The sequence below is a fragment of the Undibacterium sp. 5I2 genome, assembly GCF_035019605.1.
In the GTDB taxonomy this organism is placed as follows: Bacteria; Pseudomonadota; Gammaproteobacteria; order Burkholderiales; family Burkholderiaceae_D; genus Undibacterium.
Genome location: NZ_JASJVS010000002.1, coordinates 1 through 171655, shown reverse-complemented (window position 1 = coordinate 171655; position 171655 = coordinate 1). Strand labels below are relative to the sequence as shown.

Sequence of the window (171655 nt, the reverse complement as noted above, 5' to 3'; positions counted from 1 at the left end):
AGGTTTAAAAAACGTCCATCAGGCTTTTGCGACAGCCTCTGAAGGCCGGGGTTTCAAACCCTAGTCAGATTTTTGATAAAAAAAAGAAGCCCGCAGGCTTCTTTTTCTCTTACGCTGTCGCGCCCTTCTTAAGCCAGGCATTCAACTGATGCGGCCGAATGCTGTCGTACTCTTCGAACGGTTGATGAATCCACGGATTGGTCGCCAGATAATCAAGATGATAATCGGGTGCCACCGAAGAACAGGCTTTATACCAGATCACGGCCGACTTGACTTCACTGACGGCGGGGAAATTTTCGCGCAAATGATGCAATACGCGCTCAAGCGTCACGCCGGAGTCGACCAAATCGTCCACCACCAGCACACGACCCGATAACACCCCCTTGGTCATGGAAATGTATTTGCCGATATCAAGCGCGCCTTGCACCGTACCGGCTTCTTGACGATATGAACTGGTCGACAGAATCGCCAGCGGCACATCAAAAATACGCGAGAAAATATCGCCGGGGCGCAGGCCGCCGCGTGCCAGACACAAGACTTGGTCGAATTGCCAGCCAGATTCATGTACCTTGAGCGCAAGCTCCTCAATGGCACGGTGATAGGCATCCCAAGAAACCCATAAATCTTTGTCGGTGGAAGCAGGTGTATTCATCTTTTTATTGCTCTTTCATTTGAATGGGTGGCGCAATACGATGGTTTCCTCGCGATCGGGACCGGTCGAGACCATGTCGATCGGTACGCCAACCAACTCTTCGATGCGCTGGATATAATTGCGCGCATTGAGGGGCAAAGCATCGAGAGACTTGGCACCGACCGTGGTTTCCGACCAACCTGGCATTTCTTCGTAAACGGCTTCGCACAGCGAGGCTTCTTCGGCGCCAACTGGGAAGATATCGACGTGCTTGCCATTGACCAGATAACCAGTGCACAGCTTGAGCGTTTCTATCCCATCCAAGACATCCAGCTTGGTCAGGCACATACCCGAGACACCGTTGATTTGCACCGAGCGCTTGAGCAAAGCCGCATCAAACCAACCGCAGCGGCGCGCGCGACCGGTGACAGTACCGAATTCGTGGCCGACGCTGGCCAAATGCTTGCCCACCCCTGCATCAGTCGGCAATTCCGACGGGAATGGACCCGAGCCAACACGCGTGGTGTAAGCCTTGGTGATGCCCAAAATGTAATGCAGCATGTTCGGACCAACACCGGACCCGGCCGAGGCATTACCAGCAACACAATTACTGGAAGTGACGAATGGATAGGTGCCGTGGTCGACGTCGAGCAAGCTACCTTGCGCGCCTTCGAACAACAGGCTGGCACCGCCTTTGTAAGCGGCATACAGGGCGCTAGAGACATCGGCCACCATAGGGCGGATGCGCGGCACCAGAGCGAGCGCGTCATCAAGCGTGGTTTGGAAATCGACCGCCGGTGCCTTGAGATAATTGGTCAGCACAAAATTGTGGTAATCAAGATTCTCTTTGAGCTTTTCGGCAAAACGTTCAGGATTGAGCAAATCGGCTACGCGAATGGCGCGGCGTGCGACTTTATCTTCATACGCTGGACCGATACCTTTCCCGGTGGTACCGATCTTGGCGGCACCGCGTGCTGCTTCGCGGGCAGCATCGAGAGCCGTGTGATACGGCAGAATGACCGGACAGGCTTCAGAAATTTTCAAGCGCGACACCACTTCGACGCCATTGGCTTGCAATTTATCAATTTCGCGCAGCAGATCGGGGACCGACAAGACCACGCCGTTACCGATATAACAAGCGGTACCGGCACGCATGATGCCCGAAGGGATCAGTTGCAAGGCAGTTTTCTGACCGCCGATGACGAGCGTATGACCGGCATTATGGCCGCCCTGAAAGCGCACCACGCCTTGGGCGTGATCGGTCAGCCAATCGACGATTTTGCCCTTGCCCTCATCGCCCCATTGCGTACCGATTACGACTACGTTTTTTGCTATTGTATTATTTGACATCACTCAGCCACCATTTGAAGAACCCATTGATCACCATCGAAAGCGACTGTTCTGTTGCAGTCGAATTCGTCTTGTTCGTTTTCGTGTCCGGGGAAGTTTTGAATCACCACTTCACCGGCACGACGTAATTCTGAAATTTTTTCCAGCAAGGCCGCATCGCGACTCCAAGGCGCGCGGATAGCATCGCGCCGCTCCGCCATCGGCATCAGCCGCGCCAATTCGCGCAGATCGAGCGAAAAGCCAGTAGCCGGACGCGCGCGCCCGAATGCTTCACCAACGTGATCATAGCGGCCACCACGCGCCACGGCATTCGGCAAGCCTGGCACAAACACACTGAACATCACGCCACTGTGATAATGATAGCCGCGCAAATCAGCCAAATCGATAGTTAATTGCGCTGGCCCGAGCAAGCCGGCCAAATAGCCGAGCTCATCGAGCGCTGCCGTCACCCCCGGCACCGTCGGCAAGCACAGGCGTGCACGCTCGAGGATGCTGACGTCACCATACAAACCCGGCAGTGCCAACAGCGCCGCTCGGACTGGCGCAGAAAAACTGCGGCTGATCAGCTCGATACCCGGCGTGTCCTTGGACTGCAGCAGAGAAAACAACTGATTTTCGCTAGTCTTAGCCAGTGGATCGAGTTCGAGAATAGCCCGCAGTACAGCGACATGACACAGATCGATGCGGACTTCAGAAATGCCGGCCAAGGCCAAACAAGCCAGCACCAACTCTTGAATTTCAGCATCGGCTTCCAAGCCGGCATGACCATAAATTTCAGCACCGATCTGTATCGGTTCGCGTGTCGCATGCAAGCCAGAAGATTTGGTATGCAATACATTACCGGCATAGCACAAACGTGTGACCGAATTACGGTTGAGCAGATGGGCGTCGATACGCGCGACTTGCGTCGTCATATCAGCGCGCAAGCCCATGGTGCGGCCGGAGACTTGGTCGACCAATTTAAAGGTGCGTAAATCCATGTCTTGGCCTGTACCGGTCAGCAGCGACTCGATATATTCCAACATCGGCGGCATCACCAACTCGTAACCATAGAGGCGGAAATGATCAAGAAAAACGCGGCGCAAATCTTCAATTTTGCGCGCTTCCGAAGGCAAAACGTCTGCAATATTTTCGGGTAAAAGCCAATTTGGCATGAAAGACAATCAAAAAAAATAAAAAATAAAACAAGCAAATTTGACAGCACTCATCCGGCAAACAGCGACCGACGCCAAAACTGGCGCAGATCGCTGTATTGCCGGATGCGATTTTTCAGATGACGATAAGGCGTCTGATTAACCCAGACCTTCCTTTATTTCGTTTTTACCGGTGCAGCACCACTGGCTGTGCCGGAATTCTTAAAATATTTAAAAAAGTCAGAACTCGGATCCACCACCACGATATCGCTCTTACTCTTGAAGCTGGCACGATATGCTTCAAGACTGCGATAAAAACGGTAGAACTCCAGGTTTTGACCAAATGCCTGAGCGTAAATCTGTGAAGCATTGGCGTCGCCGGCACCGCGCATCGCTTCCGATTCACGATAGGCCTCCGCCAAAATGACGATACGTTGGCGATCAGCATCGGCACGAATTTTCTCTGAATCCGCCGCACCTGTCGAGCGCAATTCATTGGCCACGCGCAAACGTTCAGCCTTCATGCGATCATAGACTGAATTGTTGATCTGTTCAACATAGTCGACGCGTTTTAGACGCACATCAATGATCGTTACCCCTATCTGCTTGGCTTCGTCGGCAACCTTGTTTTTGATCGCTTCCATCACCTTGCCGCGCTCACCCGAGATCACTTCACGCACGGTGCGCTTGGTAATTTCATCATTGAGAGCAGCCTTAATGATTTGCGCCAACCGGTCTTGCGCGCGCCGCTCATCACCACCGAAGCTGACATAATACAGTTTTGGCTCAGTGATTCTCCATTTAACATAGGAATCAACCAGAATATTTTTCTTTTCTGCGGTAATAAAACGATCGGCATCATCCGCGTCGATGGTCAAGATACGCTTGTCGAGAAACAGCACATTCTGAAACGGTGGCGGTAATTTAAAATGCAAACCGGGCTCACTGATGACGGCTTTGACTTCGCCGAAAGCAAACACGATGGCATGCGATTTTTGATCCACCACGAAGACGGTGGAATACGCGACCAGCAAGACTGCCAGCACGGTCGCAAAGAAGGAGATCAGCTTATTCATCAGCGCACCTCTCTATCACGGGAGTCACGGCTATCGCGGCTACGGCCATCTTTGGAATAGCGCATTTCGACAGTCGGGATGGGTTCACTTGGCGTCACCGGGGCGACGGCCGCAGCCGGTGCCTTGGCAGTACTGCCTTCAGCTTGCTGTATCATTTTATCGAGCGGCAGATACACCATATTGTTGGAAGATTTGGTATCCATCATGAGTTTGCTGGTACTGGAAAAAATTTGCTGCATGGTTTCGAGATACAAACGATCACGCGTCACCACCGGTGCTTTTTGGTATTCACTGAGCACTTGCTTGAAGCGCGAGGCATTCCCCTCGGCATTGGCAACCACGCGCGATTTATACCCTTCCGCTTCCTGCAGCATGCGTGAGGCTTCGCCACGCGCCTTTGGAATCACATCGTTGGCGTAGGCTTGGCCTTCATTTTTTTGGCGCTCTTTATCCTGACCGGCCTTCACCGCATCATCAAAAGCTGCCTGCACTTGTTCCGGCGGTTGCACACCCTGCATGGTGACGTTAGCGATTTGCACGCCCGATTTGTAGTGTGCCAGAATTTGCTGCATCAAGGCACCGACGTCGAGTGCGACTTTCTCACGCCCTTCGTAGAGCACAAAATCCATCTTACTTTTACCGACTACTTCGCGCACTGCTGTTTCGGCGACCTGACGAATCATCTCGTCTTGATCACGGTTGTTGAACAGCCAATCAGCGGCATTGCCGAGCTTGTATTGCACGGCGAATTGAATGTCGATGATATTTTCATCATCAGTCAACATCAGCGATTCGCGCGCTTGCTTGTTTTTCACATTCGAGCGATAACCGACTTCAACCGTGCGCACTTGCGAAACATTGACAATTTCGTGACTCTGTACTGGGTAAGGCCAACGCCAATTCATGCCCGAGCCGGCGACATGACTGTATTTACCAAAAGTGGTGATGACGGCGGTCTGCCCCTCTTGCACGATGAAGATCCCGCTGATCAACCAGACGACAAAAAACACCAGCGCAATCGCGCCGATGCCGATACGGGTGTTGGCTGGGTCAGGAGAAAAACCACCCCCTTCGCCACCTCCATTGCCGCTGCCCCCGCCTTTTTGGCCGAGAAAACGCGCCAAGCGCGCATTCAAGTCTTTCCAGACTTGCTCGAGATCAGGAGGTGTATCAGGCTTTTTCTTGCCATCCTGATTGTTATTCTGGGAGCCACGGCCCCACTGGGGGTCGTTGAGAGACAAGCTCAGACCGAGTCGTTTAAGAAGAGAACCTAGCATTCTTTTTGATATCCAATGAACAGCAGCTTACGCTACTGGAGGTTGAACCGTGCATCATCATAGTCAGGTGCGACCTGTTCGGGCGCCATTTCTGCAGCCTTGGCAATGGCAAAACCAGCGATAGCTTGACGCAACAAATCGAGCCCAGCCCCAGTTCTGGCGCTCAAAAAAACTCGATCAATTTTATCATACTCATCCAACAGGACTGCCGGCTCTAACATCGCCAAATCAATTTTATTGCACACCATTAATTGCGGAATATGATCGGCACCAATCTCTTTCAAGACATGGTTAACTTGCTCGATCTGATCCGCTCTCACAGGGCTATTTGCGTCCACTATATGTAAAAGCAAGTCTGCGTGGATGGTTTCCTCTAAAGTCGCTTTAAAAGCCGCCACCAATTGATGCGGCAAATCGCGAATAAACCCCACCGTATCAGAAATTACCACATTCCCAGCCTCGCCAAGGTAGAGCCGGCGCGAGGTGGTATCGAGGGTAGCAAATAACTGATCGGCCGCATACACGCCAGCCTTGGTAAGGGCATTGAATAAGGTGGATTTACCGGCATTGGTGTAGCCGACTAAAGAAACTGAAAAAGTTTTACTCCGGTCGCGCGACCGTCGTTGGGTTTCCCGTTGACGCTGCAACTTGGATAATTTCAACTTCAGCATTTTGACCCGCTCACCGATCAAGCGGCGATCGGTTTCGAGTTGCGTTTCACCCGGACCGCGCAAGCCGATACCACCCTTCTGTCGTTCCAGATGGGTCCAGCCGCGAATCAGACGCGTCGCCAGATGCTGCAATTGCGCCAACTCGACCTGAACCTTACCTTCATGGCTTTTCGCGCGCTGGGCAAAAATATCGAGAATCAGACTGGTACGATCAACCACCCGCACTTGCAAGTGACGTTCGAGATTACGCTGCTGAGCCGGCGACAAGGCGTGATTGACGATGACCAGATCGAGCGCTTCGTCAGCAACCAAGGCGGCAATTTCAGTCGCCTTGCCGGAGCCAACAAACAACGCCGCATCGGGACTGGCGCGTTTGCAGGTGACGGTGGCGAGCGGTTCGGCACCGGCAGATTGCGCCAACAAGGAAATTTCTTCCATGCTGGCAGCAAAATCACCTTTACCGAAGTCTACGCCGACCAAGGCGGCGCGCATGCTCAAAGACATGGATCCTGAAGAGAAAGAGCCAAGAAATTACTCTGCTTCAGGTTCAGCATTAATACTCACGGCGCGCGCCGGAACGACGGTCGAAATGGCATGCTTATAAACCATTTGTGTGACTGTATTTCTGAGCAAAACGACATATTGATCGAAAGATTCGATATGGCCTTGCAGTTTGATACCATTTACCAGGTAAATTGAAACCGGGATGTGTTCCTTGCGCAATGCGTTCAGAAACGGGTCTTGTAAAAGTTGCCCTTTATTACTCATAACAGCTCCATTGTGTTGTTGTGATCAAAGTTGGGGATACATTGAATAATTTCAAGCTTCCCAGAGTGATTACCAGACTCACTGTAATCTATTTTTACACAAATATAGCATTGAGCGCGCATTCTCATTATTTTTTGTTAATATTTAGAGACTAGCGTTCGCTGCTTATTTGGATTTATCAAACGGATTTTTACCCGAACGCATTTCAATTCTGAGCGGCGTACCGGTCAGAGAGAAAGTTTCGCGGAAATGTTTTTCCAAATACCGCTTGTACACATCGCCCACTGCCTCGAGCGCATTACCATGAATGACAATGATAGGTGGATTTTGTCCGCCTTGATGGGCATAGCGTAATTTAGGACGTATCGATCCCTTGCGCTTAGGCTGTTGATGCTCAACCGCTTCGATCAGCGCACGCGTCAGTTTCGGCGTCGACAAATTCGCCATCGCTGCCTCGTAGGCGGAATCGATGGACTTCATCAATGGTGCCAAACCGGTCGATTTGAGTGCAGAAATAAAATGGAATTTAGCGAAAGTCAGGAAGTTAAGCTTGCGTTCGATATCAAATTTAATTTCATCGCGGCGTTCGCTTTGCAAACCGTCCCACTTGTTCACACCAACCACCAGCGCACGCCCGGACTCGAGAATAAAGCCGGCGATATGCGCATCTTGCTCAGAAATATCTTGCTGCGCATCTAACAGCAACAGCACCACATTCGCCTCTGAGACCGATTGCAGGGTCTTGACGACCGAGAATTTCTCTATCGCCTCAAATACTTTACCGCGCCGGCGAATACCAGCGGTATCGATGAGCGAATAGTGCTTACCATCGCGCTCAAATGGAATTTCTATCGAATCGCGCGTGGTACCAGGCATATCGAAGGCAATCACACGCTCTTCGCCGAGCAAGGTATTGACCAAGGTCGATTTGCCGACGTTCGGACGACCGACGATAGCGATACGGATGCCACGGACGGCACTTTCCGGCTCTTCCACTTCGGGCGGACGCTGCGCAAAGGCGATGTCGAGCGCTTCTTCGACCAGATCGGTAACACCATCGCCATGGGCGGAGGAAATCACGTAAGGATCGCCGAGACCAAGCTCGTAAAAGTCGGCGGTCACATTCGAATACCGCATGCCTTCAGCTTTATTGACGACTAACATCACCGAACGGCCTGATTTACGCAGGAAATCGGTGATGGTTTTATCATGCGGCGTCAAGCCTTGGCGACCGTCGACGATGAAGATAACGACATCGGCTTCGGCTACGGCTTGCTTGGTTTGTTTTGCCATTTCATGCAAAATGCCGTCCTTGGCGACGGGTTCAAAACCACCCGTATCAATGACTAAGAACGGGCGTTCTCCAACGCGGCCTTCACCGTAATGGCGATCACGAGTCAGACCGGGAAGATCTGCCACAAGTGCGTCGCGTGAACGGGTAAGCCGATTGAACAGCGTGGATTTGCCGACATTTGGTCGGCCTATAAGTGCGATAACCGGCTTCATTTGTATTACTCGGTCGCGAAGGCAACCACAGATCCTGATTTTGTTTGAACAATCAGATTCGAACCTTGCACCTGCGGCGCGGTCAAAATCTGACTACCATCGGTCGCCAAGCGAGCGATGAAAGAACCATCTTCTCTGGAGAGAAAATGAACGTAACCTGCATAGTCGCCCACTGCTACCGAGCGACCAAAGGATATCGGTGCCGACAAGCGGCGATTGAGCAGCTTGTCATTGCGCCAAACACTGGCACCACCATCGCGCGCATAGGCGGCGACTACACCGCCGGCATCGGCGGCAAACACAAAGCGTTCATCGGCACCAACGCCGACTTCGCTCGAGGTATTCTTGACCCAGCGCGGCGTACCGGTGGCGATATCAAAACAACCGACTCGGCCCTGGTACGCAGTCGCGCAGACATCTCGGCCGACCAGCACAGGCACACCGGAGACATCGGCGACACGCTCGAGTTCGGTATTCCCTTTCGGCTCACCGACCACAGCTTCCCAGCGCAAAGCACCATTTTTCAGGGCAACGGCAATCATATGACCACCCGGCAAAGCCACCAGCACTTGATCGCCAACGATCAGCAAACCTGGCACTGCGCGCAGCACCAAAGGCGGCAGCGGCCGTTCGAGCGACCATTTTTTGTTACCAGTGACAGCATCATAGGCACTGATGCGATTATCATTACTACGCACCAACACGAAGCCGGCACCCACTACGGGGGTGGAGAGGATTTCTGATGATTCTTGGACTTTCCAAAGCGCCTTACCGGTATTATCAAAGGCCAATAAAAAACCTTTTTCGGCCGCTACCGCCAACATCGATTCATCGGCACCTACACCGGCGGTCAACTTGACGCCGGCATTGATGCGCCAATCGGTACGTCCGGAGGCGTCAAGCTTGACCACGGTACCATCATTGGCTGCAGCATAAATCTTACTGCCATCAACCGCAGGCGCAAATGTATAGCTGCCGGCCGCCCCGACCGCAATCGTCCACAGCGCCCGAGCATTGAGCGTGGACTTGAACTCAGTCAGCACAGCGGCCTGTTTTTTCGGATCGACTTTAGAAGCAAAGGGATTCCAAGAAGAACAACCAGCCATCACACAACAGACTGAGAGTGCGATCAGTTTGACGGAAAAACGCATAGAAGTCACTCCTGTTATTTATTTCACTGCCACGGCAGCAGCGCCGATGGCATCGAGTTTAACTTGTACCAGCGAACGTGCCGGGCTTTTCTCAGTCATTTTATCGTGAGCAGCTTGATACGCCTTGCGCGCTTCATCAATCTTGCCCAAGCCAACATACAAATCACCTTGACGATCGGCGACGTCGGCTTGCAATTGCAGCGGAAATTCGCCGCTCAACTGCTTCAAACCTTCATCGTAAGCTTTTTCATCGAGCGCGATGGCGGCCAAACGCAATTTCGCCAGCGCCTTGTAATCATCGGCTTTACTGCTGCTGACCACCCATTGCAATTGTTGCTTGGCTACTTTCAGGTCACCGGCTTCGAATGCACTCTTGGCCGCAGTCAGCGCAGCCATCGATGCATACGAAGTGGCGCTGAATTTTTCTTTCAAATCGTTGGCAGCACGCTGAACCTTCGTGTCATCCTTGCCGCTCACTGCTTGCTGCAGTGATTCGTAGAGCTGCGAAGCTTGCCCGGACTGGTCGCCTTGATACTTACTCCACTGCATCCAAGCAGCATAGCCGCCTAAAGCGAGAATCAACACCCAAGTGATGAGGTTGCCGTACTGTTTCCAAGCTGCCTTTATCGTTGCCAGCTGTTCTTGCTCTTCGTGATCGTATGCCATGATGTCAGAATGTATTAATGGTGAATATGAATATGAGTCGGGTCGTCGCAACATGCGGCATCCGTACCGCCGCCAGCGATTTGATCAACCAGATAGTCGACCACCGTTTCAAAAGGAACGCCAACTTGATTATTCTCTTGCTCGCCGGAACGCATAGTTTTGATCGTCGCCGCTTGCTTGGCGAGTTCATCGTCGCCGATGATGACCGCATAAGCCGCGCCACTGGCATCGGCTTTTTTCATTTGCGCCTTGAAGTTACCAGTCCCGGTCGCGGTTGCGCAATGTAACACAACATCGAGTCCGGCATCACGTAAACGTTCACCGATGATAGTTGCCTGCATCTGTGCAGCTGCTCCCTGATGCACCAAATAGACATCGCACAAAGCCGGATCACTGGTCTCACCCAAGCTTTTCATGAGCTCGATGATACGTTCTATGCCCATGCCGAAGCCACAGGCCGGAGTTGCTTTGCCACCGAAAGTGGTGAACAAGGTGTCATACCGACCACCGGCACAGATGGTTCCTTGCGAACCGAGTTCATCAGTCACCCATTCGAATACGGTGCGATTATAATAATCGAGCCCGCGTACCAGACGTGGATTGATGACGAAGGGAATGCTGTTGGTGCGTAAAATATCCTGCACGCCTTCGAAATGCGCCAAGGAGTCGGCACCAAGGTAATCGAGCAGCTTAGGCGCGCCATTGACGAGCTCTTGCATGGCCGGATTTTTCGTATCAAGAATACGCAAAGGATTGGTTTGCAAACGACGCAGCGCCTCGGCATCGAGCAATTCGCTGTGCTGCTCGAAATACGCGATCAGCGCCGTGCGATGCACACTGCGTTCCGCCGCGTCACCGATGGAATTAAGTTCCAGGCGTACATTTTGCAAGCCCAAGTCATCCCACAGACGCTGACACAACATGATCAGTTCCGCATCGATATCAGGCCCGGAAAAGCCCAGTGCTTCGGCACCGACTTGATGGAACTGGCGATAGCGACCGCGTTGCGGACGTTCGTGACGAAACATCGGGCCGGTGTACCACAGGCGTTTCGGACCGTCATATACTAAATTATGCTCAATGGCTGCGCGCACCACGCCGGCCGTACCTTCCGGTCGCAGCGTCAGACGATCGCCATTCATCGCATCTTCAAACGAATACATTTCTTTTTCGACGATGTCCGTGACTTCGCCGATACCGCGGGCATACAATGCCGTAGCTTCGAGAATAGGCGTGCGTACCTGTTGAAAGCCATAGCTTTTCAAGACAGACTGCACGGTATTTTCAAATAATTCCCACAGCGGCGCATCACCGGGAAGAAGATCATTCATCCCTTTGACGCCCGCTATTTTTTCAATTTTTTTGTTTTCCGACATGCTTACCTTGATTGAATTATTTACTCACTCGCGACCGCGGTCGCGCTGGCGTATTTTTTTGCGACATAGTCGAGCACAATGGCTTGAAACTCGGTGGCGATATGATCGCCGCGCAAAGTCAGCGCTTTCACACCGTCGATGAATACCGGCGCTGCCGGCGATTCACCGGTACCGGGCAAGCTGATGCCGATATTGGCATGTTTGGATTCGCCCGGGCCATTGACGATGCAACCCATGACGGCGACATTCATTTCTTCGACACCGGGATAACGCTTCTTCCACAGTGGCATTTGCTCGCGCAAGAAAGTTTGTATATCGTCGGCCAATTCTTGAAACACCGTCGAGGTGGTGCGACCACAACCAGGACAAGCAATCACCATAGGAGTGAACTTACGCAAGCCCATGGTTTGCAAAATTTCTTGTGCCACGATCACTTCGCGGCAGCGATCGCCACCGGGCTCGGGGGTGAGCGAAACACGAATGGTATCGGCGATCCCTTCTTGCATCAAAATCGCCAAGGCCGCTGTTGAGGCGACGATGCCCTTACTCCCCATGCCGGCTTCAGTCAAACCGAGATGCAAGGGATAGTCACAACGCGCCGCTAACTCACGGTACACCGCGATGAGATCCTGCACGCCCGACACCTTGCAAGACAAAATAATTTTATCGGCACCGAGACCCAACTCTTCGGCACGCTGCGCATTCTCGATGGCTGAGGTGATCAACGCTTGATACATCACCGCTTGTACCCGCCATGGCGTCGAACGCTGCGCATTTTCATCCATAATACGCGCCAACAAAGCCTGGTCGAGACTACCCCAATTGACACCGATCCGTACCGGCTTATCGTAGCGACAAGCGATCTCTATCATTTGTGCGAATTGAGTATCGCGCTTGGCACCTTGCCCGACATTACCAGGATTGATACGGTACTTCGACAAAGCTTGTGCGCAGTCTGGAAAATCGCTCAGCAGCGTATGGCCGTTGTAATGGAAGTCACCGATCAGCGGCACATCGACGCCCATTTTATCGAGCTGCGCGCGAATTTCCGGCACCGCCGCGGCCGCCTCGGCGTTATTGACCGTGATGCGCACGAGTTCCGAGCCGGCGCGTGCGAGTTCCTTGATCTGGATCGCACTGCCGATGACATCGGCGGTATCGGTATTGGTCATCGATTGCACCACGACCGGGGCCGAGCCACCGATAATGACGTGGCGCTCACCATAGCTGACTGTGGCAGCGCGACGCACTCGGCGCGGTGCCGGGCCAGATCCTATTTCAGTTAAAAAATCTTGCATACTCATTTTACACTTTTCACACTTATTTCAGACTCAGATTGACCGTATTGACGCCAACAGGAGGTGTCATTTCCAACACACTCCCGCGCAACCACGCATCAACGCCACTGGCATTCCCCAAGCGTAACTGCACGGGTTCGCGCAAATCAAAAAATTCTTCGGTACCGGCTTTAGCCAAATGCGAGGTCAAAATCTGACCCGATTCTTTTTTTACCTGAACCCAAGAATCTTGCCGAAATTTTAAGCGCAACTGATTTTTTTGCTGCGCCGTGGCGACAACACCAGCCAGCGCTGCATTCGAGCTTGGCGCAGCCTGCACTGCCGAGACCGGCGCAGCCGGCAACACCGGAGCAGGTGCGGCGACTGTCGCGCTGACCGCGGCTGGGGCCGATGCCGGGGTCGGCGCTGCAACCGTCGAGGACGGGTTAGTCTGCGCCGCTGGCAACGAGGAAGCCAAGGGCACATTGAGCCCCATACCCGGTGTGCTTGGTGCCGTCTCGCTGGCAGCCACACTATTTTCATGCGGCGCACTGCCTTCCTCTACAGCAACCGACGCCGCGGTTTCGCTCGGCGTCAGCCAGCGCTGAAAGTACCCCGATTGCTCAAGCTTTTGAGCCAGTAAAAATACCAGCACGGCCGCCGCCAACATCGCTGCACCATACAAATAGCGCCGATTCGTGGCATCTGAGCGACCCAGAAAAGGCGAACGCGATTCCATAAAGGGGGTAGCCAAAGTCGGCCGCAAATCAGTTACAAAAGCACCGCTACTGCTTTCAGCTGGCAGCAGGGCAATTACTGGTGCGGCATCGATTTTCAGCAGCTTAGCGTAAGAACGCATGAAGCCACGCACGATCACCATATTCGGCAAAAGCGGAAAATCATTCGTTTCAATCGCGATAATTTGCCGCGGCGAGAGCTTCAATTGATCTGCCACTTGCTCGACTGTCCAAGCGCCAGCGACACGCGCCGCCAGCAGCATAGCACCAGCCGAAGCGGCCACTGCCGCTGGGTTGACCGCAGTACCATCACTGTCTGGCAACTGCGACTCAGATGGAGTATTTACGCCTACCTCACTCATCAAAAGATCCTCTTTGCAATAAACCGAATTCACGGGAATTAGGGAAGCGACGACGCAACTGCGTAATCAAGCTATTGATGATCGCCTCATCACCGAGTTTTTTCTCAATTCTGATCGCCAACCACAAGACATCAACCGTCATGACATCGAGCTTAAGCACGCGGTTGATATAAAAACGCGCCTGCGAAAAATCACCGCGATCAAAAAAAACCCTGGCCAAGTTGGCATTGAGGCCGGGGTTCGAGGGGTCGATCCTGAACCCCTGCATGAAATACGCTTCAGCAGCACGCGCATCTTTGATGCGCAGACTGCATAAACCGGCATTATTGTAAGCCTTGGCCGGAGTAGGATAAGCACTGTCGTGCAAAGCTCGCTCCAGCAAAACCAAGCCTTGTTTTTCCCTGTCATTCTGACACAAAAACCAGCCATAATTATTGGCGATTTCAAGATCATTGGGGGCCAACTTCATTGCATACAAGAAATTTTCTTCAGCCAGCTTCTTTTCACCCATTTCCATGAAGATCAGGGCGCGGATCGCATAGGCGTCGAGCAAATCGGGCGAGATCAGCAAAGCTTGGCGAATTTCTTCCAAGGCAACTTTATTCTGACCTTGCTGATAATAACCGACTGCCAATTGAATCCGAATCGCCGCACGCCTTTGTACGTCTTGCTTTTCGATTGAGGCATTCGGGGTTTCATGCGGCGCATCGAGACCACGATTCACACAACCAGCCAGCACCAACATCAAGGAAATGAGCAAAGCTCTTTCAAAACGCCAGTCCGAGCCGAAAATTTTCACTGAGTAATCTCCACAATTTTGCCGAAATTTTCACCGAATTTCTTTTGATATTCGGCCATTTTCTGCATTCTTTCCTGTACCCGCGTACGATCCTTGACTTCGCCGGCCAACTGACCACAGGCCGCATCAATATCGTCGCCGCGCGTTTTACGCGTGGTGGTGATGATACCGGCGTCCATCAAGACTTTGGCAAAGGCTTTGATGCGCGGATTGTCAGAACGCTTCAAACCTGATTCCGGAAACGGATTAAAGGGGATCAGATTGAATTTGCACGGCACCGTTTTCACCAAGGCAATCAATTCACGCGCATGCTCATCGCTGTCATTGACGCCATCGAGCATGCAATATTCAAAGGTAATAAAGTCGCGCGGCGCAAATTCGAGATAGCGCTTGCAGGCGGCCATCAAATCTTGCAGCGGATGCTTTTTATTCAAGGGTATCAAACTATCGCGCAAGGCATCATTGGAAGCATGCAAGGACACCGCCAAGGCGACCGGACATTCTTGCGACAACTTATCCATCATCGGCACCACTCCGCTGGTCGAGAGGGTGACGCGACGGCGCGACAAGCCATAAGCGTTATCATCGAGCATCAGGCGCAGCGCGGTCACCGTCGGGGCAAAATTGAGCAAGGGTTCACCCATGCCCATCATGACCACATTCGTGATCTGCCGCTCACCCTTAGGACCAGGCACAATGCCTTTAGTACGACGCAATTCGAATTCTGCCATCCACAATTGACCAATAATTTCAGCAACAGTCAGATTGCGATTAAACCCTTGTTTGCCGGTAGAACAAAAACGGCAATTCACGGCGCAGCCGGCCTGCGTAGAGATGCACAGGGTGCCACGATTTTCTTCAGGAATGAAGACCGTTTCGACCGCATTCCCCTGACCGACATCGACCAGCCATTTGCGGGTGCCATCAAGGGAAGTGTGATCACTGACAATGGCGGGCGCGACAATTTCAGCCCGACCGGAGAGTTTTTCGCGCAAAGACTTGGCGAGATCAGTCATCTCGTCAAAGCGACTCGCGCCGAATTGATGTATCCAGCGTTGCAATTGCTTGGCACGAAACGGCTTCTCACCCAATTCGCCACAATAAGCAACGAGTTGCGCAGGATCTAGATCCAATAAATTTATGAGTGCCGTCATGTGTTTCTTTCTTACACCCCCCTTCGCAAGCCTGCGTCAGGGGGATGATTATTTACTTCAACTACCATTCATTGTCGGCAAATGAACACCGACCGTCTGACCAATTAACGCGAGTATACGTTCAGTGCTGGGAAGAAATAAGCAATTTCAACAGCCGCTGTTTCTACTGCATCCGAACCATGGACGGCATTAGCATCGATCGATTCAGCGAAATCAGCGCGGATTGTGCCGGCTTCTGCCTTCTTAGGATCGGTCGCACCCATCAGATCACGATTTTTCAAAATCGCGCCTTCGCCTTCGAGCGCTTGCACGAAAACTGGACCGGAGATCATGAAGTCGACCAAATCTTTGAAGAATGGACGCGCTGCGTGAACAGCGTAAAAACCTTCGGCTTCAGCGCGCGACAATTGTGTCAGGCGAGCAGCAACAACTTTCAAACCAGCTGTTTCAAAGCGGCTGATGATTTGACCAATGACGTTTTTTGCAACTGCGTCAGGTTTGATAATAGACAATGTACGTTCGATAGCCATCAGAAAACTCCAATAAAAAGAAAGGGTTAAGACAAAAACTCAAGAATTCATCTAACCCTAGATTTTAGCATGAAACACCGCCAATAACATGTCCCGGAAGTAAGGGAAACGCTGATTAACTGCTCGCAGCTGATCAGCACCATCGAAATGCCGTTATCAGTCGGGCAGCAAATCAAACACCGCCATCGACTCGACATGCGAGGTATGCGGAAACATATTGATGACGCCGGCATGACTGAGGCGGTAGCCGGCAGCATGGACCAAAATGCCGGCATCGCGCGCCAAGGTTCCCGGACTACAGGAAACGTAGACCAAACGGCGCGGCCGGAAGGCTGGTGCGAGGGTCTTCAAATCGGCCAAGGCTTGGCACAATGCCATAGCGCCATCACGCGGCGGATCGATCAGGAAGCGATCAAATTTTCCCAGCGCAAGCAAATCGGCCGCCGTGATATCGAACAGATTGCGCGTACTGAAACGTGTTTTTTCTTGCAAACCATTGTGTCGCGCATTGTCGAGCGCGCGCTCGGTGAGCGCATCACTGCCTTCGATGCCAACGACTTCGCGCGCCAGCGTGGCGATCGGCAAAGTGAAATTCCCGAGGCCGCAAAATAAATCGGCGACGCGATCGGTTTTTTGCACATCGAGCAAACGCAGTGCCTTGACCACCAAGACGCGGTTGATCTGGTGATTCACTTGAGTAAAATCAGTCGGCTTGAACGGCATCTTGATGCCAAATTCAGGCAACAAATAATGCAAGTCACTCTGCGCCGGATAATAGGGCAAGGCCGCTTGATTGCCATCGGGCTGCAACCACCATTGCACATTATGCTTATCAGCAAATGCTTTGAGCTTCGTTTCATCATCGGCCGTCAGTGCTGCCAAGATACGTAACACCAAGGCAGTAAGCCCCTCGCCGATGGCCAACTCAATCTGCGGCAATTGCGCGACGATGGATAGCGAGGCAACTAAGGCGCGCAAGGGCATGAGCATGGCAGAGACATGGGCCGGCAAGATGGCGCAGCTTTCCATATTCGCCACATAGCGCGATTTTTTTTCATGAAAGCCGACCAGCACCGTCCCTTTCTTGATCACATGCCGCACCGACAGGCGGGCCCGATAACGATAACCCCAAGTCGGACCATAGATAGGGCGCATCATATTGCGCGCTTTGACTTTACTGATATGCCACAAATTATCTTCCAGAATGCGTTGCTTCATCGCCACCTGCGCATCGGGCTCCACATGCTGCATGGAACAGCCGCCGCAGACACCGAAAAATTCACACTTAGGCACGATGCGCTGCGAAGATTGCCGATGGATGGTGCCGAGCGTCGCGACTTCCCAACTATTCTTTTTCTTGTAGGAATTAAACCCGACCAATTCACCAGGCAGAGCACCCTCAACAAACACCACCTTACCTTGACTGCCATCTTCATTTTGAATATGACCAACGCCGCGCGCGTCCATATCGAAAGAGCGTATTTCTATTTTATTCATGGGAATATCGGCGCCAACTTCGGTCGCGCCTTCTCAAAGACGATTCAAAGACGCGATTATAAAAGAGAAAGCGGCAGAAAGCGGCGATCGGCCACGACAATTCGGTAGCGCGAGCGGATTAAGACAGATTAAATCAAGGCGTCGCGTCCGACACCACGCGAAACAAAGCTACGCTTAAGTTTAATCAAGGCTTCTTGCTGGATTTGACGCACCCGTTCGCGCGTAATACCCATCTCATCGGCCAAGGCTTCGAGCGTAGCCGGATCGTCATTATCGAGACCGAAACGACGGATAATCACGATTCTTTGTTTATCCGGCAAGCGCGCCAACCAATCGCGCATGAGGGCGGTCATTTCCAGATGTTCGGCGCGCACATCAGGGCCATCGTCTGCGTCACCGGGCAATAAATCCATCAAACTCGATTGCGGGTCATTATCGAGCGGCGTATCGAGTGAGCTGGCATGTTCAGATAAAGCCAGGATATCTTGCACCTCGTCAACTGGGCGATCGACCAACAAGGCAATATCTTCCATTCTGGCATCACGGCCATCGCGCCGTTGCGATTCAAGATGGTATTTAGCGCGTAGAATTTGATTCAATTCACGCACCATGTGCACCGGCAAGCGTATCGTGCGCGCTTGATTCATGATGGCACGCTCGATGCTCTGGCGTATCCACCAAGTGGCATAAGTGGAAAAACGAAAGCCGCGTTCGGGCTCGAATTTATCAATCGCATGCATGAGTCCGAGATTACCCTCTTCGATCATATCGAGCAGGGCCAGACCGCGATTGATATAGTGCTTGGCAATCGACACCACCAGTCGCAGATTATGTTCTATCATTTTCTGCCGGGCCGCAAAATCACCCTGCTTGGCTAGCGTGGCGTAGTGCAACTCTTGCTTTAAATCAAATAGCGGACGCGTCCCTATCTGATTCAAATAATATTGTGTGGTGTCGGTAGAAAGTTCCGCCGCCAACACCGTCTTCAATTCATCAATAGGGGCAACAACGAGACTGGCCGGCTCATCGCCCGTCTCTCGCTCGGCTTCCTGGCCGAGCTCTAACACTGCCTCCGGATCACGCTCAAGCGGCTCATCAAACCCATCGGCCGACAGGGCCTGGTCGACCGGTGGTGCCGCGCGTGCTGTCAGCTTACCAGCGCTGTTTTTTTGCATAGTTTTGTGCTCTGAGGAAACTGCATTTGGAAAGCGCGTTTGCGTCTGAACACAAGCGAGCTATGGCTCACAAAAAACGACCGAACACACCAACTGACATCACCAACTATTCCACCCAGTCCACGCACTATATTAACTTTTAGATAATTAGCGTGTTGGTAAGTATTTTACCGGATCTACCGGCTTACCTTGTAAACGTATTTCAAAATGTAGCTTTATAACATCACTATCAGAATTCCCCATCTCAGCAATTTTTTGCCCCTTGCTGATCGCCTGCCCTTCTTTCACTAAAATCGTCTTGTTATGTGCGTAAGCAGACAACAAACTGCTGCTATGTTTCACAATCACCAGATTGCCATAACCGCGGATACCGCTGCCGGCGTACATCACTTTGCCAGCGGCTGCGGCATTCACGTCTTGCCCCATCTTGCCGCTGATATCGAGACCTTTATTTTTAGCGTCATCAAAGCCAGCCAATAATTTCCCCTCGACCGGCCAGATCCACTCGATTGCATCGACATCGGCAGGCTTATCACTGGCCTTTGCCGGAATAATTGGATCGAGCTTTGCCAGTGGCGCAGCAGCCGACGATTCCGATTTTTGCAACTCAGCCAAATTGGCATCGGAATACGGGCGCTTGTTGCCTAATGGTGAAGATTTATTCTGTGTTGCCGCACCCAAAGGTTTCACTTCGAGTACTGAATTATTGATACCCGTGGTTTGTACGGCACTGCTGCCCGCCTCGGCTGGAGTGACACGTAAGACTTGATCGACCTTGATGTCGTTCGGATTACTCAGATTATTCCAGACGACCAGATCGTTATAACTTTGACCGTGCTCCAAGGCAATCCGATACAAGGTATCGCCGCGCTTGACAACGTAAGAACCGCGCGTGTTTTCCGGCGTCTTGAGTAGCAACTTAGGTGGCGGCGCAACATCCGACGCGTTCCCGGGTGCGGGTGCACCGCGCTCCACTACCGGGGCCCGATGGGTCGGCGTGGTACAGGCACCGAGCACCAAGAGCATGGCTGTTGGCCACAAAGGAAAAGCGACATACTTCAGTTTTTTCATTCTCATTACAAATTTATCCGTGAATTCTTGGGTTTCGGCAAAATCAGGCCGCGCACTCAAACGACGCCTGCGCGCAAAGGCACAAAATGGCAATGCTCCACCACCGAACTCTGCCAATCATTAAGCGTCAGCCGCTCAATCAGTTGCAAGACCTGATCGCGACCACCGACCGGCGCAATCAGCCGCCCCCCCACTTTCAGTTGCATCAGCAAGGCCGGCGGCACCTCCATGCCGGCCGCCGCCAGTATGATACCGTCAAATGGGGCTACCTGAGGCAATCCCAGCATGCCATCGCCGTAATGCAGACGGAGATTGGCGATTCTGAGCGGCCGCAGATTATGTTTGGCCAATTCGTGCAAGGCTTTGATACGCTCGATCGAATACACATCGACCGCCACCAGCGCGAGCACGGCAGCCTGATAACCGCATCCTGTGCCGATTTCCAAGACCCGCTCGAGTGATTTGCCGTTACGCATAATTTCTATCATGCGCGCGACGATATACGGCTGTGAAATAGTTTGGTGATGCCCGATCGGCAGCGAGGCATCGATATAGGCTTGACTGCTCAAGGCCGGTTCTAAAAACATATGCCGCGGTATCGCCTGCAAGGCGGCCAACACCGTCGTATCTTTAACGCCCTGCTGCGCCACACGCTGCACCATGGCACGTCGCACGGCATCCGAAACCATTGCCGGGGCACTCGCGCCAGACACGGCAGCCGTTTGCGAAGCGAGCTTATTGACGGCACTCTGATGCACGTTCTGCATCGCCGTTTGCGTCGAAGCGCTGCGCGTGCCTGAATGCGCACTGGAATCCTTGTTTTGACCACCCAAGGCGGATAAGGTCAGAGGAAACCGTTTCTCCTTCGTGATCATGCCAAATTCATGACAAGCATGTCCAGTTGGCGGGTATTCGTCAAATCGATCTGCAAGGGCGTCAGCGACACATAGCCGGCGGCGGTAGCATGAAAATCGGTGCCAGGACCGCCATCGCGTACCGCACCCGGTGGCCCTATCCAGTAAATTTCACGCCCATGTGGGTCGCGCATCGCAATCACTGGTTCTGAGGCATGCCGTTTCCCGAGGCGGGTGACACGCAAGCCAGCGATCTGGGACAGCGGTAAATTCGGAATATTTACGTTAAGCAAATACGGCTGCGGCAAGGCCGGAAAGCCATTGCGCACTAATTGGCTGGCATATTCGGCGGCAGCATCGAGATGTGCCCAAGCCTTATCAACCTGAGAAATAGCGATGGCCGGAATGCCAAATAAAAAGCCTTCGGTGGCAGCCGCCACGGTACCCGAATACAGGGTATCGTCACCCATATTTTGCCCCTGATTAATACCAGAGACGATTAAGTCGGGTGGCTCGCTGAGCAACGCCGTCAACGCCACATGCACGCAATCGGTGGGCGTACCGTTAACAAAGTAAAAACCGTTATCGGCACGCTGCACCGACAGCGGTCGGTCGAGCGTGAGCGCATTCGAGGTGCCGGAGCGATTACTGTCTGGCGCGACCACTGTTACCTCGGCGAAACGCGCCAACGCCGCCGCCAAAGCAACGATGCCGGGCGCCAAGTAACCATCATCATTACTAATTAGGATTTTCATCGTGCCATTCTACCCGATGCGGAAAAACAAATTTCCACCGTCAGCATTTTTTTGCGGCATAATCGAAAAATAAACAAAAATTAAACGGTCGTACTATTTTTTTAAACCACGGAGATAAACTATGAAAGCTGTCGTTTGCAAAACTTGGGGTCCGCCCGATACCTTGGTAGTCGAAGAATTAAGCGATCTGCTGCCGGCAGCCGGACAAGTCGCGATCAAGGTCGAGGCAGCCGGCGTCAATTTTCCCGATGTCTTGATCATTGAAAACAAGTATCAGTTCAAGCCGGAACTGCCCTTCACCCCCGGCAGTGAACTGGCCGGCGTGGTGTATGCCGTCGGTGCTGGCGTCAGCTATCCTAAGGTCGGCGACCGCGTGATCGCCTTCATCGGCCACGGCGCCTTTGCTCAGCAAGTGCTGGCACCAGCCAATGCCGTCATGCCTATGCCGGCGGCGCTCGATTTCCCTACCGCCGCGGCCATCACCCTGACCTACGGCACTTCACATCATGGCGTGATCGACCGCGCCCAACTCAAGGCGGGAGAAACAATTTTGGTCTTGGGTGCAGCTGGCGGGGTCGGCTTGGCCGCGATTGAAATTGCTAAAGCCATCGGCGCACGCGTGATTGCTGCGGCTTCCAGCGATGAAAAACTGGCCGTGTGCCGCGAACATGGTGCCGATGTGACGATTAATTACAGTCGCGAAGATTTACGTGAAGCGATCAAAGCGGCCACCGACGGCAAAGGCCCCGATGTGATTTACGATCCGGTCGGCGGCATCTACGCCGAACCGGCCTTCCGTTCGATTGCCTGGCGCGGCCGCTATTTGGTGGTAGGGTTTGCCAATGGCGAAATTCCTAAGTTGCCGCTCAATTTATGCCTGCTCAAAGGCGCTTCGCTGGTCGGCGTGTTCTGGGGTGAATTTGCACGTCGCGAGCCCAAAGCCAACCTGGCAGCCATGCAGCAGATGCTGGGCTGGCTGGCGGAAGGAAAAATCCGGCCGCATATTTCCGGTCGCTATGCTTTGCACGAAACCGCGCAAGCACTCAATGACATCGCTGCCCGCAAGGTCACCGGCAAAGTCATCATCGAACCGCAACGCTAAAAAAAACGCTCGGCAACATGGTCACCGAGCGGCTTTACCAGCCACTCAAGCTGGCACGGCGTCGCCGAGCCAGTAGCGGTCGATATCTTTGAGACCCCATTTCACCGCATCTTCGCGATTGGCGATTTTATCTTGCAAGCCGGGACCAGCCAAATCCAGCAGTTCGGGAACGATGTAGCCCATCGATTTGATGGAGAAAAACACCCTCACCTTCGGTGCCAACAAGGATTTGCCGATCTGTTGTTCGACCACGACACCTAAGCGTCCCGATTCCAGCCGCACCAAGGTGCCAACCGGGTAAATACCTATGCTTTTGACAAAAGCTTGGAAGACTTTTTCATCGAAATGGCCTTTACTCCATTCGGCCATTTTGCGCAGCGATTCAGCCGGACACCAGCCTTGTTTGTACGGGCGGTTGGAAGTGATGGCATCGTAGACATCACAGACGGCACCCATGCGCGCGAGCAGACTGATTTGCTCGCCGCGCAATCCTTCCGGGTAGCCACTGCCATCCATTTTTTCGTGATGATGCAAACAGACATCGAGCGCCGCCTCGCTCACACCCTGCGCTTCGAGCAGCATTTTATGGCCAGCCGCCGGATGTTCTTTGACCGAGGTGAATTCGGCATCGGTCAACTTACCCGGTTTATTGAGGATATCGTCCGACACCATCATCTTGCCTATATCATGCAGCAAGCCGGCTAAGCCAGCTTCGCGCACAGCGACTTCGCTCAATCCTAATTGCTTGGATAAGGCGACCATGAGCGCGCACACCGCGATCGAGTGCATGTAGGTGTAATCGTCTTTGGTTTTCAAGCGCGCCAAGCCGATCAATGCACCGGGATTGCGCATCACAGAATCGGCAATCTCTTCCACCATTTCTTGCGCATTACCGACATCGACCGCTTTACCCATACGCGCTTCGCTGAACATCGAGCACACCGCATCTTTCGTTTTCGAAACGATCATCGAGGCACGCCCGAGCTCTTCATCCATCGATACTGGCGCAACGGTACGTGGCGCGGCCACCTTAGGTGCTTCCGCCGGCGGTTCCGGCATCACGACAGCGGCCGGGGTCGGTGCCTGATAGACATCGAGGCCTTTACTGGTATCTATCCATGCCTGGCGTATCTTTGATTTTTGAATTTCCATCAATTCGTTCGCTTCCGTCAGCACGAACGATTTTTTCCAAAATGGCGTATCGATCCAAGAACCGCACAGCTCTTGAACATACATGCCAGTTCTCAATTGCGAAATTTCGATTTTTTTTAACATAAGCTCATCATACGGCCTCAGGTCCGGCTAAATTACACAATTCTCATTGTGCGATTATTCTACAAAGCGTCAGACTAAGCCATCAAAAGCTGGTTATTTGTAACATAATTTTTCTTTGCGGCAATTTTCAACAATTGCATGGGGCGGAAAAAATTCTGCATTTCTTGATTTTTTATGAAACTCAAATTATACGGATGCTCAGAGCGCACTTGCGGAAAAGCTGCGACTTCTTTAATCAGAGTCAATTGTTCGGCAATTTTGCCCCACAAAACCAACACCGGCAAAGCCAAGCCGGCATGCGCGTGATGCGCGATAAGTGCGTCGAATACGCAACGCAATAAAGGCTGCCAGGCCTTGCCATCTTTCGCAGGCGCGACATGGTCACGAAACACCAAGCTGGCATTGAGCAATAAAAATCCCTGCGCATGCAAGTTTTGCTGCAATTGCGGCAAAGTTTGTATCAAACCGCCAATTTCATCACCGAGCGCGGCCATCGCCGATGCTGTGGTGCAATCTGGCGCGAGCAAGCCATCGGCCACCAGCAACATTTTCATGAAATTACGTAAGGAGGTGGCACGATTGACCGGCTTGGCCAAACCACTGCCATCGGCAGCCCACAAATGGCTGACTGCGCCATCCATAAAGCACACGCCAGTGGCGCTGGCGGCGCGTGGATAAGGTCCTTCGCCGACGAGAATATGCCGTACCGCTGCCAGCGGCTGCGTAAAGGCCGCGAATAAACGCCCTTCGCTCGGCAGAAAATCGTGCGCGACCAAAGCCGGCAAATAGTCGGGGTCAGCGGCATGCATGGCCTGCAAACCGGCCTGTAAAGCCGCTTGCCAACTCGGGTCGGCCGCCGCCAAGGCTTGCGCGACCAGCGCTGGCAAAAAAGCGCGGGCCGCACTCATCGAGTTTCCGAACTCACCGGCGGTAAACCGGCACTGGGAAAGCCGGCACCGAGCGCCGGAACATTCTGTGGCTGTGGCGCTGGCATTTGATTGCGATGCGCCGGATAGCTACTGACTGCACCGCCGCGCACCTCGGCAGCCGGCAGCGGCGCGATGAAGGGCTCGGCACCGTGACTGGGGTTGGCAGCCGCTTGCGGCAATTCAACCCGCTGCAGCGCAGCACCGTCGGCGATCATGATGTATTGGGCACGCACTTCCTGCAAACTGATGCCGGGCGCAAATTCCCGCTTGATTGCCAAGGTTTGCGCCGGCTTGCCATTAGCACTGACAATCGCCAAGCTTTCAGCTGGATTACCCGCAATAATCACGCCTTGCAACTGGTAATTACTCGCAGCGGCCAGCGCCTGTGGACCGGCACCGAACAAGCCGGCCCAGTCGCCAGTGCCGGGCTCCAGACTATTTTGTACCGTCGGTGCGGCGACACCACGGACTGCCGGGGTCAGCACGCGCAAGACCCAGAAACTGAGCGTGGCGCACAATAAAACAAAGGCTAGAAAACTACACAACAGGGGCAAACGCTTCATCAGATTTCATTCCTTATCAGCGAACCAGCTGATTAATTTCGATAATAGGCATCAATACGGCCAGCACGATTAGCAATACCACGCCGCCCATGGCCAGAATCAAGACCGGCTCAAGCAAACCGGCTATCGTCAAAGCGCGGCGTTCGAGATCTTGCTCTTGAGCATTTGAGGCGCGTTCCAACATGGCTGGCAATTCGCCGGTCACTTCACCGGCACGTATCATGTGTATCAACATCGGCGGAAAATGTTTATGCGCCGACAAGGCGCGCGCCAGCCCGACCCCTTCGCGCACGCTGGCGGTAGCTTCTTCGACCTGAGCGCGCATGGCAACATTGGACAAAGTTTCACGACTGGTCTGCAGTGCCTGCAAGATCGGCACGCCCGAACCGGTAGTAATGGCCAAGGTGCTGGCAAATCTGGCGGTATTGAGACTGCGCTCAAATTTACCGTATACCGGTGCCGTCAACAACCAAGTGTGCCATGCCAACTTCAGTTCGGGATTACGCAAGGCCACGCGCCAGAGCGTGAATGCGGCAATCAACAGCAAGCCCACCAGCCAACCCCAGACACGCACGAAATCTGAAATCGCCAGCATCATCACGGTCAGGAATGGTAATTTTTGCTTGGTATTGGCAAACACAGAAACAATTTGCGGCACCACATAGGTGAGCAAAAAAATCACAATGGCAAACGCGACCACGGTCACAATGGCTGGATAGGTGAAGGCCAATTTCACTTTCTGGACCAGCGCATTGCGTCGTTCTATGTAATCGGCCAAGCGCGACAAGACCCGTGCCAAGTGACCGATCTGCTCACCGGACGCCACCAGCGCGCAGTAGATATCGGCAAAATCATGCGGATGTTGTTTGAGCGCATCGGACAAGGCCGCCCCGGCCATCACTTCCGAACGTATCGAGGCGATGATGTCGCGAATGAAAGTACGCTCCGATTGATCGAGCAGGGCCGACAGCGACTGCTCGAGCGGCAAGCCGGCTTCGAGCAAACTGGCGAGTTGACGCGTGAATAAAGCCAGTTCGACCGTCGACAAGCGTTCGGCAAAGAAGGCACGCTTCTTTTCTTCGCCGGCGGCCGAGTGCTGGTGAATCGCTTCCACCGTCACCGGCAGCAAGCCCTGCGCGCGCAACTCACTGCGCGCCGCGCGGGCACTGTCGGCGTTGAGCACGCCTTTACTCGTGCTTCCCGCCTTGTCTATTGCTTCATATCGAAATGCCGGCACGGTGCTTATTCCTTAGTTACACGCAATAATTCTTCTTGCGTCGTGATGCCACTGCGCAGCCAGCGATCACCATCTTCGCGCATGGTTTTCATGCCGTCAGCCTGGGCGGCCAATCGAATTTCTGCTTCCGAAGCACGATGATGGATTTGCGCGCGAATATCGTCGGTGGTTTGCAGTAATTCGTAAACGCCGAGCCGGCCTTGATAACCGGTATGGCCGCAGTGATCGCAACCGACTGCATGCCAGCGCCCGCCTTCTTCGCGGCGACAATGGCTACATAATTTCCGCACCAAGCGCTGCGCTACCACACCCAACAAGGAGGAAGACAGCAGGAACGGCTCTATCCCCATATCAAGCAAGCGCGTGACCGCCGCCGCCGCATCATTGGTGTGCAAAGTGGCCAACACCAGATGGCCGGTCAGCGAAGCTTGTACGGCAATTTGCGCGGTTTCGAGATCGCGAATTTCGCCGATCATGATGACATCGGGATCTTGCCGCAAAATAGCGCGCAAAGCCTTGGCAAACGTCATGTCGATACGCGCATTGACCTGAGTTTGACCGACGCCGGCCAATTCGTATTCAATCGGATCTTCCACCGTCAGAATATTGGTGGTACCGGCATTGACGCGCGAAAGCGCGGCATACAGCGTGGTGGTCTTACCCGAACCGGTAGGACCGGTGACGAGCACGATGCCGTGCGGCTGAGCGATCAACTTATCGAAATCTTGCAAGACTTCCGGGCTCATCCCCAAATTACTCAAATCCAAACGACCGGCTTCTTTGTCGAGCAAACGTAAGACCGCCCGTTCGCCATGTCCGGTCGGTAACGTCGAAACCCGCACATCGACCGGTTTGCCGCCGATGCGCAAGGTAATGCGTCCATCTTGCGGCAAGCGTTTTTCGGCGATATCGAGCTGCGCCATGATTTTAATCCGCGAAATCAGCGAGGCATGGATGGCCTTGCGCGGCCTGACTACATCACGCAAGGAGCCATCGACGCGAAAGCGCACCACCGAAATTTGCTCGAACGGTTCGATATGAATATCCGAGGCACCATCGCGCAAAGCTTGCGTGAGCAAGGCATTGATCATACGGATTACCGGCGCATCGTCGGCCGATTCCAGCAAATCTTCAATCGCCGGCATGTCGAGCATCAGCTTGGCCAAGTCGAGATCAGATTCGACTTCACCAACCACATCGGCCGCATCGCCACCCGAGCCGGCATACGCCTTGGCAATCAAATCATTGAGCAATTCCGGCGCCAACAGCGTCAGTTTGACCTTACCGAATTTACGACCGACTTCAGCAATCGCCGCGGCCGAAGTTTTTTCCGATACCGACAACTCTACCGGCGCGTGCACAGCCGTGCTGTCGCGACTGGCCAAGATTAAAAAATCCCGCGCAAACCCATAGGGCAATAAGCGATGTTCGAGCATGGCTTATTTACTTCCTGCTGGCGAAGACGGCGTCTGTGGCAAAGTCATCGACGGGCTCATCAGTTCACCTTTCTTCATTTCCGGCAGCAAACCGGCATTCCCGCCGCTGGCTGGCATCATCTGCGCACGCATGTAATCGTAACGATTAACTGAGACATCGGTGCTTTGATCGGCACTGCGGACAATGGTCGGGCGCAAGAACACCATCAAATTGGTTTTATTGCGCTTCGCCGTTTGGTATTTAAACAAATTACCGAGAAATGGAATATCGCCGAGCACCGGAACTTTTTCTACCGCGTCGTTGACGGTATCTTGGATCAAACCACCGAGCGCAAGGATGCTGCCATCTTCGACCAACACATTGGTCGTGATCGAGCGCTGCGTCGTGCTAGGGCCATTGGGACTGGTGGTACTGCTATCGAGGACTGCCGAACTCTCTTGGTAAATCGCCAGTTTGACGGTGCCGCCTTCGGAAATTTGTGGGCGTATCGTCAGTTTAAGACCAACATCTTTACGTTCTATGGTTTGAAATGGATTACTGGTACTCGAGGTCGATGTGGTGTATTGGCCAGTCACGAAAGGTACATTTTGACCAACCACGATCTTGGCTTCCTCATTATCGAGCGTCAACAAATTCGGCATCGACAAGATATTGGTACCACCAGCGCTATCGACCAGATGCGCGAGCGCGCCCAAACCGAGCTTGCCACCGACTTGTTTGAACACGCCTATGGACAGACCATTTGAAGGCAGCACAGTGCTGGCTGTGCTACTGGCCAAACTGGCACCGAGGGTGCCGAGGTTATTACCGGCAGTGGAAAACAAAGTGCCGCCACCAACCCGGTAATTACTACTGGAATCGCCCGATACGCCAGCCCATTGCACCCCGAATTCGTTGCTCTTATCGGCCGTCACTTCGACGATCAGCGCTTCAATATACACTTGGGCGCGGCGCGCATCGAGCTGATCGATCACCATGCGTAAGTTTTTATATACCGCTTCGCTGGCGGTGATGATCAGAGTATTGGTCGCGGCATCGGCTTGAATGAAGCCGGCAGCACTGCCGCCGCTGCTGCTGCCGGCAGCGCTGCTGCTCTGCGAACTACTGCTCGAATTATTGAGCCCGCCGCTGGCACCGCCATTGTTATTTGTATTGGAAAAACCGCTGCTTTGATTGCTGCCGCCGCTGCTATTATTACTATTGTTGCCGATATTGCTATTCGACAAACCGCTGCTGGTATTGGCATTACTGATTTCGCCGGTGACAATCGAGCGTAAGGTCACCGCTAACTTGACCGCTTCGGCATTTTTCAGATACACGACATGGACGTTACCGGGCAAAGCGGTCGGCTGATCCATCTTGCCGACCAAGGATTTGATCAAATTGGCGCGTGCTTGCGAAGGCGCGCGCAACAGTAAGGAGTTGGTACGCGGATCGGCCATCAACACCGCCCGTGCAGTGTCGCCGGGCGTGACGGAGGAGTCGGTCAGCTTGCTGACCAGTGCGGCGATATCGCTGGCCATCGCGTATTTCACCGGTATCACTTCCAGATCGACCACCGCCGGCACATCGAGTGCGGCGATGATTTTATTGAGACGCTTGAGGTTATCAGCATAGTCGGTAATGACGATGGAGTTATTCCCGGGGTTGGCATTGATGGTGTTATTCGGTGAAATCAGGGGACGCAACACCGTCACCACATTCGCTGCCGATTCATAATTGAGACGGATAATTTGGGTGGCGACCTGGTCACCTTTGACCGACTCGGTTTTTTCGCTCTGCACCGCTTGAGTCGGGCCAGCTTGTAACTTGGCATCGGCTTCCGGCACGACTTTATAGTAACCGTCCGCGTACACCACGGCATAGCCTTGCAAACGCAAAGTCGAGGTCAAGAGTTTGAAGGCCTGCTCTTTACTCAAGGGCGTTTCCGACACCAAATTCACCTGTCCTTTGACGCGCGGATCGATGATGAAGGTGGTACCGGTGTAATGACCGATGGCTTTGACCACCGATTCGATATCGGCACCGACAAAATTAAGATCGGCGGAATTTTTTCCCGGCGCCTGGGCCAGCGCTGCGCCCGCGATGAAACACCCGGCAGTCAAGACGACTGCTGCGGCCATCGTCGATAACGGATACCTTGGTTTGCGTGAGTAGTTGCTGAGCATAGCTGCCTTGATATTTAATGGAGTTGTAGTCATTTGAAATCTAACGCGATCACATCCTGATTGCCGTCTTTACGGCGCTGTCCAAGCAAATTCAATAAATTTGCCAACTTATCTTCCTGGCCGGCAGCAGCCCAGGCTTTGCCGGAAAAATGAAACCGTCCGCCGCTGACGGCACCTGCACCGGCCAACATCATTGGCCCGCTCAGGGTGAGCAGAGTCATTTCCGCATTCATACCTTGCAGATTCACCTCCACGCGATAGCTGCCGAGTGGCCGCACCTGCGACAGACGTGAAGCCATTTCTGCCAATTCCAGTTGCAACTGGCCCTGCGCCGACAGCAAGGCACCACTGCGCGTGAAACTCAGATTATTCCATGACAAATGCAGCTTGCCAGTCGGGCCGATGGTATTCAAGGGCGCACCCAAACCTTCGAGGCGCTCCGGCGGTAAGCTCAGCACTGCCGGCGAGATCTGCCACTGCGAAAAATTACCATTGATATGCAGTGGTGCCGATAAAGAGTCGGCATTCTCCAACTGCACATCGACTTGGCCAAGCAACAGCAAAGGCGAAATTTTCCAGCTAAAGCGACCGGCAAACAGCGGCGTCACCGGCGCTGTCGGACCGGCCGCCACCCCGATAAACGCCGAGCCGCGCCAAAACGAACCCTGCACATCACCGAGACTGAAGCGCCCGCCACTCTGCTGCTCCAGTGCGGCACCAAGCCAACTGGCCGGCAAAAACAAGATCACCGTCAGCAGCGCGGTGAGCAGTGCGGCGGCGATCCATCCTACAGTTTGCGATAGCGAACGGCTCATCTCAAGTCCCGCTGCGTTGCTGCTTGAGAGTTAAATTCACGTTCACCTGACCGCTCTCGGGGAGCGCATTCAGACGCGCCTCCTCTACCGTCAGTTTGGCGGTTTTTTGCATTTCCACTAGCCATGCCATCAGTTGCGCATATTCCACCGTCGTAATTTGCAGACGCACCATGTCATCGGAAACGCTGAGATTCTGCGTTTGGATACCGCGCGCTGCCAGACTTTTTTCCAGCACTTCGCGGCTGACCGGATCGAGTATCTGCGACAAGCCAGCGGCCAGCTTAGTATGCTGCGCACTCAAAGCCGACATTTCGGCAACGTGCTGACGCAATTGTGGAATCTGCAACTGCAGCTTGGCCCGTCCCGCTAAGGCTGGATCAAGCAGCACCAAATACAGTAAGGCCAGCGCAATCACGCCAGCGGCCAGCATCAGCAAGCTGCGTTCGCGGCCATTACGCTGCTGCCAAAACTGGCGCCACTGTTGGAAGAAATGTTTGCGCATCACCATGCCCCTGTCTTGGAAATATGCAGAATGCCGTCCGAACCGACCTCCAGCTTCATAGATTGTTCAATTAAAGCGGCGCGCAATTGATCGATAGGAATCAGCCCGGCGGCCTTGACTTTCACGTGCAAGCCGCGGTCTTTGTAATCGACACTGCTGATGCTGGCAGCTTTGCCGAGCATGATACGATTCCAGACGCGCGTGAATTGCGCCGTCATGACGACGAAATCATTGGCCGCAAATTGACCTGACAAACGTTTGGCCAGGTTAACTTTTTGCTGCATCTGTTCGAGCGGATCGAGGATGGTGGTTTCCTTGGGAAAGCTGGTTTTATACGTTTGCACCAGCACATCGCTGAGGCTTTTCGCCTCGCGTTTCAGGGTATACCACTCAAAATTGAGCGCCGCCACATTGACCATGGCGAGCACCAGCAGCAGCCGCAAAGGCCAACGCCACCCCACCCAGTCGATCGCCGGTTTATGGCTGGCTGAGATGCCGACCATCAGATCGAGCGGTGCCGCGCCAATGCCGCCGATGCGCATGGCCCAGCCATCGCTTTGCAGACTGATGCGTTGGCTCAGGTTTTGCTGTTCTAAGGCAGCCTTCCAGGCATCCAACTCAGTGGCTGGCAAGGCGACACTGAGCTGCGCCTGCGGTGCCAGAATGTTCAGCATTGCCAAGGCAGTCTCTGGACTGGCATCGGCCAAACATAAGCCCAAACCGCTGGCCGCAGCCTGACGCAGGCTCAGCATGACTGTACTGTCGCGCACTTCGATCAAGGCACTCGCGCGATTCTCACCGGCGGCCAAGAGCATGCTCAGTTGTGCCGGCAAGGCGAGAATTTTTTTAACCGGCCAGTCTTTGACCAAATTGGACAATTGTTCCAACCAGCGCCGATCGGCCACCGCGACGGTGGCTTCGCCCCCGCTCACGGCGCTCGCCACCAGCACCACATCGGCCGGATCACAGGTAATCTGTTCTTCCACCAAATTTGGCAAGGCTGCGGTAAACTTGGCTGCAGCCATCGGCGGCACCCGCACCCGTAACAAACTCACATCGGCCGCGGCAATCAATAAGCTCAGTTGGCGCGCGCTGGCAGCCAGCAGCCGCAATTGCGGCAGAGTTTTGTGGCCTTGCTCGAGCAAGCGCCCCTCGGCCGAATACAAGGCATACGGCAAGGCTTGGGCTTGCCAATGCGAATCGACTGCAGTGCGCGCAGGTAAAGAGAGATAGAGTGTACTGACCATTTTATAATTTCATTCCAAACTGCGGCATCGGTTGGTATCCCTTGTCAGCAGCGCGAGCACTCAATTGCACTGAATGTTCGCGCGGCGATATTTTTCGCATAGTCATTTAATTTTCCCGCACGGCCAACACCGTCGTCGTGCCATCCCCGGCCCGTTCCACCAAGGCGCTGACATCGAGCGTCGAGCGCTGCATCTTGACTTTGCCATTGACCACGAAATAGCTGGTCCAGACATCGACTTCCTTACTCGTGATTTGCTTACTCTTTTCCGAGAAACGATTTTGAAAATCGGCAAAATCCTTGAAATACGCCGTTTCTCGACTGGCAAGCAGCAAGGCTGCATCGCCCATACTGAGGCCGATTATTCTGGCCGACAACAGTTCTGCCGGTGCCGTGTTCAAATTCACCGTAGTCAAGCTGCTGCGACGTGGCAATACGGTCACATAGGGGCGCAATTTCTCCAGCATTTCCGTATTAAAGCCGGGCACGACCAGTAAATCTTCTATCCGTGCAAACGGCACAAATTGTACTGCAGTACTCGCGCTGTCAGCACTACTGGCAGACGCGGTAGTGGTGGCAGTTTGCGCCGTGCCACTGGCCGCCACCGTAGTATTCACCGCCGCGGCTTTAGACTGCGTCGCCGCCACCGCCTGTGCCGCCGCCGCTGCGCCATCGGCTGGCAATTGCAAATTTTGCAGCAAACGCCCGAACACGGCAACTTCGGCTATATTCACCACCCCGGCGCTGGCCAGGTTATTGAGGTTATAGGCAGCCTGCGCATCGACGATTTGCCCCGACAAGGTGGCGTCACTATTGTCGGCATCGCGCCCTTCTTCGACATATTGATCGAGCCGAGTTTCTTCCAGCTTGACCGACCAAGGCTCCCCGAGATGATCGACCTTGCCCGAATGGCGGGCATCTTCGCGCAAAATCAAGCGCGACCAATCGATGGCACCGCGCATAATCCATTTTTTTTGCAATTGCATGCGCTGATTTTCAATCGAACGCACCTGCACTTGCTGTTGCCAAAACAGGCTAGTAACGATCGTGATGGCCAAGGTGGTCAACAACAAAGCAGTGACGATGGCGACACCGCTTTGCTTGCTGCGCGGCCGGCAGTTAAGTGCATACCGACTCATCAATTTGCTCCAAGTAAAAAAACTTTTCGCATCGGTGCATTGGCACCCTGTACCTGCAGACTGACTTCCAAACCGGCCAACTTCGCCACTTTGGTGGTAACACCAGCTTGTACCAGCACATCGTTGGCCACCTTCGATGCCGCCGTGGTCAGCGCCGCGCCATTGATTTGCCAGGCATTGTCACCCTGCCTCCACGTGCGCAATGCAAATGACTGTACATTGCTTTGCAATTCGATGCCAGTTTGTCCACTTGTATCATCAGCAAAACTTTGCCATTCATCTAAAATAACCGCAATTTCCCGGCTAGGTGGCAATTCGCGTCGGGTCAATTTTCCATCAGCCACTCGGTAATTGACTACTTGAAATTGGCCGGGCTCATTTTCGTTGTTCACCGAGCGTATCAAACTGAGCTTGTCGCCGCTGGCGGTCAGTACACTGTGACCGAGCAGCATGGTTTCATCGGCCAGATGTGCGCAATCACTTTCCATCTGCGCGAAACTGAGCTGAATTGCCCGTGTTTGCTCCATTTCGGCGTTCAAACTCAGGCGCGCGCGCACGATGCTATCGAGTCCGCGCCAGCCAAGTACCGCAATAATCGCCAAAATCGTGATGGCGACCAGTAACTCGATCAGGGTGAAACCACGCTCAAAAGCCGGCCGCTGCTGTTTACAAAGCATTCGGCACCACCTGCGTGAGTTTGATGATGCGCCGCTCCGGTCGCGCCGTCTCGGATACCGACACTTCGATCCGGCGGAATGATGGGTTAGGTGTGGCAATCACTTTTTCAGCGCACTGCAGCTGCAAGTCGGCCTGAGGACATTCAAAACTGCGCTCGCCGACATCTGGCCACTCATTGGCCAAGCGAATTTGCGACAGTCGATTTTCCGCCGACCACGTCGCCATCAGCGATACCCGCAGGTCGCCGCTGTTCTGCGTCAAACTGCCGACCGCACGCAGGCTCGCGCCCAAAGCGGTGCCGACAATGACCAGTGCGACCAAGACTTCGAGCAAGGTAAAACCACGGGAATGAGAAAGCTGCATACGCATGTTATTCGACCGAAAAATGACCGATACCATCGGCGATGATACGCACACTAGCTTCCGGCACCTTCAAGCTCAGCACAAACGGCTTATCGACCGGTTCACGGCCGAACACTACCCGAATTTGCGGCCCCTGAGTCAGCATCGGCTCCATCGTCAAGCTCACCGGCGCGAAGGAAAACTCACGTTCACGCAGCATATCGTCTTTTAATGGCGACCAGACGCGGTCTTGGCGCAACAAAAAACGGTAGCCTTGTTGGTCCGCCTCAAACGCCACCGGCAAATTGCGCAGTATCGCTTCATCACGCGCCAATTGCAGCAGCAAGGCGATGCGTTTGGCATCGTTTTCCAAACGCTGTTGCTGCCCCGGAATGGCATTGAAACTGACCGCACCGAGCATGAGCCCGGCGATCACCATCACGACCAATAATTCGAGCAGAGTAAAGCCGCGTTGTACGCCTGTTTGCTTCATGCGGCTAACTTACAATTCCCACGAGCCGATGTCGGCATCATTGCCAACGCCACCGGGCTGACCATCGGCCCCGAGCGAGAAGATATCGACATCGCCCTTAATCCCTGGCGACAAATACTGATAGGCGTTACCCCATGGATCTTTCGGCAATTTATCAATATACCCACCGCTTTTCCAGCCATTCGCAGCCGGCCCCGAAGTCGGTTTCGCGATCAAGGCAGATAAGCCTTGCTCGGTGCTCGGGTAGCGTTGATTATCGAGGCGATACAATTTCAAGGCTTGCATGAGGGTGGAAATATCCTGTTTGGCCGCGACGATGCGGGCATCGTCGGTACGGCCCATTAACTTCGGCACCACCAAGGCAGCCAAGATACCCATGATCACCACCACCACCATAATTTCAATGAGCGTGAAGCCGCGCGCGCGCTGCGGTTTGGAATAGACGGGCATGGTTTTGAGATTCAACATAAATTTCTATCGGTAAGTAAAGTCGCATGAGGGCTGCTGGCGAAACGCAGTATAAAACGGGAACATGACATCCTGACCCTCGCGCGAATAAATAATTCAAAAAATTCGCGTCAGAGTCATTCGAATCGCATTCTTTAGAATTACTCTTCTAAAGTCCGGTTTTATTACACTTTGCAACAACATTCAACTCAAGCGCAAGGGCAAGCTGCGCAAACGCTGGCCATTGAGATTAAAGATGGCATTGGCCACGGCCGGAGCAATCGGCGGCACACCAGGCTCACCTATCCCTTCCGGTGCTTCTGCACTGGCAATGATGATAACCTCAATATTCGGTACTTCGTTCATTCTTAATACCGGATAGTCGTTAAAATTACTCTGCTCGACCCGACCATCACGCAAGGTGATTTCGCCATACAAAGCCGCGCTCAAGCCGAAAATAATGGCCGACTCCATCTGCTGATTGATGATATTCGGGTTGACCGCGATACCGCAATCGACCGCGCACACCACCTTATGCACGCGAATGGCACCGTCTTGAATCGATACTTCAGCGACTTGCGCGACGATAGTGCCGAATGACTGATGTAAGGCCAAGCCGTGGGCGCGCCCCGGTGCAGCCACGCCAGCCTTCGCCACGGCCGCATCGAGCACGGCGCGGTGACGCGGATGATGACTGAGTAAGCGACGACGAAATTCCAGCGGCGTGCGGCCGGCCTGATGGGCCAACTCATCGATGAAACTTTCTTTAAAAAACGCATTATGCGAATGACCGACCGAACGCCAGTAACCGATGGGCACGGCGCTAGGCACGATCACATGAGCAATTTTTTGGTTTTCAATTTGATACGGCATATCGAATTCACCCTCTGCCGTCGTCTTGTCAGGACCGGCACCGGGCAAGCCGAAGGTGCGCGCTAACACTTGCTGCGTCACCGAACCGGAAGCCGATTTATTATCGTAGGCAAGAATATTACCCTGCGCATCGACGGCCGCGCGAAAGCGCGCCAGCGCGGCCGGGCGATACATATCGTGCGTCGTATCGTCTTCCCGACTCCACACTAGCTTGACTGGCAAGCCGGCTGTTTCGCGCGCCAAGGCTACCGCTTGCAACACCATGTCGATTTCCAAGCGACGACCGAAACCACCACCAAGAAAGCTCATATGCAAATGCACCTGCTCGGCGGCGATGCCAGCGGCCTTGGCAGCGACATCGACGGCAATACTCGGCACTTGCGTCGACACCCACAGATCGAGTCGTCCGTCTTTCAGGCAGGCCGTGCAATTCATCGGCTCCATGGTGGCGTGCGCCAAAAACGGTGCGCGATATTGTGCCTGCAGTACGCGCGCCGGATCGGTGCCAGCCAAGACGGCAGCGGCATCGCCACGCTCATAATACGCAAACCCACTTTGCTTATCGAGTGCCTCAGAGAGTTCGGCAAATACGGCGGCGCTCGACAACTGCGCGTGCGCGCCGCCATCCCACTCCAACACCAAAGAGGCCAAGGCTTTTTTGGCGGTCCAATAAGTTTTTGCAATCACGGCTACCCCAGCCACCGAGCGCGCATCCAGCGTGCGCGAAAAATCGACGACATGCGTGACACCCGGCAATGCCAGCGCCGCTGCCGCATCGACTCGGCGCAGCGTGCCACCGATGGTCGGACTTAATTTCAGGGCCGCGAACAAGCAGTGCTCAGGCTGAGCATCGATACCGTAACGGGCACTACCATCAACTTTGGCCGCACTGTCGGTGCGTGGCTGCGCTTGGCCGATCAAGCGAAACTGCGCCGGCTGTTTAAGCACAATACGCCCAGGTTGGCTGGCTACCGCAGCTGCGGCCAACTGGCCGTAACTGAGGCTGCGCGCCGCACCGTCACTGACAATACCGGCCGCAGTGTGACACTGCTCGGGTGCGATGCCCCAAATTTTAGCGGCAGCGGCGACCAGCATGGCGCGTGCGGTGGCGCCGGCTTCACGCAGCGGCAACCACGCATCTTTCACGCTCGACGAACCACCCGTGACTTGCAGACCGAGTTCGCGCGCCGTTTTTAAAGTCAGCCAGCGCGCCACATGTTTGATGCTCCCCTCATCATCGGGGTGAAATGGCAAACCGTCGGCCAGCATCGCCATATTGCCGTAAATTTTATCGATGGGCGCAGCCATCGTGCGCACCTGCGCCATCGGCACATCGAGCTCTTCCGCCACCAACATCTGCAGGGCGGTATGTATGCCCTGCCCCATTTCACTCTTGTGCATGGCGACGGTCACACTTCCATCGGCGGCAATTTTAATCCAGCCATTGAGCGCCACTTCACCCTGCTCCAAAGGCAGCGGATGGCTGCCATTGAGCCGTGCGCGTGGCGGCAACACACCCCAAGCGACCACCAGCGCGCCGGCTGCGGCCAAGCCTCCGAGGATAAAACGGCGGCGCCCTGGTTTGGTCTTTGTTGTCATTGTCTGGTCTCCGTTATTAATATTGGCGCGTCCCCAGGCTGCGGACGTTCGCAACAGCGCCACAACTGCTTGCGGCGACTGGAATTTTAAGTATTTCTACGGGGAAAACCCTGCGCCAAAATGCGTTCCCACACCGCATCTTTCTGGGCTTGGTTCATAAACACCCAATCCGCCACCTCAGCGACCGTCCGACCGCAACCACGGCACACGTCATCAAACGTCGTCGAACATACGGCCACACACGGCGTATCCGGCCTAGTCTTACTCTGATTCATCGTCAAGCACGTCCCCAATCAAGAAAAAACGCCCATGCAAAACCGGCGGGCAAACACTATCATAGCGCCAATTTCAACATATCTGTTTAGTGCTTACCTACAATACCCCTGCCCGGCACGCATGATTACTTCCATCTACATTGACAGGCAACGCCATTGGGCAGCAAAATGACGGCCACGCCTGATCACAATGCATGCCGCGAGAAGCCGCGCGACAGCCCTTACCACAACACATCGGCGATCTTACCGCCAGCGAGCACCAGTCTCTCTGACAACCGGTGATATTTTAGAAAATTGCTTTCATGGCCCACGATTTCTTTCAAACTCTGATCTTGCTCATCTTGGTAACCGACCCATTCGGAAATGTCCCGATTTTTGTCAGCGCCCTGTCACATGTCGCGCCGGCACGCCGCTGGCGCGTGATCGTACGCGAATGCGCGATCGCCTTCATCTTGCTGTTGCTATTCATGTTTTTCGGGAAAAACTTCCTCACCGCGCTGCAGCTTTCGGAAGTATCAATACGCATAGGCGGTGGCGTCATCCTGTTTCTGATCGCCTTGCGCATGGTGTTTCCCCAAGAAGGGGGAATCTTCGGTGAGACCGAAGAAGATCACGAACCATTCATCGTGCCACTCGCCATTCCAGCCCTGGCCGGCCCTTCGGCGCTGGCCACGGTATTATTATTTTCTTCTGATAACAAGCAAGAAATTATCGTTCATCTTGGTGCCTTGACGGCGGTGGCGGTGGTATGGCTGGTGGTCTTGCTCAGTGCAGAACGCATGCAACAAGTATTGGGCGCACGCGTGATGACGGCATTCGAACGTTTGATGGGCTTGATTCTGGCGGCGATGTCGATAGAAATGCTGCTGGCCGGGATACGCGAGTATATCAAAACCCTCCACTGACAGTGGCAGACGCGGCCAGCGGCGCGACCAACGCCGCTTCGGCCGCAAATAATTTGCCATTAAAAGTCAGGTAACCGAGCACAAACAACACCAGGGCGATGAAAAATTGCTTGAAGAATTGACGGTTCATTATTCGCTTTCGCTACACAAGCTGTTGTTTTTCAAATTGTTCGATGTCGGCAGCACTGTAACCGAGTTCAGTCAATACCTGATGCGTATGTTCACCCAAGCGCGGCCCCAACCAGCGAGTTTGCCCGGGCGTGAGCGACATCTTGGGCGACACCGCCGGCAACTTGACACCACTGCCATCGGCAAACTGATGCTGTTCAAACATATCACGCGCCAGAAATTGCGGATCACTCATCATGTCGCGCACCGAATAAATTTTTCCTACCGGTACTTCTGCGTGGCGCATGATTTGCAAGGCTTGATCGATATCGAGATGCCCACACCAAGCCTGAATGGCGGCATCGATTTCGGCCGTGCGCGGAACTCGGCCATCATTGCGCTGTAAAGCCGTATCATGCGCGAGATCGGCACGCCCTATGGCCAACATGAGGCGGTGAAAAATCGCATCGCCATTACCGGCAATAACCAGATTTTCACCATCGCGCGTGGTATAGGTATTCGATGGTACGATACCTGGCAGAGCACCACCGGTACGCTCGCGCACCACGCCGGCGACATCAAACTCCGGCACCAGTGATTCCATCAAATTAAACACTGATTCATACAGCGCCACATCGACCATCTGCCCAGCACCACCGCGTGCGGCAGCACCGGATTGGCCGTTCCAGCGACCACCGCTGACATCACGATGGCGGAGGGCCAGCATGGCCCCGATCACGCCGTGCAAGGCCGCCACCGAGTCACCGATCGAGATGCCAACCCGCACCGGCGGGCGATCGGGATGGCCCGACACATAGCGCAAACCACCCATGGCTTCCGCGATCGCGCCAAAGCCGGGTAAATCGCGCATCGGCCCAGTTTGTCCGTAACCGGACAAACGCACCATGATGATGGAAGGATTCAGCGCCTGCAGCGAAGCGTAATCGAGCTGCCATTTTTCCACCACCCCGGGACGATAATTTTCAATGATGATATCGGCTTCCAAGGCCAAACGACGGGCGATTTCCTGACCTTGGACAGTCTTCAGGTTAAGCGTGAGACTCTTTTTATTCCGCGCCTGCACACTCCACCAGAGCGAAGTACCATCTTTGAGCACGCGCCATTGACGCAAGGGGTCACCCCCTTCGGGCGACTCGATTTTGATCACTTCGGCACCAAATTCCGCCAACATCCGCGCGCAAAACGGCCCGGCGATCAGGGTGCCAAGTTCCAGTACTTTGATGCCCGCCAGCGGGCCGGCCGAAGTTTTTTTCATCACAAATTATCAGGTATGACGCCGATCCAGCATGGCGCGAGCGATGGTCCCTGCATCAACATATTCGAGTTCGCCACCGACCGGCACACCGCGCGCCAACCGACTCACGCGCAAACCGCGCGCCTTGAGCGTTTCGCTGATGTAATGCGCGGTCGCCTCGCCTTCATTGGTAAAATTAGTGGCCAACACCACCTCGGTAACGACCTCATCGAGTGCTCGCACCAATAACTTCTCGAGATGCAACTCTTTCGGGCCGATCCCATCGAGCGGCGACAACCGTCCCATCAAGACAAAATACAGACCACGATAGGTGAGCGTCTGCTCGATCATCATTTGATCCGACGGCGTTTCGACCACGCACAACAAGCTACGGTCGCGACTGCTATCGGCACAGGTCTCGCACAGCGCCGTTTCGGTGAAGGTATTACACGAACTGCAGTGGGCGATACGGTCGACGGCATTGAGCAGTGCATGACCAAGACCGCTGGCGGCGGCGCGGTCATGCTGCAGCAAATGGTAAGCCATGCGCTGCGCCGATTTGGGCCCGATGCCGGGCAAGCGCCGCAATGCTTCTGCTAGCTGCTCAAGGCTGCCGACTTGCTTCACGATCAGAATGGCATTTTAAAACCAGGCGGCAAAGGCATGCCAGCTGTCAGACCGGACATTTTTTCCTGCGACGTCGCTTCCGCCTTACGCACTGCATCATTGAATGCCGCCGCCACCAAATCTTCTATCATATCTTTATCGTCACCGAACAAAGATGGATCGATGCTAACGCGCTTGACATCATTCTTACATGTCATCAGGACCTTCACCAAACCGGCACCAGCTTGTCCTTCAACTTCCACCAAGGCCAACTGATCTTGGGCTTTTTTCATATTATCTTGCATCGCTTGCGCTTGCTTCATCAAGCCTGCGAGTTGGTTTTTCATCATAATGGTTTCTCCAAAAAACGTTATCTATACAATAGGAATCAAATATTGCGGTACGCTACGATGACGGCGGTCAAACCGGCCGTACGCTGCCAGTCACGATGGCGGCACCGAATTCGCGTATTAAAGTTTGCACAAAGCTGTCATTTTGCATCGCTGTTTCAGCAAACTGCTGGCGCACTTCGCGCGCAGCCACGGCTTGTGTATTGGCAGTCAATTCAACGGCACCGATTTTCGCTTCAACACGAACAATTTGACCGAAGCGTTCCGACAAAGCCGCCGACAATTTATCACCACTCCCGGAGGACAACAAGGTACTGAGCGGGACCCGCAAGGCAAACACGAAAGCATTGCCATCTTGCGAGCAGTGAATCAGCTCACTTTGCTGCGCCAACTGCTGCGCCACGCCACGTACCGGCAAACTGGCAGCCAATACCGGCCAATCGCCATCCCATCCCAGCGCTGGCACCGGACCTTGCCACAAAATGCGATCGGCACCGGCGACTGCCAGCGCCGGTAGTGCCGGCGCGACCGCTGCGGCTGCCACTGGCACACTGACTGCAATCACTGAAGGCGCCGCGTCCGGCACGGCCGGCGCGACCACTGGTGCGACCTCAAACACCGCCTCATCCCAGGGTGGCGGCATATCATCCATACCGACGGCCTGCATGTCGGGCACAAAACCGGCCGTTGCTGCCGGTGCCTGTGCTGGAGCCGCTGCCGCGCTGATCGGCGCATCGGTCGCCGCATTGCTTGGAGCAGTGCGAGGCAGCACTGCCGCAGCCTTAGTGCGACTCGCCGGCGCCGCCGGCATCAGCGCTGCCGGCGCTGCTGCAGCCGCACTGCGGCCAGGCGCGTGTTTATTACTACCGGCGCGGGCCGCTGCCAACGCAGCCAGTGCCGGACTCATCGGCTTACTGCCAACCTCGCTGGCCGGCATGACGCTGGCCGTCACCGCTGGCACTGCCAGTGCCGCCGCCGGCGGCGCGGCCGGTGCGGTGGCGCGCGACCGTACCGGCGGCGCCGCCGATGGCAGTGCAGCGGCAGCGGCCGATGGCGCTACACGGGCAGCACTCTGTTCTGCCGCGGCATCGAGCGGACGAAATGCCAGCATGCGTAGCAAGCACATGGAAAAACCGGCATATTCATCCGGTGCCAGCGCCAACTCATTCCGTCCATGCACGGCAATCTGGTAATACAACTGCACCTGATCGGCCGCTAATAAGCCAGCCAAACGCAAAACTTGCTCACGCTCGGGTAAATCATCGGCAATCGCCGTCGGCACCATCTGTGCCACGGCGACCTGATGCAGCAAAGTGCCGAGATCTTGCAGCGCCGATTTATACGACAAGCTGCGCGCTGCCATCTCATCGGCGATATCGAGCATAGTCTTACCATCGCCACTGACCAAGGCATCAAGCACACGGATCAGGTAGGATTGATCGAGCGCACCCAACATACCCTGCACGGCTTCGAGCGTTACTTTACCGGCCGCATAGGCAATCGCCTGATCGGTCAAGGACAAGGCATCGCGCATCGAGCCCTGCGCACCCTGCGCTAACAAACGCAAGGCCGGCACTTCGAAGGCAATCTGTTCCTGACCGAGAATATTATCGAGATGACTGATAATCTGCGCCGGCGGCATTTGTTTGAGATTGAACTGCAAACAACGCGACAGCACCGTAACCGGAATTTTTTGCGGATCGGTGGTAGCAAGGATGAATTTCACATGCGCCGGCGGCTCTTCCAGCGTTTTCAGCATGGCATTGAACGCATGATTGGTCAGCATATGTACTTCATCGATCATATACACTTTGAAACGGGCATTCGACGGCGCATAAATCGCCTGTTCCAGCAAGGCAGCCATCTCATCAACGCCGCGATTGGACGCGGCATCCATTTCTATGTAATCAACAAAGCGACCGGCATCGATGGCCGTGCAAGCATCGCACACACCGCAAGGATTGGCGGTGATGCCCTGCTCACAATTAAAAGATTTGGCAAGTATGCGCGAGAGTGTGGTTTTCCCTACCCCGCGTGTTCCAGTGAATAAATAGGCGTGATGCAGCCGCTGCTGCTCAAGCGCATGAGTTAAGGCACGTACCACGTGCTCTTGCCCTACCAGCGTTTGAAAGCTTTTAGGGCGATATTTTCGGGCGAGAACTTGATAAGACATCGTGAGATTTTACCCTATTCGGAAAGCGAAAAAACACTGGGCGTGATGGAAATAGTAAATATCTCTGCGCCAGCGGCGCGCAACACCGTCCCCCGGAGCGAAACGCTGACATCATACAAGGATTGGACGGCATGCGCGAAGAATCAAGCGGGCAGCGAACTTAATCTGGCGACACAGCCTGCTGTGCCTGCTGCGCCTGCTCCAGCCGCAGCAACAGCGCATCCCGGCTGCGCAACTCTTCGCGCAAGCTACCGAGCTCGCGGCGCAGCGCACGGATATCTTGATGTAACTCGCGCTCAAAATCCGCCTCTTCCTCACCGACAAACAAGGCGGCGATATTGGCCGTGACAATAGAAAACATCGCATAGCCAAACAAGACGATGAATACCGCAAAAATTTTCGACGCCGGCGTCGAAGGGACGATATCGCCATACCCAACCGTTGCCACCGTCGTGAAAGCCAACCAAACCCCATTGGCATAACTGGTGACATTCGGCTCAAGCCAGTAAAACCCCGCTCCGGCGGAACTGAGCATGAGTATCGCCAAGCCCATCATCTGCACCAGATAACTAGGCTTCATATGCTGCAATACCAAGGTAGCAATGCGCAATAGTATCGCGCCACACAAGGCCAGTCGCAACAACCACTCGACGGTACCCCAGACAGTTACAGTCGGCCAAGCGCTGACCAGACAACCGATGATAATCAACACATCAAGCGCCATCTTGCCGCTTTGCCGGCGCTGCCGCTTATTCCTATGCCATTGCCAGAACGTATCGACGCCCATCATCAGCGCCACCACCACATAGGCGAGGCGACCGGTTACTTGCAATAGGGCATCAGCACCATCGAGCAGCAAATAAAACGCCGGGATCGAGATCAGCAAGCCGAGCAAGAGTAAAGGCCGTGAAAGATAACTGAGAAATTGTTGTGTCAGTGGATAAATACCACTTACCGGGCTACGCTTTTGCCGCTTCACAGTCTGCTCTCAGTTTTTAAAAAAACTATTTTCATCATTTCCCGAGACACTGATCTTGAGCCAGATCAAGATCAGTGTGCGTGACGCGAGCACACTTTACTTATATGCGCCGCAACCGACAAAATAGTGATCATGCTTTTCCACATAAGCCGATTTCAACTCGAGTGCCTTGGTAACCGGATTCGGCCAGCGATAATCAACCCAGCCACTCCCTTTACTGCTGACGACGGCAACCATGTCTTTGATGATGAATTTATCTCCGACTTTCAAATCGATCAGATTTTTACCCTGCATCTTGGAGTTATTTCCATGACTTAAGTTCACGCCATTGAGATCGTAGACAAACAAATACAAGTCGCGATCATGGAATTCTTTGTTACTGACATCAGAAAATTTTGCAAATGCCTGCTCAGCACCATTTTCTTTAATGGCGGCCAAGCCTTTTTTGACCATGGCCTGCGCTTGCTCCGTCGTACCACGAAGCTCATCGGCGTGCGCCACACTCAAGCCGACGAGCGTGAGCAGCGCTAAGGCCATGAAGTTTCTACGTAATGTAAACATTGTCGGTCTCCTCGTTTTTATTAGTTACTGTTTAGTAACCAGTGAAGTATGCCAGAGAGCGACCGAAAAAAAATCAGCAACGATGCAATTTGATGTTATGTAGCACATATAGGTACAGCGAATCGCGCCATGCAAGCATAGGCGGAAAGAAAATCAAGCAGAGGAAAGGAGAAAGAGATCGAATGAAAAGTTGGCGAGCCTGATCTGCGGCACTTGCGGGAGATGACTGTGGCTGCTTCGTTCCCGACCTGACCAGATTGGCCAATCCGCAATGCGCAGGGGCCCGCCAGCCGCCATTATAGCGCCTTTCCAACCTGCCCCGCAAGGGACGCGCAGATTAAATCGAAGCGGCTTAGCGACTGCCACTGAGCGCCACCGTTCGCCACCGAGCAACTAAGCCGTTCGAGACGGGGCCGCCTCCCAACAGTCATTGCGGCCATCGAGCTCGGTGATGGCCAGTACACTCAAGGCGACAGGATCGAGATCATCGAGGCAGGCTACATTCACGGCGATGAAAGCACCCCAACGCGGCGACTGCCCACGCAAATAAGGATGGATGCCACAGACGGCGCAAAAATAATGCTGCTCAACATGCCGGTGAAAGGTATACACGCTTTGCTGCGCACTGCCCGACAACAATTGAAACCGCTCCATTGGGACAATCACCGCCCACCAACGCAGTTTTGTACAAATACTGCAATTACACTGCACACTACCTTGGCTCAAATCGATCTGCGCCCGAAACCGCAGCGCACCGCAATGGCAACTACCATGATAAGTCTGCAGCATCGCCCCTCCTCCGATTATCCGACAGAATGCTAAATACCTAGCTCCTGCCAAAGTGTATCGACACGCAACTTGACCTCGGCACTCATGGCAATCGTCGTACCCCATTCGCGCGTCGTTTCGCCCGGCCACTTATTGGTCGCATCGATCCCCATCTTACTGCCCAAGCCGCTGATCGGCGAAGCAAAATCGAGATAATCAATCGGCGTATTATCGACCAAGGTGGTATCACGCAGCGGATCGACGCGGGTAGTGATGGCCCAGATCACTTCCTTCCAATCGCGAATATTGACATCCTCATCAACCACCACGATGAACTTGGTATACATGAACTGACGCAGAAAACTCCAGACTCCGAACATCACGCGCTTAGCATGCCCGGCATAGGATTTTTTCATCTGCACAATCGCCATGCGATAGCTGCAGGCTTCCGGCGGCAAATAGAAATCAGTGATCTCGCTGAACTGTTTTTGCAACAAGGGAATGAAGACTTCATTCAAGGCCACCCCCAGCACGGCCGGCTCATCGGGTGGCTTACCAGTATAGGTCGAATGATAAATCGGCTCGCGCCGCATCGTGATGCGATCGATGGTAAACACCGGAAACCAGTCTTGCTCATTATAGTAGCCGGTATGGTCGCCATACGGCCCTTCGAGCGCATGCTCGTAACCGCTGGCATGCGTTTCATCGGGATAGATATGCCCTTCCAACACGATCTCAGCCGAAGCCGGCACGCGCAACTCACTACCAATGGCCTTGACCAATTCGGTGCGACTGCCACGCAAAAGACCGGCGAACTGGTATTCCGACAAACTGTCCGGCACCGGCGTGACGGCACCGAGGATGGTGGCCGGATCGGCACCGAGCGCGACGGCGATAGGATATGGTTGCCCCTTATTGACGATGCAATGCTCGCGAAAATCGAGCGCACCACCGCGATGCGACAACCAGCGCATGATCACCTTATTACGACCCAACACCTGCTGCCGATAAATACCGAGATTCTGGCGTTTTTTATTCGGACCCTTGGTAATCACCAAACCCCAGGTAATGAGCGGCGCAATATCGCCTGGCCAGCAATGCTGTATCGGCAAACGCGCCAGATCGACATCATTTCCCTCCCACACAACGTCATGACATTTCGCCCCGCGCACTTCTTTCGGGGCCATATCCCAGACCGCCTTGATCAAACTGCCCATACCGAGCATATCTTTGAAACCTTTGGGTGGTTCCGGCTCTTTGAGCGCCGACAGCAAATGACCAATCTGACGCAATTCACTGACGTCATCCGCGCCCATACCAAGCGCGACCCGACGCGGCGTGCCGAATAAATTCGCCAATACGGGTATCGAATGCGCAGTCGGACGATTGAACAGCAAGGCAGGTCCGCCAGCACGCAAAGTCCGATCACAGATTTCCGTCATCTCCAAATGCGGAGAAATTTGGATATCTATTTGTTTTAATTCATCTTTTTGTTGTAATTGAGAAATAAAATCTCTTAAATCTGCATATTTCATCTTTTTTCGCTTTTTTGTCAGTCTGAAGCAGTTTTTCAGCTAAATTCGCTAAGTACTTGATTTTATTGATTTTTGCTACAATATAGCAGAAGTCATTAGATGTAAAAGTTATAGAAAACAATTTTGATAGTATTGACTCGATATAAAACCCCCCCTACAATTCGCCCAACTTGATGTAATCGTCAGGGTGAGCCGGCTTCTATATCAATTTGCCAAGGCCACCGGCATTCACATCATTCACGGGGATCGGGCCCCACACACAACATTGTAAGGATGGTTTTCAAAAGGCGTCAGCCTTACCCGAAAACAGCGGTTTATCACTGGACGCTCCAGAACCGAGTCCGACGGACTCATCGATAAACCGCTCCGGCGCTTTCCACTCGCGACTTGCGAGGGAGGGCGATGTTTCTGATTCGCGGCAAAGACATATTGCACCATACCAGTTATTGAGGTCGGTGCCACCGCGAAGATTCAGGAGGTAACATGATTCAACGTTTTATTTTAGCACTACAAGTACATAGCAGTACCGACAAGCGCATTGCGCTGTCAACCGTAGCACGCGATGCCACCAGTGGCTTCCTTAGCACCATGCGTCACCTGCTTACCATCGCCGGTGTCTGCGCCATCACGATGTTGGCGCTGATGTACCTCAAGCCGGAACTGGCTGACAAATTCAAAAATTTGTCTCCTTACGCCGAGCCCGAACAGCTCGCCGATACAGAAGTCGTCCCGCCTAGCCTGGCGCAACTGATGGCTGCGCCCGGCACGGTAGCGACTGCCGGCATGAGCGAGGAAGAAGCGAAATTACTCGGCAATCAACGACAACAACAATGGGTCACCAATTGGCTGTCGAAACGTTACCGTGTCGCCAGCGATGCCACCAATATGCTGGTGTCGGCCGCTTACCTGACTGCCAAAGAGATCAAACTCGACCCGCTGTTGATTTTATCCGTCATGGCAATCGAATCGGGCCTCAACCCGTTTGCGGAGAGTCCGGTCGGCGCCCAAGGCTTGATGCAAGTCATGTCGAAAATTCATCAAGAAAAATTTGAGGAGATGGGTGGCGTGAAAGCAGCCTTGAATCCGGTTGCCAATATCAAAGTCGGTGCCTTAATTCTCAAAGACTACGTGGCACGCACCGGCTCAGTCGAAGCGGGCTTGAAATTGTATGTCGGTGCTGGCGCCTTTGATAACGATTCCGGCTATGGCGCGCGCGTTCTGACCGAATACAAACGCCTCAAAGATGTATCGGCTGGCAAAAATGTACCAACCGTGTTTACCAACCCGCCAGCACGTGCGGCAGAAGTGACGCCGATAATCAAACAAGAAATCCACGAAGCCACACTCAAAACGGAAGCACAAGTCGCGGCACTCTGATAGAGAAGCCAAAGCAAGCACAGCAAAGCGCCACTGTTATCGCCAACAGTGGCGCTTTGCTATTTCAGCGCTGTAAAAACGCTTTCAGTCGCGCCACCGCCTCGTGTAAATTTTCCATACTGTTGGCATATGAAAAACGCACATAGCGGGCTGCTGTCGCCGGTCCGAAATCAAGACCCGGCACAATCACCACCCCAGCTTGATTGAGCACCTGCTTGGCAAACACATCGGCATCGTCGCAAAACGGCGAACAATCGGCATACACATAGAAAGCCCCGTCCGGCATCACCGGAATACCGAAGCCAAGTTCACGCAAGGCTGGCACGATGTAATCACGACGACGCTTGAATTCTGCTTTGCGTTCTTCATACACAGCCAGTGTGGCCGGTTCAAAACAGGCCAAGGCTGCATGCTGGGCCACCGAGCTTGGACAAATGAAAAGGTTTTGCGCCAGCTTTTCAAACTCACCGACCAAGTTCGCTGGCACCACCAGCCAGCCTAGCCGCCAACCGGTCATGTTGAAGTACTTACTGAAGCTGTTAATGACAATCACATCATCGGCCAGCGCCAAGGCAGTAAATGGCGCACGGTCGTAAGATAAACCCTGGTAAATTTCATCGACTATCGTAAAGCCGCCGCGCTCCCGCACCGTGGTGATGATCTTACTCAGTTCCTGCGCATCAATCGAGTTACCGGTAGGATTCGACGGCGAAGCCAGCACCACGCCGCCGGTGGCATCACTCCAGTGCTGTCGCACCATCTCATCGCTGAGCTGAAAGTGCTGCTGCGGCCCACAGGGAACCAGCTTGGCACGCCCATCGAAAGCCGCGACAAAATGCCGATTGCACGGGTAGCAAGGATCGGGCATCAGCACTTCTGCCCTCACCTCGACCAGCGCCGCGGCCGCCAGCAACAACGCCGCTGAGGCACCGGCTGTGACGATGATGCGCTCGGCCGCTACCGCCACGCCGTACTGCGCCTGGTAATGGGCGGCGATCGCCGCGCGCAAGGCCGGAATCCCGAGTGCCGAGGTATACTGCAAGCGACCATCAGTCATCGCCTTCACCCCGGCCGCTACCACCGCCGGCGGCGCCGTAAAATCAGGCTCGCCTATCCCCATATGAATCAGGTGGCGACCTTCAGCTTCCAGGGCTGCGGCCATTTTCATCAATTCCATGACGTGAAACGGTGCGATGTCGCTCAAACGTGCGGCGAGTGGTGTGGTCATATCAGTACTTAAATAGAGGAAAGTGGAAATTCACTGCCTGCGCTTGAGGCGGAATGAAAAAAACCGCCTGTTCCCGATCACAGGAAAGGCGGCGTGAGCGACCCGAAGCCGACCGTACTGCCCTTATTTCGCCGCAACCTCAGTCGGGCGCAACTTGGCAGCGAGCTTATCAAGCACACCGTTGACATACTTATGGCCATCGATACCGCCGAATGACTTAGTCAACTCGACCGCTTCATTGATGACCACGCGATATGGAATTTCAATATGGTTTTTCAGCTCATAGGTACCGATGAGCAAAGCGGCATGCTCAATCGGCGACAATTCTTTGACGCTGCGATCGATCAGACCGGCAAACTCTTCGCGCAAAGAAACCGAATCATTGATCGCGCCGTGTAGCAAGACATCAAAATGTTCGCGATCGGCCTTGTCAAAACCATGCGCTTGACGAATATGCGCATCGATGACACCGGAATCTTCATTATTAAGCAGCCATTGGTATAAACCCTGCAGCGCGAATTCGCGGGCACGATGGCGCGGCGAACGGCTTTTACTGGGATTGGCGTGTTGTTGGGTTTTACTATTCATTTTTTTCTCTTGCTTTCACTTTAAGAAGCGCTGCTTGCAGCAGACGCGCGAATGGCGCGCCGGCCGGCCATCTGTGGCGCACTTCCTGTACTGCCGACCCGTGATCAGGCGTCGTAACCGACGTCTTCCGTGGCTTCGGCCAAATCTTCCAATGCCAGCGTCAAGTTTGCCATTTCCACGGCAACCCGGGCTGCATCAGCACCTTTTTCTTGCATGCGCACTGCTGCCTGCTCATCATTTTCGGTCGTCAGAATCGCATTGGCAATCGGCAGTCCGGTATCGAGACCGACTCGAGTAATGCCGGCGCCGGATTCATTCGAGACCAACTCAAAATGATAGGTTTCGCCACGAATAACGGCACCAAGCGCGATGAGCGCATCAAATTGATTAGTCAAGGCCAGCTTTTGCAAGGCCAATGGCACTTCCAGCGCACCTGGCACCGTTACGTGCAAAATATCTTCATTCAATACGCCGAGTCGGCTCAGCTCGGCCAAACAAGCCGTCAGCAAGCCATGCCCGACGCTTTCGTTGAAACGTGCTTGCACGATGCCGATACGTACGCCTGCACCGTCAAGATTGGATTCGTAATGTCCGACTGTCATGATCATCTTTCCCGCGCCGCAGCGCGCAATAATGGGGTTGAAAATACCGTGTGCTGCACTCAGTGAGCGTGCGGTTTGTCGAGGTAGCCGAGCACTTCCAAATTAAAACCGGTCATCGACGGCATTTTGCGCGGATTGGCCAGCAAAGTCATCTTACCGACGCCGACATCTTTAAGAATCTGCGCACCGATACCGTAAGTGCGCAAATCCATACGCGCGGCACGGCCGGCCGGCCGCGATTCAGGCGTATTCAAGGCACTGAACTGATCAAACATTTGCTGCGCCGTTTCTTCGCAATTGATCAGCACAATCACACCAGTCGGTGCCGCCTGAATCGCCTGCATGGCCGCGGCCAGATTCCAGGAGTGCGTGGTCGCGCGGCTTTCGAGTAAATCGAGAATCGAGACCGGTTGATGCACGCGCACCAACGCAGGCTCGTGCGCCACTGGGGTGCCGTGTACCAGCGCCAAATGGGCCGAACCGCTAGGCTTATCGCGATACACAATGGCTTTGAAACTGCCGTGCACGGTATGCATATCGCGTTCAGCGATACGCTCAACGATGCTCTCGGTTTGGCTGCGATAATGAATCAGATCGGCAATGCTACCGATTTTCAGCTCATGCAAACGGGCGAATTCGATCAAATCCGGCAAACGCGCCATCGTGCCATCGTCTTTCATGATTTCGCAAATCACGGCAGCCGGGGTCAAACCGGCCAACTCGGCCAAATCACAACCGGCTTCGGTATGACCGGCGCGCATCAACACCCCGCCCTTTTGGGCCTTGAGTGGAAAAATATGACCGGGCTGCACGATATCATTGGCACCCATTTTTTTATTCACCGCCACTTGCACGGTACGCGCGCGGTCGGCGGCTGAAATCCCGGTCGTCACGCCTTCGGCCGCTTCAATCGAGACGGTGAAATTGGTGCCATACGAGGTACCGTTACGGCTCGTCATCATGGCCAGATTGAGTTCGTCGCAGCGTTCTTCGGTCAAGGTAAGGCACACCAAGCCGCGACCGAATTTAGCCATGAAATTGATTGCTTCGGCGGTGACGAATTCGGCCGCCATGATGAGGTCGCCCTCATTTTCACGGTCTTCTTCATCGACTAAGATCACCATTCGACCGGCGCGCAATTCGGCGACGATTTCAAGGGTAGTAGACATGCTCATAGGGGTATCCTGAGGTGGGCCAGCTGCGGCGCTCGATGAATCTGCGTACACGGCGCGCGATGCCACCAGCTGCATATGAATGAATCCGCTATTTTAAAGGATTTCCACAGACTGTTCCTGCGCTTTCTCAGTAATTGCTGCGCTTTTTAATAATTTGACCGCCACGCTCGGCAAATTGCCCTCATTTACACCGTCAGCACAGCAGTTAACAGTGTTTTATGGTGTATTTAATAATTCAATTAACGCCGATTCTCGGCGCGGCCGCGCCCTTCTCATTTATACTGCGCCCATTCACTTCAATCAAGAGCGCGGGCGGCGCCAGACATCATGCATATTTTATTAGTGGAAGACGATACAGTTCTGGCCGAAGGCGTCTCACACATGCTGCGTGAACAAGGCATGCTGGTCGACGTCGTGCATACCGGCCGCGACGCCGTGTTCCATGCCACGCATCAGAAATACTCAGTGCTGGTACTCGACCTCGGCTTACCCGACATCGACGGCTTTGAAGTACTGCGCCAAGTGCGCCGCCACGGTGCCATACCGGTATTATTACTGACCGCGCGCGATGCCATCCTCGATCGCGTGCAAGGCTTTGAACTCGGTGCCGACGATTATCTGGTCAAACCATTTTCCACCCTGGAATTGGTGGCGCGCCTCAAGGCGCTGGTACGCCGCAGCGCCCCGGTAGCAGCCGAAATTCGCCTCGGCCAACTCACGCTGGACCCGGCCAGCAAGCGCGTCTGCGTCAACGCTCAGCCCATCGATTTATCGGTGCGCGAATGGACCCTGCTCGAATACTTGCTCAAACAAGAGTCGCGCGTGGTCTCGAAACAGCAAATCATCGACGCCATTCTGCAGCACGGCGAAGACCTCAGCGTCAATGCCATTGAAGTCTATGTCTCACGCCTGCGTATCAAGTTGCACCAAGCCGGCGTCATCATCCGTACCATTCGCGGTTTCGGCTATATGCTGGAAGAACAACAATGAGTAACGCCACACAAGGCCAAACCAGTATTCGCCGCAGCTTGTTGAAATGGTTGATCGCGCCGCTGTTACTGGTCAATATGATCGGTGGTGGCTTGGTGTACTGGTTGGCGTGGACCCCGGCCCAGATCGCCTTTGATCAAAGCCTGGCCGATACCTGCTGGGTGCTCGGCACACGCCTCACGCAAGAGCCAGACCAGCAAATCCGAGTTGATCTGCCCTCGCCGGTCGAACAAGTACTGCGCTTCGACCACTACAATACGATTTACTTCGCCATTCGTGACAGTCACCAGGCCACCCTCGCCGGCGACCGTGACTTCCCGCTGCTGCCACCACCGCCGACACTGCGAGAGCCGCATTTCTTCAATGGCAAGATGCGTGGCGAAGAAATTCGCATCGTCAATATCAGCTTTACCATCGGCGACCAGACGATACTGATACAGGCTGCCGAAACCCTGAAAAAACGCAATGCGATTCAAGCGCGCATCATCACGGCACTCATGCTCATCGAGGGTTTGTTGACGATTTTTTTGCTCGGCGTGGCGTGGATGGCGGTAACCAAAGGCTTACTGCCGCTGAAAAATATTCAGACCGATCTCAATGCGCGCAATTTCGATGAATTGTCTGCCTTGCCGGTACAAGAAACCGCGCTCGAACTCAGTCCGGTCGTCAGCGCGATTAACCGTTTATTGAGAAAAATCGAAATCGGCAGCCATGCCCAGCAAGAATTTCTAGCCAACATCGCGCACCAATTGCGCACACCCTTAGCCGGGCTGAAAGCCCAAATCGAATGGTTGCAAGAGAAATATGCCGATGAAACGCATACCGCTCGCTCGGTCGCGCTGATGATGATGTCGACCGAACGCATGATTCGTCAAACCAATCAATTACTCGCCTTAGCCAGAGCCGAGCCGAGCAAGTTTGAAAAAAACCGCCTCGAAGCGCTTTCGCTCGAACTCATCGTCACCGATTGCATGCCCAATTTTTTAGCGGCAGCCGATCGTAAACACATCGACCTCGGCTTCAATCTGCAAGCCGCCACGATCTTTGCCGATGCCTTCTTGCTGCGCGATTTGATTGAAAACCTGATCGACAATGCCCTCAGTTACACCCAAGCCGGCGGCATCGTCACAGTCAGCACCGAAACGCGCGCCGATGCCGTGATTTTCTCGGTCGAAGACAATGGGCCCGGCATACCCGAAGCCGAACGCGCACTGGTTTTTCAACGCCATTACCGCATCAACGAAAGCAGTCAGAACAAAGTCAGTGGCAATGGCATAGGCTTAGCCATCGTCGCCGACATCGTCAAAGATCATAATGCCCACATCAGCATTGCTGATGCGGCCGGCGGCGGCACCCTGTTTGCGGTGCTGTTTCCGCGCCAAAAAGATTAGAGCAATATTGGCGCATTGGTCCACGCATACGTACTGAGGTGTTGATGGGTGAACGGGCAAGCTATGGCGATCAAATACAAAAGGCTTGTCAGTCGATAACATTACCCCAACTGCCAGGGAAGCGCACGTCGGCGACGGAAAATATTGCAAGCCGAATTGCGATCACGATCATGTATCGGCTGCCGTACCAGTGCTGGCCTCACTCTTAATCTTGGTGGCCCGGGGCGGAATCGAACCACCGACACAAGGATTTTCAATCCTATCTGTTACCGTTGCTTTATCCAACTATCACCAGCAAAACAAGCACTTGACAGTTGCTTGACGTAATCTCGAACTGCTCATTTCATTTGCGGACATTAACGCCTTTCTTAGAGGCGACGCTTTTCTTAGCAGTTACACCCTGAAGTGGGCCTTTCGTTGTTACACGCTTAAGTGGAGCTTTCGCTGTCACACCCATGTCGCGAATTAATACATCAGCAGGGATATTCATGCCAGCGTTTAAGTTTCGAATCATGCGTAAAGTTAACGTTCTGCTACGGGCCATAACTTCATATACACGACTTGTATTGCCAATCATAGGAGCCAAATCTTTTGGGGTTTTTCCTTGTTGGTCCATTCTAAATTTAATGGCCTCAATAGGATCTGGCGGAGCAATTGGATAATGCTCCTGCTCATAACGCTCAACGAGCATCATGAGAATTTCGAAACGATCCCCGTCAGGTGTGCCTGGAATTGGTTGGTCATCAAAAAAAGCCGAAACTTCGCTTAATGCGGTTTTGTACTCTCCACTGGTTCTCAGTATTTTAAGTTCCATATCACACCTTCATTTCTATAGTTGCGGCATTCACCTTATCGTATTCCGCGTGGGTGCCAATAAACTTAATGTAGACGGCACCAAATTGGTACGCGACGGAAGTAATTAATCGATAGGAATTTCCTTTAATATTAAATACAACACGATCATTGCCTACAAAACTAGCGTTGGCGTATTGATTTTTAATATCTTGCGGCGTTTTCCAAGAGGCATGTTCCACTTCTGCATGCCATGCCTTCAGTGGCTGCTCTGCATCTGGGCAATTCGTCCAAAAAGCGACAAGCTGATTTTTAGAAAATATTCTCATAGGCTTAAGTGTAGTCCCATTTTGGGACTTACGCAAATTGTTGCCATATATAGCAGTCGTTGCTAATTGATGAATTTACCAGTTTCACCAATCAGGGAAAACATAAGAACATAAGAAGCCTCCGGCGGTGTGCGCCACTACAGTCTTGTCAGATACCGAGCGTTTCAGGCTATAACTTAGAAAATGCTTTGGATAAACTGGGAGACGTGAATTTGTCCGACCAGTGCCTCGCTGACGCGATAAATATCTCGGCGGTTTGCGGCGTGTTCGAAGCGCGATATGGCTGCACCGGAAGCCAATGCAGCACCTTGATCGAATGGTAAACGTGCTGTACCAAGTTTGAACATAGGGTCGTGACGCAGCGTATTGGCGTCGTTACCGTCTTCATCAAAAATCTGACCAGGGTTTGAAACCCCGGCCTTCAGAGGCTGTCGCAAAAGGGTATTGAGTCGGTATCATTACCCCAACTGGTGGCCACGTCATTCCTGCGCGCTTTTGGCAGGAACCCAGCGGCGTTCGTGCTTAACTGAAAATGCCAGAAATTGTGGCATTTTCAGTGTAAAAAACGACGCTGGGTTCCCGCCAAAAGCATGCGGGAATGACGAGATATGCGGTGTTTCAGATAAAAAAAAACGTCCTCCAGGCTTTTGCGACAGCCGCTGAAGGACCGAGCTTTCCGCTCAGATCTGGTAAATTAAACGTGAGAATGAAGCAGATTGTGCTCACTGCTACCGAGCACAGGAAAAATACTGCTACTTGTCAGCAAACTGTCAGCTTGACGTCATGCTCCCGACAGCTTGGCTTGCGACAATGATCGCACTTACTGTGAGATCACCATGCCCCCTTCTTTCCCTATCCGACCGGCCTTACGCCGTTCTTTGTTATGCGCCGCATTCGGCAGCTTACTCCTCGGCTGCACCTGCCAAGCACAGACCAGTCAGAGCGACAGCGCCTGCATGAGCATTCCCGAACTGAGCTTACAACAAGCCTTGCAACTGGCGCTGTCATGTAACCATGATCTGAAAAGCGCCCGCATCGCCATCGACAGCGCCGCGGCCGCCAGCACCATTGCCGCAGCCGCGCCCAACCCCAGCATGACGATACAAACGGCCGGCATCAATCCGCACCTGGGCATCGGTGCCGCTGGCTTACGCAGTAAAACAGTCGACAGCACTTGGCGCATCGATCAGTTGATCGAACGCGGTGGCAAGCGCGAACTGCGCAGCGCCAATGCCGAATTACTGCTGCAAGCCAGTCGCCACGATGCCAGCGACACCCGCAGGCAGTTACGTCAAGCCGCCAGCGCTGCGTATTTCGATTTAATTGCAGCACAATACAAACTCGCCATCAGCCGCACCACCAGCACGCTGTTCAAGTCCACCGTCGCCGCTGCCAATGCACGTCAACAAGCCGGCGACCTGGCCGGTGCCGACGCCGCCCGCATCCGTATCGATGCGCTGCGTGCCGCCAGCGATGCACGCCAAGCAGCGGCCGACTTGTTGCGCACGCAAAGCGCCTTGCTGATCATGTTAGGCGTCGACGGCGACCCGCAGCTGCTGCGCGCCATCGATGATTGGCCCGGCATGCCGAGCTTGCCGCTACCGGCCAGTAATGAGTCCATGCTGGCACAACGGGCTGATGTCAAAGCCGCGCAAGCACGCGTCGAAGCCGCCATAGCAGGACGCAATCTGGCACTGGCAGCCAAGACGCGTGATATTTCGGTCGGTGTACAGTTTGAACATTACCCCACCAGCCTCGGCAACCAACAAGGCTCGGGCAACAGTTACGGGGTTTCAGTACAAATTCCTTTATTTACCCGTTACGAATTTCAAGGCGAAATACGAGCCGCCGAAGCGGCGCTCGATGCCGCGCGCGACAATCTCGACAAAACCCGCGCCGCCGCGCGCGCCGATTGGCTGTTAGCAATTGAGACGCAAGCCGCCGCCAGCGAGCAGGTCATGCGCTTTCGAAGCGAATTACTGCCGGCCGCCCGGCTGTCGGCCGAAGCGGCTGAATACGCTTTCAAACACGGTGCCTTGGCGGTAATGGATGTACTCGATGCGCGCCGCATCTACCGCGCCACCGAAATGGATGCCATCAACGCACAAAGCGATTTAGCCAAAGCACAAGCGATGCTCAACACGACAATTTTGGAACTGGATAAATAATGACCCTCGCAAACAAGCCAACGCTGCTGTGCGCCACCCTCGCCCTGCTGTGCCTGTGCGCCTGCAGCAATAAAAATGCGGCACCGGAAACGCCGAAAGCCGCCGCTGCCGCCCATCCGGGCAGCATCAACTATCCAGTCAATGCGCCGCAACTGAGCATGATCAAAGTCAACCCACTCAAACTGCAAGCCCTGCCGGCTGCCGACACCATGAATGGCCGCCTCAGCTACGATGAAAATCTTACGGCACGCGTGAGCTCACCGGTATTGGGACGATTGCTCAGCGCACCGGTGGAAATCGGCGATACCATCAAGAAAGACGCCACCTTGGCTCTGCTCGACTCACCCGACTTGGCCGCAGCCGATGCCGACTGGGCCAAAGCCAAAGCCGATGAAACCCGCAAACAACTGACACTCACACGTTCACAACAATTGTTTGAACACGAAGTCATCGCCCGCAAAGACCTCGAGGGTGCCCAAGCCGATTACCAACAAGCGGCCGCCGAAACGCGTCGCGCCGCGCTGCGCATGCGTAACCTCAAAGCAGTCGGGAATGAAAACGGCAGCTTCGCGCTCAAAGCGCCGATCGCCGGCATGATCGCCGACAAGCAAGTTAATCCCGGCATGGAAGTACGCCCCGATGCAGCAGCGCCGCTGTTTGTAATCAGCGATCTCAGCCATCTGTGGGTAGTGATTGACGTTCCCGAAGCTTACCTCGGACAAGTTCAAATCGGCCAGAAGCTGGCATTGGAGTTCGATGCCTATCCGAACCAACTGTTTAGCGCCGAAGTGGCGCGAGTCGGACTGGCACTTGATCCCAGCACACGTCGCATCCAAGTCCGCGGTGTGGTTTCCAACCGCGACATGAAGCTGCGCCCGGAAATGTTCGCCAAAGTTTCCTTCCTCGCCGCCGGCGACAAGCAAGGCTACCGCATTCCCAACACCGCCCTCATCGTCGAAGGGCTGTACAGCTATTTGTTCGTGGAAAAACGTGCCGGCGAATTCGAGAAACAAAAAGTACATATACAAAGCAAGGGGCGCGACGCCAGCTTTGCCGATGCCGAACAAAATCCCGCCTTGAGCGAAAACCTGAACATTGTCAGCGAAGGTGCCTTGTTACTCAATGCCGAGGTAGCCACCCATGCTCAATAAATTTGTCGACTTCGTGCTGACTCAGCGCGTCTTCGTGCTGCTGCTCACGCTCGCCTTGGTGGTACTCGGCTACCGTTCGCTCAGCAATTTGCCGATCGAAGCCTTTCCCGATGTGCAGGATGTACAAGTCCAGATCGTCACCCAATTCACCGGCCAAGCCGCCGAAGAAGTCGAGCGCGCGGTGACCTTACCGATAGAACGAGAAATGAGCGGCGTGCCGGGGCAAACCCAGTTGCGTTCGGTCTCGATCACCGGCTTATCGGTGGTGACGCTGAGCTTTGAAGATGGCACCGACGATTATTTTGCCCGCCAACAGGTACTCGAACGCTTACAAAACGTCACTCTGCCAAGCGGCATACAAGCCAGTATCGCGCCACTCTCAACCGCAGTCGGCGAAATTTATCGCTACGTGATCGATGCCCCGGCCGGAATGTCGGAAAACGATATCCGCACCTTGCAAGATTGGGTGATTCGGCCGGAATTGCGCATGGTCTCCGGCGTCGCCGACGTGGTCAGCTTCGGCGGCACAGTCAAAGAATACCAGGTGCAGGTCAATCCCGATGCACTCAAGCGCTATGGCGTAACCCTGGACCAGGTCAGCCTGGCCCTGACCAACAACAGCAGCAATGTCGGCGGCGGCGCAATACGCCGCGGCGATGAAGCCTTGATCGTGCGCGGCGTTGGCCTGTTCGAGCACAAGGAAGACTTAGGGCGCGTCATCATCGCCGCCAAAAACGGTAAGACGGTCTTGGTATCGGATGTGGCGGCGATAGAAATCGGCAGCCGCCCACGCTCCGGCATCGTCTCCCTCAACCAAGGTGACAGCTATGTGCTAGGCATCATACAGATGACCAAAGGTGGCAATGCCGCCAAAATCATCGCCGAACTGAAGAAAAAAATCGCTCTGGTGAATGCCAAATTGCCGCCCGGCGTGAAACTGCATGAAATTTACGACCGCACCGAACTGCTCAACCACACCGTCAAGACGGTAGTCGAAAATCTGTTGGTCGGTGCCCTGTTGGTGATAAGCATCCTGATCATTTTTCTGCGCAACTGGCGCGCCGCGCTGATCGTGGTGACCGTCATTCCACTTTCGCTGCTGTGCGCTTTCATCATGCTCGATTTGCGCCACATCCCGGCTAACCTGATCTCACTCGGCGCGGTCGACTTCGGCATCATCATCGACAGTGCCGTAGTGTTGGTGGAAGCCTTAATGGTCAGACTGGCCCTCAAACAGCACGAACAACATGGTAATCTATTCTTGTGGCGCAAGCACATACTGAAGGAAACCGTGGTCGAAATGGGCCACCCTATTCTGTTTGCTAAAGCCATTATCATCGTCGCCTTCATTCCTATTTTCACATTTCAACGCGTGGAAGGAAAAATCTTCTCGCCAGTTGCGCTGACTTTGAGCTTCGCCATGCTCGGTGCATTGATACTGACGATGACGCTGATTCCTACCTTGCTGACGCTATCGATGAAACACCACAGCCTGGCCGAACGCCATAGCCTCTGGATGAGCAATCTGCAAAACTGGTACCGTAGCAGCTTGCAAGGCGCAGAAAAACGTAAAACTGCCGTGCTCGGCACATCGGGCCTGCTATTGGCGCTCACGCTGGGTTTGGCACCGCAACTCGGCAGTGAATTTTTACCAAAGCTCGATGAAGGCAATATCTGGCTCACTGTCAGTCTGCCGCCCTCGACCGCACTGGAAAAAACCAAAGAAATCGAACGCCAGGTACGTGCCATTTTGCTCAGCTATCCGGAAGTCCGCCAAGTTGTGGCACAAGTCGGCCGCCCCGATGACGGCACCGATCCTAAGGGACCGAACAATATGGAAATTTTGGCCGATCTGAAGCCACGCAGCGAATGGAAATTCGCCAGCAAAGAAGATTTAATCGAAAACATGAGTGCTAAAATTGCCGTCTTACCCGGTGTGCCGACCAATTTTTCGCAAGTCATTCAAGATAATGTCGAAGAATCGCTGTCAGGGGTGAAAGGGGAAATTGCCATCAAATTGTTCGGCCCTGACCTCGATGTATTGACACAAAAAAGTGAACAAATCGCGGCCATACTCAAACAAATACGTGGCGCGGCCGACGTCGAAGCGGTAAAAATCGGCGGCCAGAGCGAGCTCAACATCGTCATCGACCGAGAAAAAATCGCTCGCCTCGGCATTAACGTCAGCGATGTCAACAACACCATACAAACCGCGCTGGCCGATACACCGGTCAACAGTTTCTATGAGGGTGACAAACGTTTCGACATCACCATTCGCCTCAAAGCTTCCGAACGTGAATCGATCGACCACATCGGCCGCTTGCAAATCAATCTGCCTAACGGTGCCGGCACCATCGCCCTGGCCGACCTGGCACACATCAGCCAACGGCAAGGCCCCGGTCGTATCAGTCGCGAAGCCGGCGTGCGCAATGCCTCAGTCAAAGCCAATCTGCTCGGCCGCGACCAAGGCAGTTTCGTCGCCGAAGCCCAGCAAAAAGTGCGCGAACAAGTCCATCTGCCGCCCGGTTATACCGTCATCTGGGGTGGCCAGTTTGAAAACCAGGAACGTGCCGTGAAACGCCTGGAAGTGATCGTGCCGATCACCATTTTCCTCATCTTCTCGCTGCTGTTCTGGGCCTTCCGCTCGGTGCGCATGGCCTTGCTGATACTGGTCATGCTACCGCTGACGATGATCGGCGGTATCGCCGGACTGGCGCTGGCCGGCTTGCATTTTTCCGTCTCGGCAGCGGTCGGTTTCATTGCCGTGGCCGGCATTTCGGTACAAAACGGTGTGATCATGCTCGAGCAAATTCTCGATTTTGAAAAGCACCAGCCGGCCGACTATCCGAGCGCTATCGAAGGTGCGGTCGCCCGTTTGCGACCGATACTGATGACAGCCTTGATGGCCGGCCTCGGTCTGTTACCAGCGGCACTGTCGCATGGCATCGGTTCTGAAACCCAGCGGCCGTTTGCCGTCGTGATCGTCGGCGGCATCGTCTCGGCCACCGTATTCACCTTGCTATTGCTGCCGCTGATTTATACCTTGTTCAAAGATACCCCGAAAGAAGAGTAAACCTGGTCACGGCACATATTAATCGAGTGCAAGCTTGCAACACCAGTAGTCAGTCGAGTTAATTTCCGGTTTGACTTGGCTTGACTGAATACGCTGATTATGCGCATAATCAGCGCATCATCAGCACATCATCAGCACAATGGAGAGATATAATGTCAGCACGGTTCAGCGTAGTTCTATCGGATGATCTCAACCGAGACATAGATAAAGCCGTAGAGGCAAACGAAACTAACAAGAGTGAGTTGTTACGCAAGGCGCTGCAACTCTATCTTGCGGCGCTCGATGGCAAAGGGCGCGGCCTGAAATTAGGTTTGGTTGATCCTAAAACCGAAAAAATGCAAACGGAGTTTATTGGCCTATGAGTAACAGCATTGACCTGAACAGCCCACCACCAAATCACAACTACAGCATTAAAGTTGACCCAAAAGAAACGAACGGCGAACGCACAGTTCGCCTGTTCAAGGATGTCGCTTTATTTTTGGTAGCAATCTGTTTCGTTATCTTGCTTGCTTTCCTCTGCTACAGCACACTGACATCGAGTACCACCACAGCGGAAGAAAAAAAATGGGCAATGTCGATACTATCCGGTGCCGCCGGTGGCATTATCGGCTAGCTGCTACGCAAATAGAAATTTGCTATTGAACGTACGATAGAAAATCAAGCACACCCTTCAACATACCTCAGTTGCCTCAGCCGCTTACCTGTACCGGCAGCGACGGTACAGGCAGCTCACATGCGGCTGACAAACCCAGTTGTATAATGCTAAGCTGCAGGTCCCGACCAACTGACTGAGACAATACGCATGCTGGAATTACGCCCGAACTGCGAACACTGCGACATCGATTTAGCGCCCGCCTCCGAGGCTGCGCGCATCTGCAGTTATGAATGTACCTTTTGTGCCGCTTGCGCCGAACACGTCTATGCCGATATTTGCCCGAATTGCCAAGGCCGCTTGGTGCCGCGTCCGATACGACCGGCAGCAAAACTGCTGAAAGATCCGGCCTCGACGCGGCGCGTACACCGTCCCTGAATTAAGCCAGCGCCCGCCCGCCCATCACCACGATCGCTCCCCATGTCCAGTTCCAGTTTCAGTTTAAGCCCGCGTCATCTTCTGACCGCCCTCACCGTCATCATCCTGTGGGGTATGAACTTTGTCGTCATTAAAATCGGCCTCAAAGGCATTCCACCATTTCTGATGGGAAGCCTGCGCTTCGCCTTGGTCGCCTTTCCGGCCATCCTGTTCATCCCGCGTCCGCGCGTTCCACTACGCTTACTGATCGGCTATGCCTTGGCAATCAGCCTGGGCCAATTCGCCTTCCTGTTTTCCGCCATGGCCGTCGGCATGCCGGCTGGATTGGCTTCGCTGGTACTGCAGGCGCAGGCATTTTTTACGGTTGGCTTTTCTGCCCTGGTATTCGGCGACAAGCTTCGCGCCAGCAATTTGTGCGGCATGCTGGTAGCAGCACTGGGCCTGCTGTTACTGGCCAGCGCCAGTCTGAGCAATGCTACCGCGCCGGTCAGTTTACCGGGCTTTCTGCTGACGCTGTGCGCGGCGTTGTCTTGGGCCGCCGGGAATGTCATCAATAAAAAAATCGGCCCGACCGCCGTGCTCAGCCTGGTATCGTGGAGCGCGCTGGTGCCGATCTTGCCATTCTTTGCGCTGTCCTGGTGTTTCGAAGGCTGGCCTCTGATACACAGCAGCCTCGTCAATCTGAGTCTGCCATCGGCGCTGACCATCGTTTATCTGGCCTTCGCCGCCACCTTAATCGGTTACACCTTATGGGGCAAATTACTCGGTGCCCTGCCGACTCACTTGGTGGCACCACTGACGCTGATGGTACCGGTAATCGGCCTCACGGCCGCCTGGCTATTGCTCGGCGAAGCGCTGTCGGCACGCCAGATCGGCGGCGCCTTGGTGATCATGCTGGGTTTGCTGATCAATGTATTCGGGCAGCGTCTGTTACAAAGTGTGAAGACGGTCTGGCGCTAACTGCTGCCGAACACATCTCCCTGACTCGGCATTAGACAGCGAATCGATGAGTTCACTGGCTGTGGCCGATTACACTTCATCATCTTGGGCAAAATAAGGCACCAGCACAAGCCATCGCAGCGTCATAAATGAACGTTTTTTGAAAGATAAAGCAGCGCTGAGAGATCTTTAATATCAGTGTATTTTTCAGACTGCGCACTGATCAATCGTTCATCTTGCTGCCATGCGCTTACTCTTTATAAAAAGATATTTCATGCCACGCATCTCTGGATACTCGCCGCCATCTCAAATTGCCCATTCACAAATTTCGCCAGCTTCCGCAAGGGCACATCTCAGCATCGTCAGTCAATTGACTACAACGTTCAATATCAATGATACCTTAGCTGGAGCAATAGCATTCCCAGCTTCCTCTTCCACATACCTGCCCCAAATTGATAAAAGCACGCAAACCTCGCACTCCGATGAACTGCGTGCCGCGACATTAGCCAATATTGCAGACCTTTTCAAAGGTGCAGATAACCAGATGGACGTTGGAAAACGCCAAAACCAAGAGTTGGCATGGGAATTTGAACAAAAGTCTACGGTCACATGCAACCAAGGAAGCACGGCAGGCGATTGTGTCTGCCTGCCGCCGGATGTTCTCGTTTATAAAGTCAAGAAAGGAAATGCTTTTGAGCTTGCCTATAACTGTCCAGAGCTAAATGGCACTGGATTTGGTGGAATTCGCAACCTCCCACCAGATCAATTGGCGACGATTATGGATAGTTATGCGGTAGCCGCAGCGGAAATAAAACAAACTTGCAAAGAAAATGGCGAGCAAGTATTGTTGCTGATTGCAAATTCCGGGCGAGAAGCTGCGCGTCGTGTCGATGGCGCTTACGCGATCACGGACAACAGTAAGATGATCTGGGAGAAAGCCTTCATTGCGGATAGATGTGCAGAACAATTCGGCTCGCTGCTGCGACCTTGCTATGCAGATTCCCTCGATAAATTCACAAGGTCTTATTTGGCTCAGATTGATGCGGCAGAAGCGCAATTCCAAGCAGGATGCATCAACCATAATCAATTGCAAAAGGCGCGTAAACAGGCACACGATGCCGCAACGATAAACATGGAAACATATGCGTATCAAGCCTTGGCCTTACTTGGCTACAGCCGTGATGTCAGCGAATGTTGCAATATTGATAACGGACGTCCCTATTTATTCGGGCGACCCGTCAACGGTTTGATCAACGATAGGGCAGCACTTAATTTAAGTAAAACAGAAGGAAAGGTACTCGACTATACAAAATTCGCCCTCATCAATGTCAGCGTTGATGAGGGCGTCAATAAATTCGCTGCAGCCCTAGCCAGAGAAAAATTTCATCTCAGCGCGGAGGCCGCCGCGCTGCCGACAATAGCCAAACTCAGAGGTTTCACCTATGACGTAGGAGGACTTGACCAACTATTCCATTTCAAAAAAGGCTGCGAAGAAGATCCTACACTCAGAACACAGCTTTCGGACGATGAACTCGCCACACTCCGCCTGAGCTATTTCAGAGCAGTTAGCGAATCTGAGGGCATAGCCGGTGTATCGACTGCGCTGAAAGAATTTCTTGCCTTGGGCTTAAAGCCACTTTTCAAACCAAATGGTACCGGACAAAGTAAAGGCATCATCGGCTACCGAACCGGCGAATCAGCGGAAGACTTCGCACATCGCTTTGAAACGAATCTAAACGACATCGAACGAGATTTTGGCAAAGGAGCTGGCTATCCCTTTTTTGTCATGCCACTATTGAGTTTAGCTGAAACAAGCGCAGGCGAAATGTATGACTTACGATTTGCGACCTACCAAAAAATTAATAGCGAAGGCCAAGCAAGGATTCATTCCATCCCGCTTATTTTAAAGAAAGAACCCGCGAAAACGCTCAAAGAAAAACAGCAGATTGCCGAATTTTCACCCACCAACGTCAGCTTCGCGGTCGCCAAAACAGGTCGCCCAGGAACTGACTTCATCGTTCCATTATGCACCGAAAGCGGACTCAAGCAAGCTGGGCTGAGCAAAGAACAAGCCTTGAGTATGAGTCTTTACTTCAGTTCATTTCAAAATTGGCTACTCACAAACAAGTATCCGCGCTCGCTTAGCACTCGCGATTAAGCAATTCATGCCGCCACGGATACCAAGCGATGCGCGTCCGTGAAAAATCAGCTCAAAGCCGCTCTGGTATCACAGGCAGTACCACATACGAAGGGCACGAGCGGTTCGAATAAAGGGTATTGTGGGCAATCAGTATTCCTCCCGCTTGGCCTTCCGCCGCCCCGGTATTCGGATTAGTGTCAAATTTCGGGAAATTACTACTGGAAACATCTATCCTTATACGATGCCCAACTTGAAACAGGTTACTGACCGGGAATGCCTCGATCTGTATCAAGTAAATTTCATGAGGTACCAGCAAAGTCGGCGCTTCCCAAGAATGCCGGTAGCGAGTTCTCAGTATCCCATCAGTCAATATCATCTCGTAGCCATTCGGATAGTCTTGATTTGGCGGATAAACGTCGATGAGCTTAATCGTGAAATCGGTATCGAGGCAATCCGAAGAAATCCACAGATGCGCGCTGACTGGGCCAGTGAGTTCTACGGCATGGCGCAATACGGTCGTTTGAAATACCAAGACATCACTGCGTTGCGCCAGCGGCGCATACGGTGCCATAGCACCGAACACCGCAGGTCCGGTGCGCTGATCATACGCGCCGCCAAACATGAATGGCTCTGAAGACGTGACTGCGCCACCGATGGTCGGTACCGGATTAGCAGGATCGTATACGTAACGACGCTGTCCCTGCTCGGCAAACGGTGCGTGCGCAGACAAGCCACCATCAGCTTGCAGATAGTACTTGGACCACACCGTATCGGGCAAAGGCCAATCAGATTCATCACGCCAGCGACCGCCATGCTGCATGCGTCCAGCAGTATTTTTTTTACCGCAGCCACCACCCATGACAAAAATTTTGACCTTAGCCAGCAGAACTTCACCGCAATACCTGGCCTTCAGATGTTGATCAAACCAATCCAGACGCATTTCCATAAAATTTTTCTTCATGCAATAATCCAGGCTCGCGCATTCCCCGAACTCCACATCGCCGGCATGGGTGTGAGAGCGGTCACCATGTCGCCACGGCCCCAATATCAGATGCAGTGGCCGAGCAGGAAAACGACGCGACAAAGCAGAAAAATTTTCGGCCGCCGACCTTGAGTAGGGATCAAACCACGACGACATGAAAATGATTGCCGCAGCAGGGAATTGTTCGTAGTAAGCTTGCGCACATAATCCGATTTGCTTCCAATATGCATCGAAATTACCATGTTCCCATTGCTCAAAAAAATATTTTTCGTACTCCGGCACCGAGCTCAGCGGCGAATACCCGCGTCGCCACTGATGCAATTGCGTCAAGCACTCGCGCATAGGCGCGACGCGCAAATCGTGCGCCTCACCAGAAGAAATTGACCGTGCCGTTTCATTAATACGATTGAAGGCCCACATCGCTTGCTTCAACTCAAACGCACCGCCCTGCCGAATACCACCTTGAAACGCATTGGAAAAACCACCCGAGTCCCATAACATGGCGACCACGCCGGGCGCACCGGCACTGGCAAGCGCAGCTTGAGTATGCGCCGCATACGATAAGCCCTTGGTTGCTATCCGACCGTTGCTCCAAGCTTGGCGAACAATCCACTCACACATATCAAAGCCATCCTGTCCTTCATTGACATATTTAATGAATTTCCCGCCCGACCGGTAGGTACCACGACAATCCTGATAGATCACAATGTAGCCGCGCCGGACAAAAAATAAGGCCAGCTCAGCGCGACTTACAGCGCGCTCTCGGGTACACGACACTTCGCTACGACTGGGCGCATTTTTATTATAAGGAGTGCGTTCCAAAATGACTGGAAATCGTCCGACTACCCTCCGCTTCTGGCAAGCCGGAAAATAGATATCACAGGCCAACTCGACGCCATCACGCATGGCGACCAAGACATCGCGTTGTATATACATAGTATGAAAAACTGTTTCGGATGATACATTCATAGGTAATAGACCATCTGCATCGTTAATCAGCAAAAAATTCAAAGAAGTAATGAGACCGACTCAATACACGATGCGCAGACCAGCACCGAACGCGGCGGTGTCATCGGCACCGCCGGGAGCACCATTGAGAATGCCGGGACTATACATATTTGATGCTGTCATCGTTGACGCAGTTGCATATAGCGTAGTCCGCTTGGATAAATAGTACTCACCGCCGACAATGATTTGGGCCAAAGTCCCAGTATCGTTAGCACCAACAAAATCGTAACGCGATTGTATGTAACTGGCTTTCAACTTCCCTTTATTGCCAATCAAATAGTCGAGTCCGACATCGACGATAGCGATATGTCGGTTATTGCTACCACCGGCGGTAAAAGCCCCCGAGCCAGCGGTACTTTTAAATGTTTTGACAAAATCAGGTGCTGCGGGCCCTGCATCAACAATTAAACCTTGAATAACTCTTGAGTAGGTGCCGCGTACGCTGAGCTTGTCCCATTTATAGCGTGCCCCTGCGATCCAAGTTTTAATGCAGACATCACCGGGTCGACCGATATCAACGCTGTGGCAACCGGCACCACTACTGGCACCTTGATCGCTACTGCTGTTAGCAGTCTGCGTGACGTTACCTTTGCGAGACTGCCAGTAAGCGGCCCCAATGGCAAATGGCCCGTCAGCGTAATTGCCCCCCAATCCCAGAGATTGCCCAATTGTGTTGGAACCGACCGACTCGCCGAATCCGTAAGTGATGTTCGCACGAAAGCCGTGCATGGTCGGGGTGCTGTAATACACCATATTGTTTGCTCGGTTACCACCTATCCTGTCGAGATTATTTCCATGCACGGCTGTGATAAAGGTGCCGAAAGGAGTGATGCTGGAATATTGCGAGGCAATTTCATCAGAAAAATCTTTACGCCGTCCCAACTGTAAGTCGCCATGGTCGCCAACGAGACCAAGCACCGAACGTCGACCAAAAATTGCGCCACCCTGCCCAGAAGTGCCGGTGTCAAGGTTGAGTCCACCTTCCAACACAAACAAGGCTTTCAAGTTGCCACCGAGGGATTCAGAACCACGAAAACCAAAACGTGACGCTTGCAACAACCCAGAATGAATCACCGCACGTCCACCGTGCGCAGTCGGCGCATCCGCCGTCGGTGCCGCTACCGCTGTCGTATAGGCGAGACCACTATCAAGAATGCCATACACGTCTACCTTGGATTGTGCGACGACTAAATCAGCGACACTTCCTAAGCATGCCAGTGCAATCAATTGCTTTTTCATACAATGCCTCCGTTATCAGATAAAAATCACCTTTAAAAAATAATTTCACTCAAATATTGAAACGACGTCTCATTTAAAGAATCAATATTAGAAATTGAAAGTTCAATCGTCAAGATTCTTTTTATCAACATTTCAAAAAGAAGCACGAATTTTTTTAAACTATAAAAGATATAATGATCACCGCATCTTATTTCAGAAATAAAATTTATTAATCATTAAAATCAATTACTTAAATATTTTTGAAGCAAAGAAATTTATCTTATATTAAAAATCAATTACTTATAAATATCTTTGTAGAGATTGAATAATTTTTAAAATTTACTTGCCATAGCATTTTATTTTGGACTATATTAAAAACAAATCTGCCAATCGTATCATCTGTCGATACGATCAATTATGATCACTCGTTGATAAAATGGAGAAACTATGTCGGCGAATCTGAGAAAAAAAATGGCGCGTTTTCTAAGCGCAATCTGCCTGGTTTTTTTGTCACTTACCAACCATGCGGCAGATCTGCACATCGGTTACAAAACCGAAGTCACGTCTGCTGATCCCCATGTTTTGTTTGGAAATAATCGTAATATTTGGGGGCACGTCTATGAGACGCTGGTATTTCAGAATGCCACCCTACAAGCCACACCAGGACTCGCTACCGGTTGGCGATCCATCGATGCGCATACTTGGGCATTCGACATACGTCCCAACGTTCGATTTCACAACGGCGCGTTATTGTCGGCCGAGGATGTCAAATATTCGCTCGAGCGCGCTATGCAACTCAAGGGTGCGCGCACCTTCCGCAACTATCTCAAAGACATCAGCGCAGTCACCGTAAGCGGCCCTTTGCGTATAGAAATCAAGACAGTCAGGCCAGCCCCGACCTTGCCAGACAATATAGGTTTGATCGCCATCATGCTGCGTTCAAACAAGCCACTCTCAGAAGAGGACTTCGCCTCAGGAAAGTCGGCGACAGGCACAGGCCCATACAAATTTCGTGAATGGAAACATGGTCAACAAATCAGTTTTGAAAAAAATACTGACTATTGGGGAGCACACGAGCCTTGGACTCAAGTGACATTCCATTTTTTGCCGAAGGATGCGGCGCGCGCAGCAGCATTGCTGTCAGGCTCGGTCGACCTCATCGATTCCGCTTCGAGCACCATGGCGGGAATTTTTAAAAATACAGACAAAATCGATACCACCTCCACGACCTCTTATATGCTGCAGTACCTGCGACTCGATCTGACCCGCGACGACTCGCCGTATATCAAATCGGCAGATCAACACGTATTGAAGAAAAATCCATTGCTCGACCAAAGAGTACGGCAAGCGATGTGCCTCGCTATCGACCGGCCAGGCTTGGTCAAAATGATTATGAAAGGCGATGCTGAAGCCGCATCACAGTTAGTGCCAGAAAAATTTTTCGGTTTCAACGGCAGTTTAACGGTCCCCGCGCATGACACGACCACAGCGCGCGCACTGCTCCGCGCTGCCGGCTATCCACGTGGCTTTCAAATCAGCTTACACTGTTCGAATGACCGCTATCTGAATGATGCAAAGCTCTGTGAAGCCATCGGACAGTTATTGACACAAATAGGGATCAAAACGGAAGTTCGCACCCTCCCCTTCGCCGTCTTTGCCACTCGCTCGATTAACGGCGGCACCGGCGGCACGCCGGAATTCAGCTTGTCGATGATAGGCCAAGGCGCCGTCACAGGCGATGCATTGCCATCCTTGACAACGCTAGCGCACAGCATGGATCGCGCACGCGGCTATGGTGCCAACAATATTACCGGCTACAGCAACAATGAACTCGACGAACTCATTGAACAAGCATCTCTGACAATGGACAATGATCAACGTGCCGCCACCGTCCAGCGCGCCGCACGCCTGCTGTATGACGATGTCGGAGTCATTCCATTATTATTTCCCAAATCAATTTGGGCCTATAAAAAAGAACTCCATTTCACACCTCGCAGTGATGGCTTCACCTATGCCATGAATGTGCGTGTGAGCGAAAAAAAATAGGGGATCCTCATGGTCGACATGCTCCTCAAACGCGTGGCACAAAGCGGTGCTGTTTTGCTTTTCATGTCGCTACTGGCATTTGCCGGAATTCATCTCATCGGCGATCCGATTTATATTCTGGTCAATCCGAATGCGACAGCCGATGAAATCGCTGCAGCCAGCCGACATTTGGGATTGGATCTTCCGGTCTACCAACAGTATTGGCACTTTGCTTGGAACGCCCTGCACGGCGACTTGGGAACCTCATTTGTATTCAACCGGCCGGTTCTGGCATTGGTGGCCGAGCGTATACCGGCGACGCTGGAACTGGCCTTCTGTGCACTACTGCTGGCCATTGGTATTGGCATTCCGCTAGGTTTGATTGCAGGTTTACGGCCAAACGGTGGTCTGCACAAAGTCATCATGGCCGGGTCTGTACTGGGAATCACGATGCCAAGCTTTTGGATGGGATTGCTGTTCATCTTGCTATTTTCAGTCCAACTCGGCTGGTTGCCCTCAGGTGGCAGAGGGCCCACTGTTGATATACTTGGCCTCGACTTGAGCATCACAACTTGGAACGGGGTGCGTCATCTACTATTACCGGCTCTGACTCTGGCGCTATTTAAAATCGCTTTGGTAATCCGGCTCACCGAGGCGGGAACACGCGAAGTCAGTTCACAGGAATTCATTAAATTCGCTCGCGCCAAAGGTGTGAGTGGCGCACGCTTGATGTTCCGTCACATTGCCCCGAATGTAATGATACCGATCATCACCGTACTGGGACTAGAATTTGGTCATTTGATCGCATTTTCACTGGTGACGGAATCAATCTTTGCCTGGCCAGGAATGGGGAAACTGATCATCGATTCGATACTCCATCTTGATCGCCCAGTTGTCGTCGCTTATTTGATGCTCACTCTACTCATTATCATTTCGATTAATTTATGCGTCGATTTTTTGTATCTACTGATTGATCCAAGACTCAGATCAAAATTAAATTGACCGACGCTATCGAGATTCACTTTATCCAAGGGGATTTGCATGCCTACACTCGACGATACTGCTTCAGCTTGCCATGGCCCTACAGCGCCAACACAAGGAATGGACACACTCCCCCCCACTCCCACCAAGTCGCGCCTGCTCAAATCATTTTTTTCCAGTAAAACTGCCCGCATGGCGTCTGCATTGCTATTTCTTTTGGTATTGAGTTCCTTGGCAGCAGGGTGGCTCTCACCGCAAAACCCCTACGACCTCGCGCAAGTATCATTTGCCGATGCCGAGCAAGCTCCCGGCGCAATGAGCCACGATGGTAAGTTATTTTTCCTACTCGGCACAGATGGTGCCGGGCGCGATTTGTTCAGCGCCATCCTGTATGGCTTGAGAATCAGCCTGTTCATCGGCATCAGCAGCGCATTGACTGCGCTGCTCATCGGTACAGCCATAGGACTGGCGGCGGCGTACTTCGGTGGGAAATTCGATGCCTTCATCATGCGTATTGTCGATTTCCAGTTGAGTATCCCAGCCATTTTAGTGGCGTTAATATTACTCGCAGCACTAGGCCAAGGTATAGACAAAACCTTGATCGCTTTAATACTGGTGCAATGGGCTTATTTCGCTCGCCATGTCAGAGCCAGTGCCAGCGTCGAACGACGCAAAGAGTACATCGAAGCGGCCATGAGTCAGGCACTGCCTGCAAGAACGATTATGTTTCGCCATATTTTACCAAACTGCGCAGGCTCCTTGATAGTTACTGCGACACTACAAATGGCGCATGCGATTTCACTTGAAGCGACCATGAGCTTTTTAGGCTTAGGACTACCGCAAACGGAGCCCTCGCTTGGCTTGCTGATCGCAAACGGATTTGACTATCTACTCTCCAATCAATACTGGATCAGTGTGTTTCCCGGCATCGCACTCATGCTACTGATAGGAACGATCAATTTGCTTGGTGACCGTTTGCGCATCGTTGTCAACCCCAAAACAGAATAGTGAAAACAATCATGGTAACTTTACTGAAGGTAGTGGAACTGCAGACGCAATTCAACACGCCGGCCGGAACAGGTATAGCTGTCAATCAAGTTTCCTTTTCGCTGGACGCTGGAAAAATTCTCGGCATAGTCGGCGAATCAGGATCGGGGAAGTCGGTACTGGCCTACTCCTTACTGAACTTGGTCGATCCGCCCGGGAAAGTCAGCGGCGGCCGCATTGAATTCAAAGGCGAATTACTCAGCCATACCTCTGAAAAACGCTGGAATGCCGTTCGAGGTGATCGTATCAGCATGATCTTCCAAGATCCAATGATGTGCCTCAACCCCATCATGAAAATTGGCGAACAGTTAGTTGAAACCCTCAGAATTCATAAAAAAATCAGTCGCAGCGAGGCAGAAAAAATCGCCTGCCACAGCTTGGAACGAGTCGGAATTGCAGCCTGCGCCGCGCGCATGCACTCCTATCCGCATGAGCTTTCAGGGGGTATGCGTCAACGCATCGCCATCGCCAATGCCATCATCAATCAACCCGACTTGATCATCGCCGACGAACCGACCACGGCATTGGATGTCACCATTCAAGCCCAAATTTTATACGAAATGAAAGCACTGATAAAAACAAACAATATGGCTATGTTATGGATTACACACGATATCAGCGTTGTCAAAGATTTGGCGGATGAGCTTTGCGTCATGTATGCCGGATGCATCATAGAACAAGGTCCGACCGAACAAGTCATCCGCGACCCCAGGCACCCTTATACCAAGGGCTTGATCGACGCACTTCCTCAACGCAGCAAACGTGGATCACGGCTACACGCTATTGCGGGAAGTACTCCGTCCCTATTCAATTTGCCCAGTGGTTGCGTGTTTAAGCAGCGCTGTGAGCGACGCAGTACGCAGTGCGATACAAGGCCGGATGCAAGCAGATTCGAATCGCGCATGTTTCACTGCTTCCACCCCTTGGAGAAGAAATGATCCCCTTACTACAGGTAGAAAATTTAGAGAAAAAATTTATCAATGAAATAACTGGAGCACAACGCATCAGGAATTTTTTTTATGCGAACAAAATACCAGCACGCATCCTGCATGCGCTCTCCGACGTGTCGTTAACATTGGCAAGCGGTGAGGTGCTTGGTGTAGTCGGCGAGTCAGGCTGCGGAAAGTCGACCTTGGGACGCATCATTGCTGGCATTTTACCCGCGTCAAACGGCTCCGTATACTTTAATGGACAGCCAGTGCATGCGCACGCCGCGTCCCATCACTTGAACGTGCAGATGGTCTTTCAAAACCCTTATGCCTCATTAAACCCACGCATGCGCATTGATCACAGCATAGGCGACGCCGCGATTTACCACAAAATTATTGACAAGTCCGAGGCCGAAGCGTACACGTCCGAGCTACTACAACAAGTAGGCTTGGAGCACGCATATTTACGCCGTTATCCGCATCAACTTTCCGGGGGACAAAGGCAGCGAATTGCGATTGCTCGCGCCCTCGCTCTTAAGCCGAAATTAATTGTCTGCGATGAGGCTGTGTCGGCGCTGGACGTCTCGGTACAAGCGCAAGTCTTGAATTTACTCATGGATTTGCGCGAAAGAAATAATCTTAGCTATTTATTTATCAGCCACAACCTCGCTGTTGTGGAATACATGGCTGACCGTGTTGCGGTGATGTATCTTGGCCGTGTCGTGGAACTGGCGACAACCGAGACATTGTTCGATCAAGCCCAACATCCGTACACGCAAGCATTGATAGCGGATGCGCCACGAATTGACACGAAACCGATTCATCACCACCCAATTCCCGGCGAATTGCCAAGTCCGCTCGCCCCTCCTGCTGGATGCGCATTCCACCCAAGATGCCCAAAAGCGACAAAGCGCTGCAAAATTGAACGCCCTTTACTCAAAGAAACCACGCCCATGCATTTTTCCGCCTGCCACTTGAATGAAAAATTGTGCTGAACATCAATATCGGCAAAGCCGCCCGGCATCACATTCCACATCGATTTCTCGATTATAATTTCATTCTCGCTCCAGTAATCTGGCAGGCAGGAATCGGCTATGTACTGAGATGGCCGAGCTTTCCCGAGTCACAAACAGATCACTTTTACTCAATTTAGGGCAGCACATGGATTACAAAGTCGAATCAGTCAGCTGCGCCATCGGCTTATTACTTTTCGTGGCGCGCTACCCTGGTCTTGGCGTATCTGAAATTGCACGAAGGTCTGGCAATTCCAAGGCCCGCACGTTCCGCTTACTGTCCACACTGGAAGAGAGCGGGATGGTGCAACGAGATGCCGGCGTCACCTACCGACTGGGCTTCAAAACATTGTATCTGGGGGCAATAGCTAAAGAGCAGATTGATATTGCTCGTTTGGCGCAACCTGTACTTTCCACTATCATCGAAAAATGCGATGAAAATGTCCATATTCGCATTCGTGACGGCGTCGAATCTTTAATGGTCGCACAAGAAACCAGCAAACAACGGGTGCGCATTCATGAAGAACTCGGGACACGACGACCACTGCATGTCGGGGCATCGGGGAAATTATTACTAGCCTTTGCACCGGCCAACATTCAAGAAGCGGTATTGTCTGAGCGCCTGGAAAAATTTACCAACAATACTCTCGTCACGCGCAGCGCATTGGAAGCAGAGTTAGCAAAAATTAATAAATTAGCGTACAGCATTTCGTTTTCAGAACGCGCAGCCGATGTCGTGGCATTTGCCGCACCGGTACGCGACAGCTCGGGCGAAGTCGTCGCCGCGCTTGGCATCGCAGTTCCTTACAGCCGCTTCAACGAAAATAAACTGGACTTTTTTATTGACTGCGCAAAAACCGGAGCGGAAGAATTTTCCAAATTAATGGGCTTTCTTCCCTATTGAACTCGCGTGTTAGTTTAGTCCCATAGTTCGTTTCATGTATCGAGCAAACAACGGTAAGGTAAACGCCGCGTCACCATGAGTCGGACTAACAACTAGCCGGGGTTTCAAACCCTAGTCAGATTTTTGATGACTCTGGTTCTGCCACCGGACACAAGCCGACTGCTCCCTCCAGCAATGATTACTCAAGGCTCAGCAGTTCACTCTGCACATCCTTAAGCTGCGAACATAATTCTGCTATGATGGCAAGTCAACCAGCTCACCTTGAAATCGATCATGCCGCAAATTTGCCCGAAATGCCAGCACCTGCGCCAGCCCGAGGCCGATTGCCCGGACTGGCAATGCCCGGCCTGTGGCGTGGCGTATAGCAAGGCTGGCGATGCGCGAGCTGCGCTGGTGACGACGAGGCGCACGGCGCGTAAGGACAATTCGGGCAGTGCTTGGAAATGGGGTTTGGCCGGCGTGCTGATGCTTGGTCTGGCGCTGCCGATGTATTCGCTGCGGCATAAACAACAGCAGCAGAGCCAGCAGCCAGCCAGTGCCAATGGCCAGCCTTTAGTGGTTTTATATGGCACGACTTGGTGCGGCTACTGTGCCGCAGCACGCGATTTTTTCAAGGCCAACGGCATTGCTTATACTGAGCTAGATGTCGAGAACAGCACCGCCGGCTATGAGGGGCATAAAAAAGCCGGCGGCGGTGGCGTGCCCATCATTCAAATCGGTGAGACGATTATCAAGGGCTACGATGAAGCCGGTCTGCGCAATGTACTCGCGCCGTGGTTACGCCAAAGCTGAATACGGCCGGCACCTTGACTACAGGCCGGTATGCTTGGCGATATAGGCTTTCATGGTCGCGACATCGGTGCTCATGACTTCAAAACGCTGCGGCAAGCCTTCGAGGTGATCGAAACCGGGTGGGCGCAAGGCGTCACGACCCAAGGCTTCGCGTATGGTTTCATTGAACTTGGCGGGTAAGGCTGTTTCGAGCACGATCATGGTCACGCCCGGTTGCCAATGTTCGCGTGCCACCTTGATGCCGTCAGCCGTATGGGTGTCGACGGTAATGCCGTAATTTTTTTCGACGGCGCGGATGGTAGCGATGCGATCGCTGTGCACCGATTTGCCCGACTCAAAGCCGAAGCGGGCAATTTTTTTGAATTCATCGCCATCACTACCAGGCCCGCCGGATAAATCAAAGCCGCCTTCGGTCTCGACTTTTTTGAACAGTGCGGCCACGCGCGCACCATCACCATCGAGCAGGTCATAAATGAAGCGCTCGAAATTCGAGGCCTTGGAAATATCCATCGAGGGGCTGGTGGTATGCCAGGTTTCGGCCGATTTACGCACGCGGTAGATGCCGCTGCGGAAAAATTCGTCGAGCACATCGTTTTCATTGGTGGCGACCACGAGCTTGTCGATCGGCAGGCCCATCATGCGGGCGATATGACCGGCACAGATATTACCGAAATTACCGGAAGGAACGGTAAATGAGACTTTTTCTTCGTTACGCGCGGTGGCACTCAGATAGCCACGGAAGTAGTAAACCACTTGAGCCACGACGCGGGCCCAGTTGATCGAATTGACCGTACCGATTTTTTGCTGTGCCTTGTAGGCCAGATCATTCGAGACTGCCTTGACCATATCTTGGCAATCATCGAACACGCCATCGACGGCGATGTTAAAGATGTTCTCTTCCTGCAAGCTGAACATTTGTGCGGTTTGAAATGCACTCATTTTTTTATGCGGCGAAAGCATGAACACGCGTATGCCTTTCTTCCCACGCATCGCGTATTCGGCAGCGCTGCCGGTGTCGCCCGAGGTGGCACCGAAAATATTCAATTCTGCAGCGTGCTTGGCCAGGGTGTATTCAAACAAATTGCCGAGCAATTGCATGGCCATGTCTTTGAAGGCCAGCGTCGGGCCATTCGACAAGGCTTGTAACACCAAGCGCCGGCCATCTTCGGTTTGCTCCAGCAGTCGCAGCGGCGTGATGTCGGCCGCGGCTTCATCGCTGCGCGCATTGCGGTAGACCTCGGCGGTATAGGTGCGCTGCACCAGTGCCTGCAAATCGGCTGCCGGAATATCGGTGGCGAATTTACTCAACACCGCTACGGCCAAGTCGGCATACGACAGGCTGCGCCAGGCGTCGAGTTCTGCCGAACTGACTTGCGGATACGTTTGCGGCAAGTACAAACCGCCGTCAGGTGCCAAGCCACCCAGCAGAATGGCAGAAAAACTTTGTTCAGCGGCGTAGCCGCGGGTAGAAGCATAGTGCATAAGTGGGAATGAGTGAATTCACAAAATTAAATAGGGATTTTTGCCTATTATAGCAGCGCAAAACCCACGTTAATTCGGTGCCCGCCGATTTCTTTCGGTATTTCATTCGGTACACCAGCGCTCTGCCCCGGCATACACGACAAAGCCACGCTCGCGCACGAAGCCGAGCAAACTGATACCGGCACGTTCGGCTATGTTGATGGCCAGTGCAGTCGGTGCCGATACGGTGGCCAATAAGCCGATGTCGGCCCGCGCTGCTTTTTGCAGCAATTCATAGCTGGCGCGGCTACTCATGATGGCAAAACCAGGCGCGCGCGCAGGGCTGAGCGCGAGCGCGCCGATCAATTTATCGAGCGCATTGTGACGACCTACGTCTTCGCGCAAGCAGACGATGTCTCCGTTAACATCGGCCCAAGCCGCCGCGTGCATGGACCCGGTCACACCATGCAGATACTGCTGGGCACTCAAGCCTTGCCAAGCACGTGCCAGTGCCGCCTTGCTGACAGGTGCGCTGGCACTGACCTGCGGCAGCGGCACTTCAAAGCTTTGTAAGCTATCGACGCCACACAAACCGCAACCGCTGTTACCGGTCAGGGCGCGCCGCTGCTGTTTGAAGCGGGCGAAGCAGGAGGCGGCGATCTCGATGCGCAACTCAAGCGCACCGACGCTGCTGTTCGCTAGCGGCACGATGACGCTGTCGTAGATTTGAGCGCGCCGCTCGACGATCTGTTCACTCAGACTGAAACCGATGGCGAAGTCGGCCAGGTCCAGCGGGGTCGCCATCATCACTGCGTGGCTGATGCCATTGTAGACCAAGGCAATCGGCACTTCGGCGGCGACCCGTTCGCGACTGAGCGGTGCCGGCGCGGCCGTGTACGTGTGCCGCTGTAACTCAACCAGGTGGCTGGCGGCAGCGATGCGTTCTGCTGCCGTCACGAACGACACGCACACGCGGCGCGGCCGGCGGCAGTCAGGCTTAGCAGCAGTCGTTCGCCGTCGCGCTCACTCTCAACCCACCCTAAGCCCGGCTGTCCGGCAATTTCGGCACTGCCCAAATACGCCAAACAACGCAACAAGGTACTCAAACGCACGCCCAGGCGCTTACTCAAACGCAGCGCGGACAGAGGCTCTGGTTGCGCCAACAAGGCAGCCAGGATGGTCATGGCAAACACATGCATCTGGCTTTGTTCATCATCAAAAATCTGACTAGGGTTTGAAACCCCGGCCTTCAGGCCGGTGAGCGACGAAGGAGCGACGCGATGGGAGGGGATGCAAACCCCTTCCAGAGTCTTTTCCATCGTCGCTTGCGACGATCCATTAAGTTGTTCAAAAATCTGCAAGGGCATGGCGATTTCTTGGTTTCAGTCGGCAGGAATTGAGGCTTTTGGCAGATGCGGCGTAATCAGTACCGGGATCGATTTTGAGGTCGGTGTACGGGCACCGTCGGCATAACTGTCGAGCGCCACCAGACCGTTGGTTTCGGGGAAATACGCCGCCAAACAGCCGCGTGGAATCGGATACGCCACCAGCATGAAGCGTTGAACTTGGCGGCGCACGCCATCGTCTGCCACACTCTCGAGGTCGATCCAATCACCGGCAGTACGGCCCAGTGCATCGATATCGAGTTGATTAATGAAGACGACCCGACGCTCACCGAAGACGCCGCGATAGCGGTCGTTCAAACCGTAAATGGTGGTGTTGTATTGGTCATGCGAGCGCATGGTCGCCAGATTGAATACCGGACCGCTGTGTGTGCGGCGCGCTTGATGGATCGGCAAATCAGTCGGTACGGCGTGGGCATGGAAGCTGGCTTTGCCATTGTCAGTTTGCCAAATTCGTTCGGCCGCACGATTGCGCAAATGAAAGCCGCCCGGTACTTTAACGCGGGCATTGAAGTCGGCGAAATCATCGAAAACGGCGGCGATTTTATCGCGTATCAAATCATAATCAGCCGCCAGCGCCAGCCAATCGGTTTTACTACGGCCCTGCAGCACCGCGTGCGCCAAGCGCGCCACGATCATGGTTTCCGATAGCAAATGCGGGGAAGCTGGGGCATTGATGCCGGCCGACAGATGGACCATGCTCATCGAATCTTCCACCGTGACCGACTGCGGGCCACTGGCTTGGATATCGATTTCGGTGCGTCCGAGGCAAGGCAGAATCAGCGCTTCGCGCCCGCAAACGAGATGACTGCGGTTGAGTTTAGTGGTGACATGCACAGTCAACGCACACTGACGCAAGGCGCGATGGGTGAGTTCGGTATCGGGTGTGGCGCTGGCAAAGTTGCCGCCCATGGCAAAAAATACTTTATTCGGTGCCGCCAGCATGGCGTGGATCGCCGCCACCGTATCAAAGCCGGCTTGCTGTGGCGGCGTGAAATCGAACACTTCGCCCAAACGCGCCAAAAACGCCGCACTCGGTTGTTCATTGATACCCATAGTGCGGTCGCCCTGCACATTGCTGTGCCCCCGCACCGGGCAGACCCCGGCGCCGGGCCGACCTATATTGCCGCGCAACAGCAGCAAGTTGATAATCATCTGTATCGTCGCTACCGAATGCTTGTGCTGGGTGATGCCCATGCCCCAGCAGGCGATCACACTGCCGGCGCGCAGATAAGTCTGCGCCGCCATCTCGATCTCGCTGCGTTCCAGCCCGGCCTCAGTACAAATCACCGACCACGGTTCGGCCAACACATCGGCGGCAAACACCTCGAAATGCGCAGTGTGCTCGGCGATGAAGTCCAGATCAAGCAAGCGTGGCGTGCCTTTAGCCTGGGCCAGCAGATCGGCTTCCAGCACAGCTTTGATGATGCCTTTGACGGCAGCCAGATCGCCGCCGATTTTGAGTTGCATATACTGAGAGGAAATCGCGGTCGCCCGCCCGCCCAGCATTTCGCTTAAATCTTGCGGGTTTTGAAATTTCTCCAAGCCGCGCTCGCGCAGCGGATTAAAGGCGACGATGGCGGCACCGCGTTTGGATGCCGCGCGCAATTCACCCAGCATACGCGGATGATTGGTACCAGGATTCTGACCAAAGATGAAAATGGCATCGGTCTTTTGAAAATCATCGAGCAGTACCGTGCCCTTGCCAGTGCCGATCGCGCTGCGCATGGCCAAGCCGGATGGCTCATGGCACATATTGGAACAATCGGGAAAATTATTGGTACCGAATTCACGCACGAATAATTGGTACAGAAAAGCCGCTTCATTACTGGTGCGACCAGAAGTATAAAAAATCGCATCATGCGGCGACGGCAAGGCATGCAGGTGCATGGCCATCAGCTCGAATGCGGCCGGCCAGGAAATCACTTGATAGCTATCGCTCTGGCGGTCGTATTGCAGCGGCTGGGTCAAGCGCCCCTGTGCCTCTAGCCAGTGATCACTTTGTTCCGACAATTGCGCTACTGTAAAACCAGCGATGAAATCGGCAGTAGCACGCCGCGCCGTCGATTCTGCCGCCACCGCTTTGGCACCGTTTTCGCAAAACTCGAAGGTCGAGGTGTGATCGGCATCGGGCCAGGCGCAGCCAGGACAATCAAAGCCATCGGGCTGATTGGCCGACAACAGGGTACGTGCACCCTTGCCCGGTATGCCTTGCTCAAAAATTTGTTGCGCCACGCTTTTAAGCGCGCCCCAGCCGCCGGCCGGACGATTGTAAACCTGGACTACCTTTTTACTCATGACCGCCTCTGTACATGCTTACTCAGCGCAGTTGCAGCAGCGAACTGCGCCAACTGCTTCTTCAAAAATCTGACAAGTTGTTTTACCGCGCCCGCTTATTTAAATAAAATCAGCGCTTTTTGCAAGGTCAAGAAAATACCGCAAGCCATAGGAATGCCAACGGCACCCCAAGCCAAGACCACACTGAACAAACCGCTCGCTGCGCCGGCCGGCGCTGTCGCCGCGACTGGGGCGGCATTGCGTTCGTGCGCCAGACCACGCTCATTCATGAGTTCAGTCTCACTCATGAATTTATCTTCCGCCACCGGCCGCACAAAAAAGTTACAGACACAGCCCAGCGCCAGCATGGCGGCCAAGATGTACATGGTGATGTCGTAAGCCTCGGCCTTAGCGACGCCGTGGGCCAATTGATACTCACGCAAATAGCTTACCAGCAAAGGACCGAGCACACCGGCGGTGGCCCAAGCTGTCAACAAACGGCCATGAATCGCACCGACCATCTGGGAGCCGAACATGTCAGCCAAATATGCCGGCACGGTAGCAAAGCCACCGCCGTACATCGATAAGATAATACAGAAAAATAACACGAACAAGGCCAGGCTGCCGCTCTTGCCGGTACTCGGAATGGCAGCATAGAGTACGAAGCCCAAGACGAAGAAGATGAAATACGTGGCTTTACGGCCGATGTAATCAGAGCACGTCGCCCAAAAGAAGCGGCCACCGATATTAAACAGTGAGAGCAAGCCGGTGAAGCCGGCGGCGATGGTGGCGATCTGGGCTTTCTGCGCAATCGAGAGTTGATTGAACGTCAGATCGACGCCCAGTAATTTACCCCCGAAAATTTCCTGCAGCAAAGGCGAAGCCATGCCGAGAATGCCGATGCCGGCCGAAACATTGAGGCACAAGACGGCCCAGATCAGCCAGAATTGTGGCGTTTTCCAGGCTTGCTCCAGATGGACATGACGCTGGGTAATCATTTTATTCGATGCCGCTGGCGTAGCACCTGCCGCAGTGACCGGCTTCCAACCAGTCGCTGGCACGCGATAGCCGAAGGCACCGGCGGTCATGAAGACGCAGTAGATCAGCGCCATGCACAGAAAAGTTTGCCACACCCCTACCCCGCTTTGATCCGCGAAAAAGCGCATCAGATAATCGGCCAAGGGTGCGCCAACCATGGCACCGCCGCCGAAACCCATGATCGCCATGCCGGTGGCCATGCCGCGACGATCAGGAAACCATTTGATCAGAGTCGATACCGGCGAAATGTAACCTAGCCCTAAGCCTATGCCGCCGATCACGCCGGCCCCCAACCACATCAACCACATTTGATGCAGGTAGATGCCGGCGGCGGCGATCACCAAACCACCACACCAGCACAACATCGAGGCAAACGCGGCGCGGCGCGGACCGACCCGTTCCAGCCATTTACCAAACAGGGCGGCCGAACTGCCGAGGAAGACAAAAAATAAGGTATAAATCCAGGTCAGTGTGGAAATTTTCCAGTCACATTGACTGGTGAATAATTCGGCCAGCAAACCCATCTCTTGCGGACACGCCAAGGGGCTGCTGATACCCAGCGCGCGCGATAAGGGCAACCAAAATACCGAAAAGCCATAGGCCATGCCGATACATAAATGAATTGCCAGTGCCGCCGGCGGCACCAACCAACGGTTGAAATTGGCACCGGCCACGGTGCGTTCTTTGGCAAACCAACTTAATGCAGATTGAGACATCGACGACTGACCTTTACGGAAAACAAAATAGAAAAAGCTGCAATTGAGCAATTCGCACGACGGCGTCGGCGAATTATCAATATTTAACATTCTATTGTGTTTGTTCTATTGCGAATTAGCAATAGTCAGATGCTGAAAAATCGCCAATAAGCAGCATAACCGAGCAGCTTGCAGGGGTATATCGGGCTCGAACCGGTCGATTCAACGGTGTATCACCACCAACAATGCCTTGGCGTCAGTTTTGCCGATATTGCGGATGGCGTGATTTTTATCGGCTTCATAGCGTGCGGTAGCACCGACTTTGACTTTTTTGCGTAAGCCTTCGACTTCGACTTCTATACTTCCTTGCAAAACACTCAGGTGTTCGACCGCACCCGGGTCATGCGACGTTGACACCAAAGCACCGCCGGCAGACAAACTCAATTCATACCATTCATATTTACCGGCCAATTCCATCGGCCCCAAGATGCGTAAGACATAGCCGGCATGCTCGCCCGGCAAAGTCGGGGTTTCATGCGCTTCGAGCAAGCGTATGGCGTCGCGTTGCGGCGCTTCCGAAGACAGTAATTCAGCCATGCTGACTCCGAGCGCATTGGCCAGTCGCCAAGCCACGGCGATGGTCGGATTCGCCTTTTCGCGCTCAATTTGCGAGAGCATGGACTTGGAAACCCCGGCTGTGCGCGACAAATCTTCCAGTGTCAAACCACGTTCCAGACGCATTTTCTGTAGCGTCGCACCGACTTCGGGTGGCGTATTGGGCGGATTTTTTTTCATAAAGTAGCTTGCATCACTAAAAAAGTACGATTAATATTCGATATATCGAAATTCAGTTCTTGATATCGAATTTAAATTCATTTTCGGGAATTCACTTAAACATAGTGTAGCAGCAGAGCTCTTTACACTACAGCAATTACGGAGAAATCATGAGCAAGTCCGCATCCAGACAACATTTCATCAGCAATCTCGCCGATAATCTCGCGCAATTGCGTACTGAGGGCTTGTACAAACCGGAACGCGTGCTGGCTTCGCGCCAGGGTGCACTCGTCAGCTGCGACGACGGCCGCGAATTAATCAATTTATGCGCCAATAATTACCTTGGTCTGTCGGGTGATGAAGCAATGGTACAGGCTTCGATTGCCGCGACCGAACAATATGGCTACGGCTTGTCGTCGGTACGCTTCATTTGCGGCACCCAAACTGTGCACAAACAATTGGAACAAGCGCTGGCGAGCTTTCTCGGCACCGAAGATTGCATTCTCTATGCGGCCGCCTTCGATGCCAACGGTGGCTTGTTTGAACCTTTGTTCGATGAACGAGACGCCATCATTTCAGACGCCCTCAACCACGCTTCCATCATCGATGGCATCCGCTTATGTAAGGCCGCGCGCTATCGCTATGCACATAATGATATGGCCGACCTGGAAGCACAATTACAAGCGGCAGCCGGTCAGCGGCATCGCATCATCGTTACCGACGGCGTGTTTTCCATGGATGGCACCATCGCTCAACTCGACCGTATCTGCGCTTTGGCCGAGCAATATGATGCCTTGGTGATGATCGATGAATGCCATGCCTCCGGTTTCATGGGCGCGACCGGGCGCGGTACCCACGAACACCACGGCGTACTCGGTCGCATCGATATCATCACCGGCACACTGGGCAAGGCACTCGGCGGCGCGATGGGCGGCTTCACTGCCGGACGCAAAGAAGTGATCGATACCTTGCGCCAAAAATCACGTCCGTATTTGTTTTCGAACACACTGGCACCCTCGATCGCCGGTGCCTCGCTGGCGGTGTTGCAGCGTTTGGCCAGCTCGACCGATTTGCGCGACCGCTTGCATGCCAATACCGCGCATTTCCGCCGCGAAATCGCCGCGCTCGGCTTCACCATCAAACCCGGCACCCATCCGGTGGTACCGGTGATGTTGTTTGATGCGCCGGTGGCACAGCAATTCGCGGCGCGCTTATATGAACTCGGCGTCTTGGTGACGGGCTTCTTTTATCCGGTCGTGCCTATGGGGCAGGCGCGCGTGCGCGTGCAGTTGTCGGCTGCCCACAGCACAGAGCAGCTTGATACCGCCTTGGCGGCGTTTGCTAAGGCCGGTCGCGAGCTCGGCTTGATCACCTGATAAAAAAGTGATTCAAATCAACAAAAACAGCATTAGAAGATTATAATAAAAACAACTGGTTACTCATACAGTCACCACTCAGGGAAAAACAACATGGAAAAAATCTTAGTCATCGGTGCCAATGGTCAGATCGGCAGTGAATTGGTCGCAGCCTTGGCGCTGCAATATGGCACGGCCAATGTCGTGGCCGCCGACATCACACCGCGCAGCCTGTATGGCGCGGCCTTGTATGAAGTAATCGATGTGCTCGATCCTGCCCGCCTCGCAGCGGTGGTCGAGCAGTATCACATCACCGAAGTGTATCAGCTCGCTGCCCTGTTATCGGCGACCGGAGAAAAAGCCCCGCTCAAGGCCTGGGAATTGAATATGGATGGCTTACTCAATATTTTGGAGTTAGCACGCCTGCGTGGCGCGGCCGGTAAGCCTTTGAAAATTTTCTGGCCCTCGTCGATTGCCGCCTTCGGCCCGAACACACCGGCCATCAATACACCACAATATACGGTGATGGACCCGAGTACGATTTACGGTATCAGCAAACTGGCCGGTGAACGCCTGTGCGAATACTATTTCGACAAATACGGCGTCGATGTGCGCAGCATTCGCTATCCCGGCATCATCAGTTATAAATCCCCCCCGGGCGGCGGCACCACCGATTACGCCATCGCTATTTTCCATGCTGCTTTGCGCGGCGAAACTTACTCGTGCTTCCTCACTGCCGACACCACCTTGCCGATGATTTACATGCCCGATGCGATTCGCGCCACGATCTCGCTCATGCAAGCCGACGCCAGTAAATTGACGGTGCGCTCGGCCTATAATGTCGCCGGCTTGAGCTTTAATCCACACCAATTGGCCGCTGCAATCAAACAAAATTTGCCGAAATTTGACATAGACTATCAACCGGACAGCCGTCAGGCGATCGCGGCGTCATGGCCGCAAAGCTTGGACGACCAACAAGCCGGCCAAGATTGGGGCTGGCACGCGCAAATCGATCTGAACCAATTGGTCAGCGATATGCTCAAACATGTTCAACCCAGTCAGCCGGAACTGAGCCAAGCAGCATAAGCTGCGCAAGCCAATACCAAACAAAGAGACCAACGATGGATATGCGTGTATTCGATTTATTTAAAATAGGCGTGGGTCCATCGAGTTCCCACACGGTCGGCCCGATGCTGGCCGCGCGCCGCTTTGTAGAAGAAGCGCTGGCACCGGAAGAGATCAGCAAGGTCGAGGTGGCGTTATACGGCTCGCTGGCACTGACTGGCATTGGCCATGCTACCGACAAGGCGGTCTTGCTTGGGCTCATGGGTGAAACACCGAAACAGATTGCACCGGAAACCATCGATGAAAAAATCGCCGCCCTCCACAGCAGTCATACACTGTATCTGCTAGGCAAGTATCCCATCGATTTTGATGCGGGCAGAGACCTGTTGTGGTTGAAGAAAGAAGTCTTGCCCGGCCACCCGAATGGCATGCGCTGCCGGCTGACACGACGCGATGGTCGCGTCGAAGAACAGATTTATTACTCGACCGGCGGCGGCTTCATTTACTCGGCCGACGAGTTGGCACAAGCGCCGGTCGCTACCAGCGCCAGCGTCTTGCCATTTGCTTTCGCCACCATGGCAGAATTACTGGCCCATGGCAGCCGCACCGGTCTGAGCATCACCACCATGTTGCGCGCCAACGAGACGACCCATTGCAGCGAAGCAGAGTTGGATGCCGGCCTCGATGAATTATGGCAAGTGATGAAGAGCTGCATCGCGCGTGGCTTGCAAACCAGCGGAGAATTGCCAGGCGGCTTGCATGTGCAGCGCCGCGCCGCCAAGTTATGGCGCACTGCCAATGAAACCACCGATGTGTTACCGCATGACGGGCTGCACCGAGTGAGCTTGTATGCCATGGCCGTCAACGAAGAAAATGCCGCCGGCGGACGCGTAGTGACGGCCCCAACTAATGGCGCGGCCGGTATTATTCCGGCGGTGTTGCGCTATTACGCAGAAGATTGCAAACCCAGTAATCCACAGCAAGGGATACGCACTTTTCTGTTAGCTGCATCGGCGATCGGCATGTTGTGCAAGAAAAACGCTTCGATTTCTGGTGCCGAAATCGGCTGCCAAGGCGAAGTCGGTGTAGCGTGCGCGATGGCTGCGGCGGGCCTCACGGCGGCCTTGGGTGGCAGCAATGCCCAGATCGAAGCGGCCGCAGAAATCGGTATCGAACATCATCTCGGCATGACTTGTGACCCGATTGGTGGCTTGGTGCAAATTCCCTGCATAGAACGCAATGGCATGGGGGCGGTCAAGGCGATCACGGCCGCATCGCTGTCATTACGCAGCGATGGCAGCCATAAAGTAACGCTCGACGATGCCATAGAAACCATGCGTCAAACCGGCGCAGACATGCAAGTCAAGTACAAAGAAACTTCGCTGGGCGGTTTGGCTATTCATGTCGTGACGGTGAATTACGCGGCCTGCTGAAGCGACACATCAAGGCATGAGGCCCATGGTCTTGTCGCCTGCTTGCCAGAGTAAGAAGGCCCAGTTGTCGGCCGCGCTTGCCTTGGTACTCAACAACACCGGTTTCTGCCGGCTCGTGCTCAAAATCTGCAAACCGGCCACCAGCTTGAGGGTGGCTGGACTAACTGGTTCCGCGAGCGTAAACAAGATAGCCGGATAGCCGAGCCCACCGCGCAGCGCTTGGTAAGGCCAAGTGGTTTTAGCTTTGCCACCAGACTGCGCCAGTTCAGGATCAGCCAGACTGACAGCGGCAAACAATTCCGGTCGCTGCAACACCGCAGTGATCAAGCCGGTCTGCCCGGGACGCGTTTCTTGCCCCAGCAAGCGGGCCGGCACGGTGTAGCCGGCGCGAATCAAATAATTTGCTGCCGCAATGATGTCGGCACTGCGCTGGGATGGCTGGGCCGGCACGCGTTCAGCCAGCAGCGCCACAACACCCTGGCGTTCTATCCATGCCAAACGGGTCGGGTCGAAATCTATGCCGACTGGCACAGGCATCAATAGCAGCGGATGACTGCCGTCAAGCTGTAGCTCCGGAGCAGCATACAGCGTCAACAATAACTTGGCACCATCAGCAGCCGGCAGCTCGATGCTTTTGCTTTCCAATCCAGGAAAAACGCCAGCTACCTGACCCGGCAATTGTTGACTCAGCAATTGCCGATCCGCCGTCAGACGATAAGTGAGCGCCGGCACATTGCCGCCTTCCAGTCGAAATTGCAGCGACACGCCATCCGCCGCCAGCGCCAACTCACTCAACTTGCCGGCAATGGGCAAACTCACTTCTTCGCTGGCGTCCTTGCTTGCGCCTTTTAATGGAGCGCGATACAAATGACTGACGCCAGCTTCGATAGTGTGCCAAAACAGCGCGTCCTTGTTGACTACCAAGGCCTCGATGGGGAACTGGCTATTCTTCAGAAAAATGCTGGCCTTGCGCAATTGTAATTGCGGCATCCTTAAGTCCAGCTGTTCTATTCGCGTGGGAGACCGGCCTTTCGCTGTGACGAAATACAGCATGCCAGCGCTTTCGGTGGCCGCCACAACTTGATCGGCCGGCGTCGCCACTTGCTGCCAACTGGCCTTCGCTGCTTGTAAGCCAGCTTGTTGGCTCAAGAAGTAGCTGCGCCCAGCCGCCGACTGTTGCGTTAACAAGGCGAAGTTGGAAGCCGGCGTCTGACTCAGTGTCAGTGTGTCAGCGGCTGCGAGCTGCAGCATTTTTTCACTGCCTTCAAGCAGAGAACGATCGCTGACGGGTGCTTGGCCGAGCACGTGACGGCGCAACTCCATTTTGCCGCTGCGCCAGCTCCGATAAAACACACTCTTGCCATCACTGCTCCAGCACACGTCTTGTGCCGCGACTGAAGTCGGCGGCAAGCCACTGATGACGTCAACATCGGCATTGGCATCGCTGAGCGCGACCAGGTAAGCCTGTTTGCCAACTGTCTGGCTGCGCGCGACCACGATCAATTTATCGCGCTCCGGTGCCAGCACGAGCGCCAGAATTTGCTGTTCCGGCGCGGCGATGTACAGCACCCGTTCGGCGCCGGTGTTTTGCTGGCGCAGCAGCACGCGACTACGTCCATCGTTACCACTGAGTGCATACACGATAGACTCCGGCCACTCCAGCATCAGCGCCGGCTGAGCAACTGCTTGCGCCAAGGCTTGCAAACGTGCCGCCAGCGCCGTGCGCGCGGCTAAACGTGCCAACACCGCACGACTCAAGACATCCTGTTGCCCCAGCCAGTTGGAGACGGCCGGCGCTTGGCGCTGCTCTAACATGGCCAGTGGTGCCTCGGCGCTTGGCGTGCTGCCGGCGCTGAGTCCTGGCAGAGGCGGATAACTACCCCAACTCTGCAATTGTGCTTGTGCCGCCGTAGCGCACAGCAGCAAGCAAGCGAACAACGTGCGCTTGGTTATCATCTCAACTAGTCCTATCGAATTGAATTTTCAACTGTCACTGCCACCAAAAATGCAGTTCATCCCGCGATTCACGCAATTCATCACATAGGCATGGCAGAGCATGGCGCGCTTGGATAAAGTAGCTTCATCGCAGCACAACCAAGCAGCACCAACCTCACCAAGGAGCTTCACATGAAAACTTTCCATTCAACCGCCCTCACTTGCTTAAGTATCGTCGCAATTGCTGCTACCATAGTGCTCGGTGTGCAATCAGCGAAGCCGGCAGCGAGCACCGCATTGGCTACCGTCACAATAACAGCAGCAAGAATGACGGAACAAGAAAAAATTGCTTACGACCACGAGCATAATTTGCGCGAAAATTCCATTGCAGCAAATTAAGCTTGATGACACCATACTGACAACATTCGTACAATATTCAAGCAACAGCACTTTTTACCAGCGGGCAACTATGTCACAGCACTCTGTAACACTTGGATCACGCTTTACGGCCACGCTTTGGGCGACACTACTCTGTAGCCACGCGTCGGCCATGAGCTCCTTGCCACCGACCTCGCGCGAACTGCTGAGTGCGGCTCAGGGTGACGCCACCACCACGGCCAAGCAAGCGCAATCGGCAGCGCAATTGCCAGCACCACTGGACCGCAGCGGCGTCGATCGCGCCTCGGTACATTGGCAAATTCTGCAGCAATCGAAAGCAGGTTTCGCCGCCAGTAATCACAGCGGCGATCCGAAACTCCCGCTCGACAACAAAATAACATCGCCTGAACTTATTTCCAGCAATAGTTGAATAGCTCACCCGGCCGCGCGGTCTATGCGCTTGCTGAGGATAATCGAGGTCGAGGTTTGTCGCACGCCATCCATGGCACCGATTTGATCGAGTAAGGCATCGAGTGTGGCGGTGGTATCGCAGCGCAAGGTCAGCATGTAATCGATCACCCCCGACACCGCACATAAGGTTTCGGTTTCCGGTAAATTTTGCAAGTAGCGTATCAAGGCCGCCGCATACTTGGTTTCCACCGACAAGCCCACATAGGCGCGCACCGCCGACTGCAAGGCTTTCTGATTCAACTTCACCGCATAGCCGACGATCATGCCGCACTTTTCCAGCGCGGCAATGCGCGCAATCACCGTCGTGCGTGCTACCCCGACTTGCCGGGCGATGACCGTCACCGGCAAACGCGCATCATCGATGAGCAAAGCCAGGATTTTTTTATCTATCTCATCCAGTTCTCGATTCATTGCCTCGCTACACCTTGTCGTAAATTTGAGTCATTTTGTACCCTAGTAAGCCATATTGACGATAATTTCGACACTATTATCTGACAGAACTTGGGCATAGACTAGCTAATGATTTCTTTTTGCAACAATAACCGGGGAGATAAAAATGGCAACCAAGCTCATTTTGCTAGGCGCAGGGAAAATCGGGGATGCAATCCTCAATCTGCTTTCACATACTGGCGATTATGACATCACCGTCGCCGATCGCGACCCCGAACGTTTGAAATATGTGGAGCAAGCCGGCTTTCCGCGTACCCGCATCGTGCAGGCCGACCTCGGCGACCAAGAAATCGTCACCGAACTGATACGCGGCCATCAAGTCACGCTGTCGGCCTGCCCGTATTTCCTCACACCCATCATCGCCGGCGCTGCCCGCGCGGCCAACTCGCATTATTTCGATTTAACCGAAGATGTAGAAAGCACCCGCATCGTCAAGCAACTGGCCGAAGGGGCCGATTGCGCTTTCGTACCGCAATGCGGGCTGGCACCGGGCTTCATCTCCATCGTTGCCAACGATGTTGCTCTCGGTTTCGACAGCTTGCGTGACGTCAGCATGCGCGTCGGTGCCTTGCCGACCTTCCCCAACAATGCCCTCAAGTACAATCTGACTTGGAGCACCGATGGCTTGATCAATGAGTATTGCAATCCTTGCGAGGCGATTGTCGATGGACAATTACGCGAAACTGCGGCGCTCGAAGAAATCGAACATTTCTCGCTCGATGGCATAGATTACGAAGCCTTCAACACCTCGGGCGGCCTCGGCACTTTATGTGCAAGCTTACAGGGCAAAGTACAGAATCTCAATTACAAAACCGTGCGCTATCCGGGGCACCGCGACATCGTCAAGATGCTCATTCGCGACTTGGAATTAGGCAAACTCGAACGTCGACCGATACTCAAAGATGTACTCGAAACCTCCATCCCCATGACCAAGCAAGATGTGGTGCTGGTGTTTGTCAGCGTGGTCGGCATGCGCCAAGGCCGTCTCGAACAGGAATCGTATGCGAAAAAAATCTACGCACAAGAAGTCAATGCTCAGTTACTCTCAGCGATACAATTAACCACCGCGGCTGGAATTTGCACCATGGTTGACTTAGTGCTGAGCGGGAAGCTGCCACAGCACGGCTTGGTGCGCCAAGAGCAAGCCAAGCTCAGCGATTTCCTGTCCAACCGTTTCGGCCGCTACTACGCCATTTGATGCGCGCTCCTGCTGTTTTAATGTACTGATGAGGCTACCCGATGAATCCATCCTCCCTACCCACTTTACTGGCCCATTTCGGCATCGCTTTGGCGGCCCGTGCCGGCACCGATGTGCAGAGTATTTCGCCGATCAACGGCACCCTGCTGGCTAACTTGCGCGCCGACAGCGCCGACCAAATCGACGCCGCCGTCGCCCAAGCGCACAGCGCCTTCCTCACGTGGCGCAGCGTGCCGGCACCACGCCGCGGCGAACTGATACGTTTGCTCGGAGAAGAGTTACGCCAAAACAAAGCGGAACTCGGCCACCTCGTCACGCTCGAAGCGGGGAAAATTGTACAAGAAGGTTTGGGCGAAGTGCAGGAAATGATCGATATTTGCGATTTCGCAGTCGGTCTGTCGCGTCAATTGTACGGCTTGACGATTGCCTCGGAACGTCCGGGCCATCGCATGATGGAACAATGGCACCCGCGTGGCGTGGTTGGCGTGATCTCGGCATTTAATTTTCCGGTCGCGGTATGGGCTTGGAATGCGGCGTTGGCCATTGTTTGTGGCAACAGCGTGATCTGGAAACCCTCAGAAAAAACCCCACTGACCGCGCTGGCCACGCAGGCCTTGTTCGAACGGGCCCTGGCACGCTTCGGCAGCGATGCCCCGGTCGGCTTGACACAGGTATTGATCGGCACCGCTGCCGGCGCTGCGCAATTGGTGGCAGACCGCCGCGTGGCACTGGTAAGCGCTACCGGCAGCACGCGCATGGGACGCCAAGTGGCGAGCATGTGCGCCACACGACTGGTACCGAGCATACTCGAATTGGGTGGCAATAATGCCATGATCGTCGCTGCCAGCGCCGATTTGGAAATGGCGGTGCGCGCCATTACCTTCTCCGCCGTCGGCACGGCCGGACAGCGCTGCACCACACTGCGTCGACTGTTCGTTCATGACAGCATCTACGACACACTGGTTCCACGCCTCAAGCATGTGTATGCGGCTTTACCGGTTGGCAACCCTTTTGAGGCCGGCAACTTGGTCGGCCCCTTGATCGATCAGGCTGCCTATACCGCCATGCAAACTGCGCTCAGCAGCGCTAGCGCGGAACAAGGCCATTGCAGCGGCGGCGAGCGGGTCAGCGTACCGGGCTGCGAAGCCGGCTACTATGTGCGGCCGGCTTTAGTGGAAATGCCACAACAAAGCGCAGGCATGCACCATGAAACCTTCGCACCTATTCTCTACATCGTCCGTTACCATGAATTGCAGCAAGCGATCGCCTGGAATAACGAGGTGCCACAAGGCTTGTCCTCCGCCATTTTCACCACCGATCTGCGCGAAGCCGAATACTTCGTTTCGGCACTCGGCAGTGACTGTGGCATCGCCAATGTCAATATTGGTCCGTCTGGCGCTGAAATCGGTGGGGCTTTCGGCGGCGAGAAAGAGACGGGCGGCGGACGTGAATCGGGTTCCGATGCATGGCGTGCCTACATGCGCCGCGCCACCAATACCTTTAATTACAGCAATGCCCTGCCCTTGGCACAGGGCGTCAGTTTCGATATCGTGTAATCTCACAAGCAAAGCAGCGTAGTTCTGGCTGGCACACCGAAGGGTGCGTCAGCTGTTTTTTTTGTATGAACGTGGTAAATTGACAGGCCCTTGCCCCACATCACCTTAACCAGCGAGCAATCCTGATGAGTCACCGTTGCGCTTCCTGCTGCCGTCTTATCTGCGCCATCATCACGACACTCTGGCTCACAGCAGCGCTGGCCAGCGAAACAATACGTTATCCGCGTACCTCGACAAAAAATGACAGGCATGCGGACTACGTGCTGGAATTGCTCCAAGCCGCAATGAACAAGCTTCCGGGCAAGTACCATTTAGTCGCCAGCGAGCTCACTTATCCGCAAACACGCTTCATCAATGAAACCGCGTCAGCCAAGGGCAAGCTCGACCTCATCTGGACCATGACGACCGAGCAGCGTGAAGCCCAACTCATTCCCATCCGCATTCCCATCGACAAGGGTGCCTTGGGTTGGCGCATCGCTTTGTTGCGAAAAAACGATAAAGATTTGTTTAAGAATGTGAAATCGCTGGCAGATTTACAGCATTTCAGCGCGGGTCAGGTGCACGACTGGCCCGATACGGCAATTTTGCGCCACAGCGGCTTGCCTGTTAGTGTAGCCTCGTCCTATGAGCCGCTGTTCGCGATGCTGGCGGCCGCCCGTTTCGACTACTTTCCACGCGCTATTTTTGAGGTCTGGCAAGAATTCGATGAGCACCGCGAGCAAGGTATCGTCATCGACCAAGCTATCGTGCTGCACTACGACAGCGCCGAGTATTTTTTCGTCAGCCCGCGCCATGCGCAGTTCGCGGCGGATTTACGCACTGCTTTGGAGAGTCTGATAGTTAGTGGTGATTTTGATAAGCTATTTCAAAAATATTATCGCGATATCTTGTACAAAGCGAATATCCGACAAAGAAGCATTATCGAATTACCCAATCCCATGATTGCGCGCAACAAATTGCCGCTGAATCGCAGCGAACTTTGGGTGCAACCCTAAATTGGGAGGCAGAGGCGAATCAGACTAATGCCGTGCCGACACAAAACTCGGAATAGCGTTAAAATTGCGTTCCATACTTATGCAACACAGCAATTTCATGACCAATCCTCTTTCTGACCTGGCGATGACCCCACCGCAAACACGCGTAAAAAGCCTGGAAGGTATCAGCTTGGAGGCCATCTTGACCACCTTGTTGGAGCAGCATGGATGGTCGGTCTTGGCGCAAAGAATTCCGATTCGCTGTTTCGAACATGACCCCAGCATCAAGTCCAGCCTGCGCTTCCTGCGCAAGACCGCTTGGGCCAGAAGCAAGGTCGAACAATGGTATTTACAGAGCTGATTGAGCCGATTCGACCTGCGAGCATTCAAAAAATGGCTATGCCTGACAAAATTACTCAAGTTTGCTATACTTGACTAAATCGCTCAACAACTCAGCGTAAGCAGTCTTTTCCGCCTCAGGCAACTCGGAGCACACCATGCGCCTTACTACCAAAGGACGTTTCGCCGTCACGGCAATGATCGATCTGGCATTGCGCCAGGACAAAGGTCCTGTGACGCTGGCCGGCATCAGCCAACGGCAGGATATATCCTTGTCTTACCTCGAACAATTGTTCGGCAAATTACGTCGCCATGAAATCGTTGAATCGGTGCGTGGTCCGGGCGGTGGCTATCATTTAGCACGCAAAGCGCAGCAAGTCACGGTGGCCGACATCATCATCGCCGTTGACGAACAACTCGATGCCACTCAATGTGGCGGCAAAGGCAATTGCCACGGCACCGACCACATCAATGGCTTGCATTGCATGACCCACGATTTATGGGCGACGCTCAACGCCAAAATGGTTGATTACCTCGATTCCGTCTCTCTGCAGGACTTGGTCAATCAACAGAAACAAAAAGCCGCAGAAAACCAGATTGTGGTCATGCACCATGCGCATACCAGCCACATCGCCTCTTGATATTTGGAGTCCAGAATGAACGCACCATTGGAAAAAAGCTTGCTCGATACGCTCAAATCGCCGCACTTCCCGATTTACATGGATTACTCGGCCACCACGCCGGTCGATCCACGCGTCGCCGATAAAATGATTCCGTATTTGCGCGCGCAATTCGGCAATCCCGCTTCACGCAGCCATATGTATGGCTGGGATGCGGAAGCCGCGGTAGAAGAGGCGCGTGCTAACGTCGCCGCGCTGGTGCATGCTGATCCGCGCGAAATCGTCTGGACTTCCGGTGCCACCGAAAGTAATAACTTGGCACTCAAAGGCGCGGCGCATTTTTACCAAGCCAAGGGCAAGCACATCATCACCGTCAAAACCGAACACAAGGCCGTACTCGACACCGTGCGCGAACTCGAACGTCAAGGCTTTGAAGCGACTTACCTGCAACCGCAAGACAATGGTCTCATCACGATAGAACAATTGGCGGCGGCGATTCGTCCTGACACCATCTTGGTTTCGGTGATGTGGGTGAATAATGAAATCGGTGTAATTCAACCGATCGCTGAAATCGGCGAACTGTGCCGCAGCAAGGGCATCATTTTCCACTCCGACGCCGCGCAAGCAACCGGCAAGGTCGACATCGACCTCGAACAGATCAAGGTTGATTTGGTGTCATTCTCGGCACATAAATCCTACGGCCCGAAAGGCATCGGTGCTTTGTACATCCGCCGCAAACCGCGCGTGCGTTTGGAAGCGCAAATGCATGGTGGCGGTCATGAGCGCGGTTTCCGTTCCGGTACACTGGCACCGCATCAGTGCGTGGGCATGGGCGAAGCCTTCCGTTTGGCCAAGGAAGAAATGGACAGCGAACTCAGTCATGTGCGCGCCATGCGCGACCGCCTCGCGACCGGCTTGCAAGAAATCGAAGAAACCTATGTCAATGGCGACATGGCGCAGCGCGTGCCACACAATTTGAATGTCAGTTTCAATTATGTCGAAGGTGAATCCTTGATTATGGCGATCAAAGATATCGCCGTGTCGTCCGGTTCGGCCTGTACCTCGGCCAGCTTGGAGCCTTCCTATGTATTGCGCGCCCTCGGTCGCAGCGATGAATTGGCGCATAGTTCCATCCGTTTCACGATCGGTCGTTTCACTACCGAAGAAGACATCGATTTCACCATCAACCTGCTCAAAACCAAGGTTGAGAAGCTGCGCGCACTCTCGCCACTGTGGGATATGTACAAAGACGGCATCGATATTTCGAGCATACAGTGGGCCGCGCATTAAGCAGCGCAGCTGACACAAAACATGGTTCGCGCAGCGCGCGGACCTACCATCACACTATTGAGGAGCATTACCATGGCCTATTCAGATAAAGTTTTAGATCACTACGAAAATCCACGTAACGTCGGTGCCTTTGAAAAAGGTGACGACACGGTTGGCACCGGCATGGTCGGCGCACCAGCTTGCGGCGATGTCATGAAGTTGCAGATCAAAGTCAGTGCCGATGGCATCATCGAAGATGCTAAATTCAAAACCTACGGCTGCGGTTCGGCGATTGCTTCGTCGTCGCTGGTTACCGAATGGGTCAAGGGTAAAACGCTGGACCAGGCATTGGAAATCAAAAACACCGCCATCGCTGAAGAATTAGCCTTGCCACCGGTTAAAATTCACTGCTCGATTCTGGCTGAAGATGCGATCAAGGCAGCCGTGCTCGATTACAAAAACAAGCACAGCAGCGTCGCAGCATAAGTATTTTTGAAGGATCGACCATGGCTATTACACTGACAGAAAAAGCGGCGAAACACGTCACCCGTTATATGGAACGCCGCGGCAAAGGGATAGGCTTGCGCTTCGGCGTGCGCACTACCGGTTGCTCGGGCATGGCTTACAAACTCGAATATGTCGATGAAGTCGGCAGCGATGACGCCGTGTTCGAGTCGCATGGTGTGTCGGTATTTGTCGATCCGAAAAGCTTGCCCTACATTGACGGTACCGAGCTCGACTTTGCCCGCGAAGGTCTTAACGAAGGCTTTAAGTTCTACAACCCCAACGTCAAAGACGAATGTGGTTGTGGCGAGAGCTTCCGTATTTAAAAGGCGCGCATGCAAAACCATTTCGAGCTCTTTGCGCTGCCGGCGCGGTATGCTATCGACACGACACAACTCGAGCGCGCCTACCGCGAAGTGCAGAGCAAGGTACACCCGGATAAATTCGTGCAAAGCGGCGAAGCGGAAAAACGCGTAGCCATGCAATGGGCTACCCGCGCCAATGAAGCCTATCAAGTGCTGAAAAAACCGCTGCCGCGCGCGACTTATTTATGCCAGCTGCACGGTATTGATCTGCAAACCGAATCCAATACCAGCATGCCGGTGGCATTTTTAATCCAACAGATCGAATGGCGCGAAGCGTTTGACGACGCCCGTGCCGCCGCCGATACTGCGGCCTTGCACGCATTGGAAGCCGAGCTCACGACGAGCTTGAAAACCATGCTGGCGGCCTTGGCAAGCAGTTTCGATGACAGTAATTTCAGCGCCGCGACCGAACACATTCGTGCCTGCATGTTCATAGAAAAATTCCTCCAAGACATCGCCGCACTCGACGACTAACCCAGCGCATATTTTTTGCGTCAACCCGATGGCTCGCCATCCACGACATCACGATCATGGCATTACTGCAGATTTCAGAACCTGGCATGTCTACTGCCCCACATCAACACCGACTGGCGGTGGGCATAGACTTGGGCACTACCAATTCGCTCGTGGCTACGGTCCGCAACAGCATTCCCGAAATTTTGAACGATGAAGAAGGTCGCTCGCTGCTACCCTCGGTGGTGCGCTACTTGGCCAATGGTCATGCGCACATCGGCTTCAAAGCCCAAGCGGAACAAAGCAAAGACCCGAAAAATACCATCGTCTCGGTGAAGCGTTTCATGGGGCGCGGCCTCAAAGATATCGCCTATGCCGAAAACCTGCCGTATGATTTTCACGATGAACCGGGCATGGTGCAATTGAAGACCGTGGCCGGGCTCAAGAGTCCGGTCGAAATATCGGCGCAAATTTTGGCCACCCTGCGTCAGCAAGCTGAAGATGCCTTGGGCGACGATTTGGTCGGCGCGGTGATCACCGTACCGGCTTATTTTGATGATGCCCAGCGTCAGGCGACCAAAGATGCCGCCAAACTCGCTGGCATCAATGTGTTGCGACTGCTCAATGAGCCGACCGCAGCTGCGATCGCCTATGGGCTCGACAATGCCTCCGAAGGTACCTACGCCGTCTATGATTTGGGCGGCGGCACCTTCGATATTTCGGTACTGAAAATGAGCAAGGGCGTGTTCGAGGTGCTGGCCACCGGCGGCGATTCTGCGCTCGGCGGCGATGATTTCGACCACCGCTTGTTTTGTTGGATACTCGAGCAAGCCCATTTAGGCCCCTTGTCGCATGAAGACACCAGCATTTTGATGATCAAGGCGCGCGAGGCAAAAGAAATTCTCTCGTCCAAACCAAGCACATCGATTGATGCCAAACTCAATTCCGGCGAATCGGTGCATTTGCAAATCACGGCTGCCTTATTGGCCGAGATGACGCAGAACTTGGTCGTCAAAACCATGACGCCATGTCGCAAGGCCTTACGCGATGCCGGTTTAAGCGCCGATGACATCGATGGTGTCGTCTTGGTCGGCGGCGCTACGCGCATGCCGCATGTGCGTAAAGCCGTAGCAGAATTTTTCCAAACCACGCCGCTGGCCAATATCGATCCCGATAAAGTAGTCGCCTTGGGCGCGGCGATTCAAGCCAATCTCTTGGCCGGCAACCGTGCGCCCGGTGATGACTGGCTGTTGTTGGACGTGATTCCGCTCTCGCTCGGAGTCGAAACCATGGGTGGCCTGGCAGAAAAAGTCATCCCCCGCAATTCGACCATTCCATGTGCGCGCGCGCAAGAATTTACTACCTTCAAAGACGGCCAAACCGCACTGGCGATCCACATCGTCCAAGGTGAGCGCGAATTGGTGTCAGACTGCCGTTCCCTGGCACGCTTTGAATTGCGCGGCATTCCACCGATGGCGGCCGGTGCGGCGCGCATCCGCATCACGTATCAAGTCGATGCCGATGGCTTACTATCGGTCTCGGCACGCGAATTGCGCTCTGGAGTGGAAACGGCAATTACCGTCAAGCCATCTTACGGTTTGGTCGATGGCGATATTACACGGATGTTGCAAGATTCCTTCTCTTCGGCAGATAGCGATATGCAACAACGTGCGCTGCGCGAAGAGCAAGTCGAAGCAGAACGGATACTGCTGGCCACGCAGTCGGCACTGACGGCCGACCGACATTTGATTTCGGCACAGGAAGCGGCCACGATCGAAGCATTGATGGCCAGCGTGCGCCTCGCTATGCAAGACAGTGACCACAGAAATGTACAGAACGCCATCAGCGCACTGGCACAGGGCACGGATGAATTCGCCCAACGCCGCATGGACCAGAGTGTGCGCAGCGCGCTGGCCGGCAAAAAGCTCGATGAAATCGCCTGAAACGCCTGACACTTAACGGAAAAATTGACCCTACCATGCCAACAATAACCATCCTCCCCCACCCACAACTTTGCCCAAGCGGTGCCGTCATCGAGGCCGAAGAAGGCAAGTCGCTGTGCGAAGCCATGGTGGAACATGCTGTCGAAATCGAACATGCCTGCGAAATGTCGTGTGCCTGCACCACTTGTCACGTGGTCATCCGCGCCGGTTTAGCTTCACTCAATGCCTCCACTGAGGAAGAAGAAGACTTGCTCGACGCCGCCTGGGGCTTGGAAGTCAATTCGCGCCTGTCTTGCCAAGTCAAACTAGGTAAACAAGATATCACGATAGAAATTCCTAAATACACGATCAATCACGCCCGCGAAAATCATTGAGTCAATGCGCCGGAATGCCCCAGTTTTCCGGCGCTAATTTGGTGAGATTTCCCGACATATGTTGCAATTTAGCCATAAACTCAAGCATCGCTTGCCCTGACAGGTAAAACCTCTTAATATTTCTTGATTGCCTACAATTTGCCCTTAATCCGCACCGGATACTCCGGCACGAGGCCTCACCGGCCCCATGAGGTGTAGCACCCTACAGAACAGCGACGCTCGAGGATATTGCAATGCGGTTAAGAACGATTTTTCACACCACCCGCACACACATCTCGCTCAGGCTGGCGATTATTTTAGCGGTGGTATTCGGTCTAACCGTGCCGGCCGCAATTCTGATTCCGTATCATCTCAACAGCATAGAAATCGCTGCGCGCGCGCGCAACACCGAAGACCATCATCGTTTGGTTGATATTTTGTCGGTCATTTTGAGCGAACCTCTATGGCAAATCACACCGGAAATAGCCAATATTTCAAGCGAAGTGGTGTATTCCGACCCACGAGTGGCAACGATAGCAGTGATTACCCTGCCGGACCGCAAAGAATTCATCAAAAACAATGTGCGGCAAGCCAGCCAAAAGGGTCCGTTCACCAGTATGACGCGCCAGATCACCCATGGCGGGCAAGTGATAGGCGAAGTGACACTGACGCTGGCTGAAGATTTGCTACAAGAAAGCTTGCGTTCCGATTTCCGGCGCTATGTAACCACGGCGGTGCTATCGCTGTTCTTGGCGATTTTATTCATCCTGATGGTATTGCAGTGGCGCTTGGTCAAGCCGGTCAAGTTACTAATGGACCAATCAGACCGCCTCGCCAATGGCGAACTCAATGACCCGATTGCACTTGACCGGGAAGATGAGCTAGGCCATCTGGCGACCAGTTTGGAAGCGACGCGGCAAGCATTGAGACGCTCGTTCGGCGAACTGGAAATCAAAAATCAGCAATTGCTGGAATACTCAGGCACACTGGAATCGAAAGTCCGCCAACGCACGCAAGAACTGGAAAGCGTCAACACCAATCTCGAAGCCGCCTTACATAATGTCAACACCGCCCAAGCTGAACTGGCAAGGGTAGAACGCATGGCCGCCTTGGGTTCCATGGTGGCTGGCGTGGCGCATGAATTGAATACCCCCCTGGGCAACTGCCTGCTGGTCGCCAGTACCCTCGAAGAAGAAACGCGCCGCTTACTGCAAATGGTGGAAGACGGCCAAATGCGTCGTTCAGATTTGAACCGCTACGCCGCCACCGCGCTCGATTCCACCAAGCTACTGTTACGCGGCTTGCAACAGTCGGCGCATCTGGTCGGTGACTTCAAGCAGGTAGCGGTCGATCAATCAAGCGCACAACGTCGGCGCTTCGGCTTATTGGTAGTATTGCAAGAATTGAGCGCTCTGCTCCACTCCAGTCTGCGCAAGACCCCGTTCACCTTGGAACTTGACATTCCAGCCGAGATCGAACTCGATAGTTATCCTGGTTTGCTGGGCCAAGTATTTACCAATTTAGTCAATAATTCCGTCATCCATGGCTTGGAAGGTCGTAGTGAAGGACATATGCGCTGCTCGGCCAAGCAAAATGCCGACTATGTGATGATCACCTTCACCGATAACGGCAAAGGCATTCCTCCGGAAATCATCAATCGTATTTTTGAACCGTTTTTCACCACCAAATTCGGCCAAGGCGGCAGCGGTTTGGGTTTGAGCATTACTTTCAACATCATCGGCAATGTATTGGGTGGCAACATTCGCGTCATCAGTATGCCTGGGCAAGGAACGCGCTTTGAAATCAAGCTGCCGTTAATCGCTCCTGGCGACCGTGACAGCTCCGACCCCTTGCGCTCGCATCGATAGGCGGCGTGGTTTGAATTTGTAAAAAACAGATAAATTGAGCGCTTTTACGCCAGCGCAGCGCGCGAGCAAAAGGCGACATTAGGATATACTACGCCACATTTATTTTGCTCTGCGATTGCACAAATTAATACCATGCACCAATACCTAGATTTCATGCGTCACGTCCGTGACCACGGCAGCGTCAAGACCGACCGTACCGGTACCGGCACGTTGTCGACCTTCGGCTATCAAATGCGGTTTGACTTGAGCCAGGGCTTTCCGCTGGTAAGCACAAAAAAATTGCATTTGAAATCGATCGTGCATGAATTGATCTGGTTTTTGGCCGGTTCGACCAATATTGCTTATTTAAAAGAACATGGCGTCTCGATCTGGGATGCCTGGGCTGATGCGCAAGGTGAACTTGGCCCGGTATATGGCTCACAGTGGCGCAACTGGCCGACGCCGAACGGCGGCCACATCGACCAGATTACACAACTGATAAGCCAAATCAAGAGTAACCCCGATTCACGCCGCCTGATCGTATCGGCGTGGAATGTGGCCGACATTGAGCAAATGAAATTGCCGCCTTGTCATGCCCTATTCCAATTCTATGTTGCCGATGGTAAATTGTCTTGCCAGCTATATCAGCGCAGCGCCGATATTTTTCTCGGCGTGCCGTTCAATATTGCTTCCTATGCATTGCTCACCCACATGGTTGCGCAACAAACCGGACTGGCAGTCGGCGACTTCATCTGGACCGGTGGCGACTGCCATTTGTATGCCAATCATTTGGAACAAGTTGACTTGCAATTAAGCCGCAGTCCTTTACCGCTGACGCAATTGAAGATCGCGCGTCAGCCAGCTTCGATTTTTGATTATCGCTACGAAGACTTCGATTTCAGCGGCTATGAATTTCATCCGCACATCAAAGCCCCGGTCGCGGTGTAAGGGCACATGAGCATGTCCTCCATCACTCTGATCGTAGCGGTAGACCAACAGCGCGGAATCGGCATAGGGAATGCCATGCCTTGGCATTTGCCGGAAGATTTTGCCCATTTCAAGCGTACCACCAGCGGCCACCCCATCATTATGGGGCGCAAAACCTTTGAATCCATTGGCCGCCCCTTGCCGCAACGACGCAATATGGTCATCAGCCGTAACAGCGCTTGGCATGCCGAGGGTGTGGAAGTGTTCGCCAGTCTTGAAGCAGCCTGTGCCGCAGTGGCTGAGCAAGATAGTTTCATCATTGGCGGTGCCGACATTTACCGCCAAGCGATCGCCTTGGCCGACCGCTTGATTGTGACCGAAATCGCCGCCACCTATCCCTGCGATGCATTTTTTCCCGTCATCGACTTGTCCTACTGGCAGGTCGCGACGCGCGACCCGCACTATGCTGAGACACAAGATTTGCACTACCAATTTGTTACCTATACCAAAAAGTTTTAATTAATAAAACAATCCAACAGGGAAAATAATGTCCAGCGATGAATTTCACGTACATGGTCCGCATGACCACGAAGTTGAGCACGCAGCCGCGCACGGCAATAACGATTTCGCCGGACGGATCGCGGTCATGACTGCGATCTTGGCCACCGTCGGTGCCTTGTTCGGCTACGAGGGTGGTGCCACCCAAAACGATGCGGCCATGTTGAAGAATGATGCGGCGATCAGAAAGACCGAAGCCTCGAACCAGTGGAATTTTTACCAGTCCAAATCGAGCAAGCAAAACCTGGCTGAATTAGCCATGGTACTGCCTGGTGCTGACTCTGAAAAATACAAATCGGAAGTCGCGCGCTACAAGTCAGAAAAAGAAGACATTAAGAAGAAAGCGGAAGAGCTCGAAGCCCAATCGTCACATTTCGAAGAATTATCCGAACAAGCTTTGCACCAGCATCACCGCTGGGCGCAGGCAATGACGGCAATTCAGATCGCCATCTCGCTGGCAGCAATGACCTTGCTGACCAAAAAGAAGTGGCTGCAATTGACCTCCTACGGGGCGGCAGGCATCGGCGTTTTGCTGGCTGCGCTGGCCGCCTTACATATTTAAGAAAGCCTGAAGAAAGACCATCATGACAATTTATTTCCGCCTTGCCTTGGCTGCCGCCGCGCTCACCCTCAGTGCTGCGGCGTCAGCACAGACGTCGCAGTTCGTGCAAACGATTCCAGAATACTATCTGCCGAAAGACTTCAATTACTCGCTCGGCGCTGCTGCTATCTTCATGCCCAGCTATCAAGGTTCGAACGAGCGCCGCAAGGCGGTTTACCCCTTATTCGACGCGCACTGGAAGAACGGTTTTTTTCTCAGCACGGTCAACGGCCTCGGTTATAACTTTTCCAAAAGCGGCAATCTGCAGTATGGTTTGAGAATGTCGCTCGAAGGTGCGCGCGATGTCTCGCGCTCAAGTAAGTTACAAGGCTTGGGTGATGTCGCCACCACGATCGAGCCAGGTGCCTTTGCCAACTATCATATCAATCAGAATTATTCGCTGCTGACTTCGTTGCGCTACGGTTCCGGGGTAGATCATAATGGCCTGCAGGTCAGTTTTGGCGCCCGTGCGACCACTGAACTGAACGACAAGCATCGCCTGACCGCGACCGTCAGCGCGAACTGGGCGAATAGCCAATACATGCAGTCTTACTTCGGTGTCAACGCGACGCAATCACAAGCCAGCGGTTACACTCCATACACGCCATCGGCTGGTTTGACCGATGTTAAACTCGGTACCAGTTGGCACTGGACCATCGACACCAATTGGTCACTCACCACCGGTGCGACGATAAGCCGTTATAGTAACGATGTCAGTAAGAGTCCGTTCGTGTTCCAAAACAGTCCGGTCGTGGTTTATTCGGCAGCGAGTTACCGCTTCTGATCGACTTGCTGGCTGCACCGGAATGAAAAAAGTGAGCGCAGTGCTCACTTTTTTCATTCCGGCTGGCTCAGTGACAGAACTATGACTTGGCCACAGCCGGCATAAAAGTACAGATTTTTTTACATGACGCAGCACATATCTGAGAGAATTCGATTCTTTTAAAATTTCGGCGCGCAAGCGGTTGATGCAACTTGCCCAGGCGTCTCCCTTCCCAGAGCTTTTTGGAGACCACCATGAAATTCCGCTTCCCCATCGTCATCATTGATGAAGATTTCCGTTCCGAAAATACTTCGGGCCTCGGCATTCGCGCACTCGCCGATGCCATCGAGTCCGAAGGCATGGAAGTGCTCGGCGTAACCAGTTACGGCGACCTATCACAATTTGCCCAGCAACAGTCACGTGCCTCAGCCTTCATCTTGTCGATCGACGATGAAGAATTCGGCGGCGGCAGTGTGCTCGAAACCGATCATGCACTGAAATCACTGCGCGCCTTCGTCGAAGAGATACGCTATAAAAATGCCGATATCCCGATTTACCTGTACGGTGAAACGCGTACCTCGCGCCATATCCCGAACGATATCCTGCGCGAACTGCACGGTTTCATTCATATGTTTGAAGATACCCCGGAATTCGTCGCGCGCCACATCATCCGCGAAGCGCGCTCGTATCTGGATGGACTCTCACCGCCATTTTTCCGCGCCTTAGTCCATTATGCCAATGATGGCTCTTACTCATGGCATTGCCCTGGGCATTCCGGTGGCGTAGCCTTCCTGAAGTCACCGATCGGTCAAATGTTTCATCAATTCTTCGGTGAAAACATGCTGCGCGCCGACGTCTGCAATGCCGTCGAAGAACTCGGCCAATTGCTCGACCATACCGGTCCGGTCGCTGCGTCGGAACGCAATGCCGCGCGTATTTTTAATGCCGATCACTGTTACTTCGTCACCAACGGCACTTCGACTTCGAACAAAATGGTGTGGCACTCTACCGTCGCTCCGGGTGACATCGTGGTGGTCGACCGTAACTGCCATAAATCGATTCTGCACTCGATCATCATGTGCGGTGCCATTCCAGTGTTCCTGATGCCGACCCGTAATCATCTCGGCATCATCGGCCCGATCCCGCTCGAAGAGTTCAGCATGGAAAGCATCATGCGCAAGATCGAAGCCAATCCCTTCGCGCGCGAAGCGAAAAACAAAAAGCCGCGTATTTTGACTATTACCCAGTCAACCTATGACGGCGTGCTGTACAACGTCGAAGTACTGAAAGATTTGCTCGATGGTGAAATCGACACGCTGCACTTTGATGAGGCTTGGCTGCCGCATGCGACCTTTCACGATTTTTACAAAGATATGCATGCCATCGGCAAAGACCGTCCGCGCGCGAAAACATCGATGATTTTCTCGACCCAGTCGACGCATAAGTTACTCGCCGGGATTTCGCAAGCTTCGCAAATCCTGGTGCGCGAATCGGAAACCCGCAAGCTCGACCGCGACAGCTTCAACGAAGCTTATCTGATGCATACCTCAACCTCGCCACAATATTCGATCATCGCCTCGTGCGATGTCGCAGCGGCGATGATGGAAGCCCCAGGCGGCACGGCCTTGGTTGAAGAATCGATACTCGAAGCACTCGACTTCCGCCGCGCCATGCGCAAGATTGATGAAGAATGGGGCAAAGACTGGTGGTTTCAGGTATGGGGCCCGAATGAGTTCGCCGCTGATGGTATCGGTTCGCGCGAAGACTGGATTATCCGCGCCGAAGATGATTGGCACGGCTTCGGCAATCTGGCCGCCGGCTTTAATATGCTCGATCCTATCAAAGCCACCATTGTCACCCCGGGCTTGTCGCTCGAAGGTCAGTTCGGCGAAACCGGCATTCCGGCGTCTATCGTTACCAAATACTTGGCAGAACACGGTGTGATCGTGGAAAAATGCGGTCTCTACTCGTTCTTCATCATGTTTACCATCGGCATTACCAAGGGCCGTTGGAATACCTTGCTGACTGCACTGCAGCAGTTCAAAGATGACTACGATAAGAATCAGCCAATCTGGCGCATCCTGCCGGAATTCGCTGCCGCCAACCCGCGCTACGAAGGTCAGGGCCTGAAAGACCTGTGCCAAGGCATACATGCAGCTTACAAAGGCTATGATGTGGCGCGTTTGACGACGGAAATGTATTTGTCCGACATGCAGCCAGCCATGAAGCCATCGGATGCCTTCGCCATGATGGCGCATCGCGAAACTGAACGGGTCTCGATCGATGAACTCGAAGGTCGCGTTACGGCAATTTTGCTGACCCCTTACCCACCCGGCATTCCACTGCTGATTCCGGGTGAGCGCTTCAATCGCACCATCGTCGATTACCTGCGCTTCGTACGTGATTTCAATGAGCGCTTCCCTGGCTTTGAAACCGATTGCCACGGCTTGGTAAAGGCGGAAATCGATGGCAAACGCGGGTATTTCGTTGACTGTGTACGCGCCACTTCCGAGGGTGGTCGCTGAGCGCTCAAGCGCGTACAAGCTTAACATTTACACGCTGAACTAATGGATGGGAAAACAACAAGTTCTCCCATCCATTTTTTTGTCAAGCATTTCTTTTTCATCTGATTTATCATTTCATATCATTTGGCACAAGGCTCATCGGCGCCGCGAATTGGAGTACCATCGCAGCTCATAGCATCAATACAAGGCTCTGGTTTTATGATGGATAAACTCAATGAGTGACCTGCAAGGACTCATGTCACTCAAGCATGCTGACATTCTCGTCGGACAAACAATCAGCTGGCCGATTTACAATCAGGATGGTGCCATCCTGTTCGAGGCCGGCGTGCTGATTGAAGATCAGCGACAGCTCGAGCATTTGCTCGAAGTTGGTTATTGTGAAGCCGATTATCTGTGGGACAGCATCCCTGGCAAAATCGTCGCGCCGGTGCAAGCCGAGCCGGTGGCTGAAGTCAAAGCGAAACCTGCCGAAGAGATCAACAAAGAATCGGTTATCGAACTCGACAGTGTGCGTTGGACCGTCGGCGAAGTGTTTTATCTGCAAACCCACGACCAACAAGCGACGCGCTATACGGTGCGCTTGATCGGCTATGTCAAAAACAAATCTTTATTGGTGACCGCACCGACCATCGACGGCCGCGCGGTCAGCCTGCGCGAGGGGCAAACCTTCATCATCCGCGCCTTCCCTGGCAAGAAAGCCTATGCGTTTACAGCGGCATTGATCAAAAATGTCTACAGCCCGCACACTTACCTGCACCTCAGTTATCCCTCACAGGTGCGCTCGACCACAATACGCCAAGGGGCGCGGGCGGTAGTGAAAATCATCGCTTCCGTCACCATAGGCGCACCCGAACAAACCGCGACTGCCGTACTTGGCGATCTCAGCATGGGCGGCACCTCGGGCTTAATCAAGAAAGAACTCGGCCATAAGGGCGACACCGGCTTCATCAAGTTCAAAGTCAATGCCGCCGGCAGCGACGAATATTTATCCATCAAGGTGATGCTGCGTTCGCTGGCCGCCACCGAAAACGGCAAAGAGTTCCGTCATGGCTTTGAATTTGTCGATGTCTCGCCACAATCGAAACTGATCCTCTCGGCGTTTGTTCATCAAACCTTGGCCGAGATGGATTGAATCGACTGGGATGACTTCAGGTTTTAGGCAGGGTCACGCCTTGTTGACCTTGATATTTGCCGCCGCGATCTTTGTATGAGGTTTCGCAGACTTCGTCGCTTTCGAAGAACAACACTTGGGCGCAGCCTTCGCCAGCGTAAATTTTCGCCGGCAGCGGTGTGGTATTGGAAAACTCCAGCGTCACATAACCTTCCCATTCCGGTTCAAACGGGGTGACATTAACGATGATGCCACAGCGCGCATAGGTCGATTTCCCCAGGCAAATGGTCAGTACGCTGCGCGGGATACGGAAGTATTCCATGGTGCGTGCCAAGGCAAACGAGTTCGGTGGGATGATGCAGACATCGCCACGAAAATCGACGAAGGATTTTTCATCGAAGTTTTTCGGGTCGACAATGGTGCTGTTGATATTGGTGAAGATTTTGAATTCATCGGCACAACGGATATCGTAACCATACGAGGAGGTGCCGTAGCTGACGATGCACTGGCCATCGGCGCGTTCGCGTACCTGACCTGGCTCAAACGGTTCTATCATGCCGGTTTCGGCGGCCATGCGACGTATCCACTTATCTGATTTGATGCTCATTGCCATTCTCCTGCCCAATTAATCGTGCTTGCGATTTTACGCGAAATCGGCAGTCCAATCCGGCTTTATTCCCGCACAGGCAGGGGAGCCATAGGGGCGCGCAGCAGCAATCAACTCCTTATCTGGTGGAACCCAGGACGGCTAAAAAAAATTTGACGAGATAAATCTGTCTGTGTATTATTTAATTATGACTACAGTAACTAGCGATGGTTGAATGATGACTACGGTGACTAGCGAACTTTTAGACTCACGGCTTGAGACCATAGAAACACGGATAGATGGCAGGATATTGTCTTTAGAATCAAAAATCGACGCCAAATTTTCAAGCGTCGATGCAAAATTTGCGGAAATTCGCTCTGATATCCAAAAAAGCTCCGACATCTTGCGTGTAGAGATGCATAAAAATACCGCCGACATGATTAAATGGATGATCGCTACCGCGGCAGCACTGGGTGTTGCGATGATCACGGTCATGAGTTTTGCTCTCAATAATGCCAGGCCAAAGGCTACTGCGCAACAAGTCACTGAGCCAGTAACTTACCTCAGTCAAGCGGCGCAGCCGCTACCGGCGGCCACGCCGCAGCAAACCCCATCAATGCAGTAAGCGCAATCGCGCGCTTCGGCATTTTTTACGTCGCGCGCATTTCAGCCGCGGCCGTCTTGATGGCAGCACGAATCCGGTTATACGTACCACAGCGGCAGATATTTCCACTCATCGCCGCATCGATGGCGGCATCATCGGGCTGCGGATTACTGGCCAACAGCGCTGCCGCACTCATCAACTGACCGGACTGACAATAGCCGCACTGCGGCACATCATGCTTGATCCAAGCGCGCTGCAAGGCCTGGCCTTTAGTACCCGCCAAGGCTTCGATGGTGGCCACCTGATGACCGGCAGCGGCTTCCAGCGGTAACTGGCAACTGCGCACGGCAACACCATCGAGGTGCACGGTACAGGCACCACATAAGGCGGCACCGCAGCCGAATTTGGTACCGATCAGACCCAATTCATCGCGCAATACCCAGAGTAAGGGCGTATCGGCTTCGGATTGGCATTGGACTGCTGTGCCATTGACGTGCAGACTGGTGGTCATGAGATCTCCTGAGTAGCGTGACGGCCGGTGGCCGGCTGCGATTTATTTTTTGTACGAAGGGAAAAACAATTGCTGACCGTCGAGCTTGAAGCTGGCGATCTTACTCTGCCCTTCGGCCGAAGTGATCCACTCGATCAAGGCGCTGGCACCATGAAAATTGATGTCTTTGTATTTCGCCGGATTAACCGCAATGATACCGTAGGGATTGAACATCTTCGGATCGCCCTCGAGCAGCACGGCCAAGCCGGTCTTGGCTTTATAGGCAGCGAAGGTGGCACGATCGGTTAAGGTGTAGGCATCGAGTTGGGCTGCCATGGTCAATACTTCGCCCATACCAAGACCAGCCGAAATGTACGCACTGCCGCTCGGTTTGACGCCGGCCTGCTGCCAATACGCGCGCTCCATTTGATCGGTACCGGATTGATCGCCGCGCGAAACGAACTTTACTTTAGCGGCGACGAGCTTACGCAAACCGCTCATCAGTTCATGCTCGCCGCGCAAGCCGGCCGGGTCGGCGCTCGGGCCGACCAGAATGAAATCGTTGTACATCACATCGCGCCGATTGACCCCATGGCCGGCGGCGACGAATTGATCTTCGGCTGCGCGCGCATGGACCAAGGCGACATCGACGTCGCCATTCTTGGCCAACTCAAGTGCTTTGCCGGTACCGACAGAAATGACTTGTACCTTGATATGGGTGCTGGCTTCAAATGCCGGCAACAGCACCGTCAGCAAACCGGAATTGTCGGTACTGGTGGTAGTTGACAGGCGCACCACTTCGAGAGCGGAGGCGGCGCTGCTCCATGCCAGCAGCACCAAGGCGGAAAAAATAAGACGTTTCATCAGCATCACTCCTCAAATAGCTGTCTATTTTCGCACGGAAGCGCCTCAGCTCGCTGTGGTTGGCGCAAAACGCTGGACGCGGCGACCATCGATGTCGAGCATTTCAAAAAATACCGTTTTCGGTCGGGTCCACACTCGCCCATTAGCGCTGCGGTACACGATCACCGCGCTGAGATCAGCTTCTTGGGTCGCCTCACAGACAAACTCATAAATGCCGCCTTTGTAGTGACGAAAGCGCTGCCCGGCCAGCAAGGGTGCCGGGGTCGGGGTCGTCGCCGTCTCGGCGGCGGCGACGCTGACTCTGGACTGGTAATGCTTATTGAGGTAGTCATCGACTTTCGCCGCACTCAATTTATTCACCGCCACCAGCAAGTGTGGATCGACCGCGCTGGCGCGATACTGTTGTTGTAAGCGCTTGGCCACCGCCAGCAGCAATTGCGCCGCCACTTCGGCATCGGCTTCGGCCCGATGCGCCGTGCCGGCGAAGCGGATGCCGAGCGACTGCGCCAAGCGTCCCAAGGCATAGCTCGGCAAGCCAGGGAAAATGCGCCGCGCCAGCTTGACCGAACAAATCAAGCCGGTGTGACGCGTCGACAGACCCAGTCTGGCACTTTCGGCCAATAAAAATTTTTCATCAAAACTGGCATTGTGGGCCGCCAAGGCGTCGCTGCCGATGAAGTCAACGAGTTGTGGAATAACAACATCGGCTGGCGGTGCCTTTTGCACCATCTGTTGGGTAATCCCGGTCAATTCGGTGATGAAAGCCGGAATACGAACGCCACAATTGATCAGCGATACAAAGCGTTCCGTCACCACCCCGCCCTGTATGCGCAACGCCGCCACTTCGGTGACACGGGCCCCTTGATCCGGACTCATGCCGGAGGTTTCAAAATCGATCATTACTACAGGTTTTTCAAACATCGTCTCAATCCACGGTGTGCCGTCAAATTGCGCGGGCCATTCGGGCGCGGCGCTAAGCGTCAATTCAAAGGAAAATAACTTTTCATTTGACGGAACCAAATTAAAAAAATAGCATCATAAAATTCGCTGGTAAATTTCCTGCCAGCCATACGCTTTTCTGCGCGCAAAAACATCGAACCAAGCAAGCCCAGATGCCGTCGGCGCTGGCCTTAGTATGGCAGCAAGGGCGAGCGACGCAAAGCACCACCCCCTGCATTATCAGCGTAATCATGAAAAATTTCATACAAAGAAGATTCACACTGCCGGCCAACGATCTGTTTCACGATCATGTATACCGGCGCTTATGGAGCTCGATACTCATCAGCAGCTTCGGTGCGCAAATCACCATGCTGGCTTTGCCGCTGACGGCGGCAGTGATGTTACATGCGAGCGCGACGCAAATGGGTCTGCTGACCTTCATGGAAACGCTGCCGTTTGTCTTGCTCTCGCTACCGTCCGGTGTGTGGCTGGACCGCGTGCGCAAATTGCCCGTCTACGTGGCCGGCGAAAGCCTGATCGCGCTGGCCGTGCTCAGCGTGCCACTGGCGTGGTGGTTGGGCTGGGTAGGGATGGGCTGGTTGTATATGGTTGGCTTTCTGATCGGTTGTGTCAATACCGTCGCCGGAACAGCAGCGCAAATCGTCTTGACCCAGATTGTGCCGCGCGAGCGACTGGTCGAAGCCCATGCCAAAAATGCTCTGGCCAGTTCCGGTGCCGAAGTCGCCGGACCGGCCATGGCCGGCGCCTTGATCAAAATCTTGGGCGCACCGATCGCCCTGATTGCTGACGCCCTGCTACTGCTGAGCTCGGCCGTGATTCTACGCGGCATCCGTGTGCAAGAGACAACTCCAGCGCGCAGTGACAGCCATTTCTGGGGCGACCTGAAAGCCGGAGTCCAATTTGTTGCGCATAAGCCCTTGCTGATCGCGCTGGCCTGCACAGTTGGTGCCTGGCAATTTTTTTATAATGCCGCCTTGGTGGTGCAAATTCTGTTTGCCACGCGCGTGCTCGGCTTATCCGAGCAAGCGGTCGGTCTCAGTTATATGGGCATGGGTATGGGCACGATCGTGGCCAGTCTGTTCGGCTACCGCATCAGTCGCCAACTCGGACCTGGCCCTTGCATGGTGCTCGGCATCGGCCTGTGCGGGCTGGGCTGGAGTTTGGCGGCCGTCGCGCCGGCCGATGGCCGCGGGATTGCCGTGTTCGGCTTCATGCTGATGTGCTTCGCGACCGGCGGCGTGCTGATTTTCATCAATTTTCTGGCCTTGCGTCAAGCGGTGACGCCGGCACCCCTGCTCGGCCGCATGACCAGTACCATGCGCTGGCTCATCTTGATACCAGCCGGCCCCGGCGCACTCGCCGGTGGCTGGATCGGCCAGTATGCCGGCTTGCGCGCGGCGCTCGGGTTTGCCGGCGGCGGTGCCTTACTGCTAGCCCTGATCGCTTGGCATCATCCGGCGATACGCTCAATTCGCGTGCTGCCTGAGCTTAAATCTGATCCGGAAATGCCACAAAACTGATTTCTCGATTGCAAGTGTGTGATTAAAAGCGAGATAATGCCCGCTCTGTAATATATTAACGAGCGGGCACGGCACAACGCGGCACGCAAGCGGGTTCATGATCGCTACGGCAATGAATCTTTCGAGCATCAAACCAGGTCTTCCCATGTCAAACCCTCCATCCGAATCATTTCAACCGTATATACCGGCAGCGGCCCAACTGCCGGAGATGACGCCGCGCGCCTTGATTATGGGCGTCATCCTCGGGATGATTTTCGGCGCTTCCTCGCTGTATTTAGTGCTCAAAGTCGGTCTGACTGTAAGCGCATCGATTCCGGTCTCGGTAATCGCCATCACCTTGTTCCGGCTCTTCAACAAATTCGGTGCCAACGATTCCAGCATCCTCGAAAACAGTATCACGCAAACCGCCGGCTCGGCCGGTGAATCGCTGGCATTCGGCTTGGGCGTCACCATGCCTGCCATTATGATTCTCGGTTTCGACCTCGAGATATCGCGTGTGATGCTGGTCGGTTGCCTCGGCGGTTTGCTCGGTATCTTGCTGATGATCCCGCTGCGCCACACCATGATTGTAGCAAACCATGGTCAATTGAAATACCCGGAAGGCACGGCCTGCGCCGAAGTATTGAAAGCCGCCGCCACCGATGCTTCGCGTGCCGCTGCCGGTGAAAACAGCAATCCGCATGCGCAGGAAGATGCGAATCAGCGCGCCAAAATTATTTTCAAAGGCTTTGCCATCGGCTTGCTGTATAAAATCGTCAATGTCGCTCTGAAAGCTTGGAAAGACACGCCGGAAGTGGTGTTCGGTGCGCCGCTCAAGAGCGCTTCCTTGGGCGCGGAAATTTCCCCCGAGTTGCTTGGTGTCGGTTACATCATCGGCCCACGCATTGCCGCTGGCATGGCCGCCGGCGGGGTGATGTCGTACATGTTGCTGATCCCGTTGATCAAATTTTTCGGCGATTCGCTCAGCGTTCCACTGGCGCCGGCCACCAAGCTCATCAGCAGCATGGATCCGCATGATATTCGCAGCGCCTACGTGCTGTATATCGGTGCCGGTGCCGTCGCCACCGGCGGCTTGATCAGCTTGCTGCGCGCCTTGCCGACGATTTGGCGCAGCATGCGCAGCGGTTTGTCGGGTTTGCGCAAACAAAAAACTGCCCGCAACACGGCCATGCCGCGTACCGAACAGGATATTCCACTGAAGTGGGTGTTCATCGGCGTGCTGGCGATTATCGCCGTCATCACCTTCTCTGCCCCGCTGCACATGAATTTTCTCGGTGCGCTGCTGATCCTGTTGTTCGGTTTTTTATTTTCCACCGTCTCGTCCCGCTTGACCGGTGAAATCGGTTCTTCATCCAATCCGATTTCGGGCATGACCGTCGCCGCGCTGTTATTTACCTGTTTGATCTTCTTGTTGATGGGTTGGACCGGTGGGCAATACTACGTCACCGCCCTCTCGGTCGGGGCCATCGTCTGCATCGCCTGTAGCAATGCCGGCACCACCTCGCAAGATCTGAAGACCGGTTTTTTGGTCGGTTCCACCCCGCGTTTGCAGCAATATGCGATTCTGGCCGGTGCCTTGTCATCGGCCTTGATTCTTGGCCCTATCCTGTTGAAACTCAATGATGCCGGCACGGTGTATGTACCGATTGCTCAAATTGCCGCGGGCTTGCAAACCGATGCGGCGCGCTTAAGCGAAACGGCCGCTTTACAAGGCCCGCAAGCCGAAACCGACCATGCCGTGTATCGGGTCTGGCATAAAACCGATACGGTCGGCGCACCGGCCGGCAAATACTTGGTGGCTGCCGACGGCAACGTCGTGTACTTGGTCGATCCCGGCATCAACGGCAGTTACAAGCAACGTCCCGATGGCAGTGAAGTGACCAAGTACGACGCCCCTAAGGCAGTCTTGATGTCGTATATCATCAAAGGCATTCTCGACCGCCAGTTACCGTGGACCTTGGTGCTCTTCGGTGTGGTGATCGCGCTGATTCTGGAAATGGTCGGCATTCCTTCTCTCGGCTTTGCCGTCGGCGTGTATCTGCCCCTGTCGTCGTCGACACCGCTGTTCATCGGCGGCATGATACGTTGGTTGGTTGACCGCCGTAACAGCAAGCTGGCGCAATACCGCGATTTAAACCCGGAACAAATGCAAGCAGCCGGCGACCGCAGTGCCGGCGTGTTGCTGTCGTCCGGTTATATTGCCGGCGGGGCCTTGGCCGGGATTGTGATTGCGTTTTCCGCCGGGCTCCTGAGCCATGTCGATAAGGCACTGGAAACTTGGGCGCTGGCGCATAACCCTTTCTTCCAAGGCAGCCATGCCGATGCGCTCTCGATGATTCCGTATCTGCTCATCGCCGGCCTGTTGTACTGGGTCGGGCGCGAAAAAAATCGTGCTGCGTCGTAAGCACACAAAAAAGCAATAGCAGCAAACAATAAGCGGATGCGAGCCCAACTCGCATCCGCTTTTTTGATCCCGATTGGCCTTACAATGGCACACCTATCTATTTACCAGAAAAAGCATGAGCATCTCTCCTATTCTCGATTCTAAAAATCAAGCCGTCGCCGTCGGTGACATCGTGCGCGTGCTCAGCTTGAGCACCGCCTTCATCAAAAGCTTTCCGGAAGAGGAAAGAATACTGATCGAATCGATGGCCGGACAATTTTTTAAAGTCATCGCGCTCGATGAAGATGGCTACCCCTGCGTCATGCGCGAGTGGCATGATGAACACGGTATTTTGCAAACCCATGTAATCGGGCTTGATTCGGAAGAGATGGAAAAGATTTGAAGCTCGACCAGTGAGCGCAGCACTGGTCGCAACAGCCAGCGTTTACTGGATGTAATTGAACAGCGATAAACTCGAAATTTTCACAAACGACTGCTGGGCCGCTTGCAAAGTGGTTTGCTGCATAGTCAATTGGGTGATGGTTTTGGCGTAATCGATATCCTGTATCGATGACAAGCTCGCCTTGTAAGCCAAGTCAGTAGTGGCACCGGCATCGTCGAGGGTACTGATTTCCTTCATGCTCGAACCACCCTGAGCACGCGCGACGAGCACATTATTAATCGAGGCGTCGAGATTATTATTCGCCTGCATGAGAACTTTATTGAGATTACCGCGTCCGGTTGAATCAAGCACCGGGGTTTTAAGGGCATTGATCGCATCGGTCAGGGTTTCAAAAATATTCTGATTTCCCGGCTGTACCGTGAAATTATCCCCGGGTGCCGGCGCGGCGGCCAAGGTCACGCTGACGCCATCAAACTTCACCACTTGGGGTGTAGTCGCGCCGGTATACGGAGTACTCGGCACCACGAGGGCACCGGTCGTGGTGTTGGTGACGGTGAAATTGACACCGGTATTGTCGAATGCGATCTTATAGTTATTTCCAGTCAAACTGGCTGCCGTGGCCGGATCAACTACCGCGGCGGCCGTCGTCGTGCCGGTATTGGCGCTGCCGGAGACAATATTGAATTGATTGGCCGAGGTGCGGATATTGCCGAAAATTTGATCGCCGGGCGCACTCATGGGTATTTGGCGCGAGGTATCGACTTGTAAAGAACGCTGGCCTTGATCACCGTTATAGGTGGCACCGCCGGCGGTTTGTGTATAGGGCGCGGTGGTAGTCGAAAAACCGGAAAACAGATACGAGCCGGTGGCATCGGTGGAATTGGCTTGACTGAGCAGTGAGCTCAAGTTGCCCTGTAATTCGGTCGCCAGCGCGGCACGGTCGCTGTCGGCCAAGGTGCCGTTACCGGCATTGACGATCAGGGTCTTCACATTTTGCAAGGTGGTGGTGATATTACCGAGCACGCCGTCGGCAATGCCGAGATTATCATTGGCATATTGTCGATTGACGCCATACTGTTCGTTGATCGCCTGCGCTTGGGTGATCACCAAGGCGCGCGCCGAACCGATAGGGTCGTCGGCTGGCGACAAAATTTTCTTGCCCGATGCCGCTTGTTGCTGAGTACGATTGACGGCCGATTGCAAATCACTGATTTGCGAGCCGCCATTCTGAAACAGCATGCTGGTACTGATGCGCATAATAACCTCTACTGTCCGATGGTCAACAGTGTTGCAAACAACTGGCTGGCCAGTTGCATTAATTTTCCAGCCGCCTGATAGGCTTGCTGGTATTTCAATAAATTCGATGCTTCCTCATCCAGATTCACGCCCGATACCGATTGCTGCGCATTCGTGGCATTCTTCAGCAAGGCCGTTTCGGAATCACTGGTGACTTGCACCTCATTGGTTTTATTCCCGATCTGGCTGACGAACTGCGCATACGCGCCCTGTATCGTGGTGGTACCGCCGATGAGACCGGTCTGAGTCTGAATTTTTTGCATCAGCAAGGCATTGCGGTTATCGCCAGTACCGCTGGTATTGGGACCGACATTGAACACATCACCATTGGCCGGTGTGCCAGTGAGACTGAAGCTGACACCACTGTAACTGTAGGTCGCCCCATTACTATAGGGAACCGCGGTGCCGGCCGGATAAGTCGTGGCCGTAGCGCCGTTGGTCACGGTGACATTCGCCGTCGCCGGAAAGCCGCTCAAAGTCGCGGCGGCGCTGTTAAAAGTCAGTTTGGCCGTGGCTACTGGTGTCGACGCCGACAAAGTGAAGCTGTCGCCAGTGCTCGGTGCAGTACCATTATCTTTAATGGAAAAACTCATGCCATTGACGCTGATGGTCGAACCACTGCTATACGGCACGGTGGCAGGTGGCGGGTAATTGGTGGTCACTCCTGCGACCGTCTGCGCCACCGTGGCACCGGCAGGGAAACCGCTCAAACCGGTACCGGCAGTGTAAGTCAGGCTGACCGGCGTGCTGACCGCACTCGCGGCGAAGGAATCATCGGTTTTCACCGCACTGATGCTGGCAGTCAACGATGTACTGGCAGCGGCAACGGCGGAATCGAGCGTGCCGCCAGTGATTTTTCCAGTGCCGGTATTGGTCGAGGGGAAGCTGGTCGAATAGGGCGTGCCGACCGCGAATTTATTCGGGTCTGTCAAGGCGACCGCGAAACTGGAAGCGGCACCGGCAGTCGGACGAATCAAGAAACTGTCGCCAGCCGCCGGTACCGCGGCAGCCGGTGGTGGCGATAATTGAAAATTGACGCCGTCAAAATTAATCGGCAAGCTCGCGGACGATTGCGTGACCCCATCCGACATGCGCGTAACGACGTAGTTACCACCGGCGAATTTTAAATTGTAATCACTGGTCGTGAGCGCGGCAACATTGGTGATCGAGGCACTGATACGGGCTGAACTGACGTTGGTGACATTGGGCGTCGACACCACTGGGTTGATGTTGAAAATATTCGTGCCGGTGGCACCGTTGAGATCTTGTCCAAGGCTTTGCTGCTCATTGATGGCCGTGGCAACGGCCACCGCCACCCGACCTATCGAATTCTGGGTAACGTCCAGTACATTGCTGCGAAAATCATACAAGCCGCCCAGCGTACCCCCGGGTAAGCCGTTTTCCGGAATCGGCACCACTGCGCCGTTCGAGACATAGGCCACTTCGATGCGCGTCGGATCAGTCGGGGAAATCGCCGTTTGCAAGGGATTTGGCACGGTACCCATCACCAGCGGCTGACCGTTACCAATAAAGACATTAAATTGACTCCCTTGCGGAACCACCGACACCGAGGTCATCTTACTTAACTGGGTCACCAGCAGATCGCGTTGGTCGAGCAAATCATTCGGCTGTCCGCCGCTGGAACCGCCCTGCGCCTTGCTGATCGCATCATTCAATTGGGCAATCTGGGTGGCATAGCCATTGATGGTGCTCACGGCCGAGCTGATCTGCCCATTCACATCGGTACTGATTTGGTTGACTTGGTTTTGCAAACCATTGATACGACCGGCCAAAGATTGCGCCGAAGCTAACGCTGCCTGACGTGCCGCAGCACCGGCTGTGCCATTCGGGCTGGTGGCCAGATTTTGTATCGAATTGAAAAAGGTCTGCAAAGCCGGCGACACACCGGCCGTCGGGTCGGCCACCGTCGTATTCAAACCATTGATCTGAGATAGAAAGGCATCGGCCTGCCCTTTAGATGTGGTCGCGGCATTGACTTGCAAAGTGATATATTGGTCATACTGGCGTTGAATTTGACTCACCGACACGCCCTGCCCGACAAAGCTGCCGCCGACATTTTGCGCGGGATTGGCGGTTTGAATCGTCACTTGGCGACTGTAACCAGGAGTTGATGCATTAGCAATATTTTGACCGGTAGTACTGATCCCCAATTGCGCTGCAGCCAACGCCGATTGCCCGATGTTGAGAATATTTACACCCATGATTCAACCTATCTATGTGCTGATGTGCCGATGTACAAAGTAACACCGAACACTATGTTGTCGGTGCAATCGGGAAAAACTTTAATGTTATTGAGGAATAATGCCAAAACAAAAGCTTTCCTCAAGCGGAAAGGTTCTGTTTGATCAAACGACTGAGCTTGTTGGCATACTGCGGATCGGTGGCATAACCGGCTTTTTGCATGCCGACGGCGAAGCTGCTGGCATCCTTGGAATTGGCGATGACATTACTGTAACGTGGATTATTCGACAACATATGGGCATAATCTTTGAAGGCGTCACTATAACTGTCATAAGCCTTGAATTTTTCCACGCGGCGCTGCGCCACCCCATTGACGTATTCGGTTGTGACGGCGTCCACCGTTTTGCCCTTCCAAGCGGAGGTGGCTTTCATGCCGAACACATTGTGACTCTCACTGCCGTCGACGGTTTTAATTTGCTTTTTACCCCAACCAGTTTCCAAGGCGGCTTGGCCGAGCATGAATTTGGCTGGGATACCAGTAGTCTTGCTGGCTTCTTCGGCATGGGCCGCGAGTTTTTTCTGGAATTCACGCGCCGGACTCTCGATGCTGGCTTCGGTCTTGCTGGCGGTGGACGCCGGCTGATCTAATTTGACGTTCTTGAGATAACTGTCGATGGCGCGGGCATTCGATGCCGGTACAGAGCCATCTTGCGTAGCTTGTAACACCTTATTGCCAGCATTGAGCGTCATTTGCTTGACCAAGGCGTCGGCCAAGCCAACCCCACGGTCCGCCATTTTTTGCGTCAGTTGCTGATCGAGCATCGAGGTAAAGGTGCGCGTTTGTTCGTTATCGAAGGGACTGTCCTGACCACCGGCCTGACGCATAGACTTGAGCATCATGTTCATGAACAAGGCTTCAAACTGCTTGGCGGCGGCGCGGATCGATTCCGGCGAATTATCTTTGACCGTGTTTTTCAAGCCATCGAGACTACGTGAGTCTATGGCCAGGCTTTGATCGGAAAGAGCGGGTCCTGCAATCATGATACGGCCTTTATATGATTTCCAATTCCGCGCGCAAGGCACCGGAAGCTTTCATCGCCTGCAAAATCGCCAGCAAATCCTGCGGCGTGGCGCCGATAGAGTTGAGCGCCTTCACCACGTCGGACAAGGAAGTCCCCGCTTTCAACAATTGTAATTGCCCGGCATCTTTGGCGATGGTAATGGTGGAATTGGCCACCGCTGCAGTTTGTCCGGCAGCCAAGGCATTCGGTTGACTGGCGCTGTTATCGGTATTGATGACGACCGACAAATTGCCATGCGCCACCGCGCAGGCGTCGAGCGTAACGGCCTGGTTCATGACGATGGAACCGGTACGGCCATTGAGTATGACTTTGGCCACGGTTTGCGCCGGCGTGACATCAATGCTTTCCAATGCACCGAGAAATGCTACTCGCAGATCGGCACTGAGCGGCGCTTTCACTTGGATCGCGCGGCCATCGAGTGCGGCGGCAGTATCGGCACCGAAGCGGCGGTTGATCGCGTCCACCACCCGACTGGCCGTGGAAAAATCGGAGGTATTGAGTTCCAACTGTATGGTGGACCCCTGCGCCAAGGCATTCGGCACCGCCCGCTCGACGGTGGCACCGGCGGCGATACGGCCGACATCGAGATGATTGACCTGGGCTTTACTGCCGTTGGCAGAAGCACCGACACCGCTGACGAGCACACTGCCCTGCGCCATCGCATAAATCTGACTGTCGGCACCTTTCAATGGCGTCATCAGCAGCGTCCCGCCGCGCAGACTTTTTGCATTCCCCATCGATGACACCGTGACATCAAGGGTTTGGCCCGGCTGAGCAAACGAGGGCAAGCTGGTCGTGACCATGACGGCCGCAACGTTTTTGAGTTGCAAGCTCGTTCCAACCGGCAGCGTCACACCCATTTGCTGTAGCATGCTGACGATGCTCTGCACCGTAAACGGGGTTTGCGTGGTTTGATCACCACTGCCATCGAGCCCGACCACGAGACCATAGCCAAGCAGCTGATTCTGCCGCACCCCAGCCACGCCGGCGAGGTCTTTCAGACGCTCGGCATGCACGGCACCGCTGGCCGTGCCGACCAGCGCCACGACGGCACACAGACGAAGCACAGCAACAGCGTAACGGGATAGGGACGAGATAGTCATGGCTCTGCCAGTTAATTACAGGGGAAGGAAGCTGAGGAAAAAGCGCGTCAGCATGGAAGTCATTTCCGCTTGATCGAGATGCGAAGTCGAGCGGTATTCAAATTTCGCGTCAGCCACTTGGGTCGACGATAATGCATTGCCGGCCGCGATCGTTTGCGGATTAACGACACCGGAAAAACGCACGAACTCGCCACCCTTGTCAAAGCCAAGTTGCTTCTCGCCGCTGACGATCAAATTCCCGTTGGGCATGACATCGATGACGGTAACGGTGATCGTGCCGGAAAAATTATTACTGGCATTTTCGGCACCGGCTTCGCCGAATTTATTCGCACTCGTTACCTTCAAACCACCTTGCGCAGCGGTTGTGGCTGGCATACCGAAAATCTGCGGCGTGGCGAACGAGACGCTGCCCGATTTACTACCCGAAGTCGCCGAAGTTTTACCGGCCGTGGTTTTTTCGCTGAGATTAATCGTCAAGACATCGCCGACCATCCGCGCCTTAGCATCTTCGTATAAAGGCCGATACGAAGCAGTCTGAAAAATCGCTCCATTGACTTCGCGCAGCGGCTTGGCCGATTGCGCCGGCAAACTCATGGGCTGACGCACGATAGGCGTTGGCGTGACGGCGCAGGCGCTTAAGCCGGCGGCGCACAACAACATACAATAGACACTGTTTCTCATGGCGGCTCCTGTCACACTTTACATTTGCGATAAACGCGTCAACATCTGATCGGATGTGGTGATCGCTTTACTGTTCATTTCGTAGGCACGCTGGGTCTGTATCATATTCACCAGTTCGGAAGCGACATTCACGTTCGAGGTTTCGATGTAATTCTGCGCCAACGAACCGGCACCGTTGGTGCCCGGTGTATTCGTCGCTGGTGCGCCGGAAGCGGCGGTTTCGGCATACATATTCGCACCCAAGGCTTGCAAACCGGCCGGATTGATGAAAGTCGCCAGTTGCAAAGAGCCGACCTGTACTGGGTTCACCGAGCCGGGCTGGGTTACCGACACCGTACCATCGAGTCCGACGGTAATACTTTGCGCATTGGCCGGAATCGTGATCGCCGGTTGCACCACGAAGCCACTGGCCGTCACCAATTGCCCTTGATTATCACTTTGAAACGAGCCATCGCGCGTGTAACCGGTAGAACCGTCCGGCATCAGGACCGGGAAAAAACCGTCGCCCTGAATCGCCACGTCTTTGCTGTTACCGGTTTGCTGCAAATTACCCTGAGTAAAAATTCGTTCAGTCGCAACCGGCCGCACCCCGGTACCAAGTTGCAAACCCGATGGCAATTGTGTTTGCTGAGAGCTTTGGGCACCCGGTTGACGTAAAGTTTGGTATAACAAATCTTCGAATACGGCGCGCGAACCTTTGAAACCGGTGGTACTGACGTTGGCGAGATTATTCGAAATCACGTCCATCTGCGTTTGCTGCGCATCCAAACCTGTCTTGGCAATCCATAAGGAACGTATCATTTGTTTTCTCCCTTGACCCTTGACGGCCAATTATCAGTATTCAGTATGCACCAGTCGATCTCAACTCAAAGACAGGATCTGCGTGGCTTTTGTCGCGTTGTTCTCGGCATTCGTCATCAATTTCATTTGCATTTCAAAATTGCGACCGAGATTAATCATCGACACCATGCACTCCACCGCATTGACATTACTGCTCTCGAGCATGCTGCCAGCCACGCTGACCGTTGGATCGGCATCGGCGGTGCTGCCATCTTTGGTTTTAAACAAGCCGTCGTCGCCGCGCACGATATTCGATTCCGGTGGATTGACCAGTTTCAAACGCCCGACTACCTGTATGGAATTCGGTTGCGAACCGCTGGGGATGCTGGAAATCGTTCCATCCTTCCCTATCGTCACCCCCACCCCAGGTGGTATCGTGATCGGGCCACCTTCGCCCAACACATTCAAACCATCTTGGGTTTGTAAGACGCCGTTTTCATCGGTTTTCAAACTGCCGTTGCGCGTCAAGCCTTCCGAGCCATCGGGCTTTTCTACCGCCAACCAGCCGGAACCTTGAATCGCCACGTCGAGCTCGCGCCCGGTCAACTGCAAACTGCCGCCGGAAAAATCGGCCCCGACCGTGGCATCAACCACAAAGGCACGCGTCGGCAATTCACCACCAATCACTGGAACTGCGCGAAACGAATCGAGTTGCGCGCGAAAACCGGTGGTCGAGACGTTGGCAAGATTATGTGCCACCGTCGCCTGTTGTTCCAAAATATGACTGGCACCGGTCATGGCGGTATAGACTAAACGATCCACGGCAGTTTCCCTTCAATCAGCAAACCAGGCATTAACGCAGATTGACCAGCGTTTGCAGTACCTGATCCTGGGTTTTAATGGTTTGCGCATTAGCTTGATAAATACGCTGCGCGGTAATCATGTTGACCAATTCGCCGGTCAGATCGGTGTTGGAATCTTCGGTCGACGATGAGGTCAACACCCCGAGGCTGCCGGAATTCGGCGGGCCGGTCAGGGCTTGACCGGAAGCGGCGGTCTCGGCCCATTGATTGCCACCCAACGATTGCAAACCGTTAGGATCGGTAAACGATGCCAATACCACCTGACCGAGCACCTTGGTCTGACCATTGGTGTAACTGCCGACGATGGAGCCATCCTTGCCGGTATTGAACTTCGATAATTTTCCCGAAGCAAAACCATCCTGCTTCATGGTACTGACACTGAAGGTTGAACCAAACTGGGTGGTACTGGTGTAATCAAACTTGATCGCAATGGCGGCGGTATTGATAGGCGTCACCGCACCGGAAGAGACCGGCACGATCATCTTAAGTGCCTCTGGGCTGGTGGCCGAAAACGATGGCGTCGCGCTTTGCAAAGCACCGAGATTGTTGAAGGCCAGCTTGCCGATCGGGGTCGCCGCCGTGCCGGTCGGCGTCAGTGCGCCGGCGGCATCAAAGCGATTCCCATCAACGGTCGCGTAGACATTCCACTCTATCGTTCCGGCCGTGGCCGGCGGCGTGGTGACCGGATCAACGCGCACATAAAAGGTTTGCAGCACATGCGAGTTACCGAGACTATCATACACCGTGGTCGAGGTCGCATTATTATATGAAGTCGGGGTGGCCGGATCGAAAGCGATCGGCGTGATCACCGGCGGCGTCGTTACCGGCAATTGCGTGCCCGGGACGTTTTCGGTCGAATCAAGATTCATGATCGCATTCGTGACCTTGGTTTGCGCCGGCGCGATATCAGAGGTATTGATATTGATCGGCGCGGCCGCACCGGTCGAGAGCACGCCGTTGACGTCGGCCACATAGCCGGTCAGTTGCGAATTATTCGAATTAGTGATGTAGCCGTTTTTATCGAGTTGAAACTGACCATTGCGCGAATACGTGATCGCGCCATTGGTATTCATACGAAAAAAGCCATTGCCGTTGATCGCGATGTCGAGCGGGTTATTCGAAGAACTGATATTACCTTGTGTAAATTGCTGCGCCACATCCGCCACCCGCACACCGATACCGGCGGTGTTCGCGGCTGCACCACTGAGCGAATTGGCATAGACGTCGGCAAACTGCGTTTGCGCCTGTTTAAAACCGACTGTATTGGCATTGGCAATATTATTACCAATCACGTCGAGCTGCTTGGATGAGGCATTCAAGCCACTTAAACCTTGTTGGAAACCCATAATTTTTCTCCCTGAGATGAAAGCTCAAACCGGCACCGCAATGCGGGCCTCTATGTTTTAGTAAATTTGCACCACATCACTGACATTAATCGCGCCCATATTGCTGGCGAGATTCAATTTCACCCCCTGTGCGCTCGAAGAAACGCTAGCGACCATACCGAATTCCAAATTAGTTGGCGCGACAGTGACGCCGTTATTGGTGGCGCTGACATTGAAGGTATAGTTACCGTCGGGTGCCGTGGCACCGCTATCAGTTTTACCATCCCAGCTCATGCTGTTGGTACCTTGAGCCACCGCACCGAGGGCAATCATGCGCACCACTGCGCCGGAGGCATCAGTCACGGCCACCGAGGCATTGCTGACATTTTGTGGCATCGTCACGCCATACACGGCTTTACCGCTGGTCAAGTTGAGTGTATTCCCATGTGCCAGCACGCCATGACCGATCATATTGGCCGACTGTAAGTTTTGACTGGCTTGAAAGTTGCTGTTGAGGCTATTGACCGAGGCATTCAATTGATTGATCCCGGTCACCGTTGACAATTGCGCTAGCTGGCTAGTCACCTGGGCATTATCCATAGGATTCAAGGGATCTTGATTTTTCATCTGTGTGGTCAGCAAAGTCATGAATTGATTTTGTGCCGACTGCACCGACGTAGCGGTCGAGGTCTTGCCATTCATTGTGGTCAGCAAAGAGGAATCAACCGTATTCGTTTGTATCGTGGACATTCATTTCTCCTAAATGAGTCTTACTGACCCAGGGTGAGCGTTTTTAATAACATGGCTTTGGCCGAATTCATGGTCTCGACATTGTCTTGGTAGGAGCGCGAGGCCGATATCATATTGACCATTTCTTCAACAACATTCACATTCGGCATCGCGACATAGCCTTTTTCATCTGCCAGCGGATGCTTGGGGTCGTACATTAACTTGGGCGGCGTGGCATCTTCGACCACTTGGGAAACCTTGACCCCGGTCGAACTGGTACCTTCGACTGGCGTGGCACTGAACACCACTTGCTTGGCGCGATATGGCTGCCCGTTCGAGCTCGTCACGCTGTCGGCATTGGCCAGATTACTCGAGACCACATTCAGACGCTGTGCCTGAGCACTCATCGCCGAACCGGCTACATTAAAAACATTAAACAGCGACATGATGATTACCCCTGAATAGCCGCAAGCATATTGCGGATTTGCATATTTACCATGGTCAATGCCGCTTCGTAATGCACGCCGTTATCGGCAAACTGATTGCGTTCGACATCCATATCGACGGTGTTACCGTCGACATTGCCTTGCACCATATTGCGATATTGCGGTGTCATACCGGCCGCCGAGCCACTGGCATCGAGATGGGCCGCCGCGGTTTTATTGAGCCCGGCGCTGACCTGGCCATTGTTAGCTTGCAAGGCACCGCTCAAGACGGCTTTGAAGTCGATGTCACGCGCTTTGTAATTCGGCGTATCGGCGTTGGCGATATTCGATGCCAGCAATTGCTGGCGTTGACCACGAACCGACAAGGCGGTTTGTTGAAATCGAAATAAGTCATCCAGTTTAGTCACAATCCACCCCTCCGGTTCGGCCCTGCGGTTTTGTTACGGTTTTCCATCTGTTCCATAATAGGTCAAGCAACACGGCTTCAATTGCTCGATCAAGTAGGGAAAACCAGGCCTATTCGTCACTTCAAGCCGCGCCTCAAGGTTTAAGATGGGTGATCGACCAAGCTTGTGAAAGTCTATTATGTTCAATTACCCGGCAACGCTGCGCCGTTTGGCACTGCTCTGGCTGGCCAGTCTTGCCAGCACCACCATGGCAGCGAATAACATAGCCGAACAGCAAGATCATGAAAGCCTGCGCAATCTGGCTACTGACTACATGCAACAACTGGCCAAGTCGCAAGCCGGTTCAGCCACCATCAGCATCGGTGCGGTCGACCCACGTCTGAACTTGGCTGCATGCGATGCCCTCAGCGCATTTTTGCCAGCGGGCAGCAAAGCCTGGGGCAAGACCACGGTCGGCATACGCTGCGCTGGCCCGGTCGCATGGACGCTCTACTTGCGCGCGAATGTACAGATCACGGCCGACTACTATGTTGCATCCAGAACACTTACGCGCGGCCAAGTATTGACCGCCGATGACCTGAGTAAAATTCGGGGTGAAGTGTCGAACTTTGCCAGCGGCGTGGTCAGCAATCCCGAGCAAGCAATCGGCAAGGCGATCCAGTTCTCGTTAAGCTCAGGCAGCGTGCTGCGCCCCGATGCCTTGAAAAACCCACCGGTAGTGCAACAAGGGCAATCGGTACGGGTAGTCAGCAATGGAGCTGGTTTTCAAGTCACTACCGATGGCCAAGCTCTGAGTAATGCGGCCGAAGGCGAGATGGCGCGGGCCCGTACCAGCTCCGGTCTGACCCTGAGCGGCATCGCCAAAGCAGGTGGAATCATAGAAATCAGCAATTGAATGAAAATTTTTTGCCCTTAATATTAAAGTTTGAAATTACCCAGCCGATAACCGAATTGTAGATGTAGATAATTCCTATCCCAAAGGGTATCGCTGTGAAAATTGATGACACACTGAATAAGACGACGACACTGCCAGTCAGTCCGCCGCCTGTCCGTACCGATAAAGCGCCGGAACGAGTAGCTACTGCTCCGACGCCATCGATCAACGTACAGATTTCTCCGCTTTCCACCCAGTTGCAAGCAATGCAAAGCACTCAAGCGAGCAGCGCTGTATTTGCAAGCAAGAAAGTGGAGGAGATAAAATTAGCCATTTCAGAAGGTCGTTTTCAGGTCAACTCTGAAAAAGTTGCCGACGGCTTACTGGAATCCGTGAAAGATTTACTCAACGCCAGAAAACGTTAAATGACCAGTCCTAGTACGAATGACGCTGCAATTTTGCAGTGTTTGCAAGACGAATATGCCATGATGAGCGCGCTCTCCACCTTACTGAGCGGCGAACAAGCTGCCCTCGTGGGCGGCGATATTGAAGCGCTCAAGCGCAGCAGCGCAAACAAGGCGGAATTACTCAGCAGCATTTCAATATGGGAAAAAAAGCGTGTCGCGCTACTCAGCGCCGCCGCTTACAGCAATGATTTGGCAGGTATGCGCGCGTATTTGGCAGCCCATGCCGAGGCCAGCACGATTCAGTTGTGGGAAGACTTACTGTTGGTTTCGACCGAAGCCAAAGAAAAGAACCGCAGCAATGGCTTATTGATCAGCCGCCGCCTGTCGCAAAACCAGGCTGCACTCGGGGTCTTTCAACAAGGCGGCAGCGCCGGCTCCTTATACGGCCCGAATGGCCAATCCACCATCAAAGCACCAAGCGGCAAAGGCATGGTCGCCAGTTAAGCAGTATTCACGGGCTGCCGGACAGAGCACGACAGCGTGCTACCTGGCCGCAGCAGCCTCAAGCGGCACATCCACCACCGGATCAGGCAAGACCGCCAACACCGTGACACTGACGCGCCGATTGCGCGCACGCCCCTCGACCGTCTCATTACTGCCTAAAGGTAGTTTGGCACCCTGCCCGACGGCACTCACACGCATTTCATCGACGCCATTTTCGGTCAGCAAGCGCGCCACAGTACTGGCACGCACGGCCGAGAGCTCCCAATTAGAGGGGAAAATGGAATTACGTATCGGTAAGTTATCGGTATGACCTTCGACTTGAATCGCGTGGGTATCGATTTTCAATACACTGGCAATAGCGCTTAAGGCCGCAACCGAATCGGGACTCAGGCGCGCCTCACCGGTAGGGAATAATAAGCTGGCATTGATTTCTATGGTCACACCACGACTGGTTTGCGTGACCCTGACCTTACCCTCACGTACCAAGGGTTCGAGCGCGGCCATGATGTCGCGCGCCACACTGGTCATTTTTTCTCGTTCCTTGCGCAAACCCTCATTGGCACGTTGCTTAATCAAAGGCAATGGATCGAGTTTGAGCAGCGGATCGACCGCCGTTGTCGGCAAGGTGCCGACGGTCGGCGGCTTATTGCTGAACGCACCAGTCAATGAATTCGACAAGACCCGGTATTTTCCTTCATTGACAGAAGAAATGGCATACATGACAACAAAAAAAGCAAACAGCAAGGTAATGAAATCGGCATATGACACCAGCCAACGCTCATGGTTTTCCGGCTCTTCGTGAAATTTTCTGCGCGCCATATCGATTTACCTAGCGTCGGTAGTAAGCGACACGCTCTTCGACCACACGCGGGCTATCGCCGAGTGCAATGCTGTAAAAAATATCACACAGCATTTCGCGGCGGGTAATTTCTTTGGCGATAATTTCTTTGAGTTTATTACTGACAGGCAGAAATAATAAATTTGCCAATCCAACGCCGTAAATCGTCGCCACAAAGGCAACAGCGATACCGCCACCCAGGCGCGAAGGATCGCTCAGGTTTTCCATCACATGTATCAAACCCAGCACCGCCCCGAGTATGCCTATGGTGGGCGAATAACCACCGGCCGACTCCCAGATCTTGGCGGCTTGGCGTTGTTCCATTTCATACAGTGAAATATCCACCTCAAGTATATCTTTGAGGCGCACCGGATCGACGCCATCGATAACCAAGCGCAAACCTTTGCTGATGAAGGGGTCGCTCGATGCCGTCATGTAGCGCTCGAGACTGAGAAAGCCTTCGCGACGCGCCACCACGCTCCAGATCAAAGCATCTTGGACGTTTTTACGGCTATTGTCGGGCGGCTCAGAGAGCACCCAGCGGAACATGCGCACGCCCTGGCGGAATGTCGCCAAGCGGCTTTGCAACAGCACCGCCCCCAAGGTACCGAGCACGACGATCACGAAAGCGGCCGGCTGCACCAGCGAAGACAAGCGCCCGCCTTCCATCAATTGGCCGGCACCGATGCCGACCACTACCAGGATCAATCCTGCTAAGCTAGCCCAGTCCACGCCTTCTCCCTTAAAAACGCACGCATCCGCGCCACGGCCTGACTATGCAATTGCGATACCCGTGATTCGGAGACACCCATCACGACACCGATTTCTTTGAGATTCAATTCTTGCTCATAGTACAAGCCCATCAACAACTTCTCGCGCTCCGGCAAACTGTCAATGGCACCGATGACGGCATCACGAAAATCATCATTGAGCAAATCCTGCAAGGGATCGCCAGCGCTGTCTGAACTGTAGTGATCGAGAAAATGCTCTTTGGTGTCGGCATCATGAAAATCTTCGTAATACACCAATTGATGGCCACCGCTGTCACCGAGCAAGTCTTGGTATTCACCGAGTGTCATTTTGAGCGACTTGGCGACCTCCGTTTCGGTCGGCGGACGACCCATTTTCTGCTGCAAAACGTTCATTGCCGTTTCTATCTTGCGCATATTCTGTCTTACGCCGCGCGGCAACCAATCGGTGTTCCGTAATTCATCGAGCATGGCACCACGAATGCGCTGAACGGCATAGGTTTCAAACTGTGCGCCATGGGTATCTTCATAGCGATTGACCGCATCGAGCAAACCAATCATGCCAGCTTGTATCAGGTCATCGACCTCGACACTCGGAGGCAGGCGCGCCTTCAACTGGTAAGCGAGACGCTTAACCAGTGGCGCATGCTCCCTGAGGAGAAAATTTTTATCTGCTTTTCCGCTAGCGGTGTACATAGTAAATTAAATTCCGAGACCGACACCCAACTCAGGTAAGCCGTGCAAACACAAAGTAGAACGTGCCGTCGCGGCAAAACCACGGGCCAGTCGCGAAAACGCCAATGAGGCATGCGCTTTAGGGAAGGCATCGATCACCGATTGTCCCTGATGCGCCGCCTTCCTGACATCTTCATCGTCCGGTACATAACCGACAAAACGCAAGGGCACAGCCAAATAACGACTGGCCGCCTGCGCCATATTCGTAAAAATTAAATTCGCTTCGCGTTCCGATACCCCGGATACCAAGATACTGAAAGAGCGACGACCGAGACGACTGCTGATCCGCTTGATCAAGCCATATGCCGCCTTGATCGCCGCCGGATCGGCCGACACTTGCAAGATCACTTCACTGTCATCGAGTGAAGCGAGCGGAAACGCATCGTCGCTATCGATATCGGCATCGACCACCACCAAGTCATAGCGCTGCACTGCCATATCGAACACACTGGCCAAACGACGCGCCTGTGGCTCCGGCAAACTCGACAACTGCCAGGAATGGCGCGACAACATCGCCACTGACAAGCCGGCCGCGGCGATTTTAACTGCCTCGTGCATTGTACGCTGTTGTTTCGCGACATCCAATAAGCTCATGTCATTTTTGGCATTTAACCATGCACCGATACTGTTTCCTGACGAACGCGCATCAACCATCAAGATCTCACTTCCCTGACGTGCCAAAGAAACGCCGAGATTGACCATCATAGCGCTCTTATCCTCTTCCTCAAGCACCGACAAAAAACTCAGTACGCGCGGTTTCGGACCGGCGAGTAAACGACGCAAACCTTCTGCTTGATCGAAATTAGCCAAGAGACACCTCCCGCACCAAGCTTTGACCGGCGCGTGCCGCACCGGCTATGAGCAAAGGCAATTCTTCATCGAGATAGCGGAAGGCCGCCGTTTCGCGTTTGAGTTTAAAGGCGCGGTCGACCAAGTACTGCTTGTTGGCGACATGTAAATCTTCCGGAACGCGCTGACCGCTGGCCACATAATACAAAGTCAGTTTCTGACGAATCGCGATATCCAGTACCCCACCGATGGTGGCCGCCTCATCGAGCTTAGTCAAAATACAGCCAGCCAAACCACTGCCCTGATACGCCCGTACCACTTCACTGAGCGTTTCACCGGTCGAAGTCGCATTCAAACAGAGCAAGCGCTTGACTTCGGTATTGGCACCCGAGAGCATCGCCACCTGATCAGTCACCATTTTATCGCGCTGACTGACGCCGACCGTATCGATGAGTACCGTATGTTTATTCTTGAGCTCAGACAAGGCGATGCGCAAATCGCTTTCATCTTTCACCGCATGCACCATCACGCCCAAGATTTTTCCATAGATACGCAACTGCTCATAGCCACCGATACGATAGCCGTCGGTGGTGATGAGCGCCAATTGCGAAGGGCCGTGGCGCATCACGCAACGCGCTGCCAGTTTTGCCGTGGTGGTGGTTTTGCCTACACCAGTCGGGCCGACCAAGGCGTACACGCCGCCTTTTTCCAAAATTTCATTTTCATTGTCGATGGCCGACAAATTACGCGCCAAGATCGCTTTAACCCACTCTATTCCCGCTGCGGCAGTCTGATCATCGGGCAACTTGGCGACCAAAAAACGCGACAAACTGGCACTCAAGCCGGTCGCCAGCATTTCCTTCAGTACTTCAGACTTATGCGGTTGGCGTTGCTGGGTTTGACTCCAAGACAGCTCCGCCAACTGCGCCTCGAGCATGCTGCGCATCGAGCGAATTTCACTCATCATGTCGCTCATTTCGGAAGACTTGGGCGCGGCCGCCAGCACTGGTTCAGGCATGCGGATCGCGGCACGCACTGGCGCAGCATACGGCGGCGTGATGCGCGGCGTATCAGGAATGGCGTTGGGCGTGGGGCTTTTGGCGGCCGCTACGGTGCTGGCAGTCTGCGGTGTCAAAGCATGAATAGCGCTGTCATCAATGGCGAGAATTTCGACCTGACCGTCAACATTGCGGTTCGATAAAATCACCGCATCGGCACCTAAGGCCTCGCGCAACAGACGCAATGCTTCACGCGACGTATTGGCTGTAAATTTTTTGACGTTCATGATTGCCCTCCAACAAGGCTGGTAACTCTAATGGTTTTTGTTTCCGGTAATTCGGCGTGCGACAAGACTTTCAATTGCGGTAAAGTCCGGCGTAAAAATTTTGATAACAAGGCGCGCAAAGGTGCCGGCACCAACAACACCGGCGTCATGCCCAGTTGCTCTTGATGCTTGGCCGCGATTTCGGTCTGACTGGTTAAGGTATCGGCCAAGCCTGGCTCAAGCGCTGCACCATCATTGCCGCCGGCATTGAGTGCTTGCATGAGCAAGCGTTCCAAACGAGCGTCCAGCGTCATCACGGTCAACTCATTAGTCGCCGGGAAAATCTGCTGAACAATCGCACGACCGAGTGCAATCCGCACTTGCGCCGTCAATTCAGCGGCATCCTGAGTTTGCACGGCTTGTTCAGACAGGGTTTCGATAATCGTGCGCATGTCGCGGATATGTACGCCCTCGAGCAATAAATTTTGCAAAACTTTTTGCAATACCGATAAAGACAATAATTTCGGCACCAAATCTTCCACCATCTTCGGCATTTCTTTGGCCAAATGATCGAGTAATTGCTGTACCTCTTGACGACCAAGTAATTCCGCCGCATGAGTCGTGATCAAGTGATTCAAGTGCGTGGCAATCACGGTACCGGCATCGACCACGGTATAACCCATCGATTGGGCTTGTTCACGCATGCTGGAGTCGATCCACACGGCTGGCAAACCGAACGCTGGGTCGGTGGTTTCCGGACCAGGCAAAGGACCCGACACCATCCCCGGGTTAATCGCCAAAAACTGCCCGTTCATCGCTTCGCCGGAACCGACTTCGACGCCTTTCAAGGCGATCTTATAAGCCGAAGGTTTTAATTCAAGATTGTCGCGTATATGTACCGGTGGCGACAAGAAACCGACTTCTTGGGCGAACTTCTTGCGTATGCCTTTAATCCGACGCAGCAACTCGCCGCCCTGCGATTTATCCACCAGCGGAATGAGGCGATAACCGACTTCCAAGCCCAGCGTATCGACCGGCAGAATATCTTGCCAAGTAGCCTCTTCCATTTCCTGCGCCACCGGCGCCGGCGCATCGCTCTTGACCGGTTCCTGTGCCGCCGCGGTGGCTTTTTTCTGCACCAAATAGCCGGAACCACCCAACACCGCCGCCAACATAATGAAAGCCACATGCGGCATGCCCGGAATAATTCCCATGCCGCCGACGATGCCGGCGGTAATGAACATCACCTGTGGCTTGGCAAACAGCTGGCCGATCAATTGACCGCTGATATCCTGATCACTGGCCACGCGCGAGACGACGATACCGGCGGCGGTGGAAATGATCAAAGATGGAATCTGCGCCACCAAGCCATCACCGATGGCCAACAGCGTATAGTTTTTCAAGGCTTCGGCAAAATCGAGATCATGCTGCACCATCCCCACCACCAAGCCACCGACGATATTAATCACCGTCACCATGATGCCGGCGACGGCATCACCACGTACATATTTACTCGCACCATCCATGGCACCGTAGAACTCGGCTTCTTGCGAAACTTCGGTGCGGCGACGGCGTGCTTCTTGTTCGGCGATCAGGCCGGCGTTGAGATCGGCATCGATGGCCATTTGCTTACCCGGCATCGCATCGAGTGCAAAACGGGCACCAACTTCAGCGATACGGCCGGCACCTTTGGTCACAACAGTAAAATTAATAATCGTCAAAATCACAAACACCACGATACCAACCGTGTAATTTCCACCGATCAGGAAATGGCCGAACGCTTCAATCACTTTACCGGCCGCATCGGGACCGGTATGCCCTTCGGTCAGCACCACCCGGGTCGAGGCGACGTTGAGCGAGAGACGCAACATAGTACTCACCAACAAGACCGTCGGAAACACCATGAAATCAAGCGGCTTGACCGTGTACAAACTGGTCAGCAGCACGATGATGGCGATGGCGATATTGAAACTGAAAAACACGTCGAGAATGAAAGCTGGCAGCGGCAGCACCATCATCGCCAGCATTAAGATGATCAGCATCGGCGCAGCCAGCGCACGGCCGTTCAAGCCAGCCATCCACAGAGGTAATTTCAGACTGTTCATACGCTAACTCCTGATGCATTATTCGGGTCCAACTCAGCCGGCACATCCAATTTTTCCGGCAACTGCGGGCGCACGCCACCATGTTCACGATAGGTCCGCAACTGATACACATAGGCCAGCACTTCGGCTACTGCGGCGTACAAGGCTTCGGGGATTTGTTGACCCAGTTCGGTATGCTTGTACAAAGCACGCGCCAGCGGCGGTGCGGCCAGCAGCGGAATATTATTTTCTTTACCGATTTCACGAATTTTCGCCGCGATCTCATCAGCCCCTTTGGCCACCACTTTCGGTGCACCGTTACCACCTTCGGTATATTTCAAAGCCACCGCATAGTGGGTCGGGTTAGTGACGATCACATCGGCCGTCGGAATTTCCGCCATCATTCGACGCCGTGCCATTTCGCGCTGTTGTTGGCGAATTTTGGCTTTCATCTGCGGATTCCCGTTGGCTTCCTTGGCTTCCTCGATCATTTCCTGGCGCGTCATTTTCAGCTTGTCAGCGTAGTGCCACATCTGATACGGCGCATCGATGGCCGCAATCAGCACCAAAGCACCGACAATCGACATAAAACACACCAACAACATATGGCCGACGTGGCTGATACCGGCATGCAGAGATTCCAGCGGCAAACCGAAAATCGCCTGCTTCTGACCCATGATGACGATCCACGCGACGCTACCGACGATCAAAGTTTTAATCACTGCCTTAACCAATTCCACCCCAGCCCGTGACGAAACCATGTTCCCGAGACCGGAGATAGGATTCATACGACCGAAATTCGGTGCCAAAGCCTTGGCACTGAACAACCAGCCGCCAATCAGCACCGGCGAAGCCAGCGCCACAATCACCAGTACCCCAGCGACCGGCGCGAAGGCCAGTGCCACCTGAAACAGATTCATGCCGAGCTGACCGATGAGTAAATTGAAATCGTAGGCGCTCGAGCGATCAAACATCAAGCCAGCCGTCAGACTGCGGCTCAGCTCCCGCACCAAGCCATCACCAAGACTCCAAAAAGCCGCGCCGGCAGCCAGTAAAATGGTACAGGTCGACAACTCGCGCGAACGTGGCACATCCCCCTCTTCACGCGCCTGGTCAAGGCGCTTCTGGGAGGCCGGTTCGGTTTTTTCGAGATCGCTTTCTTCGGCCATTGCCGACTCCTGTCATTTCTGAAAAGCAATAAATGCTTTATTCACGCAAGTACACAGGCTTATTATTGACGGGGCAGAGAGAATTGGAAGCGCGGAATAGGCGAGTAAACACCCGCCTATTCAAATTAGTTTCGTATCGGAAACGTGGCCAGCAACAGAATCGGCGCATCCGCGCCGGCTCATTGCCAACTCATTGCCATCTATAGCGCCGCGCATACCAGTGTTTCATGGCTTGGGTCAGCAGCATGTAACAGAACAACAGCGCCAGCAACCAGGGCAAATACCCAGCTGGCAAAGCGACAAACTTGAAATAGCCGGCCAGCGCAGAAAATGGCAAAGCCAAACCACAAACCATCACCGCCGCTGTCATGCCGATCAAGGGCCAAGCGGCGCGACTCTGTATGAAAGGAATTTTACGCGTGCGTATCAAATGCACAATCAGCGTTTGTGACAGCAAACCTTCGACAAACCAAGCCGACTGGAACAGCGCCTGCTGATCGAGCGTATTGATATGAAACACATACCACAACAGCGCAAAGGTCAGCAGATCAAACAAAGAACTGACCGGACCGAAAAACACCATGAAGCGCCCGAGATCGGCCGGATTCCAGCGCTGCGGCTGGCGCAAGAACTCGGCATCGACATGATCGAAGGGAATCGCGACTTGAGAAATATCATAAAACAGGTTTTGCACCAGCAATTGCACCGGCAGCATAGGTAGAAACGGTAAAAAAGCGCTGGCGATGAGCACCGAAAACACATTCCCAAAATTCGAGCTCGCAGTCATCTTGATATATTTAAGCATATTGGCAAAGGTCTTGCGCCCCTCGATCACACCTTCATCGAGTACCATCAAACTCTTTTCCAGCAAAATGATATCGGCCGCTTCTTTGGCAATATCGACCGCGGTATCGACCGAAATACCGATATCAGCCGCATGCAGGGCCGCCGCATCATTGATACCGTCGCCCATAAACCCAACCACGTGCCCATGCTCGTGCAAGACGCGCACGATGCGCTCCTTATCCAGCGGACTGAGCTTGGCAAACACCGTCGTCGCCTGTGCCAGCGGCAGCAATTCGGCATCGCTGAGACCGGCGATATCGCTGCCTAACTGCATACCCTCGACTTCCAGTCCGACTTCGCGACAAATTTTCGCCGTCACCAGCGCATTATCACCGGTCAGTATCTTCACCGTGATGCCGTTGGCGCGCAAAGCCTTCAAAGCCGGCGCGGTCGATTCCTTGGGCGGATCGAGAAAGGCCAGATAGCCGAGCAGCACCAAGTCAGACTCATCGGCGACACCATACGTGGCCTGTGTTACGGCAAACTGACGCCGTGCCACCGCCACCACCCGCAAGCCCTCGGCATTCAATTGAGCCGATACCGCCTGCAATTGCGCCAGCACGGCCGGCGTCAAGGCTGCGACCTGCTCACCATCTTGCACCGCGCTGCAGCAGCCGAGAATTTCTTCCACCGCCCCCTTACAAACCAACAGATGCTCACCGGACGCCTGGCTGACGACGACACTCATGCGGCGACGGCTGAAATCAAACGGCACTTCATCGATCTTGTGACAAGCAGCGGCCAAACGGGCACCGAGCGGCGCATCGACGTGCTCGAGTACGGCGACATCGAGTAAATTTTTCAAACCGGTCTGATAATAACTGTTCAGATAGGCGTACTCGAACACGACTTGTGATGGCTGACCATAGGCATCGAGATGACGTGTCAGCGACACTTTATCCTGCGTCAACGTGCCGGTTTTATCGGTACATAAAATATCCATGGCGCCGAAATTTTGAATCGCATCGAGCCGTTTCACGATCACCTTTTTGCGCGATAAAATCACCGCGCCCTTGGCCAGGGTCGACGTCACAATCACCGGCAACATCTCGGGCGTCAAGCCAACCGCAATCGACAGCGCAAACAAAAATGCTTCGAGCCAGTCGCCCTTGGTAAAACCGTTAATGAAAAACACCAGCGGCGTCATCACCAACATGAAGCGGATTAACACCCAACTGACTTGATTGACGCCGGTCTGAAACGCGGTCGGACCACGCCCAGACGTCATCACCCGGTCGGCCAAGGTGCCGAAATAAGTATGACTGCCGATCGCCAACACCACTGCCGTGGCGGCACCACTGACCACATTCGTCCCCATGAAGCACAGTGTGGCCGATTCCAGCGGCGTCGCCGCGACGGCGGCCTCGGCAAATTTCTCGACCGGCAAGGATTCACCGGTCATGGCAGCTTGACTGAGAAACAAATCTTTCGCCGTCAACACCCGCACATCAGCCGGAATCATATCGCCGGCCGATAATTGCACGACATCGCCAGGCACCAAAAACTTCAATGCCACTTCCAAGCGCTGAGCTGCCGCGCCAGCACTGGCAGCCGGTCGCAGCACGGTAGCGGTATTACTGACGAGCGCCTTCAACTGATCGGCCGCCTTGGATGAGCGGGTTTCCTGCACATAGCGCATCACCGTCGACAGCAGCACCATGGCCAGAATCACGCTGCAAGCCTTGAAATCATCGGTCAGATAAGAAATCGTTGCCAATACCGTGAGCAAGAGATTGAAGGGATTGCGATAGCAAGCCCACAAATGCCACCACCACGGCAGCGTTTTTTGCTGATCGATGACATTCAAACCGCTGACAGCGCGCACGGCCGCGGCCGCGGCTTCAGACAGTCCAGCCGAACTACTGCCCAGCGACTGCAGCAGCGCTGGCACGGCCATCTGGGCAGCGGCGTTCAATTGCTCTTCCTGCAGCGGTGCCAAGTGCTTGTCCACGGCGCTGCCGCTGAGGGTTTCGAGCACCGCGTGGCGTCGAAAATGCCGCCCCAGATCATGGTTACGCACGAAACGCGCGAAAGTTTGTTCAAGAAAATGGCGCGGCATGAGGCTCCGAACAAAAAATTAGTCGAACCCCATTATCAACGCCGAGTGTGACCATTGCGTGAATTTTTTTGCAATACTCAGGCCAATTGTTTACCGTCCCCAACTCCAGTCTCGCTTGAGCTGTCACCGGTGACTATTGCCCGGCTCGTGACGAAGTCGTGCTCGATCGTGAACAAGGCGAGCGCTACAGCACTTTACTTGACATGTTTCAAAAGCACGTCCATGCCGGCGATACCGCCTCCCACTATGTGGCCTGACAGTCGGTAGTACTGAGGGCAGCACTGATTTCACTTTGCAAGCGGCGCCACTCAAGCTTACCGCTGCCCGACTTCGGCAATGCCTCGCGAAAGATAATGCTGCGCGGGCTTTTGTATGCCGCCATATTCTGATGCGCCCAATCAATTAAATCCTGTTCGCTGAGCAAGCCACGCATGGCGGTATGCAGCACCACTACCGCCGCCACGGTTTCACCACGCCGCGCGTCGCTGCGTGCCACCACACACACTTCGCGGATGGCCGGATGCCGATACATCAAGGCCTCGACTTCGGCTGGCCAAACCTTGAAGCCGGCGGCATTGATCATGCGTTTCAAGCGGTCGACCATGAAAAAATAGCCATCTTCATCGATACGCGCCAAATCACCGGTGCGCAAAAACCGTTTGCCATCGAGCTCGATGAAGGCCGCCGCCGTGGCCGCGCTGTTATTCCAATAGCCTCGCATCACTTGCGGACCATGCACGATGATTTCCCCCACGGCCCCAGGCAAGGCCGGCTGCAGCGTATCGGGATCGAGCAAGCGTGCATCGACATCGTAAATCGGAATTCCCAGACACTGCTGCTTAGTACGCTGCGGCGGGTTGATATGGGTGGGTGCAATGGTTTCCGACATACCGTAACCCTCGACATACGGCAAGGCCAGCAAATCCTGGAATTTCTGCGCAATCGCCTGTGGCATCGCCGCACCGCCACCGCTGACACGACGTAAGGAGGATAAATCATAGTCATCAACCCGAGGACTGGCCAACAGATCGACCACCATGGTGGAAATCAATTGCACCGCCGTGACCCGGTAGCGCCGTATGCATTCGGCCGCAGTATCGCGGTCCCAGCGCGCCAACAGCACCAAGGTCGCGCCGATATACAGCGGCCCGTTCATACTGCCCTGCATGCCGGTCACATGAAAAAACGGCAGCGCTGCCAGCGCCACACTGTCTTGTTGGGCACCGAACCACTGCATGCTGGCGACCACGTTATACATCACCGAGGCATGGGTATGCATACAGCCCTTGGGCTGACCGGTGGTGCCGGACGTGTAAGGCATGACGCATAAATCGTCCGGCCCGACGCTGACCGGCGCGGCCTGCAAGTGCGCCGCCAAGGCAGCACTCCAGAGCGTGATGCCGGGGCCAGCCAAGGGCAGTCGTGCGGCCCGGACAAAGTCAGGAATCGTCAGATCACTCGGGACCTCGAGATAGTCAGCATAGGCTGCCACGATAAGATGTTGTAAGCCTTCGGCCAGCAAGGGCTGCATCTGCACTAATAAATCCTGCGGCACGAAGGCCACGCTGGCCGCCGTATCGCTGACATAATGGCGCAATTCCTCGGTCAAGTTCATGGGATTAATCGGTACCACCACCGCACCGAGACGCAGAATCGCATAATAGGCAAGCACGAATTGCGGACTATTTTGTAAGTACAGCAGCACCCTCTCACCTTTGCGCACGCCGCAGTGCTCACTCAAAAAACCAGCCAACAACTCGACTTCATGCGCGAAGCGGCGATAACTGATGTGGGTATCGTAAAAAATCAGAAAAGTTTTATCCGGATAGCGTGCCGCTGCAACCTCAAGATTATGCGGCAGGCTAGTCTGCGGCACCGTCAAACTGTGTGACTGTGTCGGCGGCCAGAAGCGCAAATGTGTCGGCACCATCACGCCGATCCCGCCTGCGCCAAGCGGACTAACAAGGCAGCCGGCTGCCAGAAGCGCGCATCGGCAGCGCCCAAGGCAGCAAATTCCTTCAGCTTGGCCAGCACCGCAGTCCAGCCGATTTGCTCGGCCCAGAACAAGGGCCCGCCGCGGTACGCCGGAAAACCGTAACCGGCTAAATACACCAAATCGACATCCGCGCAGCGCGCGGCAATCCCCTCCTCCACGATCCGCGCCCCCTCATTCACCAAGGCAAACATACAGCGCTCGACAATTTCCTCATCATTGATAGGACGCGCTGTCATGCCGTGTTCACTCCGCACTTGTGCGATCAATTGCGTTACCGCCGCGTCCGGCAAGGCGCTGCGCCCACCCGGCGCGTAGGCGTACCAACCGGCACCACTCTTTTGACCGAAGCGCCCGGCTTCGCACAAACGATCGGCAATGACTGAGCGACGCATGCTCGGATCGGCTGCATATTGCCGTTTGCGTACCGCCCAACCGATATCGAGACCGGCCAGATCGGCCATCCGGAACGGCCCCATCGCCATGCCCCAACGTTCGAGCGCCAGATCGACTTGTTGTGGCGTCGCGCCCTGTTCCACCAGCGCCAGCGCCTGTTCGCGGTAAAAGCGCAACATGCGGTTACCGATGAAGCCGTCGCACACCCCAGACACGACTGCCACCTTATTGATTTTTTTCGCCAACAGCATCACGCTGGCCAAGACCTCGGGCGCAGTCTGCGCGGTGCGCACCACTTCCAGCAAGCGCATCACATGGGCTGGACTGAAGAAATGCAAGCCAAGCACATCTTGCGGGCGTCCGGTGAAGGCGGCGATCTGATTCATATCGAGTGTCGAGGTATTCGAAGCCAGGATTGCACCAGGCTTCATGACCGCGTCGAGTCGGGCAAACACCTGCTGTTTAACGGCCATGTCTTCAAACACCGCTTCAATGACCAAATCAGCTGCGGCAATGTCTTCGTAGCGCAAGGTGGTGCTGAGCAAAACCATACGCGCATCGCGTTCAGCCGTGCTGAGTTTACCGCGAGCCAGCGCGGCATCGTAAGTGTTCAAAATAGTGGCACGACCGCGCGCCAGAGCCTCGGCCTGCATCTCTAACAATAATACCGGGACACCGGCATTGAGAAAATTCATCGCAATGCCACTGCCCATGGTGCCGGCACCGATCACCGCCACCAACGCAATGTTACGCACCGGTGTGGCCGCCGTCACGCCGGCAATCTGAGTCGCCTGCAGTGCCGCGTCAGCAGCGTGGGCTGCCGCTGCCGCAGCGCTGTCTTGACTGGTAGTAAACAAATCCATGCTTGACTCACTCTTCAATTTTATCGCGTCGGCCGCAGCGCTCAACGCCATATAGCGCTGCAAATGGTGATCTTCATCGCCAAACTGATGGTCGATCATGATCAGGCGTTTGGCATAATGCGCCAGTGGCAATTCCCAACTCATGCCCATACCGCCGTGCAGTTGTATACATTCTTCGGCCACCTGTTTTGCTACCCGTCCTATGGTGAATTTTGCCGCCGACAAGGCGCGTGCATCAGCGTAGCCATCGGCAGCAAAACTGGCGGCCGCATTGATAACGGCCGAGCGCGCTTGTTCAATCTCGATATACAGATCGACCATACGATGTTGTAAAGCTTGGAAACTACCGATCAGCACACCGAACTGCGTGCGTGTCTGCAGGTAGCTCAAGGTCGCCTGCTTGGCCGCTGTCATGGCACCGAGCGCCTCTGCGCACAAAGCCAACAGCGCTCTGCCGGTACAATAATCGAGTATCTCGGCCGCGGCACCGGTGCAAGCTAGCAGTGCCGTGGCCGGCAAGATCAGATGATCGAACTGCAATCGGCTGAGCGTGCCGCCTTCGATTTGCGCACCGTGCTGCAACGTCAAACCAAGCGCAGTGCGCGGCACCACAAATAGGGAAATCCCTTCGCGTTCGTGGTTGGCACCTGCAGTACGCGCCGAAACGATGAAGCTATCGGCCGACTCGGCATGTTGTACCAAGACTTTGACACCGTCGAGCTGCCAACCCTCGGCATGGGCTTGGGCCCGACAAGCGACTTGCCAATCTTCATAATGGCCATCGGCTTCCTGATGGGCCCAGGCGGCCTGCGCTTGCCCTGCCAGCAGTGCCACCAAATAATCTTGTTGAAGCGGGCTGCCGGCGCGCGCCAAAGCGCTGCCGCACAGCAGCGTACTCAGCAATGGCAGACGCAGCAAGGCTTGACCGGCGGTTTCGAACACCAGCATCACATCAAACGCACTGCCACCGAGGCCGCCGCACAGCTCATCAAACAACATCGCCGGCGCACCGAGTTCGATTATCTGCTGCCACTGCGCGCTGCCGGTCGACGCCATCTGGCTGGGTGTAGCGTGTTGGGAAAAATAGCGCTGCAAGCTGTCGGCCAGCATGCGCTGCTCCTGATTGTATTCAAAATTCATACCATACCCCTCACAAACCCAAGATCATCTTGGCGATGATATTTTTTTGAATTTCATTCGAACCGCCGAAAATCGACAGCTTGCGGTTATTAAAATAGCCGGCTGCCGCGCGTGCGCCCGGCACCTGCGACGCCATGTCATCGGGCCATGCCAACAACGCCGACGGCCCGCGTGCACGCAGCATCAGGGCATGAATTTCCTGGCGAATTTCAGTGCCGCGAATTTTCAACATGGAACTCTCAGCACCGGGCACACCACCATCAGCCACCGCGGCGATCACGCGTAAATTGGTGGTCTGCATATTGGCTAAATCGATTTCTACGCGCGCCAGCCGGGCCGCAAACAAAGCATCTTCCGCCAGCGGACGACCGTTGCGGTACAGGCTGGCCGCGACGCGCTTGAGTTCGGCCAGTGCTGCCAACGAAAAGCCTATGCCAGCGATATTCGTGCGCTCATACGTGAGCAAATACTTGGCACAACTCCAACCACGATGTTCCGTGCCAACTAAATTTTCCAAGGGCACGCGTACATCATGAAAAAATACTTCATTCACTTCGTGTTCGCCATCGAGGGTGATAATCGGCCGCACTTCCACCCCGGGACTATGCATGTCGATCAGCAGAAAGCTGATACCCTCCTGTTTCTTGGCGCTGCGATCGCTGCGCACCAAACAAAAAATCATATTCGCGTGCTGTGCCAACGTGGTCCATGTCTTTTGGCCATTAACCAGATAACAATCGCCGGCATGGATAGCCGTAGTTTGTACCGCGGCCAAATCGGAACCGGCCCCGGGCTCGGAATAACCCTGGCACCACCAATCACTGCCATCTAATATGCGTGGCAACCAATGCTGTTGCTGCGCCGGCGTGCCGTATTTAATCAATACCGGCCCCAACATATTGACGCCGAACGGAACAATGCGCGGCGCGCAGGCGAGCGCGCACTCGTGCTCAAAAATATATTTCTCCACCGTGCTCCAACCCGGCCCACCGAATGCACGTGGCCAGTGATTGGCCAACCAGCCGCGCGCCTGCAGTACGGCATGCCAATGCTGCATATCGGCTTTCGTCAGCCGGATACCACAGCGTACTTTGTCGGCCAAGGCGGGATTGAGCTCAGCGCGTAAAAATGCCTGCACCTCGGCGCGGAATGTTTGCTCTTCAGTGCTCAATGAAAGATCCATGCGTATGTCTCCGTGGTCGCTCAATAAATTTCAAACAAAGCGGCCGCACCCATACCGCCGGCGATACACATCGTCACCACCGCATAGCGCGCAGCGCGCCGTTGTCCTTCCAACAGCACATGCCCAACCAAGCGCGCGCCGGTCATACCGAACGGATGGCCGAGCGCGATCGCGCCGCCATTGACGTTCAAACGTTCATCGGCAATACCTAAGCGCTGCTGACAATAAATCGCTTGCGAGGCGAAAGCTTCATTGAGTTCCCATAAATCGATGTCATCGACGGACAAACCATGCCGCTGCAACAACTTCGGCACCGCATACACCGGCCCTATGCCCATTTCTTCCGGTGCGCAACCGGCCAGCGCCAGCCCGCGAAAAGCACCGAGCGGCGTGACGCCAAGCTGCTCAGCCAGACGCGCTTCCATCATCACACACGCCGAGGCACCGTCGGCCAACTGAGAAGAATTGCCGGCACTGATGAATTGCCCCACCCCGCGCACCGGGGCCAACTGGGCCAACGCCGCATAGGTGCTGCCGTGACGATTGCAGGTATCGGCCGCGACCGTGACGCGACGCTGCGCACTCACCCCGGTCACTTTATCGGTGTAAGCCATGCTGGTCTCGCAGGCGACGATTTCGGCCTGATAGCGACCGGCCAGTTGTGCCGCCTCAGTCTTGCGCTGACTTGCCAAGGCAAACTGATCCTGCGCTTCCCGACTGATGCCATACCGTGCCGCCACCAGGTCGGCGGTTTCTATCATGCTGTGATACAGCGCCGGCTGATGTTCGGCGATCCACGGATCGATACTGCTGTCGCTGCCTTCGCGGCTACGTATCTGCGAAATACTTTCGACGCCACCGGCAATCATGGCCGGTGCGCCATCGACGATGATACGGCCAGCCGCCATGGCAATGGCTTGTAAACCGGAAGCGCAAAAGCGATTGACCGTGGCACCGGCAATCGAGATCGGCAAACCGGCACGCAGCACCGCCTGACGCGCGACATTGCGGCCGGTGGTTCCTTCCGGATAGCCGCAGCCGAGAATCGCATCTTCGATCAAGGCCGGATCGATACCGGCGCGCTCAACCGCCGCACGCACGGCCAAGGCCGCCAAACTTGGCCCCGGGGTGCTATTGAATTCACCACGATGCGCCTTGGTCAGCGGCGTACGGGCAGTGGCGACGATAACGGCTTCACGCATGATGAAAACTCTCTTTTCGAAGAATGGCCCGAAGCGGCACGCTGCCGACTGAGCAAAAACCCATTCTCAATCGTTCTATCGAATTTGACAATACCAAATTTAAACGACATAGTGTCAAAAATTCTTTGACATGGATAAAGATGGATCTACATTCTCTGACCCTGCTGGTGGAAATCATCGACGCCGGCAATCTCAGCCAAGCCGCTAAAAAACTCAAGATGACGCGTGCCAATGTCAGCTACCATCTGGCGCAACTGGAACGCGCGGTCGGTGCCCAACTGGTGCGGCGTACCACACGACGCGTCGAGCCGACCGAAATCGGCCAGCGTCTGTACCAACATGGTCTGGGTATACAAAATGAACTGTTCGCCGCGCGCGAAACCATACAAAGCCTGGGGCAAAGCTTGCAAGGCCGGGTGCGTTTGAGCGTTCCCAGCGGTTACGGCCAAATGGTGATGGCACCCTGGCTGATTGAATTCAAACGCGCCTATCCGGCCATCGTGCTGCAAGTCTTGTTTGAAAATCGCGTCGATGACTTGATGCGCGATGAAATCGACATCGCCGTGCGCGTCATGTCACAGCCACCGCAAACCTTGGTGGCACGCCAACTCGGTACGGTACGCTACATCGCCTGCGCCACCAGCACCTATGCCGAGCGACACGGCATGCCGCGCACGCTGGCGGCCTTGGCAGGCGTAGCTTTGATCAGTTCGGCCGTCATCGGCCAACAATTGCGGCTGTCGGCCTACCGCGCTGAGCAACGCGAAGAAGTCATGCTCGAGCCTACCCTGATCTCCGAGCATTTTCCATTCTTGCGGCAAGCGATCTTGGCCGGCCTTGGCGTCGGCGTGGTGCCCGATTATGTCGTGGCAGAAGAAGTCCACAGCGGCGCGGTCGTGACCACGCTCGATGACTACCGTCTGAGTATTTTCGGCAGCGAATTATTTATGCTCTACATGCCCAACCGTTATCAAACCAAGGCGGCGCACACCTTCATCGATTTCATGCTGGAACGAGCGCGCGAAAGCGGCGCAAGTGCAGCCACTTAAAACTGCCATGCAGACTGCACTTACCCAATCTGCGAGAGCGCAGTCGCAGCATTTGATACATCGAGATCGATCACCGCGCGCAACTGCAGTTGTGGCGGTGCCTGGTACAAGGCTAAGATCCAGGCTTGCCGACTATTGTCACTGACTTGATTGAGTAAGCCACAAAAAAAACACAGCGAAGCGTGATCCAATCCGGCAAACGCTTCATCGAGCAAAGTCAACGTGGCACCGGCAGCCCAAGCTGCAGCCAGCCAGACTTTGCGCTTACTGCCGGTCGACAGCATGAACAATTGTTTGTGGCTATGCGGTGTTAAGGATAAACCGGCGACGGCAACGGCCAAGCGCGTCGTATCGAAATGCACATAGCGCGCCGCCATCTGTGAAAAATAGGCCGCCACCGTCAGTTGATCCCATTCACTACTGTGCGGCTCAGAGCGAAACACGCAAGCCTGGGCTGCCGCTTGTGGCGTCTGCAGATCAACTTCACCCAAGCATATGCTGCCGCCTTGCGCGTGCAGCACGCCGCCGATCAACTGCAACAGCGTGCTTTTGCCACTACCCTCGCCCCCGCACACCAAGGTGACGCCAGCGCTGAACGACGCCGACCACTGATCAAACACCAAGTGCTGCGGATAATGAAAATGCAGCGCGCTGACTTGCAACAAAACAGAAGAACAGACGGGCATAGGCGACAGATCCAGAGCTGAGGGTTGGGAGAGATAAATTTACTGCCATTCTATCGCATAGAGTTTTGCAGATGATAGGCGAGTAAAGGCAAAATCATCGTGTCTCAGCATTTACTGCCAGGCAATAGGCAGCATGCGTCTGATATCCTCCTGCCACTCCGGCGAAGTGCGTTTGAGTTTATCTAACATGAGGTGACTGATCACGGACGAGCAGGTAAAGCTACCGGGCAGGCCGGCCAGTGAATTCCTCCAAGAGTCGACACTCTCGGGCGGCAAGTCTCTTTGCTCAATGGGTAAAACCAGCGGGTCCAGCGCGACCGCGCAGTTCAGCAAGCCTAATGCCAGTCGGCGTAAAGACGCGACAGACTCATCTTCATGACCGAAACAAACCGCCGAGGAATAGCGTGCAAAAATTGCACTGTGCACAAGCAAAGCGCGCGCCTGCTCCGCTGCCGACGCCTCTGTTTTGTTGCTAGCCAGCAGAACCTTATCGATAAACGTCTGATTAACGCTCAAATCGAGCGGTAAATGCCCGCCACTGAGCGCCGCCACATCGACATACGCGCGCACGACCTCGTGCAGCAAATCATATCTTCCTTCGCACTTGTTGCGCCCAATATATTTGATGCTCGAATAGCGCGATGCCGCTGCATTTTCAAACTCCTCCAGCAAGGGCGAGCCCAGGCCAAGTTTCGTCAACAAAGACTGATGCGGTGATAGATTGCAATCGCGGAAATAAATATGCCGGAGTATGGGCAAGGAACTGATCAATTGTTCTTCATTGCGAATCGATGTACTGACCATGATATCGCCCGTCTCGACGCCTCCCACGACAACCGGGGTCTTATGAAAATAGGCCAGTTCCTTCCATTTGTGCTCCGCCGGATCGGATTTCAACATATTTGGATAGTGTTGCGGCATCAACATCACGGCGTCTGCCCCATCGGGAGTAAAAAAAATCATATAATCATCGAGATCTTCGAGGCTTGCCACACCATAGACGTGAAGCGCCGCGGCGCGCACCGAGGCCACCTGCGCAATCGCGTACAACGCGCGTTTGAGTTCTGCGGCACCCTGCTGATACAGCGTATCCGAATTTTTTTCGGCATGGTGAAGCACCGAATTGATCAGTCCGCTGTGTTCAAGATAAAAATTCGATGCTTCTTTTTGTAAATTTTGCGTGCTGTATTCTATCAGCAGCGGCAACAATTTTTTTTCAATACTGAGCAAGCCGGACAAACCGTTTTCCTCGACGCCGGCTAGCCTTGGTGGCAGCACATGCATGATGAAATCTTGTTTAAGAATCGGGTCTTGCAGGTAAAAATCCAGATTCCGAACGATGGCATCAAACAATGACGACCTCAGCCACCCTTGGCTCTGTTCAGGTGCCTGTGTCAGTGTATGTGTAAGCACATGCTGCATCAGCTTGCGTTTATTGGCACTATCAGGCAGTGCGTTAATTTGCACCAGCACGTTGTCATTCGGCCTGCCACCATAATAGTTGAACGCTGTCGCCCAGATGTTAGCCGGATCACCTGCTTGTGGCAAAATCAGGCTCACTTCTTTCAGCCCCTGGAATTGCCCGCCCAAGTCACTGAAGGCTTGTCGCGTCAGACTGAGTCCGATAAACTTCGCCGCCGCCATATCGGCACCCGCAAAGTGACCATCCATTCTCATATTCTTAAATTCCGCCTGAGCCGCGTGCACATTCTTGAACACGGTTTGCTCCAAGTGCGCGTTGTCAAACTGGCTAGCGCAAAGATTGGCAGAACTGAAGTCGGCCTGACGCAAATCGGTATTGCGCAATACCGCCGACATCAAATTGGCGTTCAACAAGTGCGCAGCCCTGAGATCGGCGCCGCTCAGATCAACGCCGTGCAGATCAGCATCATCGAAGCGCGCCTCATCGAGGGTAGCGCCGGCAAAATTCGCCCCGGTTAACACGGCGCGGCTGAAATTGGCCGCATGCAGCATCGCCGCTTCAAAGTTGGCAGCAGCCAGATCGACATCAGAGAAATCTGCGCCACTGCAATCGAGACCAGCAAAATTCCACCCTGTGCTCGGCGCGATCACCTGATCCGGTGCCAGTTCCGATTCCGGCGCCAGCGCCAGCGCCGCCTCGTGCGCCACCGCCTCAGCCAAGTACGGATGCGCAAGCAGGCGGCTCGCGGTCAAGCGTTCTGAGGGAACGGTTTTCAAACAAGATAATAAAAATTCTCTGGCACCCGGGTCCAAGTCATCGGGAATCTGCGGCAATCCGCCCTCGTTGAGAAACTTAAAAAAAGGGAAGCCTTGAAAAACGGCCTCTCCCTGCGCATCGATGAACTGAGGATCCCTCCCAGTCAACATGCGCAGAAAAACGATGCCAGCACTCCAGATATCGCTGGGTTTGGACACCACATCGTAACCATTTTTTTCCGGGGCAAGATACCAGGCATCCCGCTCTTTTTTCTTTACGGCACCGGAGATCTCGGTGCTGGTTCGGTAGCTGAGGGTACTCGGCGTCAGCTTGAGAACCGCGCGCTCGCCTTCAAAATCTCTGACGAATTGCCCCTCCTTGATACCCAAATCATAAGAACCTTGCGCATGACAAGATTCTATCCTTTGCAACATTTGCACCATATAAATTTTTTTCTGCTGCAACGAAGGCTGTTCAGCCAGCACCTTCCGCAAATCGCCGCCCTCGAAAAACGGAAACGCCAGATGATACATCGGCGCTTGCAGCGAATTTCCCGGCACATACTTCCATCCTAACAGTGGAACGATGTGCGCGCCCAGCGATTCACTCATGGTGATGAATTGGCGATGTTTTTCCGTCATATTGTTAAAGTACTCTTCGACCCGAGATCTATCGTTGCATAGCTCGGTAGAAAGCCTGAGCTTAGCCAGACAAATTTTTCGCGCTTGCTGCGCTGCTGTGGCCGGAACTAGTGCCAAACGGTGCTCCACCCATGGGGAGTGAGCGATCAAGCCGCCATCCTCCAAGACGGAAAAATCAAACGGCAGCAGCTTGGTCGGCTCAAACTTGGCTTTCTTGGCAGCGCGCGCAATCATGACGGAGTCTGCCGCAGCAGGCGCGCCGAACCGTGCCGACTTCAATTTGGCATGGCAAAAGTTAGTCTGATGTAATTTCGTCTCACTCAAGATTGTTTCAAGCAGACAGGAATTTGCCAGCGTAGCCCAACTCAAATCTGCCCCACTCAAGTCAGCGCCACTCAAGTCAGCGCCACTCAGATTGGCACCGCGTAAATTGGCACCGCGTAAATTGGCACCGCGCAGATCGACGCCGCGCAAGTCGGCACCGGAAAAATCGCGCCCACTCAGATTCGCACCGCGTAAATCGGCACCATACAGAGGCGCGCCGCGAGCAGCTATTGTGCCGCTATACTGCCGATCCTCGTGCGCGCCAGATCGCGCCGAACTCAAGCGATGCGCCAAGCCGGCATCGACTGGATTATCTGGCGCGACATGATCGCATTGCGGCCCACCCTGTCTGGTCTGCATCAGGCAAACGGTGCAGTTATTGTCAGCCGTAGCAGCCGTAGTGGGCGAACCCACACGAGTGGAATGAACTGGTAAGACCATATCGAATCACGCTTTCATATAAGAAAAAAAAGACGGTACTTTACGCCCCTGCCGCGCCCGCTTCACAACCAGGCAGGAGGCAGCCATCGTCTGATATCATCGGCGAATTCCAGCGACATACCCTTGATCCTATCGAGCATATTGGCACTGATAATGGCCGAACAAGTGAATGTACCGGACACACCGGCGAGGGCATTTCTCCAGGAATCAATACGATCGCGCGGCAAATTTCTTTGCTCCACAGGCAAGACAGCAGGGTCGAGCAGCACTGCGCTGTTGAGCAAACCCAAGGCTAGCCGACGCAGCGATAACACCGAGTCATCGTGACTACCGAAATGCGCGGCCGAGGAGTAACGCGCACAAACTACCGCGTGTAACAGCAATGCCCGCGCCTGCACCGCTGCCGAGGAATGGCTTACGCCAGCAGCCGCCAGAACCTTCTTGACAAATGCTGGAGTCACGGTCAAATCGAGCGGCAAATGACCGGCATCCGTAGACTCCATATCGACATAAGGACGCAGGGTCTCGAGCAATTGATCCGCGCGTTCAGGGTAGCGTTGCTCCCCCATATAGTGGACGGCAGACCAGCGTGACGAAGCGGCCACTTTAAAATCAAGTAACACCTGCCTATCAAGTCCGAGTGCAGCCAAGAACACCTCATGTCGATTAGTTTTAAAATCGGCAGCATACAGGCTGCGCAGTACCGGTAAGCTGTCGGCCAACTGCGCCAGATTGCCGATCGTTTCATTGACCATGACGAGCTTGCCTTCTTGGTTCAAAACCTGGTGAAAATACACCAGCGGACGCCAATCATGTGCAGCACTGTCAGGCCCAAGCAAAGCCTGATATTGCTCCGGCGCGAGAGAAACCGCCGCCTTCCCATCGACCGTCAAGAATATCGGATAGTCGTCGAGCGCACTCACCGTGTCGTACCCGTAGATGACTTGCGCCTGCTCCCTGATCAAAGCGATCAAAGGAATCGCATACAGCGCGTGCTTGACCTCGGCAGCTAATTTCTGGCATTCCGGGTCGGCCTGATGCTGCGCGTGCTGCAGGGTAGAATTAATCAGGCCGCTATGTTCAATGTGAAAATTCGGTATGTGGTTTTGCAAATTAACAAGGATGTGACGCAGCAGCGGCGCGAGTATTATCGCTTGCCGCCCCACCTGCGCAGACAAGCCGACTTGTTCCGCCCTTTCTACCATACGCGGCAAAAAATCACTGTGAAATTGCTGCGATGTGACGGGGTCTGCAAGGTAAAAATCAAGATCACTGATCACAATATCAAACAATTCCTGTTGCAGCCATACCTTGATCTGTGCCGGCGCATACCGCATTGCGTGATCACACACCGCCCTCATCAAGTCCAGTTTCATCGGACTGTTTTTCATGCTACTGACTTGCCGGAGCACGCTGTCGCGTCCTTCTTCGTACCCAACTCGATCACGACTGACATACGCCGCATCCCACAGATTGACGTGGTCTGAGCTCGCAGGCAAAATGATGCGGAATTCAGCGAGATCTTCCAAACGCTCGCGCAAATCACGCCACGCTTGGGGCGGCAAGCGGACAGCATCGAATACAGCCTGATCAATCGTCGTATCAAAGAAACGTGCATCCAACTTCATATTCTTGAACACGGCCCGATCTGCACGCGCGCGCAGGAACTCCGTATCACGCAATCGAGCATTCTCCAATCTGGCCGAAATCAGCACACTGTCGGACAAATCAGTGTTATGCAAAATCGTATTTTCTAAGCGCGCCGAAATCAATACAGCCCTTTTCAGGCTAGCATCACTCAAATCCGCACCGCTCAAATTGGTAGCACTCATATCGGCATCGTTGCAACACGCCTTCCGTAATACCGCGCCGGTAAAATCAGCGCCGGCCAATAGCGCACCAGTGAAATCCGCCCCGTTCAGTTGCGCGCCACAGAAATTGGCATCACGCAGATCGACACCAGAAAAATTGGCCCCATTAAAATTCAAGCCTGCAAAATTTCTTCCGCAGCGCCGCCCCTCAGTCGCCTCAGCGAGATAGGAATGCATCAGCAACTGATCGACGGAATCACGCTGAATTGGATCCGTTTTAAAACAAGCTGACAAAAATTCCTTCGCCTCTGCCGATAAAGAATCGGGCATCTCAGGTAAGCCGCCTTCTTCGAGATAAAGACTGATAGAGTACGCCCTACTCAAGACTTCACCCTTGTCGATGTAACGTGGGAACTCTCCAGTGATCATGCGAAAAAAAATCACCCCCAGACTCCAGACATCACAAGCGGCAGACGGTGCGCCCTTACCACTTTCAGGTGCAAGATAAATATAGTCAGCGATTTTTTTGTCGTCATTTTGTGTCTCCCCAGTCGGCGCACGAAACATTTTCTCATTCGGCGTGAAGACAAGTACAGCTTGGTCATCGCGTATGTCAACGACAAATTTTGTCGCCTTAAAACCAAGATCAAAAAAACTTTGCTGGTGATAAAGCTGCGCCGTTTCCAGCATTTGTCGCATGAACTGCTTCTTTTGCAATTCAGTCAGGGGGCCATTGAGCGTCTTCAATAAATTGCCATGCCTACTGTAAGGAAACACGACCTGATATGTAGGAACGTCGAGCCGCGACTCTGGAACAACGAGTCCATGCGCCAAAACCGGCGCGATGCCAGGCCCCTTCACTTGGGTCATGGCGATGAACTGCCGGTTCTGTTCCAGCATTTTCTCAATATAGCTAGCCATCACAACATTACTGTGCTCGCCATTCTCAAATGGCAATTCAACTACCCGCAAAAACACCTCTTCACCGACCGGTTTTTCCGCCGTCGGCGCGGTCCTCGCCAAATAGGATTTAGCTACATCCGTACAGGCAAGCAATTTCACTGGTTTCAAGCTATGAAGATCGAGCATGGGCGCGCTGGTCGGCGGTTCAAGATCCATGCTTTCACTGGACACGGCAACATCATTGAGCACGGTGCCATCGTCAGCGAAGGAAAACTGCGCATGACGGAACTGCGCGTCGGAAAATTTGGCGTTATAAATATTGGTTTCATTCAAAATTGCATCTTGCAAGCACGCATACTTCAAATTCGCATGACACAGTGTGGCACCGCTCAGATCCGCCCCGCGCAGATTGGTGCGAGACAGATCGGCATGGGAAAAATCCACACCACGCAGATCGGCACCGGAAAAATCCATGCCAGCCAAATTAGCCTCACGACAATTTGCTCCGGGCACGACGCTGCCAGAACGATCGCTCGGCGCGCTTGCGGCCGTCGTCGCGATTGCCTGAGTTCCGACTGATTGTGCAGTAAGCATGCGATGCGGCAGACTGACATCGACAGTCATCCTGTCAGATGATACCGCGCCCATCGGACCGTGCTGACTGACTTGCGTCAAATGCGAAAGTGCACCCGCATCCGAAATCGATGCGGGAGGATAACTGGTGGGCGTGCTACCGGCGCTACTGAGTGGATAGACCATAGAATAGTTGCACTTTCAAAGTGAAGACCTGCCAGGGTGAGACAAAGAGACGACAGCAGCGATTACAAAAAACAGGCCAATTTTTTATTTCCGCTACCACGAACAGCCAGCAGTATGCGCAGGCTAATCCGACCACGCTTGCAAAAAATACCCTTAGGAGAGCGACCTTACAGCAAGTATCAAGCAAATCAATGCTCCAGCGCCGCTTCGGCTTGCCACATATGCTCGCGCAAGTGGGTAGCGCTCGCAAGGACCGCCCCCCCCCAGCGTGCCGTGAGCGCCGCCGGCGGACCATACGCGCCCTCCAATGCCACGCCAATTTCGCCAGGAATGAGCCGACTGACTTCGGCGACCATCTGCCGCGCGCTCGCCCGCTGTGAAATTCTCTCTATCGTAGCGAGCCAACTGGGCCGCGCCGTAACGGCCAGTTGACTACTCCCGAGCACGCCTACCGACCGCACAGCGAGCACGTTCTCAGACCAGCTACAGCCAGTGGCAGCCGCCACCGTCGCCACATCGATGCTCTCGGCCGCGGCGGAAATAAACGGCCAACGGAAATCAAAGCCCGAATCTGCGCTGAGCCGCAATTCTTGCTGTGCCGTGCATTGCAACAAGGAATTCACCAAATATTGTCCGGTCGATACTGCGCCACCACGTAAAGTCAATTCTGCTTGATGCGGCAACAAGCCCATGCCATCGATGGCCGCATTGACCAATTCTCGCACGTAGGCATAACTGGCATTGCTGTTGGACGCCCACAACGCGGTATACAGATCGGCTTTATTCGGCGCTTGCCCACCAAGCTGCGTCAATGCGATCAGCCCGCTATGCGCCGCCACCATAAACACCGCGCCGCCAGCCGCGGCACTGGCGGCGGCACGCCTCAAACTACTCGCTGGCAACATCGGCGTGCCGGCAGTTGCCAGAGTCAACAGCGCAGCGTTCGACTGCCCGCGAAATCCGCGCGCATAGCGCTGCAGTTGACCACTCGCACGCCAGGTATGCAGTGCGGTACGCAAACCGGCTACCGTGGCAAGCGCCAAATTGACCGCCACACCCACCCCCAACATCCGCTCATCGACCTCGTCGCTTCGGCTTGGCTGTCCTGCCGCAACCCGCACCCCTTCTTGCACCAAGCGTCCGGCCAGTGTACCGACCACCCCTTGCGCGGCACGCGCGGCTAACAAGCTGGCAGTCCAATCCCGCCAGGATTGGCGTGCAGCGCTTGCCTCGAACAGCGTCACAGGGACAGAACAGGCTGCCGCATGCTCACTTGCATGCGGCAATTCTGCCTGGCGCGCCAAACTCAACACCTCCAGCACCAGTTCCGTGGCACGCCCGGTGGTGGCGACCTCACGCGCGCATCGCTGACGTTGGCTATCGCTCAAAGTCGGCGGTGCCACACCTTGGCGCTGCCATCTGCGCACATCGCGCACCCGTACCGGTGGCTCGCCCGAGATGCGGGACGATGCGGCACACCTGCCAGCCAAGGGCAGGATCGGTGCTGGCCTGAGTGATTCAAACGGGCCCATCCCTCACCTCGCTTTATGCCAAGCACGCGCTTGCCACGTCAAGCTATCGAGCAGGCTGGCAAATACGCTCGGGGAAAATTCATCAAATTGAAACTCTTGGGCAATCAACAAATGCATAGTATCGGTATTGAATATAAACACCGGTGCACCGTTGAGAAAATTTTCCACATTCCGGCCCAATGCCTGCATCAGATAATCTGCATCGGCCGGCAACTCCAAGTGACCGGCATCGAGCAACAGCGCGGCGAATTGCTCGCCCCTGCCAACCGGGTGCACCAAAGTGCAGATCACTTCATTGACCACCAAGGTCCACTCTTGCGCTAGTTCGGCGGTATCGTCGAGTTCCAGAAAACTCAACAGCTGCCCCGACCAGCTTTGAAAATGACTCATACCATCCCGTTCGTCTGACAGAAAAAAACCGCGTGACACCGTCGCCGAAAATGTGTCTTGACGGAAAAAATCCGGCACAATGTAGCATCGATTCCGACCTCATCCAAGTACAAAAATTTCTGTTTCTTACGCTGATAGAAAGGGCATACAGTGGCACGTGTGGCTCGCGAGCATTATGTTTACGGAACATAAAAATGTTTAGGGGAAGCGCAAGCTCAAGGCAGATGCTGATGCACACAGAAAAAAATGTAGGCTATAATCTTCGATATGAAAAAGCTGCTCCGACTACTACTATTGTGCATCATGATGCTAGCCCTGCCCCTGCAAGGCTTGGCGGCAGCGATGATGTCGAATTGTGGCAGCGCGCATCACCATATAGTGCAAGCTGAGCACGACGACCATGTTCAAGGCCATGCACACCAGCACGATACTGGCGATCATGCCTCTAAAAACAAGTGCAGCGCTTGTGCTGCTTGCTGCGTTGGCGCAGCGCTCTTGACGACGGCGGCTATTGCTCCGGCTTGCCGTCCTTCTTCAGAAAAAATCGCCCTGGTTTTTTCTTCTCGTTTTGGTCATGTTGATGAGGGCTTGGAACGACCTCCGCGTAGCTGATTTAAGTCTCGTCTGTAACGCCGGCGCTGTTACCAGCCCAGGCAGATTGCGCGCCATCGTTTTGGCAGCGTATTCTTACGCGCGCCACGGTGGCCATCTTACTCATTAGCGAAAATCATCATGTTACTACCATCAAGCGCCAAGTTATTGCGCCGACCAGGCCAACTTACTGTTTTCCTCAGCACCCTCAGCCTGCTCGGCGGCTGCGCCGGCTTCAGCGCCGATGGCGGTTTTTCCGCGGTCGCGCAAGTAGCCCAAGACCGTCTGGCCAAAGACGTGGCATGGCAACGCACCGAGCAAGAGAGCGCCAGTGCGGCGCAACGCGTCAAAGAATTACTGGCCGCAGCGCTGAGCGTCGATGACGCGGTACAAATTGCTCTGCTTAATAATCGCGGCTTACAAGCATCATTTTATGAACTTGGCATCGCCGAAGCGGATTTGGTTCAAGCTGGCCGACTGCCCAATCCCACGTTCTCACTCAATCGTGCCAGACAGGGAAGCGAAGTGGAAATCGACCGTGGCCTGACGCTCAACCTTGCCCGCGTACTCGCCCTGCCCTACAGTAAAAAAATCGAGCAAGCACGCCTCGCCCAAGTCCAGCGCGAAGTCAGCTTGCAAATGCTGAACTTAGCCAGTGAAACACGTAAAGCCTACTATCTGGCAATTGCAGCGGATCAAACCATGAGCTATATGCAACAAGTAAAGCAAGCGGCCGATGCCGGTGCCGAGCTGGCCGCAAGGATGACACAGGCAGGCAATTACAATACGCTGCAACAAGCGCGTGAACAGAGTTTTTTTGCCGATGCCAAGGTCAACCTGGCGCGCGCCGAACAAACGCAAAAACGTTGCCAAGAACAACTGACACGTCTGATGGGCGTATCGGCAGGTCCCACGGCATTCAAGCTACCGCCGCGCTTACCAGAATTACCACAACACCTGCAAGACCTGCAAACGGTCGAGCAAACAGCCATGGAGCAAAGGCTCGATATCCAAGCGGCCCGCCTGAGTACGGCGCAACTGGCTGAGAATCTGGGCTTGAGCAAGGCCAGCCGTTTCATCAATGTGCTCGAAGTCGGGGCCAGCCGCAACAGCTACAGCGATCAAGCGGGACAACGCGCTTACTCGCTCACACTGGAGTTACCGCTGTTCGACTGGAGTACGGCTAAACTAGCCAAGTCAGAAGCCCGGTATATGCAGGCAGTCAACCGCACGGCGGAACTCGCCATCAATGCGCGCTCAGAAGTCCGACAAGCTTACCAAGCTTACCGCTCTAACTATGACATCGCGCTTTACTATCAAAATGAAATTATCCCTTTGAAGAAACGTATTTCTGTCGAAAACCAACTGCGTTACAACGGCATGCTGATCAGCGTATTCGACTTGCTCGCTGATGCACGCAGTCAAATCAGTAGCGTCAATAGCGCCATCGAGGCCAGTCGCGATTTTTGGATCGCCCAAGCCGATTTGGAAATGAGTTTACTGGGACGTCCCAGCAGTAATTGACAGCGCAGCTGCTCCGCACCAAGGATAAATTATGAGTTCAAGAAGAAATTTTTTAAGTGGCCTCGGCGCACTGACGGCTGCTGCATCGGCCGCAGCAGTCAGCAAAGTTGCCATGGCCGCCTTACCGGAACCGGTCACACAGAGTTCCGCCGATACCATGGCACCGCTACAACCAACCACCGGGCGCCCATATAACCCGGTCGTCACGCTGAACGGCTGGACTTTGCCTTGGCGCATGAATAACGGCGTCAAGGAATTTCATTTGGTGGCCGAAGCGGTGGTGCGTGAAATCGCCCCCGGCATGAAGGCCCATTTATGGGGTTATAACGGCCAATCGCCGGGACCGACCATCGAAGTGGTGGAAGGCGACCGCGTGCGCATCTTTGTCACCAACAAATTGCCCGAACATACCAGCGTCCACTGGCATGGACAACGCTTACCCAACGGCATGGACGGTGTGAGCGGACTGACGCAACGATCGATTCAACCCGGCAAAACCTTCATGTATGAATTCATTGCCCGCCGAGCCGGCACCTTCATGTATCACCCGCATGCCGATGAAATGATCCAAATGGCCATGGGCATGATGGGCTTTTGGGTCACACATCCGAAAGCCAAGCACCCACAGATTGCCGAAGTCGATCGTGATTTCGTTTTCTTGCTCAATTCGTATGATATTGAACCCGGTGCCTACACCCCGAAAACCTCGACGATGCAAGATTTCAATCTATGGACTTGGAATAGCCGCGTCTTCCCCGGCATCGATCCTTTGGTGGTGCGTAAGAATGACAAAGTACGCATTCGCGTCGGCAATCTGAGCATGACCAACCATCCGATTCACCTGCATGGCCATGAATTTCAAGTCACCGGCACCGATGGCGGTGCGGTGCCGCATACGGCGCGTTGGCCCGAAGTGACGACCGATATCGCCGTCGGTCAAATGCGGCAAATCGAATTTCTGGCCGACGCCGAAGGCGACTGGGCGTTTCATTGCCATAAATCGCATCACACCATGAATGCGATGGGCCACGACACCCCGAATTTGATCGGCGTCGATCATAGCGAGGTCGCGCAGAAAATCAGCGAGCTGATTCCAGCCTATATGGCCATGGGTGAGCGCGGCATGGCCGATATGGCTAAGATGGACATGCCGCTACCCGCCAATACCTTACCGATGATGGATGGTGAAGGCCCGTTCGGCGGTGTCGAGATGGGCGGCATGTTCAGCGTCTTGAAAGTCAGGAAAGACCAGAAACCAGGCGACTACCGCGACCCCGGCTGGTACCAGCACCCGGCCGGTACGGTGGCGCAGGAATGGCATGGCGAGGTCGTGGCAGCGAAACGGAAAGTGGTGCCGCAAACCACGCAGCAAGAACAAGAAATACATATCCGCAAACCGCACGACAACATGGCACATTGATTTAACAATCAGTCTGCCACCTTCAAGGAGGGGGAAGCATGCACAAGCTTGCCCCTCCTTGATGTTCAAAACCACAGGAAAGCGCAGATTTATAACCAGGCCGGTGGCAACAAACGCCGCAAGTCGTCTGCGAAGGCCACCGAGCTGTGTTTCATTTGATCAAGCATCTCAGTGCTGATGCTTGCCGAACAAGTGAACGTATCGGGCAAACCGGCCAAGCGATTTTTCCATGCTCTTTCACTGTTGTCTGCCAGGATTCTCTGCTTGTTCGGCAATACGCCCGCATCGAAATGCTGTGCACTGTTGAATAAGCCCAATGCCATCCTGCGCAGGGAATCGACCGATTCTCCATCGCTGCCGAAATACCACATCGACGAATAGCTTGCACAAATCGCGCTCAGCACCAACAAACTGCGCGCTTGTTCGGCTTCCGAGGCCGAGCTTTTGCCGATGGCCACCAAGACCTTGGAGATGAATTCCGGGCTGACGCACAAGTCGAGCGGCAAACTGCCATTGGAACTGACCGTCGTCATATCGACAAACCGACCCAAGGCATTGCGTAACTGATCGCGTCGCTCGGCGTTGCCATCGGCGCCTATATATTTGACAGTCGAGCGGCGCGATGCCGCTGCAATTGTAAAATCAAGGAGCACAGCTTGCGGTAAGTTGAGCTGTTTGAGAAAGGACTGGTGACGATTCTTTTTAAAATCGGCAAAATAGATATTCCTCAACACCGGCAAACGGCCAATCAATTTTTCCAGATTTTCTATCTTGTCATTAACGATGGCATGGTCTGGCAAAGGATCAGTACCGGCATCATAGCGCTGGTAAAAATAAGCGAGCTGATCCCATTCATGATGTACGGGATCTGGAAGAAACATGGCCCGATATTGCTCCGGCATTAAGGTGACCGCTTGCTTGCCATCGGCGGTCAAAAAAATCGGATAGTCATCGAGCTCAGTCACCTCCTCGACGCCATACACCGCCATCGCCTGCGTGCGGATGGCAGCGATCAAAGGAATAGCAAACCAGAGCTGCTTGACTCGCGTGAGCATGGTCAGACAGGCCGAATCTTGACTGTCTTGCGCACAAAACAGCAGTGAATTAATCAAACCGTTACGCTCGATATGGAAATGTTTCGTCTGACTTTCCAAGTTCTTGATGACATAATCTAACAGCATTGGTAATATTTTCGCTTGTTTCCGCAACAAATCATACAAGCCCATTTCCTCTACCGTCTCCAACGAGCGGGTCAATAAGCGCGCGAAAAACTGCTCGGTAATCGTCGGGTGTTGAAAGTAAAAATCAAAACGAGCAATCATCACTTCGAAAAATTCCGCTGACAACCAAGTCCACGTTTCTTCCGATGCATGGGCAAGCGCATGCTCAAGCACGCTACCCATCAACGCTAATTTCACGGCACTGTCATCCATCAAGTCAATCTGCGTGAGCACGCTATCGTGGCGCCCGTTCTGAGGCTGTACATACGCAGCATGCCAAGCAAACGCACCATCTGTACGCTGCGGCAAGAGCAGCATCATTGATTCCAAGCGACTCAAATTATTATGCAATTCACCCCAGGCGCGCGGCGTCAAACTCACATGCAGAAAATGCGCCCGATCAATCTCCATAAACGCAAAATTGCCATTGAGCTGCATGTTCTCAAACACAGCTTGATTCGCGACGGCACGAAAAAACGACGCATCGGCAATGCGGGCATTGTTAAGATGGGCCTTGCTCAAGTCCGCATTCGTCAAATCTGCCTTGAGCAAAAGCGTATTTTCCAGGTAAGCCGACACCAACTTGGCCCCACGCAAATTCGCCGAATGAAAATCAGCACCAGTCAAATTCGTTCCACTCAGATCAGCTTGCGCAAAACTAGCCCGATGCAACACGGCACCAGAGAAATCGGCCCCACGTAATACCGCTTTGGAAAAATCGGTATCAACCAAATTGGCACCACGAAAATCTGCCCCGGAAAGATCGCAAGCAGAAAAATCAGCACCATTGCATGTCAGCCCAGAAAAACTCCAGCCCCCGCGCTTTTCACACGCCGCCGCGACTGCGCTGTCAGCCTGTGTCTGCGCCAGATAAGGATGATTGAGCAAAGCTGGCACCAAACTACGCTTCACCGGATCGGTTTGCAAGCAACGCAGCAGAAAATTTTTGGCCGCTGGCGATAAATTAGCAGGAAAATCAGGTAATCCGCCTTGATGCAAATGATACATAATCGCCCCCTCGCCAGTCATCGGCTTACCGGCCAACTTGCCTGCCTTGTAGATATATTGCGGCTCTGCCCCGCTGAGCATGCGTAGAAAAACCATGCCCAGACTCCAGATATCGCAAAACTTCGAAGATTCGCCTTTTTTCGGAATCGGGGCCTGGTACCATCTTTCCGAAGCAGCACCGCCACCTCCTAGCTGCGTCATGCCTGTATTGGTACGAAACATTTTCGAGCTAGGCGTAAACACCAAGCGCTTTTGATCGTCAACGATATCGACGACAAACTGTGTATCTTTCACACCTAAATCAAAAAAACCCTGAGCGTGATAGCGCCCTACTGCAGTAAGCATTTGGCGCATGAAGATTTTTTTCTGTACTTCGGTAGGCTTGGCATTGATCGCATCGACCAAATTGCCATGCTTATAGAAAGGAAACACGAGATGGTATTGGTCGACTTCCAAATGGTTCGGTGCCGGAATGAAGCCGTGCGCCAGTAAAGGCGCGATGTCCGGCCCTTGAACCTGCGCCATACCATTGAATTGGCGGTTTTTTTCCAGCATTTTTTGAACATAATCACTCGCTACCTCACTGTTCTGCCTGCCCATCTCGAACGGAAAAAAAACTGTTCGTAAATATACCTTCAGTACTGCGCCGCCATGTTCGGCCGGCGCAGCCCTGGCAAGATACGAATGCAGCCAAGCATCGGCTGCATAGAGCTCGAGTTTTTCCAGCGTATGGATATCGATAGACGGCAATGCCGGCCTTGGCTCGGGCAATGCCAGCGACATGCTTTCCGCACTCGCACGGTTCGCCGCCTTGCTCAAAAAACGGGCTTGCCCCAACTTGGCATCAACCAAATTGGCAAGACTCAAATCCGTATCCTCGAGCAAGCTATTGAGCAAACTTGCGTTCTGCAAATTCGCCAAGCTGAAATCAGCACCGCTCAAATCGGCACCATCAAACTTAGCACTCTGCAAGATCGCTCCCTTAAATAGGGCCCCGCGCAGATTGGCTCCGCTGAAATCGGCAGCACTGAGATCAAGCCCAGAAAAATCATGGCCAGCCAAACTGGCAGCGCGGTAATCAAGCCTACCGCCCGTGCGCGCAATTAAATCAGTAGGCGAACTGCCAGCACCCTCCGAGGAACTGGCCGCGCACAGACGCTGCGTCAGCCCAACATCAAGCGCAGCACTGCGCGGCACCTGCAAACACGACGGCCCGGACTGACTGACCTGCGCCGGTCTAAGCCCTGAGTCGTTCTGCGGTATGGAGGAAGGAGGTGCCGCTACGGCCTGAGGACGATTAATACTATTGGAAGAAGGGAGCATATTTTCGCTATTTATCAATGAAAGACGAGGGGATAGCCGAACAAGCCATTTGATAACATTGCAGCGGCGCATATTGCCACGCTATTGCGATGAGCCAGCGGCAGTGTAAACATTCACGTCTTTAAAAAATTGCAGAAAATAGCCATAACTCTGCACCATCATCGTGCCCTGACGGACGACTCAAGCTCTACTCTTTGAAATAACCGACCCCGACAATATAGCCACCGGTGCGCTCAATATAAGAGATTTTAGGCTGAATTTTTTTGCTCACTGGATATTATCCACAAGGCAAGCCCACCACGAAGCAACAGGGAGCGCGCCCCTACGAGGCTGTCGCAAAAGGGTATTACTGGTGGCCACGTCATTCCTGCGTGCTTTTGGCAGGAACCCAGCGGCGTTCGTGCTTAACTGAAAATGCCAGAGATGATCGTGTTTTCAGCGCTGAAAACGACACTGGGTTCCCGCCAAAAGCATGCGGGAATGACGAGACTGCGGCATGCGGGAATGACGAGGCTGCGGCATGCGGGAAAGACGCGGTATGCGGTGTTTCAGGTGTAAACAGCGTCCGCCAGGCTTTTGCGACAGCCTCTGAAGACTGGTGTTTCAAACCCTAGTCAAATCTTTGATGAAAAAATTAATTTTTTGCGTTTAATACGAAACAAATTCAAACAAATAATCAGAGCAACGGGAATCATCAAGCGAATACAAACAATGCCCGAAGTTCGTCTGAAAAATTGCTATTTGGCGATCTCAACACCGCCGCCAAGCCTTGCCTCTATACAATTTCTTACGGATACAGGCGCGTGAAGTAAGATCTCAGGCCAGACAACTTTGGCTTTTTTTACGGTGTCCTTCGCAATTTTCATCAATCTTGACTTCCTTGTGACCTTGGCTGCTGTCAATAGTCCATCCATGTCACCCCACGTGAACGCTGTTAATTGACGATCGATTTCGCGGTTTAATCCGTAATGATCAAGGGGAACACGATCAAATAACGACGATACACTGACAGGATCGTAGGCTGGTGAAAGCTGTAAATTAATCCCGTCAGAATAGATAACCGCCCAATTTTTCAGATGGGCATCCGTGTTGCCCATTAAAATGAAAGCAACAAAGCGCTTGACGAACTCAACCGTATCTTTGTCCGGCTGGGATGAAAGACTTTCCAAAATGTTTAAAATTGAGCTGTAGTCTTTAATCAGATCTTTCCCGTATTTGTGTTTTGGCGCATATTGAAGAATTTGGGCAAATTCTTCCATGTGGATACGCGTGCCATTTTCACCCCGATCAAACCGCTTTACAGCTAAAAGGTGAGCAAAGGGAATATGTTCTGGCAGATCAGCATTTTCTTTTGCGATGATTTCCGCTTCGGCGCAATCGATGTTCAGCGCCTTAAGCAGGGCGAATCCTGTCGCTTCGATTTCGACCAGATCTGGATGCCTGGTTGTCGGCAATTTGAGAATGTAGGAACCGGCAGCGCCATGGCGTTTAATAAGATATCGCCTGCCATCTTGGAGCGCAGAAAACTTGACAACGACGCCTGGGATTGCGAAGGCATCTTCTACCGGGTATTCAACAAAGCCCGGTTCAACAACATCCTTACCGAGTGTGGTGTGCCAAAGTCGCACACTGTCCGGCACCGAATCGTCTTGCGCTATGGGTTCGACTTCAATTGCACCCATAAGATCATGACCGGCTGCCACGAGTAGCTCGAATTCATCCTCCGTACCGCATTGGCGCTCTTTTGCCAAGCGTTGCCGATTCTGCGCTTCTGGAAGTAGATTTTGAAAATACACCGGCAATTTTCCATCGTTCCTGGCAACACGCATATCCTTTTCGGCACGGAGAATAGCAAGGGTCTGCGCTTCACTCGAACCTCGATATGCGAGAGATAAAGTAGGCCGCAAAGGATTGCTAATGTAGCTCTCATCAAATGAGACGCGTATTAAATCGCCATAGACGGATAAGTGACCGACAGGTAATTTTTGACGATCAGGAGTGTGCAGATAAATGCGCACATAGCGAATAGACGTGCTCATGCATTTCTTTCACTCAAGATGGCGTCCACGATAGATAGCGGTGCTTCCACACCAGGTGCCTGACCGACATATTTACCGCCTGATTGGATAAACTCTTCCAAAGCTTGTTTAAGTTCTTTTGGAACAAGCATTAAGTCCAATCCAAGCGCACGCGCCATGACCAGAATCGTAGAAAGTCTGGGATCAATTTTTCCAAGTTCCGTACGCGCGACAGTCATTCGATTTAATCCAGCCTTTTCAGCAAAAGCGGTCTGCGAGAGGTGCTTTACTTCGCGAACATTAACTAATTGCTCGATGATTGTGCTCATATTAATACTCAAATTAGCGATAATGAGTATTAATATACGCTGAAAATTTGAAATGGCAAATCGAGAACGGTGATACTACTACTCAAATGTAGTCCATTAAGTATGTTAGTCGGTAGTTACAACTTAATGGATCGTCGCAAGAGGGTTTTCACTCGGGATCATTACCCCTGTCGGACATAACGTCATTCCTGCGCGCTTTTGGCAGGAACCCAGCGACGTTCGTGCTTGCAACGCCCTGTTCGCAGCTCAGGCGACCCAATACGCGTAGTTGAACAGGGCATCGAGCTCGCCCAAATTCGCCAGCCCCAAGGCAGCGCAAACCCGTCTGGCTTTCGAACAAAAATCCGCGTAAAGCAGCGAATCGACACTGCTTTTGTTCGGCTTCTCTGGAAAGCTTCGGTATCCCGCAAGTGCCATGCCGTTGACCGAATTCTGGTTCATGACCGCAAAACGCAAGGGATCAAAGGTGTGCAAGGCCTCCGTGAGTACGTTGGTTCCCGCTCTCGGGATGCTGGACAAATAAGCGTGCAAAAGGAGATAAGCATCTTCGGCACTGAGTTTTGGATTCGCTTGCATTCGCAAGTACAAATCGCGCAGCCCTGCTTGAAATACCTCACCTTGTTGCGCAACGATGTTCTTGCCGCGCTGAAGACCGCCGGAATGCCAGCCCAACCCCGACACCAGTGGTTCGTAATATGCCAAAAACTGCCCCGGGGTGCCAACAGCTTGCGTCCGAAGTCCGTTCAAATACCCTTGTGCGTTTGCGTGCCTTCGGGTTCGAGCGTTCCTCTGAGCGATGAACCCGGATTGAGTTTGATCCGCTTTCATCAGCGTCAGGATTGACAAGAGCGTCGGCAGGTAGACCGCACCATTGCTTGAGGGCGCGGACCTCGAACTCTTACAATCAGCCTCAGCGTTCAACTTGGCAGCGCGGTTGTGCAACGCGTAGATCTTGTGCCGTCGCGCATATTCGTCCAAGCGCTCACGCGCAGCCACCTCGATTTCTCCACTCTGGAGCAGATCTGCGATTTCTGAAGCCACCTGATCGGCCAGCAGGCAATCGGACGATTCGGTGAACAAGGAAAATTCATGATTGAGCGAAAGGCCCCCTGCAGTGAGATTGGCCGACCCAACCACCATCTTGCAGGACGCGTCCGCATACTGAAAAGCATAGACCTTGGGATGAAAGGTCCGAGTCCTCTTCGGCCCGCTGATGAACAATTCGAACTGATCTGGATACAGCTCCATGAGCGCAAAAAGCGCTTCCAGAACCGGCGGCTCGGTGTGATAAAAATCAAGGCCGACGACGAATCGAACTGACAGGCCGGCGTCCAACGCCGCACCCAGGGTTGCCTCTAATTTTGTGTATCCGGACAAACGGGCAAAAGCAACCATGCAATCGAGCTGCGTGGCATTTTGAAATAACGCTTCAACACCGACAATGTGATCGGCCGCCTTCGATGAATTTACCAGCAACTGTGTCGTTGACACCGCCGCAGCCGTGAGTGTGACCGTTCTCGCAAGGTTCACGGATTGGATTGAAGTGACTGGCATAGCACTGAGCCTTTGCTCAAAAATGTAGTGAATGGGGATTCCGGCGAACGTGACCGCTGCGCATAAGATGCGCGTTACGCGGTCAAATTCTAAGCTCTACGATCACGATAGGTCGATGTTTTTCTCTTTTTGACGATTCATGGTGTCCCGTGCCCAGCGAATCGCCGGTCAGCGTAAAACAGTGGTTGCGCTGCACGATGCGGTCCAGAATGGCATCGGCAGTGGTGGCGTCACCGATCATTCCCAGCCTTGGGCACCGCAAATCGCCGCAGCCTTGCATCCCGAAGGAAGTTCGCGCTCATCAACGATCCGGTTGGCCTCGATATCGGCCCACTCAAGGGAAAAGGAGCTGATGTACACGCGGTCGATCTACACGACGGCCACGATCGCGCGGCAGCATGCTTTGTTGCGGCGCGTGGCGGAACTGGTCAATGATAGGCAAGGTAGTCGTCGCCAGACAGTAAGCGGCGCGTGAAATATTGAATCTGCCATATATAAGCACGTTGATACTTAACTAAAAAAGTATATACTAGTATCTACATAACAGGAGATATGATGAGTAAGACAGCAAATTCAACTGTCCAGCAGTGGGGCAACAGCTTGGCAGTACGCATTCCCGCCGCCCTTGCGCGAAAAGTACATTTTGTCGCCGGACAACCAGTTGACGTATCCGCCGACGATTTCGGTGTGGTAGTTCATCGAAAAGGTAGCCCCAAGCTCTCTTTAGAACAAAAACTGGCAGCGTTTGATCCGGTAAAGCACGGTGGTGAAGCGATGGCTTCTGGCCGCATCGGTGCTGAGGTGTTTTGATGGTGGAAAAAATTTGGGTTCCAGAGCGCCGGGATATTATTTGGATTGATTTTAATCCTCAAGTGGGGCGGGAAATGAAAGATGTTCACCCCTTACTTGTGCTGTCACCCAAAGCATTTAATGACAAAACAAGAATTGTCATTGGACTGCCAATGACTACGGCTGAATCCAATGAAACAAATCCATTTGCCGTAAAGTTCATTGGTAACAAGGGCAAGCCAAGTTACATTTTGGCACACCAGCCTAAAAGCTTTGATTGGCGACTGCGGGATGCAAAGCCCCATCCATGGAAAAAAGCGCCCGAGGAAGTGTTGATACTTGCAGGCGATATGCTGAATCAAATTATTGCTATTTGCGAATAAGAAGCAAAGCGACGCATGTCGGTTTTATTTGCAAGGAGCGTAGCGTCATTTTCCATCATGCCGCCATCGTATTGTGCGAAAAACAGTTTAACTGAACGGCATTACAGTTTACTCAGGCTATTTATATCGATTTTAATTGACATCCTCCCCGCCCTAAAGAGGCTGTCGCAAAAGCCTGATGGACGTTTTTTACACATGAAACACCGCATACCTCGTCATTCCTGCATGCCACAGCCTCGTCATTCCCGCATGCTTTTGGCGGGAACCCAGCGT

At 53.9% G+C, this 171655-nt stretch carries 154 protein-coding genes, 1 other RNA gene and 2 pseudogenes; 57 read left to right on the top strand and 100 right to left on the bottom strand.

Annotation, left to right across the window (positions count from 1 at the left end; translation table 11 throughout):
* Positions 1 to 109: 109 nt before the first annotated feature.
* The 21 genes from QN359_RS01730 to surE all read right to left on the bottom strand — a co-directional run bounded on the left by QN359_RS01730 (position 110) and on the right by surE (position 21816).
* Positions 110 to 652 (bottom strand): phosphoribosyltransferase, encoded by a 543-nt coding sequence (locus QN359_RS01730; protein ID WP_322248087.1) that lies wholly within the window; start codon positions 650 to 652, stop codon positions 110 to 112.
* A 15-nt stretch (positions 653 to 667) separates the two neighbouring features.
* Positions 668 to 1981 carry an adenylosuccinate synthase gene (locus tag QN359_RS01725; protein ID WP_322248086.1) on the bottom strand — a complete coding sequence of 438 codons (1314 nt, stop codon included), beginning with the start codon at positions 1979 to 1981 and terminating at the stop codon, positions 668 to 670.
* Positions 1981 to 3135 carry an ATP phosphoribosyltransferase regulatory subunit gene (locus QN359_RS01720; RefSeq protein ID WP_322248085.1) on the bottom strand — a complete coding sequence of 385 codons (1155 nt, stop codon included), beginning with the start codon at positions 3133 to 3135 and terminating at the stop codon, positions 1981 to 1983. The genes QN359_RS01725 and QN359_RS01720 overlap by 1 nt, the downstream gene beginning before the upstream one ends.
* A 155-nt stretch (positions 3136 to 3290) precedes the next feature.
* On the bottom strand, positions 3291 to 4190 hold the full coding sequence (hflC, locus tag QN359_RS01715; protein ID WP_322248084.1) for a protease modulator HflC: 900 nt from the start codon (positions 4188 to 4190) through the stop codon (positions 3291 to 3293).
* On the bottom strand, positions 4190 to 5467 hold the full coding sequence (gene hflK, locus QN359_RS01710; protein ID WP_322248083.1) for an FtsH protease activity modulator HflK: 1278 nt from the start codon (positions 5465 to 5467) through the stop codon (positions 4190 to 4192). Before hflK ends, hflC begins: the two co-directional genes overlap by 1 nt.
* Before the next feature lie 32 nt (positions 5468 to 5499).
* Positions 5500 to 6630: a GTPase HflX gene (gene hflX / locus QN359_RS01705; RefSeq protein WP_322251110.1), complete on the bottom strand. Its 1131-nt coding sequence runs from the start codon at positions 6628 to 6630 to the stop codon at positions 5500 to 5502.
* A 39-nt stretch (positions 6631 to 6669) separates the two neighbouring features.
* Complete coding sequence (hfq, locus tag QN359_RS01700; protein ID WP_322248081.1) at positions 6670 to 6906, bottom strand: RNA chaperone Hfq; 237 nt, start codon at positions 6904 to 6906, stop codon at positions 6670 to 6672.
* Positions 6907 to 7071: 165 nt separating this feature from the next.
* Positions 7072 to 8412 (bottom strand): ribosome biogenesis GTPase Der, encoded by a 1341-nt coding sequence (der, locus tag QN359_RS01695; RefSeq protein ID WP_322248080.1) that lies wholly within the window; start codon positions 8410 to 8412, stop codon positions 7072 to 7074.
* Positions 8413 to 8417: 5 nt separating this feature from the next.
* Positions 8418 to 9563 (bottom strand): outer membrane protein assembly factor BamB, encoded by a 1146-nt coding sequence (gene bamB / locus QN359_RS01690; protein WP_322248079.1) that lies wholly within the window; start codon positions 9561 to 9563, stop codon positions 8418 to 8420.
* Positions 9564 to 9581: 18 nt separating this feature from the next.
* Entirely contained in the window at positions 9582 to 10229 is a 648-nt protein-coding gene (locus QN359_RS01685; RefSeq protein WP_322248078.1) for a tetratricopeptide repeat protein, read from the bottom strand.
* Positions 10230 to 10243: 14 nt separating this feature from the next.
* The gene (gene hisS / locus QN359_RS01680; protein WP_322248077.1) at positions 10244 to 11605 is read right to left on the bottom strand and encodes a histidine--tRNA ligase; all 1362 of its coding nucleotides are present in this window, start codon (positions 11603 to 11605) and stop codon (positions 10244 to 10246) included.
* 20 nt (positions 11606 to 11625) lie between these two features.
* Positions 11626 to 12903 (bottom strand): flavodoxin-dependent (E)-4-hydroxy-3-methylbut-2-enyl-diphosphate synthase, encoded by a 1278-nt coding sequence (ispG, locus tag QN359_RS01675; RefSeq protein ID WP_322248076.1) that lies wholly within the window; start codon positions 12901 to 12903, stop codon positions 11626 to 11628.
* 22 nt (positions 12904 to 12925) lie between these two features.
* Positions 12926 to 13981, bottom strand: a complete 1056-nt coding sequence (locus tag QN359_RS01670) for a RodZ domain-containing protein (RefSeq protein WP_322248075.1) — start codon at positions 13979 to 13981, stop codon at positions 12926 to 12928.
* On the bottom strand, positions 13974 to 14780 hold the full coding sequence (pilW, locus tag QN359_RS01665) for a type IV pilus biogenesis/stability protein PilW (protein ID WP_322248074.1): 807 nt from the start codon (positions 14778 to 14780) through the stop codon (positions 13974 to 13976). The genes QN359_RS01670 and pilW overlap by 8 nt, the downstream gene beginning before the upstream one ends.
* Positions 14777 to 15934, bottom strand: coding sequence for a 23S rRNA (adenine(2503)-C(2))-methyltransferase RlmN (gene rlmN / locus QN359_RS01660; protein WP_322248073.1), 1158 nt, complete (start codon positions 15932 to 15934; stop codon positions 14777 to 14779). The genes pilW and rlmN overlap by 4 nt, the downstream gene beginning before the upstream one ends.
* 104 nt (positions 15935 to 16038) lie before the next feature.
* Positions 16039 to 16464, bottom strand: a complete 426-nt coding sequence (gene ndk, locus QN359_RS01655; RefSeq protein WP_322248072.1) for a nucleoside-diphosphate kinase — start codon at positions 16462 to 16464, stop codon at positions 16039 to 16041.
* Between the two features lie 156 nt (positions 16465 to 16620).
* On the bottom strand, positions 16621 to 17961 hold the full coding sequence (rlmD, locus tag QN359_RS01650; protein WP_322248071.1) for a 23S rRNA (uracil(1939)-C(5))-methyltransferase RlmD: 1341 nt from the start codon (positions 17959 to 17961) through the stop codon (positions 16621 to 16623).
* A gap of 128 nt (positions 17962 to 18089) precedes the next feature.
* The gene (gene rpoS / locus QN359_RS01645) at positions 18090 to 19136 is read right to left on the bottom strand and encodes an RNA polymerase sigma factor RpoS (protein WP_322248070.1); all 1047 of its coding nucleotides are present in this window, start codon (positions 19134 to 19136) and stop codon (positions 18090 to 18092) included.
* A gap of 147 nt (positions 19137 to 19283) precedes the next feature.
* On the bottom strand, positions 19284 to 20207 hold the full coding sequence (locus tag QN359_RS01640) for a peptidoglycan DD-metalloendopeptidase family protein (RefSeq protein WP_322248069.1): 924 nt from the start codon (positions 20205 to 20207) through the stop codon (positions 19284 to 19286).
* Positions 20208 to 20263: 56 nt separating this feature from the next.
* Positions 20264 to 21082 (bottom strand): protein-L-isoaspartate(D-aspartate) O-methyltransferase, encoded by an 819-nt coding sequence (locus tag QN359_RS01635; RefSeq protein WP_322248068.1) that lies wholly within the window; start codon positions 21080 to 21082, stop codon positions 20264 to 20266.
* Entirely contained in the window at positions 21079 to 21816 is a 738-nt protein-coding gene (gene surE / locus QN359_RS01630; protein ID WP_322248067.1) for a 5'/3'-nucleotidase SurE, read from the bottom strand. The genes QN359_RS01635 and surE overlap by 4 nt, the downstream gene beginning before the upstream one ends.
* A gap of 121 nt (positions 21817 to 21937) precedes the next feature.
* Here surE and QN359_RS01625 point away from each other — a divergent pair, with 121 nt between their 5' ends.
* Positions 21938 to 22918, top strand: coding sequence for an NADPH:quinone oxidoreductase family protein (locus tag QN359_RS01625; RefSeq protein ID WP_322248066.1), 981 nt, complete (start codon positions 21938 to 21940; stop codon positions 22916 to 22918).
* Between the two features lie 45 nt (positions 22919 to 22963).
* On the opposite strand, the gene QN359_RS01620 is transcribed toward QN359_RS01625, so the two are convergent.
* The 16 genes from QN359_RS01620 to QN359_RS01545 form a co-directional block, all read right to left on the bottom strand.
* Positions 22964 to 24193: an HD-GYP domain-containing protein gene (locus tag QN359_RS01620; RefSeq protein ID WP_322248065.1), complete on the bottom strand. Its 1230-nt coding sequence runs from the start codon at positions 24191 to 24193 to the stop codon at positions 22964 to 22966.
* Between the two features lie 74 nt (positions 24194 to 24267).
* Entirely contained in the window at positions 24268 to 25101 is an 834-nt protein-coding gene (locus QN359_RS01615) for a uracil-DNA glycosylase (RefSeq protein WP_322248064.1), read from the bottom strand.
* Positions 25098 to 25685: a type II secretion system protein N gene (locus tag QN359_RS01610; protein ID WP_322248063.1), complete on the bottom strand. Its 588-nt coding sequence runs from the start codon at positions 25683 to 25685 to the stop codon at positions 25098 to 25100. The genes QN359_RS01615 and QN359_RS01610 overlap by 4 nt, the downstream gene beginning before the upstream one ends.
* A 16-nt stretch (positions 25686 to 25701) precedes the next feature.
* Entirely contained in the window at positions 25702 to 26922 is a 1221-nt protein-coding gene (gene gspF / locus QN359_RS01605) for a type II secretion system inner membrane protein GspF (RefSeq protein ID WP_322248062.1), read from the bottom strand.
* Between the two features lie 5 nt (positions 26923 to 26927).
* Positions 26928 to 28358: a type II secretion system ATPase GspE gene (gene gspE, locus QN359_RS01600; protein ID WP_322248061.1), complete on the bottom strand. Its 1431-nt coding sequence runs from the start codon at positions 28356 to 28358 to the stop codon at positions 26928 to 26930.
* 3 nt (positions 28359 to 28361) lie between these two features.
* Positions 28362 to 30560 carry a type II secretion system secretin GspD gene (gene gspD / locus QN359_RS01595; protein WP_322248060.1) on the bottom strand — a complete coding sequence of 733 codons (2199 nt, stop codon included), beginning with the start codon at positions 30558 to 30560 and terminating at the stop codon, positions 28362 to 28364.
* Entirely contained in the window at positions 30557 to 31342 is a 786-nt protein-coding gene (locus tag QN359_RS01590) for a type II secretion system protein N (protein WP_322248059.1), read from the bottom strand. The genes gspD and QN359_RS01590 overlap by 4 nt, the downstream gene beginning before the upstream one ends.
* A gap of 1 nt (position 31343) precedes the next feature.
* Positions 31344 to 31844, bottom strand: a complete 501-nt coding sequence (gene gspM, locus QN359_RS01585; protein WP_322248058.1) for a type II secretion system protein GspM — start codon at positions 31842 to 31844, stop codon at positions 31344 to 31346.
* A complete protein-coding gene (gene gspL / locus QN359_RS01580; protein ID WP_322248057.1) occupies positions 31844 to 33091 on the bottom strand; it encodes a type II secretion system protein GspL in 1248 nt (415 codons plus the stop codon). Before gspL ends, gspM begins: the two co-directional genes overlap by 1 nt.
* Positions 33092 to 33197: 106 nt before the next feature.
* Complete coding sequence (gene gspK / locus QN359_RS01575; protein ID WP_322248056.1) at positions 33198 to 34229, bottom strand: type II secretion system minor pseudopilin GspK; 1032 nt, start codon at positions 34227 to 34229, stop codon at positions 33198 to 33200.
* Positions 34229 to 34906: a PulJ/GspJ family protein gene (locus QN359_RS01570; protein ID WP_322248055.1), complete on the bottom strand. Its 678-nt coding sequence runs from the start codon at positions 34904 to 34906 to the stop codon at positions 34229 to 34231. The genes gspK and QN359_RS01570 overlap by 1 nt, the downstream gene beginning before the upstream one ends.
* Positions 34896 to 35270: a type II secretion system minor pseudopilin GspI gene (gene gspI, locus QN359_RS01565; RefSeq protein ID WP_322248054.1), complete on the bottom strand. Its 375-nt coding sequence runs from the start codon at positions 35268 to 35270 to the stop codon at positions 34896 to 34898. Before gspI ends, QN359_RS01570 begins: the two co-directional genes overlap by 11 nt.
* A gap of 7 nt (positions 35271 to 35277) precedes the next feature.
* The gene (locus QN359_RS01560) at positions 35278 to 35742 is read right to left on the bottom strand and encodes a GspH/FimT family pseudopilin (protein WP_322248053.1); all 465 of its coding nucleotides are present in this window, start codon (positions 35740 to 35742) and stop codon (positions 35278 to 35280) included.
* A 9-nt stretch (positions 35743 to 35751) separates the two neighbouring features.
* Positions 35752 to 36210 carry a type II secretion system major pseudopilin GspG gene (gene gspG, locus QN359_RS01555; protein WP_416200183.1) on the bottom strand — a complete coding sequence of 153 codons (459 nt, stop codon included), beginning with the start codon at positions 36208 to 36210 and terminating at the stop codon, positions 35752 to 35754.
* A gap of 183 nt (positions 36211 to 36393) precedes the next feature.
* Positions 36394 to 38661 (bottom strand): xanthine dehydrogenase family protein molybdopterin-binding subunit, encoded by a 2268-nt coding sequence (locus QN359_RS01550; RefSeq protein WP_322248052.1) that lies wholly within the window; start codon positions 38659 to 38661, stop codon positions 36394 to 36396.
* 86 nt (positions 38662 to 38747) lie between these two features.
* Complete coding sequence (locus tag QN359_RS01545) at positions 38748 to 38936, bottom strand: DUF1289 domain-containing protein (protein ID WP_322248051.1); 189 nt, start codon at positions 38934 to 38936, stop codon at positions 38748 to 38750.
* 302 nt (positions 38937 to 39238) lie between these two features.
* Between QN359_RS01545 and QN359_RS01540 the strand changes: the two genes are divergently transcribed.
* Positions 39239 to 39841 carry a MarC family protein gene (locus tag QN359_RS01540; RefSeq protein WP_322248050.1) on the top strand — a complete coding sequence of 201 codons (603 nt, stop codon included), beginning with the start codon at positions 39239 to 39241 and terminating at the stop codon, positions 39839 to 39841.
* Here the strand turns inward: QN359_RS01540 and QN359_RS01535 are convergent.
* From QN359_RS01535 to ubiD, 10 genes are all read right to left on the bottom strand, one after another.
* Positions 39825 to 39971: a hypothetical protein gene (locus QN359_RS01535; protein ID WP_322248049.1), complete on the bottom strand. Its 147-nt coding sequence runs from the start codon at positions 39969 to 39971 to the stop codon at positions 39825 to 39827. The genes QN359_RS01540 and QN359_RS01535 overlap by 17 nt on opposite strands.
* 12 nt (positions 39972 to 39983) lie before the next feature.
* Positions 39984 to 41225, bottom strand: coding sequence for a CaiB/BaiF CoA-transferase family protein (locus QN359_RS01530; protein ID WP_322248048.1), 1242 nt, complete (start codon positions 41223 to 41225; stop codon positions 39984 to 39986).
* Between the two features lie 9 nt (positions 41226 to 41234).
* Positions 41235 to 41831 (bottom strand): recombination mediator RecR, encoded by a 597-nt coding sequence (recR, locus tag QN359_RS01525; RefSeq protein WP_322248047.1) that lies wholly within the window; start codon positions 41829 to 41831, stop codon positions 41235 to 41237.
* Positions 41832 to 41833: 2 nt separating this feature from the next.
* On the bottom strand, positions 41834 to 42160 hold the full coding sequence (locus tag QN359_RS01520) for a YbaB/EbfC family nucleoid-associated protein (protein ID WP_322248046.1): 327 nt from the start codon (positions 42158 to 42160) through the stop codon (positions 41834 to 41836).
* A gap of 70 nt (positions 42161 to 42230) precedes the next feature.
* Positions 42231 to 44333 (bottom strand): DNA polymerase III subunit gamma/tau, encoded by a 2103-nt coding sequence (locus QN359_RS01515; RefSeq protein ID WP_322248045.1) that lies wholly within the window; start codon positions 44331 to 44333, stop codon positions 42231 to 42233.
* Positions 44334 to 44493: 160 nt separating this feature from the next.
* Positions 44494 to 45312 (bottom strand): potassium channel family protein, encoded by an 819-nt coding sequence (locus tag QN359_RS01510; RefSeq protein WP_322248044.1) that lies wholly within the window; start codon positions 45310 to 45312, stop codon positions 44494 to 44496.
* Between the two features lie 96 nt (positions 45313 to 45408).
* Positions 45409 to 45873 (bottom strand): cache domain-containing protein, encoded by a 465-nt coding sequence (locus QN359_RS01505; protein WP_322248043.1) that lies wholly within the window; start codon positions 45871 to 45873, stop codon positions 45409 to 45411.
* 189 nt (positions 45874 to 46062) lie between these two features.
* Positions 46063 to 46161: signal recognition particle sRNA small type (gene ffs / locus QN359_RS01500), an RNA gene on the bottom strand.
* 105 nt (positions 46162 to 46266) lie between these two features.
* Positions 46267 to 46662: a GFA family protein gene (locus QN359_RS01495; protein ID WP_322248042.1), complete on the bottom strand. Its 396-nt coding sequence runs from the start codon at positions 46660 to 46662 to the stop codon at positions 46267 to 46269.
* A 29-nt stretch (positions 46663 to 46691) separates the two neighbouring features.
* Complete coding sequence (gene ubiD, locus QN359_RS01490) at positions 46692 to 48176, bottom strand: 4-hydroxy-3-polyprenylbenzoate decarboxylase (RefSeq protein WP_322248041.1); 1485 nt, start codon at positions 48174 to 48176, stop codon at positions 46692 to 46694.
* 483 nt (positions 48177 to 48659) lie between these two features.
* Here ubiD and QN359_RS01485 point away from each other — a divergent pair, with 483 nt between their 5' ends.
* The gene (locus tag QN359_RS01485; protein WP_416200182.1) at positions 48660 to 49553 is read left to right on the top strand and encodes a transglycosylase SLT domain-containing protein; all 894 of its coding nucleotides are present in this window, start codon (positions 48660 to 48662) and stop codon (positions 49551 to 49553) included.
* 64 nt (positions 49554 to 49617) lie between these two features.
* On the opposite strand, the gene QN359_RS01480 is transcribed toward QN359_RS01485, so the two are convergent.
* The 4 genes from QN359_RS01480 to ribBA form a co-directional block, all read right to left on the bottom strand.
* Entirely contained in the window at positions 49618 to 50781 is a 1164-nt protein-coding gene (locus QN359_RS01480) for a pyridoxal phosphate-dependent aminotransferase (RefSeq protein WP_322248040.1), read from the bottom strand.
* Between the two features lie 123 nt (positions 50782 to 50904).
* Entirely contained in the window at positions 50905 to 51369 is a 465-nt protein-coding gene (nusB, locus tag QN359_RS01475) for a transcription antitermination factor NusB (protein WP_322248039.1), read from the bottom strand.
* 104 nt (positions 51370 to 51473) lie between these two features.
* Positions 51474 to 51971, bottom strand: a complete 498-nt coding sequence (gene ribH, locus QN359_RS01470; protein WP_322248038.1) for a 6,7-dimethyl-8-ribityllumazine synthase — start codon at positions 51969 to 51971, stop codon at positions 51474 to 51476.
* Positions 51972 to 52030: 59 nt separating this feature from the next.
* Entirely contained in the window at positions 52031 to 53146 is a 1116-nt protein-coding gene (ribBA, locus tag QN359_RS01465) for a bifunctional 3,4-dihydroxy-2-butanone-4-phosphate synthase/GTP cyclohydrolase II (RefSeq protein WP_322248037.1), read from the bottom strand.
* 327 nt (positions 53147 to 53473) lie between these two features.
* On the opposite strand from ribBA, the gene QN359_RS01460 reads away from it, so the two are divergent.
* Positions 53474 to 54136 (top strand): response regulator transcription factor, encoded by a 663-nt coding sequence (locus QN359_RS01460; RefSeq protein ID WP_322248036.1) that lies wholly within the window; start codon positions 53474 to 53476, stop codon positions 54134 to 54136.
* Complete coding sequence (locus tag QN359_RS01455; RefSeq protein WP_322248035.1) at positions 54133 to 55527, top strand: sensor histidine kinase; 1395 nt, start codon at positions 54133 to 54135, stop codon at positions 55525 to 55527. The genes QN359_RS01460 and QN359_RS01455 overlap by 4 nt, the downstream gene beginning before the upstream one ends.
* 460 nt (positions 55528 to 55987) lie before the next feature.
* On the opposite strand, the pseudogene QN359_RS01450 reads toward QN359_RS01455, so the two are convergent.
* The 3 genes and pseudogenes from QN359_RS01450 to QN359_RS01440 all read right to left on the bottom strand — a co-directional run.
* Positions 55988 to 56341, bottom strand: a pseudogene (locus QN359_RS01450) (helix-turn-helix domain-containing protein); the annotation flags it as partial.
* Between the two features lies 1 nt (position 56342).
* A complete protein-coding gene (locus tag QN359_RS01445; protein WP_322248034.1) occupies positions 56343 to 56648 on the bottom strand; it encodes a type II toxin-antitoxin system HigB family toxin in 306 nt (101 codons plus the stop codon).
* A gap of 212 nt (positions 56649 to 56860) precedes the next feature.
* Positions 56861 to 57034, bottom strand: a pseudogene (locus QN359_RS01440) (transposase); the annotation flags it as partial.
* A 450-nt stretch (positions 57035 to 57484) separates the two neighbouring features.
* On the opposite strand from QN359_RS01440, the gene QN359_RS01435 reads away from it, so the two are divergent.
* The 8 genes from QN359_RS01435 (at position 57485) to QN359_RS01400 (ending at position 67167) form a co-directional block, all read left to right on the top strand.
* Positions 57485 to 58816, top strand: a complete 1332-nt coding sequence (locus QN359_RS01435; RefSeq protein WP_322248033.1) for a TolC family protein — start codon at positions 57485 to 57487, stop codon at positions 58814 to 58816.
* A complete protein-coding gene (locus QN359_RS01430) occupies positions 58816 to 59967 on the top strand; it encodes an efflux RND transporter periplasmic adaptor subunit (protein WP_322248032.1) in 1152 nt (383 codons plus the stop codon). The genes QN359_RS01435 and QN359_RS01430 overlap by 1 nt, the downstream gene beginning before the upstream one ends.
* Positions 59957 to 63040, top strand: coding sequence for a CusA/CzcA family heavy metal efflux RND transporter (locus tag QN359_RS01425; protein ID WP_322248031.1), 3084 nt, complete (start codon positions 59957 to 59959; stop codon positions 63038 to 63040). The genes QN359_RS01430 and QN359_RS01425 overlap by 11 nt, the downstream gene beginning before the upstream one ends.
* A gap of 152 nt (positions 63041 to 63192) precedes the next feature.
* Positions 63193 to 63402 (top strand): ribbon-helix-helix domain-containing protein, encoded by a 210-nt coding sequence (locus QN359_RS01420; protein ID WP_322248030.1) that lies wholly within the window; start codon positions 63193 to 63195, stop codon positions 63400 to 63402.
* Positions 63399 to 63653 carry a hypothetical protein gene (locus tag QN359_RS01415; RefSeq protein WP_322248029.1) on the top strand — a complete coding sequence of 85 codons (255 nt, stop codon included), beginning with the start codon at positions 63399 to 63401 and terminating at the stop codon, positions 63651 to 63653. Before QN359_RS01420 ends, QN359_RS01415 begins: the two co-directional genes overlap by 4 nt.
* A gap of 189 nt (positions 63654 to 63842) precedes the next feature.
* Positions 63843 to 64070 carry a DUF1272 domain-containing protein gene (locus QN359_RS01410; RefSeq protein ID WP_322248028.1) on the top strand — a complete coding sequence of 76 codons (228 nt, stop codon included), beginning with the start codon at positions 63843 to 63845 and terminating at the stop codon, positions 64068 to 64070.
* A 42-nt stretch (positions 64071 to 64112) separates the two neighbouring features.
* Positions 64113 to 65030, top strand: a complete 918-nt coding sequence (locus QN359_RS01405) for an EamA family transporter (protein ID WP_322248027.1) — start codon at positions 64113 to 64115, stop codon at positions 65028 to 65030.
* A gap of 253 nt (positions 65031 to 65283) precedes the next feature.
* Positions 65284 to 67167 carry a hypothetical protein gene (locus QN359_RS01400; RefSeq protein ID WP_322248026.1) on the top strand — a complete coding sequence of 628 codons (1884 nt, stop codon included), beginning with the start codon at positions 65284 to 65286 and terminating at the stop codon, positions 67165 to 67167.
* Positions 67168 to 67219: 52 nt separating this feature from the next.
* Here QN359_RS01400 and QN359_RS01395 read toward each other — a convergent pair whose 3' ends face one another.
* Positions 67220 to 69067: a CocE/NonD family hydrolase gene (locus tag QN359_RS01395; RefSeq protein ID WP_322248025.1), complete on the bottom strand. Its 1848-nt coding sequence runs from the start codon at positions 69065 to 69067 to the stop codon at positions 67220 to 67222.
* A 93-nt stretch (positions 69068 to 69160) separates the two neighbouring features.
* Positions 69161 to 70378: a porin gene (locus tag QN359_RS01390; protein WP_322248024.1), complete on the bottom strand. Its 1218-nt coding sequence runs from the start codon at positions 70376 to 70378 to the stop codon at positions 69161 to 69163.
* A gap of 426 nt (positions 70379 to 70804) precedes the next feature.
* Between QN359_RS01390 and QN359_RS01385 the strand changes: the two genes are divergently transcribed.
* The 7 genes from QN359_RS01385 to QN359_RS01355 all read left to right on the top strand — a co-directional run bounded on the left by QN359_RS01385 (position 70805) and on the right by QN359_RS01355 (position 78048).
* Positions 70805 to 72403: an ABC transporter substrate-binding protein gene (locus QN359_RS01385; RefSeq protein WP_322248023.1), complete on the top strand. Its 1599-nt coding sequence runs from the start codon at positions 70805 to 70807 to the stop codon at positions 72401 to 72403.
* 9 nt (positions 72404 to 72412) lie between these two features.
* Entirely contained in the window at positions 72413 to 73384 is a 972-nt protein-coding gene (locus QN359_RS01380; RefSeq protein ID WP_322248022.1) for an ABC transporter permease, read from the top strand.
* Positions 73385 to 73483: 99 nt separating this feature from the next.
* Positions 73484 to 74371, top strand: coding sequence for an ABC transporter permease (locus QN359_RS01375; RefSeq protein WP_322248021.1), 888 nt, complete (start codon positions 73484 to 73486; stop codon positions 74369 to 74371).
* 11 nt (positions 74372 to 74382) lie between these two features.
* Complete coding sequence (locus QN359_RS01370) at positions 74383 to 75348, top strand: ABC transporter ATP-binding protein (protein WP_322248020.1); 966 nt, start codon at positions 74383 to 74385, stop codon at positions 75346 to 75348.
* Positions 75345 to 76334, top strand: a complete 990-nt coding sequence (locus QN359_RS01365) for an ABC transporter ATP-binding protein (protein ID WP_322248019.1) — start codon at positions 75345 to 75347, stop codon at positions 76332 to 76334. The genes QN359_RS01370 and QN359_RS01365 overlap by 4 nt, the downstream gene beginning before the upstream one ends.
* A gap of 166 nt (positions 76335 to 76500) precedes the next feature.
* Entirely contained in the window at positions 76501 to 77256 is a 756-nt protein-coding gene (locus QN359_RS01360) for an IclR family transcriptional regulator (protein ID WP_322248018.1), read from the top strand.
* Between the two features lie 273 nt (positions 77257 to 77529).
* On the top strand, positions 77530 to 78048 hold the full coding sequence (locus tag QN359_RS01355; protein ID WP_322248017.1) for a glutaredoxin domain-containing protein: 519 nt from the start codon (positions 77530 to 77532) through the stop codon (positions 78046 to 78048).
* Positions 78049 to 78066: 18 nt separating this feature from the next.
* On the opposite strand, the gene thrC is transcribed toward QN359_RS01355, so the two are convergent.
* The 6 genes from thrC to QN359_RS01325 form a co-directional block, all read right to left on the bottom strand.
* Entirely contained in the window at positions 78067 to 79530 is a 1464-nt protein-coding gene (gene thrC, locus QN359_RS01350; RefSeq protein WP_322248016.1) for a threonine synthase, read from the bottom strand.
* A 102-nt stretch (positions 79531 to 79632) separates the two neighbouring features.
* Positions 79633 to 80466 carry a formate dehydrogenase accessory sulfurtransferase FdhD gene (fdhD, locus tag QN359_RS01345; RefSeq protein ID WP_322248015.1) on the bottom strand — a complete coding sequence of 278 codons (834 nt, stop codon included), beginning with the start codon at positions 80464 to 80466 and terminating at the stop codon, positions 79633 to 79635.
* Positions 80463 to 80876 carry a hypothetical protein gene (locus tag QN359_RS01340; protein WP_322248014.1) on the bottom strand — a complete coding sequence of 138 codons (414 nt, stop codon included), beginning with the start codon at positions 80874 to 80876 and terminating at the stop codon, positions 80463 to 80465. The genes fdhD and QN359_RS01340 overlap by 4 nt, the downstream gene beginning before the upstream one ends.
* Positions 80877 to 80891: 15 nt before the next feature.
* A complete protein-coding gene (locus QN359_RS01335; RefSeq protein ID WP_322248013.1) occupies positions 80892 to 83210 on the bottom strand; it encodes an FdhF/YdeP family oxidoreductase in 2319 nt (772 codons plus the stop codon).
* Positions 83211 to 83305: 95 nt separating this feature from the next.
* On the bottom strand, positions 83306 to 84943 hold the full coding sequence (locus tag QN359_RS01330; protein ID WP_322248012.1) for an OFA family MFS transporter: 1638 nt from the start codon (positions 84941 to 84943) through the stop codon (positions 83306 to 83308).
* Positions 84944 to 85144: 201 nt separating this feature from the next.
* Complete coding sequence (locus QN359_RS01325; protein WP_322248011.1) at positions 85145 to 85717, bottom strand: XRE family transcriptional regulator; 573 nt, start codon at positions 85715 to 85717, stop codon at positions 85145 to 85147.
* Between the two features lie 149 nt (positions 85718 to 85866).
* Between QN359_RS01325 and kbl the strand changes: the two genes are divergently transcribed.
* From kbl to QN359_RS01310, 3 genes are all read left to right on the top strand, one after another.
* Positions 85867 to 87072 carry a glycine C-acetyltransferase gene (kbl, locus tag QN359_RS01320; RefSeq protein WP_322248010.1) on the top strand — a complete coding sequence of 402 codons (1206 nt, stop codon included), beginning with the start codon at positions 85867 to 85869 and terminating at the stop codon, positions 87070 to 87072.
* Between the two features lie 93 nt (positions 87073 to 87165).
* A complete protein-coding gene (locus QN359_RS01315; protein ID WP_322248009.1) occupies positions 87166 to 88137 on the top strand; it encodes an NAD-dependent epimerase/dehydratase family protein in 972 nt (323 codons plus the stop codon).
* A 35-nt stretch (positions 88138 to 88172) separates the two neighbouring features.
* Positions 88173 to 89549 carry an L-serine ammonia-lyase gene (locus QN359_RS01310; protein ID WP_322248008.1) on the top strand — a complete coding sequence of 459 codons (1377 nt, stop codon included), beginning with the start codon at positions 88173 to 88175 and terminating at the stop codon, positions 89547 to 89549.
* A 9-nt stretch (positions 89550 to 89558) separates the two neighbouring features.
* Here QN359_RS01310 and QN359_RS01305 read toward each other — a convergent pair whose 3' ends face one another.
* Positions 89559 to 91505 (bottom strand): hypothetical protein, encoded by a 1947-nt coding sequence (locus tag QN359_RS01305; protein WP_322248007.1) that lies wholly within the window; start codon positions 91503 to 91505, stop codon positions 89559 to 89561.
* A gap of 171 nt (positions 91506 to 91676) precedes the next feature.
* On the opposite strand from QN359_RS01305, the gene QN359_RS01300 reads away from it, so the two are divergent.
* Positions 91677 to 91883, top strand: coding sequence for a hypothetical protein (locus QN359_RS01300; RefSeq protein ID WP_322248006.1), 207 nt, complete (start codon positions 91677 to 91679; stop codon positions 91881 to 91883).
* A 151-nt stretch (positions 91884 to 92034) separates the two neighbouring features.
* The gene (locus tag QN359_RS01295) at positions 92035 to 92292 is read left to right on the top strand and encodes a hypothetical protein (RefSeq protein WP_322248005.1); all 258 of its coding nucleotides are present in this window, start codon (positions 92035 to 92037) and stop codon (positions 92290 to 92292) included.
* Positions 92293 to 92297: 5 nt separating this feature from the next.
* Here QN359_RS01295 and QN359_RS01290 read toward each other — a convergent pair whose 3' ends face one another.
* On the bottom strand, positions 92298 to 92744 hold the full coding sequence (locus QN359_RS01290; RefSeq protein WP_322248004.1) for an Lrp/AsnC family transcriptional regulator: 447 nt from the start codon (positions 92742 to 92744) through the stop codon (positions 92298 to 92300).
* Between the two features lie 145 nt (positions 92745 to 92889).
* Between QN359_RS01290 and QN359_RS01285 the strand changes: the two genes are divergently transcribed.
* The 18 genes from QN359_RS01285 (at position 92890) to QN359_RS01200 (ending at position 110710) form a co-directional block, all read left to right on the top strand.
* A complete protein-coding gene (locus tag QN359_RS01285; RefSeq protein WP_322248003.1) occupies positions 92890 to 93981 on the top strand; it encodes a saccharopine dehydrogenase family protein in 1092 nt (363 codons plus the stop codon).
* Between the two features lie 41 nt (positions 93982 to 94022).
* The gene (locus QN359_RS01280; protein ID WP_322248002.1) at positions 94023 to 95537 is read left to right on the top strand and encodes an aldehyde dehydrogenase family protein; all 1515 of its coding nucleotides are present in this window, start codon (positions 94023 to 94025) and stop codon (positions 95535 to 95537) included.
* Between the two features lie 125 nt (positions 95538 to 95662).
* Positions 95663 to 96532, top strand: coding sequence for a transporter substrate-binding domain-containing protein (locus QN359_RS01275; protein WP_322248001.1), 870 nt, complete (start codon positions 95663 to 95665; stop codon positions 96530 to 96532).
* A gap of 97 nt (positions 96533 to 96629) precedes the next feature.
* The gene (locus QN359_RS01270; protein ID WP_322248000.1) at positions 96630 to 96872 is read left to right on the top strand and encodes a VF530 family protein; all 243 of its coding nucleotides are present in this window, start codon (positions 96630 to 96632) and stop codon (positions 96870 to 96872) included.
* 136 nt (positions 96873 to 97008) lie between these two features.
* On the top strand, positions 97009 to 97491 hold the full coding sequence (gene iscR, locus QN359_RS01265) for a Fe-S cluster assembly transcriptional regulator IscR (protein ID WP_322247999.1): 483 nt from the start codon (positions 97009 to 97011) through the stop codon (positions 97489 to 97491).
* A 15-nt stretch (positions 97492 to 97506) separates the two neighbouring features.
* Positions 97507 to 98760, top strand: a complete 1254-nt coding sequence (locus tag QN359_RS01260; protein ID WP_322247998.1) for an IscS subfamily cysteine desulfurase — start codon at positions 97507 to 97509, stop codon at positions 98758 to 98760.
* A 72-nt stretch (positions 98761 to 98832) separates the two neighbouring features.
* Positions 98833 to 99225 (top strand): Fe-S cluster assembly scaffold IscU, encoded by a 393-nt coding sequence (gene iscU / locus QN359_RS01255; protein ID WP_322247997.1) that lies wholly within the window; start codon positions 98833 to 98835, stop codon positions 99223 to 99225.
* Between the two features lie 20 nt (positions 99226 to 99245).
* Complete coding sequence (gene iscA, locus QN359_RS01250; RefSeq protein ID WP_322247996.1) at positions 99246 to 99569, top strand: iron-sulfur cluster assembly protein IscA; 324 nt, start codon at positions 99246 to 99248, stop codon at positions 99567 to 99569.
* A 9-nt stretch (positions 99570 to 99578) separates the two neighbouring features.
* Entirely contained in the window at positions 99579 to 100082 is a 504-nt protein-coding gene (gene hscB / locus QN359_RS01245) for a Fe-S protein assembly co-chaperone HscB (RefSeq protein ID WP_322247995.1), read from the top strand.
* Positions 100083 to 100138: 56 nt separating this feature from the next.
* Entirely contained in the window at positions 100139 to 102004 is a 1866-nt protein-coding gene (gene hscA, locus QN359_RS01240) for a Fe-S protein assembly chaperone HscA (protein ID WP_322247994.1), read from the top strand.
* A gap of 35 nt (positions 102005 to 102039) precedes the next feature.
* On the top strand, positions 102040 to 102378 hold the full coding sequence (gene fdx / locus QN359_RS01235) for an ISC system 2Fe-2S type ferredoxin (protein ID WP_322247993.1): 339 nt from the start codon (positions 102040 to 102042) through the stop codon (positions 102376 to 102378).
* Between the two features lie 233 nt (positions 102379 to 102611).
* Entirely contained in the window at positions 102612 to 104225 is a 1614-nt protein-coding gene (locus tag QN359_RS01230; RefSeq protein WP_322247992.1) for a sensor histidine kinase, read from the top strand.
* Positions 104226 to 104357: 132 nt separating this feature from the next.
* Complete coding sequence (locus QN359_RS01225) at positions 104358 to 105152, top strand: thymidylate synthase (RefSeq protein ID WP_322247991.1); 795 nt, start codon at positions 104358 to 104360, stop codon at positions 105150 to 105152.
* 12 nt (positions 105153 to 105164) lie between these two features.
* Positions 105165 to 105650 (top strand): dihydrofolate reductase, encoded by a 486-nt coding sequence (locus tag QN359_RS01220; protein ID WP_322247990.1) that lies wholly within the window; start codon positions 105165 to 105167, stop codon positions 105648 to 105650.
* A gap of 28 nt (positions 105651 to 105678) precedes the next feature.
* Positions 105679 to 106251: a DUF4337 domain-containing protein gene (locus QN359_RS01215; protein ID WP_322247989.1), complete on the top strand. Its 573-nt coding sequence runs from the start codon at positions 105679 to 105681 to the stop codon at positions 106249 to 106251.
* Positions 106252 to 106273: 22 nt separating this feature from the next.
* The gene (locus QN359_RS01210) at positions 106274 to 107074 is read left to right on the top strand and encodes a MipA/OmpV family protein (RefSeq protein WP_322247988.1); all 801 of its coding nucleotides are present in this window, start codon (positions 106274 to 106276) and stop codon (positions 107072 to 107074) included.
* 233 nt (positions 107075 to 107307) lie between these two features.
* Positions 107308 to 109578 (top strand): arginine/lysine/ornithine decarboxylase, encoded by a 2271-nt coding sequence (locus QN359_RS01205; protein WP_322247987.1) that lies wholly within the window; start codon positions 107308 to 107310, stop codon positions 109576 to 109578.
* Between the two features lie 214 nt (positions 109579 to 109792).
* On the top strand, positions 109793 to 110710 hold the full coding sequence (locus QN359_RS01200; protein ID WP_322247986.1) for a flagellar brake protein: 918 nt from the start codon (positions 109793 to 109795) through the stop codon (positions 110708 to 110710).
* Between the two features lie 16 nt (positions 110711 to 110726).
* On the opposite strand, the gene dcd is transcribed toward QN359_RS01200, so the two are convergent.
* Entirely contained in the window at positions 110727 to 111296 is a 570-nt protein-coding gene (gene dcd / locus QN359_RS01195) for a dCTP deaminase (protein ID WP_322247985.1), read from the bottom strand.
* A gap of 214 nt (positions 111297 to 111510) precedes the next feature.
* Between dcd and QN359_RS01190 the strand changes: the two genes are divergently transcribed.
* Complete coding sequence (locus tag QN359_RS01190; protein WP_323493174.1) at positions 111511 to 111900, top strand: hypothetical protein; 390 nt, start codon at positions 111511 to 111513, stop codon at positions 111898 to 111900.
* A gap of 25 nt (positions 111901 to 111925) precedes the next feature.
* On the opposite strand, the gene QN359_RS01185 is transcribed toward QN359_RS01190, so the two are convergent.
* From QN359_RS01185 to QN359_RS01175, 3 genes are read right to left on the bottom strand one after another with little or no spacing between them, the layout of a single operon-like run.
* On the bottom strand, positions 111926 to 112390 hold the full coding sequence (locus QN359_RS01185) for a (2Fe-2S)-binding protein (protein WP_322247983.1): 465 nt from the start codon (positions 112388 to 112390) through the stop codon (positions 111926 to 111928).
* A gap of 42 nt (positions 112391 to 112432) precedes the next feature.
* On the bottom strand, positions 112433 to 113233 hold the full coding sequence (locus QN359_RS01180; RefSeq protein WP_322247982.1) for a substrate-binding domain-containing protein: 801 nt from the start codon (positions 113231 to 113233) through the stop codon (positions 112433 to 112435).
* Positions 113234 to 113278: 45 nt separating this feature from the next.
* Positions 113279 to 114154 carry a DUF1653 domain-containing protein gene (locus QN359_RS01175; RefSeq protein WP_322247981.1) on the bottom strand — a complete coding sequence of 292 codons (876 nt, stop codon included), beginning with the start codon at positions 114152 to 114154 and terminating at the stop codon, positions 113279 to 113281.
* Between the two features lie 269 nt (positions 114155 to 114423).
* On the opposite strand from QN359_RS01175, the gene QN359_RS01170 reads away from it, so the two are divergent.
* The 3 genes from QN359_RS01170 to QN359_RS01160 all read left to right on the top strand — a co-directional run bounded on the left by QN359_RS01170 (position 114424) and on the right by QN359_RS01160 (position 118499).
* Complete coding sequence (locus tag QN359_RS01170) at positions 114424 to 115713, top strand: MFS transporter (RefSeq protein WP_322247980.1); 1290 nt, start codon at positions 114424 to 114426, stop codon at positions 115711 to 115713.
* Positions 115714 to 115858: 145 nt separating this feature from the next.
* On the top strand, positions 115859 to 118117 hold the full coding sequence (locus tag QN359_RS01165) for an OPT family oligopeptide transporter (protein ID WP_322247979.1): 2259 nt from the start codon (positions 115859 to 115861) through the stop codon (positions 118115 to 118117).
* Between the two features lie 115 nt (positions 118118 to 118232).
* Complete coding sequence (locus tag QN359_RS01160; RefSeq protein ID WP_322247978.1) at positions 118233 to 118499, top strand: hypothetical protein; 267 nt, start codon at positions 118233 to 118235, stop codon at positions 118497 to 118499.
* A gap of 42 nt (positions 118500 to 118541) precedes the next feature.
* On the opposite strand, the gene flgL is transcribed toward QN359_RS01160, so the two are convergent.
* The 11 genes from flgL to flgB form a co-directional block, all read right to left on the bottom strand.
* Entirely contained in the window at positions 118542 to 119756 is a 1215-nt protein-coding gene (gene flgL, locus QN359_RS01155; protein WP_322247977.1) for a flagellar hook-associated protein FlgL, read from the bottom strand.
* A gap of 8 nt (positions 119757 to 119764) precedes the next feature.
* Positions 119765 to 122017, bottom strand: coding sequence for a flagellar hook-associated protein FlgK (gene flgK, locus QN359_RS01150; RefSeq protein ID WP_322247976.1), 2253 nt, complete (start codon positions 122015 to 122017; stop codon positions 119765 to 119767).
* A 121-nt stretch (positions 122018 to 122138) separates the two neighbouring features.
* Positions 122139 to 123038 carry a flagellar assembly peptidoglycan hydrolase FlgJ gene (gene flgJ, locus QN359_RS01145; RefSeq protein WP_322247975.1) on the bottom strand — a complete coding sequence of 300 codons (900 nt, stop codon included), beginning with the start codon at positions 123036 to 123038 and terminating at the stop codon, positions 122139 to 122141.
* 10 nt (positions 123039 to 123048) lie between these two features.
* Positions 123049 to 124182 (bottom strand): flagellar basal body P-ring protein FlgI, encoded by a 1134-nt coding sequence (locus QN359_RS01140; protein WP_322247974.1) that lies wholly within the window; start codon positions 124180 to 124182, stop codon positions 123049 to 123051.
* A gap of 15 nt (positions 124183 to 124197) precedes the next feature.
* Positions 124198 to 124863: a flagellar basal body L-ring protein FlgH gene (locus QN359_RS01135; protein WP_322247973.1), complete on the bottom strand. Its 666-nt coding sequence runs from the start codon at positions 124861 to 124863 to the stop codon at positions 124198 to 124200.
* Between the two features lie 18 nt (positions 124864 to 124881).
* A complete protein-coding gene (gene flgG, locus QN359_RS01130) occupies positions 124882 to 125664 on the bottom strand; it encodes a flagellar basal-body rod protein FlgG (protein ID WP_322247972.1) in 783 nt (260 codons plus the stop codon).
* Between the two features lie 60 nt (positions 125665 to 125724).
* Positions 125725 to 126465 (bottom strand): flagellar basal-body rod protein FlgF, encoded by a 741-nt coding sequence (gene flgF / locus QN359_RS01125; protein WP_322247971.1) that lies wholly within the window; start codon positions 126463 to 126465, stop codon positions 125725 to 125727.
* A 31-nt stretch (positions 126466 to 126496) separates the two neighbouring features.
* Complete coding sequence (gene flgE, locus QN359_RS01120) at positions 126497 to 127852, bottom strand: flagellar hook protein FlgE (protein WP_322247970.1); 1356 nt, start codon at positions 127850 to 127852, stop codon at positions 126497 to 126499.
* A gap of 57 nt (positions 127853 to 127909) precedes the next feature.
* Positions 127910 to 128581 (bottom strand): flagellar hook assembly protein FlgD, encoded by a 672-nt coding sequence (locus tag QN359_RS01115; RefSeq protein ID WP_322247969.1) that lies wholly within the window; start codon positions 128579 to 128581, stop codon positions 127910 to 127912.
* Between the two features lie 20 nt (positions 128582 to 128601).
* Positions 128602 to 129006 (bottom strand): flagellar basal body rod protein FlgC, encoded by a 405-nt coding sequence (gene flgC, locus QN359_RS01110; protein ID WP_322247968.1) that lies wholly within the window; start codon positions 129004 to 129006, stop codon positions 128602 to 128604.
* A 5-nt stretch (positions 129007 to 129011) separates the two neighbouring features.
* Positions 129012 to 129416 (bottom strand): flagellar basal body rod protein FlgB, encoded by a 405-nt coding sequence (gene flgB / locus QN359_RS01105; protein ID WP_322251107.1) that lies wholly within the window; start codon positions 129414 to 129416, stop codon positions 129012 to 129014.
* Between the two features lie 175 nt (positions 129417 to 129591).
* On the opposite strand from flgB, the gene flgA reads away from it, so the two are divergent.
* The 3 genes from flgA to QN359_RS01090 all read left to right on the top strand — a co-directional run bounded on the left by flgA (position 129592) and on the right by QN359_RS01090 (position 131198).
* On the top strand, positions 129592 to 130308 hold the full coding sequence (gene flgA, locus QN359_RS01100; RefSeq protein ID WP_322247967.1) for a flagellar basal body P-ring formation chaperone FlgA: 717 nt from the start codon (positions 129592 to 129594) through the stop codon (positions 130306 to 130308).
* A gap of 95 nt (positions 130309 to 130403) precedes the next feature.
* The gene (gene flgM, locus QN359_RS01095; protein ID WP_322247966.1) at positions 130404 to 130712 is read left to right on the top strand and encodes a flagellar biosynthesis anti-sigma factor FlgM; all 309 of its coding nucleotides are present in this window, start codon (positions 130404 to 130406) and stop codon (positions 130710 to 130712) included.
* Entirely contained in the window at positions 130713 to 131198 is a 486-nt protein-coding gene (locus QN359_RS01090) for a flagellar protein FlgN (RefSeq protein WP_322247965.1), read from the top strand.
* Positions 131199 to 131237: 39 nt separating this feature from the next.
* Here QN359_RS01090 and motD read toward each other — a convergent pair whose 3' ends face one another.
* From motD to QN359_RS01030, 12 genes are all read right to left on the bottom strand, one after another.
* Positions 131238 to 132017: a flagellar motor protein MotD gene (gene motD, locus QN359_RS01085; RefSeq protein ID WP_322247964.1), complete on the bottom strand. Its 780-nt coding sequence runs from the start codon at positions 132015 to 132017 to the stop codon at positions 131238 to 131240.
* 10 nt (positions 132018 to 132027) lie between these two features.
* Positions 132028 to 132768 carry a flagellar motor protein gene (locus tag QN359_RS01080; RefSeq protein ID WP_322247963.1) on the bottom strand — a complete coding sequence of 247 codons (741 nt, stop codon included), beginning with the start codon at positions 132766 to 132768 and terminating at the stop codon, positions 132028 to 132030.
* Positions 132750 to 133481 (bottom strand): RNA polymerase sigma factor FliA, encoded by a 732-nt coding sequence (locus QN359_RS01075; RefSeq protein WP_322247962.1) that lies wholly within the window; start codon positions 133479 to 133481, stop codon positions 132750 to 132752. The genes QN359_RS01080 and QN359_RS01075 overlap by 19 nt, the downstream gene beginning before the upstream one ends.
* 6 nt (positions 133482 to 133487) lie before the next feature.
* A complete protein-coding gene (locus tag QN359_RS01070; protein ID WP_322247961.1) occupies positions 133488 to 134330 on the bottom strand; it encodes an antiactivator of flagellar biosynthesis FleN protein in 843 nt (280 codons plus the stop codon).
* Positions 134323 to 135594: a flagellar biosynthesis protein FlhF gene (gene flhF, locus QN359_RS01065; protein WP_322247960.1), complete on the bottom strand. Its 1272-nt coding sequence runs from the start codon at positions 135592 to 135594 to the stop codon at positions 134323 to 134325. Before flhF ends, QN359_RS01070 begins: the two co-directional genes overlap by 8 nt.
* On the bottom strand, positions 135591 to 137678 hold the full coding sequence (gene flhA / locus QN359_RS01060; RefSeq protein WP_322247959.1) for a flagellar biosynthesis protein FlhA: 2088 nt from the start codon (positions 137676 to 137678) through the stop codon (positions 135591 to 135593). Before flhA ends, flhF begins: the two co-directional genes overlap by 4 nt.
* The gene (flhB, locus tag QN359_RS01055) at positions 137675 to 138826 is read right to left on the bottom strand and encodes a flagellar biosynthesis protein FlhB (RefSeq protein WP_322247957.1); all 1152 of its coding nucleotides are present in this window, start codon (positions 138824 to 138826) and stop codon (positions 137675 to 137677) included. The genes flhA and flhB overlap by 4 nt, the downstream gene beginning before the upstream one ends.
* A 190-nt stretch (positions 138827 to 139016) precedes the next feature.
* Complete coding sequence (gene mgtA / locus QN359_RS01050; RefSeq protein ID WP_322247956.1) at positions 139017 to 141731, bottom strand: magnesium-translocating P-type ATPase; 2715 nt, start codon at positions 141729 to 141731, stop codon at positions 139017 to 139019.
* A 244-nt stretch (positions 141732 to 141975) separates the two neighbouring features.
* Positions 141976 to 143661 (bottom strand): long-chain fatty acid--CoA ligase, encoded by a 1686-nt coding sequence (locus QN359_RS01045; protein ID WP_322247955.1) that lies wholly within the window; start codon positions 143659 to 143661, stop codon positions 141976 to 141978.
* On the bottom strand, positions 143661 to 146123 hold the full coding sequence (locus QN359_RS01040) for a 3-hydroxyacyl-CoA dehydrogenase NAD-binding domain-containing protein (RefSeq protein ID WP_323493172.1): 2463 nt from the start codon (positions 146121 to 146123) through the stop codon (positions 143661 to 143663). The genes QN359_RS01045 and QN359_RS01040 overlap by 1 nt, the downstream gene beginning before the upstream one ends.
* Positions 146124 to 146133: 10 nt before the next feature.
* Positions 146134 to 147306: an acyl-CoA dehydrogenase family protein gene (locus QN359_RS01035; protein ID WP_322247954.1), complete on the bottom strand. Its 1173-nt coding sequence runs from the start codon at positions 147304 to 147306 to the stop codon at positions 146134 to 146136.
* Between the two features lie 20 nt (positions 147307 to 147326).
* A complete protein-coding gene (locus QN359_RS01030; protein ID WP_322247953.1) occupies positions 147327 to 148508 on the bottom strand; it encodes an acetyl-CoA C-acyltransferase in 1182 nt (393 codons plus the stop codon).
* Between the two features lie 140 nt (positions 148509 to 148648).
* On the opposite strand from QN359_RS01030, the gene QN359_RS01025 reads away from it, so the two are divergent.
* The gene (locus QN359_RS01025; protein WP_322247952.1) at positions 148649 to 149557 is read left to right on the top strand and encodes a LysR family transcriptional regulator; all 909 of its coding nucleotides are present in this window, start codon (positions 148649 to 148651) and stop codon (positions 149555 to 149557) included.
* Positions 149558 to 149577: 20 nt separating this feature from the next.
* Here the strand turns inward: QN359_RS01025 and QN359_RS01020 are convergent, their stop codons facing one another.
* From QN359_RS01020 to QN359_RS01000, 5 genes are all read right to left on the bottom strand, one after another.
* Entirely contained in the window at positions 149578 to 150243 is a 666-nt protein-coding gene (locus QN359_RS01020; RefSeq protein ID WP_322247951.1) for an ABC transporter ATP-binding protein, read from the bottom strand.
* Positions 150244 to 150354: 111 nt separating this feature from the next.
* Positions 150355 to 153747, bottom strand: coding sequence for a pentapeptide repeat-containing protein (locus QN359_RS01015; RefSeq protein ID WP_323493171.1), 3393 nt, complete (start codon positions 153745 to 153747; stop codon positions 150355 to 150357).
* A 143-nt stretch (positions 153748 to 153890) separates the two neighbouring features.
* Complete coding sequence (locus QN359_RS01010; protein WP_322247949.1) at positions 153891 to 157301, bottom strand: pentapeptide repeat-containing protein; 3411 nt, start codon at positions 157299 to 157301, stop codon at positions 153891 to 153893.
* A gap of 188 nt (positions 157302 to 157489) precedes the next feature.
* Positions 157490 to 158833, bottom strand: coding sequence for a hypothetical protein (locus QN359_RS01005; protein WP_323493170.1), 1344 nt, complete (start codon positions 158831 to 158833; stop codon positions 157490 to 157492).
* A gap of 3 nt (positions 158834 to 158836) precedes the next feature.
* Entirely contained in the window at positions 158837 to 159223 is a 387-nt protein-coding gene (locus QN359_RS01000; protein ID WP_322247947.1) for a hypothetical protein, read from the bottom strand.
* A gap of 306 nt (positions 159224 to 159529) precedes the next feature.
* Here QN359_RS01000 and QN359_RS00995 point away from each other — a divergent pair, with 306 nt between their 5' ends.
* The 3 genes from QN359_RS00995 (at position 159530) to QN359_RS00985 (ending at position 162758) form a co-directional block, all read left to right on the top strand.
* Positions 159530 to 159835, top strand: a complete 306-nt coding sequence (locus QN359_RS00995) for a hypothetical protein (RefSeq protein WP_322247946.1) — start codon at positions 159530 to 159532, stop codon at positions 159833 to 159835.
* Positions 159836 to 159955: 120 nt separating this feature from the next.
* On the top strand, positions 159956 to 161338 hold the full coding sequence (locus tag QN359_RS00990; protein WP_322247945.1) for a TolC family protein: 1383 nt from the start codon (positions 159956 to 159958) through the stop codon (positions 161336 to 161338).
* Positions 161339 to 161369: 31 nt separating this feature from the next.
* Positions 161370 to 162758 (top strand): copper oxidase, encoded by a 1389-nt coding sequence (locus tag QN359_RS00985; RefSeq protein WP_322247944.1) that lies wholly within the window; start codon positions 161370 to 161372, stop codon positions 162756 to 162758.
* Between the two features lie 89 nt (positions 162759 to 162847).
* On the opposite strand, the gene QN359_RS00980 is transcribed toward QN359_RS00985, so the two are convergent.
* The 4 genes from QN359_RS00980 to QN359_RS00965 all read right to left on the bottom strand — a co-directional run bounded on the left by QN359_RS00980 (position 162848) and on the right by QN359_RS00965 (position 170210).
* Positions 162848 to 166309 carry a pentapeptide repeat-containing protein gene (locus QN359_RS00980; protein WP_322247943.1) on the bottom strand — a complete coding sequence of 1154 codons (3462 nt, stop codon included), beginning with the start codon at positions 166307 to 166309 and terminating at the stop codon, positions 162848 to 162850.
* 737 nt (positions 166310 to 167046) lie between these two features.
* Entirely contained in the window at positions 167047 to 168348 is a 1302-nt protein-coding gene (locus tag QN359_RS00975; RefSeq protein ID WP_322247942.1) for a type II toxin-antitoxin system HipA family toxin, read from the bottom strand.
* Positions 168345 to 168656, bottom strand: a complete 312-nt coding sequence (locus tag QN359_RS00970) for a helix-turn-helix transcriptional regulator (protein WP_322247941.1) — start codon at positions 168654 to 168656, stop codon at positions 168345 to 168347. The genes QN359_RS00975 and QN359_RS00970 overlap by 4 nt, the downstream gene beginning before the upstream one ends.
* A gap of 246 nt (positions 168657 to 168902) precedes the next feature.
* Positions 168903 to 170210, bottom strand: coding sequence for a phospholipase D-like domain-containing protein (locus QN359_RS00965; RefSeq protein WP_322247940.1), 1308 nt, complete (start codon positions 170208 to 170210; stop codon positions 168903 to 168905).
* Between the two features lie 139 nt (positions 170211 to 170349).
* On the opposite strand from QN359_RS00965, the gene QN359_RS00960 reads away from it, so the two are divergent.
* From QN359_RS00960 to QN359_RS00950, 3 genes are all read left to right on the top strand, one after another.
* The gene (locus QN359_RS00960; protein WP_322247939.1) at positions 170350 to 170685 is read left to right on the top strand and encodes a hypothetical protein; all 336 of its coding nucleotides are present in this window, start codon (positions 170350 to 170352) and stop codon (positions 170683 to 170685) included.
* 80 nt (positions 170686 to 170765) lie between these two features.
* The gene (locus QN359_RS00955; RefSeq protein ID WP_322247938.1) at positions 170766 to 171020 is read left to right on the top strand and encodes an AbrB/MazE/SpoVT family DNA-binding domain-containing protein; all 255 of its coding nucleotides are present in this window, start codon (positions 170766 to 170768) and stop codon (positions 171018 to 171020) included.
* Positions 171020 to 171382, top strand: a complete 363-nt coding sequence (locus QN359_RS00950; protein WP_322247937.1) for a type II toxin-antitoxin system PemK/MazF family toxin — start codon at positions 171020 to 171022, stop codon at positions 171380 to 171382. The genes QN359_RS00955 and QN359_RS00950 overlap by 1 nt, the downstream gene beginning before the upstream one ends.
* The last annotated feature ends 273 nt before the right edge of the window (positions 171383 to 171655 follow it).

Coding starts and splice junctions, on each gene's coding strand:
- QN359_RS01730 (WP_322248087.1), bottom strand. CDS start 652: ATGAATACACCTGCTTCCACCGACAAAGATTTATGGGTTTCTTGGGAT.
- QN359_RS01725 (WP_322248086.1), bottom strand. CDS start 1,981: ATGTCAAATAATACAATAGCAAAAAACGTAGTCGTAATCGGTACGCAA.
- QN359_RS01720 (WP_322248085.1), bottom strand. CDS start 3,135: ATGCCAAATTGGCTTTTACCCGAAAATATTGCAGACGTTTTGCCTTCG.
- hflC (WP_322248084.1), bottom strand. CDS start 4,190: ATGAATAAGCTGATCTCCTTCTTTGCGACCGTGCTGGCAGTCTTGCTG.
- hflK (WP_322248083.1), bottom strand. CDS start 5,467: ATGCTAGGTTCTCTTCTTAAACGACTCGGTCTGAGCTTGTCTCTCAAC.
- hflX (WP_322251110.1), bottom strand. CDS start 6,630: ATGCGCGCCGCCTTGGTCGGCGTAGACTTCGGTAAAGGTGATTTTGCT.
- hfq (WP_322248081.1), bottom strand. CDS start 6,906: ATGAGTAATAAAGGGCAACTTTTACAAGACCCGTTTCTGAACGCATTG.
- der (WP_322248080.1), bottom strand. CDS start 8,412: ATGAAGCCGGTTATCGCACTTATAGGCCGACCAAATGTCGGCAAATCC.
- bamB (WP_322248079.1), bottom strand. CDS start 9,563: ATGCGTTTTTCCGTCAAACTGATCGCACTCTCAGTCTGTTGTGTGATG.
- QN359_RS01685 (WP_322248078.1), bottom strand. CDS start 10,229: ATGGCATACGATCACGAAGAGCAAGAACAGCTGGCAACGATAAAGGCA.
- hisS (WP_322248077.1), bottom strand. CDS start 11,605: ATGTCGGAAAACAAAAAAATTGAAAAAATAGCGGGCGTCAAAGGGATG.
- ispG (WP_322248076.1), bottom strand. CDS start 12,903: ATGCAAGATTTTTTAACTGAAATAGGATCTGGCCCGGCACCGCGCCGA.
- QN359_RS01670 (WP_322248075.1), bottom strand. CDS start 13,981: ATGAGTGAGGTAGGCGTAAATACTCCATCTGAGTCGCAGTTGCCAGAC.
- rlmN (WP_322248073.1), bottom strand. CDS start 15,934: ATGACGGCACTCATAAATTTATTGGATCTAGATCCTGCGCAACTCGTT.
- ndk (WP_322248072.1), bottom strand. CDS start 16,464: ATGGCTATCGAACGTACATTGTCTATTATCAAACCTGACGCAGTTGCA.
- rlmD (WP_322248071.1), bottom strand. CDS start 17,961: ATGAATAAAATAGAAATACGCTCTTTCGATATGGACGCGCGCGGCGTT.
- rpoS (WP_322248070.1), bottom strand. CDS start 19,136: ATGCAAAAAAACAGCGCTGGTAAGCTGACAGCACGCGCGGCACCACCG.
- QN359_RS01640 (WP_322248069.1), bottom strand. CDS start 20,207: ATGAAAAAACTGAAGTATGTCGCTTTTCCTTTGTGGCCAACAGCCATG.
- QN359_RS01635 (WP_322248068.1), bottom strand. CDS start 21,082: ATGATCACGAAGGAGAAACGGTTTCCTCTGACCTTATCCGCCTTGGGT.
- surE (WP_322248067.1), bottom strand. CDS start 21,816: ATGAAAATCCTAATTAGTAATGATGATGGTTACTTGGCGCCCGGCATC.
- QN359_RS01625 (WP_322248066.1), top strand. CDS start 21,938: ATGAAAGCTGTCGTTTGCAAAACTTGGGGTCCGCCCGATACCTTGGTA.
- QN359_RS01620 (WP_322248065.1), bottom strand. CDS start 24,193: ATGTTAAAAAAAATCGAAATTTCGCAATTGAGAACTGGCATGTATGTT.
- QN359_RS01615 (WP_322248064.1), bottom strand. CDS start 25,101: ATGAGTGCGGCCCGCGCTTTTTTGCCAGCGCTGGTCGCGCAAGCCTTG.
- QN359_RS01610 (WP_322248063.1), bottom strand. CDS start 25,685: ATGAAGCGTTTGCCCCTGTTGTGTAGTTTTCTAGCCTTTGTTTTATTG.
- gspE (WP_322248061.1), bottom strand. CDS start 28,358: ATGCTCGAACATCGCTTATTGCCCTATGGGTTTGCGCGGGATTTTTTA.
- gspD (WP_322248060.1), bottom strand. CDS start 30,560: ATGACTACAACTCCATTAAATATCAAGGCAGCTATGCTCAGCAACTAC.
- QN359_RS01590 (WP_322248059.1), bottom strand. CDS start 31,342: ATGAGCCGTTCGCTATCGCAAACTGTAGGATGGATCGCCGCCGCACTG.
- gspM (WP_322248058.1), bottom strand. CDS start 31,844: ATGCGCAAACATTTCTTCCAACAGTGGCGCCAGTTTTGGCAGCAGCGT.
- gspL (WP_322248057.1), bottom strand. CDS start 33,091: ATGGTCAGTACACTCTATCTCTCTTTACCTGCGCGCACTGCAGTCGAT.
- gspK (WP_322248056.1), bottom strand. CDS start 34,229: ATGAGTCGGTATGCACTTAACTGCCGGCCGCGCAGCAAGCAAAGCGGT.
- QN359_RS01570 (WP_322248055.1), bottom strand. CDS start 34,906: ATGCTTTGTAAACAGCAGCGGCCGGCTTTTGAGCGTGGTTTCACCCTG.
- gspI (WP_322248054.1), bottom strand. CDS start 35,270: ATGCAGCTTTCTCATTCCCGTGGTTTTACCTTGCTCGAAGTCTTGGTC.
- QN359_RS01560 (WP_322248053.1), bottom strand. CDS start 35,742: ATGAAGCAAACAGGCGTACAACGCGGCTTTACTCTGCTCGAATTATTG.
- gspG (WP_416200183.1), bottom strand. CDS start 36,210: ATGTTGAATCTCAAAACCATGCCCGTCTATTCCAAACCGCAGCGCGCG.
- QN359_RS01550 (WP_322248052.1), bottom strand. CDS start 38,661: ATGACAACAAAGACCAAACCAGGGCGCCGCCGTTTTATCCTCGGAGGC.
- QN359_RS01545 (WP_322248051.1), bottom strand. CDS start 38,936: ATGAATCAGAGTAAGACTAGGCCGGATACGCCGTGTGTGGCCGTATGT.
- QN359_RS01540 (WP_322248050.1), top strand. CDS start 39,239: ATGGCCCACGATTTCTTTCAAACTCTGATCTTGCTCATCTTGGTAACC.
- QN359_RS01535 (WP_322248049.1), bottom strand. CDS start 39,971: ATGAACCGTCAATTCTTCAAGCAATTTTTCATCGCCCTGGTGTTGTTT.
- QN359_RS01530 (WP_322248048.1), bottom strand. CDS start 41,225: ATGAAAAAAACTTCGGCCGGCCCGCTGGCGGGCATCAAAGTACTGGAA.
- QN359_RS01520 (WP_322248046.1), bottom strand. CDS start 42,160: ATGATGAAAAACCAACTCGCAGGCTTGATGAAGCAAGCGCAAGCGATG.
- QN359_RS01515 (WP_322248045.1), bottom strand. CDS start 44,333: ATGTCTTATCAAGTTCTCGCCCGAAAATATCGCCCTAAAAGCTTTCAA.
- QN359_RS01505 (WP_322248043.1), bottom strand. CDS start 45,873: ATGTTTACATTACGTAGAAACTTCATGGCCTTAGCGCTGCTCACGCTC.
- QN359_RS01495 (WP_322248042.1), bottom strand. CDS start 46,662: ATGCTGCAGACTTATCATGGTAGTTGCCATTGCGGTGCGCTGCGGTTT.
- ubiD (WP_322248041.1), bottom strand. CDS start 48,176: ATGAAATATGCAGATTTAAGAGATTTTATTTCTCAATTACAACAAAAA.
- QN359_RS01485 (WP_416200182.1), top strand. CDS start 48,660: ATGATTCAACGTTTTATTTTAGCACTACAAGTACATAGCAGTACCGAC.
- QN359_RS01480 (WP_322248040.1), bottom strand. CDS start 50,781: ATGACCACACCACTCGCCGCACGTTTGAGCGACATCGCACCGTTTCAC.
- nusB (WP_322248039.1), bottom strand. CDS start 51,369: ATGAATAGTAAAACCCAACAACACGCCAATCCCAGTAAAAGCCGTTCG.
- ribH (WP_322248038.1), bottom strand. CDS start 51,971: ATGACAGTCGGACATTACGAATCCAATCTTGACGGTGCAGGCGTACGT.
- ribBA (WP_322248037.1), bottom strand. CDS start 53,146: ATGAGCATGTCTACTACCCTTGAAATCGTCGCCGAATTGCGCGCCGGT.
- QN359_RS01460 (WP_322248036.1), top strand. CDS start 53,474: ATGCATATTTTATTAGTGGAAGACGATACAGTTCTGGCCGAAGGCGTC.
- QN359_RS01455 (WP_322248035.1), top strand. CDS start 54,133: ATGAGTAACGCCACACAAGGCCAAACCAGTATTCGCCGCAGCTTGTTG.
- QN359_RS01445 (WP_322248034.1), bottom strand. CDS start 56,648: ATGAGAATATTTTCTAAAAATCAGCTTGTCGCTTTTTGGACGAATTGC.
- QN359_RS01435 (WP_322248033.1), top strand. CDS start 57,485: ATGCCCCCTTCTTTCCCTATCCGACCGGCCTTACGCCGTTCTTTGTTA.
- QN359_RS01430 (WP_322248032.1), top strand. CDS start 58,816: ATGACCCTCGCAAACAAGCCAACGCTGCTGTGCGCCACCCTCGCCCTG.
- QN359_RS01425 (WP_322248031.1), top strand. CDS start 59,957: ATGCTCAATAAATTTGTCGACTTCGTGCTGACTCAGCGCGTCTTCGTG.
- QN359_RS01420 (WP_322248030.1), top strand. CDS start 63,193: ATGTCAGCACGGTTCAGCGTAGTTCTATCGGATGATCTCAACCGAGAC.
- QN359_RS01415 (WP_322248029.1), top strand. CDS start 63,399: ATGAGTAACAGCATTGACCTGAACAGCCCACCACCAAATCACAACTAC.
- QN359_RS01410 (WP_322248028.1), top strand. CDS start 63,843: ATGCTGGAATTACGCCCGAACTGCGAACACTGCGACATCGATTTAGCG.
- QN359_RS01405 (WP_322248027.1), top strand. CDS start 64,113: ATGTCCAGTTCCAGTTTCAGTTTAAGCCCGCGTCATCTTCTGACCGCC.
- QN359_RS01400 (WP_322248026.1), top strand. CDS start 65,284: ATGCCACGCATCTCTGGATACTCGCCGCCATCTCAAATTGCCCATTCA.
- QN359_RS01395 (WP_322248025.1), bottom strand. CDS start 69,067: ATGTATATACAACGCGATGTCTTGGTCGCCATGCGTGATGGCGTCGAG.
- QN359_RS01390 (WP_322248024.1), bottom strand. CDS start 70,378: ATGAAAAAGCAATTGATTGCACTGGCATGCTTAGGAAGTGTCGCTGAT.
- QN359_RS01385 (WP_322248023.1), top strand. CDS start 70,805: ATGTCGGCGAATCTGAGAAAAAAAATGGCGCGTTTTCTAAGCGCAATC.
- QN359_RS01380 (WP_322248022.1), top strand. CDS start 72,413: ATGGTCGACATGCTCCTCAAACGCGTGGCACAAAGCGGTGCTGTTTTG.
- QN359_RS01375 (WP_322248021.1), top strand. CDS start 73,484: ATGGACACACTCCCCCCCACTCCCACCAAGTCGCGCCTGCTCAAATCA.
- QN359_RS01370 (WP_322248020.1), top strand. CDS start 74,383: ATGGTAACTTTACTGAAGGTAGTGGAACTGCAGACGCAATTCAACACG.
- QN359_RS01365 (WP_322248019.1), top strand. CDS start 75,345: ATGATCCCCTTACTACAGGTAGAAAATTTAGAGAAAAAATTTATCAAT.
- QN359_RS01360 (WP_322248018.1), top strand. CDS start 76,501: ATGGATTACAAAGTCGAATCAGTCAGCTGCGCCATCGGCTTATTACTT.
- QN359_RS01355 (WP_322248017.1), top strand. CDS start 77,530: ATGCCGCAAATTTGCCCGAAATGCCAGCACCTGCGCCAGCCCGAGGCC.
- thrC (WP_322248016.1), bottom strand. CDS start 79,530: ATGCACTATGCTTCTACCCGCGGCTACGCCGCTGAACAAAGTTTTTCT.
- QN359_RS01340 (WP_322248014.1), bottom strand. CDS start 80,876: ATGCCCTTGCAGATTTTTGAACAACTTAATGGATCGTCGCAAGCGACG.
- QN359_RS01335 (WP_322248013.1), bottom strand. CDS start 83,210: ATGAGTAAAAAGGTAGTCCAGGTTTACAATCGTCCGGCCGGCGGCTGG.
- QN359_RS01330 (WP_322248012.1), bottom strand. CDS start 84,943: ATGTCTCAATCTGCATTAAGTTGGTTTGCCAAAGAACGCACCGTGGCC.
- QN359_RS01325 (WP_322248011.1), bottom strand. CDS start 85,717: ATGAAAAAAAATCCGCCCAATACGCCACCCGAAGTCGGTGCGACGCTA.
- kbl (WP_322248010.1), top strand. CDS start 85,867: ATGAGCAAGTCCGCATCCAGACAACATTTCATCAGCAATCTCGCCGAT.
- QN359_RS01315 (WP_322248009.1), top strand. CDS start 87,166: ATGGAAAAAATCTTAGTCATCGGTGCCAATGGTCAGATCGGCAGTGAA.
- QN359_RS01310 (WP_322248008.1), top strand. CDS start 88,173: ATGGATATGCGTGTATTCGATTTATTTAAAATAGGCGTGGGTCCATCG.
- QN359_RS01305 (WP_322248007.1), bottom strand. CDS start 91,505: ATGATAACCAAGCGCACGTTGTTCGCTTGCTTGCTGCTGTGCGCTACG.
- QN359_RS01300 (WP_322248006.1), top strand. CDS start 91,677: ATGAAAACTTTCCATTCAACCGCCCTCACTTGCTTAAGTATCGTCGCA.
- QN359_RS01295 (WP_322248005.1), top strand. CDS start 92,035: ATGAGCTCCTTGCCACCGACCTCGCGCGAACTGCTGAGTGCGGCTCAG.
- QN359_RS01290 (WP_322248004.1), bottom strand. CDS start 92,744: ATGAATCGAGAACTGGATGAGATAGATAAAAAAATCCTGGCTTTGCTC.
- QN359_RS01285 (WP_322248003.1), top strand. CDS start 92,890: ATGGCAACCAAGCTCATTTTGCTAGGCGCAGGGAAAATCGGGGATGCA.
- QN359_RS01280 (WP_322248002.1), top strand. CDS start 94,023: ATGAATCCATCCTCCCTACCCACTTTACTGGCCCATTTCGGCATCGCT.
- QN359_RS01275 (WP_322248001.1), top strand. CDS start 95,663: ATGAGTCACCGTTGCGCTTCCTGCTGCCGTCTTATCTGCGCCATCATC.
- QN359_RS01270 (WP_322248000.1), top strand. CDS start 96,630: ATGACCAATCCTCTTTCTGACCTGGCGATGACCCCACCGCAAACACGC.
- iscR (WP_322247999.1), top strand. CDS start 97,009: ATGCGCCTTACTACCAAAGGACGTTTCGCCGTCACGGCAATGATCGAT.
- QN359_RS01260 (WP_322247998.1), top strand. CDS start 97,507: ATGAACGCACCATTGGAAAAAAGCTTGCTCGATACGCTCAAATCGCCG.
- iscU (WP_322247997.1), top strand. CDS start 98,833: ATGGCCTATTCAGATAAAGTTTTAGATCACTACGAAAATCCACGTAAC.
- iscA (WP_322247996.1), top strand. CDS start 99,246: ATGGCTATTACACTGACAGAAAAAGCGGCGAAACACGTCACCCGTTAT.
- hscB (WP_322247995.1), top strand. CDS start 99,579: ATGCAAAACCATTTCGAGCTCTTTGCGCTGCCGGCGCGGTATGCTATC.
- hscA (WP_322247994.1), top strand. CDS start 100,139: ATGGCATTACTGCAGATTTCAGAACCTGGCATGTCTACTGCCCCACAT.
- fdx (WP_322247993.1), top strand. CDS start 102,040: ATGCCAACAATAACCATCCTCCCCCACCCACAACTTTGCCCAAGCGGT.
- QN359_RS01230 (WP_322247992.1), top strand. CDS start 102,612: ATGCGGTTAAGAACGATTTTTCACACCACCCGCACACACATCTCGCTC.
- QN359_RS01225 (WP_322247991.1), top strand. CDS start 104,358: ATGCACCAATACCTAGATTTCATGCGTCACGTCCGTGACCACGGCAGC.
- QN359_RS01220 (WP_322247990.1), top strand. CDS start 105,165: ATGTCCTCCATCACTCTGATCGTAGCGGTAGACCAACAGCGCGGAATC.
- QN359_RS01215 (WP_322247989.1), top strand. CDS start 105,679: ATGTCCAGCGATGAATTTCACGTACATGGTCCGCATGACCACGAAGTT.
- QN359_RS01210 (WP_322247988.1), top strand. CDS start 106,274: ATGACAATTTATTTCCGCCTTGCCTTGGCTGCCGCCGCGCTCACCCTC.
- QN359_RS01205 (WP_322247987.1), top strand. CDS start 107,308: ATGAAATTCCGCTTCCCCATCGTCATCATTGATGAAGATTTCCGTTCC.
- QN359_RS01200 (WP_322247986.1), top strand. CDS start 109,793: ATGAGTGACCTGCAAGGACTCATGTCACTCAAGCATGCTGACATTCTC.
- dcd (WP_322247985.1), bottom strand. CDS start 111,296: ATGAGCATCAAATCAGATAAGTGGATACGTCGCATGGCCGCCGAAACC.
- QN359_RS01190 (WP_323493174.1), top strand. CDS start 111,511: ATGATGACTACGGTGACTAGCGAACTTTTAGACTCACGGCTTGAGACC.
- QN359_RS01185 (WP_322247983.1), bottom strand. CDS start 112,390: ATGACCACCAGTCTGCACGTCAATGGCACAGCAGTCCAATGCCAATCC.
- QN359_RS01180 (WP_322247982.1), bottom strand. CDS start 113,233: ATGAAACGTCTTATTTTTTCCGCCTTGGTGCTGCTGGCATGGAGCAGC.
- QN359_RS01175 (WP_322247981.1), bottom strand. CDS start 114,154: ATGTTTGAAAAACCTGTAGTAATGATCGATTTTGAAACCTCCGGCATG.
- QN359_RS01170 (WP_322247980.1), top strand. CDS start 114,424: ATGAAAAATTTCATACAAAGAAGATTCACACTGCCGGCCAACGATCTG.
- QN359_RS01165 (WP_322247979.1), top strand. CDS start 115,859: ATGTCAAACCCTCCATCCGAATCATTTCAACCGTATATACCGGCAGCG.
- QN359_RS01160 (WP_322247978.1), top strand. CDS start 118,233: ATGAGCATCTCTCCTATTCTCGATTCTAAAAATCAAGCCGTCGCCGTC.
- flgL (WP_322247977.1), bottom strand. CDS start 119,756: ATGCGCATCAGTACCAGCATGCTGTTTCAGAATGGCGGCTCGCAAATC.
- flgK (WP_322247976.1), bottom strand. CDS start 122,017: ATGGGTGTAAATATTCTCAACATCGGGCAATCGGCGTTGGCTGCAGCG.
- flgJ (WP_322247975.1), bottom strand. CDS start 123,038: ATGATTGCAGGACCCGCTCTTTCCGATCAAAGCCTGGCCATAGACTCA.
- QN359_RS01140 (WP_322247974.1), bottom strand. CDS start 124,182: ATGACTATCTCGTCCCTATCCCGTTACGCTGTTGCTGTGCTTCGTCTG.
- QN359_RS01135 (WP_322247973.1), bottom strand. CDS start 124,863: ATGAGAAACAGTGTCTATTGTATGTTGTTGTGCGCCGCCGGCTTAAGC.
- flgG (WP_322247972.1), bottom strand. CDS start 125,664: ATGATACGTTCCTTATGGATTGCCAAGACAGGTTTGGATGCGCAGCAA.
- flgE (WP_322247970.1), bottom strand. CDS start 127,852: ATGGGTTTCCAACAAGGTTTAAGTGGCTTGAATGCCTCATCCAAGCAG.
- QN359_RS01115 (WP_322247969.1), bottom strand. CDS start 128,581: ATGTCCACGATACAAACGAATACGGTTGATTCCTCTTTGCTGACCACA.
- flgC (WP_322247968.1), bottom strand. CDS start 129,006: ATGTCGCTGTTTAATGTTTTTAATGTAGCCGGTTCGGCGATGAGTGCT.
- flgA (WP_322247967.1), top strand. CDS start 129,592: ATGTTCAATTACCCGGCAACGCTGCGCCGTTTGGCACTGCTCTGGCTG.
- QN359_RS01090 (WP_322247965.1), top strand. CDS start 130,713: ATGACCAGTCCTAGTACGAATGACGCTGCAATTTTGCAGTGTTTGCAA.
- motD (WP_322247964.1), bottom strand. CDS start 132,017: ATGGCGCGCAGAAAATTTCACGAAGAGCCGGAAAACCATGAGCGTTGG.
- QN359_RS01075 (WP_322247962.1), bottom strand. CDS start 133,481: ATGTACACCGCTAGCGGAAAAGCAGATAAAAATTTTCTCCTCAGGGAG.
- flhF (WP_322247960.1), bottom strand. CDS start 135,594: ATGAACGTCAAAAAATTTACAGCCAATACGTCGCGTGAAGCATTGCGT.
- flhA (WP_322247959.1), bottom strand. CDS start 137,678: ATGAACAGTCTGAAATTACCTCTGTGGATGGCTGGCTTGAACGGCCGT.
- flhB (WP_322247957.1), bottom strand. CDS start 138,826: ATGGCCGAAGAAAGCGATCTCGAAAAAACCGAACCGGCCTCCCAGAAG.
- mgtA (WP_322247956.1), bottom strand. CDS start 141,731: ATGCCGCGCCATTTTCTTGAACAAACTTTCGCGCGTTTCGTGCGTAAC.
- QN359_RS01045 (WP_322247955.1), bottom strand. CDS start 143,661: ATGGTGCCGACACATTTGCGCTTCTGGCCGCCGACACAGTCACACAGT.
- QN359_RS01040 (WP_323493172.1), bottom strand. CDS start 146,123: ATGAATTTTGAATACAATCAGGAGCAGCGCATGCTGGCCGACAGCTTG.
- QN359_RS01035 (WP_322247954.1), bottom strand. CDS start 147,306: ATGGATCTTTCATTGAGCACTGAAGAGCAAACATTCCGCGCCGAGGTG.
- QN359_RS01030 (WP_322247953.1), bottom strand. CDS start 148,508: ATGCGTGAAGCCGTTATCGTCGCCACTGCCCGTACGCCGCTGACCAAG.
- QN359_RS01025 (WP_322247952.1), top strand. CDS start 148,649: ATGGATCTACATTCTCTGACCCTGCTGGTGGAAATCATCGACGCCGGC.
- QN359_RS01020 (WP_322247951.1), bottom strand. CDS start 150,243: ATGCCCGTCTGTTCTTCTGTTTTGTTGCAAGTCAGCGCGCTGCATTTT.
- QN359_RS01015 (WP_323493171.1), bottom strand. CDS start 153,747: ATGCAGACCAGACAGGGTGGGCCGCAATGCGATCATGTCGCGCCAGAT.
- QN359_RS01010 (WP_322247949.1), bottom strand. CDS start 157,301: ATGGTCTATCCACTCAGTAGCGCCGGTAGCACGCCCACCAGTTATCCT.
- QN359_RS01005 (WP_323493170.1), bottom strand. CDS start 158,833: ATGGGCCCGTTTGAATCACTCAGGCCAGCACCGATCCTGCCCTTGGCT.
- QN359_RS01000 (WP_322247947.1), bottom strand. CDS start 159,223: ATGAGTCATTTTCAAAGCTGGTCGGGGCAGCTGTTGAGTTTTCTGGAA.
- QN359_RS00995 (WP_322247946.1), top strand. CDS start 159,530: ATGCTAGCCCTGCCCCTGCAAGGCTTGGCGGCAGCGATGATGTCGAAT.
- QN359_RS00990 (WP_322247945.1), top strand. CDS start 159,956: ATGTTACTACCATCAAGCGCCAAGTTATTGCGCCGACCAGGCCAACTT.
- QN359_RS00985 (WP_322247944.1), top strand. CDS start 161,370: ATGAGTTCAAGAAGAAATTTTTTAAGTGGCCTCGGCGCACTGACGGCT.
- QN359_RS00980 (WP_322247943.1), bottom strand. CDS start 166,309: ATGCTCCCTTCTTCCAATAGTATTAATCGTCCTCAGGCCGTAGCGGCA.
- QN359_RS00975 (WP_322247942.1), bottom strand. CDS start 168,348: ATGAGCACGTCTATTCGCTATGTGCGCATTTATCTGCACACTCCTGAT.
- QN359_RS00970 (WP_322247941.1), bottom strand. CDS start 168,656: ATGAGCACAATCATCGAGCAATTAGTTAATGTTCGCGAAGTAAAGCAC.
- QN359_RS00965 (WP_322247940.1), bottom strand. CDS start 170,210: ATGCCAGTCACTTCAATCCAATCCGTGAACCTTGCGAGAACGGTCACA.
- QN359_RS00960 (WP_322247939.1), top strand. CDS start 170,350: ATGGTGTCCCGTGCCCAGCGAATCGCCGGTCAGCGTAAAACAGTGGTT.
- QN359_RS00955 (WP_322247938.1), top strand. CDS start 170,766: ATGAGTAAGACAGCAAATTCAACTGTCCAGCAGTGGGGCAACAGCTTG.
- QN359_RS00950 (WP_322247937.1), top strand. CDS start 171,020: ATGGTGGAAAAAATTTGGGTTCCAGAGCGCCGGGATATTATTTGGATT.